The organism is Billgrantia campisalis, from assembly GCF_022341425.1.
Classification (GTDB): Bacteria; Pseudomonadota; Gammaproteobacteria; order Pseudomonadales; family Halomonadaceae; genus Halomonas; species Halomonas campisalis.
In genome coordinates, this window is record NZ_JABFUC010000010.1 from 1 (window position 1) to 174,836 (window position 174,836).

A 174,836-nucleotide genomic window follows, 5' to 3' on the forward strand; every position below is an offset into this window, starting at 1 on the left:
CTCGAACCTCGAACCTCGAACCTCGAACCTCGAACCTCGAACCTCGAACCTCGAACCTCGAACCTCGAACCTCGAACCTCGAACCTCGAACCTCGAACCTCGAACCTCGAACCTCGAACCTCGAACCTCGAACCTCGAACCTCGAACCTCGAACCTCGAACCTCGAACCTCGAACCTCGAACCTCGAACCTCGAACCTCGAACCTCGAACCTCGAACCTCGAATTGCTGCAAAGCACAATTCGGAGGTGTGGCAAGCTGCCGCGATATGGTCGGCATGTAGTAGTAAAACTACAGGAACTTCGGCCAACGGCAGCGTTTCCCGCCGCGCTGCTTTTTGCCATAATGGCGCCGCCTTCGGGCCGATCGGCCCGCATACAAGACGGCATCTAGCCGCACCGCCGATCGGAAACCTCACTACTGCATTGGCGTTACGGACGCCTGGCCCACGAGAGAGAACCGGCCGCAAGGCCCAGGAATCGACATGACCACATCCCAAGCCGCTCCTCATGCCCACGTCAATCTCTGCAGCGCCGAACTCATCGAGCGTGCGGTGGCGCGCGGTGAAGGCCGCCTGGCCGCCAACGGCGCCCTGGTGGTGAATACCGGCGAGCGCACCGGGCGCTCTCCCAAAGACCGCTTCATCGTCGATGAGCCGTCCACCAGCGCCAAGATCGACTGGGGCAGCGTCAACCGTCCCTTCGATGCCGAGCAGTTCGATGCCCTCTGGGCCCGCGTCGAGGAGCATCTGGGCCGCGGCGAGCATTTCGTTTCCGAGCTGCATGTGGGCAGCGACCCGGCTCACTACCTGCCGGTGCGGGTGACCACCGAGACCGCCTGGCAGAACCTCTTCGGTCGCACCATGTTCGTGCGCCCCGAGGCCTACAACCCCTCGGCCAAGGACGAGTGGACCATTCTCAACGCCGCCGGCTTCACCTGCGACCCGGCCCGCGACGGCACCAACACCGACGGCACCGTGATCATCAACTTCGCCCAGAAGAAGGTGCTGATCGCCGGCATGCGCTATGCCGGCGAGATGAAGAAGGCGATGTTCTCGGTGCAGAACTTCCTGCTGCCCGAGGCCGACGTGCTGCCCATGCACTGCTCCGCCAACGTGGGCGAGGATGGCGAGACCACGCTGTTCTTCGGCCTCTCCGGCACCGGCAAGACCACCCTCTCCGCCGACCCGGCGCGCTACCTGATCGGCGACGACGAGCACGGCTGGGGGCCGGGCACGGTGTTCAACATCGAGGGCGGCTGCTACGCCAAGTGCATCGACCTCTCCGAGAAGAACGAGCCGATCATCTGGAAAGCGATCAAGTTCGGCACCGTGCTGGAGAACGTGGTGCTCGACGACCGCCGCGAGCCCGACTACGCCGACGACAGCCTGACCCAGAACTCACGGGCCGCCTATCCGCTGGAGCACGTCGAGAAGCGCGTGCCCGAGAACCGCGCCGGTGAGCCCAACGCCATTATCTTCCTGACCTGCGACATGTCCGGCGTGCTGCCGCCGGTGTCGGTGCTCTCCAAGGAAGCGGCGGCCTACCACTTCCTCTCCGGCTACACCGCCAAGGTGGGCTCCACCGAGATGGGCTCCTCCGAGGGCCTGTCGGCGACCTTCTCCACCTGCTTCGGCGCGCCCTTCTTCCCGCGCCCGGCCCGCGAGTATGCCGACCTGCTGATCAAGCGGGTGGACGAGAAGGACGCTCAGGTCTACCTGGTCAACACCGGCTGGACCGGCGGCGCCTACGGCGAGGGCGGTTCGCGTTTCTCCATCCCCACCACCCGGGCGATCATCAGCGCCATCCAGTCCGGTGTGCTGCGCGAGGTGGACACCCGCCAGATCGACGGCCTGAACCTGGCCGTGCCGGTGGCCGTGCCGGGCGTCGATTCCCGCCTGCTCGAACCGCGCGAGACCTGGGAAGACAAGGCCGCCTATGATCGCCAGCTCAAGGAGCTGGCGGCCAAGTTCGTCGACAACTTCAAGAAATTCGAGGGCGTCAGCCCGGCCATCGTCAAGGCGGGCCCCAGCCTGACCTGACGACGGCACGAGCGCGAACCGTCGGCAGGCCCGGCGGTCTGAACGGGGGAAGGGCACACGCTCTTCCCCCGTTTCGTTCTGCATCCAGTTCGGTGCGCGGGCCGTATCCTAGAGCGAGGCAAGCCATCGACGGAGCGTGACCATGAAAAGACGACATTTTCTGGGACTGACCGGTGCCACCGGCGTCGTGGGGCTGCTGCCGGGGGTCTCCTTCGGCTTCCCGCGGCTCAATCTGGAGCCCGCCCCGGGGCTGGAGCGCCTGGAGCTTAGCGACGCCGAGTGGCGTGAGCGCCTCACGTCAGAGCAGTTCGCGATTCTCCGCGAGCACGGCACCGAGCCGCCGTTTTCCAGCCCGCTCGATGACGAGTGGCGCGACGGCGAGTATCGCTGTGCCGGCTGTGGCCTGCTGCTGTTTCGCAGCGACACCAAGTACGACTCCGGCACCGGCTGGCCGAGCTTCTACGACCATGTAAAGGGCCATCTGCTCACGCAGCTCGACTTCAAGCTGATCTGGCCACGCACCGAATACCACTGCGCCCGCTGCGACGGCCACCAGGGCCATGTATTCAGCGACGGCCCCGAGCCCACCGGCCTGCGCTGGTGCAATAACGGCCTGGCGCTCGAGTTCGTGCCGGCCTAAAGGCGTTTATGGTACCTTGTCGCGATCTTTCGTTGCTGCACTACCAAGGATGTCATGGACGCCACGACCCGGATCATTTCACGCCTCGCCGAAGAGCTCGCCGTTCGTCCCCAGCAGGTGCAGGCCACGGTCGAGCTGCTCGACGGCGGTGCCACCGTGCCCTTCATCGCCCGCTACCGCAAGGAAGTCACCGGCGCCCTGGATGACATTCAGCTGCGCCAGCTCGACGAGCGGCTGCGCTACCTGCGCGAGCTGGAGGAGCGCCGCGTCGCGGTGCTCGCCGCCATCGACGAGCAGGGCAAGCTGACGCCGGAGCTTGAGCAACAGCTCCAGGCCGCCGATACCAAGCAGCGCCTGGAAGACCTCTACCTGCCCTACAAGAAAAAGCGCCGCACCAAGGCACAGATCGCCCGGGAAGCGGGACTCGAGCCGCTGGCCGATACGCTGCTGGCCGACCCGACCCTGGATCCCGAAGCCGAGGCAGCGAAATACCTTCGCCCCGCGGAAGGCGATACCCCCGCCGTGGAGGATGCCAAAGCCGCCCTGGATGGGGCGAAGCAGATCCTCATGGAGCGCTTCGCCGAGGACGCCGAGCTGGTGGGGGGGCTGCGCGAGCGACTCTGGCAGGAGGGTGAGCTCAGCGCCCGGGTGCTGGAGGGCAAGGAGCGCGAGGGCGCCAAGTTTTCCGACTACTTCGAGCATGACGAACGGCTCGCCAAGGTGCCCTCGCACCGGGCGCTGGCGATGTTCCGCGGCCGCAACGAGGGGGTGCTGACGCTCGCCATCCGCCTGCCCGGCGAGGACGAAGCGCCGATCCATCCGGCCCAGGTGGCCATCGCCCGCCACTTCGCGATCCGCGACGAGGGCCGCGCCGCCGACAAGTGGCTGGGTGAGGTGGTGCGCTGGACCTGGCGGGTCAAGCTCTATACCCACCTGGAGACCGAGCTGATGGGGCGGCTGCGCGAGCGCGCCGAGCTCGAGGCCATCGAGGTCTTTGCCGCCAACCTCAAGGACCTGCTGCTGGCCGCCCCGGCCGGGCAGAAGGCGACGCTCGCCATCGACCCGGGCCTGCGCACCGGCTGCAAGGTGGCGGTGGTGGACGCCACCGGCCAGTTCCTCGCCCATACCACCATCTACCCCCATGCGCCCCAGAACCGCTGGGACGCCGCGCTGGCCGAGCTGGCCAAGCTGGTGGAGGCCCACGACGTGGCGCTGATCGCGGTGGGCAACGGCACCGCCAGTCGCGAGACCGACCGCCTGGCCGGCGACCTGGTCAAACTGCTGGCCGGCAAACGGCCGCTGGCCAAGGTGATGGTCAGCGAGGCGGGCGCTTCGGTCTACTCCGCCTCGGAGTACGCCAGCCGCGAGCTGCCGGAGCTGGACGTCACGGTGCGCGGCGCGGTCTCCATCGCCCGCCGCCTGCAGGACCCGCTGGCCGAGCTGGTCAAGATCGAGCCCAAGTCCATCGGCGTCGGCCAGTACCAGCACGATGTCTCCCAGCTGCAGCTCTCAAGGAGCCTGGAGGCGGTGATCGAGGACTGCGTCAACGCCGTGGGGGTCGATCTCAATACCGCCTCCAGCGCGCTGCTCTCGCGGGTCGCCGGCTTGAACCCGGGGCTTGCCGAAAACATCGTCGCCCGGCGTAACGCCGAGGGCGCCTTCGCCAGCCGCAAGCAGCTGCTGAAGGTGAGCCGCCTGGGGCCCAAGACCTTCGAGCAGTGCGCGGGCTTCCTGCGCATCATGAACGGCGACAACCCGCTGGATGCCAGCGCGGTGCACCCGGAGGCCTATCCGCTGGTGGAGCGCATCGCCAAGCAGAGCGGGCGGGCGCTTTCCAGCCTGATCGGCGACAGCGCCACCCTCAAGGCGGTGAAGCCGGCCGACTTCGCCGACGAGCGCTTCGGCGTGCCCACCGTCAGCGATATTCTCGCCGAGCTCGACAAGCCGGGCCGCGACCCGCGCCCCGAGTTCAAGGCCGCCGAGTTCCGCGAGGGGGTCGAGACCCTCAAGGACCTGGAGCCGGGCATGATCCTCGAGGGCAGCGTGACCAACGTCACCCACTTCGGCGCCTTCGTCGATATCGGCGTGCATCAGGATGGCCTGGTGCATATCTCGGCGCTCTCCGACAAGTTCGTCGAGGACCCGCGCTCGGTGGTCAAGGCCGGCGACATCGTCAAGGTCAAGGTGATGAGCGTGGATCTGGAGCGCGCGCGCATCGGCCTGACCATGCGCCTGGATGACCAGCCCGACGAGGAGGGAAGCGAGCGGGGTCGTGGCAGGTCGCGTCGCGGCGGCGACGAGTCGCGTCGTGGCGGCGGTAAATCGGTGCGTAAGCCAAGCCAGTCGACCTCGACAAAGCCAGACGCCGGCTCGGGGGGCCAGCTGGGCGCCCTGGGAGAGGCGCTGCTCAAGGCCAAGCAGAAGCGCTGATCATAGGCTGCTGGAGGGGCGCCGGAAAATTCCATTCGATCGCCTAAGAACATAGCCGGCTAACCTTTGAATCCCTGCCGTCAGGCACCATGATCTGGTATTCGCGGGGGCCACCGGCGCCCGCCACGAATTGAAACGTGAAGCGCGTCCCGTCCGGTCGGCTTCCACGACCGTTTTTCACGACCGTTTTTCACGACAGGGGTGACCAACTTGTCCGACTCACTCGCCTCCCTCATCGAGCGCCTCGAGGGTCCCGCCGAGCAAGGCCGGTTCGGCCGCCTGCGCCGCGGCCTCGAAAAGGAAGGGCTGCGCGTCGACCCGGCGGGCCGTATCGCCCAAACGCCGCATCCGGAAGCCTTCGGCTCGAAGCTGACCCATCCGTATATCACCACCGACTATTCGGAGGCGCTGCTGGAGTACATCACCCCGGTCTACAGCCGGCCGGAGGATGCGCAGGCCTTTCTCGCCGACCTGCACCGCTTCAGCTATCGCCACCTGGATGACGAACTGATCTGGCCGGGCAGCATGCCCTCGCGGCTCGACGGCAACGCCAGCGTGACCATCGCCGACTACGGCCGCTCCAACGTGGGCACCATGAAGCACGTCTACCGCAAGGGGCTCGACGTGCGCTACGGGCGCATCATGCAGGCCATCGCCGGCACCCACTACAACGTCTCGCTGCCCGACGAGCTGTGGACGCTGCTGCGCGAGCTCGACGGGGCGACGGACCAGGCCATGGCCGACTACCGCTCCGGGCGCTACTTCGGGCTGATTCGCAACTTCCGCCGCCACAGCTGGCTGCTGCTCTATCTGTTCGGCGCCTCCCCGGCGCTGGACCGCAGTTTCCTCGACGGCCGCGAGGTCCCCGGCCACCTTCAGGCCCATGGCCGCGATACCCTGGTCTCGCCCCATGCCACCAGCCTGCGCATGTCGGATCTGGGCTACCAGAACAAGGTCCAGGCCCAGCTCAAGATCTGCTTCAACTCGCTCTCCAACTACGTGGGCACCCTGCGCCACGCCATCTCCACCCCCTGGCCGGCCTACGAGGCAATGGGCGTGCGCCTCGACGGCGAGTGGCGCCAGCTCAACGCCAACATCCTGCAGATCGAGAACGAGTACTACAGCGATATCCGCCCCAAGCGGGTCATGCGCCACGACGAGACCCCCAGTCAGGCGCTGGAGGCGCGCGGCGTCGAGTACATCGAGGTGCGCTGCCTCGACCTCGACCCCTTCCTGACGCTGGGCATCGATGCCTCGCGGATGCGCTTTCTCGACACCTTCCTGATGTGGTGCCTGCTCAGGGAGAGCCCGTGGATCTCCGACGAGGAGTGCGACCGCCTCGACGACAATCGCCAGCGGGTGGTGGAGCGTGGGCGCGACCCGGCCATGCGCCTGGTGCACGACGGCCAGCGGCGCTCGGTGGCCGACTGGGGCGGCGAGATCCTGGCCGAGATGGCCGGGGTGGCCGCGCTGCTCGACCGCCTGGAGGAGGGTTCTCCCCACGCCGAGGCCCTGGCCGCCCTGGCACCGAGCCTCGAGGATCCCTCCCTGACGCCCTCGGGCCAGCTGCTGGCACGGCTTGAGGAGCGTGACGAGGAGTTCGTCGAGGCCATGCTGGCGCTGGCACGGGAGCAGGGTGAACAGCTGCGCGGCGAGCCGATGACGCCCGCCTGCGAGGCGCTCTTCGCGGAGATGGCCCAGACCTCCCGCCGGCAGCAACGCGACATCGAGGCGGGGGATCGCCAGGGCTTCGATGAGTTCCTGAACGACTACTTTGCCCGCGCCCGGGAGCCCCGGGTCGCGCCACGGCGCGCGGGAGGCGGCGAGGCATGACGATGATGACGCGACTGCGACAGCTGAGCGTTCGCCAGTGGAGCCTGGCGGGGCTTGCCTTCTGCGCGCTGATGATGGGGGTGGCCCTGGGCCTCGAGCATATCGCCGGACTCGCCCCCTGCCCGCTGTGCATCTTCCAGCGTGTGGCGGTGCTCTCGGCGGCGGCGGTGTTCCTGGTGGCGGCGATCCACAACCCCGCCGGGCGACTGGGGGCAGCGGCCTACGGGGCGCTGTCGCTTGCCGCCGTGATCGGCGGTATCGGCGTGGCCTGGCGCCACCTGTGGCTGCAGTCGCTGCCGCCGGAGCAGGTCCCCAGCTGCGGCCCCGGGCTCGACTACATGATGGATGTCCTGCCGCTGCGCGACGTCCTCTCCATGGTGCTCTCCGGCTCCGGCGAGTGCGCCGAGATCGACTTCCTGCTGGCCGGCATCTCGCTGCCCGGCTGGACCCTGATCGGCTTTGTGGTGCTGGCGCTGGCGCCGCTGGGTCTGCTGTTCGCTGCCCTGCGTGAAGGGCCCCGGGAGCCTCGCGGTGCGGTTGTTGCGAAGCAGGATTGACAGCGGCACCGTCGACGAGCGAGTCTGAGACTCCCCGGCGCAACGAACCGAAGGCGGTCGCGCCGGGTTGGGGTCAGGCCGATAGCCGCAAGGGAGGCGCACATGTTGGAAGACTGCAAGACGGCTCAGGAGCGCTGGGGGGGCGTGCACAAGCTCGTCGACCGCTGGCTCGATGAGCGCCGCGAGTTGCTGGTCAGTTTCCTTGAGCTCAAGGAGGCGTGCGATGCCGAGCTGGAGGCGGTCAGCAAAGCGCAGATCGACCGCTTCAGCGAGCTGCTGATGGACTACATCAGCGCCGGCCACTTCGAGATCTATCCTCAGCTGCGCGAGGAGGCCCGTGCCTTCGAGGATAGCGAAGCCCTGGGCATCGCCGAAAAGCTGCTCGAGCGCCTGGACATGTCCACCGAGCTGGTGCTCGCCTTCGATGCCGACTACTCCACGCCGGTGCGCTGTCAGCACTATCTGCCGCGCCTGCCGGCCTGGCTCGACCGCCTGGCCAAGGGGCTCACTGAGCGCTTCGCCCTGGAGGACCAGCTGATCGCCCGGCTGCATGCCGCCCATACCCCCGGCGCCTCCCACAGTGCGGCCCAGCCCCACGCCTGACGTCATCCCTTACATCCCATTCCCTTCATCCAGCCCGGGCCCTCGTTCCTGGGCTCTCGTGCCTGGGCCCATGCTCCTCGCCCCTCGTTCCTCGTCCCTCGCCCCTATAGGCCCTCCCAACACCAGCATGCAGGGGGTGAGCAGCAGCGTCAGGCCGGTGGCGAAGACCAGGCCGCCGGCGATGGCGCTGGAGAGCTGGGTCCACCACTGGGTCGAGGGCGCGCCGATCCCCAGGCTGGGGGCGAAGAGGTTGACGTTGACCCCCAGCACCATTGGCATTAGCCCCAGCACCGTGGTGATGGCCGTGAGCAGCACCGGGCGTAGACGCAGCCCGCCCGCCTCCAGCGCCGCATCGAAGGGCGCGCGCCCCTCACGGCGCAGCTGGTTATAGGTGTCGATCAGCACGATATTGTTGTTCACCACGATGCCCGCCAGGGCGATGATCCCCATGCCCACCATGACGATGCCGAACGGCTGGCCGTTGATCAAAAGCCCCATCAGTACCCCCGCGGTGGAGAAGACGATGGCCGAGAGCACCAGCCCTGCCTGATAGAGGCTGTTGAACTGGGTGACCAGGATCATCGCCATCAGCGCCACCGCCACCAGGAAGGCGGTCATCAGGAAGCGGCTCGCCTCGTCCTGCTCCTCCTGTTCGCCGGCGACGTTGATCAGCACGTCCTCCGGCGGCTCGCCGGCGTCTTCGAGCAGGGCCTGCAGGCGCTCGTCCGGCCGGTAGCCGTCGGCCACGTCGGCCTCCAGGGTAATGGCCCGCCGTCCGTCGATGCGGTGCAGGGTGCCCACCCGGGGCGCCGGCTCCAGGCTCGTGAAGTGGGAAACGGGCACCTGGCCCCGCGGCGTGTTGAGGGTCAGCCGGCCCAACTGGTCCAGCGAGCGCCAGGTCTCGGGCAGGCGCACGCGGATATCCACCTCGTCGCGGGCCTCGGGCGGGCGATAGCTGGCCACCTGCAGGCCGGTGGTCACCAGCTGCACGGCGCTGCCCACCGCCGCCACGTCGGCGCCCAGGCGCGCCGCGGCCTCGCGGTCCACGTTCAGCCGCCACTCCACGCCCGGCAGGCTGCGGTTGTCCTCGATATCGCGAAAGCCGCCCAGGCGCGCCATCGCGGCGCGTAACGACTCCACCACCTGCGCCGCCCGCTCGGCCGAGGGGGCGCTGATCTCCAGCACGATGGGCTTGCCGGCTCCCGGCCCCATCTCCTGTTCGCGAAACTCCAGGGCGATCCCCGGCAGCTCCGCGGTGCGCTCGGTCATCTCGGCCATGATGCTGCGCGCCGGCCGCCGCTGGTGCCAGTCGACCAGCTGGAACTGCACCACGCCGATCACATCGCTGCCGAGCTGCTCGTCGGGCGTGGCGTAGGAGCGGGCATAGAGCGCCTCGACCTCGCCCATGCCGGCCAGTCGCGCCTCTACCCGCCGCACCACGGCGTCCTTCTCCACGGCGGAGAAGTCGCCGCGGCTGCGTACCAGCACCTGGGCGCTGTCGGGGTCCACCTCGGGGAAGAACTCCACGCCGTGGTGGAAGCGGCCGTAGCCGGTGTAGATCAGCGCCATCAGCAGCAGGGCGATCAGCAGGGTATAGCCCGGCCAGGCCAGCAGCCGGGCCAGCAGCGTCCGGTAGAGGCGGCCGCCGGCGCTGACCGGGTTGCCGCGCTCGCCGCCGGCGCGGCGCAGGCTGAAGACCCCGCCCAGGGTGGGCAGGAACACCAGCGCCATGGCCAGTGAGGCGAGCAGGCAGAGGATCACCGTGGCCGGCAGGTACTTCATGAACTCGCCGACCACCCCGGGCCAGAACAGCAGCGGCACGAACACCGCCAGGGTGGTGGCGGTGGAGGCGATCACCGGCCAGCTCATGCGCGAGGCGGCGTTGATCCACGCCTCGCGGGGCGGCTGGCCGTCGCGCAGGTGGCGGTCGGCCAGCTCGCTGACCACGATGGCGCCGTCCACCAGCATGCCGGCCACGAGTATCAGCGCGAACAGCACCACGATGTTGAGAGTGTAGCCGATCGCCCAGATCAGCAGGATGCCGGTGAGAAAGGCGCCGGGAATGGTCAGGCCCACCATCAGCGCGCTGCGCAGGCCCATGGCGGCCAGGATCACCACCAGCACCAGCACCACCGCGGTCATGACGTTGTTGAGCAGCTCGTCGAGCATCGTCTCGACCATCTCGGACTGGTCCATGATGGTGGTGACGGTCAGCCCCTCGGGCAGCAGCGGGGCGGCTTCTTCGAGCACCGCGCGCACCCCCTCGATGGTGGCGATGAGGTTGGCGCCGGCGCGCTTGACCACCTCCAGCACCAGGGCGGGTTCGCCGTCGATGCGCGCAAAACCCTCGGGGTCCTTGAAGGTGGGGCGAATCCAGGCCACCTCGGCGAAGGTCACCACCCGGTCGCCGTCCACCTTGACCGGCATCTGCAGCACGTCGTCCAGGGTGTCGATCACCCCGGGGACCTTCACCGGCGCGCGCCCGGCGCCGGTGTCCAGGCTGCCGGCGGCCACCAGCCGGTTGTTGCGGCTGATCAGGTTGAACAGCTCGTCGAAGTCGACCCCGTAGCCGTCGAGCACCTGGGGGTCGATGACGATCTCCAGAAGCTCTTCCCGCTCGCCGCCAATCTCCACCTCCAGCACCTCGGCGATGCCCTCCATCTCGTCCTGCAGGCGGCGGGCGATGGCGAGGCGCTGGGCCTCCTCGAGGGGGCCGGAGAGCCCCAGGGTGAGCACCGGAAAGAGCCCCACGTTGACCTCGAAGACCCTGGGTTCCTCGGCTTCGTCGGGCAGCGAGGCGCTGGCGATATCGACCTTCTCGCGCACGTCGGCCAGCGCTTGGCGCGGGTCGAAGCCGGCGTCGAACTCCAGGGTCACGGCGGCGTGGCTCTCGCTTGCCTGGGCGGTCATCTTGCGCACCCCTTCGATGGCGCGCAGCTCCTGCTCCATGGGGCGGACCAGCAGCCGCTCGCCGTCCTCGGGGCTGATCCCCTCCAGGGCCAGCGACACATAGATGATGGGGATGGCGATGTCCGGGTTGGCCTCCTTGGGGACCGCCTGCCAGGCGGCCAGGCCGGCCAGCAGCAGGGCGGCCAGCAGCAGCAGGGTGGTGCGGGAGCGGTCCAGGGCCGCTTCGATCAGGGGGCGCATGATCAGGGCGACTCGACGTCGGTTGCGGCGCGCTCGTTTGCGGCCTGCCCGTTTGTGGCTTGCTCGGCCGGGCCGCGCTCGGCCGGCACCGGGGTGACGCGCTCGCCGACCTCGACGAAGCCGCCGCCCAGCGTGATCAGCCGGACCCGCTCGGGCAGGCCGGCGACCCGGGCCACGCTGGCATCCGCCTCCACCAGGGTGACCGGGGTGGCGACGACGCGGTCCTGGTCGTCCAGGTGCTTGACCCTCAGCCGGTTGTCGGCGTCGAGCTCGAGCAGGGCCGGGGAGAGGCGGTGGACGTTCCGGGCGGGCAGGGTGATCGACAGGCTGGCGCTGGCGCCGGCCAGGCGCAGGCGCTCGGGGTTGTCCAGGGTCGCTTCGAGGTGGAAGGTGCGGGTGGCGTCATCGGCGCGACTGGCCACGTGGGTGAGCTCGCCCGGCAGCGTCTCGCCGTCCTGCAGGCGCACCTCGACGGCAAGCCCCGGGGCGAGGCCCTGGGCGTCGCGCTGGGAAACCCAGGCGCTGGCGATCAGTCGGCGGTCGTCGACCAGCCGGCCATAGGCCTCGCCGGGCTGCAGGATGTCGCCAAGCTCCGCGTCCAGGCGGTCGAGTACGCCGTCGAAGGGGGCGGTGGGGCGGGTGTCGTCCAGCGCCTGGCGCAGTTCGGCCACCTCGGCGGCCGCGCGGCTGACGCCGGCCCGCAGGCGCAGCTGCTCGGTGCGGGAGATCAGCTCGCGCTGGCGCAGGCTGTCGGCGCCGGCCAGTTCGGCGCGGGCCAGGGTCAGCTCGTCCTCGGCGCGCTCGAGCTGGGCCGCCAGGCTGTCCTGGGCGAGCCCCAGCAGGGGCTCGCCGGCGGTCACCCGGGCGCCGGCACCGAGCGTCAGCTCGGCCACCTGGCCCTCGCGGCGGGTGCGCAGCGTGACCTCGCGGATGGGCCGCAGCTGGCCCTGGGCGAGCAGCCGGGGGAAGTGGGGCCTGGCCTGGCTGGGGCGATACTCGACCCGGGTCGGGGGCTGCTCGGGCGCGGCCTCGTCGGGCGGAGCCTGTGTCTGGAAGCGCTGCAGGTCGCCGAGGGCCAGCCACCCCAGCAGCGCCAGCAGCAGGCCGGCGGCCAGCAGGTAGGAGAGCGGTGGGCGACGTGGCATGGGGCCATCCATTGGCGAAACCGAATCGCCTCAGCATAGCGCAGGCCCGGCGGGAGTTTCGACCGATGGGGGCTCGGTACTGAACCTCGCAGTTGGCCTTGTCGCTTGGGATGCGCCGTCGACAGGTCTGCGAGGAGGCGCTGTGAACCCATCCCTGGGCGCTACATTTGCCATCCCTGGCAAATGACCTCCTCTACGACCTGTCCCCGGCGCCCTGCTACCTGCCACATGTCTAACTGTAATTTTCCGGTTCTCGGCGAGATCAGTGCCGTTAACCGGCCTCCGCGCAGCGGGACAGCGGCGCTATTCCAGTCGAGCCCTAGTCGGAGGTCGGATTGAGTTTTGTGCACTGCAGGCATACCATCTTGGCGGTTCGAATCCCGGCCAGGGCGGGCGTCCCTCCCGTCAGGCCCATCCTCACGGCGTCAACCCGCGCGTTGAAAACCCAAGGAGCCACGATGAAAGATCCCGTCCGTATTGCCATTACCGGTGCTGCCGGTCAGATCAGCTACTCGCTCGCCTTCCGCATCGCCTCCGGTGACATGTTGGGCAAGGACCAGCCGGTCATCCTGCAGCTGCTCGAGATCACCCCGGCGATGGAAGCCCTGAAGGGCGTGGTGATGGAACTCAACGACTGCGCCTTCCCGCTGGTGCAGGATATCGTTGCCACCGACGACGCCAACGTCGCCTTCAAGGATGCCGACTTCGCCCTGCTGGTCGGCGCGCGTCCCCGCGGCCCGGGCATGGAGCGCAAGGACCTGCTGGAAGCCAACGCGGCGATCTTCTCCGTGCAGGGCAAGGCGCTCAACGACAATGCCAGCCGCGACGTCAAGGTGCTGGTGGTGGGCAACCCGGCCAACACCAACGCCCTGATCGCCTCCTGCAATGCGCCGGACCTCGACCCGGGCCAGTTCACCGCCATGACGCGCCTGGACCACAACCGCGCCCTGACCCAGCTGGCCCAGAAGACCGGCAAGCACGTCACCGACGTCGAGGGCATGATCATCTGGGGCAACCACAGCGCCACCCAGTACCCCGACATCGCCCACTGCACGGTGGCCGGCAAGCCCGCGGCCGAGCTGGTCGAGCGCGACTGGTACGAGAACACCTTCATCCCCGACGTGCAGCAGCGCGGCGCGGCCATCATCAAGGCCCGCGGTGCCTCTTCTGCCGCCTCCGCCGCCTCCTCGGCCATCGATCATATGCGTGACTGGGCGCTGGGCAGCGACGGCATCGTCAGCATGGCGATTCCCGCCGACGGTAGCTACGGCGTCGAGCCGGGCATCATCTACTCCTACCCGGTCAAGTGCCAGGGCGGCAAGTACGAGATCGTCCAGGGCCTCGAGCTCGACGATTTCAGCAAGCAGAAGATGAAGGCCACCGAAGACGAGCTGCGCCAAGAGCGCGCTGCCGTCGAGCATCTGCTGGGCTGATAGCCTCGCTTACCGGCACGACAACGCCCCGATGAGTCGACTCGTCGGGGCGTTTTTTGTAGGAGCGCCCGGTTCGGCGTCCCGAGTTCCCGTCGCGACTGGCGCCGGTAGGCGCCCCGGTCACTCCCGCAGGCTGATGATCCGCCAGCCGCGCTGTTCGGCCACCTCGCGCAGGGTCTCGTCCGGGTCCACCGCCACCGGGTGGTCGACCTTCTCGAGCAGCGCCAGGTCGTTGTGGGAGTCGCTGTAGAACCAGGCGTCGTCCAGGGTCAGGTCCTTGTCGGCGAGCCACGCCTCCAGGCGCTCGACCTTGCCTTCCCGATAGCTCGGGGTGCCGCTCACCCGGCCGGTATAGCGGCCGTCGACGACTTCGGGTTCCACGGCGATCAGGTGATCCACCCCCAGGCGCTCGGCGATGGGGCCGGTGATGAAGCGGTTGGTGGCGGTGATGATCAGCAGGGTGTCGCCGCGGGTGCGGTGGCGGGCCAGCAGCTCCTCGCCCTTGGGCAGGATGCTGGGCTCGACCTTGCTGGCCATGAACTGCTGGTGCCAGGCCGCCAACTGCTCCGGGGAGTTGTCCGCCAGCGGCTTGAGCGCGACCTCGAGGAAGGCGTGGATATCCAGCGTGCCGGCGTCGTAGTCGGCCATGAAGCGGTCGTTGGCTTCTCGGTAGGCAACCGGGTCCACGGCGCCCTGTTCCAGCAGGAACTCGCCCCAGGCGTGGTCGCTGTCGATGGACAGCAGGGTGTTGTCCAGGTCGAAAATGGCCAGACTCACGGCTTACCCCTTTGGTTGGTATGGGTGATGTCGATAAGGCCGGCGATTATGGCAGATGCCATCGCTAGCTTCGAGTGGCTCAAGGGCGAGGGACGAGAGACGGGTGACAAGGCCCCCTATGGGGCGCTCGTGGCCAGACGTCTTTCCTTGCGCCTCGGCCCTTTATCGTATTGATGCGCTTTGCGCCCTTGTGGAAGAATGGCCCCAATGACGATTTTATAAGGTGACGTCCGTGATCGACGCTGACGGCTTTCGCCCCAATGTTGGCATCATCATCGCCAACGCTCAGGGGCAGCTGCTTTGGGCGCGTCGGGTAGGACAGAATGCGTGGCAGTTTCCCCAGGGAGGCATCAAGGCATCCGAGACACCGCAACAGGCCCTCTATCGCGAACTGGAAGAGGAAATCGGCCTGACTGCCGATGACGTCGAAGTGCTGGCTTGTACCCGAGGATGGCTGCGCTATCGCCTGCCACGACGCATGGTTCGCATCAATTCACGGCCGGTGTGCATCGGCCAGAAACAGAAGTGGTTCCTGCTACGGATTCAGTGTCAGGAAAGCCGCATCTGCATGGATGGCTCGCCCAAGCCGGAATTCGATGGCTGGCGCTGGGTGAGCTACTGGTATCCTCTGGGACAGGTGGTGCCGTTCAAGCGTGAGGTCTACCGCCGTGCCCTGAGGGAGCTGTCTCCCCGCGCTCAGCGGCTGGCCCTGGAAGGCCGCTGATCTCTCAGCCGCCCGGCCGGCGGCGCAAGCCTGGTACGATACCCCGACAGCCGCGGTGATCGTGTCACCAAGTCCTCAGCAGGCGGGAGACCACAATCATGGAACGCAAGACGCCGATGCTAGAGGTGCTGCGACGGATCATTCAGGAGGTCAACGGGGCGCGTAGCCTGGACGCCGCCCTGGCCACCATGGTGCGCCGCATCCGCAAGGCGATGCGCACCGATGTCTGTTCTTTCTATCTCTATGACGCCGAGCTCGAGGAGCTGGTGCTGATGGAGACCATCGGCCTGCATACCCAGGCGGTGGGGCGTGTGACGCTGCGCGTGGGAGAGGGCCTGGTGGGCCTGGTGGCCGAGCGCGAGGAGCCGCTCAACCTCGAGGATGCCCCCTCGCACCCGCGCTTTCGCTACTTCGAGGCCACCGGCGAGGAGCGCTACTCGAGCTTTCTCGGCGTGCCGATCATCCATCAGCGCCGCATGCTCGGGGTGCTGGTGGTCCAGCAGGGCGCCAAGCGCCGCTACGATGAGGAGGACGAGGCCTTCCTGGTCACCATGGGGGCCCAGCTGGCCGGCGTGCTGGCTCATGCGCTGGTCACCGGCAGCCTCAATCGACCCAGCCGGGAGGGCGGTCAGGCCATGTTCACCGGGGTGGCCGCCTCGCCGGGCATGGTGGTCGGCGAGGCGGTGGTGATCGCGGCGCCTGCCGATCTGGATAGCGTGCCCGACCTGATTCCCACCGACGTCGAGCACGAGATCGAACGGTTCAAGGAGGCCATCTGCCGGGTTCGCGAGGAGATCAAGGCGGCCGGCGAACGCCTGGCCAGCCGCATTTCGGCCCAGGAACTGGCGCTGTTCGAGGTCTACCAGCAGATGCTCGGCGAGGCTGCGCTCTCCCAGGAGATCAAGAAACGCATTCGTGAGGGGCAGTGGGCGCCCGGCGCCCTGGCCGACGTGGTGCGCCGCCACGTGCAGTACCTGGAGCGGGTCGACGACGACTACCTTCGCGAGCGGGCAGCGGATGTGCGCGACCTCGGCCGGCGGGTGCTGGCCCACCTTCAGGAGGAGGGGCCCAAGGCCCCGGACAGCTACCCCCGCAACAGCATCCTGGTGGGTGACGAGATCAGCGTGGCGACCCTGGGGGAAATTCCCCGCGAGCGGCTGGCCGGGCTGGTGTCGGTGCGCGGCTCCAGCACCTCCCACGTGGCGATCATCGCCCGGGCCATGGGCATCCCCACGGTGCTCGGCATGGTCGACCTGCCGCTGCCGCGTCTCTCCGGGGCGCCGGTGATCCTCGACGGCCATCGCGGCCGACTCTTCGTGCGGCCCACGGCGGAGCTGGAGAGCCACTATCGCAGCCTGATCGCCGAGGAGGAGGCGCTCACCGAACTGCTGGAACACGAGCAGGACCTGCCCAGCCAGACCCCGGATGGCCACCTCATGCCGCTGATGGTCAACACCGGCCTGGCTATCGACGCCGTGCCCTCGCTCAAGAAGCGCATCAGCGGCGTGGGTCTCTACCGCACCGAAGTGCCCTTCATGATCACCGAGCGTTTCCCCGGCGAGCAGGAGCAGACCCGGCTCTACCGCGACCAACTGGAGGGCTTCGCCCCGCTGCCGGTGGTCATGCGCACCCTGGATATCGGCGGCGACAAGGACCTGCCCTATTTCCCGATCGAGGAGGCCAACCCCTTCCTCGGCTGGCGCGGCATTCGCGTGACCCTGGATCACCCCGAGGTGCTGATGGTGCAGCTGCGCGCCATGCTGCGCGCCTCCCAGGGGCTGGACAACCTCCAGGTGCTGCTGCCCATGGTGACCAACGTCGACGAAGTCGACGACGCCCTGCGCCTGCTGGATCGCGCGGTGCGCGAGCTGGGCGAGGAGGGGGTCGAGGTCAAGCGGCCCAAGGTGGGGGTAATGCTGGAAGTGCCCGCCACCCTGTACCAGCTCGATGCTTTGGCCGAGCGTACCGACTTCTTCTCCGTCGGCAGCAACGACCTGACCCAGTACCTGCTGGCGGTGGATCGCAACAATCCGCGGGTCGCCGAACTTTACGATGCCTGCCACCCGGCCGTGCTCTCGGCCCTGTCGCGGCTCTCCGGGGATGCCCACAAGCTGGAGATGCCGCTGTCGCTGTGCGGTGAGCTGGCCGGCGACCCGGCCGGGGCCCTGCTGCTGATGGGCATGGGCTTCGATTCGCTGTCGATGAACGCCCCCAGCCTGCCGCGGGTGCGCGCGGCGATTCGTCGGGTACCGCTGGATGCGGCCCAGGCGCTGGTACAGGAGACCCTCTGCTTGAATACCCCCCGAGCGGTGCGCGACCACCTGATCAGCCGCATGACCGAGTGGCAGCTGGCCCATCTGCTGCCGCCCAGGGACTGAACGCCATGTGTCTGATCGCCTTCGACTACCGTCCCGACAGCCCCATGCCGCTGCGCCTGGTGGCCAACCGCGACGAGTTTCACCAGCGCCCCTCCGCTCCCCTGGGGGCCTGGCGGGACGCGCCGGCTATCGTCGGCGGCCGTGACCTGGAGGCCGGCGGCACCTGGCTGGCGGTGCATTGCCGCGGCCGCTTCGCCGCCGTGACCAATGTGCGCGACCCTGAGCTCAAGGTGTCGGCGACCGCCCCGAGCCGCGGGCAGCTGGTGCGTGAGGCGCTGGAGTGCACCGATCTGCCGGCCTGGCTGGAGAGCCTGGCCGGCGGCGAAGGGTGGCGCTTCGCCGGCTTCAACCTGCTGGCCGGCGACGGTCGCCGGCTGTGGCACCTGCACCGGGGGCGCGACCTGCTGCGCCTGGCGGCGGTCAGCCCCGGTGTCCACGGGCTCTCCAATGCCAGCCTGGACACCCCCTGGCCCAAGCTGATCGGCGTCCGCCAGGGGCTGCTGGAGGCGCTGCGTCGCGGGCGCTGGCCGGAGGAGGCCCTGGCGGCGCTGGGCGATACCCGGCCAGCCGATGACTTCCATCTGCCGGACACCGGGGTCGGGCTGGAACTCGAGCGGCGGCTGTCGGCGCCCTTCATCCTCGGCGAACAGTACGGCACCCGCGCCATGACCTGGCTCGAGTGGCAGGCCGACAACGCCTGTATTCGCCTCGGTGAGCGCAGTTTCGGCCCCGACGGCAGGCCGCTGGGGGAGCATGAGGAGCGGGTCGCCCTGGAGGCCGCCGCCGCGTTGCCATGACAGCCGCGGCCCGGCAACGTACACTCGGGCCATCGTCGCATTGCCACAGGGATGAGCATGCCCGCTGCACCTCGCAAGGACCGCTTCTGGTCGCGTCTTGTCTGGCCGCTGCTGTGGCCGTTTCTGCTGGCCCAGCTGCTGCTGGTGCTGCTCTGCCTGGCGGTGGGGCTGTTTCTGTGGCTGGGCACCCCCGAGCCGACCTCCTGGGCCGAGGCCGGCTGGCTGCTGCTGATGCTGCTGGTGGGGACCGCCCTCACCACCGCGGCCTTCCTGCTGCAGCTGCGCCATCGGTTGAGCGATTTCGAGGCCGGTGTCGACGACGCCCTGGGGCGCCTCGAGCGACGCCTGGACGGCCTGGCGGAGAGCCTGCCGGCGTGGCTGCCAGCGCCAGGGCCGTCGTCCCTGGAGGCCGAGCTGCCCGCCGAGCGGTTGGGCCGGCTTGACCAGGCGCTCGGCCAGCTGCAGGCCCGCTGGCGACAGGCACCGGACCTGGCGGGGCTGCTGGGGGCGGCCTCGCGACCGGCGCTGCTGCTCTTCGAACGGCGCACCGTGGCGGCCAACCTGGCCATGGAGCAGCTGCTGGGCGAAAGCGTCGAGGTGCTGCGCGGCGAGGACCCCAAGATGCGCCTGAGCGACAGCCCGAGCGCTAGCGGTGAACCGGCCATGATGCAGGTGCGCGACGCCGAAGGCCGCTTGCGCCGGCTGGCGGTGGAGCGGCTCGAGGCGCAGGGCTACGAGCTGCTGCTCTTCGACGACCCGGAGGGACGGCTGCCACAGCTCGGCGGCCTGCTGGCGGCGCGCGAGCGGGCCCGCGAGGATTCGCGGCTCAAGTCGCGCTATCTGGGGCTGCTGCAGCGCGAGCTGGCGCCGCTGTTGGCCGACCTGACCGCCGAGCTGGAGCGCGCCGCAGGGGGCGTCGAGGCCCGGCATCTCGCCGAGCTGCGCGAGCGCATGGCGGACGTGACCCTGCTGCTCAACAGCCTGGCCGGCGACCGGGACGGACTGGCGGACGCCGAAGCGCCCTCGCTACCCGACAAGGGGCCGAGCCTGCGGGTGCTGGTGGTCGACGATGGCCCCGTCAACCGCATGCTGGCCAGTCAGGTGCTGGAAGGGCAGGGCGTGGCGGTGGACAGCGTGGCCGGTGGCCAGGAGGCGCTGGAACTCCGCCGCCGCCACGCCTATGACCTGGTCTTCATGGATATCTTCATGCCCGATATTGACGGCGTGGAGACCGCCCGGCGCTGGCGGGAGGCGGAAGCCGCCGACCCCGGCAGCGGGCGCAGCGTGCTGGTGGCCCTGACCGCCAATGCCACCGAACGCGACCGCCGGCGCTTCCATGAGGCCGGCATGGACGACTACCTGGCCAAGCCGTACCGCCCCCGGGCACTGATCGACATGGTGCGCCACTGGCGACCGGATGCCTTCGAGGAAACCGCTTCGACATGACGCTTTTCATCACCCTTCTCGGTTATCTGGCGCTGGGTGCCGCCGCCGGCACCATGGCGGGCCTGTTCGGCGTGGGCGGCGGGCTGATCATCGTTCCGGCGCTGGTCTTCGCCTTCGGGCTGCAGGGCGTCGACGCCGCCATTGCCATGCACCTGGCGGTGGGCACCTCGCTTGCAACCATCCTGGTGACCGGGGCGTCCTCCGCCTGGGCCCACTACCAGCGCGGCAGCATCCAGCGCAGCTGGTTCCTGTCGCTGTTGCCGGGCCTGGTGCTGGGCGCCATCGCCGGGGTCTTCGTCGCCGGGGCCCTCTCCGGCGGACTGCTGGGCACACTGTTCGGTCTCTTCGTGATCCTGGTGGCGGCCAAGATGGCGTTGGGCCTCGGGCCCAAGCCCGGCACGGTGGCGCCGGGCCGGTTGGGCATGGGGGTGGCCGGCGGTGTGATCGGAGGAGTCTCGGCGCTGTTCGGCATCGGCGGCGGCACCCTCAGCGTGCCCTGGCTGTCACGCTGCGGGGCGAGCATGACCCAGGCGGTGGGCACCTCCGCCGCCTGCGGCCTGCCCATCGCACTGTTCGGCGCGGCGACCTTCATCGTCGTCGGTTGGGAGCATCCGCTGCTGCCGGCCTGGGCCACCGGCTTCGTCATGTGGCCCGCCTTTCTCGGCATCGTGATCGCCAGCGTCCCCTTCGCCCGGGTCGGCGCCCGCCTGGCCCATGTGCTGCCCGCCAACGTCCTGCGCCTCGCCTTCGCCGCCCTGTTGACGGCGGTGGGGCTACGCTTCTTGCTCTGAGGATGCCATGAACTACCCCGATATCGACCCGGTCGCCATCTCCCTGGGTCCCTTCCAGGTGCACTGGTACGGCCTGATGTACGTGATCGGCTTCGTCGCCGCCTGGTGGTTGGGCCGCCGGCGCGCCGCGCGCTTCGGCCTGAGCGGTGACGACGTGGGCGACCTGCTGTTCTACGCCGCCATCGGCGTGGTGGCCGGTGGCCGGCTCGGCTATGCGCTCTTCTACGGCATGGGCCAGTGGCTGGCCGACCCGCTGTGGATCCTGCGCATCTGGGACGGCGGCATGAGCTTTCACGGCGGGCTGATCGGCGTGCTGCTGGCCGCCCTCTACTTCGCCCGCAAGAAGCGTATGGCGTTCTTCACCCTCACCGACTTCATCGCCCCGCTGGTGCCGATCGGCCTGGGGGCCGGGCGCATCGGCAACTTCATCAACCGCGAACTCCCCGGGCGGGTCACCGAGCTGCCCTGGGGCATGCCGTTTCCCGGCATGGGCCCCGAGCCCCGCCACCCCACGGCGCTTTACGAGGCCTTCCTGGAGGGGTTGGTGCTGTTCGTGGTGCTGTGGTGGGTCTCGGCGAAGCCGCGGGCCCGGGGCCTGGTCTCCGGGCTCTTCCTGCTGCTCTACGGGGTCTTCCGCTTTGCGGTGGAGTTCGTGCGCCTGCCCGACGCCCATATCGGCTTCATTGCCTTCGGCTGGGTGACCATGGGCATGCTGCTGACCCTGCCGATGATCGCCTTCGGCGTGCTGCTGATCTACTGGTCGCGCAAGCAGCCCATCGACGCCAAAATCTAGCCAGCAGCAGCTTCCGGATCAACAACCCTAGCGAGATCCTGTAGAATCTACCGCCCATTTCCCAGCCGCTGGAAACGCCGTGACCGACCAGACGCTTCCTCCCCTGGAGCAGCCCTACCTCGAACTGATGCGCCAGGTGCTCGACCATGGCGTGGAGCGCGACGACCGCACCGGGGTGGGCACCCGCTCGCTCTTCGGCCATCAGATGCGCTTCGATCTGGGCCGCGGCTTTCCGCTGCTGACCACCAAGAAGCTGCACACCCGTTCGATCATCCACGAGCTGCTGTGGTTTTTGCGTGGCGATACCAATATCGCCTACCTCAAGGAAAACGGTGTGCGCATCTGGGACGAGTGGGCCGACGACAACGGCGACCTGGGCCCGGTCTACGGCTATCAGTGGCGCAGCTGGCCCGACCCCCGCGGCGGCCGCGTCGACCAGATCGCCAGGCTGCTCGAGCAGATCCGCGACAATCCCCGGTCGCGCCGGCTGATCGTCTCCGCCTGGAACCCGGCGCTGGTGGACGAGATGGCCCTGCCGCCGTGCCACTGCCTGTTCCAGTTCTACGTGGCCGAGGGCAGGCTCTCCTGCCAGCTCTACCAGCGCAGTGCCGATATCTTCCTGGGGGTGCCCTTCAATATCGCCAGCTATGCGCTGCTGACCCAGATGATCGCCCGGGTCTCGGGGCTTGCGCCCGGCGACTTCGTGCATACCCTGGGCGATGCGCACCTCTACCTGAACCATCTGGAACAGGCCGAGGAGCAGCTCTCGCGCACGCCGCGTGAGGCGCCGCGGCTGGTGCTCGATCCCGAGGTGCGCGACCTCTTCGCGTTTCGCTTCGAGCATATCGTCATCGAGGGTTACGACCCCCACCCCCATATCAAGGCCGAGGTGGCGGTATGAACGAGATTGATGGCATGAACGACGAGACCCTGGTCCCCATCGCCATGATCGCCGCCCTGTCGCGCAATCGGGTGATCGGCGTGGACAACCAACTGCCCTGGTATCTGCCGGAAGACCTCAAGTTCTTCAAGCGCATGACCCAGGCCAAGCCGCTGGTGATGGGTCGCAAGACCTTCGCGTCCATCGGCCGGCCCTTGCCCGGGCGACTCAATATCGTGGTCACCCGCGACCCCGACTTTCACCACGACGGGGTGCGGGTCTGCCACGACCTGGCCGCCGCCCTGGCCCTGGCCGACCAGCAGGCCACCATAGATGCCGCGGAGGAGATCATGGTGATGGGGGGCGGGGAGATCTACGCCCAGGCGCTGCCCTACGCCAGCCGCCTCTACCTCACCGAGGTCGATATCGAGGTACAAGGCGACGCTCGCTTTCCCGCGCTGGACGACGCCGAATGGGAAGAGGTCCAGCGCGTGCCGGGCAGCCCCGCTGAAGGTCAGCCCGCCTATGATTTCGTGGAGTATCGTCGCCGCGACGGCTAATCGGTCACCGGTTGGCGAAGGGGGACGGGCTATCGCAGTTGCGCTAAGCGAGGGGCGCTGGGGGGCAAGCCGAAGAGGAGGTCCTACGCCATGGGTGAGGAGCATCGCTCCGAACGGGCTGGCCATGGATGGCCAGCACCGGTCCTGCAAGCGGAGCAGGATGCGAGAGCGCTGCAGGGCGTCGGTAGCGTACAGGGAGGTATTCACAGCGCCTCCGGAAGGCCGGCCCCGCGCGTAGGCTTGCCGACAGATCAGCCCCGAGTGATGGAAGCTCTCTGCAATGGTTCTGTTGCGCGGGGGGGTGAGATTTGTCAGCGCCGGGCTTCTGGGACAGACTGCTCCCATAGACGCCACGTCGGATGACGAATAAGCAAGAGAGCCTGCCTGGAGGGTTCCGGTTTGATCGAAGAACGTTCACACCGCCTGCTGGATGCGCTGGAGGCGCGCGCCGACGCCACCCTGAGTGAGCTGCTGGCCTGCCGCGAGCGTCTCGACGCGCTTCACGCCCGTCTCGCCGAGCTGGAGGAGGAGCGCCTGGAGCTCAAGGAGGAGAACCGCGAGCTCGACGAGCAGAATCGCGAGCTCGATGAGCACAACGCCCGGCTGCGCGAACGGCTCAAGAGCGGCGAGCCAGTCCCTGAGGTACCGGCCCATGCGCGGCGCGCCCAGGGGCTCTCCGCGCTGATCGGTCATCGCCCCCGCGAGACGCCGCCGCCGGCCGCCGCCGAACCCGGCCACGCAGCGTCTTCCTCCGAGATGGCTGTTACCGAGATGGCTGCTACCGAGGCGGCCTCTGCCGCAGCGCCCCCCGCCGCCGAGCCGACCGTTACACCAGCGGTGGAGCCCGGCGACGGTGCAGTGCCGGCCGGGCCGCCCGACCAGCAGGGTAGCCTGCCCATCGAGCCGGCGCCCTCCGCCGAGGCGCTGCTCGCCCAGTGGTACCAGCGCTATCCCCAGGCCTTCTTCAAGGGACACACGCGACCGTTGAAGGTGGGCATTCACCTCGACCTTGCCGCCGACGAGCCCTGGCCGGAGAAGCTGGTGCGCCGCGCCCTGGCCGGCTATGTCAACCTGCCACGCTACCTCAAGGCGGTGCGCGAGGGGGCCGAGCGAATCGACCTGGCCGGCCGTCCCCAGGGGCGAGTCGACGCCCAGGCCGCCGAACACGCCCAGCGCAAGCTCGAGCGCCTGCAGGCCGTGCGCCGGCGGAACTCGCCGGCTGGCGGTCGAAAACGGCGCGGCGCCAAAAATGCCAAGCCAGGCGGCGAGGCCGTCAGCGCTGTTCAACCCGAGACGCAGCAAGGAGTGCGGCAACCTGAGGGGCGCAAGGCGGCCCCCGTGAAACGCTCGACGCCACCCGCTACGCCGGCCCGGCCCGACGCCGAAAGTGTCCCGGCTTCGCCTCCCGCCGACAGCGCCAACCCCGAGGCGCGCCTGGAGGCCAAGCTCTCGGCGCTGCTGGCCAAGCACGGCGGCGACAAGCAGCAGCGCTGAGTCGCCGCCCTTGCCCTGCATCAAACGTTGAAGCGCCCTGCACTTGCCTCCGGCTGTATCAGCGGGGCATCATGTGCGGGCTCATCGCTGCCAGGTCGCTGTTTTGACAGCCCGGTGGCTCCGGTCCGGAGGCGGGATGCGCGCCGACCGTTCGAGCAGGAGAAAGTTCCGTGGAGCAAGTGGGCCTGGAAGGAAAACAGTGTTTTTTCTTGTTGCGTTCCCGAAAATCCCGGTATAGAGTTCTACCTGCGAGCATTGGACTATAACAAGGCTTCGCTGAGGACATGTCCGACCTGGCGACCCTCCTGGGAAGGAGCCGCGCCAATTACGGCGAGACGCATGCCCGGCAAGCTACCTGCACAGAGCATTCCGTTCGTGCAGTACGATCGAAACAGTAAGCTAGTAAAGGAACTATCGCGATGAAAAAGACACTGTTAGCGACTGCCGTTGCCGGCGCCATGGCCTTCACCGGCACCGCCGTGCAAGCCGCCACCGTTTATGACCAGGACGGCACCCAGCTGAACATCGGCGGCCGCGTCGCCCTGGGCGTATCCAACAACGTTGATACCCTGGCCAATACCGATACCGGCTCCCAGTTCCGTAACGTTTATTCGCGCCTGAACATCAACGGCTCCAGCCAGATCGATCCGGACCTGCGCGGCTTCTTCGAAGTCGAGTGGCGCTTCAACGGTGCCGTCCGCGACACCTCTTCCGGCTTCCAGGAAGTGCGCACCAGCCTGATGGGCGTCGAGAGCCAGACTTTCGGTACCCTGATGGCGGGTAACTTCGGCGGTCTCTACAACAGCCAGGTGCTGATCCCGTTCGATGTCTACCTGGATCGCGGCTACGAGATGACCGGTCACCCGTTCAACTCCCGCGGTAACTCCGTGGCCTATCTGACGCCGAACCTGGAGGGCTTCCAGGCCTTCATCCAGGGCAAGCACTTCAGCTCCAACGACAACATCGGTCTGGACAGCAGCAAGGTTCGCTCCCAGGGCGGCGTGACCTATGACGTGGCTGGCCTGCGTCTGGCCGCTGGCTGGGCCGAGCCGGAGCCGCTGGAAGTGACTGGCAACCTGAGCAACAAGACTCGCTACGGCGCCACCGCTCGTTACGCTTTCAACGACATGTTCAGCGGTCGCCTGGGTATCGACGCTCAGCGTGACGTGTTCGACGGCGACGGCCAGGACGTCTACGGTCTGGGCGGCACTGTCAGCCTGGGTCAGCTGGCCTTCAATGCCGACTACTACTATGTGGACACCCCGGACGGCGTCTCTAGCCGCAACGCCTTCGCCGCCGGTGCCTACTATCGCCTGAACCAGAACGTCAACGTCTTCACCGAGTTCAACGAAGGCGACGACGATCGCAGCACCTACGTGCTGGCCGGCGCCCGCTACATGTTCTAATGAACATCTAGCCTGACGCTAGACAGACCGGCCCCTTGGGGCCGGTTTTTTGGTTTTGGGGGACCGGTTGCTGACTGGCCATTTTGGATCCTCGACTGCCCTCTGGCTGCGACCTTGGGGGAAGGCGGTGGCGTTTTGCTTGATTCATGTCAAAAAATCGCTACCTTGTAGGAGCGCCCAGAATGTGCCGCACCGTCGCCCCTGCTCTCCAGCAGGCTGGCGGCTGTTTTGACTGCGTTTGTGCTTGTTCATTAGGCAACACGAGGCAAGGAGAGTCCATGAAGCCTGAGTTCAGTCGGCGCCAGCCGGTCAACGAGACCCGCTGTGAGCGCTGTAGTCTGCATGCGCGCTGTCTGCCCCTGGGGCTTGACCTGAAGGCACTGGAGTCCTTCGATGCGATCATCGAGCGGCCACGACCGCTCAAGCGCGGCGAGGCCCTGGTGCGCCAGGGCGACCATTTCGAGAGCCTCTATGTGGTGCGTTCGGGCAGCCTGAAGCAGTCGGTGGCCCAGGAAGGCCAGCGCGACCAGGTGACCCACTTCTATCTTCCCGGTGAGCTGGTGGGGCTCGACGGCATCGGCGATACCGCCTGCTACGGTAGCGTGGTGGCGCTGGAGTCCGCCTTCGTCTGCGAGCTGCCTTTCAGCCGCCTGGAGGACCTCGCCGAGCGGCTGCCGGAACTGCGCGGTCAGCTCTACCGCTGCATGAGCCGTGAGCTGCGCAACGACCAGCGCATGATGTGCCTGCTTTCGGGGCGAACCGCCGATCAGCGCCTGGCCAGCTTCGTGCTGGGGCTCTCCGAGCGCTTCCGCGCCCGGGGCTGCTCGCCCTACTGTTACCACCTCTCCATGTCTCGCTCCGATATCGGCAGCTACCTCGGCCTGGCGCTGGAGACCGTCAGCCGGGTGCTGGGCCGCTTTCAGGATCAGAAGCTGGTCTCGGTGGAGGGGCGTGAGCTGACGATCCACGAGCACGCGGCGCTTGTTGCCCTGGCCGAGGAGGGAGTCGGGCGCCACTCTGGCATCTGAGCTTGAAGCGTTGTCCATGGCCGAGACTATCGCTCCGATAGTTGATGGCGGCCCTTTTGCTACTGGGCAGGCGGTGACATGATATGGCTTCAACTCACTGATAACGGTGCTGGACCTTGCCGGACTGGTTACTCCCCACCCTGCGTTCCCGCCTGCTGTTTGGCGTTAGCCTCGGCTGGCTGGCGCTGGTGGTGGCGCTGCTGGGATACAGCCATATCACCGGGGGCGCACTGGCCAAGCGCGAAAACCTCACCCACCTGGCCTACGAGGCCGAGCTGATCGCCGATCAGCTGCAGCGTTCGGTCGAGGATCGCCAGCGGGCGCTGGCCCGCCTGCGGCCGAACCTCTCTGCCGATGATCCGGAACTGCTGGACAAGCTGCGCTCCCAGGAAGGGCTCTTGGCGCTGTTCGACCGGCTGATGGTGTTCGACGCCGAGGGCGAGCCGGTGGCGGCCTGGCCGCCCTTCGAGCACGGCGGGCCCAACGTCGCCGAGCGCGACTACTTCCGCGATGTCCGCGGCTTTCGACGCCCCCTGGTCAGCGAGCCCTACCGCGGCGGCGAGACCGGCATCGATCAGGTGATGGTGATCGAGCCGCTGCTCGACGGGCAGGGCAACTTTCAGGGGATCCTCGGCGGCAATACCAGCCTGCGCAACGGCGACGCCTTTCTCAACCTGCAGTCGCGGCGCATCGGCGACCAGGGCCATGTGCTGCTGGCCACTGCCTCGGGACAGATCATCAGCCACCCCAACGCGAAATGGCTCATGCAGCCGGTGCCGGACGCCGAGCAGTTGCTGGAGCTGGCACGCTACGGCTGGGAGGGCACAGGCGTGGGCCATCAGCTGGACGGCGAGCCGGCGCTGATGGCCTTTCGCCAGGTCTGGCCGGCCGACTGGGTGGTGGGGGTCTTCCTGCCCCTAAGCCAGGTGCAGGCGCCCATTCAGCATTACGCCACCCAGCTGCGCAGGGTGGGCCTGGCCACGGTGGCGCTGATGCTGCCGCTGCTCTGGTGGCTGCTGGGGCTGGGGTTGGCGCCGCTGCACCGCCTGGAGCAGCAGATCATCCGGGTCGGCCGCGGCCACGCCGAGCGGCTGACGCTGCATACTTCGATGAGCGAGCTGCGCCAAGTGGCTGACGCCTTCAATCGCCTGGAGGCCGGCCGCCGCGAGGCGCTGGCCTCGCGGGAGTCACGGGAGGCCTTCCTGCGTGCGGTGCTGGCCTCCTCGCCTGTGGGCATGTTCCTGGTCGACATGAAAGGCCGGGTCAACTACGTCAATCCCGAGCTGGAGGCCATCGCCGGCTATGATGTCGGCACTCGGCCCGACAGCGAGTGGCTGCGGCACGTGCACCGCGAGGATCGCCGCATCTTCATCGAACGCTGGCGGGCCATGCTGAGTCGCGGAGAAGAGCGGCCATTCCAGTATCGCTTCCTGCGTGACGACGGTGAGCAGCTGTGGCTGGAGGTACAGGTCAGTCAGGTGACCCTGGGCGAGACGCCGCTGGGCTTCGTCGGCATGGTACAGGACATCACCGAGCGCCAGGCGCGGGAAACCAAGCAGCGCTGGGAGGCCGACCACGACCCCCTGACCGGCTGCCTCAATCGCCGCGGCTTCGAGAATCGCCTGGAGGAGGCCTGCTCGATGCATCGCCGGGACAGCGACAAGGTGCTGTCGCTGATCATGATGGATCTGGACCACTTCAAGCCGGTTAACGACACCGCCGGCCACGCCGCCGGCGATGAGCTGCTGCGGCGCATCGGGCACCTGCTGCAGGAGGCGGTGCGCGAGCAGGATGCCGTGGCCCGGCTCGGGGGCGATGAGTTCGCGCTGCTGCTGCCGGGTTGCCCGCTGGAGCAGGCCCAGGAGATCGCCGAGCGGGTGCGCGAGCGCATCGCGGCCATCGAGTTCCTGGCCGAGGGGCACAGCTTTCGTGTCACCGCCAGTATCGGCGTATCGCGGCTGGGCCCGGACGACCGCGACGGCGGGCCGCTGGTCAAACGCGCCGACCGTGCCAGCTACCACGCCAAGCGTCAGGGGCGTAATCGTGTGGTGGTGCAGGATACCCTGGCCGAGACGGTACAGTCCTGACGGTTGGCCAGAGTGGCGCCCCCATCAGGATTCGAACCTGAGACCTTCCCCTTAGGAGGGGGACGCTCTATCCAGCTGAGCTATAGGGGCGCGACCGGGCGCATTATAGGGAAAGCGGCGGTGGAGATAAACCGCTGGCATGCTCGGTGCCAGGGCGCGACCTCGCGATATTCCTCATGAACGACTCTCCTTTGGGGCCTTGAGCCGGTATAGTCGTGGCTTGTCATTCCATTCAGTGCTTAGCTTGTTCCGGGATTGCTAGATGATCAAACGCTTGGTTCCCCTGCTGATACTGGCCATCGGCGTGGCCGGCTTTGCGGCGCTACGCCTGACCCGGCCCGAGCCACCGGCGGTGGCGCCCCAGGAGCGCAGCTGGCGGGTGGAGGCCATGCAGGTCAACTTCGCCGAGCGGGTGCCGGTGTTGCCGCTGTTCGGGGAGCTGGTGGCGCCGGAGCGGGTCAGCCTGGTGGCGCCCATGGCGGGGCGGGTGGCCGAGCGTCCGGTTCGCGACGGCCAGCGGGTCGGCGCCGGCGCGCTGCTGTTGGCGCTGGACGAGGCCGATACGCTGCCCCCGCTGCGCCAGGCCGAGGCCGAGGTGGCGGACCTCGCGGCGCAGATCGACAACGAACGCATCCGCTACGACAACGATCGCCAGGCGCTCGAGCGCGAACGCGAGATTCTCGGCAACGCCGCGCGCCAGCTGGAGCGTACCCGCTCGCTGGTGGAGCGCAACCTCTCCTCCCAGTCGGAGCTGGACGCCGCCCGCGATGCCGTGGCCCAGGCGCGGCTCACCGTGACCCAGCGCGAGAGTCAGCTGGCCGAGCACCCGGCGCGGCTGCGTCGCCTGGAGGCGCAGCGGGCCCGCGCCGAGGCGCTGCGTGACGCGGCTCAACGCGACGCCGAGCGCAGCCGGGTGGTAGCGCCTTTCGAGGGTATCGTCAGCGGTGTGCAGGTGGCGCCCGGCGATCAGGTGGGCGCCCGCGCCGGGCTGCTCTCGCTCTACCCGCCGGATGGCCTGGAGCTGCGCGCCCGGGTTCCCCAGCGCTATCAGGACGAGCTCGGCGCGCTGCTTTCTCGTGGCGAGACGCTGACGGCCCGTGCCGTGGAGGGCGGGCAGCGCTTCGTGCTCGATCGCCTGGCGGGGGAGGGCGACCCCGCCGGCACCGAGGCGATCCTGACCCTGGCAGGGGCGGCGGCCGGGCTGCGCCCGGGCAGCCTGGTGGCGGTGCTGCTGGAGCGACCGGCGGTGGAGGGGGCGCTGGCGGTGCCCTTCAGCGCCCTGCACGGCAGCGACGTGCTCTATCGCATCGATGACGACAGCCGCCTGGCGCGCACCCGGGTCGAGCGCCTGGGCGAGACGCCGGGCCCCGACGGCGAGCGTTGGCTGCTGGTGCGTGCCGCCGAGCTGAGCGAGGGTGACCGCATCGCCATCACCCACCTACCCAACGCCATGCAGGGGTTGCGCGTGGAGCTTGCCGAGGATAGCCGCCGCGATGACGCCGCCGAGGAGCCCGAGGCATGAGCCGTCGCCGCGACCTGATCGGCTTCTTCGTGCATCACCGGGTGGCGGCCAACCTGGTGATGCTGGTGATGCTGCTGGGCGGCGCCCTGGGCATCGCGCGCATGAACATCCAGTTCTTTCCCACTTTCGCCCTGGACGTGGTCAGCGTACGGGTGGTGTGGAGCGGCGCCTCCGCCGAGGATGTGGAGGCCGGTATCACCAACCCCCTGGAGCAGCGCCTGCGCAGCCTCGAGGGGCTCAAGCGCATGACCTCCACCTCGGCCCAGGGCATCGCCAACATCACCCTGGAGTTCGTGGAAGGCAGCGACCCGGTGCTGGCGCTGGACGACGTGCGCCAGGAAGTCGACAGCTTCACCAACCTGCCGGCGGATGCCGAAGCGCCCCAGGTGTCGCGGCTGGTTCGCTTCGAGCCGGTGGCGCGGCTGCTGGTGCACGGCGACCTGGACCGGCGGGAGCTGCGCCAGCTGGCTCACCGCTTCGAGGACGAGCTGCTCGCCCGCGGCATCGACCGGGTTGAGATCGCCGGCCTGCCCGCGCAGCAGATCAGCATCGAGGTGCCGGCCGAGCGGCTGCAGGGCCTGTCGCTCTCCCTCGAGCAGATCGCCGAGCGGGTTCAGGGCATGTCGCGGGACCTGCCGGCGGGAATCTTGGGCCAGCAGGACAGCGCCCGGGAGCTGCGCTCCCTGGAGCAGCGCCGCGAGGCGCTGGCCTTCGAGGACGTGGCTGTCCTCAGTGGCAACCGGGTGCAGCTGCGCCTGGGTGATATCGCGGTGATCCGCCAGGAGTCGCGGGAAGGCCAGGTGGAACTCAGCCGCCAGGGGCGCCCGGCGGTGGAACTGCAGCTGCAGCGCGCCGAGGCCGGCAACTCCCTGGCCGCGGCCCGGGTGCTCGATGACTGGCTCGAGGAGACCCGGCCGACGCTGCCGGAGAGCGTCACGCTGGAGGTCCACGATGAGTCCTGGCAGCTGATCGACGAGCGTATCAAGCTGCTGGTCACCAACGGCGCCACCGGCCTGCTGCTGGTGGTGATCCTGCTCTATTTCTTCCTGCCTGCCCGGGTGGCGCTGTGGGTGGCCATCGGCATCCCCACTGCCTTCATGGCCGCCCTGGGGGTGTTCTGGGGCATCGGCGGCTCGATCAACATGATGTCGCTGTTCGCGCTGATCATGGCGCTGGGGGTGATCGTCGACGACGCCATCGTGGTGGGCGAGGACGCCGATGCCCACCACCGCCTGGGAGAGGCGCCGCGCAACGCCTCGGCGGGGGCGGCGCGGCGCATGCTGTGGCCGGTGGTGGCCTCCTCGCTGACCACGGTGGCGGCCTTCATGCCGCTGCTGATGGTGGGCGGGGTGATCGGCAATATCCTTGGCGACATCCCGATCATCATGATCTGCGTGTTGATCGCCTCGCTGCTGGAGTGCTTCGTGGTGCTGCCGGCGCACCTGCGCAACGCCTTCGTGCCCCGCCGCGGCGACGACAGGGCGCCGCGCGGGCTGGCGCGCTGGCGCCAGGGTTTCGAGAGCGGCTTCCAGCGCTTTCGCGAGGGCCCCTTCCGGCGCTTCTCGGCGCTGACCCTGCGCCACCGGGCGGCTACCCTGGCCGCCGCCCTGGCGGTGACCCTGGTCACCGTCGGGCTGCTGGCCGGCGGCCGGGTCGGCTTCAACTTCTTTCCCGCCCCGGAGCCCAGCGTGCTCTACGCCAACGCCAGCTTCGTCGCCGGCACCGATCGCGGCCGCGTCGAGCGCTTTCTCGACCACCTGGAGGCCACGCTCGAGGAGACCGACCGTGAGCTGGGCGGCAATCTGGTGGCGATGTCGGTGACCCGCTATGGCGCGACCCTGGCGGGCGGGGCGCCCAGCCGTAGCGCCGACGAGGTGGGCTCGCTGATGATCGAGCTGATCTCGCCGGACCATCGCGAGGTGCGCAATACCCAGTTCATCCGCGCCTGGCGCGAGCGTATCCGGGAGCCGGCCGGGCTCGACGCCCTGGCGATCAACGAGCGGGCCGCCGGGCCGCCGGGGCGCGACGTCAATATCCGCCTTACCGGCGAGGAGCCCATGGCGCTGCGCCAGGCCGCCGATTCGCTCAATCAGTCGCTGGCCAGCCTGCCCGGGGTGCTCGATACCGCCGATGACATGCCCTGGGGGCGCGAGCAGCTGGTCTACCGGGTCAACGCCGTCGGCGAAGCGCTGGGCCTGACCACCGCCGAGCTGGGCAACCAGCTGCGCACCGCCTTCGACGGCCAGGTGGTGCAGGTGCACCAGGCGGGCGCCGACGAGGTGGAGGTGCGCGTCCAGCTGCCCCGCGAGCAGCGCGAGCGCCTGGCGACCCTGTCGAGCCTCGCGGTGCGCCTTCCCGACGGCCGCCAGGTGGCGCTGGACCAGGTCATGACGGCCTCCCATCGCCAGGGCTTCGAGGCGCTGCGCCACGCCGACGGCCGGCTGGCGGTGGAGGTCACCGCCGAGATCGACAGCGGGGTGACTTCCGCCGACCAGATCCGCGAGAGCCTCTCGGCCACGGTGCTGCCGGCGCTGGCCCGCGACTACCATCTGAGCTACAGCTTCGAGGGGCGCGCCGCCGACCAGCGGGAGACCCTGGCCGACATGCGCGTCGGCCTGCTGGTGGGGCTGGGACTGATGTACGGCGTGTTGACCTGGGTGTTCGCCTCCTGGAGCCTGCCGCTGATCGTCATGGCGATCATTCCCTTCTCGCTGGTCGGGGCGCTGCTCGGCCACTGGCTGCTGGGCATCGATCTGACCATCCTGTCGCTGTTTGGTCTCTTCGGGCTCTCCGGTATCGTGGTCAACAACGCCATCATCCTGGTGACTTTCTACCGCGAACAGCGCGACCGCGGACTGCCCATCGACGAGGCGCTCAACGAGGCGGTGGTGCAGCGGGTGCGGGCGGTGCTGCTCACCTCGCTGACCACCATCGGCGGCCTGTTGCCGCTGCTCTTCGAGACCTCGCTGCAGGCGCAGTTCCTGATCCCCATGGCGGCCTCCATCGCCTTCGGCCTGGGCGGCTCGACGCTGCTGGTGCTGCTGGTCACCCCGGCGCTGCTCTCCTACCTGGAGCACGGTCGCGAGCGCTGGGCCGGCCGGCGGCGCCGGCGCGAGGCGGTGGACGCCCCCGGGGCTGAATGAACAGGGCTGAATGAGCAGGGCTGACCGAGCAGGAGTGGCCGAGCAAGAGTGGCCGTAAAGGACTGACCGAGAGGGAGGGCGACCCATGGAGAGTCACGACTACCGGCGCTACGACGCCCTGGGCCTGGCGGCACTGATCCGCTCGCGACAGGTAAGCCGCGACGAGGTGTTCCAGGCCGCCTGTGCAACGATCGAGGCCCAGAATCCGTCACTCGGCGCGGTGGTGCGCACTCGTTTCGCGCGCGCCCGTCGCGAGGGGGAGCGGGTGGCGGAGTCGGCACCCTTCGCCGGGGTGCCGACCTTGACCAAGGACCTGCTGATGGCCATCGAGGGCGAGCCGCTGGCCTTCGGCAGCGCGGCCCTGGCCGACTGGCAACCGGCCCAGGATTCGACCCTGGTCGCCCGCCTGCGCGAGGCGGGCCTGGCGATCCTCGGCCAGACCGCCACCCCCGAGCTGGGGCTGATGGGCATCACCGAGCCGCGCGCCTTTCCCCACCCGGTCAACCCCTGGCGGCCGACCCACTCGCCGGGCGGCTCCAGCGGCGGGGCGGCCTGTGCGGTGGCCGCCGGCCTGGTGCCGCTGGCCATGGCCGGCGACGGCGGCGGCTCGATCCGCATACCCGCCAGCTACTGTGGCCTGTTCGGCCTCAAGCCCTCCCGCGGGCGGGTGCCGCTCGGCCCGATGTTCGCCGAGGTGTGGCAGGGCGCGGTGGTGGAGCACGCCCTGACCCGCAGCGTGCGCGACAGCGCCGCGCTGCTCGACGCCGTCAACGGCATGGACCCCGGCAGCCCCTGGCCGCTGCCCCGCGAAACGGGCTTCCTGGCGGCCACCGAGCGCCCCCCCGGCCCGCTGCGGGTGGCGGTCTCGCTGGGTGAACCGCTGGGCAGGGCGCTGGGTACCCGGCTCGACCCCGAGGCGCGCCGGGCCGTGGAGCGGGCCGCCGAGCAGTTCGCGGCGCTGGGGCATCACGTCGAGTGGGCCGACCCGCCGGTGGACGGCGAGCGGCTGGCCGACAGCTACCTGACCCTCTACCTGGGGCATCTGTCGGCGGACCTGGCCTGGATCAGCGCCCAGACCGGGGTCAGCGTATCGCGGCTCGCCATCGAGCCCTCGACCCGGGCCATCGGCCGGCTGGGGCGCCGCCTGCCGGTGCGCGACTATGAGCTGGCCAAGCGCCACTGGAACGACGTCGCCCGGGCCATGGCGGGCTTTCACCGCCGCTTCGATGTGCTGCTGATGCCGGTGGCGGCCGCCCCGGCACCGCGCCGGGGGGAGCTCTATCCGCCGCCGGCCCGGGAGCGGCTGATGGCGCTGCTGGCGCTGCCCGGCATGCCCTCGCTGGCGCTCAAGGCGGGCCTGCTCAAGCGCCTGGCGCGGGACGCCCTGGCGCGCACCCCCTTCACCCAGCTGGCCAACCTCACCGGCCAGCCGGCCATGTCGCTGCCGCTGCATATCACCACCGACGGCCTGCCGGTGGGGGTGCAGGTGCTCGGCGCCATGGGCGACGAGCGCCGCCTGCTGGCCCTGGCCGCCCAGGTCGAGGCCGATACCCCCTGGGCCCACCACCTGCCGTGCCCGGCCGTCAGGGCTATGGCAGTTACCGATAGTGCGATAGCGAAAGGCGCCGGGGATAGGCCGGAGAGGGGGTCCGAGGACCAGGGATGGCCGAGGTAGCCTACAAGGAAGTATTCATAGCGCCCCCTTGAAGGCCTATCGCCGGAACAGCCTTGAGCGATGCTGCCACCTACGATAGCCCTGAAACGGCCGTCGGCGGCCGTGAGTCCTCGGGCAAAGCCGAGTAGAATGCGCGCCATCCGCCTAACCGGTTCGCCCCCATGTCCGACGCCGACTCCCCGCTCTCGCCGGCCGGCGACCGCCACTTCGACGGTCTCGCCGACAAGTTCGCCGCCAGCCTCTACGGCAAGGCCCGCGGCGAGCTGCGCCTGGCACTGCTCGACCGCCTGCTGCCGGAGATGCTCGCCCTCGACGGCCAGCCGCTGCTCGACGTGGGCGGGGGGCTGGGGCAGCTGGCCGCCTGGTTCGCCGACCGCGGCCACCCCGTGACCCTGGTGGAGCCCGCCGCCGAGATGCGCGAGCGGGCGCGTGCCGAGTTGACCGGACGGTCGGTGACCTTCCTGGACGCGCCGCTGCAGGCGCTGCCCGAGGTGGCGCCGGGGCCCTGGTCGCTGATCGCCTGCCACGCGGTGCTGGAGTGGCTGGCCGACCCGCGCTCGGCGCTGGCCACCCTGGCCGCACGGCTGGCGCCCGGGGGGCAGCTGTCGCTGATGGTCTTCAACCGCGACGCCCTGCGATTTTCCAACGTGGTCAAGGGCAACCTGGACAAGGCGCTGGCGGATCGCCTGGAGGGCAAGGGGCTGCGCCAGCGCCTGACGCCGATCTCGCCGCTGACCGACGCTCAGATCGTTGCCTGGAGCGCCGAGTGCGGCCTGGAGATCCGTGCGGTGGCGGGGGTTCGCGTGTTTCACGACTACCTGCGCCGGCCCGCCGAGAGCGATGCCGACCGGGAGCGGCTGCTGGCGCTTGAGTGGCGCTACTGCCGCCACGACCCGCACTGGCGACTGGGCCGCTACCTGCTCTACACCCTGGTGCGTCCCGAGACCGCATCCATCGTGACACCCGACGAGGAGCCCCACCCATGACCGTCGAGACGACAAGCGCCGCGACCCCGGTCTGCCAGCTGCTGGCGCGCCAGGAAGCCGATTACCGGGGCTGGCTGTGGGTGGCCCCGCCCCGCGATCCCTGGCTGGAGGCGGGGCAGGGCACGGTGGTCAGCGGCGATCTGGCGGTGCGCGCCGCCTGGCAGGCCGCCGGGCGTCCCGCTGTGTCGCCCTTCGAGGCGCTGCCCGGCCAAGCAGCGCCACCCGGGGCGGTGCTGTTCTGGCCCAAGAGCCATGCGCTGGGGGAGTGGTGGCTGCTGTGGCTCTGCGCCACCCTGCCGCCGGGCACGCCGCTGCAGCTGGTGGGCGAGAACCAGGGCGGTATCCGGCGGGTGCTCAAGGTGCTGGCGGCCCTGGGCCTGGGCTCGCGCAAGCGTGACAGCGCGCGGCGCTGTTCGCTGTTCGAGACGCGCCTGGGCCGGGTGGCGCTCGACCCCGAGGCGGCCTGGACCCGCTTCGAGGCCGAGCTGGGAGAGACGTGGCTGACGCTTGCCAGCCACCCCGGCGTCTTCGGCCACGGCAAGCTCGACGACGGCACCCGGCTGCTGCTGGAGACGCTGCCGGAGGCGCTGCCGCCAGGTGAGGGCGATGTGCTCGATATGGGCTGCGGCGACGGCATCCTCGCCGCCTGGCTGGCGCGGCGCGGCCAGGCGGTGACCGCCGTGGACGTCAGCGCCTTCGCCGTGGAGGCGACCCGCCGCACCCTGGCCGCCAACCGCCTCGCCGGCGAGGCGCTGGCCAGCGACGTCTACTCGGCGCTGGGGGGCCGAGCCTTCGATGCCATCGTCAGCAATCCGCCGTTTCACCAGGAGCGCGCCATCGACTACGGCCCGACTGGGCGACTGATCCGCGAGGCCCCGGCGCACCTGCGGCCCGGCGGCCGGCTCATCCTGGTGGCCAACGCCTTCCTGCCCTACCCGGACCTGCTCGAGGGCGCCTTCGGCGGCTTCGAGATCCTCGCCGACGACCGTCGCTTCCGGGTCTATCGCGCGATCAAGCGCTGATCAGGCGACACGGCCATGGTGCTGGCTCATGTCACCCTGGCCAGCAAGGAGTCCCTCCACGGAGATATCCTCGTCGAGCTCGTCCCAGTGCAGGCCCTGGCCGGAATAGCTGATGCGGCATTCGGCCCTTTCAGCTGGGGTGGCGTGCAGCAGGCGAGGGAACCAGGCCAGCGGGATGCCGAGCGTTCTGCCGTCGCTGAGCTCGACCCACATGGTGTAGTCGTCAAAGCTGACGGTCTTGGCGGAAATGCTCATTCCAGGCCCTCTCGATCTCACTACGGTGCGCTTCCACCAGCTGCATGAGCTGTGAAAGCTGCTTACGATTGTAGCCAGCGCTGCCGGCGATAGCGACCTGAGGCTCCAGCCATATCTTGGCCTCGCCATCGCCGCTCTCGGCGTGGATATGGATCGGCTCCAGCGGGTTCCCCTCGTTAGAGAAGAAAAAGAAGCGAATCCCCTTGTAGCGGAAAACAACCGGCACGGTGAAGGCCTCCTACGCCTGCGGGTCACGATAGTCGATATCGGTGATCACGTAGGTGGTCTCGCCGCCGGGGGCGGCGACGGTGACGTCATCGTCCAGCGCCTTGCCCAGCAGGGCGCGGGCCAGGGGGGCATCGACGCTGATCCAGCGCTTGGCGGTGTCGGTCTCGTCGTGGCCGACGATGCGGATACGGGTCTCCTCGCCGTCGTTGTCCTCCAGGGTGACGAAGGCGCCGAAATAGACCTTGCCGGTGTCCATGGGCAGCCGATCCACTACCTGCAGCTCGTCGAGCCGCTTGGTCAGGTAGCGGATGCGGGCGATGACCCGGTTGAGCTCCTTCTTGTTGTAGGTGTAGTCGGCGTTCTCGCTGCGATCGCCCAGCGCGGCGGCTTCGCCCACCTTGGCCGAGAGGGCGGGGCGCTTGACCCTCGAGAGGTGGTCGAGGATGCCGCGCAGCCGTTCGGCGCCCTCGGCGGTGATCAGGTTGCTCTTGGGCTCCTGGCGCGGATCCTTGGCGGGGTCGCGCCAGCGGGTCATGTTGCGGCCTTTCATGGAGTTCCTCGCTATCTCGCCTCAGGCTGCGAACATACGCCAGCTAAGCGGTGGGGCCAAGGGGTAAGCGGCCGCGAGGGATAAAGCGGCTGGCGAATCATTCAAACGTTCGTTACATTGCGGGGTGGGACCACCGCACCGCAATGCGGAAAACAACAACCCGAACGAGGAGACACAAGATGATTCGACGTCGACTGCTGGCCACCGCCCTGGGACTCGGGCTTACCCTGGCGCCGCTGGGCAGCGCCCTGGCCTGGGAGGCGCAGGTGGATGCCTTGACCCAGCGCTGGGAGCAGATCACCACCGGCGCGGCTGACGGCGATGCCCGCCGAGCCCTCGACGCCCTGGCCGACGAGGCCGAGGCGCTGGCAGCCGCGCATCCCGACGAGGCAATGCCGCTGATCTGGCACGGCATCATCGAGGCCTCCCACGCCCGCGAGCGCAGTGGCCTGGGGGCGCTGTCCAGCGCGCGCAGTGCCCGCGACTCCCTGGAGCAGGCCATCGAGCTCGACCCCGAGGGCGGCAACGGCTCGGCCTACGTGACCCTGGGGGCGCTCTACGACCGCGCCCCGGGGCGGCCGATCGGCTTCGGCAACAGCGACACCGCCGAGCGCATGTTCCAGCGCGCGCTCGAGATTCGCCCCGACGGCATCGACGTCAACTTCTACTATGCCGCCTTCCTGGAGGAGGAGGGGCGCCTGGACGAGGCCCGGGAACACGCCAGCCGAGCCGTGGAGGGCGAGGCCCGCGCCAGCCGCCCCGCCTCCGACGAGGCGCTGCGCGAACAGGCCCGCGCGCTGCTCGCCCGCCTCTGAGGGCGCTTTCTGACCAGGTGAGGGCGCCGGCGCAGGTTGAGCAAGCGCAAGGCAGCGACACGTCGGCGGCGTATCCAAACGGCAAAGCCAACTGCGGATGCCCTGCGCAAGGGTCTCGACGGTTGGCATTCCCCGCCCCGGTCATGATAATGGTCTCCATTCGTCGAATCGGAGACCCGCATGCCCGACAGCAGCGACCCGAGCCGGGGCGCCGGCCTGCTTGAGCCCTTCACCGCCGCCGACGTGGAGGTGGTGGAGCGCCGCTGCCTGTACCAGGGGTTCTTTCGCCTGGAGCGGGTGAGTCTGCGCCATCGCCTCTTCGAGGGCGGCTGGAGCGGTGAGGTGGTTCGAGAGGTGCACTGCCGCCATGACGCCGTGGGCGTGCTGCTCTACGATGTGGAGCGTGACGCCGTGGTGCTGGTCGAGCAGATCCGTGCCGGGGCCCTCGAGGATCCCGACTCGCCCTGGAAGCTCGAGGTGGTGGCGGGCCTGGTGAAAGCGGGCGAGAGCCCGGCCGAGGTGGCCCGCCGCGAGGCCATGGAAGAGGCCGGCTGCCCGGTGGGGGAGCTGATCGAGTTGCATACCTACTACCCCAGCCCCGGCGCTTGCGACGAGCGGGTCACCCTGTTCTGCGCCCTGGTCGACAGCCAGGGCCTCGGCGGGGTGCACGGCCTCGACGAGGAGCACGAGGACATTCGCGTCCATGTGCTCGGCTTCGCCCAGGCCTGGGAACTCATGCAGGCCGGGCGACTCGACAATGCCATGTGTCTGATCGCCTTTTACTGGCTGGCCGGAGAGCGAGCGTCCCTGAGAGCAAGGAGGTAGCGTGGCAAGAAGCGCCTATGTGACCGACCTGAAGGGCCTGCAGGGGGAGTGCAGTGCCAACTACCTGCGCCTGACCCGGCTGCTGGGCGACCTGCCCGCCGGCGAAACGCGGGAGCTCGAGCTGACCGGCAAGCGCGGACGCTTCGGCACCCTGCTGCTGGCGGTGCTCGAGCGCGCGCCCTACACCACCATCGCGCGGGTCACCCAGAGCGGCATCATGGATACGCTGATCGAGCCGCCGCGCATGCGGGTGCACCTCTACCACGATGTGCGCATGGCCGAGGTCACCGACTTCCAGCGCGAGCGCCACTTCGACGGCCGCTATCGCTATCCCAACCTGCGCATGTTCCAGCCCGACGAGAAGCTGCAGCTCAATCGCTTTCTCGGTGAATGGCTGGCCCATGGCCTGGCTCACGGTCACACCGTCGACCAGCCCCAGCTCCCCTGACCCCCTGTTCCCTTGACGAGATGTTGTCCCGATGCGCCTGGTACAGATCACCGACTGCCACCTTCACGCCGACCCTGCCGCGCGCTCACGTGCCGGCTTCCCGCTGCGCCAGCTCGAGGCGGTGGTCGCGGCGGTGGGGCGAGAGCGCCCCGACCTGGTGGTGGTCACCGGCGACATCAGCCAGGATGAGACCGACGCCTCCTATCGGCTGGCCGATCAGGCGCTGTCCCGGCTGGGCTGCCCCTGGTTCTGGCTGACCGGCAACCACGACGAGCCGGCGCTGATGGCGGCGGTGCGCGAGGTTCATGACGAGATCGAGCTCGACGGCTGGCGTCTGCTGGTACTGGACACCCGGGTCAGCGGTCAGCCCCATGGCGAGCTGGGCCCGGAGCGGCTCGCCGAGCTGGTCGAGCGGCTCGAGCAGGACCCGCGCCCCACGCTGCTGGCCATGCACCACCCGCCGCTGGCCATCGGCTCCGCCTGGCTCGACGAGATCGGCCTCATCGACCGGGACGCCTTCTGGCAGACCCTGGCGGCCTATCCGCAGGTCAAGGCGGTCCTGTGCGGCCATATCCACCAGGCCTTCGCCAGCCATCAGCGCCAGGCCGAGGGCAAGGTGTTGGTCTACGGTTGCCCCTCCACCACCGACCAGTTCCTGCCCGGCTCGGCGGAGTTCGCCATCGATGAGGCCTCCCGACCCGGCTATCGGGTGCTGGACCTGTATGAGGATGAGTGGGTTACCTGGGTGGAGCGCGTCGACCTCTAAAGTGGCGTGTTATTCTTTATTCGCCTAAAAAGATAGGCAATCATTCTTTTACGTTATTATCGGCCCGGCGGTACCCTGTCTCGCATACTCCTTTTCGCCCATCGTCATGCGAGGTATCCGGGCCGATGACCAGTCTTCATGCACCGACGCGAGAGCCGGCTGCGTCCCCTGCCGGGGCGACGCCATCGTTGACGCCCCAGCGGCTGACCCATCTTCAGCAGCTCGAGGCGGAATCGATCCATATCATCCGCGAGGTGGCCGCCGAGTTCTCCAACCCGGTGATGCTCTACTCCATCGGCAAGGACTCCTCGGTGATGCTGCACCTGGCGCGCAAGGCCTTCTACCCCGGCCCGCCGCCCTTCCCGCTGATGCACATCAACACCACCTGGAAGTTCCGCGAGATGATCGAGTTCCGCGACCGCATGGCCGCGGACGCCGACATGGAGCTGATCGAGTACATCAACGAGGAGGGGCGTGCCGCGGGCATCAACCCCTTCGACCACGGCTCCAGCGGCTACACCGACGTGATGAAGACCGCAGCGCTCAAGCAGGCCCTGGACAAGTACGGCTTCGACGCCGCCTTCGGCGGGGCGCGCCGCGACGAGGAGGCCAGCCGCGCCAAGGAGCGGGTGTTCTCCTTCCGCGACAAATTCCATCGCTGGGACCCCAAGAACCAGCGGCCCGAGCTGTGGAACCTCTATAACGCCCGTATCAACAAGGGCGAGTCGATCCGCGCCTTCCCGCTCTCCAACTGGACCGAGCTGGATATCTGGCAGTACATCCATCTCGAGCAGATTCCCATCGTGCCGCTCTATTACGCCGCGCCGCGCCCGGTGGTGGAGCGCGACGGCATGCTGGTGATGGTCGACGACGAGCGCATGCCGCTGGCGGAAGGCGAAGTGCCCGAGGAGAAGTGGGTGCGCTTTCGCACCCTGGGCTGCTACCCGCTGACCGGGGCGGTGGAGTCGCGGGCCGACACCCTGCCGGAGATCATCCAGGAGATGCTGCTGACCCGCACCAGCGAGCGCAGCGGCCGCGCCATCGACCACGATCAGGCCGGCTCCATGGAGAAGAAGAAGCGCGAGGGGTACTTCTGATGGCTCACCAGTCAACGCTGATTCAAGACAATATCGAGCAGTATCTGCACGAGCACGAGAACAAGGACCTGCTGCGCTTCATCACCTGCGGCAGCGTCGACGACGGCAAGTCGACCCTGATCGGCCGGCTGCTGCACGACTCCAAGATGATCTTCGACGACCAGCTCGCGGCGATCACCCGGGACTCGAAGAAGAGCGGCACCACCGGCGACGCCGTGGACCTGGCGCTGCTCGTCGACGGCCTGCAGTCCGAGCGGGAGCAGGGCATTACCATCGACGTGGCCTACCGCTTCTTCTCCACCGACAAGCGCAAGTTCATCATCGCCGATACCCCGGGCCATGAGCAGTACACCCGCAACATGGCGACCGGCGCCTCGACGGCGAGTCTCGCCATCATCCTGATCGATGCGCGCTACGGCGTGCAGACGCAGACCCGGCGGCACAGCTTTATCGCCGACCTGCTGGGCATCCAGCACCTGGTGATCGCGGTCAACAAGATGGATCTGGTGGACTTCGACCAGGCGCGCTTCGACGAGATCGTCGCCGACTATCGCAGTTTCGCTGAGCAGCTCTCGGCCCGCGATATCCGCTTCGTGCCGATGTCGGCGCTGGAGGGCGACAACGTGGTCAACCGCAGCGAGCGCACTCCCTGGTATGCGGGACCTCCGCTGCTGGAACTGCTGGAGAGCGTGGAGGTGTCGCGGGACCGCAATCTCGTCGACCTGCGCCTGCCGGTGCAGTACGTCAACCGCCCCAACCTCGACTTCCGCGGCTACGCCGGCACTCTGGAGGCGGGGGTGCTGCGTCCGGGCCAGGCGATCAAGGTGCTGCCCTCCGGCAAGACCTCGACAGTGGAGCGAGTGGTCACCTTCGACGGTGACCTGGAGGCGGCCTGGCCGGGCCAGGCGATCACCGTAACGCTGGCCGACGAGCTGGATATCTCCCGCGGTGACTGGCTGGTGGCCGAAGACGCCGAGGTGGCCATGTCCAACGCCTTCGAGGCCGATATCGTCTGGATGCATGAGCAGCCACTGGTGCCGGGCCGCCAGGTCGACATCCGCCTCGCCGGCCGCTCGGTGGCGGGGCAGGTCGGTGAGATCCTCCATCAGGTGGACGTCAACACCCTGGAGCGCCACGCCACCGAGCGGCTGGAGCTCAACGCCATCGCTCGCTGCCGGGTGGAGCTGACCGCCGAGGTGCCGCTGGACACCTATGACACCAGCCCCGGGACGGGCAGCTTCATCGTCATCGATCGACTCTCCAACGTGACGGTGGGCGCCGGTATGGTGCGCCGCGTGGTGGAGCGCGGCGAGACGCCGGTCGGCGAGGTCGACTGGGTCGGCTTCGAGCTCGAGCTCAACGCCCTGGTGCGCAAGTACTTCCCCCACTGGGAGGCCAAGGATGTGCGCGAACTGCTGAAGTAGGGTACGTTCTGCTCTCGATCGAACTCGACCCCGGGCTGCGGCTCGGGGTCGCTGCGTTCGGGGGTATCTCCAGCCTCCGTCAGGAAACCGGCTCTGGTAGGCTATGTCCAATGCGTTACAGCCGACCCGGAGCCAAGCCTCGATGATTGTTCTCGCCGTTGCCCTGCTACTGGCCATCTTCCTGCTGCCCAATCTCTGGGCCCAGTGGGTCATCAAACGCTATGCCCGTAGCCGCGACGACTATCCCGGCACCGGGGCCGAGCTGGCCGACCACCTGCTGCGCCGGCTCGGCATCGAGGGGGTCAAGGTGGAGCCCACCGACCACGGCGACCACTACGACCCGGAGGCGCGCCGGGTGCGGCTCTCGCCGGAGGTGTACGGGGGGCGCTCGCTCACCGCAGTGACGGTGGCGGCCCACGAGGTGGGTCATGCCATCCAGCACCACCAGGGCTATGCGCCGCTGCTCGCCCGCTCGCGGCTGGTGGCGGTGGCCCAGAAGGCCGAGAAGCTCGGCGCGGCGCTGATGATGGCGGCGCCCTTCCTGTTCCTGCTCACCCGCCTGCCCGGCGGCCTGGCCATCGTGGTGGCCGCCGCGGTGATCAGCTTCGGCACCGCGGCGCTGGTCCACCTGGTGACCCTGCCGGTGGAGTTCGATGCCAGCTTCCAGCGGGCGCTGCCGCTGCTCAAGGAGTACATCCCGCCTTATGACATGCCAGGCGCCCGCCACGTGCTCACTGCCTGCGCCTTCACCTATGTGGCGGCGTCGCTGGCCAGCATCCTCAATCTGGGGCGCTGGCTGGTGATTCTGAGGCGTTAGGGATTAACTGAATCCCTCTCCGGCCTGTCCCCGGCGCCTCTCGCTATTGCGGACGGGCTTACCCAGGACGATTGGCCATGACCACCGCCCGCCGCGGCGCCGGATAGCCCTCCCGGGTCCGCGTCGGGTCGGTCGGGTCGAGGAAGTCGGCGAGCGACTGGAAGGTCATCCAGTCCGTGCTGCGCTGCTCGTCCGTGGTGGTCACCGCCTCGTCCACCACCCGCACGTTGTCGAACCCACAGCGCTCGAGCCACTGGCAGAGCGCCGCGGATGACGGCAGGAAGTAGACGTTGGGCATGGCGGCGTAGCGCTCACCGGGCAGCAGCACGGTGGTGGCGTCGCCCTCCACGACGAGGGTCTCCAGCACCAGCTCACCGCCGGGGCGCAGCGCTTCCTTGAGCTGGCCCAGATGCTCCAGCGGCGAGGGGCGGTGGTAGAGCACGCCCATGGAGAACACCGTGTCGAAGAAGCCGAGCCGCTCGGGCACGTCTTCGATGCCCACCGGCAGGAAGTGGGTGCGGTGGCCATCGGCGTCGCCGACGAAGTGGCGCAGCGCCTGGAACTGATAGTAGAAGCGCGGCGAGGGGTCGATCACCAGCACGAAGGCCGCCCCGGCACCGGCCATGCGCCAGCCGTGGTAGCCGCTGCCGCCGCCCACGTCCAGCACTCGCCGGCCGGCCAGCGGGGCCAGGTGCGGGGCGACGCGCCGCCATTTCCAGTCCGAGCGCCACTCGGTGTCGATGAGAATGCCGCCCAGGCAGTAGGGCCCCTTGCGCCAGGGCGCGAGCTTTCTCAGCAGGTTCTCGCACTGGCGGCGCTGGCTGTCATCAAGCGCGCACGCCACCGTCACCGTATCGCGGTCGAGGTGCACTTGGCGTGAGTCGGGCAGCGCCGGCAGCTTGGCCACGGCCTTCTCCCAGGCCGGCAGGTCGCCGTAGCGCCGGCGGTCCAACCCGGCGGCCAGCTGGTCGGGCAGTCGGGCCAGCCAGCGTTCCAGTCCCTGGTCGACGAAGGCGTGGTAGAGATCGCGGTGGGGGTGTGGCATGCAGTGTCCTGATTGTGAAGAGCCTTAAAAAGTGCACCAGCCACTCGCCTCCATCACCCGATAGCGCCAGTAGCGCAGACGCGAGCGGTCGGCATAGGCCGGGTAGTCGGCGCTGTAGTGTTCCTCGGGGCCATTGTGCCAGTGGCGTTTGAAGGCGGCGTGGGCGTCGGCCATGGCGGGGTGGTCGGACTCGGCTTCGAGCTGCACGTTGGCCTCCAGGTTGAGATCGTCGAGGCTGCGGCGGGTGAAGTTGGCCGAGCCGAGCAGCAGCATCGCCGGGCGCCCTTCGCCGCTGCGCAGCAGCAGCTTGGCATGGGCCTGCTCCCTGCGGGTGTCGCTCCAGCGCACCGCGATGCCGGCATCGTGCAGCTCGCGCGCCACCGGGCGGTTGGGAATGCCGGGGCTGGGGCGGCCGAAGTGGGCCTTGCTGGGATCGAGCAGCACGCGCAGGGCCACGCCGCGACGGTGGGCTTTGCGCAGGGCGGTGATCAGGCCGCGGTGCGACAGGTAGAGCACCTCGATGTCCAGCCGCTCTCCCGGCCTGGCGTCATCGATGGTCTCGAGCAGGGCGTCGCGTATCGCCCCTTCGCCGAGAACGCGCAGTCGCGGCGCTGTCCGCCGCGGGGGCTCGACCGGCGGCAGGGCGGGAACCTCGACTGAGGCGCCGGAGTAGGCGGCGATCTGTCGCTCCGAGTCGAGCAGGTCGAGGGCGGCGGGGCCGGCGAAGGTGAGCCCGAGTTCCCGGTAATTGCTGCTGGTATCGTTGAGATTGCAGGAGCTGACAACCGCCCGCCAGTCGTCGCCGTGATCGGCCACCAGGGTCTTGCGGTGATTGGCGTTGAGGTTCAGCGATGCCAGGTAGCTGCGCAGGGTCACCTTGCCCGGGCCCAGCGGATTGGGCAGCCAGCCGCCGCGGGGCGAGTTGCCCCACCAGCGCATGGTCAGCCGCCACAGCGCGCTCCAGCTGGGGTTGGGGTCGCGGGAGGCGGGCAGGTGGGTCTCGACCACCCGGATGCCGGCCTGGCGCAGGGCATCGAAGTGGCCGGCCGGCTGCCCCCCGTAGACGTGGTTGATGGGATCGGTGATCAGCACGATCTCGAGCGCGGGTACCTCGCGCTTGCGCGCGAGCAGGGCCTGGATCAGCTCGGCGGCGACCCGGCGGTGGCAGTCGGGCGGTGCGCTGTCCGGATCGTTGAGCTGGAAGATGTCGATGACGATCAGCCGCCGCGCCTGGCCGATCAGGGCCAGCAGCTCATCGACGACCTGCTGCCGACAGCGCTGTCGGCCGTGGGTGTCGATGAAGGTCTCGTCGCGCAGCAGCCGCGCCTCGGCGGCGCCACGCCAGGGGCCCGCGAGGCGCAGCCCGGGCGGCAGCGGCTTGCGCGAATGCCACCAGACGGTGGCGAGGTAGAGTGCCAGGCCGAGGCCCAGCGGTAGCATCCATGCAGCGCTCATGGCGGCTCCTCAGCGCTTGAAGGCGACCAGCGAGGCGAAGTTGAGGTACTGGAACCAGGTCAGCGAGCGCGGAAAGCCGGCCCGCGCCAGGCGGGCGTGATGCGCCTCGAGGGTGTCCGGCACCAGCACGTTCTCCAGCGCGGTGCGTTTCTGGCTGATCTCCAGGTCGCTGTAGCCATTGGCGCGCTTGAAGTCGTGGTAGCGCTCCACCCGCCAGGCGTTGTCGGCTTCGTCGGGGTCGACCACCTTCTCGGACAGTACCAGCACGCCGCCGGGCTCCAGGGCCGCGAAGAGTCGACCGATGACGGCGTCGCGGTCCTCCGGCGGCAGAAACTGCAGGGTGAAGTTGAGCACGATCATCCCCGAGGGCCGGTAGTCCAGGGTGCGGATATCGCCCTCGATGACCTCCATGGCGTGGTCGGGGCACTCGGCGGCCAGGGTCTCGCGGGCGCGCGCCACCATGGCCGGCGAGAGATCGACCCCGGTGAGGCGAAAGGCTTCCGGCGGCAGGCTGCCGGCCAGCGCCAGGCTGGCGGCGCCCAGCGAGCAGCCCAGGTCGTAGACGTGGGCGCCGTGGCGCAGGTGGCGCTGGGCGATCAGCCCCAGCATGCCGAGTATCTGGCCGTAGCCCGGCACCGAGCGGCGGATCATGTCGGGGAAGCAGGCCACCACCTGCTCATCGAAGGAGAAGCGCGCGACCCGGTCCAGGGGTGTGGAAAAGATCGCGTCACGGTAAGATGCGTCACTCATGGGCATGCCGAAAATGCAGGTTGGCCCTCATTTTACGCGTGTCGCGGGCCGGCTGCACGACTGGACGTCAAGGAGGAGCCGCATGAGCCATCCCCCCATCGATCAGACCGCCGCCTGGCAGGCCCTGGCGGCGCATGCGCAGAAGGTGCGCGGGCGCCACCTGGGGGAGCTGTTCGCCGACCCGCAGCGAGGGCGGGCTTTCACCCGCCAGGCGGCGGGACTGACCCTGGACCTCTCCAAGCAGCGCTGGTGCGCCGAGACCCTGACGCGGCTGCTCGACCTGGCCTGCACGGCGGAGGTGCCCGAGGCCATCGGCGCTCTGCTGGCCGGCGAGCGGGTCAACGTCAGCGAGGATCGCCCGGCCCTGCACACCGCCCTGCGCCTGCCGCCCGAGGCCTCGCTGGTGGTGGAGGGCGAAGACCTGGTGCCCGGCGTGCAGGCCACCCTGGCCAGGATGGCGGCCATGGTCGAGCGCCTGCATGCCAGCCAGTGGCGGGGGGCCACGGGGCGCCCCATTCACGACGTGGTCAACCTGGGGGTGGGCGGCTCCGATCTGGGGCCGCAGATGGTGACCCATGCCCTGGCCGACTATCGCCCCGAGGGGGTGGCGCCCATCGAGGTGCATTTCGCCTCGACCATGGACGGCTCCCAGCTGGTCGACTACCTGACCCGCTTCAACCCCGAGACGACGCTGTTCGTGATCTCGTCGAAGTCCTTCACCACCATCGACACCCTGTCCAACGCCCGCACGGCGCGGGACTGGCTGATGACGCGCCTGGTGTGTGCCGGCAGCGAGGGCGTCGACGAGGCGCTGGTGATGCGCCAGCACTTCATCGGCGTCTCGGCGAGTCCGCAGAAGATGGCCGAGTGGGGGATCGCCGAGGCCAACCAGCTGGAGTTCTGGGAGTGGGTCGGCGGGCGCTACTCGCTGTGGGGCGCCATCGGCCTGCCCATCGCCCTGGTGATCGGCATGGCCCACTTCCGCGAGCTGCTGGCCGGCGCCCACGTCCTGGATCGCCACTTCGCCACGGCGCCGCTCGCCGATAACCTGCCGGTGCTGCTGGCCCTGGCGGGGATCTGGAACGTCAACTTCCTGGATATCCGCGCCCACTCCATCCTGCCCTACGACGGCCGCCTGGAGTACTTCGCCGCCTATCTCGAGCAGCTGGAGATGGAGTCCAACGGCAAGTCGGCGACCCTCGACGGCCGCCAGGTGAGCTATTCGACCTGTCCGGTCTTGTGGGGCCAGCTTGGCCCCAACGCCCAGCACGCCTTCTACCAGTTGCTCCACCAGGGCACCCAGCCGGTGGTGTGCGACTTCATCGCGCCGCTGGTGCGCTACGAGGACGTCCGGGAGCCGGCCACCCGCGACCACCTGATGGGGCAGCACCGCCTGACCCTGGCCAACTGCTTCGCCCAGTCGCGGCTGCTGATGCTGGGCGATGAGGCCATCGACGAACCCGGCGAGCGGCCCGGCCACAAGCGCTATCGTGGCAATCAGCCCTCGACCACCCTGCTGCTCGACCGCCTGACGCCGGCGACGCTGGGGGCGCTGATCGCCCTCTACGAGCACAAGGTCTTCGTGCAGGCGACCATCTGGGGCATCAACCCCTTCGACCAGTGGGGCGTGGAACTGGGCAAGCAGATCGCCGGCGAGACCCAGCGCATCCTCGAGAGCCACCGTGGCCACGAGGGGATGGACGCCTCGACCCGCGGCCTGGTCGAGGCGGCCTGGCGGGCGGAAGCGCCGAATGGTGACTGATCGCGTACCGGGACTGGTAATGCATACAGGGTTTTGGGTATGCTGAGCGCCCCCTACGCCTGCCCGCCGGCCAGCGGTGTGCTCTACCTGCACGGCTTCAACAGCGGCTGGGGGTCGCCCAAGGCGGCGCTGATGCGTGCGGCCTGCCGGGCTCTGGGGCTGCCCTGCGAGACGCCGCAGCTGCCCCACCGGCCCGCGGCGGCCTTCGCCCTGGCCGAGGCGCGGCTGGCCGGGCTGGGGCCGGCGCCGCTGGTTGCCGGCAGCTCGCTGGGCGGTTTCCTCGCCACTTGCCTGGCGGAGCGCCACGCCCTGCCCGCCGCGCTGATCAACCCGGCGGTGGCCCCGGCGGCGCTGGTGGCGGGCTGGGTCGGTGAGCGATTCGTCAACGACGACACCGGCGAGCGCTTCACGGTGGGCGTCGAGCACCTGACAGAGCTCGAGGCGCTGACCCCCAAGGCGGTGACGGCGCAGCGCTATCTGCTGCTGCTGGGCAGCCGGGACGAGACCCTGGACCCGGCCGATGCCTTCGCCTTCTACCGCGGCGCGCGCACCGTCCTGCACCCGCGCAGCGACCACGGCTTTGGCGTGCTGGCCGAGTATCTCCCGGCGATCTTCGCCCACGGCGGCCACCGCCTGGAAGCCGGACGCATTTCCGATCAGGACCTGGATATGGACGACCCATGACACAGTACAGCGCCAGCTCAATCGAAGTACTCTCCGGGCTCGAACCGGTGCGCAAGCGCCCCGGGATGTACACCGACACCTCGCGTCCCAACCACCTGATCCAGGAGGTCATCGACAACAGCGTCGACGAGGCCCTGGCCGGCCATGCCGGCGAGGTCAGCGTGCGGCTGTTCGAGGACGGCGGCATCGAGGTCACCGATGACGGGCGCGGCATGCCCATCGACCTGCACCCGGAGCACGGCGTCGTCGGGGTCGAGCTGATCCTCACGCGGCTGCACGCCGGGGGCAAGTTCTCCGCCTCCAGCTACCGCTTCTCCGGCGGCCTGCACGGGGTCGGGGTGTCGGTGGTCAATGCGCTCTCCCAGCGTCTCGAGGTCGAGGTGCTGCGCGACGGCAACCGCTACGCCATGGCCTTCGAACACGGCGACAAGGTCTCGGAGCTCTCGGTGATCGGCAGCGTCGCCAAGCGTGCCACCGGCACCCTGGTACGCTTCTGGCCGGACCCGGGCTACTTCGACAGTCCCAGGCTTGCCATCGGGCGGCTCAAGCACCTGCTGCGCGCCAAGGCGGTGCTCTGTCCCGGGCTCAAGGTCACCCTGGTGGAGACCGACGGCAGCGAGACCGTCTGGCAGTACGCGGACGGCCTGCGCGACTACCTGGCGCAGGCCACCGACGGCTATGAGGTGCTGCCGGTCTCGCCCCTGGTGGGGCACTTCGCCGACGACGAGCAGGCGGTGGACTGGGCGATCCAGTGGCTGCCGGAGGGCGGCGAGCCGCTGCTCGAAAGCTACGTCAACCTGATCCCCACTCCCCAGGGCGGCACCCACGTCAACGGCCTGCGCTCGGGGCTGCTCGAGGCGCTGCGCGAGTTCTGCGAGTACCGAAGCCTGCTGCCGCGCGGCGTCAAGCTCACCGCCGACGACCTCTGGGAGCGCGTCTCCTACGTGCTCTCGGTGAAGATGCTCGACCCGCAGTTCGCCGGCCAGACCAAGGAGCGGCTCTCCTCGCGCACCGTGGCGGCCTTCGTCGCCGGGGTGGTCAAGGACGCCTTCTCGCTGTGGCTCAACCACCACGTCGACCAGGCCGAGGCGCTGGCCGAGCTGGTGATCAACGCCGCCCAGCGCCGCCAGAAGAGCGCCAGGAAGGTGGTGCGCAAGAAGGTCACCTCGGGCCCCGCGCTGCCCGGCAAGCTAGCCGACTGCTCGGGCCAGGACCCCGCACTCAGCGAGCTGTTTCTGGTGGAGGGGGACAGCGCCGGCGGCAGCGCCAAGCAGGCGCGTAACCGCGAGAGCCAAGCGATCCTGCCGCTGCGCGGCAAGATCCTCAACACCTGGGAAGTGGACAGTCACGACATCTACGGCTCCCAGGAGGTCCACGATATCGCCGTGGCCATCGGCATGGACCCCGGCAGCGACGACTTTTCCAAGCTGCGCTATCACAAGATCTGCATTCTGGCCGACGCCGACTCCGACGGCCTGCACATCGCCACGCTGCTGTGCGCGCTCTTCGTGCGCCACTTCCCGGCGCTGGTGGACGCCGGCCACGTCTACGTGGCCATGCCGCCGCTCTACCGCATCGACCTGGGCAAGGAGGTGCACTACGCCCTGGACGAGAGCGAGAAGGCGGCGATCCTGCGCAAGCTGGAGGGCAAGCGCGGCACCGTGAACGTGCAGCGCTTCAAAGGCCTGGGCGAGATGAGCCCCCTGCAGCTGCGCGAGACCACCATGGCGGTGGAGACCCGCCGCCTGGTGCAGCTGACCCGCGAGGTCGGCGACGGCACCATGGAGATGATGGACATGCTGCTGGCCAAGAAGCGCTCCGCCGACCGCAAGAGCTGGCTCGAGGACTACGGCAATTTGGCGGATATCGAAGTTTGAGTGAACGAGTCTTCCCAGCCCTTCGCTCGAAGCGGCTCCGCAGCGGAGGGTGTTAAGTCGCTGACAGTAAGCGGCGCCGGGGGTGGGCTGGCGAGGATGTCCGATGGCAGGGATGCCATCGGTAGCGCCCAGGGATGGGTTCACAGCGCGTCCTCGCCAGTCTGCCCCCGGGTTAGCCGCGGAATTGATACCGACATTGAACCCTGACCAGGGGCTTATCGTATGACCATGGATATCCAGGTGGCGGAGGGCGATGTCGAACGCCTTTCGCTGCGCGAATACACCGAGAAGGCGTACCTCGACTACTCGATGTACGTGATTCTCGACCGGGCGCTGCCGCATATCGGCGACGGCATGAAGCCGGTACAGCGGCGCATCATCTACGCCATGCGCGAGCTGGCGCTGGGGGCCAACGCCAAGTACAAGAAGTCGGCGCGCACCGTCGGCGACGTACTGGGCAAGTTCCACCCCCACGGCGACAGCGCCTGCTACGAGGCCATGGTGCTGATGGCCCAGCCGTTCAGCTACCGCTACCCGCTGGTGGATGGCCAGGGCAACTGGGGCAGCCCCGACGACCCCAAGTCGTTTGCCGCCATGCGCTACACCGAGGCGCGGCTCTCCAAGTTCAGTGAAGTGCTGCTGGCCGAGCTGGGGCAGGGCACCGTCGACTGGACCCCCAACTTCGACGGCACCATGAATGAGCCGGTAGTGCTGCCGGCGCGGTTGCCCCATGTGCTGCTCAACGGCGGCACCGGCATCGCCGTGGGCATGGCCACCGACATTCCGCCGCACAACGTCACCGAGGTGGTCGAGGCCACCTGCCACCTGCTGCGCCACCCCGAGGCCAGCGTCGCCGACCTGCTCGAACATGTCCCGGCGCCGGACTTCCCCACCGAGGCCGAGATCATCACCCCGCGGGCCGATCTCAGAAAACTCTATGAGAGCGGCCGCGGTTCGGTGAAGCTGCGCGGGCGCTACGTGATGGAGGAGGGCAGCATCGTGGTCACCGCGCTGCCCTACCAGGTCAGCGGGGCCAAGATCCTCGAGCAGATCGCCGCCCAGATGCAGGCCAAGAAGCTGCCCATGGTCGCCGACCTGCGCGACGAGTCGACCCATGAGGAGCCCACCCGCCTGGTGATCGAGCCGCGCTCCAACCGCGTCGACATCGAGGCGCTGATGGCGCATCTCTTCGCTACCACCGACCTCGAGAAGAATATCCGCGTCAACATGAACGTCATCGGTCTCGACGGCCGGCCGCGGGTGATGCCGCTGCCCGACCTGCTCGGCGAGTGGCTGCGCTTCCGTCGCGCCACGGTGCGGCGTCGCCTGGAGCACCGCCTGGGCAAGGTCGAGGATCGCCTGCATATCCTCGAGGGCCTGCTGATCGCCTACCTCGATATCGACGAGGTGATCCGCATCATTCGCGAGGAGGACGCCCCCAAGTCGGCGCTGATGGAAGCCTTCGGGCTCAGCGACCGCCAGGCCGAGGCGATCCTGGAGCTGCGCCTGCGCCACCTGGCCAAGCTCGAGGAGATGAAGATCCGCGGCGAGCAGGACGAGCTCGAGGCCGAGCGCGACCGCCTGCAGGAGCTGCTCGGCAACGAGGCGGCGCTCACCGACCTGATCGAGGAGGAGCTGCGCGCCGCCGGCGAAGCCCACGGCGACGCTCGTCGCTCGCCGATCGTCGAGCGCGAGGAGGCCCGGGCGCTGTCCGAGGTGGAGCTGGTGGGCGCCGACCCGGTCACCGTGGTGCTCTCCGAGAAGGGCTGGATTCGCAGTGCCAAGGGCCACGAGATCGACCCGGCGGGGCTCTCCTACAAGGCCGGCGACCGCTTCCACCTGGCCGCCCGGGGCAAGACCAACCAGCCCCTGGTGCTGCTCGACGACACCGGGCGCGCCTATACCCTCACCGCCCATAACCTGCCCAGCGCCCGCGGCCAGGGCGAACCGGTCACCGGCCGCGCCAACGTGGTGGCCGGGGCCCACATGGCGGGGCTGATGCTGGCCCCTCCGGAGAGCCGCTTCCTGCTCGCCAGCGACGGCGGCTACGGCTTCGTGGCACGGCTCGAGGCGCTGACCGGCAAGAACAAGTCGGGCAAGGCGGTGCTCACGGTGCCCAAGGGCTGCAACGTGCTGCCCCCGGTGGTGGTGCCGGAAGGCGAGGGAGTGAGCGTGGCGGCGGTCTCCAACGAGGGCCGGCTGCTGGTGTTCCCGTTGGAACAGCTGCCCGAGATGGCCAAGGGCAAGGGCAACAAGATGATCGATATCCCCGGCGCCAGAGCGGCACGCCGCGAGGAGTTCGTGCGCGACCTGGTGGTGCTGCCCGCCGGTGCCAGCCTGGTGGTACACGCCGGCAAGCGCCACCTGACCCTCAAGGCCGCCGATCTGGATTACTATCGGGGCGAGCGCGGCCGGCGCGGCAGCAAGCTGCCCCGCGGCCTGCAGAAGGTGGATCGGCTGGAAGCAGTGACCGCCGACGCCTGACAAGCCGTTATCGCGGCGCCGGGTTAGCCGCGAACCCCAGCTATTTTCTGAGGCAACCATGACACGACGACTGCTGATTCGCGCCACCGGCGCGGCACGACCCGGCCAACTGGCCGGCCTGGGCCAGGCCATGGCGCGCAGCGGCGCCCGCCTGCTCGATATCAACCAGAGCGTGACCTTCGGCATGGTCTCGCTGGAGGCGCTGGTGGGGCTCGACCACGACAGCGACCTGGAAGGGGCGCTCAGTGCGGCCGGCGACAGCCTGGGGCTGGATATTCAGGCGATCCAGGTCAGCGCCGAGGACTACCAGCGCTGGAGCGTGCAGGCCAGCCAGCCGCGACTGATCCTGACCCTGCTGGCGCCGCACCTGCCGGCAGGCATCCTGGCCGAGGTGGGGGCGCTGACCGCCGAGCACGGTCTCACCGTGGAACTGATCCACCGCCTCTCCGGCCGCGAGCCGCTGGACGGTGGCGTGCCGCGTGACCACCAGATTCAAGGCGCCTGCGTGGAGTGCTGGCTGCGCGGGGAGGAGGTCGACCTGGACGCCCTGCGCGAAAAGGCCCTGGCGCTGGGCGCCATGCACGGCGTCGACATCGCCATCCAGGAGGACTCCATCTGGCGCCGGCACCGGCGGCTCGTTTGCTTCGATATGGACTCCACCCTGATCCAGGCCGAGGTGATCGACGAGCTGGCCCGTCGCCACGGCGTCTATGACGAAGTCGCCGAGGTCACCGAGCGGGCCATGCGTGGCGAGCTCGACTTCCAGCAGAGCTTCCGCGAGCGCATGGCCAAGCTCAAGGGGCTCGACGAGTCGGTGCTGGCCGAGATCGCCGAGACGCTGCCGCTGATGGACGGCGTCGAACGGCTGATGAAGCACTTGAAGCGCCTGGGCTATCGCACGGCGATCCTCTCCGGCGGCTTCACCTACTTCGCCCGCCATCTGCAGGAGAGGCTCGGCTTCGACGAGATCCACGCCAACGAGCTGGTCATCGAGAACGGCAAGGTGACCGGCGAGGTGCGCGAACCGATCCTCGACGCCAGCCGCAAGGCCGAGCTGCTGCGCGAAATCGCCGCGCGCGAAGGGCTGACCCTGGAGCAGACCATCGCCGTGGGCGATGGCGCCAACGACCTCAAGATGCTGGCCGCCGCCGGGCTCGGCATCGCCTTTCGCGCCAAGCCGCTGGTGCGCCGCCAGGCCAGCCACTCGATCTCGACGCTGGGCATCGACGCCGTGCTCTACCTGATGGGCTATCGCCAAGTGGACCTGGAAGACGAGTAGGGAATCTCGAAGCGCCCGCGATTGGCGCATCGAGCGGACGGCCAGCCGGAAATTCGTGCGCCTGGCAAGCCAAGACTGGTCGCCGGCCCCGTTGTGGCTTACCTTCGGGGAATCCCATCGGACCAGGAGGTCGTCATGCCCCAATCACGCTTCACCCCCGAGCAGCTGGATGAGCTCAATCTCCTCTGCCTGTTCAACCCGGACTCCACCCAGGAGGGGCTCAAGGTGCACACCGGCACGGCCGCCCCCGAGGCGGTCGCGGCGGTGGCGAGGCTGCATGCCAAGGGCCTGGTGACCCAGGCCGACGGCGGCTACCTGACCACCCTGGGCCGCGAGGCCGCCGTCCATACCCAGGCGCTGCGGGGGATTCTCGACCCCGTCGAACTCACCACCTGATCCCTTGTCGTGCGGTGCCCGCTTCTTCCCGAGGCGGGCAACGCTTTGCCCATCGGCGGCAATCGGCGATAATCCGCTCCCGTCATCCACTTCCCGCGAGGCGCCCCCTTGGGGGACGCCTCCCTGATCGCCGACCGATATGCTCATGAGCACCAGCTTCGAGACCTGGCGCGACCGCTTGGAGCGGCTGCGCGCCAACAAATTGTTCGAATCCGTCGTCATCGCCATCATCATCCTCTCGGCGCTGCTGATCGGCGCCAAAACCTACGAAGAAACCACCCGCTTCGAGCAGGTGCTGCGGGTCTTCGACGTGGGCGTGACGGTGTTCTTCCTGGTGGAGATCCTGATCCGCATGGCCGCGGAGCGGCGCCTGCGTGACTTCTTCAAGAAGGGCTGGAACGTCTTCGACTTCCTGATCGTCACCGCCAGCCTGGTTCCCCTGGACGACTCCGAGATGGTGCTGCTGGCGCGGCTGCTGCGCATCTTCCGGGTGCTGCGCCTGGTGTCGATGATCCCGGAGCTGCGCATCCTGATGGTGGCGCTGGTCAAGTCGATCCCGCGCATGGGCTATGTGGCGCTGCTGATGTTCATCATCTTCTACATCTACGGCGCCGTCGGCAGCTTCCTGTTCGCCAGCGTCGATGAAAAGCTGTGGGGCAACATCTCGCTGGCCATGCTCACGCTGTTTCAGGTGGCCACCTTCGAAAGCTGGGCCACGGCGGTGCTCTATCCCACCATGGAGCACTACCCCTATGCCTGGATCTACTTCCTGACCTTCATTTTTCTCAACGCTTTCATCTTCCTCAACATGATGATCGGCATCGTGCTCGACGTGATGCAGAAGGAGAGCCTGGCGATCGAGCTGGAGAGCGGCGAGGGGGAGGCCGCCGAGCTACACGGCCTGCGTGATGACGTGCGCCAACTGCGCAGCCAGTTGACGCGCATGGAAGCCCTGCTGGGGGAGCGGGCCACCTCCGCAGTTGACAAAGGCGCCCAAGGCTGATTCTCTAGTACCCATGAACACGACAGCGTACCGCCTCGACCTCGATCTACGACTACTAGCCCGCTTTTGAGCGCGCTGGGCAATGCCGCCTGCATTGCCACTGTCTAGATCGATACGAGGTGGTACCATGTCAGTCACAGATAACGTCTTCCCCATGAGAGTCCGCGTCGCTGCCGTAGGCCGCATCGCCACTGCGATGCCGGGTAGCGTTCCCACATTGCTCGACCGCAACGCCCCGACCGGCCCCGGCCGTCGGGGCGTTGGCGTTTCTCGTCGTCGAATCCACCGTATCTGATCACCGCCGCACCGCCAGCCAGGGAGAATGCCGCCATGATGCTCGATAACCCCGCCGCCAAGTACCGTCCCTTCGTTACCGTTGACCTGCCCGACCGCCAGTGGCCCGCCCGGCGGATCGAGGCGCCGCCGCTGTGGTGCAGCGTCGATCTGCGCGACGGCAACCAGGCGCTGATCGATCCCATGGATCATGAGCGCAAGCAGCGCCTCTTCGACCTGCTGGTGAAGATCGGCTTCAAGCAGATCGAGGTGGGCTTCCCCTCGGCCTCCCAGACCGATTTCGACTTCGTGCGCGCGCTGATCGAGCAGAACAAGGTGCCCGACGATGTCACCATCCAGGTGCTGACCCAGGCCCGCCCGCATCTGATCGATCGCACCTTCGAGTCCCTCAAGGGCGCGAAGAACGCCATCGTTCACGTCTACAACGCCACCGACCCGGTGTTCCGTCGGGTGGTGTTCAACGTCGACAAGGCCGAGTGCACCCAGATCGCCGTGGATGCCACCACCCTGATCAGGCAGCGCATGGAGGAGGCGCCGGAGACGAACTGGACCTTCCAGTATTCGCCGGAGCTGTTCACCACCACCGAGATGGACTTCGCCAAGGAGGTGGTCGAAGCGGTGATGGCCGCCTACGGGCCGACGCCCGAGGCGCCGATGATCGTCAACCTGCCGGCCACCGTGGAGGCCGCCACTCCCAACAACTACGCCGACCAGATCGAGTGGTTCTGCCGCAACGTCAAGAACCGCGACAGCCTGATCGTCAGCCTGCACCCCCACAACGACCGTGGCACCGGCGTGGCGGCGGCGGAGCTGGGACTGATGGCCGGTGCCGACCGGGTCGAGGGCACCCTGTTTGGCAACGGCGAGCGCACCGGCAACGTGGATCTGGTGACGCTTGCCATGAACCTCTACACCCAGGGCGTCCACCCGGCGCTGGATTTCTCCAACATCACGCCGATCATGCGCGAGGTGGAGTACTGCAACCAGCTGCCGGTGCACCCGCGCCACCCCTACGTGGGCGACCTGGTGTTCACCGCCTTCTCCGGCTCCCACCAGGACGCCATCAAGAAGGGCATGGCCGAGCGTCGCGCCAATCCCGAGGCGGTCTGGGAGGTGCCCTATCTGCCCATCGACCCGCTGGACGTGGGGCGCAGCTACGAGGCGGTGATTCGCGTCAACAGCCAGTCCGGCAAGGGTGGGGTCTCCTACCTGCTGGAGCAGGAGCACGGCATCGAGCTGCCGCGCCGGCTCTCCATCGAGTTCAGCCAGGTGGTCCAGGAAGTGGCCGACCGCACCGGCCGCGAGATCACCTCCCAGATGATCTACCAGGCCTTCGCCGACGAGTACGTGGAGCAGACCGCGCCCTTCGCGCTGATCAACCACCGGCTCTCCTCGGAGCCGGACAGCCCCCGGGTGCATCTGGAGGCGCAGATCGAGCAGCAGGGCGGGCGGCAGACCATTCGCGGCGAAGGCAATGGCCCGCTGGCGGCCTTCATCCGCGCGCTCGCGGCCGAAGGCCACGACGTGGAGATCATCGACTACCACGAGCACTCCCGCGGCCAGGGTGCCGACGCCGAGGCCATCGCCTATGTGGAGGTGCGCCTCGACGGCAAGGCGGTGTTCGGCGTGGGGATCGACGAGAGCATCACCACGGCATCGATGAAGGCGGTGATGAGCGCCATCAACCGTCATGTGTCCAGTGAGGAGCCCGCGGCCAATGTGACGGCAGCAACGCTCGCTTGATAGGCCAGTCATCGCGGCTTATCCGAGGGCAGGCTTTCGCGAAGGCGCTGTAAACCCGTCCCTGGGGGTTTGTCATCCCTGGCAAATGACCTTCGCTTTAGCCTGCCCTCGGCGCCACTTACGTCGGCAGGCTCCTCTAACATTTTGCTCGTCCCTCGTCCCTCGTCCCTCGTCCCTCGTCCCTCGTCCCTCGTCCCTCGTCCCTCGTCCCTCGTCCCTCGTCCCTCGTCAGAGAGGCGTCTTGCTTCCCTCGCCGGGGATCTCCCGCACCAGGGTGGGCATCAGAAAGCCCGGTAGCACCTTGCGCAGGCCCGCGACCAGCTCGCGGGCCTCGTCGTCGGGGACGTCGAAGTGGGCCGCGCCGGCCACCGGGTCGAGCACGTGCAGGTAGTAGGGCAGCACCCCGGCCTCGAACAGTCGTTCGGAGAGCGCGGCCTGGGCGTCGATCGAGTCGTTGACGCCGCGCAGCAGCACGCTCTGGTTGAGCAGCGTCACGCCCGCGTTTTTCAGTCGAGCGCAGGCATCGATCACCGCCTGGTCGATCTCCTGGGCGTGGTTGATATGCAGCACCACGACCTTCTGCAGGCGCGTCGCGGCGAGCCAGCCGAGCAGGGCGTCGTCGACACGGTCGGGTATCACCACCGGCAAACGGGTGTGAATCCTCAGGCGCCGGAGGTGGGGGATGGCGTCGAGGCGTTCCACCAGCCAGCCGAGTTGGCGGTCGCTGGCGGCCAGCGGGTCGCCGCCGGAGAGGATCGCTTCGTGGAGAGTGTCGTCCCGGCGCAGGGTGTCCAGCGTTGCGTCCCACTGGGCCCGGGAAGGGGCGTTCTCGGTGTAGGGGAAGTGGCGCCGGAAGCAGTAGCGGCAGTTTACCGCGCAGGCGGGGCTGGCGATCAGCAGCACCCGCCCGGCGTATTTGTGGATCAGCCCGCGCGCCGGGCTGTGCTCGGCCTCGGCCAGGGGGTCGGCCACATAGCCGGGGGTGGCCGCGGTCTCCTCACCCAGCGGCAGCACCTGGCGCAGCAGGGGATCATCGGGGTCGCCCGGGCGCATGCGCGCCAGGAAAGCCTCGGGCACCCGCACCTCGAACAGGGCGTGGCCCGCCTCGGCGCCGGGCCGCCAGGCGTCGTCCAGCCCGAGCCGGCGGCACAGCTCGGCCGGGTCGCGGATGGCCCGGGCGAGCTGGGACTGCCAGGCGGCGGGTGCCTGCAGCGGCTGGGTTTCGTCAGGGCGGGCGGTAACGCTCGAGGCTGAGCCGGCGACAGGTCTACGAGGGGGCGCTATAAACCCTTCCCTGGGCGCTACCGACGCCATCCCTGGCGTAGGACCCCCTCTGCGACCTGTCCCCGGCGCCTCTCGCTGTGAACAGCGCTGTCTGCTCTCTTCGCCTACGTCGTGGCACTGCAAAGGGGCGGGGCTTCGGGTTATCATGCGGCACACCAGTTACTAGGGGCGAAGGGGTTGCGCCCTCGTCGATTTCTATCCGCGCGCTCGGTCCGTGCCGAGACGCGCTCGATCATACGAGAGACAACATGGCGAACTATTCTACCAACGAATTCAAGGGTGGTCTGAAGGTGATGCTGGACGGCGACCCCTGTGCGATCGTCGAGAACGAGTTCGTGAAGCCGGGCAAGGGGCAGGCCTTCAACCGCGTCAAGCTGCGCAACCTGATGACCGGCCGGGTCTGGGAGCGCACCTTCAAGTCGGGCGATAGCCTGGAAGGTGCCGATGTGCTCGACCTGGAGATGGAGTACCTCTATAACGACGGTGAGATGTGGTACTTCATGAAGACCGATGGCTCCTTTGAGCAGTATCCGGTAGAGAAAAAGGCGCTGGGCGACACCGAGAAATGGCTCAAGGAGCAGGTGGCCTACACCGTGACGCTGTGGAACGACAACGCCATTAGCGTGACCCCGCCCAACTTCATCGAACTCGAGGTGGTCGAGACCGACCCGGGCCTCAAGGGCGATACCGCCCAGGGCGGCTCCAAGCCGGCCACGCTCTCCTCCGGTGCCGTGGTCCGCGTGCCGCTGTTTATCAACCAGGGTGAGGTGCTGAAGGTCGATACGCGCAGTGGTGAGTACGTCTCCCGCGCTTGAGGTGCGGCCCTTCCTGCGCTCGCTCATACGGCGTTGAATCCTTGCACGGCTTGCTCATTTAGCGCTGCTAAACTCCGCCGCCTTAGCCAGGATTCGCCTAGTCTGAGCATTGCTCGGAGAGGGCGATAGTGTTGCTTGTGTGGCTAGCGGCGCCGGGGACAGGTCGGAGCGGAGGTCATTTGTCATGGATGACAAATGTAGCGCCCAGGGAGGGGTTCACAGCGCCTCCGCGAAGTGCCTGTCGCCGGATCAGCCGCACTCTCCGACAGCTTCCACGTAGGCCACGCTAATCCAGCGTGGCCTTCATCGTTCCGGAGAAGATGTCATGGCGACTGACTGGCGGCCCACGGCGAGTATCGAGACGCTGCGCGAGCGGGCGCGGCTGTTGGCCGAGGTGCGGGCTTTCTTTGCCGCGCGTGGGGTGCTGGAGGTGGAGACCCCGGTGCTCGGCCATGGCGGCAGCACCGATGTGCATCTCGCCTCGCTTTGCGCCGAGGCGACGACCCCGGCCGGGCGGGAGCGGCTGTGGCTGCAGACCTCGCCGGAGTTTCATATGAAGCGACTGCTCGCTGCGGGAAGCGGGCCGATCTTCCAATTGGCACGCAGTTTCCGTGATGGCGAGGTGGGGCGCCGCCACAACCTCGAGTTCACTATGCTGGAGTGGTACCGGCCGGGGTTTTCCCTCGATGCGCTGATCGATGAAACGGCCGAGCTGGTCGGCGCGGTGCTGGGCCCAGAACTGGGGGAAGAGGCGGGTCCGCTGCGTCGGCGCCGTTACCGCGAGCTGTTCCGCGAGCACTTGGGGCTCGACCCCTTCCACGAGCCGCTGCCGGCGCTGCGCCGCCTGGCCGCCGAGCGGGGCGGGCTGGATATGACCGATTCGCCCCGCGACGCCTGCCTCGATCTGCTGATCAGCCTCGAGATCGAGCCGACGCTGGGGCGAGACGGTCTCGACGTGGTGGTGGACTACCCGGCCAGCCAGGCGGCCCTGGCGCGGCGCCACCGCGATCCCGAGGACGGTGAGTGGGTGGCCTCGCGCTTCGAGGTGTATCGGGCGGGGCTGGAGCTCGCCAACGGTTACGATGAGCTCACCGACGCCCAAGAGCAGCGCGCCCGCTTCGCCGCGGACAACGCCGAACGCCGCGCGGCGGGGCTGCCCGAGGTGGATGTCGACGCGCGCCTGCTCGCGGCCCTGGAGCACGGCATGCCGGCGGGCAGCGGGGTGGCGCTCGGCCTCGACCGACTGATCCAGCTGGCGCTGGGCAAGCAGAGCGTGGCCGAGGTGATGGCCTTCGCCACGCCGCGCTGCTAGATGCGCGAGGCCAGGGCGCCGGGGGGAAGTCGAAGCGGAGGTCCTATGCCAGGGATGGCATCGGTAGCGCCCAGGGATGGGTTCACAGCGCCTCCGCGATGGTCCGGCACCCCGGGACTTTCCGCCGGGAAAGCCCTGGCCCAGTGAGTCAGCTCCCCCAACGACTGCCCCATCTGCACCTTGGCGTCGGGCTCGAGACCCTCGGCGAAGGCGACCGGCTCGGCGAAGCCCATCACCACCGTGGAGCCGAGCTTGAAGCGGCCCATCTCCGCGCCCTTTTCGAGGCGCACCGGCGTGTCGAAGCGCAGGCGCTGCACGCCGCCGCGGGGCAGCGGGGTGATCTGGCCGGCCCATACCGTCTCGATGGCGGCGACGATCATCGCCCCCACCAGTACCAGCACCATGGGGCCGTGCTCGGTATCGAAGTGGCAGACCAGCCGCTCGTTGCGGGCGAAGAGGTTGGGCACGTGCCGGGTGGTGGCGGCGTTGACCGAGAACAGCCGCCCCGGCACATAGACCATCTCGGTGAGTGTGCCCGCCAGCGGCATATGCACCCGGTGGTAGTCCTTGGGCGACAGGTAGACGGTGGCGAAGCTGCCGCCCAGGTAGCGCTGCGCCGCCTCGCCGTCGCCGCCCAGCAGGTCGGCCATGGCGAAGCGGTGCCCCTTGGCCTGGATCAGCTGTCCCGCGGTCACGGCGCCGAACTGCGACAGGGTGCCGTCGGCGGGGCACAGCAGGCCGTCGCCCAGGGGGCGGGCCTCGGGCGTCAGCGGGCGGGTGAAGAAGTCGTTGAAGCTGGCGTAGGCGGTCGGCTCGGGCTCGGCGGCCTGGCGCATATCGACCTTGAAGCGCCGGATAAAGGCCTTGATCAGCAGGTTCTTGAGCCAGCCGATCCGCGTCTCGGCGAGTCGGCCCACCAGCCGCGAGAGCAGATGGTGGGGGAGCGGGTATTGGATCAGAGCAAAGAGTTTGGCAAGTGACACGTAAGGGTTTCCGTTCTATTTTTCGATGGGCGTATCGTCGCGGTTACCCCATTCCATCCAGGAGCCGCCGTAGCCGCGCATGCGCTCGAAGCCCAGCGCCCGGCCCACCAGCCAGGTGAAACCGCTGCGGTGGTGGCTCTGGCAGTGGGTGACCACTTCCATGTCCGGGGTCAGGCCCAGGGCCTCGAGTTCGGTGATCAGCTCGGCGTAGTCGCGAATGCGCAGGCCGCGCTCCGGGTCCATGGCCCGGGTCCACTCCAGGTTCACGGCGCCGGGGATATGGCCCAGGCGCTTATTGTTGCCGCGCTCGCCGCGGTACTCCTCCGGTGAGCGGGCGTCCCAGATGGCGAAGCCTTTCTCACCGAGGCGCTCGACCAGCTCGAGCCGATCGATCGCCACCTCGGGATGCAGGATCTCGGCCTCGTAGTCGCTGGGCGAGGGGGCATGGGGCTCGGTGGAGAGCGGCAGCTCGGCCTGGCGCCAGGCGTGGATGCCGCCGTTGAGATAGGAGTAGCGGCTGTGGCCGATCAGCTCCAGGGTCCACAGCAGGCGCCCGGCCCAGCCGCCGCCCTCGTCGTCGTAGGCCACCACGTGGGTATCGCGGGTCAGGCCCAGCGACGAGAACAGCCGTGATAACGCCTCGGCGGAGGGCGCATCGCTGGGGGCGTCCCCCTCACCGCGCAGCAGCAGGCGGTGGTCGAGGTAGATCGCCCCGGGGACATGCCCCTCCTGGTAGCTGTCGGCGCGCAGTGGCACGTCGATGATCAACAGCTGCGGTTCGTCGATATGCGCGGCGAGCTGTTCGGGCTCGACGATCAGCGGTAGCAGGTTGGCTTCAGAGCTCATGACACACCTCCTGTTTCTCTTGTCCTGGGGCCCGGCCGGGGCTGGGCAGTATCGCCGCCTGCCGAGGCCGTCAGGTCTCACCGAGACTGTCGACGATCCGTCGATAGCTGGCAAAGCGTTGGGGATGAATGTCGCCCCGCTCCACGGCCGCCAGCAGCGCACAGCCGGGCTCCTGGCGATGTCGGCAGTCGCGGAAGCGGCAGCGGCCCAGCAGCGGGCGAAATTCGATGAAGCCTTCGGCGACCTGCTGCTCATCGAGGTGGGTCAGCCCGAACTCGCGAATGCCCGGCGAATCGATCAGCTCCCCCCCGCGCGAGGCGGGCAGGCGATAGAGCCGCGCCGTGGTGGTGGTATGGGTGCCCTTGCGCGAATCCTTCGACAGCGCGCCGATGCGAAGTTCCTCATCGGGCAATAAGCGGTCGATCAACGAGGACTTGCCCACCCCGCTCTGGCCGACGAACACCGAGGTGCGCCCGTCGAGGCGCTTGAGCAGGGCGGCAAGCCCCGTCGCCTCGGCGGTGGTAGTGGTCACCACCGGGTAGCCCAGGGCCGCGTAGCGCTCGAGCAGGGCCATGAGCTCGCCGCCGCCCTCCGGCAGCAGGTCGATCTTGTTGAGCACCAGCACCGGGGCGATGCCGGTGGCCTCGGCGGCGACCAGGTAGCGGTCGATGAGGTTGGCATGGGGGGCCGGTTCCACGGCGAAGACGATCAGGATCTGGTCGATGTTGGCGGCCACCGGCTTGAGCTGACCGCGGGCGTCGGGGCGCTCCAGCACGCTTGTGCGCTCGCCGCGTGCCACCACCACGCCGTCCACCACCCGGCCCTGGTCGTCCTCGGCGGCGCGCCACACCACCCGGTCGCCGGTAACCAGCCCCTCGAGATTGGCGCGCAGGTGGCAGCGCAGCGTGGTCCCGTCCTCGCCGCGAACGTCCAGGGTGCGCCCGAAGTGGGCGATCACCCGGCCGGGCCGCTCGGGGCCGTATTCGCCGGCGGCGAGCCTCTGTGCCTCCCGGGCATCGCGCTGCCCGGCGCGGCGATTGCGCTCGGCCTGAACCTTCTCGATGCGCCAGCGCTGCTGGCGGCTCAACTTACGTTTGCTCATGGGCGCCCGAAGATCGTTACAATGTCGGCATTGTAACCAGCGTGGCCCGGCCTGTCCTGCTGCGCGATTTTTGCTGGAGTCTGCCCCATGACCGATACCCCCGCCCCGCGCCAGGACCTGCTGGTGTGGATCGACCTGGAAATGACCGGGCTGGACCCGAACCGCGAGCGCATCATCGAGGTGGCGACCCTGATCACCGATAACGACCTCAACCTGGTGGCCGAGGGGCCGGTGATCGCCGTGCATCAGCCCGACAGCCTGCTCGATGCCATGGACAATTGGAATCAAAAGACCCACGGCGAGTCGGGGCTGGTGGCCCGCGTCAAGGCGAGCCGGGTCGATACCGCCGAGGCCGAGCGACGCACCCTCGAGTTTCTCAAGGCCCACGTGAAGCCCGGCGCCTCGCCGATGTGCGGCAACAGCGTGCACCAGGACCGGCGCTTCCTGGAGCGGGAGATGCCCGAGCTGCTGGCCTTCTTCCACTACCGCAACCTGGACGTCTCGACCCTCAAGGAACTGGCCAAACGCTGGAACCCCGGCGCCAAGGCGGGCTTCGAGAAGCGCAACACCCACCAGGCGCTGGACGACATTCGCGAATCGGTCGCCGAGCTGGCCCACTACCGCAATACGTTTTTGCGCCTGGCGGGCAGCGAGCGCGATGAGGAGGAGTGAAAGGTTCAAAGCATCTCTCGCCGCGGCTTACCTGGCGACAGGGTTTCGCGGAGGCGCTGTGAACCCATCCCTGGGCGCTACATTTGCCATCCCTGGCAAATGACCTCCGCTCCACCCTGTCCCCAGCGCCGCTAGCGTTGATGGCTTGAAAAAAGGCTACGCCCTGTCCAGGCAGCGCTGCGCGCTGCTTCGCCCGGTAAACCGGCCTCCCACGGCAGGCATCTACGGTTGCCGAGTCACTCCCCCAGCGCCGCTTGCCGGGGGAGAGGCTCGCATGCCATCCCATGAAGTGTCAGCCGCTGGCGATCAACCGCTGGCGCTTTTCCCGCTGCCGGCCGAGCGCCCAGCGCACGTGCTCGCGCACCAGGTCGGAGGGGTAGGGCAGGCGCGCCAGCAGGGCCGCCTCCACCGCTTCGCTCCAGGGGGCGTTGCCCAGGCCCACGGCGAGGTTGCGCAGCCAGCGCTCGTAGCCGATGCGGCGGATCGGGCTGCCGGCGGTCTTGTCGAGAAACTCCTCCTCCCCCCAGGCGAACAGCGACACCAGGCTGGCGCGGTCCAGGTCGTGGCGCGGGGCGAAGTCGTCTTCGCTGGTCGCGCGGGCGAAGCGGGTGAAGGGACAGACCAGCTGGCAGTCGTCGCAGCCGAACACCCGGTTGCCCATGGCCTCGCGAAAGCGCTCAGGAATGGCGCCGAACAGCTCGATGGTCAAATAGGAGATGCAGGCCCGGGCATCGACCACCCGGTCCTCGACGATGGCGTCGGTGGGGCAGGCGCTGCGGCAGGCGCTGCAGCTGCCGCAGTGCTCGCTTTCGAAGGGCGGGTCGACGGGCAGCGGCAGGTCGACGTAGAGCTCGCCGAGAAAGAACAGCGAGCCCGCCTTCGGATTGAGCAGCATGGCGTTCTTGCCCACCCAGCCGAGGCCCGCCTTGCGCGCCAGGGCGCGCTCCATCACCGGCGCCGAGTCGACGAAGGCGCGATAGCCGAAGGGGCCGGTCTTCTCCTCGATCCACTTGGCCAGGGTCGCCAGGCGCTTGCGCATGAGCTTGTGATAGTCGCGGCCCACCGCGTAGCGCGATACGTAGGCGGTCTCCGGCTGACCCAGCACCTTGGCGCTCTCCACCTCGGCGGGCAGGTAGTCCAGGCGTACGCTGATCACCCTCAAAGTGCCCGGCACCAGCTCCTCGGGACGGGTGCGCTTGGTGCCATGCTTGGCCATGAAGCCCATCTCGCCGTGGTAGCCGGCGTCCAGCCAGCGCTGCAGATGCGCCTCGTCGGCGGCAAGGTCGACATCGGCGATGCCGACCTGCTGGAACCCCAGCTCGCGGCCCCAGGTCTTGATGGTGTCCGCCAGGGCCGCAAGCTCGGTGTCGTCCAGGGCGGTGGGGGCTGTGGAGGAGACTGCTTTAGAGAGGGCTGTCATGATCGAGGAAGAACCACGGAAAAGCGCGCGGGTGGGTTGGCGAAGTCGCCGTTGAGATTACACACTCCATGATAAAGCATCGCCAACTGGGGAGACACCGGATGTCCAAGCGTCACTTCGACACAGCCGACCGGGACACGGCCCGCCCGCCGCTGCGCCCGCTCTATCGCGCCGAGCAGGTCCGCGAGCTCGACCGGCGCACCATCGCCGACGGAATCGAAGGCTTCGCCCTGATGCAGCGCGCCGCCACCGCGGCCTGGCAGAGCCTCAAGGGTCGCTGGCCGGGGGTGCGGCGGTTGACCGTGCTGTGCGGCGGCGGCAACAACGGCGGCGATGGCCATGTGCTGGCGGCGCTGGCCGCGGTGGCCGGCGTCGAGGTGCAGCGGGTGGTGCTCAAGCCGGTGGACGAGCTCAGCGGCGATGCCGCCCGCGCCGCCGAGATGGCCAGCGCCGCCGGGGTCGGCCTGGTGCCCTGGCGCCCCGACCTGGCCTTCAGTGGCGAGGTGGTGGTCGATGCCCTGCTGGGCACCGGGCTCGGTGGCGAGGTGCGCGGTGACTTCCGCGACGCCATCGACGCCATCAACGCCAGCGGCCTGCCGGTGCTGGCCATCGACATTCCCTCGGGGCTGGCCGCCGATACCGGGGCCGAGCTGGGCGTGGCGGTACGCGCCACGCGCACGGTGACCTTCATCGGCGACAAGCTCGGCCTGCACACCGGCCGCGCCCCGGCGCTCACCGGCGAGGTGGATTTCCGCGCCCTGGGGGTGGATGCCGAGGCCCATGACGACCTGGTTCCGGTAGCCCGGCTGCTCGATGAGCGCCTGGTGGCCCGGCTGTTGTCGCCCCGCGCCCGCGATGCCCACAAGGGCGACATGGGCCACCTGCTGGTGCTGGGCGGTGCCCCCGGCTTCGGTGGGGCGGCGTTGCTGGCCAGCGAGGCCGCGGCGCGACTGGGGGCCGGCAAGATCAGTCTGGCCACGGCGCCGGCCCATGTCACCGCCTGCCTGGTGCGCCGCCCCGAGGTGATGGTCCATGGCGTGCGCGGCGCCGCCGACCTGGGCGAGCTGCCCGCCCAGGCCGACGTGCTGGCGGTGGGCCCGGGGCTGGGGCAGGGTAGCTGGGGGCAGGGCATGCTGCAGGCGGCCCTGAACAGCCATCGTCCGCTGGTGGTGGATGCCGATGGCCTCAACCTGCTGGCGTCGCGCTTCACCGAAGCGCGTCGTGACGACTGGGTTCTTACCCCGCACCCCGGCGAGGCCGCGCGGCTGCTGGGCATCAGCCCCGCCGAGGTCGAGGCCGACCGCCCCGCCGCGGCGGTCGAGCTCCAGCGTCGCCGCGGTGGCGTGGTGGTGCTCAAGGGCGCCGGCAGCCTGGTGGCCGGCCCCGGCGGCGTGGCGGTCTGTCCCTACGGCAACCCGGGCATGGCCTCCGGCGGCATGGGCGATGCCCTCACCGGGATCCTGGGCGCGCTGCTGGCCCAGGGCCTGGCGCTGGAGAGTGCCGCCTGGCTGGGCGTGCTGGTGCATGCCCTGGCCGCCGACCGGGCCGCCGAAGATGGCGGGGAGCGTGGTCTGCTGGCCGGCGATCTGGCATCCTATGCGCGGACCTTGATCAACCCCAAGGCCCCCCCCCGAAACGGCGGGACGGTGAGGGCGTCGTGATGCCAAGAGGCGGCGAAGAACAGAGGGTGAGGATGCGTGTAAAGCTGGAAGATGAACAGCGCCAGGTCGCCTTCGGCGAGCGCCTGGGGCGCGCCCTGGGCGGCGAGGGCCGTGTTTACCTGGAAGGCGAGCTCGGCGCCGGCAAGACCACCCTGGCGCGGGGTATCCTGCGCGCCTACGGCTACCAGGGGGCGGTGAAGAGCCCCACTTACACGCTGGTCGAGCCCTATGCGCTCGATGGACAGCGCATCTACCACTTCGACCTCTATCGCCTGGGCGATCCCGAGGAGCTGGAGTTCATCGGCGGGCGCGACCTGTTCGCCGACGATGCCCTCTGTCTGGTCGAGTGGCCCGCCCGCGGCAGCGGCTGGCTGCCGACGCCGGATCTGGTGGTGACCCTGAGCCTGGGCGATCCCGGCCGTGAGGCGCAGCTGGTCGCCGGCACCGACCACGGGGATGCCGTGCTGGCGCGGCTGGCCCGGGACGCTAAGCTGGAATTCGCGACCATCGAGCAGGAACGCAGACCATCGTGATGACGATCCGATCCCTTGGCCCCGCGGCGCTTGCCCGATGCTGGTACCTGACGCTGTTACTGGCACTGAGCCTGGTGCTGCTCGGTGGCACGGCCCAGGCGGCCCAGGTCGATAACGTTCGGCTGTGGGCGGCGCCCGACCACGCCCGCCTGGTGTTCGATCTCTCGACCCACGCCGAGGCCAATGTCTTCACCCTGGACGACCCGCGACGGCTGGTCATCGACCTCGACGACAGCGGCCTCAATACCGACCTCGCCAAGCTGAACCTGGATGGCAGCGCCATCACCGGTGTGCGCAGCGGCGTGCGCGACGGTAGCGGGCTACGGGTGGTGCTGGAGCTCTCCCGGGAGGTGGAGCCCCGCCACTTCACGCTGCCGCCCAACGATCAGTACGGCCACCGCCTGGTGGTGGACATGGAGTACCCCGGCGAGAGCGCAGTGGAGAATCCCATCGACCCCATCGAGGCGATGATCCGCGAGCAGGAGATCGCCGCCAACCGCGGCCGTGCCGAGGGGAGCGAGGCGGCGCCCCAGGTGGGCCCCGAGCCGGCGGTGGCCAGCCAGCCGGCCAAGCCGCACCCGCGACGCGATATCATCATCGCCATCGACCCCGGCCACGGCGGCGAGGACCCGGGCGCCATCGGGCCCGGCGGAACCCGTGAGAAGGACGTCGTGATGGAGATCAGCCGCCGGCTGCAGAAATTGGTGGATGGCGCCGACGGCTTCCGGGCGGTAATGATCCGCGACGGCGACTACTACATCGGGCTGCGCCAGCGCACGCGCATCGCCCGTGAGCAGAAGGCCGATTTCTTCGTCTCGGTGCATGCCGACGCCTTCAACAGCCCACGTCCCAGCGGCAGCTCGGTCTACGCGCTCTCCCAGCGCGGGGCCACCTCGGAGACCGCCCAGTGGCTGGCGGATAGCGAGAACCAGGCCGACCTGATCGGCGGGGTGGACGGCAACCTGTCGCTCAACGACAAGGACGAGGTGCTGCGCGGCGTGCTGCTCGACCTGACCATGACCGCCACCCTCAACGACTCGCTTTCCATCGGCGGCCAGGTGCTCGACCGGCTGGGGCAGGTCAATCGCCTGCACCGCAGCCGGGTGGAGCAGGCCGGCTTCATGGTGCTGAAGTCGCCGGATATCCCGTCGCTGCTGATCGAGACCGGCTTCATCTCCAACCCCGAGGAGGAGCGCCGCCTGCGCGACCCGGCGCATCAGCAGAAACTCGCCGAGGCGATCTTCGCCGGGCTGCGCGACCACTTCCGCCGCAACCCGCCGCCGGCCAGCCTGCTGGCCTGGCAGCGCGACAACCAGCGCAGCCCCACCAGCAACGAATATCGCATTCAGCCCGGCGATACCCTGTCGCAGATCGCCTCCCGGCACGGCGTACCCGTCGGCCGGCTCAAGCAGGCCAACGAGCTCAACGGCGACGTGATCCGGGTCGGGCAGGTGCTGCGGATTCCGCGTTCATGACCATGCTCACCGAAACCGCCACGCAGCGCCGTATCCGGGTGCTCGACCCGCGCCTGGCCAACCAGATCGCCGCCGGGGAGGTGGTCGAGCGTCCCGCCTCGGTGGCCAAGGAGCTGGTGGAGAACGCCATCGACGCCGGCAGCCGGCGCATCGAGGTCGAGCTCGAAGCCGGCGGGGCGCGCCTGATCCGGGTCCGCGACGACGGCAGCGGCATCGCCGAGGACGACCTGCCGCTGGCGCTGTCGCGCCACGCCACCAGCAAGATCGCCTCGCTGGACGAGCTCGAAGGGGTGGCGAGCCTGGGCTTTCGCGGCGAGGCGCTGGCCTCGATCAGCTCGGTGTCGCGGCTGGAGCTGGTCTCCAACGTCGACGAGGACCCCCGCGGCGGCTGGCGGGTGGTGGCCGAGGGGCGCCAGATGGAGCCCCGGGTCACCCCGGCGCCGCACCCCCGCGGCACCTCGGTGACGGTACGCGACCTCTTCTTCAATACCCCGGCGCGGCGCAAGTTCCTGCGCACCGAAAAGACCGAGTACGGCCACGTGGAGGAGGCCTTTCGCCGCCTCGCCCTGTCGCGCTTCGATATCGCCTGGGTGCTGCGCCACAACCAGAAGACCGTGCATCAGCTGCCCCCGGGGGACGATGCCGCCGCCCGCGAGCGACGCATCGCCGCGCTGCTGGGCAAGGGCTTTCTCGACAACGCCCTGCATCTGGATCTCGAGGCCGGCGGCCTGCGGCTGTGGGGCTGGGTGGGTCTGCCCACTCACTCCCGGGCCCAGGCCGACCAGCAGTACTTCTTCGTCAACGGCCGGGTGGTGCGCGACCGCCTGGTGGCCCACGCCATCCGCCAGGCCTACCGCGACGTGCTGTTCCACGGCCGCCATCCGGTCTTCGTGCTCTACCTGGAGGTCGACCCCCTGGTGGTGGACGTCAACGTTCACCCCACCAAGCACGAGGTGCGCTTTCGCGACGGTCGCATGGTGCACGACTTCCTGTTCTCGAGCCTGCACCGGGCCCTGGCCGAGGCGCGCCCCGGGGAGCAGGAGGCGGCAGACGACGAGGCGGTGCCCGCCCAGGATGCCGCCTCCCACGCCGTGCGCGAGAGCGCTGGACGCTGGCAGCAGCAGCCAATGGCGCTGCATCAGCGGTCCGACGGCGAGGCCGGGCGGGGCTCGCCAGACCGGGTCACGCCAGACCGGGTCAGGGCCTTTATGGATGGCTACCGCGCCCTGCATCCCGAGCACGAAGAACAGCTGCTGACCCCGCAGCCGGCCGCCCCCGGTGGCGTGGCCGCCGAGGTGGCCAGGGGCGAGCGCCAGGCCGCGTTTACACCCAGCAAGACCGCCGCCGACACCTCCCGGCAGGCGCCCGCCGAGCCGGACGCCACCCGGGCGCCGCCGCTGGGCTACGCCATTGCCCAGCTGCACGGCGTCTACATCCTCGCCGAAACCGAGCGAGGCCTGGTGATGGTGGACATGCACGCCGCCCATGAGCGCATCGTCTACGAGCGCATGAAGACCCAGGTGCATGACGGCCGGCTGGACGCCCAGCCGCTGTTGGTGCCGGTGTCGCTGGCGGCCAGCGCCGCCGAGGTGGCCACCGCCGAGGCCGAGCGCGAGGCCTTCGCCCGCTTCGGCGTGGAGCTCGACGTGGCCGGCCCCGAGACCCTGTTGGTGCGCCAGCTGCCGACGCTGCTCATCGATGCCGACGTGGAGCCGCTGATCCGCGACATGCTTGCCGACCTGGAGCGCTACGGCCGCTCCGACCGCCTGGAGGCGCACATCAACGAGCTGCTCGCCACCATGGCTTGCCATGGCAGCGTGCGCGCCAACCGCCGTTTGACGCTGGCCGAGATGAACGCCCTGCTGCGCGACATGGAGCGCACCGAGCGCAGCGGCCAGTGCAACCATGGGCGCCCCACCTGGACCGAGATGAGCATGCGAGAGCTCGACCGGCTCTTCCTGAGGGGGCAGTAGAAAAAGTTGTCCACCTGCGCGGCGGGAAGCGCCGGGGGCTGGCCGAAGGGGAGGTCCTATGGCTGGGGTGAAAAGCACTGCTTTGAACGGGCTGGCCATGGATGGCCAGCACCGGACCTGCGAGCGAAGCGGGACGCGAGAGCGAAGCAGGGCATCGGTAGCACCCAGGGATGGGTTCACAGCGCCTCCTCGTCGGTCCGGCGCCCCGGGGCCTGCCGCCGGATAAGCGTCTCTGCCACTAAGCCATGAGAATGCTCGAGAAGCCAATGCCAGATACGCGTCCCCCCGCCATCCTTCTGCTGGGCCCCACCGCCGCCGGCAAGACCGACCTGGCCATCGCGCTGCACGAGCGCCTGGGCGTGGAGCTGATCAGCGTCGACTCCGCCATGGTCTACCGCGGCATGGATATCGGCAGCGCCAAGCCGAGCCCCGAGGAGCTGGCCCGCGCGCCGCACCGGCTGATCGATATCCGCGATCCCGCCGAGCCCTATTCGGCGGCGGACTTCCGCGAGGATGCCCTGGGCGAGATGCGCCGTATCACTGCCGCCGGGCGCGTGCCGCTGCTGGTGGGCGGCACCATGATGTACGCCAAGCGGCTGCTCGAAGGCGTGGCCAACCTGCCGGCCTCAGACCCGGCGGTGCGCGCCGAGCTGGAAGCGCTGGCTCGGCGCCGCGGCATTGCCGCCCTTCATGACGAGCTGAGGGGCATCGACCCGGCCTCGGCGGCGCGTATTCACCCCAACGATCCCCAGCGCCTGATGCGGGCGCTGGAGGTCCACCGTATCAGCGGACAGACCCTCAGCGAACTGTGGCAGGCTCAGCGCACTGAAACCTTCCCCTGGCAAGTGGTGTCGATAGGACTCACGCCCTTCGACCGGCGCGTGCTGCATGGCCGTATCGCCGAGCGCTTCGATGCCATGCTCGCCGCGGGTTTGGTCGAAGAGGTGGCGGCGCTCAGGGCCCGGAGGGATCTGCACCTGGGTCTGCCGTCCATGAAGAGCGTGGGATACCGCCAGGTGTGGGAATACCTGGACGATGAGGAGGATCTGGCTGGGCTGCGAGAGCGTACGGTCATCGCCACGCGCCAGCTGGCCAAGCGGCAGCTGACCTGGATGCGCAGCTGGCCGGAGTTGCGCTGGGTCGATGCCCTGGGGCCGGACCCGCTGGGCCAAGTCCTGAAACTCGTGCGCGAATCCGGCTGTTAGCGTAAGATGTTCGCTTCAAGCGGCCGGGTGACCAGCCCCAATAATAGAACTTCCACCCCTCAAGAGAATGAATTTGGGAGAGGCAACATGTCCAAAGGGCAGTCCCTTCAAGACCCGTATCTGAACATCCTGCGCAAGGAGCGCATTCCGGTGTCGATCTTCCTGGTCAACGGCATCAAGCTGCAGGGACAGATCGAGTCTTTCGATCAGTTTGTGATCCTGCTGCGCAACACCGTGAGCCAGATGGTCTACAAGCACGCCATTTCCACCGTGGTGCCGTCGCGCAACGTGCGTCTGCCGGTCCAGGATCCTGCCCAGCAGGAAAGCAACGTGTGAGGTCAGTGATTGTTTTTTGAACGTCCCGACGCCGGTGAAACGGCGGTACTGGTGCATGTGGACTTTCAGGATGAGCGCGAGCGCGAGGATCCGGGCGAGTTCCTGGAGCTGGTGCGCTCCGCCGGTGCCGAGCCTGCCACCCTGCTGAGCGGAAGCCGGCAGCGTCCCGATCCGCGCACCTTCATCGGTAGCGGAAAGCTGGAGGAACTGCGCCAGACGCTGGCCGTGCACGCGGCCGAGCTGGTGATCTTCAACCACGCCCTGAGTCCTTCCCAGGAACGCAATCTGGAGCGCGAGCTCAAGTGTCGCGTCCTGGATCGCACGGGTCTGATCCTCGATATCTTCGCCCAGCGGGCGCGTACCCACGAGGGCAAGCTGCAGGTCGAGCTGGCCCAGCTGGGCTACATGTCCACGCGGCTGGTGCGAGGCTGGACCCACCTGGAGCGGCAGAAGGGCGGTATCGGCCTGCGCGGGCCAGGGGAAACCCAGCTCGAGACCGACCGCCGGCTGCTGCGGGCGCGTATCAAGGCGATCCACAAGCGCCTCGACAAGGTGCGCGGGCAGCGCAGCCAGAACCGTCGGGCTCGCGCTCGGGCCGAGATTCCCAGCGTGTCGCTGGTCGGCTATACCAATGCCGGCAAGTCAACGCTCTTCAACGCCCTGACCGAGTCCAAGGTCTATGCGGCCGACCAGCTGTTCGCTACCCTCGACCCGACCCTGCGGCGCCTGGAGATCGAGGACGTGGGACCGGTGGTGCTGGCCGATACCGTCGGCTTCATCCGCCACCTGCCCCACAAGCTGGTAGAGGCCTTCCAGGCCACCCTGCAGGAGGCCGCCGAGGCCGAGCTGCTGGTGCATGTGATCGACGCCGCCGACCCTGACCGGGAGCTCAATGTGGATCAGGTCGAAGGCGTGCTCGCCGAGATCGGTGCCGACGAGGTGCCGATGCTCAAGGTGATGAACAAGATCGACCTGCTCGACAGTGCGCCGCGCATCGAGCGCGACGGCCAGGGCCGCCCCGAGGTGGTCTGGCTGTCGGCCCAGGAGGGGCGCGGTCTCGACCTGCTGGGTCAGGCGCTCTCGGAGTGCCTGTCGGACGACGTGATCGACTTCAGCCTGACGCTGAGGCCAGAACAAGGGCGCCTGCGGGCGGGTCTACATGAACTCGGCGCGGTGCGCGATGAGCACCATGACGAAGCGGGCCTGACGCGACTCGAGGTGCGCCTGCCGCGCCGCGACTTCCTGCAGCTGATGGCGCGACTGGGCGAGCGGGCCGACGACTATCTGCCCGCGGAGCTGCGCCAGCGTCCGGTGTGGGAAGGCGAGACATGACAGCGAGCGTGTCGCCAAGGCTGGGCGATGCGCCGGATAATCAACACGGCCACGGCGCCCCTGGCGCCGACAGGATGGCAACCGACCCTCCGCCGCGCGATTCGGCGGCGGGGTGGCAACGCAGAGTGGAGACAACGTATGGCTTGGAATGAGCCTGGTGGTGGTGGCAACCAGCACGATCCCTGGAGCGGTGGCGGCCGACGCGGCGGTAGCGGCGGCGGTGGCGGCGGCGGTGGCGGTGGCGGTAACCGCGGCGGCAATCAGGGGCCACCCGATCTTGACGAGGCCCTGAAGAAGTTTCAGGACAAGCTCAACAGCATGCTTGGCGGTCGCGGCGGCAAGGGCGGCGGCGGCAAAGGCGGCAAGGGCGGCGGCAAGCCGCGCAACGTCTTCGCCCTGCCGGGGTTGTTGATCGTGATCGCCCTGGCGATCTGGGCGGCCACCGGCTTCTACCTGGTGGATCAGGCCGAGCGTGGCGTGGTGCTGCGCTTCGGCAAGTTCCAGGAAGTGGTCACCCCCGGCCTGCACTGGAACCCGCCGCTGATCGACGACGTGCGCATGGTCAACGTCACGCGGGTTCGCTCGCTGACCCAGACCCAGTCGATGCTGACCCGCGACGAGAACATCGTCGAGGTCGAGATCTCGGCCCAGTACCAGGTCGCCGATCCCCGCGACTTCGTGCTCAACGTGCGCAACCCGCAGCTGTCCATCGAGAACGCCCTGGACTCCGCGCTGCGTCACGTGGTGGGCGGCACCGACATGATCGAGATCCTCACCTCCGGTCGTGAGATCCTCGGCAGCTCGGTGCGCAGCCGTTTGCAGTCCTACCTGGACACCTACGGTACCGGGATCAGCCTGCAGACCATCAACATCGAGTCCACCTCGGCGCCGGCACCGGTCATCGACGCCTTCGACGACGTGATCCGGGCCCGCGAGGACCGCCAGCGGACCATCAACGAAGGCATGGCCTACGCCAACGCCATCATCCCGGCGGCTCAGGGCCAGGCCCAGCGTCTGGTCGAGCAGGGCCAGGGCTATCGTGAGTCAGTGGTCGCCGAGGCCCGCGGTCAGGCCAACCGCTTCAATGCGCTGCTGGCTCAGTACCGCAATGCGCCTGAGATCATGCGTGAGCGCCTCTACCTGGATACCATCGCGGAAGTCTTCGGCAAGACGCCGAAGGTGCTGATCGACGTCAGCGCCGAGACACCGCTGATGTACCTGCCGCTCGACCAGCGCCCCGGCGGCGTGCGCAGCGGCGAAGGTGACGGCGAGCGCGCCCGCGGCGAGAGTGGCGAACTCGACCCGCGCGTCCTCGAGCGTCTGCGCACCACCACCTCGACCCAGGGCGGACCCACCAGGGGTATCCGCAGGGAGGGCCGCTAAATGATCAATAACCGTTCACTGATTATCGTCGGTGGCCTGGCCGCCGCCGCCTGGCTGGCCAGCAACAGCCTCTACGTGGTCGACGAGACCGAGCGGGCCGTCAAGCTGCGCTTCGGTGAGGTCATCGAGGAGAACATCCAGCCGGGCCTGCACTTCAAGGTGCCGATCACCCAGACCATCCGCAAGTTCGATACCCGGGTGCTGACGCTGGATACCGATACTAGCCGCTATCTGACCCTCGAGCAGAAGGCGGTGATCGTCGACTCCTACGTCAAGTGGCAGGTGATCAACCCGACCCGCTACTACGAGGCCACCGCCGGCGACGAGATGATGGCGATTCGCCTGATCCAGCCGCGGGTCGACGAGAGCCTGCGTAACGAGTTCGGCCGCCTGGACCTGCAGCAGATCATCGCCGAGCGTCGCGACGACCTGATGTTGCGCCCCACCGAGGAGCTCGACACCCTGATGCGTGAAGAGCTCGGCGTGGCGATCCGCGACATCCGTGTCAAGCGGATCGACCTGCCCGAGGACGTCTCGGCGGCGGTCTTCGACCGCATGCGCTCCGAGCGTGAGCGGGAAGCCCGCGAGTGGCGCGCCCAGGGTGAGGAGGAGGCCGAGCGGATTCGCGCCAACGCCGACCGTCGTCGCCAGGTGCTGCTGGCCCAGGCCACCGAGCGCTCCGAGACCCTGCGCGGTGAAGGCGACGCCGAGGCCGCGGCGATCTTCTCCGATGCCTACGGCCAGGACCAGGAGTTCTTCGCCTTCTGGCGCAGCCTCAACGCCTATCGCGATAGCTTCAACGGTGACGAGGACATGTTGGTGCTCGATCCCTCCAGCGACTTCTTCCGCTACCTGAAGAGCTCGCAAAACCAGCTGGAAGCCAACGCGCTTCTGCCTCGCTAACTACGACCACGGGGCGGCCCGGCTTGTCGGCCGAGGTCGCCCTGGCGCCGCGGGGTTCACCCCGGCGCCAAACGTGATAGACTCCTTCAACCGGGCGTGGCCCGGTTTTTTTGTGGGCATCGTTCGGTGTTCCGCCGCTGCGCCCTCTACCGTCTAGCAGGATTGACAACATGACCATTGCTGACCGCTGGCTGCTGCCCGACGGCATGGACGAAGTGCTGCCGCCCCAGGCGAGCCGCATGGAAGAGCTGCGCCGGTCGCTGCTCGATCTCTACCATCGCTGGGGCTACGACCAGGTGATGCCGCCGCCCGTGGAGTTCCTCGACTCCCTGCTCACCGGTACCGGCACCGACCTGGATCTGCAGACCTTCAAGCTCACCGACCAGCTCACCGGCCGCCTGATGGGCGTCAGTGCCGATGTCACCCCCCAGGTGGCGCGCATGGACGCCCACTCGATGCGCCACCAGGGGCCGGCACGGCTCTGCTACTGCACCAACGTGCTGCGCGCCAAGCCCGACCAGCTGCAGGGCGGGCGCAGCCCGGTACAGGTCGGCGTCGAGCTGTTCGGCCACGCCGGCCTCGAGGCCGACCTGGAGATCCTGCGCCTGGCGCTGACCAGCCTCACCGCGGCCGGGGCCGAGGAGCTGCACCTGGCGCTGGGCCATATCGGCATCTACCGCAGCCTGGTGCAGGCGGCCGAGCTGGGGCGCGACGACGAGCTCGCGCTGTTCGAGGCGCTGGAGCTCAAGTCGCCGGTGGAGCTGGCGGCCAGGGTGGAGGCGAGCGTCGCCGACCCGGCGCTGGCCGAGATGTTCAGGGCCCTGGGCACCCTGCACGGTGGCCCCGAGGTACTGGACGAGGCCCGCGAGGCCTTCGCCGGCGCCCCGGCGGCAGTGGGCGAGGCCCTGGCCCAGCTTCGCGCCCTTCACCAGGGCGTGGCGGCGGAGCACCCCGAGGTCGACCTCTATTTCGACCTGGCCGAGCTGCGCGGCTACCAGTACCACACCGGCATGATGTTCGCGGCCTTCGTGCCCGGCTACGGCCAGGCGCTGGCCAAGGGCGGGCGCTATGATGATACTGGCCGTGCCTTCGGCCGGGCCCGCCCCGCCACCGGTTTCTCCATGGACCTCAAGCTGCTGGCGACCCTGGTCCAGAGTGAGCCCCCCCGCGACGGCATCTGGGCACCGGCGGAGGGCGAGGGGGTCGCCGAGGCGATCGCCGCGCTGCGCGAGCGCGGCGAACGCGTCGTGCAGGCGTTGCCCGGCCAGACCACCGGCCCCGAGGCGCATCGCTGCAGCCGTCGCCTGATGCAGAGCGACGGCCTGTGGCAGACGGTGACGCTGTAGCATGAGCATACCCGGCCCCGAGGCAGGCCGGACACGAACGCGGCCCGCGGGCCGGATTTGAACGCGCACCCGCGCGGCGCTGACACGAGAGACGAGAGACCAATGGGCAAGAACGTAGTCGTACTGGGCACCCAGTGGGGTGACGAGGGCAAGGGCAAGGTCGTGGACCTGCTGACCGAGTCGGCCTCGGCGGTGGTGCGCTTCCAGGGCGGGCACAACGCCGGCCATACCCTGGTCATCGACGGTGAGAAGACCGTCCTGCACCTGATTCCCTCCGGTATCCTGCGCAAGGACAAGACCTGTGTGATCGGCAACGGCGTGGTGCTGTCGCCGGAGGCGCTGATCAAGGAGATCCGCGAGCTCGAGGCCAAGGGCGTGCCGGTACGCGAGCGCCTGCGCCTGTCGCCGGCCTGTCCGCTGATCCTGCCCTACCACGTGCGCCTCGACCAGGCCCGCGAGAAGGCCCGTGGCGTCGCCAAGATCGGCACCACCGGGCGCGGCATCGGCCCGGCCTACGAGGACAAGGTGGCGCGCCGCGGCCTGCGCCTGGGCGACATGCTGCATCGCGAGCGCTTCGCCTCCAAGCTCGGAGAGGTGCTCGACTACCACAATTTCGTGCTCACCCGGTACCACGGCGAAGCCCCGGTGGATTTCCAGCAGGTGCTGGACGAGGCCCTGGAGATGGCCGAGGAGCTGCGCCCCATGGTCTGCGATACCGTCAGCCTGGTGCACGACTACCGCAAGGCGGGCGAGAACATCCTCTTCGAGGGGGCTCAGGGCTCGCTGCTCGATATCGACCACGGCACCTACCCCTTCGTCACCAGCTCCAACACCACCGCCGGCGGTACCGCCACCGGCTCCGGCGTGGGGCCGCTGTATCTCGACTACGTGCTGGGCATCACCAAGGCCTACACCACCCGGGTCGGCTCCGGCCCGTTCCCCACCGAACTGTTCGATGCCCACGGCCGCCACCTGGCCGAGCGCGGCCACGAGTTCGGCGCCACCACCGGCCGCCCGCGCCGCTGCGGCTGGTTCGACGCCGTGGCCCTGCGCCACGCCGTGCAGATCAACTCGGTCTCCGGTATCTGCCTGACCAAGCTCGACGTGCTCGACGGTCTCGAAACCATCCGCGTCTGCGTGGGCTACCGCAGCAAGGACGGCGAGGTGCTGGACACCCCGGTGGACTCCGAAGGCTATGAAGCCATCGAGCCGGTCTATGAGGACCTGGCGGGCTGGAGCGAGTCGACCCTGGGCGTCAAGCGTGTCGAAGACCTGCCCCCCCAGGCCCGCGCCTATATCCGCTACCTGGAGGAGAAGGTGGGCACCTCCATCGACATCATCTCCACCGGCCCGGACCGCAACGAGACCATCGTGCTGCGCAACCCCTTCGAGGGCTGAGTGTCGCCGACCGGCGAGTGCAGGCGAAGAGACCGGAAGGCCCCGCGCAAGCGGGGCCTTCTGCTTTGTGGGGCAGGGTCAGTTCAGTAGTCGATGCCACGGCGAGCCTGAACCCCCTCATTGAAGGCGTGGCGCACCTCCTGCATCTCGGTGACGGTGTCGGCCATGGCCGTGAGCTCGCGGTGGGCGTTGCGGCCGGTGACGATCACCGTCTGCTCGCGGGGGCGCTGCTCGATTGCCCGCTTGACCGTGGCGATATCCAGGTAGCCGAACTTAAGCATATAGGTGATCTCGTCGAGCACCACCAGGTAGACCTCGGGGTCGGCCAGCATGCGCTCCGCCTCGGCCCATACTGCCTGGCAGGCGCGGGTGTCGGCCTCACGGTTCTGGGTCTCCCAGGTGAAGCCGGTGGCCATGATGGCCACCTCCAGGTTGGGGTCCTCGGCCAGTCGCTCACGCTCGCCGCACTCCCACATGCCCTTGATGAACTGCACCACGCCGACCCGGTAGCCGTAGCCCAGCGCGCGCGTCACGGTTCCCCAGGCCGCGGTGGTCTTGCCCTTGCCGTTGCCGGTGAACACCAGTAGCAGGCCGCGCTGCTCGGTGGCGGCGGCTACCTTCTTGTCCACGTGGGACTTGAGTTTCTGCATCGATTGCTTGTGGCGGGTGTCGCGATCGCTCATGGGGGTTCCATCGTCAGGGGGAATCGGGGATGCCGGCTAGCCTACGTCAGTCGTCGCCGACCGTCAGCCCGGGGCCGGCTGCTGAGGCTGCGGAGAGGGGGGCGCTGCGGCCGACCTGCTGTCGGCGCGCTTCCATGCGGGACAGGAAGACCCCCATGATGCGGTCGTAGAGGCGCCGGCCGAGCAGGGCGTCCTCGATGCCGGCGTCGACGTTGGGGTTGTCGTTGACCTCGATCACCACCGTCCGGTCGCCGGCCTGCTTGAGGTCCACCCCGTAGAAGCCGTTGCCGATCAGCCGGCATGCCCGGAGGGCGGCCTTGAGCACCGCCGGGGGCACCTCGTCCGGGTCGTGGGTGGTGAAACTACCGCTCTTCACGCGTGTGCCGGAGTGATCGTAGATCTGCCAGTGGCCGCGAGCCATGTAGTAGCGGCTGGCGAACACCACCTGGCCATCCAGCACGCCGATCCGCCAGTCATAGTCGGTGGGCAGCCACTCCTGCACCAGCAGCAGGGCGGAGGCCGCGAAGAGCCGTGCCGCCTCGCGCTCCAGCTCTTCGACCGAATTGACCTTGACCACGCCGCGGGAGAAGGCGCCGTCGGGTATCTTGAGCACCAGCGGGAAGCTCAGCGTGTCGAGGCGTTCGCCGAGACGGCCACGGTCGCTGCGCTTGAGCAGCCTCCCCTCCGGCGCGGCTACCCCCCGCGCCCGCAGCAGGGCATGCAGGTAGACCTTGTTGGTGCAGCGCAGGATGTCCTGGGGCGCATCGATCACCACCAGCCCCTGGTGTTCGGCCAGCCGCGCCATGCGCCAGGTGTGGTGGTTCAGGGCCGTGGTCTCGCGGATGAACAGGCCGTCGAACTCGGCGAGCCGCCCGGCGTCCCGGCGCGTGATCAGCGAGACGTCGATGCCAAGCCGCCGGCCGGCGCGGATGAAGGCCCTAAGGGCGCCGCGGTTGCTGGGGGGCATGGCCTCCTTCGGGTCGACCAGGATGGCGAGGTCGTAGCGGTAGCGGCGGCGCGCCTTGGGCGTGCGCCATACCTGGCGCGAATGGCGGTTCAGCGCGCTGGCGAACAGATCCTGTTCGTCGCTGCCGAGGTCGCGCAGCCGCAGCGGCTTGAGGCGTGCCAGTCGCCACCGCTCATGGCGGCGGTGGAAGCGGGCCTCCAGCAGCGGGCAGGGCAGGCGTTCGAAGAGCCTGCTGGCCAGCTTGGCCAGCTTGGGTTCGTGGCACTCGCCGAACAGCACCCGCAGGGTCAGGCTGTCGCCGCTCAGCGAGCCGTCGCGGGCCAGCTCGCCGAGCAGCGGGGCCAGGGTATCGAGCTCCAGGTCGATCAGCGCCTTGCGCGACAGGGCGTTGAGGGTTTCCACCGCGGGCAGGACCCGCTGGCCGCGGGCCTCGGCCAGCAGCGACACGTAGTAGCCGCTGCCCAGGTAGTCGAGGTCACTGCTCAGGTTGATGATGCGGGTGGCGTGATGCTGGCTGGCGTCGGCGCTGGTGCGGTGGCGGCGGTCGAGGGACAGGAAATCGTCGACGCCGACCAGGTCCTCGCTGGGGGAGTAGGGTCGCCAGTCGTCGAGTCGGTCGACGACGATGCGCAATGGACACATGGGCGTGTTTCCTGCCGGAAAGAGGGAGAGGTGACCACGCGCCCAGCATGCCCTTGAGCACCGCAGTGGACAAGCCGAGTAAAGCTTGAAAATATTTCACTCACCATCGCGCTGACAGGCGTGATGCAGATGGTCACAATCCGCTTCGGATAACCGGGAAGACACGACATGACCATCACGCTGCGCCAGGCGCTGGCCACGGATCTGGACGCCCTTGTGCGCCTCGAGCAGCTCGCCTTCGAGGGCGATCGTTTCAGCCGCCGGCAGCTGTGGCACCTGCTCAACCGCGCCAATGCCCTGACCCTGCTGGCCGAGGATGAGGTGGGGCGGGTGCTGGGCTACGGCGTGCTGCTGTTTCGCCGCAGCAGCCGCCGGGTTCGCCTCTACTCCTTCTGCGTGCACCCCGAGGCCCGCGGGCTGGGGCTGGGGCGCGAGCTGCTGCTGGCCCTGGAAGCCCGCGCCCGACAGCGAGGCGGCGAGCGGCTGGGCCTGGAAGTGCGGGCCGATAACCGTATTGCGCTGAAGCTCTATCGGCGCATGGGCTTTCGCCTGGTGCGCTGGCTGGCCGACTACTACGCCGATGGCTGTGCCGGCTGGGAGATGGAAAAGCCACTTGAGCCGGCGTGCGGGGAGGGCGGGTGAATTCAGAGGCTGCTAGAATGCGGCCTTTCCACCCACTTTGTTCATCGACCAGCGGGACTTGACCATGCCTTCCTTCGATATCGTCTCCGAATTCGACAAGCACGAAGCCAGCAACGCCGTGGACCAGGCCAACCGCGAGATCCAGGGGCGTTTCGATTTCAAGGGCGTCACGGCGAGCCTGGAGCTCAGCGGCGAGACCGTGCAGCTCGAGGCCGAGGTCGACTTCCAGCTCAAGCAGATGCTCGATGTGCTGCGCAACAAGCTGATCAGCCGCGGCATCGACCCGCGCTGCATGGACGTGCAGGAGCCCGTGCTCTCCGGGGTGCGCGCCCGCCAGGAGGTGATCCTCAAGCAGGGGCTGGAGCAGAAGGAGGCCAAGGACATCGTCAAGCGGATCAAGGAGACCAAGGCCAAGGTCCAGGCCCAGATCCAGGGTGACAAGGTCCGCGTCACCGGCAAGAAGCGCGACGATCTACAGCAGATCATGGCATTGCTCAGAGGCGAGAATGGCCCCGACCTGGCGCTGCAGTTCGATAACTTCCGGGACTGAGCGATAGCCTTGGCGTCGTCGTTGCGGTGCCGCCACCCATCGATTGACGACCGTATTGCAGCGCGGTCTGATACAGGTCAAGTAACGGCTCAGGCGGCCTTGAAATCTTCTCGTCCGCCACCAACTCTGTTTAGGCCAAGGGGCAACCCGACGGCACGGGATATTCCGATTTGCTTCACATCTTGAAGTGATCGAACAGGAGGTGGCGTATGAATCTGCAGAAATTCTCACCCTGGAACTGGTTCAAGAGCGAAGGCGCCGACGCCCCCGCCCCCGCGGCCACCACTCCGGCCGAGCCGCGCCGCGGCGAGCTCTCGCCGCTGATCGGCATGCACCAGGAGCTGGACCGCTGGATGGACGGCGTCATGCGCCAGTTCGGCATGCCGTCCCTGGAGGGCCGCTTCGGCGACATGCCCGGCATGCTGCGTCCGCAGCTGGATATCGCCGAGCGCGACGACGAATATGTGATCAGCGTCGAAGTGCCCGGCGTCGAGGAGAAGGACATCAGCCTGACCCTGGACGACCACCGCCTGGTAATCGAGGGGGAAAAGCGCCAGGAGAGTGCCTCCGGGGACGATCGCTACCAGCGCGTCGAGCGCGCCTACGGCAGCTTCCGGCGTGTGCTCGACCTGCCCGCCGACGCCAAGGCGGAGGAGATCAAGGCCTCCTTCGCCAACGGTGTGCTGAAAGTCAGCGTGCCCCGCAGCGGCGAGGCCAAGGCGACACGCCGGCAGATCCCCATCCAGTGACCGCGGACCTGGCTGCCCGACGAGCCCGCCCCCTGGCGGGCTCGTCTTTTTTCAGGGGGTGAACGGGATCATAGCCACAGCCGATTGGCGAAGAAGCAGCCCATGGGTTTCAATGAGAAGCAACGCGCAAGACATCCCGAGCTTCCGGAGGGAGTGCATGCCGTCGCTTCGCCGCGCCGCCTATATTGCCCTGGCCTGGTTCAGCTTTGCCCTGGGAGTCATCGGTGTCTTCGTGCCGCTGATGCCGACCACCTGCTTCATGCTGCTGGCGGTGTGGGCCGCCTCGCGCGGCTCGCCCCGCTTTGCGCTGTGGATTCGTGAGCATCCGCGGTTCGGCCCCGCAGTGGTCGCCTGGGAGGGCGAGAGGGCGATACCGCGCCAGGCCAAGTGGGTGGCCCTGCTGATGCTGGGCTTCTCGATTACGGTGCTCGCCCTGACCCTGAGCCTGGGATGGGTCAAACTGGCCCTGATTCTCGGCCTGATGCTGCTGGGGCTGTGGATCGTCACGCGCCCGGAGCCCCGGCACGCGGCGGGTGTGACCGCCACTCGCCTGCTGCGCCGCTGACTGCCCTTTGAGGTTCCGGGGGCGGCGGCCGTACAATGAGCGTCGATTCCCGACAGGAGCCTGATTGCGATGTCCGACCCCAAGCCGACCTATCTGCGTGACTATCGGCCCCCGGCCTACCGCGTGACCCACACCGAGCTGACCTTCGACCTCGACCCGGCCGCCACCCGGGTCAAGGCGCGCCTGCACCTGGAGCGTCACCCGGAACGCGAATCGGGCCTGCCGCTGACGCTGGACGGTGAGCGGCTTGTGCTCAAGGCCATCGCCATCGATGGCCAGCCGCTGGAGGAAGACGAGTACGCCCTGACCGAGGATGGCCTGACCGTTCACCGCGTGCCGGAGCGCTTCCTGCTCGATACCGAGGTGGAGATCGCACCCGAGGCCAATACCGCCCTGGAGGGGCTCTACCAGTCGGGCGGCATGTACTGCACCCAGTGCGAGGCCGAGGGCTTCCGGCGCATCACCTACTACCCCGACCGCCCCGACGTCATGGCCACCTTCGCGACGACCGTGATCGGCGACGCCAAGCGCGAGCCGGTGCTGCTCTCCAACGGTAACCCGGTGGAGCGGGGCGAGCTGCCGGGCGGTCGCCACTTCGTCACCTGGGAAGACCCCCATCCCAAGCCCTGCTACCTGTTTGCCCTGGTGGCCGGCGACCTCGAGAAGGTGGAGGACCGTTTCACCACCATGAGCGGGCGCGAGGTCACCCTGCAGATCTGGGTGGAAGCCGAAAACCTCGGCAAGACCGACCACGCCATGGCCTCGCTCAAGCGCGCCATGACCTGGGACGAGCAGACCTACGGGCGCGAGTACGACCTCGACCGGTTCATGATCGTCGCGGTCAACGACTTCAACATGGGCGCCATGGAGAACAAGGGGCTCAACATCTTCAACTCGGCGGCGGTGCTGACCCATCCTCACACCGCCACCGATGCCGCCTTCCAGCGGGTCGAGGGCATCGTCGCCCACGAGTACTTCCACAACTGGTCGGGCAACCGGGTGACCTGCCGCGACTGGTTCCAGCTCTCCCTCAAGGAGGGCTTCACGGTGTTTCGCGACCAGTGCTTCTCTGCCGACACCAACTCGGCCCCGGTCAAACGCATCGAGGACGTGTCCTTCTTCCGCACCGCCCAGTTCGCCGAGGATGCCGGCCCCACCGCCCATCCGATCCGTCCCGACCACTATATCGAGATCACCAACTTTTACACCCTGACCATCTACGAGAAGGGCGCCGAGGTGGTGCGCATGCTGCGCAACTTGGTGGGCTGGGAGGCCTTCCGCCGCGGCAGCGATCGCTACTTCGAACGTTTCGACGGCCAGGCGGTGACCATCGAGGACTTCGTCGGCTGCATGGAGGAGGCATCCGGCCAGGACCTGTCCCAGTTCATGCGCTGGTACTCCCAGGCCGGTACCCCGGAGATCGACGCCCACGGCGAGTACGACTACGCCAACGCCGAGTACCGTCTCATCTTGCGTCAGCGCACCCCGGCCACGCCGGACCAGCCCGATAAATTGCCGCTGCATATTCCGATTCGCCTGGGGCTGGTGGGGACCAAGTCGGGCCGCGACCTGCCGCTGACCCTGGACGGTGAGTCGTTGGGTACCGACGCGGTGATTCACCTGCGCGAGGACGAGCAGGAGTTCGTCTTCACCGAGGTCAGCGAGGCGCCGGTACCGTCGCTGGCGCGCGGTTTCTCGGCCCCGGTCAAGCTGCGCTTCCCCTACGGCCGCGAGGACCTGGCCTTCCTGCTAGCCAATGACTCCGACGGCTTCAATCGCTGGGACGCCGGTCAGCGGCTGGCGATGCTGGCGCTGGACGACCTCATCGCCGCGCACCGCAACGGCGTCGAGAAGGTCATGGATAGTCGGGTGGTGGAGGCCTTCCGCACCCTGCTGAGCCAAGACAGCGATGACAAGGCGGTGCTCGCCGAGATGCTGACGCTGCCCTCGGAGGCCTATATCGCCGAGCAGCAGCCGCTGGTGGACGTGGACGCCATCCACGCTGCGCGCACCTTCGTCAAGCAGTCCCTGGCGATGGCCCTGCGCGACGAGTTCCTGGCCGTCTTCGAGGCCAATCGCTCCGAGGCCCCTTACGCGCCCGAACCCGAGCAGATCGCCGCGCGCAGCCTGAAGAACGTGGCGCTGTCGTATCTGATGGCCATCGAGGATGAGGAGGGGATCGAGCTGGTGCAGCGGCAGTTCGCCGCGGATCACAACATGACCGACGTGCGCCACGCCCTGACGCTGCTGGTGCACAGCTCCCGGGACGACCTGGCCGAACCGGCGCTGCGCCGTTTCGGCGAGAAGTGGGCCCACGACCCGCTGGTCATGGATCAGTGGTTCAGCATCCAGGTGACGCGCCCCCAGCCGGATGCCCTGGAGCGGGTCAAGTTCCTGATGGAACACCCGGCCTTCTCGCTCAAGAACCCCAACAAGGTACGCGCCCTGATCGGCGCCTTCGCCGGCCAGAACCGGGTCAACTTCCATCGCGCCGACGGCGAGGGCTATCGGCTGCTGGCCGACGTGGTGATCGAGCTCAACCGCCTCAACCCGGAGATCGCCGCGCGCATCATCACCCCCTTGACGCGCTGGCAGCGTTTCGACGAGGCCCGCCAGGCGCTGATGAAGGCAGAGCTGGAGCGCATCCGCGCCGAGGAGCTCTCGCCGAATGTGTATGAAGTTGTTCAAAAGGCCCTGGCCTAGGGAAGGGTAATTTCCTGCTGCGCTCGATAGCCTGGCCGCCGGCGGTGCCGGTGCGCCGGCCCGGTCGTCTCCTCATGTAGCGGGCTACACTCCGGCAGCTGCGCTCCGGCGGCGGCCAGCCTCTCATCGCTCGCGACGTAAATTCCTCCTTCCCTGTTTCAAAAAAGTGCCGCCTTAGAGGCGGCACGATGCTTCAGGGACTGGATCAATTAATGAGCCAGCTTAGCACCGTCACTCCCAGCAGCGCCCAGATCAGCCCGCCGATCAGGCGGCGGCGCAGCAGCGCGCGCAGGGCGAGATAGAGCAGCCACAGGCCCAGCAGCAGCACCAGCAGGCTGATCAGCGAAGGCGAGATGCCCAGCGACTCGGCGAGACCGTCCAGGAAGCCCTCGGCGGCATCGCCGAGATTGCGGAAGAGCTGGATCAGCAGGTCCACGACGAAGCGGATGATCTCGCCGAGGGTAGCGCCAAGCCAGGTGAAGAATTCCTGCATGCGAGGGCCCCGGCCGCGTTATTCGATCATGTCGAGCACAGTGCCGACGATGTCGTCCATGGTGACCAGGCCCAGTAGTTCGTTGTCGTGCAGCACCAGCACCCGCTTGACCACGCTGTCGGTCATCAGGCGTGCCACGTGGCGCACGTCGAGCGACTCGCCGACGCCGATGGCCGGCTTGGCGCAGACGTCGTAGACATTGATCAGGTCGATATCGCCGGCTTCGGCGACGATGGTCTTGAGGATATTGGTGTAGGTGATCAGGCCCCAGGCGTCATGGGGGTCCTGACGCTCGACCACCAGGTTCTTGAGGCCGTGCTGCTTCATCAGCCCCAGGGCTTCGCGAAGGGTGGCGAAGGGGGAAACGGTGACCACGTCCCGCGTCATGATGTCCTTGACCAGCATATCTCTACTCCGTCATTAAGAGAGTCAGACGTCGTGCCTGAGGCGCTCCTCGAAGCGCTTGACCTGCGCCATGTCGATACCGCCGAGGTGCTCCACGGGCAGCGTCATGACCAGGCCCTTGGAGTCGTCCCCGGTGGGGTTGACGATATGGCGAATCGCCTTGAGCACCTTGAGCGACAGCCCCTTCTCCAGGGTCATCAGCAGCACGCTCTGGCTGCCCTCGTAGGTGAGGCCGAAGAAGGTCTTCTTGCGCTCGCCGCCGATGCCGCGCCCGCTCATCAGGGTCATGCCGACGGCGCCGGCCTCGGTAGCGGCATCGATGCACTCCTGCTCCATGTCTTCCGGCACGATGGCCACCAGCAGGGAGAACTTCATGGACGGTTACCTCGCAGTTTTGTTCGTGTCACTGGCCCGACGCCGATCATACAGGTCGACCAGAATGGCATAGCTCATCACGGTCACGATAGGAAAGATCGAGGCGAAGGCGATCAGCCCGAAGCCGTCGATCAGCACGTTGCGGCCCTCGATCTGGCTGGCCAGCCCGATGCCCAGGGCGGTCACCAGCGGCACCGTCACCTCCGAGGTGGTCACCCCGCCCAAGTCGAAGGCCAGCGCCACGATATAGCGGGGGGCCAGGGCGGTCAGCAGGATGACCAGCAGGTAGCCGCCGATGATGTAGTGGTGGATGGAGTCGCCGCTGATGATCCGGTGGACACCGATGGTGATGCCGATCGCCACCCCCAGCGCCACCAGCAGGCGAATCACGCTGCCCCGGATCTTCCCCGCGGCGGCCTCCTCGGCCTGCTGGCCCACGGCGATCAGCGCCGGCTCGGCCATGGTGGTGGCGAAGCCGATGCAGAAGGCGAACAGGTAGACCCACAGCCAGGTATCGAAGTTGATCAGCTGCTCGGCCATGCGCTGGCCGATGGGGAAGAGCCCGAGCTTGAGCCCGACCACGAAGGCGTAGAGGCCGATGATCACCAGCGCGAAACCGGCACCCACCTTGAGCGGATTGGAGAGCTTGCGCTTGAGCACCGCGTACTGGAAGAACAGGATGACCAGGATGATCGGCAGCACGTCGCGCAGCATGGCGAAGAGGTCGAGCAGCATCACCAGCGCCCCCGACGGGGCCGCGATGTCGTCCTGGGCGGCGATGAGCTCGGCGCCGGCGGGCACGCTGCCGGGGTCGGCATACACCAGGATGCCGTAGAGCTGCACGCTGATCATCGGCACCATCACCGCCAGGGCGACCAGGCCGAAGCCGTCGATCAGCGGGTTGCGGCCGCGGATCGAGGAGGCCAGGCCGATCCCCAGGGCGGCGATCAGCGGCACGGTGACGATGTTGGTGGTCACCCCGCCGGAATCATAGGCCAGCCCGACGATCTCCTCCGGGGCGAAGAAGGTCACCAGCACCACCAGCACGTAGCCGCCGATCATGTACCAGTGGAGGGGGTGGCCGAGAATCACCCGAAATACCCCCAGCGCCATCACCAGCCCCACCGAGGCGGCCACGATCAGCCGCAGGGTGAGGGCGTCGATGCGCCCCTCGCTGATCTGGGCGGCCTGCTCGGCCACGGCGATCAGCGCCGGCTCCGCCACCACCGCCGAGAAGCCGATGGCGAAGCCGAAGACCATCAGCAGCGGCATGGAGCCGCGCCGGGCGAACTGGTTGGACAGGCTCTTGCCCACCGGGAAGATGCTCAGCTCCAGCCCGCGCAAGAACAGCGCCACGATCAGCAGGCCCACCGCGATGCCCAGCCCGCCTTCCGGCCACTCCCGCAGCAGCAGCGCCTGAAAGGCCACCACCACGGCGATGATCGGAAAGAGGTTGCGCAGCGCGTGGACCAGTGCGTGGAGAAAATCCTTGAGTTGCTCAGCCAAGACCGACTCCCTGGAACCCGTTCCGTTGGTGCGCGCCCTGCCCGTCGCCCTGGGCTAGCCTGAGGAGGATGACAGGGGGCATGACGTGGCACCCTGTCCACTATACCATCGGTTGTGGCCGGGGGCGTGTCCCCCACGGCGTGCGGTGTTGATCGATATCAAGGGCGAAGAGGACGCAAGGAGAAGCCGATGAGTGTGTCGTTGATCGTGGTGCTGGTGGTCCTGGGGCTGCTGGTGATCTATGGGGTCAGCATCTACAACCGCCTGGTGGCGCTGAAGAACCGCTATCAGAATGCCTTCGCCCAGATCGAGGTGCAGCTCAAGCGCCGCTACGACCTGATCCCCAACCTGGTGGAGACGGCCAAGGCCTACATGGCCCATGAGCGCGAGACCCTGCAGGCGGTGACCGAGGCGCGCAACGCGGCGCTCTCCGGGCTTCAGGCGGCCGCTGCCCGGCCCGGTGAGCCGGGCGCCATGGCCGAGCTTTCCGGGGCGGAAGGGGCGTTGGGGGCGGCCCTTGGGCGCCTCAACGTGGTCATGGAAGCCTACCCGGACCTCAAGGCCTCGGCGAACATGCGCCAGCTCTCCGAGACCCTGACCAGCACCGAGAACCGCGTGGCCTTCGCCCGTCAGGCCTTCAACGACGCCGTCATGCAGTACAACACCTACAAGCAGAGCTTCCCGCCGGTGGTGCTGGCGGGCCCCATGGGGCATCGCGAGGATGCGGCACTGCTGGAGTTCGAGGACAGCGCGGCCATCCAGGCCGCGCCCAAGGTCAGCTTCTGACGGGGCCGGCCATGGATTTCTTCGATGCCCAGGACCAGGCGCGCCGCCAGACCGGCCGGCTGATCGGGCTGCTGGCACTGGCGGTGCTGGGCTTGATCGCGGCGGCGGCCGTGGTGGTGGCGCTGGGCGTGGCGCTGATGAATGGCGGCCGAACGGAGGCCGAGCTGCTGTCGCGCGCCCTCGACCCGTGGCTGCTGGGCAGCGTGGCGCTGGGGGTGCTGGCGGTGGTGGGGCTCGGCAGCCTGCTGCGCCACCTGCAGCTGCGCCGCGGAGGCTCGGCGGTGGCCGAGGCGCTGGGCGGACGGCTGCTCAACGTCAATACCCGTGACGCCGACGAGCGCCGCCTGCTCAACGTGGTGGAGGAGATGGCCATCGCCTCGGGCATGCCGGTGCCGGCGGTCTATGTGCTCGAAGATGCGGCAATCAACGCCTTCGCCGCCGGCTATTCGCCCCAGGACGCCGCCATCGGGGTGACCCGTGGGGCGATCCGGGCCCTGGATCGCGACGAGCTGCAGGGCGTGGTGGCCCATGAGTTCAGCCATATCCTGCACGGCGACATGCGCCTCAACCTGCGCCTGGTGGCGCTGCTGCACGGTATCGTGCTGATCGGCCTGGCCGGCCGGATGCTGCTGCGCGGCCTGGTGGGCGGTCGCCGGGTGGGCCGCTCGCGGCGGGGTGGGGGCCACGTGGCGATCCTCGGCGTGGGGGTGGCGCTGATGGTGGTGGGCTACGCCGGCACGCTGAGCGGCAACCTGATCAAGGCGGCGGTCAGCCGTCAGCGGGAATTTCTCGCTGACGCCAGCGCGGTGCAGTACACCCGCAATCCGGCAGGCATTGCCCGGGCGCTGAAGCGGCTCGCGGCCCATGCCCAGGGCTCCGAGCTGCGGGCCGCTCAGGCCGCCGAGTTCAGCCATCTCTATTTCGGACGCGGGGTGGCGGGGCTGCGCGGCCTGACTGCCACCCATCCCCCGCTCGAAGAGCGTATTCGGCGCCTGGACCCCGGCTGGGACGGCAGCCTGCCAGCGCCGAGGCGTTCCGAGCCGTCGGACGGCGCCCCCGCGCCTGCCGATTCCGAGGCCACTCCCGGCGCCGCCGGGCTGGCCGCGGCGCACCCGGCACCCGACCCCGCCAGGGGAGGGGCGGGTGCCGAGCTGCTGGGGAATAGTATTGGCCGGTTCGGTCCCGAGGATCTCACCCGCGCCCGCCAGGCCCTGGCCGGCCTCGACCCGGCCCTGCTCGAGGCCGCCCACGACCCCTACGCCGCCCGGGCGCTGGTCTACGGGCTGCTGATGGGCGTGGCGCCGGAGAGTCGAGAGCGCCAGCGCCGGGCGCTGGTCGACCAGGCGCTGCCCGAGGTACTCGGCGAGCTCGACCGTCTGGCCGAGCCGCTGGCGGGCCTGAGTCCGGGGCAGCGGCTGCCGCTGATCGAGCTGGTCCTGCCGGTGCTGGGACAGCTCTCCACCGCCCAGTACGCCCGCTTTCGCCACTGTCTCGAACGCCTGATGGCCGAGGAGTCGGAGCCCGGCGCCCTGCAGTGGGCGCTGCACCGGCTGGTGCGGGTCGGCATCGAGGGGGAGGCCGGCCCCGGCCGCCATAGGCGGCGGCTGGAGCAACTGGAAGGGCCCGCGGCGCTGCTGCTGTCGAGCCTGGCCCGGGCCGGCGACGGCGATGCGGCTCAGGCGCGGGAGGCCTTCACCGCTGCCGCCGGTGCGCTGCCGCTGGCGCTGGGGTATGTCGCGCCGGCGGCAAGTTGTGCGGAGCTTGACTGGGCGATGCGCCAGCTCCAGTCGTTGGTCGATGAAGACCGCATCCGGCTGCTCACCGCCATGGCCCGCTGCGTCTCCGATGATGGCCGTATCGCGGCGGCCGAGGCGGAACTGCTGCGGGCGGTGGCCTGGTCGCTGGGCTGTCCGCTGCCGGTCACCGCCACCCAGGTGGCCGCGACGGATCATTTTCCCGCGGGAGTGTCCAACGGGCAGGGCCATTGAAAAGCGGCGCAAGACTTGCAGCTGCGTCAAGGCTTTGCTGCAATGTACCCCTTTAATGGCCGACATGTGACAGTGCAGGAGATACCCGAATGGCGAAAAGAGCCTGGATACCGGCAGCGATGGCGCTGACCCTCGCGCTGGGTCTGGCGGGCTGTGGGGAGGCCGAAGAGGAGGTGGCCGCTCCGGAGGCCGAAGAGAGCGAGGCGCCCGCCACCGAGGCAGAGCCGGATGAGGCACTGGACGCTGAGGCGCCGCCCCCGGCGGATGAGCCGCTGCCCGGCGAGCAAGACGCGCTGGTCGATGAGCAGGAGGTGCTGGGCGAGGATGACCTGACCCCCGAAGAGGAGGTGGCCGCCGATACCGAGACCCTGGGCGAGTCCCCGGCCGATACCCTGGACGAGGGAGCGGCCCTGCCCGGCGAGACCACGCCCGATGAGATCGATGCCATCATCGAAGAGCAGGAGCGCCGCTTCGAAGAGGCGCAGCGCCGCATCGATGAGCAGTTCGATGCGGTCGAGCGCGACGCGCCGGTCTTCGAGCCCATGGAGGACACCATGGACTTCGAGACCCGTCTCGAGCCGATCGAAGGCGACCCGGCCGAGGTGGAGCGCGACACGACCGGTACCCTGGATGACGAGGCCGCGCTACCCGGTGAAACCACCGGCTCGGATATCGACGCCCTGCTGGAGGAGACCGAGCGCCGCTTCGAGGAGGCGCAGCGTCGCCTCGAAGAGCAGTTTGAGGAGGCCGAGCGTCGCGACCCGCTGGAGTATGAGGCGTTCGAGGTCGAGGAGTTCGAAGAGTCACGGTAAACGAGTAGCGGAGACACAAAAAGGCCCACCTTATGGTGGGCCTTTCGTCTGGGGCTGCCGGCCTTGCCTCACAAGGCTGCGGCGTCATCCGAGGTGGTGCTCAGTTGGCGACCCGGATGTTGGAGGCCTGAAGGCCCTTCTTGCCCTGGGTGACCTCGAAGGTGACCTTCTGTCCGTCCTGCAGGGTCTTGAAGCCGTCAGCCTGAATCTCGGAGAAGTGGGCGAACAGGTCGTCACCGCCGTCGTCCGGAGAAATGAAGCCATAGCCCTTGGTATCGTTGAACCACTTGACAGTGCCAGTTGCCATTGTCGATTTCCTTGCTTACTGATTGATCGTGCTGGGCACTCTCGGCGGTGCCGAAGGCCCGAAGTGCGTGGGCAAGACAAGAAAAGTGCGCTTCGGGTGTATCGAGAAATCGAAATACAACTGACGACTTTCACCTTGCTGTCCAACGCAGCGGATCATGCATCAGGAGCCGGATGGGCGTCAATAAGGCTGCCCGCCACCGGCTCCGATACCCGCCAACTAAACTGTAGAGCGAAAATCCTAGAGCGTCCAGCGCCAACGGGGCGGCATGGGGCCGCCCCTGGTCACGCTCCCTAGAAGGTTTCCCATTCAGCGTCGCGGCGCTCCTGGGCGGGTGCCGCCGGCGTTCGGGTGGCCGGGCGATGATTGGGCCGCGGGTCGGCGTTCGTCTCGGTAAGCGACGGCTGACCGTGCGCCGCCAGCTGGAACTTGGCCACCGCCTCGGTGAGCCGCTGGGCTTCCGACTGCAGCTGGTTGGCCGCGCCGCTGGCCTGCTGCACCAGCGCCGCGTTCTGCTGGGTGGTCTGGTCCATGTCGCCGACCGCGGCATTGACCTCGCTGATGCCGGAGCGCTGCTCCCGGGAGGCCACGGCGATCTCGTCCATCAGGTCGTTGACCCGCTGCACCGAGGCCATGATCTCGCTCATGGTGCTGCTGGCGGTATCTGCCTGCTGGGTGCCGGCGGCGATCTGCTCGACCGAGGTCTCGATCAGCTGGCGGATATCGGTGGCGGCATCGGCGCTGCGGGTGGCGAGCTGGCGGACCTCACTGGCGACGACCGCGAACCCTCGGCCGTGTTCGCCGGCCCGGGCGGCCTCGACCGAGGCGTTCAGCGCCAGGATGTTGGTCTGGAAGGCGATGGAGTCGATCAGGCCGATGATCTCGGTGATCTGCTGCGAGCCTTGGCGAATCTCATGCATGCGCGCCACTACGTTGTCCACCACCTCGTTGCCCTGCTGGGCGCGGCCGGCCGCTTCCCGGGCCATGTGGCTGGCCTGGGCGGCGTTCTCGCTGTTGCGCTCCATGGTCGAGGTCATCTCTTCCATGCTCGAGGCGGTTTCGGTCAGCGAGGCGGACTGGCGCTCGGTGCGATCGGCCAGGTCCTGATTGCCGCTGGCGATCTCCCGGGCGCTGGAGAGGATCTCGCCGCTGCTGTCGCGCACCGTGGTCACGGTGGTCGAGAGGCCGCGCTGCATATCACGCAGGGCGGCATAGAGCTTGCCGATTTCGTTGCGGCCGCGGGGCTCGATCTCGGCGCCAAGGTCGCCCTTGGCCATGCGCTGGAAGTGCTCGATGATCCTGTCCAAAGGGCGGATCAGGTTGGCGCCCACGCCCCAGAAGACCAGGCAGGCCGTGATCAGTGCAGTGAGAAATACCGCGATGATGGCCAGCCGAGCGGTGTCGACCACCCATTCGAAGTTGACGGTGCGGGCATTCCCTTCGGCCTCCACGGTATGGAAGAAGCCGATGGCCGCCTGATAGAAGTCCCGGTACTGGTCATAGGCCTCAGGGCGCAGGGTGCGGTAGACGTCGCTGTCGCCTCCGGCCAGCGCCTCGGCCTGGGGCAGCAGCGTCTCGTTCATTAGCGCATCGAAGTTCTCGGCGATGGGCGCAATCAGCGACTCGTGCGCGGACTCGGCCGGCAGGGCGAGGAAGTCGGCCATGGCGTCGGCGGCGGATGCCAGGGCCTCGGCGGCCTCCTGGGCACGGGCCTGACGCTCGGCCGAGGAGAGGGCGGTTTGCGGCTCGATGGTGGCCTCGTAGAGGCGCGCCATCTCCAGGCGGGCGGCCTGCAGCGTGGAGTTGGTGCGGTTGAGGGTGGCCTGCTGGTTGACGTTGATGGCGTTGAACGCCTCCAGGCTGCGCTGGCTGTGGTTGACCGCGTAGAGTCCCACGCCGCTCAGCACCATTAGCAGTCCCATAAAGACCAGCAGCACCAGGGTCCAGCTCATTCTCACTGACATGTTGTCCAGCAGGCGCATGGGCGTCTCTCCATTTTTTGTATTCGATATCGATGGCTGTATTAGCTATCAGTTGTTGTATTAGATTGTCGACCCTGCGTGGCCGACTCGCTGCCTCATGGCAGTCGATTTTGAGGGGTTCTTTAGGATATCTTTTGTGTTTTCTGTTGTATACGATCTTCCCCTTCAAATGTTGCGCCTCCCGGTGAGGCCGACGTAAGGCACCGGTTTGACGTAGAATCCCGACGTTGCCCGTGAGCGGGCGCGAGCCTTCGGCAGGGAGTCGTTGCGATGTTGGTGGATGCCCAGTTCTGGCCCTTCCTGGTGGCCATTACGCTGCTGACCATGAGCCCCGGGGTGGATACCCTGTTGGTGATCCGCAATACCGCCCGTGGCGGCGTGCGCGACGGCGCGCTCACCAGCCTGGCGATCTGCTGCGGGCTCTTCGTGCATGCGTCGGTGTCGGCGCTGGGCATCTCGCTGATTCTGCTGCAGTCGGCCTGGGCCTTCGGGGTGCTCAAGCTGGCCGGCGCGGGCTACCTGGTGTGGCTGGGCATCGCCAGCCTGCTGGCGGCGCGACGGGGGCAGGGGCTGCCGGTAGCCGGCGTCAGCGGCGAGCGGCGAAGGGTGCCGGCCTGGCTGCCGCTGCGCGAGGGTTTTCTCTGCAACGTGCTCAACCCCAAGACGGTGGTCTTCTACATGGCCTTCCTGCCCCAGTTCATCGCCCCAGGCGACCCGGCGCTGGTCAAATCGCTGTTTCTGGCCGGGGTGCACTTCGTGATCGCCAACCTGTGGCAGATCGCCATCGCGGTGATGGTGGGCGGCGCGGGCAGGCTGCTGGCCAGTCGCGCCTTCGCCCGCGGGCTCAGCGGGGCCACCGGGGCGGTGCTGGTCGTGCTGGGCATCCGGCTCGCCTTCGAGCGCTCACCGGCCTGAGCCATGGGTAAGCAGGAAAGCGCGACGCCCAGACCAAAGGTCTGGGCGTCGCATCATCGGGCAAGGGGCAGGGCTGCGGTCAGTTTCTGGCCAGCAGCGAGCGGTCGTAGCGCACCGTCTTCTCCACCGGGCTGAGCATCGACACCCCCTCGCTGTTGCCGCCGTTGGCCAGGCTCTCGAAGATGACCCGGTAGGCCATCACCGCCTGGACATAGTCGCGGGTCTCGCGGAAGGGAATGCTCTCGACGAACAGGTCGAACTCCTCGGGGGCGTCGCGCAGCCAGCGATCCACCCGCCCCGGTCCGGCGTTGTAGGCCGCGGCGGCGGCCAGCCGGTTGCCGCGATAGCGGTCGATCATGTCGCGGATGTAGGTGCTGCCCAGGCGAATATTGAGCTCGGGGTCGAGCACCCCGTAGGGGCCCGGGTCGCTGATGCCGAGCTGGCGGCTGAGCTGGGTGGCGGTGCCCGGCATGATCTGCATCAGGCCGCGCGCCCCCGCGGGAGAGAGGGCCTCGGGGTTGTAGGCGCTCTCGCGCCGGGTGATCCCCATCAGCAGGTAGGGGTCGACCCCGCTGAGCCGCCCCCAGTGCTGGAAGTGCTCGCGATAGGCCTCCGGGAAGCGCCACTCCAGGGCGTCCCACATCTGGCCGGTGATGGTGGTCTGGACCAGCTTGGCGTGCCAACCGCGGCGCTGGGCATAGTCGGCCAGCGCCCGCGCCTCGCGCTCGCTGGCGCGGGCCACGGCCGCGTACCACTCGCTGGCCGCCAGGCCATCTTCGCCGATGCGCAGCAGTGCCTCGGTGCGCACCACGGCCGGCCAGCCGGCGACCTGCTCGCGGAAGCTCGCGTCGAAGCCGTTACGCTCCAGGTTGAGGGCGTAGGGCTGGCCCAGGCGATCGGCGGCGGCGAAGCCGAAGAAGTTGCGGCCCTGGGCGGCGCTGGCATAGGCCGACTGGGCGCGCTGGGCGTCGCCCAACTGCTCGTGAGCGCGGGCGGTCCAGTACTGCCAGCGGCTCTGCTGGCGCTGCTCGTCGGGCATGGCGTCCAGCCAGCGCAGTGCCCCGGCCCAGTCGCGCTCGGTCAGGGCCTGCCTGACCCGCAGCTCCAGCACCCGGGAGGAGGCCAGCTGCGGTAGCGCCTCGTCGACCCAGCCGCGGTTGTTGTCGACGTTGCGCACCAGCGAATAGAAGGCCAGCTCCTCTTCGATGGCTCGTCGCTGCTCGGTCTCGATGGGCAGGTGCGCGGCGATCCTGCGCCAGGCTTCCAGCGCCGCTTCGGTATCGGCCCGGGTGAAGCCGTGCATGGCCGCGGCGAACAGCGGCCCGCTGCCACGGCACTCGGGCCCGATGCAGGTCGGCACCCGGGTTACTGCCGCGTAGTCCTGCTGCAGCCGTGCCATGGCCTCGCGTCCCTCGGCCCAGCGACTGCCCAGCATACGGCCCAGGTAGCGCACCATGCCGCTTTCGCCCTGCTGCCAGGCCAGCATCTTGCGTTCCCAGATCTCCTGCTCGCCGATCTCGCCGCGGGTTCGCAGGGTGTCGAACAGGGTGTCACAGGCATCGGGCTGGGAGCGGCCCACCCGCCAGAGGGTGCGCCCGCCCTCGGCGGCCTTCTCGGGCGCTACGTCGAGCAGGGCGGTGTAGTAATAGCACTGACGATGGGTGCCCCGCGGCTCGCCGTTGGCCACCGCGCGCAGGTAGGCATGGCGGTCGGCGGCGCCGTAGCGGGCGATCGCCTGGCCGCGCATCCACTCGCCGAGCGGCGAGTCGGCGTGGCGCTCGATAAAGCCCAGCACCTGGTCGGGGGCGACGTTGGGCAGCCGGCTGCGCAGCCGGTGGTACTCCACGTAGCCGCTGAGCGCGTGGCTTTCGATGGCGGCGAGGTCGACCCTGTCCCACTGCTGGTCGCGAGCCGCGGCCAGGGCGTCGCGCAGGGCGCCGTCGCTGGCCGCGGCGGCGGGCTGGGCGGCGGCCAGCAGCGGAAGAGAGAGGGTCGCCGCGGCGAGCCAGGCGGTAGCGCGGCGCAGCGAGAGGCGTTGGCGCATGGGGCGGGTCTCCGGCGGTAAGTGACTCGACCATCGTATCCTCGCCTATCAGACGGCATTTGAGTAGGGCCCGGCCGCGCTTTTTCTCCCAGTGAGTGAGCGCCGACCGACAAGGCGGAACTTGTGCCGTCCTCGATTGCCGGCTAGGCTCGATGGACAATCAGATCAAACGCTTGTTGGGTGCTGTTGATTGCAGGCCACTGAAGGGAGCCAAGGCGTGACCCCTACCGATTCGTCCCCCCCGGCACATGCCGAACCCGACGCCGAGGCGTGGCGCCGCGCCCTGCAGCGCTTCGCCTCGGTGATCCCCCATACCCGTGAGCTGGGCCTGGAGGTGGTGGCCGTCGCCCCGCCCGAGGTGACCATGCGGCTGCCCTGGCAGCCGGCGCTGCTCGGCGATGCCACCCGGGGGCTGGCTCACGGCGGGGCGCTGACCATGCTGCTCGACACCGTCTGCGGTGCGTCGGTGCTGTGCGGGCTGCCGTCCCCCGAGGTGTGCCCGACCCTGGATCTGCGCGTCGACCACTACCGTCCGGCGGTGGCCGACCAGGCCATCATGGCCCGCGCACGGGTGCTGCGGGTCACCGACTCCATGGTGTTCACCGAGGGTACCCTGTGGCAGCAGCCGGAGCAGCCCATCGCCCGGGGCATCGGCAACTTCGTGCGCCTGGGGCCGCGCAACACGCCGCCGGGCTTCGTCGAGGCGCTGTTCGCCGAGGAGCTGTTTACCGAGGAGCAAGGGCATGCCTGAAGGATTCCACGATGTCGCCTGGCTGGAGCGGACCCGGGCACAGAGCGATGTGGCCGCCTGGCTGGCGCTGGTGCCCTATGCCCAGCATATCGGTATCGACGTTACCCAGGACCCCCGCGGCGACGGCCTGATCTTCTTGCTGAGGCCCCAGGAGCGCAACATCGGCAACGTCCTGTTGCCGGCGCTGCACGGCGGGGTGGTGGCGGCGTTCATGGAGACCGCCGCGACCCTGGACCTGATGCTCGCCGCCCGGGAACCCCGCCTGCCGCGTATCGTCGATGTCTCCATCGACTACCTGCGCACCGCCCGGGTGGTGCCGACCCATGCCCGCTGCGCGCTGCTGCGGGAGGGGCGGCGCCTGGCCAATGTCCAGGTCACCGCCTGGCAGGCGCAGGAGACGGAGCCGGTGGCCACGGCGCGGCTGCATTTCGTACTGGCCCCGCCGCAGGGTCCCGACGCTTGAAATCGCCGGACTGACCCCCATATCGCTGACCAGTTGTTATCGGGCGACGCCATTCGGGCGTCGCCGCTGGTTCAAGCCATGAGGTAAAGGTCCATGTCCACTGCCACCCGCGAGGAAACCCTCGGCTTCCAGACCGAGGTCAAGCAGCTGCTGCACCTGATGATCCACTCCCTGTACTCCAACCGGGAGATCTTCCTGCGCGAGCTGATTTCCAACGCCGCCGACGCCTGCGACAAGCTGCGCTATGCGGCGCTGGACAACGACGCGCTGTACGAGGGCGACAGCGAGCTGCGCATCGAGATCGATCATGACGCCGAGGCGGGCACCGTCACGGTGCGCGACAACGGCATCGGCATGAGCCGCGACGAGGTGATCGCCAACCTGGGCACCATCGCCAGAAGCGGCACCGCCGAGTTTCTCAAGCAGCTCTCCGGCGAGCAGCAGAAGGACGCCCGGCTGATCGGCCAGTTCGGTGTGGGCTTCTATTCGAGCTTCATCGTCGCCGACGAGGTAACGGTGCGCACCCGCAAGGCGGGCAGCGACAAGGGCGAGGGCGTCGAGTGGCGCTCCAAGGGCGAGGGCGAGTTCACTGTCGCCGAGGTCGAGCGGGAGCTGCACGGCACCGAGATCGTCCTGCACCTCAAGGGCGACGCCCAGGAGTTCGCCGACGACTTCCGCCTGAAGAGCCTGGTGCGCAAGTACTCCGACCATATCGAAGTGCCGGTGCGCATGCCGAAGGTCGAGAAGGCCCGCGACGAGGAGGGCAAGGAGATCGAGGGCAGCGAGACGGTCAGCTGGGAGACCGTCAACGAGGCCACCGCGCTATGGGTGCGGCCCAAGAGCGAGATCTCCGACGAGGAGTACCAGGCCTTCTACAAGCACGTGGCCCACGACTTCAGCGATCCCTTGACCTGGAGCCACAACAAGGTCGAGGGCAAGCTCGAGTACACCAGCCTGCTCTACGTGCCCGGCCGCGCGCCCTTCGATCTGTATGAGCGCGACGGAGCCCGCGGCGTCAAGCTCTATGTCCAGCGCGTCTTCATCATGGACGACGCCGAGCAGTTCCTGCCGCTCTACCTGCGCTTCATCAAGGGCGTGCTGGACACCCGCGAGCTGTCGCTCAACGTCTCCCGGGAGCTCTTGCAGCAGGATCCCAAGGTCGAGAAGATCAAGTCCGCGCTCACCAAGCGGGCGCTGGACATGCTCAAGAAGCTGGCCAAGGACAAGGCGGCCTATCAGACCTTCTGGAACACCTTCGGCAGCGTGCTCAAGGAGGGTCCGGCGGAGGACTTCGCCAACCGCGAGAAGATCGCCGGGCTCCTGCGCTTCTCCACCACCCACACCGACAGCGCCACCCAGGACCAGTCCCTGGCCGACTACGTGGAGCGCATGCAGGAGGGGCAGCAGAAGATCTACTACATCGTCGCCGACGGCTTCAATGCGGCCAAGTCGAGCCCGCATCTGGAGATCTTCCGCAAGAAGGGCATCGAGGTGCTGCTGCTGCATGACCGCATCGACGAGTGGCTGATGAGCCATCTCCACGAGTTCGACGGCAAGGCCTTCGTCGACGTGGCCAAGGGCGAGCTCGACCTCGGCGAGATCGAGGGCGAGGAGGAGAAACAGGCCCAAGAGGAGACCGCCAAGGCCAAGGAGGGCCTGGTCAAGCGCGTCAAGGAGGCGCTGGGCGACGAGGTCCAGGAGGTCAAGGTGACCCACCGTTTGACCGATTCGCCAGCCTGCGTGGTGCTGCCCGAGCATGAGATGGGCTTCCAGATGCGCCGCATCATGGAGGCCGCCGGCCAGAGCCTGCCGGAGGTCAAGCCGATCCTCGAGCTCAACCCGGAGCACGCCCTGGTGGCGCGTCTGGAGAGCGCCGAGGGCGAGGGCTTCGGCGATCTGGCCCGCATCCTGCTCGATCAGGCGATCATCGCCGAGGGCGGCCATCTGGACGATCCGGCGGCCTACGTCAAACGCCTCAACGCCCTGCTCACCGCCTGACGCTTGTCGAGCCGGGCGCTGCGCCCGCGACGCCTCCCTTCCCCCACCGTGGCCGCCTTATGGCGGCCATTTTGCTGGGGGATCGGAAAACGCCCTGCCCCTGACGTTAACGTTATCCTGTCGGTTTCGCCGCGGGATTTTGGAGAAGATGGCGTCCCTTGAGGCCGCTATCCATTCACTTGGCGGTTGTGCAACGCAGTAGCCTCAGGTATGAATACCGGGACTAATATATGACGGAATTCAATAACCATAAGGGGGATCCAACGTGAAAATTGGAGCACCAAAGGAGCGTTTCAAGGGGGAGGCGCGGGTCGCCCTGACCCCGGATAGCGTCAAGGAGATCCACAAGCTGGGGCACGAATGCCTGGTCGAAGCCGGCGCCGGTACCGCCGCCGGCTTCGCCGATGAGGCCTACCGGGAGGCCGGCGCCAGCGTGGTGGCCGATGCCGAGAGCCTGTGGCAAGAGGCCGAGGTGGTCATCAAGGTGCGCGAGCCGAGCGATGAGGAGGTCGACCGGCTGCGCGAGGGGCAGACCCTGATCGCCTTCTTCTGGCCGGCCCAGAACGAGGCGCTGCTCGAGCGCTGTCGCGCCACGGGCGCCACCGTCATCGCCATGGACATGGTGCCGCGGATCTCCCGGGCCCAGAAGATGGATGCGCTCTCCTCGATGGCCAATATCGCCGGCTACCGGGCGGTGATCGAGGCGGGCAACCACTTCGGGCGCTTCTTCACCGGCCAGGTGACCGCCGCCGGCAAGGTGCCGCCGGCCAAGGTGCTGGTGATCGGCGCCGGGGTGGCGGGGCTCTCCGCCATCGGCACGGCGACCAGCCTGGGGGCGATCGTGCGCGCCTTCGATGTGCGCCCCGAGGTGGCCGAACAGATCGAGTCCATGGGCGCCGAGTTTCTGTTCCTCGAGTTCGAGGAGAGCACCGACGGTGCGGAGACGGGCGGCTACGCCAAGCCGTCGAGCCCGGAGTTCCGCGAGAAGCAGCTGGCGTGCTTCCGCGAACAGGCCCCGGACGTGGACATCGTCATCACCACGGCGCTGATCCCCGGCCAACCGGCCCCCAAGCTGTGGCTCGAGGACATGGTGGCGTCGATGAAGCGCGGCTCGGTGATCGTCGACCTGGCCGCCGAGAAGGGTGGCAACTGCGACCTCACCCGGCCCGACGAGAAGGTGGTCAGCGACAACGGCGTGACCGTCATCGGCTATACCGATTTCCCGTCGCGCATGGCCACCCAGGCCTCGACGCTGTATGGCACCAACATCCGCCATATGCTCACCGACCTGACCCCGGGCAAGGACGGGGTGATCGTGCATGACATGGAGGACGACGTCATCCGCGGGGCCACGGTGACCCACCAGGGCGAGATCACCTTCCCGCCGCCGCCGCCCAAGGTCAAGGCCATCGCCGCCAAGCCCAAGGAGAAGGTCAAGGAGCCCACGGTGCAGGAGAAGCGGGCGTCGGAGCATGCCGCCTTCTTGGCCCAGACCAAGCGCCAGGCGATCCTGCTCGGCGTGGGTGGCGCCGTGATGCTGCTGCTGGCACAGATCGCCCCGGCCTCCTTCATGCAGCACTTCATCGTCTTCGTGCTGGCCTGTTTCGTCGGCTTCCAGGTGATCTGGAACGTCAGTCATTCGCTGCACACCCCGCTGATGGCGGTGACCAACGCCATCTCCGGGATCATCATCCTCGGCGCCGTACTGCAGATCGGCTCGGGCAACTGGATCGTGGTGCTGCTGGCGGCCATCTCGGTGCTGATCGCCACCATCAATATCGTCGGCGGCTTCCTGGTGACACGCCGGATGCTGGCCATGTTCCAGAAATCGTGAGCGGCGGAGACAACAAATGCTAAGTCAGGGTTTTGTATCGGCCGCGGCGATCGCGGCAAGCGTGCTGTTCATCCTCTCGCTGGGGGGGCTGAGCAATCAGGAGAAGGCCAAGCGGGCAGTGTGGTACGGCATCGTCGGCATGGCCGTGGCGGTGCTGTTCACCGCCTTCGGTCCGGGCATCGGCAACTACTGGCTGATGATCCCCATGATCGTGATCGGCTCGGTGATCGGCTGGAAGGTGGCGAAGCAGGTGGCCATGACCGAAATGCCCCAGCTGGTGGCGGCGCTGCACTCCTTCGTCGGCCTGGCCGCGGTGTTCGTGGCCTGGAACGCCGACCTGGAGCGGCGCCGGGTGCTGGCCGTCCAGGCCGTGGAGGGGGCCACCGAGCAGTTCTCGGCCTTCGCCGCCCTGGTGGCCACCAAGGCGCCCGACGAGCTCACCTTCCTGCAGCTCGAGGTGGTGTTCGCCATCTTCATCGGGGCCGTGACCTTCACCGGCTCGGTGATCGCCTTCGGCAAGCTGGCCGGCAAGGTCGACGGCAAGGCCAAGCAGCTGCCCGGCGGGCATATGCTCAATGCCGGGGCGGCGGTGCTATCGCTGCTGCTGGCCATCCTCTACCTCAACGGCGCCGGCTTCTGGACGCTGCTGGTGCTGGCGGCGCTCGCCTTCTTCATCGGCTACCATCTGATCATGGGCATCGGCGGGGCCGACATGCCGGTGGTGGTATCGATGCTCAACAGCTACTCCGGCTGGGCGGCGGCGGCCATCGGCTTTACGCTCTCCAATGACCTGCTGATCGTCACCGGCGCGCTGGTGGGCTCTTCGGGGGCGATTCTCTCCTACATCATGTGCAAGGCGATGAACCGCAACTTCATCAGCGTGATTCTCGGCGGCTTCGGTGGCGCCCAGGCAGGCGCTGCCGCGGAGATCGAGGGCGAGCAGGTGGCCATCGATGCCGCCGGCGTGGCGGCGACGCTGAACAACGCCGACAGCGTGGTCATCGTGCCGGGCTACGGCATGGCGGTGGCCCAGGCCCAGAACGCGGTGAGCGAGCTGGTGCGCAAGCTGCGCTCGGCGGGCAAGGAGGTGCGCTTCGCCATCCACCCGGTCGCCGGGCGCCTGCCGGGGCACATGAACGTGCTGCTGGCCGAGGCGCGGGTGCCCTACGACATCGTCATGGAGATGGACGAGATCAACGACGATTTCCCCAAGACCGACGTGGCGATCGTCATCGGCTCCAACGACATCGTGAACCCCGCGGCCCAGGACGACCCCAACAGCCCCATCGCCGGCATGCCGGTGCTGGAGGTATGGAAGTCCCGGGTGGTCTTCGTCTGCAAGCGCGGCCAGGGCACGGGCTATTCGGGCATCGAGAACCCGCTGTTCTACAAGGAGAACACGCGCATGCTCTACGGCGATGCCCGGGAGAGCATCGATTCGCTGCTGTCGCTGATCGATTGACCGCTGCCCCGGGCCGGTCTTGCCGGCCCGGGGTAGCTTGAGTCAGACAACGCCCCCTCGTCGGGGCGTTTTTTCGTTACAATTCTTCCACACCCTTCCACTTTTTCGGGGCGACCATGTCTGAAGAATCCATGCGGGTGGCGGTGCTCGGCGGCGGCAGCTTTGGTACCGCGCTGGCCAGCATCGCCGCCGATAACGGCGCCGACGTCCGCCAGTGGCTGCGCGACCCCGAGCTGGTCGCTCAGATCAACCGCGAGCACGTAAACGGCCGCTACCTGCCCGACTATTCCATCAATCCGGCGGTGAAGGCCTCCAGCGAGATGGGCGAGGTGATCGAGGGCGCCGAGCTGGTGCTGGTGGCGATTCCCTCCCAGGCCTTTCGCGAGGTGGTGCGCCAGGCGCGCCCCTACCTGAACCCCGAGCAGATCCTGGTGAGCACCACCAAGGGCATCCAGGAGGAGGGCTTCAAGCTGATGAGCCGGATCCTCGAGGAGGAGACCGGCTTCACCCATATCGGCGTGATCTCCGGGCCCAACCTGGCCACCGAGATCGCCCAGAAGCAGCTCACCGCCACGGTGGTGGCCAGCGACGATGCCCTGACCCGCACCCGGGTGCAGCAGGCGCTGGGCTGCGACTATTTCCGCGTCTATGCCAGCAACGACCGCTACGGGGTGGAGCTGGGCGGAGCGCTGAAGAATATCTACGCCATTGCCGCCGGCATGGCCGCGGCCCTGGGCATGGGCGAGAACACCCGCAGCATGCTGATGACCCGGGCGCTGGCCGAGATGGGGCGCTTCGCCGTGGACCAGGGCGCCAACCCCATGACCTTCCTGGGGCTGGCCGGCGTCGGCGACCTGATCGTCACCTGCTCGTCGAGCCTGTCGCGCAACTACCGGGTCGGCTACGCCCTGGGGCAGGGCAAGACCCTGGACGAGGCGGTGGCGGCCCTGGGCCAGGTGGCCGAGGGGGTCAATACCGTGCGCCTGGTGCGCGAAAAGGCGCGCGAGGACGACGTCTACATGCCGCTGGCCGAGGGGCTCTATCAGGTGCTGTTCCAGGGCGTGCCGGCCCGCGAGATGGCGCGCATGCTGATGCGCGGCGAGCAGAGCAGCGACGTGGAGTTCCTGCTCTCCCGGGAGGACGTGCAGCAGGCCCACCGCCGGGTCGAGGCCCATGACGAACGGGAGGCGGGCCATGAGTAAGCGCCTGCTGATCATGCGCCACGGCGAGGCCGGCCCCGGCCTCCCCGATGCCCGGCGCGAACTGACCGCCGGCGGCCAGGCCGAGGCCGCGCGCATGGCCGACTGGCTGCAGTACCAGGCGCTGGACGGGGCGCGGATTCTCGCCAGCCCCTATCGCCGTGCCCACCAGACCGCCGAGCACCTGGCCGCGGCCCTGGCAGGCCAGGTCGAGACGCTGCCGATCCTCACCCCTGATGACGACCCGGCAGCGGTGCTCGACTGGCTGCTCGAGAACGACACAGAGCGGCCGCTGCTGCTGGTCAGTCACATGCCGCTGGTGGGCGCCCTGACCGGCCTGCTGGTGGAGGGGCGCAGCGACCGCGGGCTGGGGTTCCCCACCGCCGCCGTGGCCGAGCTCGAGGCCGAGGTGTGGGCCGCCGGTTGTGCCCGGCTGGTGCGCTTTACCACGCCGGCGGATGTGGCCCTCTAGATCATCCCGCCGACCCGGAGTCCGAACACCCCGAGGGTGATCGTCAGGCTGGCCATCAGCGTGGTCAGGGCGATGATGCTGGCGGCCAGGGCGGCGTTGCCGCCCATGGCCTTGACCATCACGAAGCTGGCCGCCGCGGTGGGGCTGGCGAAGAACAGGAACAGCACCCCGAGCTCGCGCCCCTCGAAGCCCACCAGCCAGGCGGCGCTGGTGGCCAGTATCGGTATGGTGACCATCTTCATCAGGCTGGCGCCGCTGGCCAGGCGTCCCGACTCCAGGATCGCGCCCAGCGACAGGGTCGCGCCGATGCAGATCAGCGCCAGCGGCAGGGTCAGCGAGGCGAAGTAATCCCCCGAGGTCATCAGCCAGCCGGGCAGGCGAAGCTCCAGGGCCGCCACCGGAATGGCCGCCACCACCGCGAGGATCAGCGGGTTGCGGGCGATGTGCGAGAGGATGCTGTGCCAGTCGGCGCGCCGCGTCTCCTGGTAGCTGGCCAGGGCGATCACCGAGAAGGCATTGTAGGTGAGGATGACCACGCCCAGCAGCAGTCCGCCCATCGACAGGCCATAGTCGCCGTACATGCCGGCGGCGAGCGCCAGGCCGACGATGCCGCAGTTGCCGCGAAAGGCGCCCTGCACATAGACCCCGCGCTCCGGGTAGGGGACGCGCAGCAGCGACCAGCCCCAGGCGAACAGAAAGCTGCCCAGGGTGGCCAGGGCGAAGAAGCCCAGCAGCCGCGGGTTCAGGGTGGCGTTGAGGTCGGCGCGGATGATGCTGAGAAAGATCAGCGTGGGCATGGTGGCCTTGAACACCAGCTGAGACGCCGTGGCGATGAAGGCCTGGTCGATCCAGCCCAGCCGCTTGAGTCCCAGCCCGATGAACACCATGGCGAACACCGGCAGGGTGACCTCCAGGGTGCCGAGGAGGATCTCGAGCAGGCTCATCCGCGGGCCAGCCACAGGCCGACGATCACGGCGACGGTGGCGGTGATCCAGAACAGACGGTTGCGCAGGCGGGTATCGCGGGGCCGGGGGCTGGAATCGGGCACGGGAGCTCCTGGGTGAGAGTGGCGAAATAAGAACAAGCGTTTGCTTTTCGCTTGCGTTGGCGGCAGGGGAATGGTAATCCCGTTAGTCTGCTATCGCTACCAGGATCGCCCGATGTCCCACGATGCCACCCCCCACCCGCGGCTGATCTTCGCCCATGCCAACGGCTTTCCCGGCATGAGCTATCGCAGCCTGCTGGCGCCCCTCGCCGAGCGCTTCGACGTTCATCCGGTCGACCGGCTGGGGCACCATCCCGACTATCCCGTGGGCCGCAACTGGCTGGCGCTGCGCGAGGAGCTGCTCGACCATCTGCCCGACAGCGGGGAGCCGGTGGTGGGCGTCGGCCACTCCATGGGTGGCGTGCTGATGGCCATGGCCGCCGAGCGCGCCCCGCAGCGCTTCCGCTGCGTGGTGATGCTCGACCCCCCGCTGATGCTGGGCCTGGACGCCTGGAGCATGAAGGTGGCCAAGCGCTTCGGCTTCGTCGACCGGGTGACCCCGGCGGGCAAGACCCTGGGGCGCCGCGCGGTCTGGCCCGACCGCCATACCATGGGCCACTACCTGCGCCGCCGCGGCCTGTTTCGCCGCTTCACCGAGCAGGCCCTGCACGACTATATCGAGGGCGGCACCCGGCTGCGTGACGACGGCCAGGCGGAGCTGCTCTTCGACCCGGCCGTCGAGGTCGAGATCTTTCGCCATCTTCCCGACCACCTCAGCCGGCTGCCCCGGCGGCTGCGGGTGCCCTTCGGGCTGCTGGCGGGCAGCGAGTCGGAGCTGATCACCCCGGCGCGGCGGCGCCGCCTGCTCCGCCACGGCATTTGCCTGGCCCAGGTGCCGGGCACCCATATGTTTCCCATGGAGCATCCCGAACAGACGCGCGAGGCGCTGCTGGCGATGCTCGACAGACTGATGGAGGCGTCGTCATGAGCGCTCCTTGCTCCCTGACCCTGGCCGATGGGCGCCTGGCGGCCCTGGCCTGGGGCGATAGTGGTGCCCCCACCTGGCTGGCGCTGCACGGCTGGCTCGACAACGCGGCGAGCTTCACCCGTCTGGCGCCGCTGCTGGTCGAGCGGCTGGGCATTCGTGTGGTGGCCATCGACTTCAGCGGCCACGGCCAGTCGCACCATCGCGAGGGCGACTACGCCCTCTGGGACTACTGCCACGACCTGCTCGACGCCGCCGATGAGCTGGGCCAGCAGCGGCTGACCCTGCTGGGCCACTCCATGGGGGCGGGCGTGGCCTGCCTGACCGCCGCGGCGCTGCCGGAGCGGGTCGAGCGGCTGATGCTGATCGACGGCCTGGGTGCGGTGACCACCGCCGCCGCCGACGCGCCCGCCCAGCTGCGCAAGGGGCTGCGCGCTTCGCGCCGCCCACGCTCGCCGGCGCCGCGCTATCCTGATAGTGAGACTGCGGTGGCGGCGCGGGTCGCCGGCGGGGTGACCCCGATCGATGCGGAGACGGCCGCCCCGCTGGTGCAGCGCAACCTGCGCCATGAGGCCGGCGGCCATGTGCGGCTGCGCACCGATGGCCGGCTGCTGTGGCCCTCGCCGCTGCGCCTCTCCCCCGAGCAGGCCCTGGCGCTGCTCGGGGCGATTCGCTGCCCCGTGCTGCTGGTGGAAGGCGAAGGCGGCATTCTCGGTGAGCGGGAGCGGGCGGTCGCCGCGCGGCGGGCACTCGGCTCGCTGACCCGCCGGGTGCTGCCGGGCGGGCATCACCTGCACCTGGAGCCGGCGGCGGTGGCCGGGGTGGCGGAGGCCATCGTCGCCTGGCTGGCGCCGCCGGCGGGCGAGGCGATGTGATGTAGGAGAGCGCATATGAGCAGAACGGAGCCGGGCAAGCGTGTTGCCTTGGTGCTGGGCAGCGGCGGGGCGCGGGGCTATGCCCACATCGGCGTGATCGATGTCCTCGAGGCGCGGGGCTACGAGGTCGTGGCGATCTCCGGCTGCTCCATGGGCGCGCTGGTCGGCGGGGTCTATGCGGCGGGGCAGCTCGATGGCTACCGCGACTGGGTCTGCCAGCTGGACTACTTCGACGTGCTGCGGCTGGTGGATGTCACCTGGAGCCCCATGGGCGCCATGCGCGCCAGCAAGGTGATGAGCAAGCTGGAGAGCCTGATCGGCAGCACCCAGATCGAGGACCTGGCGATTCCCGTCACCACCGTGTCCACCGACCTGGTGCGCCAGCGGGAGGTGTGGTTCCAGAGCGGCTCACTGCTGCGCGCCATCCGCGCCTCTATCGCCGTCCCCGGGGTGATCACCCCGGTGCATATCGGGGATCAGGTGCTGGTCGATGGCGGCCTGCTCAACCCGCTGCCGATCATCCCCACGGTCTCGGCCCAGGCCGACTTCGTGCTGGCGGTCAACGTCACCGCTCACAGCCCCCGGCCGGTGTCGCTGGACGACCTGTTGGCGTCCGCGGAGCCGACCCTGGAGGTGCCGGAGGAGGAGGCCGTCGACAGCCAGCAGTTCAGCGGCTGGATCGAGGACGTGCGCGGGGTGACGCGCCGGCTGCTGGATGGCCTGAGCAGCAGTGGCGGCGATGACGACGCCGATGAGGTTGGGGGCCGGCGGGCCTGGGGGCGGCTGGATATGATGCTGGCCTCCTTCGATATCACCCAGGCGGCGCTGGCCAAGTACAAGGTGGCCGGCTACCCGCCGGACGTGCTGATCGAGGTGCCCAAGACCGTCTGCGGGGCGTACGAATTCCACCGCGCCGAGTCGCTGATCCGCCTGGGGCAGTACCTGGCCATGGAGGCGCTGGATCGCCACGAGGGGCGGGTTCATCACGGCTGGGGCGGCAACGAGGCGCTGGTGGTGGAGCCGCCCCAGATGCCCGACGACGTCGAGACGGGCAAGCCGTGACGGGGTCAGGCGTGGGCGCCGCGGCGGCGCAGCAGCACATAGACGGCGCCGGTGCCGCCGTCGGCCTCCCGCGCCGAACAGAAGGCCAGTACCCCGGGCCACTCCCGGAGCCAGGCGTTGACGTGGCTCTTGATCACCGGGTAGTCGGCGCTCGTCCCCCAGGCCTTGCCGTGCACCACCAGCACGCAGCGCTGGCCCCCGGCGGCGGCCTCGCGCAGGAAGCTCTCCAGCTCCCGGCGCGCCACGTCCAGGGTATAGCCGTGCAGGTCGAGCCCCGCCTCCCAGGCAATCCGGCCGCGCTTGAGCTGGCTGCGGATGCGGTAGGGCAGGTCGGGCACGGCGAAGTCGAGCGGCTGCGAGGGGCGCACCGGCTCGACCCGGCCGTCGCTGGTGCGGCTCGTCGCCTCGCCGCTGTCGGCGGCCACCGCGGCGGCGCGGCGCTCGGCCGCCGCGGCATCCTGGCGGCGCGAGCGGCCGGGGTCGGCACGGTTGTGGGCGATCCGACGCACGCCGGCCTCGCGCAGCGCCTGGCGGAAGGCGCTGAAGTCGTCATCGTCCGGCGGCGGGCGGCGTCGGCTCATCAGGGGGCTCGGCAATCGATCGGGGCGCCCAGTATAGCGGCCTGAGCGCGGCTGTGAACCGCCCGCCGGCGCGGGTACAATCGATGACCCTATTCGCAACCGACCCCGCAGGATCTTCCGTGGCCGAATCTTCCGCTGTTTCCCGTTCGACGTTGACCCTGGACGACGAGTCGCTCTGCGCGGGGTTGATCACCCTGCGCGACTGCCTGCGCTGGGCGGCCAGTGAATTCCACCTGGCCGGGCTGTTCCACGGCCACGGCACCGACTCCCCCTGGGACGAGGCGGTGGCGCTGACCCTGGGCGCCCTGCACCTGCCCTGGAACGTCGACCCGGCGGTGCTCGATGCGCGCCTGCTGCCCATGGAGCGCGCGCGGATCGTGGCCCTGGTGCGCGAGCGCATCGCCACCCGCCGGCCGCTGCCCTACCTGCTGGGCGAGGCCTTCTTCGCCGGCGTTCCGTTCAGCGTCGACGAGCGGGTGCTGATACCGCGCTCGCCTATCGCCGAGCTGATCGAGGACGGCTTCGCCGCTTGGTTCCCCGAGGAGCCGCCGGCGCGGGTGCTCGACCTCTGTACCGGCTCGGGCTGCATCGGCATCGCCACCGCGCTGCAGCTGCCCACCTGTGAGGTGGACCTCAGCGACATCAGCGACGATGCCCTGGCGGTGGCCCGCCAGAACATCGTCCGCCACGACGTCGGCGAGCGGGTGCGGGCGGTGGCCTCCGACCTCTTCGACGGCCTCGCCGGCCGCCGCTATGAGCTGATCGTCTGCAACCCGCCCTACGTGGATGCCCGCGATCTCGCCACCATGCCCGCCGAATTCCGCCACGAGCCGGCCCTGGCCCTGGGGGCCGGGGCCGACGGCCTGGATGTCGTGCGGCGCCTGCTGCGTGAAGCCCGCGAGCATCTCAGCGACGACGGCGTGCTGATCGTCGAGGTGGGCAATTCCGACCGCCACCTAGAGGCCGCCTTTCCTGAGGTGCCCTTCCTGTGGCTCGACTTCGAGCGCGGCGGCCAGGGCGTCTTCGCCCTCACCGCCGCGGAACTCGACGCCCATGCGGCGTCCTTCGTCTGATTCTTTGACCCGACCATCGCGAGGAGCGCCCATGTCCGGCAACACCTTCGGCAAGCTGTTCACCGTTACCACCTTCGGCGAGAGCCACGGCCCGGCGCTGGGCGCCATCGTCGACGGCTGCCCGCCGGGGCTGCCGCTGTCCGAGGCGGACCTGCAGCGCGACCTGGATCGTCGCCGGCCGGGCACCTCGCGCCACACCACCCAGCGCCGCGAACCCGACCGGGTGAAGATCCTCTCCGGGGTCTTCGAGGGGGTGACCACGGGCACCTCCATCGGCCTTTTGATCGAGAACACCGACCAGCGCTCCAAGGACTATTCGAACATCAAGGACCAGTTCCGCCCGGCCCACGCCGACTACAGCTACCATCACAAGTACGGGATTCGCGACTACCGCGGCGGCGGTCGCTCCAGCGCCCGGGAGACCGCCATGCGGGTGGCTGCCGGGGCCATTGCCAAGCAGTATCTGGCGACACAGGGCATCAGCGTGCGCGGCTACATGAGTCAGCTCGGCCCCATCGAGATCGAGTTCAAGAGCTGGGAGGCGGTCGAGACCAACCCCTTCTTCTGCCCCGACCCGGACAAGGTCGCCGACCTCGAGGCCTACATGGACCAGCTGCGCCGCGACCAGGACTCGGTGGGGGCGAGGATCAGCGTGGTGGCCGAGGGGCTGCCGCCGGGGCTCGGTGAGCCGGTGTTCGACCGCCTCGACGCCGAACTGGCCCATGGCCTGATGAGCATCAACGCCGTCAAGGGCGTAGAGATCGGCGCCGGCTTCGCGTCGGTGGCCCAGCGGGGCAGCGAGCATCGCGACGAGATGACCCCGGAAGGCTTTCTCTCCAACCACGCCGGCGGCGTGCTGGGCGGGATCTCGTCGGGGCAGCCGTTGATCGCCCATCTGGCGCTCAAGCCCACCTCCAGCATCACCACGCCCGGGCGCTCCATCGACGTGCACGGCGAGCCGGTCGAGGTGGTCACCAAGGGGCGCCACGACCCCTGCGTGGGCATTCGCGCCACGCCCATCGCCGAGGCCATGATGGCGCTGACGCTGATGGATCATCTGCTGCGCCACCGCGCCCAGAACCTTGAGGTCAGCGTCGCGACGCCGGTACTGCGTTGAACGAGACGGCGGGGTTGAGAGCCGGCAGAGACTGCTACACTGAGGGTGACATCTGCATAGAGGATTGCCATGAAGATCAATGTCGAGTTCGATCTGACGCCGGATGAGTTCCGTCGCGCCTTGGGCCTGCCCGACGTCGAGGCCTTTCAGCAGGAGCTGCTCAACCGCATCCAGAAGCAGATGGAGTCGGGCGTCGAAGGCTATGATCCGATGAGTCTGATGCAGCCCTTCCTGCAGCAGCAGGGAATGCCCCAGGGCCTGACCCAGGGGCTGTCGCAGGGGCTGGCCAGCTTCGGCACCTATCAGCAGATGATGCTCGACATGCTGCGCAATGCCGCCACCAGCGCCCGCTCGGGCGACGAGACGACCGGGCAGAGTGACACCGAGGCCTCCAGCGGGGAGGCCGGGGAAGACGCCAAGCCCAAGGGCAAGTCCCGCCAGGGGATGGCCAGTGCGCGGTCACGATCGCAGCGCAGCGAGTGAGCGTTCCCGCCGCACGTCGGCGGATGCTGACAGGCAGTTGCAACCCGGCGTCTGGCAGACTACTCTTTGTGCGGTGCAGCATGGCAGGAGTGGCGATGCTGCGTCGTTTGCGTTTACCGTTCTATAGGAGGCTTCACCATGCCGGACAAGATGACGGAACAGTTCAACGAGCAGACACGCCAGTTCTTCGAACCCATGCGCAAGCTCAACTCGCTGATGCTGGGCAACATGGAAAAGATGACCGAGTATCAGCTCGAGGCCATGAAACGCTACAGCCAGATGGGCACCGAGCGCATGCGCAGCGCCACCGAGGTGACCGACCCCGAGGGGCTGCGCGATTTCGGCACCCAGCAGGCCGAAATGATGAACGAGCTCTCCCAGCAGATGATGGAAGATGCCAAGGTCCTCTCCGAGATGAGCATGGAGTTCAAGGCCGAGCTGGAGAAGCTGTTCAGCGAAACCGGGCAGCAGATGGCCAGCCAGGCCAAGCAGGCCGGTGAGAGCGCCAAGGCAGCCGGCGAGCAGAGTGCCAAGAAGGCAGATGCGCCGGCCAAGGCCAGCAGTCAGGCCTCACGCAAGAGCTGAGGGTTAGACTGAGCGTGATGGGCGGGCGATCCACGGTGACGTCGTAATGGAGCGGCGTGCGCGGGATCGCTCGCTTTTTCGGGCCTGGCAATCGGGCCCGGGTATATCGGTTGTCGGTCGTTGTCTGGAACGTCGGCGAGCACAGCCGTTTGGCGATGGTGTTTCGCCGTCGTCGTAGAAGATCAGGAGGGGTCAATGCAGCCAGGTTTGGAAGGTCCGTCTCAAGCCGAGCTTGAAGAGTGGAATGCGCAGTTGCAGGAAATTGGTCAGCAGTACCAGGCCTTGATGCAGGACCTGCTGGAACGGATGGCTCCGGATGAAGCCGCCGACACCATCCAGACCGACATTCGGGAGGCCTTTCGGGCCGGGGCGGAATCGCTGATGCGCGACCCGCAGCTGCTGTGGAAGACTCAGGCCCAGCTGCTTCAGGACCAGTGGCAGCTCTGGCAGAACGGCCTGCAGTCGCTGACCGGCCAGCAGACGGCGCCCCTGGTGACGCCGGAGCGCGGCGACCGCCGCTTCAAGGATGAGGCCTGGACCCAGGACCCCTACTATCAGGCGATCATGCAGCAGTACCTGCTGTTTTCGCGCATGGTCGAGGAGCTGGTCGAGGAGCTGGACGGCCTGCCGGAGCAGCAGAAAGACAATCTGGCCTTCTACGCCCGCCAGGTGGTCAACGCCATGGCGCCGACCAACTTCGTCGCGACCAACCCCGAGGTGATGCGCCTGACCCTGGAGACTCGCGGGCAGAACTTGGTCGACGGTATGGCCAAGCTGCGCGAGGACCTGGCCAACTCCGCCGGCGGGCTCAGCGTCACCATGACCGACCGCAGCGCCTTCGAGGTGGGGGAAAACATCGCCGTCACCCCGGGCCATGTGGTCTACGAGAACGAACTGATCCAGCTGATCCAGTACACGCCCACCACCGAGACGGTGTTCAAGACGCCGCTGCTGGTTGTGCCGCCGTGGATCAACAAGTACTACATCCTCGACCTGCGCCAGGACAACTCCCTGGTCAAGTGGCTGGTGGATCAGGGCCACACCGTCTTTTTGATCTCCTGGCGCAACCCGGGCCCCGATCAGCGCGACCTGACCTGGGCCGACTATATGCAGATGGGGCCGATCGACGCCATGAGCGCCATCGAGCAGGCCACCGGCGAGAAGTCGGTCAACCTGCTCAGCTACTGCATCGGCGGCACCCTGGCGGCCTCCACCGTGGCCTACCTGACCAGCACCCGCCGCGGCCGCAAGGTCAAGTCGGCGACCTACATGACCACCCTGGTGGACTTCCGGGACCCCGGCGAGCTCGGCGTGTTCCTCCACGAGCCGGTGCTGCAGGGCATCGAGGCCAAGCTCGAAGAGCAGGGCTACCTGGACGGTCGCTCCATGGCCTTTACCTTCAACCTGCTGCGCGAGAACGATCTTTTCTGGTCGTTCTATATCAGCAACTACCTCAAGGGCGACCAGCCGGCCCCCTTCGACCTGCTCTACTGGAACACCGACGGCACCAACCTGCCGGCGGGCACCCATGGCTGGTACCTGCGCCACATGTACCTGGAAAACCGCCTGGTGCAGCCGGGCGGCATCGAGCTCGACGGGGTCAAGATCGACCTGCGCAAGGTCTCCACGCCGAGCTACTTCATCTCCACCCGCGATGACCATATCGCCAAGTGGAACAGCACCTACTACGGGGCCCTGCTGCCCAAGGGGCCGGTGACCTTCGTGCTCGGCGGCTCCGGTCATATCGCCGGTGTGGTCAATCCGCCCCACAAGAACAAGTACGGCTACTGGACCAACCCCGAGCTGCCGGACGACCACGAGCAGTGGCTGGCCGGCGCCGAGAAGCACGAAGGGTCCTGGTGGCCGCACTGGCAGCAGTGGATGGTCGAGGGCGGCTACGCCGACCCGGAGAAAATGGTGCCGGCGCGCCAGCCCGGCGACGGCGAGCTGCCGCTGCTCGAGGAGGCGCCGGGGCGCTATGTCAAGATGACTATACCCGAGGTGCTGGGTGAAACGCAGGAATAAGGCACGAGGAGAAAGGAGCAAGGGGCGGCCTGGCCGCCCCTTGTGCTACCTGAAGGAATGCTTAGCCTTTCCTCGCACCTCGCACCTCGCACCTCGCACCTCGCACCTCGCACCTCGCACCTCGCACCTCGCACCTCGCACCTCGCACCTCGCACCTCGCACCTCGCACCTCGCACCTCGCACCTCGCACCTCAGCTCTTTAGGCGCAGCCCCGGCAGCACCAGCAGCGCGGCCAGCAGCCACACCGGCCAGCTGCCGGTGCGGGTGAAGGGCGTCAGCCCCTGCATGGGGGTGGCGTCGCCGGTCAGGGCGACGGTCTCGAACTGGGGGGCGCGGGCGGTGACCCGGCCCTGGGGGTCGATGATCGCGGTGACGCCGTTGCTGGTGGCGCGCACCACGTAGCGGCCGTTCTCCAGGGCGCGCAGCCTGGCCATCTGCAGGTGCTGCAGCGGGCCGATGGACTCACCGAACCAGGTGTCGTTGGAGACCGTCAGCAGCAGCTCGGCGTCGCGGGCCCGCTCGGCCACCAGGTCGGCATAGATGATCTCGTAGCAGATGGCGTTGCCGATCACCGTGCCGGCGGCGCGCAGCGGGCGCTGTCCGGCGGGGCCGGGCGTCATGGCCGGCATCGGCAGGTCGAAGAAGGCGATGGTGCCGCGCAGCAGGCTCTCCAGGGGCAGGAACTCCCCGAAGGGCACCAGGTGCTCCTTGCGGTACTCGCCCTCGGCGTTGCCCAGGCCAATCACGCTGTTGTAGTAGAGCCCGTCGCCCTCGCGCTGCAGGATGCCGGTGAGCAGGGCGGTGCCCGGGGCCAGGTTGGACTGGGCGCGCTCGAGGATCGGTGCCGCTTCCTGTTCGAACATCGGCAGCGCCGCCTCCGGCCAGACGATCAGGTCGACGTCGTCGTCCTGCTCCCGGGTCAGCGCCAGGTAGGTGTTGGCGGCGATGCGCTGCCCCTCGGGGGTCCACTTGATCAGCTGATCGAGGTTGCCCTGCAACAGCGCCACCCTCAGCGGCTCCCCGGCGGGTGTCGTCCACTGGGTCGGCAGCGCCAGGGGGATCAGCCACAGCGCCGCCACCGGCGCGGCGGCCCACCAGCGGCGGCGCAGGAACTCCACCGCCAGGGTGCCCGAGAGCACGGTGATCAGCGACAGGGCGTAGACGCCGCCGATGGGGGCCCAGGGGGCCAGCGGCGAATCGACGTGCGAGCTGCCCAGCAGCAGCCAGGGGAAGCCGGTGAACAGCCAGGTGCGCAGCCATTCGCCGAGCACCCAGGCGCCGGCGAAGCTGAGAAACGCCAGGCGCGGGCCGCACAGACGCCGGTAGAGCCACAGGGTGGCGGCGAAGTAGAGCGCCATGCTGGCCACGAACAGTCCGGTGAGAAAGGCCGCCAGGGGCACGCCGGTGTAGCCGTAGTCGTGGATCGAAACATAGACCCAGGAGGCGCCCGAGCCGAACAGCCCCACCCCGTAGCACCAGCCGCGCAGCGCGGCCTGGCCGGGCGACAGTGCCTGGATTCCCAGATAGACCAGGCCGGCGGCCACCGGGCCCAGCCACCAGAGCTCGAAGGGGGAGGCGGTCAGGGTGGTCAGCACCCCGGCGGCCAGGGCCGCCAGGCAGCCCAGGCGGGGGGAGAAGCGCAGTTCGGTCATGGGTCGTCCCTGGTCTGGCGGTCGTTCACTCGTCCTGGCTCTGCTCGTCGCAGGGGCTCGCCTCCAGCAGGCGAATGCGGCGGTTGTCGGCGTTGAGCACGGTAAAGCGCCAGCTGCCCAGCTCGGCGTATTCACCACGCCCGGGCAGGTGGCCGAAACGCTGCATCACCAGGCCGCCGACGGTGTCGAACTCGTCGTCGGGGAAGCGGGTGCCGAAGCGCTCGTTGAAGTCTTCGATGGGGGTCAGGGCGCGAATGGCATAGCGGCCCTCGCCCAGTTCGCTGATATCGTCGTCCTCGTCGGTGTCGTGCTCGTCTTCGATGTCGCCGACGATCTGTTCGAGGATATCCTCAATGGTGACGATGCCTGCGGTGCCGCCGTACTCGTCGACCACCACCGCCATGTGGTTGTGGGTATCGCGAAACTCCTTGAGCAGGCTGTTGAGGCGCTTGGACTCGGGCACGAACATCGCCGGGCGCAGCACGTCCTCGAGCCGGAACCGCTCGCGCTCCTCGCTGCTGCAGGGCAGCAGCTTGAGCAGGTCCTTGACCAGCAGCAGCCCCTTGACCTCGTCGAGGTTCTCGCCGATCACCGGGTAGCGGGAGTGGCCAGTCTCGAAGATCAGCGACAGGTACTCCTCGGCGGGCTGGTCGGCGGCGATGGCGGCCACCTGGGAGCGGGGGATCAGCACTTCGCGCACCTGCTGGTCGCTGATCTGCAGGGCGCCTTCGATGATCATCATGGCGTCCTCTTCCAGCTTGAGCCGGGAACCGGCCTGGCGCAGGAACTCCAGCAGCTCCGCCCGGGAGCTGGGTTCGTCGTTGTCCCCCGAGAGGGCGCCGAGCAGCTTGTCCAGCCAGGACTTCCCGGCCTGGCCGTTCGTTCGGTCTTCGCTCATGGGTCGCGTCTCATCTGTCCTCGGTATCGGAGTGTCGCTCGCCGCCCTCGGAATCGGGCGCTGCGTAGGGGTCCGCGATGCCGAAATCGGCCAGGATCTCGCGCTCGAGCTGCTCCATGGACTCGGCCTCGTCGTCCTCCAGGTGATCATGGCCCAGCAGGTGCAGGGTGCCATGAACCACCAGATGAGCGTAGTGATCTTCCAGGCGCTTGTCCTGTGCCTGCGCTTCATCCACCACCACCCGGTGGCAGATCACCAGGTCGCCGAGCAGCGGCAGCGTCAGCCCGGGGGGACACTCGAAGGGGAAGGAGAGCACGTTGGTCGGCTTGTCCTTGCCGCGGTAGGTGCGGTTCAGGGTGCGACTCTCTTCGGCGTCGACGAACCGCACCGTGACCTCCCGGCGCGGATCGTCCGGCTGGCGGGCCAGCGCCGCGGCGACCCAGGCCGCCAGCGCCGCCTGGCTCGGCAGTCCGGTATCGGTGATGGCTACCTGGCGGTCGATGACCGGCCCTGGGGTCATGTCGACGGGCCGTCCTGCCGGTCGCGGTCGCGCTTTTGGCGCTCCTCGCGTCGCGCCTCGCGCTGCTGATCGAGGGCCTCCTGACGGGCCCGCTCGGCGGCCTCCTGGTCGGCCTCGAAGTGGTCGTAGGCCTCGATAATGCGCTGCACCAGCGGATGACGCACCACGTCCTTGGCGGCGAAGTGGGTGACGCCGATCCCCGGCGTCTCCTTGAGCACCTCGAGGACCTGGATCAGCCCCGAACTCTGCCCACGGGGCAGGTCGACCTGGGTGATGTCGCCGGTGATCACCGCGGTGGAGCCGAAGCCAATGCGGGTCAGGAACATCTTCATCTGCTCGCGGGTGGTGTTCTGGCTCTCGTCGAGGATGATGAAGGCGTTGTTCAGGGTGCGTCCGCGCATGTAGGCCAGCGGGGCGATCTCGATCACCTGACGCTCGATCAGCTTGCCGACCTGCTCGAAGCCGAGCATCTCGTAGAGGGCGTCGTAGAGCGGGCGCAGGTAGGGGTCGATCTTCTGGGCCAGGTCGCCGGGCAGAAAGCCCAGCTTCTCGCCGGCCTCCACGGCGGGGCGTACCAGCAGGATGCGGCGTACCTCCTGCTGATTGAGCGCCTCCACCGCGGCGGCCACCGCCAGGTAGGTCTTGCCGGTGCCGGCCGGGCCGATGCCGAAGTTGATATCGTGGGCGCGGATGCTCGAGACGTAATTCTGCTGGTTCTGGCCGCGGGGCTTGATCAGCACCTTGGGCGTGCGCAGCAGCACCTCGTCGTCGCCGATGCCCTCCTCCTCGTCGACGGCCTCGCGGCCCGACTCCTGCAGGAAGAGGTGGACGGTGTCCGGCGACAGGTCGCTGGCTTCGGCCTCGCGGTAGAGGTGTTCGAGCACGTTGGCGGCGGCCTTGACCCGCGGGCCGGGGCCGGCCAGCTGGAAGACGTTGCCGCGGTTGCGCAGGGTGACCCCGAGCCGCGACTCCACCAGCTTGAGGTGCTCGTCACGTTGGCCGCAGAGATTGGCCAGGCGCTGGGGGTCATTGGGTTCGAGGCTCAGAGTAATGATGCGGTTGGCCTGAGAGGCGGGCTGGCTCAAGACAGGAGAATCCGTGCGTTGCGTATGGTGAGTGTCAGCTTAATGCCCCGGCCCGAGCCGGGGCAATGCCGAATGACTCAATATCGAGCGGGAGAGGCCAGTTCGCCGCGTAGCGAGTTGGGCAGCGCCTCGGTGATGGTCACGTCGACGAAGTAGCCGATCAGCTCCACCGGGTTGGGGGCGCGGAAGTTGACCACCCGATTGTTCTCGGTACGCCCGGAGAGTTGCCCCGGGTCCCTGGGCGAGAAGCCGCTGACCAGGATGCGCTGGGTGGAGCCCACCATGCGCCGGCTGATCTGCATCGCCTGCTGGTTGATGCGCTCCTGCAGGATCGCCAGGCGCTGCTTCTTGACGCTCTCCGGGGTGTCATCGTCGAGCGCGGCCGCCGGGGTGCCCGGGCGCGCTGAATAGACGAAGCTGAAGGAGTGGTCGAAGCCGATGCGCCCGATCAGGTTCATCGTCGCCTCGAAGTCCTCTTCCGTCTCGCCGGGGAAGCCGATGATGAAGTCCGACGAGAAGCTGATATCCGGGCGCAGCGCACGGATGCGCTCCAGCTTCTCGACGTACTCCTCGGCGGTATGGCCGCGCTTCATGGCGGTGAGGATGCGGTCGGAGCCGGCCTGCACCGGCAGGTGCAGGTGGCTGACCAGCTCGGGGATCTCGGCGTAGGCTTCGATCAGGCTGTCGGAGAACTCCACCGGGTGCGAGGTGGTGAAGCGCACCCGGTCGATGCCCTCCACCGCCGCCACGCAGGCGATCAGCTCGGCCAGGTCGATCTCGTCGCCGAGCTGATTCTCGCCGCGGTAGGCGTTGACGTTCTGGCCCAGCAGGTTGATCTCGCGCACGCCCTGGTCGGCCAGGTGGATCACCTCGTCCATCACCGCCTCGAAGGGGCGCGAGACCTCCTCGCCGCGGGTGTAGGGCACCACGCAGAAGGTGCAGTACTTGGAGCAGCCCTCCATCACCGAGACGAAGGCGGTGGCGCCGTCGGAGCTTGGCTGGGGCAGGTGGTCGAACTTCTCGATCTCCGGGAAGGTGACGTCCACCACCGAGATCTGGTCGTTGCGGCGGGCGTCGAGCATGGACGGCACCCGGTGCAGCGTCTGGGGGCCGAACACCATGTCGACATGGGGCGCGCGCTTGCGCAGCGCCTCGCCCTCCTGGCTGGCCACGCAGCCGCCCACGCCGATCACCAGATCGGGGTTGCTCGCCTTGAGCTTCTTCCAGCGGCCGAGCTGGTGGAAGACCTTTTCCTGGGCCTTCTCGCGGATCGAGCAGGTATTGAGCAGGATGACGTCGGCCTCGCCTTCGTCGTCGGTCAGCTCCAGCTGATGGGATTCGCCGAGCAGGTCCGCCATGCGCGCGGAGTCGTACTCGTTCATCTGGCAGCCGTGAGTCTTGATGAAGAGTTTCTTCGCCATAAGAATAGGTCTGGGTCGGTTGCCCGACGCAGGCGTCACCGGTGAGTGAAGTATCGTGGGAATGCAGCCGCAGGGCCGTTCTCGAAAGGTCGCGCCATTATACGGAAGGGGCCGCGGTGGGGCCAGCGCAGGGGCGTTGTCGCCCGTCGTCTGTGATACCCTTGGCGGTCTGCAAAGGGCGTCGAGAAGGTCGGGGGCTGGTCAATGAATGACCAGCCCCCGCCGCAGCCGCCCCCGTCGCGACCTCGGGCGCCTTTCCAGCGGTTGTCCCGATACTTGTCCACAGAAGCTGTGGAAAACGATCAGCGTGACAGATGACAGTCTCATCGGTCGTTGCCGGAACGGGAGGTTCTGCGACGGCATACGGGTCGCGGCAGCAATGACGCCGCATGTGAGCCTTCGATAGTCAGGACTACGGCATGACGATGTATAGATTCAAGACCCTTCTGGTAGGCGTGACCCTGGGGCTTGCGGCGCTGCCGCTTCAGGCCCAGACCGACGACGCGACCCACTGGGTCTCCGACGAGTTGACCACCTGGGTACGCAGCGGCCCCACCGATGGCTACCGTATCGTCGGCACCCTGACTGCCGGCGAGCCGGTCAGGGTGCTGGAGACCAGCGGCGACTACAGCCGGGTGCAAAACAGCGAGGGCAATACCGTCTGGGTGCAGAGTAACGAGCTCCAGGACGCCCCCAGCGCGCGGATGCTGTTGCCCCAGCTGGAGGCCCAGGTGGCGGAGCTCGAGGCGGAGCTCGGCAGCATCAACGAGACCTGGGAAAATCGCGTGGCGACCATGACCGAGACCCTCGAGGTGCGCGAGCAGCGCATCAATGAGCTCGAGGCGCGCAACCGGGAGCTCGACGCCGAGGCCGAGCAGTCACGCCAGGTTGTCCGCCAGCTGCAGGCGCGCCTGGATACCCAGGAGGAAGACCTGCTGATGCGCTACTTCATGTATGGCGGCGGGGTGGCTGGCGCGGGCCTGCTGGTGGGTCTGATCGTCCCCCATCTGCCGCGCAAGCGGCGCAGGAACGACCGCTGGTTCTAGGCCCCAGGGAGGCGAGGCGATATGGCACAGGAGTGGCGGGACCGCTGGCGCGAGGGGCGCATCGGCTTTCATCGCGACGAGGCGCACCCGGCGCTGATCCGCCACTGGCCCCTGTTGGGGGCCAGGCCCGGTACCAAGGTGCTGGTGCCACTGTGCGGCAAGAGCCTGGACATGCGCTGGCTGGCGCGCCATGACCATCCGGTGCTGGGCATCGAGCTGGCGCCGGAGGCCATCGAGCAGTTCGTCGCCGAGGGGCTCGGCGAGATCTCGCGCTACCGCCAGGAGCCGTTCGATGTCTGCCGGCAGGGCAGCATCGAGCTGTGGTGCGGCGACTTCTTCCACTTTCATATCGAACAGGCCGCTGAGATCGACGCCTTCTACGACCGGGCCGCGCTGATCGCGCTGCCGCCAGCGACTCGCCAGCGCTACGCCTTCCACCTGGCCCAGCTGATCCCGCCCGGCGCCCGGGGGCTTTTGATCAGCCTGGAGCGGCCCCCGGGCGAGGCCGGGGGCCCGCCCTACAGCGTAGATGCCCAGGAGGTGCGCGAGCTCTTCGAGCCCAACTTCCAGGTCACCCACCTGGAAGACGGCGCACCCGAGCCCGGCAGCGGCTTTCGCGAGAGCGTTTGGGCCATGGTGCGCCGTGGCCCTAAGGTGTAGCAGTGCTGGCGGCCTATTCCGCCAGCAACTGCCCCAGCTCCGGGTCCCGGAAGGCTCGGTCGAGCCCGTCGGAGAGTAGGTCGTTGAGCATGCGGGTGTTGGCGTTGCGGTCGGGGCGCACCGCATAGCTCTGGGTGCGCCGCGAGGTGTAGGTGCCGGTGTAGGTGCTGCCCCGGTTGACCGCCTTGGCCTCGAAGACCGCCTCCAGGCGCGCCTCGTCGATGACCGGGCGGCTCTGGCCGCGCTCATAGCCCAGGTGCACCAGGGTCAGGGTCAGGCTGGGCCGCCCCTCGGCGGGGTCGGTGGTGGGCGAGAAGCCCATGTCGCGCACCGCGCGCTCCGCCTCGGCCTGCAGCCGGGGCACCAGTTCATGGGCGCTGACGTTGATGGTGGCGGTGGACATGGCGCTGCCGGTGCGGGTGCCGATTACCTCGCCGTCGCGTTGGTCCACGGCCATGACGGTGATCGCCTGGCCGCCGCCGCTGCGCGGCACCTCGGCAGTGCGCTGGGGGTCGAGCTGCAGGTAGTGGGGGCTGGCGCAGCCGGCCAGCCAGACGCTGGCCAGCAGCAGGCCGGCGACCTGCCGCCAGCGGCGCACGCGGTGAGCTTGAATCATCCTGACTCTCATCGTCCAGACTCTCCCGGGGTCATGGCAGGGGGGAAGCCGAGTATAGCCGTGTGCGGAGGGCCGCAATAGCCTGACGCCCCGCCCCGGTTTAGGAAAGACTCTTCCCAAATGGCTTTGTGGGAGGGAGCTTTAGCTCGCGAAGTAGCGCGCAGCGCTACCCAAAGGGCGCCTGCGGCGCCTTCGTCGAGCCCCGCCTTCCCACCATGCTGCCTGCAGAACGGGTTCACGCTAAAGTGCGATGAACCTCAGGAGAGCGCGGCGGCGGTTTCCGGCGCCAGGGCTTGGCGGGCCGGGTCGGGAAAGCGGTGCCAGCGGCGCGGCACCGCGAACAGGCGCTGGCCGCGGGTCAGGTTCAGCTGTTCGAAGTCGGCGTGACGCACCGTGGCCAGCCACGGCTCGGAGAGCCAGTCGGCGGCCAGCTCCACGCGCACCTCGGCGCCCACCGGGGAGATGGCGGTCACCGTGACCGGCAGGTGGGCCTCGCGGGTGGGGGCGGTCGCCAGCTTGACCTCATGGGGCCGCAGCAGCAGCTCCTCGGGCCCGTCGGGCAGCGCCACCGAGAGGTGCGCATCGCCGCAGGTGAGGGTGCCGCCGCGCACCTCGCCTTCCAGATGGTTCACATCGCCCAGGAACTCGAACACGAAGCGGTTGGCCGGCGCCCGGTAGAGGGCATCCGGGGTGTCGATCTGCTCGATGCGGCCGTTGCTCATCACCACGACGCGGTCGGAGAGCTCCAGGGCTTCCTCCTGGTCGTGGGTGACGAAAACGCTGGTGAAGTTGAGCTCGTCGTGCAGGTGGCGCAGCCAGCGACGCAGGTCCTGGCGCACCTTGGCGTCCAGCGCCCCGAAGGGCTCGTCGAGCAGCAGCACGTCGGGGCGCAGGGCCAGCGCCCGGGCCAGCGAGACGCGCTGCTGCTGGCCGCCGGAGAGCTGGGCCGGGTAGCGCTTGGCGAAGTTCTCGAGCTGCACCATCTCCAGCAGGCGATGCACCCGGGCGCGGATCTCCCCGCTGGTGGGCCGGTGCTTGCGCGGCATCACCGTGAGGCCGAAGGCCACGTTGTCATACACCGTCATATGGCGGAACAGCGCATAGTGCTGGAAGACGAAGCCGATGCGTCGATCGCGCACGTGGACATGGGTCACGTCGCGCTCGCCGAACAGGATGCGCCCGGCGGGCTCGCGGTCGGCGTTCTCCAGCCCGGCGATGATGCGCAGCAGGGTGGTCTTGCCCGAGCCCGAGGGGCCGAGCAGGCCGACCAGCTCACCGTCGCGGATGTCCAAGTTCACCGGCTCCAGGGCGCAGGTGCGGCCGAAGTGCTTGGCGACGTTGTGAAGTCGGATGCTCATGCATGAACCTCCCGGCGCGCGGCGCGCCATTCCAGGCTGGCCTTGGCGACCAGGGTGAGCAGGGCGATCAGTGCCAGCAGGGCGGCGCTGGCGAAGGCGCCCACGGTGTTGTAGTCCTGGTAGAGCTGCTCCAGGTGCAGCGGCAGGGTGTTGGTCTGGCCACGGATGGCCCCCGAGACCACCGAGACGGCGCCGAACTCCCCGACCGCCCGGGCGTTGGTCAGGATCACCCCGTAGAGCAGCGCCCAGCGGATATTGGGCAGGGTCACCCGGCGGAAGATGGTCCAGCCCGGCGCGCCCAGGGTCACCGCCGCTTCCTCCTCGCGGGAGCCCTGGGCCTGCATCAGCGGGATCAGCTCCCGGGCGACGAAGGGGCAGGTGACGAAGATGGTCACCAGCAGGATGCCCGGCCAGGCGAACATCAGCTGGATGTCATGGGTGTCGAGCCAGGCGCCGAGCCAGCCGTTGCGGCCGTAGAGCAGCAGGTAGATCAGGCCGGCGACCACCGGCGACACCGCGAAGGGGATGTCGATCAGGGTCTGCAGGATGCGCCGCCCCGGAAAGCTGAAGCGGGTCACCAGCCAGGCCAGGGCCACCCCGAACACCAGGCAGACGGGAATCGTCAGCACGGCGATGAACAGCGTCAGGCCGATGGCCGCCACCGTGTACTCGTTGCTGACGTTGGTCCAGAACACCGCCACGCCCTGGGCGAAGGCCTGGGCGAAGATCGCCACCAGCGGCAGCAGCAGGAACAGCGCCGACAGCGCCACGGCGGCGAGGATCAGGGTGCGGCGCACGGCCGGGGCATCACCGATACGTTGCATCAGCCGCGCCCTCCATGCAGTCGCTTGATGAAGCGCCCCTGCCAGATATTGATGGCCAGCAGCAGGGCCAGCGAGACGAACAGCACCACCGAGGCGATGGCCGAGGCGCCGGCGTAGTCGAACTCCTGCAGCTTGACGAAGATCATCAGCGCGGTGATCTCGGTCTCGTAGGGCATGTTGCCGGCGATGAAGATGATCGCGCCGAACTCACCCAGCGAGCGCACGAAGGCGAGCCCGGTGCCGGTGACGATGGCCGGCCACAGGTGCGGCAGGATCACCCGCCTAAACGCCGTGCCGTCGGAGGCGCCCAGGGTCAGCGCGGCCTCGTCCACCTCGACCGGCAGGTCCTCGAGCACCGGCTGCACGGTGCGCACCACGAAGGGAATGCTGGTGAAGGCCATGGCCAGCGCGATGCCCACCCAGGTGTAGGCCACCTGCAGGCCCAGCGGCTCGAGCAGCCGGCCCATCCAGCCGTTGCTGGCGTAGAGGGTGGCGAGCGTGATGCCGGCCACCGCGGTGGGCAGGGCGAAGGGCAGGTCCATCAGCGCATCGAGCAGGCGCTTGCCGGGGAAGGTGTAGCGCACCAGCACCCAGGCCAGCAGCAGCCCGAAGGCGCCGTTGACGACGGCGGCCACCGCCGCGGCGCCGATGGTCACGGTGTAGCTGGCCACCACCCGGCCGTCGGTGATGATCGCCCAGTACTCGGCCAGGCTGAGGCCGGCGAGCTGACCGAACAGCCCGGTCATCGGCAGCAGCAGCACCAGCGAGATGAACATCAGGCTGATGCCCAGCGACAGGCCGAAGCCCGGCAGCACCCGCTTTTGGGTGCTGCCGAGCCCGAAGGGAAGGGCGCGGGTGCTCATGACGAGTGGCTCATGCTGACTGTCTCACAGTGCTTGGCTCACGGTGCCTGGCTTAGCGCCGCTGCAGCTGGTCGAGCAGGGCGCCGCCGGCGAAGTGCGCTTCCATGGCCTGCTCCCAGCCACCGACGATCTCCTCGACCCGCAGCAGCTCGGTGTCCGGGAACTGCTCGGCGAACTCCTCGACCACCGCCTCGTGATGGACGCGGTAGTTGAAGCCGGCCAGCATGCGCTGGGCCTCTTCGCTGTAGAGGTACTCGACATAGGCCTGGGCCAGGTCCTGGGTGCCGTTGCGCTCGGCGTTGCTCTCGACCACGGCGACCGGGAACTCGGCGAGGATGCTCACCGGCGGTACGATCACCTCATAGTCGTCCCGGCCGTACTCGCCGCGGATGTTGTTGACCTCGGACTCGAAGCTGATCAGGACATCGCCGATGCCGCGCTCGATGAAGCTGGTGGTGGCGCCGCGGCCGCCGGTGTCGAACACCGCCACGTTGCGCAGGAAGGTGCGCATAAAATCGTGGACCTGCTCCTCGTCACCGTCGAAGGCATTGTCGGCGAAGCCCCAGGCCGCCAGATAGGTGTAGCGGCCGTTGCCGGAGGTCTTGGGGTTGGGGAAGACCATCTTGACGTCCTCGCGGACCAGGTCGTCCCAGCTCTCGATGCCCTTGGGGTTGTCCTTGCGGACCAGGAAGGCCGTGGTGGAGTAGTAGGGCGAGGCGTTGTTGGGCAGCGCCTCCTGCCAGTCCTCGGCCACCAGGCCGGCATCGGCCAGCACCTGGACGTCGGTGACCTGGTTATAGGTCACCACGTCGGCGCGCAGGCCCTGGAGGATGGCGCGGGCCTGGGCGGAGGAGCCCCCGTGGGACTGCTGAATGGCGACCTTCTCGCCCTGTTCGGCCTGCCACCACTCGCGGAACTCCGGATTGATGGCGGAGAACAGCTCGCGGGCGATGTCATAGGACGAGTTGAGCAGCTCGCGGTCGGCGGCCAGTGCCGGGGTGGCCAGGCTGGCGCCCAGGGCGATGACAAGCGCGGTGCGGCGAAAGGACGACAGCAGGGACATGCCGGTGACTCCATTCAGGGAAGCGTTGGGGGTCAAGGTTAAACCTGCGTATAGGGAATTACAATAATGTTTTTTATTCTATTTAGAGATATGTCTGTGGGGCTTTTCCTGCCGCCCGGGGCCGCCCTCCCCGGGCTCCGGTGGTTCCTGCTAGAATGCGCCCTTCCCCGAGCGACAGCCTGGATGCCCAATGACCGACGCGACCCGCGACTTTCTCATCGCCCCTTCGATCCTCTCCGCCGACTTCGCCCGCCTCGGTGAAGAGGTCGACAACGTGCTGGCCTCCGGCGCCGATATCGTCCACTTCGATGTCATGGACAACCACTATGTGCCCAACCTGACCATCGGGCCCATGGTCTGCGAAGCGCTGCGCAAGCACGGCGTCACCGCCCCCATCGACGCCCACCTGATGGTCAAGCCGGTGGATCGGCTGATCGGCGACTTCATCGACGCCGGCGCCACCTACATTACTTTCCATCCCGAGGCCTCGGATCACATCGACCGCTCGCTGCAGCTGATCCGCGACGGCGGCTGCAAATCGGGCCTGGTGTTCAACCCGGCCACGCCGCTCTCCTTCCTCGACCACGTCATGGACAAGGTCGACATGGTGCTGCTGATGAGCGTCAACCCCGGCTTCGGCGGGCAGTCCTTCCTGCCCGGCACCCTGAACAAGCTGCGTGCGGCGCGCCAGCGTATCGATGCCTCGGGCTACGACATCCGCCTGGAGATCGACGGCGGGGTCAAGGTCGACAACATCGCCGAGATCGCCCGGGCCGGGGCCGATACCTTCGTGGCCGGCTCGGCGGTGTTCGGCGCCGGAAGCGAGGCCGACCCGCACCGCTACGACAGCGTGATGCGCGCCTTTCGCGAACAGCTGGCCGGCGTGCGTTGAGCCTGTGAGCGAATCGCCCCCTGCAACCAAGGCGCCGGTGTGGCACCTTTACCTGCTGGAGACGGCGGGCGGGGCGCTCTATACCGGCATCACCACCGAGGTGGCGCGCCGGCTGGCCGAGCATCGCGCCGGGCGCGGTGCCAAGGCACTGCGCGGGCGCGGGCCGCTGCGACTGCTCCATCATGAGCCTGTCGGCAGCCGCGGCGAGGCGCTGCGGCTCGAGGCCGAGATCAAGCGCCTCTCGGCCGCTCGCAAGTGGGCCTGGCTGGCGGCCCGCCAGCAGGCGGGCGCCGATGGTTATCAAGAGGGTCGGCAAGGAGAGCGCATGCACCCCATTCTCGACGGCATTGAACTGGTGGCCTTCGACCTGGACGGCACCCTGATCGACTCGGTGCCCGACCTGGCCCTGGCCGTGGACGCCGCCCTGGCGGACCTTGACCTGCCCACCGCCGGAGAAGCTAAGGTGCGCGACTGGGTCGGCAACGGCTCGCTCACGCTGATGGAGCGGGCGCTGCGTTATGCCCTGGCTTCCAGCACGCCTGCTGGCGAGGCTGATCCGTCGACTGATCTTCGAGGGGGCGCTGTGAACCCCTCCCTGGGCGCTACCGATGCCATCCCTGGCATCGGACCCCCTCTACGATCAGTCCCCGGCGCCTCGCCAGTCGCCTCGCCAGTCGCCTCGTCGGAAGCCTCGCCGGATAGCGCGGTCGAGATCGATAGTGACCTGCTGACGCTCGCCCATGCGGCCTTCCTGGCCCACTACGCGCGCGCGCCCGCCGCCCGCACCCGCCTTTACCCGGGGGTGAGCGAGGGGCTGGACGCCCTGCGGGCGCGAGGCATGCCGCTGGCGCTGATCACCAACAAGCCCAGCGCCTTCATCGCGCCGATCCTCGAGCGGTTCGGGCTGCAGGGGCACTTCGGGCTCTGCCTGGGCGGCGACAGCCTGCCCGAGAAGAAGCCCCACCCGGCGCCGCTGCTGCACGCGGCGGCCCACTTCGACGTGGCCCCCGCGGCCTGCCTGATGGTGGGCGACTCCCGCCACGATATCGCCGCCGGCAAGATGGCCGGCTTCCGTACCCTGGCGGTGCCCTACGGCTACAACCACGGCGAGCCGGTGCGCGACAGCGGGCCTGACGGCGTAGTTGAATCGCTCGCGGAACTCGTTTAGGGTGATTTCGGCGGAAGCTATAAGCCCTTCGTGGCTTGAGATATTTTGGTTATAAGACGCTCAACTCTCATCACCGCCTCCCGCTCGTTGCTCAGGCCTCGAGTGTGGAGCATGCATCGATGGACAGCCGCATGACGCTGGATGATTTCGCTCCCTCCGCCGGTCGCCCCTGCCGGGGCCACCGCTTCCCGCTTTCGAGTCAGGCCCGTCCCGGCGGCTGGCGATGGTGACGCTCGGCCACTGAGTGCGTGCACTCGCCTCCGACTTCCCTGCGCCCCATTGCCAAGAGGACCCCGGGCATGATGACCCCCGAGCGTTTCCGCGAGCTGGCCGAGGCCGGCTATAACCGCATTCCGGTCACCCGCGAGGTGCTGGCCGATCTCGACACCCCGCTCTCCACCTACCTGAAGCTGGCCGACGAGCCCTGGACCTTTCTGCTGGAATCCGTGCAGGGGGGCGAGAAGTGGGGGCGCTACTCGATCATCGGGCTGCCCTGCCGCGAGCGCATCGAGGTGCGCGGTTTCACGGTCAGCCATATCATCAACGGCGAGCAGCAGGGCGCCACCGAGGTGGCGGACCCGCTCGACTGGATCGAGCAGTTCCAGGCGCGCTTCCGGGTGCCGCGCCTCGACGACCAGCCGCGCTTCGACGGTGGCCTGGTGGGCTACTTCGGCTACGACACCATCCGCTATATCGAGCCGCGCCTGCGCAGCCCCCAGGTGGCCGACAAGCCCGACCCGCTGGGCGTGCCGGACATCCTGCTGATGGTCTGCGACGACCTGGTGGTGTTCGACAACCTCTCCGGGCGGCTGACGTTGTGGACCCACGCCGACCCCGCCGAGCCGGACGCCTATGAGGCGGCGGTGGAGCGGCTGCAGCGGCTCGAGGTTCGCCTGCGCAGCGCCACCCTCAACACCATCAGCCCCGGCACCGGGCGCAGCGCCGTGGAGGAGGGGCACTTCACCTCGGGCTTCACCGAGGCGGGCTTCAAGTCGGCGGTGGAGACGATCAAGGAGTACGTGCTGGCCGGCGACGTCATGCAGTGCGTGCCCTCCCAGCGCATGTCGATTCCCTATCGTGCCTCGCCGCTGGATCTGTACCGGGCGCTGAGAAGCCTCAACCCCTCGCCCTACATGTTCTTCTTCAACCTCGACGATCACCACGTGGTGGGCTCCTCGCCGGAGATCCTCACCCGCCTGGAGGACGGCGAGGTGACGGTGCGACCGATTGCCGGCACCCGGGTGCGTGGCAAGACCGAGGAGGAGGACCGGGCGCTGGAGGCGGACCTGCTGGCCGATCCCAAGGAGGTGGCCGAGCACCTGATGCTGATCGACCTGGGGCGCAACGACGTGGGGCGCATCAGCGAGACCGGCTCGGTGACGGTCACCGACCGGATGGCCGTGGAGCGCTACTCCCACGTGATGCACATCGTCTCCAACGTCACCGGCCGGCTCAAGCCGGGGCTCTCGGCCATGGACGTGCTGCGTGCCACCTTCCCCGCCGGCACCCTCTCGGGCGCGCCCAAGATCCGCGCCATGGAGATCATCGACGAGCTCGAGCCGGTCAAGCGCGGCATCTACTCCGGCGCCGTGGGCTATCTCTCCTGGCACGGCAACATGGACACCGCCATCGCCATTCGCACCGCGGTCATCAAGGACGGCGAGCTGCACGTCCAGGCCGGCGCCGGGGTGGTAGCCGACTCGGTGCCCGAGCTCGAGTGGCAGGAGACCCTCAACAAGGGGCGCGCCATCTTCCGCGCCGTGGCCATGGCCGAGCGCGGCCTGGACAACCTGGATTAGTCGTCGACCCGCCAGGGGGAAAGGCCGCTTCCCGAGGGTGGCGAAGCACCAAGCCCAGGGGCGCCGTAAGCGGCGCCCCTGGGCGGGTACTTGAATCGACAGCCTTGGAGATCGACAGCGCTTAGAAACGACGACGCTAGAACCGATAGCTGGCACCCAGGCGGATATCGCGTCCCGGCTCGGGCAGGCCGTGGGCAATGGCGCCGGCATCGCCATAGCTGGCGTGATCGAAGTACTGCTTGTCGAAGACATTATTGACCCGCAGCGAGAGCGTCAGCCGGTCGTCGGCCAGCGGACGCCAGCGGGCATAGAGGTCGTTCACCCCGTAGCCCGCCTTCTCCGGGTAGCCCTCGGCCACTCGCGTCAGCCGCTCGGCGAAGCGTCCGGTCCAGCCGAGCTCCAGGTCGTGGGTGGCCTGGACATTCACGTTGGCCACCCAGCTATTGCCGATGCTGGTGCCAAGGGCCATGTCGTCATCGCTAAGCGGCTCGCCGTTGAGCTCGGGCCTGGCCCGGCTGTAGGCCAGCGAGGCGTCGAGACGCTCCCATTCGTAGCCGATCCTCGCGTTGAAGCCACGGGTCTTCAGCTCGCCGACATTGCCTAGCGTTCGGTTGTCGACCTTGCCCACCACGTCGTCGATGCGGGTCTCGAAGGCATCCACCGCCAGGTAGAGATTGCCGTGACGATAGGTGGCACCCAGCTCGACGTTGTCGGCGACCTCTTCCTTGCGCTCTTCCGCGTTGCTGTGCCAGTCGAGCACGAACAGCTCCTTGACCTGGGTACCGCGAATGGCGCGGGCCCAGCCGCCGTGCAGGGCGAGCCGCTCGGTGGCCTCGAACTTGAAGCCCAGGTTAGGGCTCCAGCCCGATTCGCTGAAGCTGTTGCCGCTCAGCGCCTCGTCCAGCTCGAACCAGTCGTGGCGCGCGCCGGCGCTAAGGCGCAGCCGGTCGGTCAGCTGGTAGTGGTTCTGCAGGTAGAGGCCCACCACGCTGCCTTCTTCCCGGTCGGTCCCGTACAGCGGGCTACCAAGGCTGGCCTCGTCCTTCCGGTAGTCGATACCGTAGGACAACGTGAGCTCCCCGACCCGGCTGTGGTTGCGCAGGTCGCCGCCGTGGCTGCGCATGGTGCCGATGTAGTCGCCAAAGGGGCCTTCGATATGTTCGAGGGAAGTCTCGGTGTGATAGAGGGTCAGATCCAGGTCGAGCCAGTCGTTGTCGCTGGAAGCCACGCCATACTTGCCGATCAGGGTTTCCCGCACTACCTCCTGATCGATGGGGGCGTTACGCGCGCTGGGGATCCAGTGGGGGCGGTGGAGTCGAAACGCCTGGTCCTCGCTGCGCTCGTAGCTCAGCGTGAGCTTCTGCGCTTCGGTGAGCTGCCCCACCAGCTTGGTAAAGCCGGTGAAGCGTTCGGTGGCGGTAAACGGCTGGGTCGTGCCGTCGGCATCCCGGTAGTCACCCTGGTCGGTCCGGGTCAGCGTGGCCAGGGCGCTCCAGTCGTCGGTCAGGCGACCGTAGAGCGACGCGGAGGCCTTGTGGCCGTCGGCGTTGCTGAAGTAGCCGCCCTTGAGCAGCGCGCCCAGCCGCTGGCCGGGGCGCAGCAGGTCCTCCGGGTCCTTGGTGACGAAGCGGATGGCGCCGCCCAGGGCGCCGGGGCCGTTGGTGGCCTCCCCGGCGCCGGCCACCACCTCGACCCGCTTGAGCAGCTCGGGCTCCACCATCAGCCGTCCCTGGTGGTGGAACAGGTTGCCGGACTGGGTTGCGCCGTCCACGGTGACGTTGAGCAGGGTATCTTCCAGGCCGCGCACATAGAGCTTCTGGGCGGCCGGTGCGCCGCCGCCCACGGCGACCTCGGGCAGATCGGCGAAGACATCGCGCAGGTCATCGGCCTGGCGGCGCTGTAGCAATTCCTCGTCCACGACCCGGTCGGCTGACAGGCGCTCGGCGGTGATCTCCAGGGCGTCGAGCTGCTGAGCCTGTTGGGCTAGCGCCAGGGGGCTTGCGCCGAGCAGGGCGATGGCCAGCCACAGGGGATTGCGCGGCCAGTGGGAAGACGTGGGGGTCTCGGACAGCATGGGTCTCTGCGCTCCATCGGTTGATATTGTTTCTCATTTGGGGCGCATTCTTGATGAGCGGCTGGGCAATGTGAACCGCTTTTACATTTGTTACGCGGTGGGCTCAGGCGTCCCTCGACCGTGATGCCGGGAACCACAGCGACATGCGCAGGCCACCCTCGACACGGTTCTCGGCGCCTATCCAGCCGCCCGCCGCCTCGACCTGCCGACGCGCCAGGGCCAGCCCCAGGCCGTGACCGTCGGGGCGGTCGTCGCGGGCCCGGTTGGTGCGAAAGAAGGGCGTGAAGATCAGCTCCAGCTGGTCGGCGGGCACGCCGGGCCCCGCGTCGTCGATGGTGAGCCGGTAGCCGTCGCCGTCCGCTCTCAGGGCGATCCGGATGCGGCCGCCCGCCGGGGTGTAGTGGCAGGCATTGCGAATCACGTTCTCCACCGCCTGGGCCAGGGCGCGGTGGCTGCTGCCGCTGATCTCCGCCTGGTGGGGCAGCTCGGTCTCCAGCCGGTGGTGGGGGTATTCGTAGCCGGCATCGTCGATCACGCTGTCGAGCAGGTCGGTCAGATCGAGGCTCTCCTGGTCGAGGCTGGGGGCTTCGTTCTCCAGCCAGGCCAGCGTCAGGGTGTCCTCCACCAGGCCGCGCATCAGCCGACACTCGCGGCGGATGCGCGGCAGGAAGTGCTGGGTGTCGACGCCTTCCTCCGCGCAGCTCACCGCCATGTCGATGCGGGTCAGGGGCGTGCGCAGCTCGTGGGAGAGGTCGGCGATCAGCCGGCGCTGGGTGAGGATCAGCTCGCCGGTGCGCTCGGCCATGCGGTCGAAGGTCTCCGCCAGGGCGGTGAGCTCGTCGTTGCGGCTGCCCAGCAGGGCGCGCACCCGCACCCCCAACTCGCCCTCGCTGAATGCCCGGGTGGCCCGCTCGAGCTGGCGCAGCGGGCCCATCAGGTGGCGGTAGATCACCACCGCGAGCAGCACCAGCACGGCGAGCGGCAGGGCCACCTTGAGGATCATCCGCACCTGGGGCAGGTAGGTGCCGGGGCGCATGCGCTGGGGCAGGGTGACCAGGAAGTGGGTATGGCCGTCGGCAAAGGTGAGATCCATGATCGGGTTCTCGGCAAAGTAGAGATGGATCTTCCACTCCACCTGGCGGCCCAGGCGAAAGCCCTCCTGGAACTGCGTCGAGAGCTGGCTGCCGGCCAGGGGCTGGATATCGGAGCGCACCACCGCGGCCCAGGTATTCTCGCGGGTCTGCAGCGCCGCCAGCCAATCGGCCAGGGCCTGGTCGTCGCCGGCCTGGTGGAGGCGTTCGGCGGTGCGCCCCCAGGCCTTCAGGGTCTGCTGATGGCGCTCGGCGATGAAGCTCATCTTCTGCTCGGTCTCGGCGCCGAGGAAGGTGATTACCCACACCAGGACGAGGGTGCCAAGGGCCAGGGGGCCGCAGAGTTTCCAGAACAGCCGGCGATTCACAGGAAGCAGTAGCCCTTGCCGTGGATGGTCTGCAGGCGGTCCACCGCCATGCCGGCCGCTACCAGCTTGCGGCGCACCCGGCTTAGGTGCATGTCCAGGCTGCGGTCGTAGCGGCTGTACTCCCGCTCCAGCACCAGCTGATAGAGGTAGGGCTTGCTGAGCGCCTCGCCCTGGTGAAGCAGCAGCACCCAGAGCAGGCGGAACTGGATCGGCGTCAGGGCGATGGCGGTGTCGTGGTAGCGCACCGCCAGCTCGCTGCGCGCCAGTCTCAAGGGGCCCACGCAGAGCTCCTCCGGGTCGGCGCGTGGGTCGCTGCTGCCCAGGGTGCGGCGGAGCAGGGCCTCGATGCGCAGCTGCAGCTCGGTGAAGCCAAAGGGCTTGGGCAGGTAGTCGTCGGCGCCGCGGCGGTAACCGCGGATGCGCTCCTCCTCGGCGCCGCGGGCGGTGAGCATCATCACCGGGGTCTGGCGCGTCTTGCGCAGTCGCTTGAGCACCTCGAAGCCGTCCAGCTTGGGCAGCAGCACGTCCAGCAGGATCAGGTCGAAACGCTGGCCCAGGGCGGAGAGCAGCGCCCCCTCGCCCTCGTAGCACTGCTGTGTCCGATACCCCTTTTCCTCCAGCAGGCTCGCAATCTGACCGTTCAGCGTCCGATCGTCCTCGACCACCAGGATCCGCGGCCGGAGGGAGGCGGTAATGGGCATTGACGAATCACTTATCATGCATTTGATAATATTTATCATATGCAACTGTGTATCGCCTGGCAAGCTCCGCCGCGCGGCGCATGGGAGCCGCCACCCAGCCGCGCACGGCACTACCGCCGGGTGCCTTGACAGCTCGACCCCCCGGCCGCAACATACCGCCATGAACACATCAGATCACGCTCATTCGATTCGCCCCTGGTGGCGCTCCTGAAAGAGGGGCGGCACACCTGCGTCTTGAATGACCATGCCGCCGTCGGGGCGGCATTTTTGTGCCTGGTGGCCCTGCACGGCTGGCGAATGCTGCGGCAGCACCTTCCACGCCGACCGGATTTGCGCAACCGAGACAGGAATTTATCGTCATGCCCGTGCTGATGATCGACAATTACGACAGCTTTACCTTCAACGTGGTGCAGTACCTGGGGGAGCTGGGGGCCGAGGTGGTCACCCACCGCAACGACGCCATCACCCTGGAGGAGATCGAGGCCCTGGCGCCGAGCCACCTGGTCATCTCGCCGGGGCCCTGCACGCCCAACGAGGCCGGCATCTCCCTGGCGGCGATCCGCCACTTCGCCGGCAAGCTGCCGATCCTCGGCGTCTGCCTGGGCCATCAGGCCATCGGCCAGGTCTACGGCGGCAAGGTGGTGCGCGCGCCCCAGGTGATGCACGGCAAGACCTCGCGGATTCGCCATCATAGCCAAGGCGTGTTCGCCGGCCTGGAGGACCCGCTGGAGGTGACCCGCTATCATTCCCTGGTGGTGGAGGCCGACAGCCTGCCCGAATGCCTGGAGGTGACCGCCTGGACCGACGAGGACGACGTCACCCCGGGGCTGATCATGGGGCTGCGCCATCGCGAGCTGGATATCGAGGGCGTGCAGTTCCACCCCGAGTCGATCCTCACCCGCCAGGGGCACGAGCTGCTGGCCAATTTTCTCAAACGCCAATGAGTCGCGCCCGCTGATCCGCGCCCGAGTAGAGGAGTTCCTGTCCATGCAGATGCGAGACGCCATTGCCGCGGTGATGCGCCACGAGAACCTGAGCTTCGCGCAGACCCATGCGGTCATGCGCCAGATCATGATCGGCGAGGCCACCGACGCCCAGACCGGCGGCCTGCTGGTGGGCCTGGCCATGAAGGGCGAGACCGCCGAGGAGATCAGCGCTGCCGCCCAGGTGATGCGCGAGCTGATGAAGCGGGTCACGGTGCACGCCGAAAACGTGGTGGATATCGTCGGCACCGGCGGTGATGGCGCTAACCTGTTCAATGTCTCCACCGCCGCCAGCTTCGTCGCCGCCGCCGCTGGCGCCCACGTGGCCAAGCACGGCAACCGCAGCGTCTCCTCCTCGTCCGGCAGCGCCGACCTGTTCGACGTGGCCGGCATCTACCTGGACCTCAAGCCCGACCAGGTGGAGCGCTGCATCGAGCAGGTGGGCGTGGGCTTCATGTTCGCTCCCAACCACCACCCGGCGATGCGCCATGCCATCGGCCCGCGCCGCGAGATGGGCGTGCGCACCCTGTTCAATATCCTCGGCCCGCTGACCAACCCGGCCGGCGCCCCCAACCAGCTGCTGGGCGTCTACTCCCCGGCGCTGGTGCCGCTGATGGCCGAGGTGCTGCGCCAGCTGGGCAGCGAGCACGTGATGGTGGTGCACGCCGAAGACGGCCTGGACGAGATCTCGCTGGCCGCCCCCACCCAGGTGGCCGAACTCAAGGACGGCGAGATTAAGCGCTACACTATTACTCCGGAGTCGCTGGGTATCGAGCGCCAGAGTCTGGCGCCGCTCAAGGTGGTCAGCGCCGAGGACAGCCTGCGCCTGGTGCAGGAGGCCCTGGTCGGGGAGGGCGTGGCGGCGGATATCGTCGCTCTCAACGCCGGCGCCGCGCTCTACTGCGCGGGGATCGCCGACACCCTGAGCGAAGGCGTGGCCATGGCCCAGGACGCCCAGGCCTCCCGGCTGCCGCTGGAAAAGATGAAGGAACTGGCCGACTTCACCCGGGTGCTGATTCCCTGACCCGCCCCTCGATCACTTTCAGGATCTCGCCATGAGCCCAACGCAGGACGCCACCCCGACCATTCTCACCCGCATCCTGGCGCGCAAGGACGAGGAGGTCGCCGAGCGCTCGCGTGCCGTCTCCGAGGCCGAGCTGCTGCGCCTGGCCGCCGAGCAGAGCGCGCCGCGGGGCTTCATCGCCGCGCTCGACCGGCTCATCGAAGAGGGCGACCCGGCGGTGATCGCCGAGATCAAGAAGGCCTCGCCCTCCAAGGGGGTGATACGCGAGGACTTCCAGCCCGCCGAGATCGCCGAGCGCTACGCCGCCGGCGGCGCCGCCTGCCTCTCGGTGCTCACCGACGCCGACTTCTTCCAGGGCCACGAGGACTACCTGATCGCCGCGCGTGAAGCCTGCGAGCTGCCGGTGATCCGCAAGGACTTCATCACCCACGGCTATCAGGTCAGCGAGGCGCGGGCCATCGGCGCCGACTGCATCCTGCTGATCGTCGCCGCCCTGGAGGACGCCCGCATGGCGGACCTGCACCAGCAGGCGGTAGAGATGGGCATGGACGTGCTGGTCGAGGTGCACGACCAGCGCGAGTTGGAGCGCGCGCTCAAGCTGGGCCTCTCCCTGGTGGGCATCAACAACCGCAACCTGCACACCTTCGAGACCCGCCTGGAGACCACCCTGGAGCTGCTGTCGCGGATCCCGCCCGGCGTCACCGTGGTCACCGAATCCGGCATTCACACCCGTAGCGACGTGCTGCGCATGCGCGAGCACGACGTGCACGGCTTCCTGGTCGGCGAAGCCTTCATGCGCGAGGACGACCCCGGCGAGGCGCTGCGCCGGCTGTTTTTCTGATCCAAGCCGGTCGTGATGCAGAAGCTTTCGATGGGTAGGAGCCCGCTGCTATGAGTGACAAGGCAGTCACCGACCCGGCGCTGGTCACCGAGTTGAGCGAGTTGATCGATGGCGCACGCCAGCGTGCGGCGGTGTCGGTCAACGCCGAGCTGACCCTGCTCTACTGGCGGATTGGTCACCGTATCAACAGGGAACTGCTGAAGGAGCAGCGGGCGAGCTATGGCGAGCAGGTGATGGCTAAGCTGGCCAAGGAACTAACGAAGCTCTACGGTCGTGGCTGGTCGAAGCGTAACCTGGCCAACATGTGCCAGTTCGCGCAGTGCTATCCCAAGCTGGAGATTGTGCAGGCACTGTCTGCAAAATTACATCGATCTGCTGTTCTACAACCGCAAACTCAAGCGACTGGTGGCCATCGACCTCAAGCTCGGGCGCTTCAAAGCCGAGTACAAGGGCCAGATGGAGCTCTACCTGCGCTGGCTGGCTCGCCATGAGCAGGAAGCCGGCGAGAATCCGCCGCTGGGAATCATTCTTTGCGCCGGCAAGCAGCGGGAGCAGATCGAGCTGCTGGAGCTAGACAAGAGCGGTATCCATGTCGCTGAGTATCTGACCGTGCTGCCGTCCAGAGAGGCTCTGCAGGCCAAGTTGCACCAGTCCATCGAAAGTGCTCGAGCCCGTCTGTTGGGAGATCAGGAAGAGCCAAGGGACTAATCGACTCCGCTAAAAACTCAGCTCCAGCCCGGCGTACAGGGTCCTGCCCGGGGCGGGCTCGAAGTAGCGCCCGCCGCTGGCGTTGATGCGCACATTGGCGAAGTGCGCCTCGTCGAGCAGGTTGCGCACCCCCAGGTGGGCGCCGAGGCGGGTCGTGCCGTCGCCCAGCCGCCAGGCGTCGCCGGCGCGCAGGCTGACCAGCCAGTGGCTGTCGACCGGCACCGTGTTGGCGTTGTCCGCGTAGAAGCCGCCGGTGTAGCGCCCCTCCAGGCTGGCGAAGCGCTCGCCGCTGCCGTACCAGGTGAGCTGGTTGTGCCACTGGCGGCGAGGCAGCCCCGGCAGGCGGTTGTCGGCGAAGTCCCGGCCATCATCGGCGAAGCGCGTGAAGCGGTAGTCGGCCAGGGTCAGGGCGCTGGTCAGCCGCCAGGCCAGGGTCGGGCTCCAGTCCAGCTCCAGCTCGATCCCCTCCCGCGAGGTGCGCCCGGCGTTTTCATAGAAGGTGCGCCCGTCGCCGGCCTCGAAGGGCACCAGCTCGTCGTCGACCCGCACCGAGAAGGCCGCCAGATCGTAGCGCAATCCATTGGCCAGCCGTCCGCGCAGGCCCAGCTCGCGGCTCAGCGCCTGCTGGGGCGCCACCTCGGGATTGAAGCCGCCGCCGCCGTCGGGCCGGGCGAACTCGGTGAAGGTGGGCGTCTCGAAGGCGGTGCCCAGGTTGGCGTAGACCTGGTGAGCCTCGTGATAGCGGTAGCTGGCGCCAAGGCTGCCGGTCCACTCGCGGAAGGTGCGCGAACCGCTGGCGTCGAGGCCGCCGGCCTGGAAGCGGTCGTCGATGGAGAGCCGCACTTGGTCGTGGCGAATCCCGGCGCTGACCTCCAGCGCATCGGTAATCCCCAATTCGCTGAGCAGGAAGACCCCGGCAGCGGTGGCGTTCTGCTGCTCGTCGGCGGTCTCGGCGCTCACCGCGCCCTGGGGGGTGACCGCGCGCCGGCCGCGGTCGTCCTCCTGGCGGCCCACCTCGACCCCGGCGACGTAGCGCAGCGGCCGCCCGGCGAGTTCCTCGCTGCGGGTCATGTCCAGGCTGGCGCCATAGTAGCGGCGCCGGTAGTCCACCAGGCTGTTGCCGGGGAAGGGCAGCTGCTGCTCGAAGTCGCGCCGGCTGACGAAGGCGCGGGCGTTGAGCTCGCCGCCGGCGGCGTCGAGATCGGCGTAGTGCAGCCCCAGCAGCTGCTGCTCCACCCGCTGGCCGGCATCCAGGGCGGCCGCGGCCGGCGCCGCCTGGCGACGGTCGGCCGCCACCTCCTCGGCGGTGAGCCCGCCGGGGTCCTCGGCGGTGGGCAGGTCGAGCACGTTCACCAGCGCCGAGAGGCTGCGGGTCTCGTCGAACCGGTAGCCGAGCCGGGCGTTGAGCAGGCGCTTCTCCACCGCGCTCTGTTCCCGGTAGCCCTCGAAGTCCAGCGCCGAAAGGCTGACGCTGTGCACCCAGCTGCCGCTCTCGCCGCCCTGGCGCAGGGCCAGCTTGCGGTAGTCGTGGCTGCCGCCCTGCAGGCGCAGCACCGGCGAGCGGCGCATCTCGCTGCCGTCGCCGGTGGTCACGTCGAGCACGCCGCCGGCGGCGTTGCCGTAGAGCACCGAGGCCGGCCCGCGGATCACCTCGATGCGCTCGGCGCTGTCCAGATCCACGGCGTCGATCTGGGCCTGGCCGTCGGGCAGGGTATAGGGAATGCCATCGACCCGGATATGGATGCCACGGATGCCGAAGGGCGCCCGGGCGCCGAAACCCCGGCTGGCGATGCGCTGGCCCTGGGCGAAGTTGTCGCGGTTCTGCAGGAAGACGCCGGGAACGCTCGACAGCGCCTCGTCCAGGCGCACCCGCTGTTGTGCCCGCTGGATCTCCTCGCGGCTCACCGCCGACACCGCCGCCGGGGTGTCGTAGAGCTCCCGGGCCAGGCGCGGGGCGCTGATGGTGATGGTGGTCAGCGTCGCCGCCTCGTCGTTGGCGGTGTCGGCGGGCTGGGCGAATGCCGCGCTCGCGGCGGGCAGGCAGCCCAGCAGCAGCAGTCGGCTCGTGAGGTATCGCATGCGTCGCAATCCTAGCCGTCTCGGTTGCTGGAGTAGTGTAGTGCCCCGGCGCGCCCTGGCCGCCAGCGGCAAGACACGATCCTCTCATCCCCATGCCGACCTTGCCCTAGGTCAATGGTACTGCTTTGCAGTGACTTTGGTATTTGCTTAGGCTGTTGAGCCTAAGCGAGATGAGCGAGCGGCGACATACTCATCACCCAGACTATCGCATGAGGGCAGTACCGCTCGACCATGCCCGATAGGGGCGGTAGCGTGCCCAAATCCCACCGACCCGCCGCCGAAGGACACGAAAGGATGATTGAAATCGACAAAAGCGGCAGGCGCGCGAATTCTGCATAGGTAGTCAAGCTATAATTAATATATTTTGAAATCAGTGGGTTGGCAGCAGGCGGCGGGCTACATTTACCGGATAAACGTGCCGGCGCGTTTATCCAATCATAGAACGCGGTGTTGAATACGCTGTTATACGAGTGGCGTAACGTCCACTTTCGGAGAGGATTAATGAAAGTAGTTAGAAGTAAAGAGTTTAAGGCTGAGCGTGCTTGGGGAGCAACGGATATTGCCAATATGAATGGCATAACGACCCGCTTGCATTGGACAGATCAACCGTATAAGTGGCATGTTAATGATGGTGAAGAAGTGTTCGTCGTATTGGATGGACAGGTTGAAATGCTCTATCGATTGAATGGCGAAGAAGAGTCAGTTTTATTGAATACTGGTGATATTTTCTTTGCTTCAGTTGGTACAGAGCACGTTGCTCACCCTAGAGGGGAAGTAAGAGTTCTGGTGGTTGAAAGTGAAGATAGCGTATAACCAAGCGCTGCTGCGGAAAATTTACTCGCTTGCGCTCCTAAATGTCCGCAGAGCGCGGCGTTATACGCCTTTAGCTAAAATCAGGTAAAACATCGTTAGGGTCAAAGGCTTGAAGAGGGGTTTAAAACAAATGGGAAGCAAAACTAACCCTTTGGGGCTTGAACCAAAGAGAGAAAAATCAGGTGGCCCTACTTTTAGGAAGTATAATTTTCAATATCATTGGGCATTTTGCCGCATGTTGGGTGAGTATGAGCATGGTAATGAGTTCGCGCTATTCATTGAGGAGCACGAAGATATCACCATAGCAAACTCTCTCAATGTGGATACAACTTCTTTTGAATTCAACCAAGTCAAAGCAACATCGAAAACGCATACTATACATAGTCTCACAAAGGTATCGAAAACTGAGCCACAGTCCCTGGTTGAAAAATTGGCGAGTAGCAGTTGTGGTAAGTCATATTCAGATAAAATAACAAAGGTGAATTTTGTATCAACTGGAGGTTATAGCTTTGATCTGCATAAGAAAGGCTTCGATTACGAGGTGATAAAATCAGGTCAGCTCAGTGAAGATGAAGCAAAAAAAATCGCGGAATGTATAGCGCACTTAGAAGGGGCGTCAGGTTTTTGCCAAAAGCTGGCTTTTATTATTCCAGATTTGCCTGAAAAAGGATTTGATCACGTTGTTGAAGGAAAAATCAGTGCGTTAATAAGTAAGTTGGCGCCAGGTTTTAAATATGACTCTAACTCTATCTATGATTGCATTATCAGGGACTTAAATAGAAAAGGCGAAAATATCTTCGATTATGAAAATTGGGATGACGCAATCAGAAAAAAAGCAATTACTAGCAAGCAGCTTTCAGAAGTTATCGAGCAGTATATAAGTCGAAAACCCGACGAAAACCTTGTTACTGAATTAATACATGTTTTAAAGGATGAGTATTCACTAAAATCTATAGCAAGAAGAAAGGTTGTTAGTGGATTTAATCGTTATTACGCCAAAAAAATTGCAAGTAGGGAAAGTATTTTAAGAGAAGTGTCAATGGATATTGTAGATAAAATAGAAAAGCTTTCTTCTACGCACTCTAATGCAAAAGAGCTCGAATTGGCTGTTGTAGAAGAGCTAAATGAACAGACAATTTCATATTTCCCCAGTTCTGAGGATTTAACAGGAGCTTTCCTATATGAGTTTCTGGAAGGTGTTGATTTATGAGGGAAAATAGTTTTAGTTATAAGCGATTGGTAAGAAATTTGAGGAAAGAAGCTAATGAAAGAAATGTATTTCAATCGGCTAACAATAATAAGCAAGATAGAAAAGAAGGCGGCACAGTTCGACTTCTCAAAGAATTACAACTTGGTGCTGTCAAAGCAAAAGAATAGTGTTGGAAAGTCTTCACTTGTAAAAAGCATATTTTGGTGCTTGGGCTGCGAGCCACAGTTTGACGAAAAATGGAAAGCCCTTGATTGTCGAGTTGTATTAGATTTTGAGGTTAGAGGAAATAAATACCAGTTGGCTAGACATGGAAATCGGTTTATTCTAAAAGACAGCGAAAATAAATTTAAGGAGTTTTCTTCAGTTGGAGCAGGCTTCTCAACTGAGATTATGGCGCTGCTAAATTTTAACGCATTGCTAGCAGTTCGTGACAAGGAAGAGATTGTTACACCACCTCCCGCGTACTATTTTTTACCTTTCTACATAGATCAAAAACAAAGCTGGGCAAATGCTTGGGTAAGCTTTGGTAATTTAGGGCAGTTTTCAAATTGGAAAAAGACAATTATACCCTACCATACAGGCATGACGGGAAAAGATTATTTCGATAAAACTGAAGAAATATACTCGAAAAAGGTAGAGGCGTCGGACGTCAAAAAAGAGATTGATCGCCTAGACACTGCAATCTCAGTTGTTAGTGAATTTCCAGCGGAAACTGGTGTGGTTATAGAAGATGATGAGCTAAATGAAATCGAAGAGCAGATAAATGTCGAGATTATGGATCTCCACTTCCAGCAAGAGGTGCTATTTGAAGAGTTGGCCACACTTAGGGCTGATAAAGCTCACATAGAATCACAAATTATTGTGGCTAAAAATGCATGCATGGAGGCGAGTGAGGACTATGAATTTGCCGAAAGTCTGGGAGAAGATATTGAATGCCCAACATGTGGAGTTATTCACGATAACTCAATTGTAAATAGATTTTCACTGCTTCAAGATAAAAATCAATCCGAAGATATAATTGCTAGACTCGGCTCAGATATCCTATTGTTAAATGATGAAATAGAAAAAAAGACCATCGAATTCAATGGAGTGAGGGAAAACATTAGAGAGCTTGATCAAAAATACTCTTCGGATAAGGGTGGCAACAGATCCTTTTCCTCTATTCTTGAAATCATCGCTTCGAATTCAGTGAAAAAAAAAGTGGAAGGCAGTAGAAGCAATAAAGTAGAAAGGCTGCATAACCTGACTATTGAAGAGAAGAATTTAGTTAAAGAAAGAGTTGAAAGATCAAAAGAAAACAGAAAGAAAGTTAAAGAAAAATTTCAGAAATTGTTTCCTCATTACTTAGCTAAGTTGAAAGCATTTGGAGTAAATGCAAGCTCAATAAAATCTCCTGAGAATCATTCTAAAGTCGCAGCAAGTGGGGGGGCAGCAGAGTCAACTAGAGCCATGCTTGCCTATTACATGAGTGTATATAACTTGATTGACAAATATGGCGAACATGTATTGTGCCCTTTTGTTATTGATACGCCAAATCAACATGAGCAGGCTGCTAAACATTACGATAGCATTGTATCGCTGTTACTCCAAGAGCTTCCAGAGCGGGCGCAATTATTTGTATGTGGTATGGATTCAGAGAAATTGCAGCCACTTAAAGATAAAGCAAAAATAATATACTTAGATGTTGAGCACTCTTTGCTAAGTCGAGATTTGTTTAAATATATCGACTCTGAATATTCTGGCCTATTCGAAATGGATATAAGTAGCGTATAACAATCGCATGTTGTCGGACTGGTTTTCCGCTGCGCTCCAAACCAGCCGCAAACGCGATCGTTATAGCTCCGACAACTTTTCAACTAAAAAGGGATAAGATGAGTCCGCACATAAAAAACGCACTACTTAATGGGCGGTTAGTTCTACTATTGGGAGCTGGCGCGTCGAAAGGCTGCAAGAATTCACTTAAGGATGATCCGCCGTTAGGTTGGGATTTGGCAAAAATCCTTGCTGAGGAAATGGGAGATGAGTTTGAAGATGGCGATGATTTATCAGATGTGTACGCTGCAGCCAAGAGAAAGCTTGGATCACAGGTGCAAAGCATCTTCGAAAGACACTACAAACATTGTACTCCATCTAATGAATATAGCGAGCTTGTAAAGTATCCTTTTTTCAGAATTTATTCACTAAATATCGATGATGGATTTGAGAAAGCGGCTTATTCCATCAATAAAAGAAAGTTTAATGTAAGAAAGAGAAATGACAATGTTGTTGATCCTGACCAATTCTACCAAACATTAGACTTCATAAAGCTAAACGGAGATGTCAATAATCCTTCTGATGGTTATATATTCTCAGCACAAGAGTATGCTAAGGGCTCAACAAATGAGCCTCTGTGGTACAATGAACTAGCAAGAGATTATCATAGATATACTTTTATATTTATCGGAACAAAACTTAAAGAGCCTCTATTTTCGCATCAGATCGAAAAGTATAAGGCTAAGACTGGAAGCACAGATCTAAAAAGCTACATTCTTATACCAAGTCTTAGCAAAATGAAAAAATCAGCTTTAGAAGCTTCCAACATTCATCATATAGAGGGAACGCTAAAAGATCTTATCGATTGGCTCAAATCAGAATTCGATACTCCACCAACAGGGCAGGATATTGTTCTAAATACTAGGCCGGAACTTCGTCTGGCAAGCTCGGGAAGTGGTGGAGGTGGAATATCACTTTTCTCTGGTGTAACGCCAGTCAGTCGGGCAGCCCTAGCGCTTATGGAAAGCAGATCTCATGACAGTGAAATCAGGGAGTTTTATAAGGGATTCAAACCATCTTGGTTCGACATCCTCGATGAAGTTCCTGCAAATCTTAAAGGGGTGAAAAATTTCTTTACCTCAGTGTTGCAAAAAAATAAACCAAAGCCGCTTGAACTCCATGTTCTCTTTGGTACAGCTGGATGTGGTAAAACGACCGCACTGAAACAGTTGGCATTAAAGTTGGCTGACGAAGGCGGTCGAAACGTATACTTTCTTGAAGAGTACAAAGATAATTTCAAAGATCTAATTCGGGAGTTAGATGAGAGAAATAAAAGTCCCTATTATTTAGTAATAGAGCGAATTGGAGATGTGGCAATTCAGTTATCAGAAGTCATTAAGTCCGCATTATCTGATAAAGCTATTTTTATTAGTTCAGAAAATCCAAAAATTTGGAACTCTAGAGTAAAAGAACACGTTGAAGAATTCTTAACAACGAGTTCTGATATATCACATATAGCGGAAAGTGACGCAGATCTAATTCTTGAAAAGCTGAAACAGTTTGGAAACTGGACCAGGCTAGCGAAAATGTCAGCCAAGAACAGAAAGATCGAGATACTTAAAAAATCCAAGAAGCAGTTGTTAATAGGACTAATAGAAGCAACATCTGGAGAAGGCTATAACAAGATTATTCAAAAGGATTATAAAGCAATTACGTGTGAATCGGAAAAAGCACTGCTGCTATTGACAGGTCTAGCAACGACACAACGAGTTCCAGCCAGCGAGTCAACTTTAACAAGGGCTATGCATTCCCTTGATTGTAATCCGAATGTTCATTATGTTGCATCTAGAATGGACGGAATTGTTGCTTATGAAAATGGAAAGCTAACAACTAGACACAGAGTTTATATAGAGAGACTTTTTAAGTTATATGTATCGCAAGAGGATATCCTTTCAGCAATTCATGCCTATATAGAGGCATTTTCGGTATACAAATTCCCCATCGTGAAAAACATCTCCAGGAATGAGTCTACCATCTACAAGCATTTAGTAAATGCAAGATATTTAAAGAGAGTTCTTAATAATAACGAAGAAAAAGTACTGTCGGTATACAAGCGTTTTGAAAAAACGTTTGAACATGAAGGGTTGTTCCTTATGCAGTACGGTCTTGCTTTACGGTCATTTGATAAAAACGAAGATGCATTCGAAAAGCTAAGAGTGGCATTCGAAGCATTTCCTGAATCACCCCATATCGAGCATGCCCTTGCGCAACAGAGAATAATACTTGCATGCAGAACGCATGATGAAGTCATTTCTATGGCGCACTTTTCTGAAGCGGAGTCGGTGCTGAACCGGCTTCATTCATCCAATATAAATGCATTTGACAGGTATCCAATAATCACTCTTGCTGAAGGGCATGTTAAAGTCATGGAACACTTGAGCTATATTAGTGAAGCAAAAGTTTTAGCGAAGCAATACCATGACCAAATCAGAAGATTAAAAAATTCGCATACAAGTAGCCGTCTAGACCAAGCCGCTAGTAGCTTGGCTAAATTTTATATAGATGGGCGTTGGCCTGAAGTTCCCAATGAAGATTCCGCGATATAAGCTATACCAAGTGTAAGCACGTGACCCAAAAAGCCTTCGGCTTTCCGGTCACGTGTTACAAGCGTTATGTGAACTAATTATCGTAAGTAGGTTGAATAATGACCGAACAGTTCGAACTTGAAATGAGCCCGCTGTCGCAGTCGATCACAGCTGGCGAGAAAACTATCCAGGTTGATATTTATCGCGGTGATAACGGCGGCTGGATTTTGGAAGTCATCGACGAATCGAATAGTTCGCTTGTCTGGGATGATGAATTTGAATCGGATTCAGCTGCGTTAGATGAAGTAAAGCGCACAATTAAAGCTGACGGGTTCGATAGTTTAATCAGTTGAGGCAGGTTCATTTGAATCGTTCACATAACCAGTCGCATCAGCACGCACCTGCGGTGCTGGACAACAGCTTCGCTGTTGCCGCTGTGCTGCGGCGCTATACCTGAAGGAGCGAACTTTGAAGCTGATAATAGGCAATAAAAATTATTCGTCTTGGTCGATGAGGCCATGGCTGCTGTTGTCCCATCACGGATTGCCCTTTGAAGAAGTCCGGATTCCCTTGGATCAGGACGATACCCACACGACTCTTGCGCAGTATACCGAAGCGGGGAAGGTGCCGGTCCTTCAGGACGGTGATCTAACAGTCTGGGATTCGTTGGCTATTTGCGAGTACATTTCAGAACACTACCTGGAGGGTCGCGGGTGGCCGGGTTCGGTTCGTGCGCGGGCGGAAGCCCGATCCTGCAGTGCTGAAATGCACTCTGGCTTTCCGGAGATTCGTGGTCAGTTGCCGATGAACTGCCGTGCCAGCCAACGCCATGTTCCCCTTGGCGAAGATCTTGCGGCGGAGGTGGCCCGGATGGACCGAATCTGGTCGAGGTACCGGGGCATCTATGCAGGTGCTGGACCCTGGCTGTTTGGGGAGTTTTCCATTGCTGATTGCATGTTCGCTCCGGTTGCTTCCCGCTTCGATACCTACGGGATCAATCTTTCAGAAACGGCCTCGCAATACATGCAATGCCTGCTTAGCCATGAAAAGGTGCTCGAGTGGTTCGAGCAAGCTCGTGTGGAGCCCGAGACGATCGAGATGGCCGAAGTCGGGATATAACCAGTAGTAGCTCCACTCGGGAAAATGATTTGATGTGCTCTTAATATTTTGGTGGACAAGGCGTTGTAATATACAGTCGTAACCTTAAATTACGCGCTCTCACCCGCGCCAATAATGCGCTACAATGGGCCTTTCGCAGAGCGACCCAGCCATCGCCATCTTCATCTCCAAGCCCGATGGCCGTATGGAAGACCTGATAGATGACAGCTAAAAAAAATTTGATCGTGACGCAGCGGGTTCATGATGAACAAGTCGCGCGTTGATCCTGACCCCACTACGGATCGCTATGCCGCGCCGGTTGACGCGCTTGTCGGGTCCGGTGCCTGGCGATGGTTGCTCGGCGGCGGGCTCGTTCTGACGCTGCTCTATGTGGTGATTCCCTACGGGCACCTGGCCAGCGCGATTTATGTGGTGACCACGGCGCTTGCGGCGTTCGCCGTCCTTGTTGCCGTGAGGCGCCGGCGGCGGCTGTTCTGCCCGCCCGCTTGGCTGCTGATCGCCGGTGCGCTGGGGCTGGCCGCGGGCGGTCATGTCGTCTGGTTCTGGTTGGATCTGCGTGGCCTGGAGCCCTTCCCATCGCTTGCCGATGCCTTCTATCTCGCTGTCTATCCGTTGTTCATGGCCGCGCTCTGGAAGTTGGGGCATCGCAGCGGCCGGGACCGGGGCGACGGCGCCCTCAGCGATGCGCTCATCGTGGGTGTCGCGGCGGCCGTTCCGGGGTGGGCGCTGCTGATCGCCCCGTACCTGCAGGACCCCGATCTCACCTTGGCGCAGCTGCTGGTCTCGACGGCCTATCCGGTTGCCGATCTGATCCTGTTGCCGCTGATCCTCAGGCTGATCTTCCTGCATCGCGCCCGAGCCACTGCCCATCTTTTCCTGCTGGTGGGCATGCTGGCCTATCTGGCCGCCGACATGCTTTACGCTCACGGGAATTCGGCGGGCTGGTACGGGCCTGGCGGTATCACCGATGGTCTGTGGCTGGTGGCCTATGTGTTGATCGTGGCCGCGGTGTGGCATCCGTCGGCATCAATCGAGCCGCGTTCCCATGTCCCTATCGCCGAACTCTCGATTCAGCGCCTGGTCGTGCTTGGCGCGGCCGCCATGCTGGCACCGGCGGTGATTCTGATGACGGCCGGCGTCGATGTCGAGGTCGTCCGCGTTGCCGCCATCGGTTCGATCCTGCTGTTTTTGCTGGTGATCCATCGCATGGCCGGCCTGATGCACGAAACCCAGCGTCAGGCCGATGAGCTGAAGAGGCTCTCGCGCACGGATCCGCTGACCGGTGCCGCCAATCGCCGGCATTTCGATGACGAGTTGGAACGGGAGATGTCCCGCGCTCTGCGCTCGGGTTCACCTCTTAGCCTGGCCTTCATGGATCTGGACTACTTCAAGCGCTTCAATGACACCTACGGGCACGCCACCGGAGATGCCATGCTGGAGGAGATGGTGGGCGTATGGCGTTCCGTCCTGCGCCAGTCGGATCTGCTGGCCCGTATCGGCGGAGAGGAGTTCGTGGTGGTGCTGCCGGATACCGGCATGGATGAGGCACGGCAAGTGGTGGAGCGTATGCGCAAACGCACACCCCGCGGGCAGACCTGTTCAGCCGGTATCGCCAAATTCCGGCCCAGCGACACGGCCGAGGCGTTCGTGGCCCGGGCGGATCTCGCCATGTACGCGGCGAAGCGGGGCGGCAGGGACCGGGTCGTCCTCGCTGATGAGGACGGCGAGCCGGCCAAACAGCTGCCCGGGAGGAGTCGGTACCATTGAGGCAGCCATGCGTCGCATTCGACAATAGCGTGAAACCCGCCCATGGCGGAGGAAGGATGAGCTTTCACCGAAATAGTCTACGCTGAGGGGGGAATCCTTAAGACACTTGAGGAGATGGACATGCGAAACAAGATCGGCATCATCCTGTACTTTCTCTTCGTGGCAGGCGCCGTCGTGGTGATGTTCGCTCTGGTGGCCGGCCTGATCTATCTGATCGCTGTCGATCGACAGCCAATCAGCTGGAACCTCGTCTCAGGCAGCCTGTTCTTTATCATCCTCGCCGGTATTTTCTGGGTCTGTGGCCAGGCGGCACGGCACTTTCTGACGAATGGCGGGGAATCGCCACCGAATGGCAATGCATCGACTTGAGGTGGCAGCCGCCCCGTCTAATGGCGGGGCTCAGCGATTGAACAGCCACAGCACCGCCGACAGGATCACGCTGATCAGGATCATGGTGGTGATCGGGAAGTAGAAGGACATGTTCTCACGGCGGATGGCGATATCGCCCGGCAACTGGCCGAAGGGCAACTTGGAGAGCCAGGGCCAGAGAATGCCGATGGCGACGATGCACAGGCCGATGATGATCAGGGTGCGGGACATGAGCGGACTCCTTCTCCGATCACTCGACTGACGTTTGGGGGCGACACGGCGCCAGCGGGCGAGCCGCCGGCGCCACGCCCACTACCAGCTGACGCGGCGCAGCACTGCCAGCAGCCCCTGCAGCGGATGGGGCAGGGCGGTGTCGGAGAAGCGCTTGACCTGGCTGCGGCAGGAGTAGCCGGTGGCCAGCAGCCTACCCGCGTTGGCCGTGTCTTCCACCCTGGGCTGCCACGACTGGGCGTAGACGGTTTGCGAGGTCGCGCGGTTGCGCGCCTCGTGGCCGTAGGTGCCCGACATCCCGCAGCAACCGGTGCTCAGCAGCTCCAGCTCCAGCCCGAAGGCGGCGAACAGCTGCTGCCACGCCTTGGGGCTGCCCGGGGCGTTGGTGGTCTCGGTGCAGTGGGAGAGCAGCCGGTAGCCCGGGTCCTCGATCCCGGCGCCGGCCAGGTCGAGCCCCGCCGGCACCAGCCGGCGGGCCAGGGTTACCAGCCACTCCTGCAGCATCAGCACCTCGGGCACGGCGTCGGCGCCCAGCGCCTTCACGTACTCCTGGCGGTAGGTCAGGGTCATGGCCGGGTCGATACCCACCAGCGGCACGCCGAACTCGTCCAGCGCCCGCAGCCGCTTGGCCTGCTTTTCCGCGGTGCGCTCGAAGGCGCCCAAGAAGCCCTGCACGTGCAGCGGCTTGCCGTTGGGCGAATAGGGCGCCACGAACACCTTGACGTCGAGCCGGGCCAGCAGCTCGACGATGTCCAGCACCAGCTCGGCCTCGAAGTGGCTGGTGAAGGCGTCCTGCACGATCACCACGCTTCGCGCCTTCTGGGCCTCGCTGAGCAGGCCCAGCGAGGTGGGGGTGGCTTCGGCCACGCCCCAGGCCTCGAGCTGCTTGGTCAAGCGGGCCCGGGAGAGCTTGGGGCTGTCCACCAGGCCGATGGGGCCGGCCAACAGCCGGTCCACCAGGCGGTGACCGAGCGCCGCGTTGTAGAGCGGGGCAATCCGTGCCAGCGCCGGCATCATGAATTCGGTGCCGCCGATCAGGTAGTCGCGCAGCGGGCGCAGGTAGCGGCCGTGGTAGACCTCCAGGAACTGGGCGCGGGAGTCGGGTACGTTGACCTTCACCGGGCACTGGCCGGCGCAGGACTTGCAGGCCAGGCAGCCGGCCATGGCGTCGTAGACCGCGTGGGAAAAGTCGGCCTGGCGCCTGCGGCGCAGGGTGTTGAGGGTGCGCTTGGGGAGGTCGCGCACGAAGCCCCAGGCGCCCTCGGCCTTTTTCTTGCGCGACTCTTCCACCAGATCGACCCCGGCCGCGCCCTGCAGGCGCAGCCATTCGCGGATCAGGCTGGCGCGCCCCTTGGGCGAGTGGATGCGGTCGCGGGTGGCCTTCCACGACGGGCACATGGCGTCGTCGGGGTCGTAGTTATAGCAGGCGCCGTTGCCGTTGCAGTAGACGGTGGCGGCGTGGGCCTGCCAGGCCCGCTCGTCGATGGTGCGGTCGTACTGGCCGCGGGTGGGTACGCCGTCGATGGTCGAAAGGCCCGGGTCGATGAGTTTGATGCTCTCTTCGCTGCGCCCTGGCCCCGATGCTCCGTCGGCATGGGGCGTGGCGATTTTGCCCGGATTGAGCTGGTTGTGGGGGTCGAAGGCGGCCTTGACCCGCTGCAGGCTGGGGTAGAGGGCGCCGAAGAACTTGGGGGCGTACTCCGAGCGCAGCCCCTTGCCGTGCTCGCCCCACAGCAGGCCGTGGTACTTGTGGGTCAGCGCGGCGACCTCGTCGGAGACCTCGCGGATCAGCCGCTCCTGCGCGGGGTCCTTCATGTCGATGGCCGGGCGCACGTGCAGCACCCCAGCGTCCACGTGGCCGAACATGCCGTAGGCGAGGCCCCGGGCGTCCAGGGCGGCGCGGAACTCACTGATGAAATCCGCCAGGTGCTCCGGCGGCACCGCGGTGTCCTCCACGAAGGGGATGGGGCGCTTCTCGCCCTTGGCGTTGCCGAGCAGGCCCACGGCGCGCTTGCGCATGGCGTAGACCTTCTGGATCTGGGCGCGGCCTTCGGCCAGGGTATAGCCGAGCCGCTCCACCGTCGCGTCCGCCTCGAGGTGGCGGCAGAAGGCCGCGACTCGCTCACTGAGCCGGTCGGGGTCGTCGTCGTTGAACTCGATCAGGTTGATGCCGCGAATCGCCGCGGCCTGGCGGGTGGCCGTGGCGGTGCCGGCCTCGCCGTCGCCATCCCCGTCGCTATCCGCGCTGGGAAAGAACTCGGCCACGCTGTCCCAGACGAAGTCCTCCATGGCAAGCCACAGCACCTTGTCGTCCACCGTCTCGATGGAGGTAGGCTTGGCAGAGCTTGCCATCAGCGCCTTGGCGTCGCGCAGGGCGTCCATGAAGCCGGCGTAGCGCACGTTGACCAGGGTCGAGTGCTTGGGGATCGGCAGCACGTTGAGCACCGCCTCGTCGAGAAAGCCCAGCGAGCCCTCGGCGCCGCACAGCAGGCTGTTGATGTCCAGGCGGCCGTGCGCGTCCCGCAGATGCGCCAGGTCGTAGCCGGTCAGGCAGCGGTTGAGCGGCGGAAAGATGGCGCGGATCTGCTCCGCCTGGGTGTCGATGATCTCCCGGGCGGTGCGGTAGGCCCGGCCGATAATGTCGTCGCGGGCACACAGCGTGGCTAGCTCCGCCTCCTCCACCGGGCGGCTCACGAGCCGCTCGCCGCCGAGCAGCAGGGTCTCGAGCTCGAGCACATGGTCGCGGGTCTTGCCGTACTCGCAGCTGCCCTGGCCGCTGGCGTCGGTGGAGATCATGCCGCCGATGGTGGCGCGGTTGGAGGTGGAGAGATCCGGCGCGAAGAAAAGACCAAAGGGCTTGAGCGCGGCGTTGAGCTGGTCCTTGACCACGCCTGCCTGGACCCGTACCCGGCGGTTCTCCACGTCGATCTCGAGGATCTGGTTCATGTGCCGGGAGACATCCACCACCAGGCCGTCGGTGAGCGACTGGCCGTTGGTGCCGGTGCCGCCGCCGCGGGGCGCGAGCGCCACCTGGCGGTGTTCCTCGTCAGCGGCCAGGCGGGCGATGCGGGCGAGGTCCTCGCCGTGCCTGGGGTAGAGCACCGCCTGGGGCAGGCGCTGGTAGATGGAGTTGTCGGTGGCCAGCACCGTGCGGTCGGCGTAGTCCGGGGCGATCTCGCCCTCGAAGCCGGCGGCCTTGAGCGCCTCGAGAAAGCGCAGGTAAGGAGCGGCAAGCCCGGGGGCGGAGCCAACGTCGGTAGTGTCCAGTCGTGCGATCATGGTGGTTTCTTGAGTCGTTTGACGCTGCCCGGCGAGGCGGGCCGGCGGGGAATACCCGCTACTTTATCGTGTCTGGGTAGTGCCCTGCACCCCGCGATGTCTGGCGAGGGCTATCGCAGACAGCAAGGCGGCTCGAAGCTGCTTCGTCGACAAGCCTCCGGGGAGGCGCTGTAAATACCTCCCTGTACGCTACCGGCGCCGTCCCTGGCGCAGGACCTCCCCTTCGGCTTGTCCCCGGCGCCTCTTGCGGTTGGCATCTGAGCGTCCGGCGTGGCGCCTGGACGGCCTTTTGCCTACAATGTTCCGCCGTTTTCCCGACTTTTCACCGTTTTCAGGGACAGGATGCCATGCTCGATCCCAAACTGCTGCGCAGCGACCTCGCCGGGGTCGCCCAACGACTGGCCAAACGGGGTTTTGACCTCGATACCGAGCGTCTCGAGGCGATGGAGTCGCAGCGCCGCGAGCTGCAAACCGCTACCGAGACCCTGCAGAACGAGCGCAACACCCGCTCCAAGGCGATCGGCAAGGCCAAGGCGGCCGGCGAGGATATCCAGCCGCTGCTCGACGAGGTGTCCGACCTGGGCGACCGGCTCGACGCGGCCAAGGCGCGCTTGGCCGAGGTGCAGGCCGAGTGGGAGGCCCTGGTCAGCGGCCTGCCCAACCTGCCCCACGACAGCGTGCCGGTGGGGGAGAGCGAGGAGCAGAACGTCGAGCTGCACCGCTGGGGCACCCCCCGGGAACTCGGTTTCGAGGCGCGCGACCACGTTGACCTTGGCGCGCTCAAGGGCGGCCTGGACTTCGACCTGGCGGCCAAGCTGACCGGGGCGCGCTTCGCGGTGATGCGCGGCCCCATCGCCCGCCTGCATCGCGCCCTGACCCAGTTCATGCTCGACAAGCAGACCCTGGAGCACGGCTACGAAGAGTGCTACGTGCCCTATATGGTCAACGAGACTTCGCTCTTTGGGACCGGCCAGCTGCCCAAGTTCGGCGAGGACCTGTTCCAGCTCGACGATGATCGCGGCTATCACCTGATTCCCACCGCCGAGGTGCCGCTGACCAACTTCGCCCGCGACGAGATCCTCGACGCCAGGGCGCTGCCGATGAAGCTCACCGCCCATACGCCCTGTTTCCGCAGCGAGGCGGGCTCCCACGGCCGCGACACCCGGGGCATGATTCGCCAGCACCAGTTCGACAAGGTGGAGATGGTGCAGCTGGTCGAGCCCGAGACCAGCTACGCGGCCCTGGAGGAGATGCGCGGCCACGCCGAGGCGATCCTCCAGGCGCTGGAGCTGCCGTATCGCGTTGTCACGCTCTGTACCGGCGATATGGGCTTCGGCGCCGCCAAGACCTACGACCTGGAGGTGTGGCTGCCCAGCCAGCAGACCTACCGCGAGATCTCCTCGGTCTCCAACTGCGAGGACTTCCAGGCGCGGCGCATGCAGGCGCGCTTCCGCCATCCGGAGCAGAAGAAGCCGCAGCTGCTGCACACCCTCAACGGCTCCGGCCTGGCGGTGGGCCGCTGCCTGATCGCGGTGATGGAGAACCACCAGAACGCCGACGGCTCCATCAGCGTGCCCGAGGCGCTGCGGCCCTATATGGGCGGGGTCGATACCATTAACGCTTGAGGCCCTTCGGGCAGCTACCAGGAGCAAGTTTCAAGGAAGCCCCCTTGGCTTGCTCCTGGTGTTTTCAAGGCATCCTGGCTCGCACCTCGCACCTCGCACCTCGCACCTCGCACCTCGCACCTCGCACCTCGCACCTCGCACCTCGCACCTCGCACCTCGCACCTCGCACCTCGCACCTCGCACCTCGTACCTCGCACCTATTCATCAATCTCCCAGCTGACGCTGACCCCGGCCTCGATGGAGAGGGTGCCGGGGCGGTACTCCACCTGGGGCGCGCTCTCCCGGGCATCGGCGCTCATCGCCATCATGCGCGGCTGGAACACCGGCGAGCGGGTCTCGCTCACGCTGAGCACCGGACCCAGCGAGACGCCCAGCGTGCCCGCCATCAGCTCGGCCTTGTGGCGCGCCTTCTCCAACGCCTTGACCAGCGCCTCGTCGGTGGCCGCCTCGCGGTCGGCGAGGTCGTAGGCCACGCCGTCCAAGGCGTTGACCCCGGCCGTGGTCAGGGCGTCGAGCAGCACCGGCAGCTGCTCCAGATCATTCACCTTGATCTCGAAGGGGCGCTCCAGCCGGGTGCGCACCATCGGCTCGCGCTCGCCGCGGTCGTCCCGCGGGGCCGCCAGGTGTTCGAGCTGCACGTTGAGCGAGCCGGCCGTGATGGCGTCGCGCGCCACGCCAGCCGCCTCCATGGCCTGGATCAGCTCGGAGGCACGGGTCTCCAGCCGGTCGCGGGCCTCGCGCAGGGCCTCGGGGTCGGTGGCGATGTCGTCCTGACGGGCAATGGCGGGGGTGCGCTCCCACAGCCGGGCGCTGAGGGTGGCGCGGTCGGGCACCACCTCGAGCTGGGCCTCGGCCTGGACGTCGAGCCGCGAGCGGCTATCGCCGGCCAGCGCCGTCGAGGTGAGCAGCGGGGCGGTGATCAGCAGGGCGCCGAGCAGCAGCTGCCGGGGGCGAAAGGGTAGGGTAATAAGTGACATGGGGCCTCCTTGCTCTAAGCGCGACGCGGGTGGATAGGTGGGGTCAGGGGCGTCGCGTGCTGTTTGGAAGCGCGGCGCGGCCCCGGGTTCCTTCGCCTGACGGATGTCCACGCTTTCTGCACCGTTGCCCGGCCGTGGCGTTTGTCTCTTGCCGCCGCAGTCGGCATGATGAGAGAGCCCACGACCGAAGGGATCTTGGCATGCCCGAGAGCAATCACGAGCAGGCGCGCAGCATACCGCTGAACCTGACGCTGGCGCTGGCCGCCCTGGTGGTGATCATTGCCGGCCTCAAGGCGGGCGCCAGCCTGGTGGTGCCGCTGCTGCTGGCGGTGTTCATCGCGGTGGTGTGCACCGCGCCGGTACAGTGGCTCAACCGCCTGGGGCTGAGCCTGCGCCTGGCGGTGTGGCTGACCCTGGTGGTGATCGGTGCGATCCTGCTGCTGCTGGCCTTGCTGCTGGTCAACAGCTTCGGCACCTTCGTCGAAGCCCTGCCCGGCATCGAGGAGCGACTCAACGACCTCTACCTCGATCTGCTGCAGAAGCTGGCCGGCCTGGGGCTGGCCATCGACACCGGCCGGGTCGCCGAGATGCTGGATATCGAGGTGGTACAGACCTGGGTGCCGAAGGTGATCGGCGAGCTGGGCAATCTGGTGATGCAGTCGGTGATCGTGGGGCTGCTGGTGGTGTTCATGCTCTTCGAGACGCTGAACATCCGCGACAAGCTCACCCGCGTACTGGCCAACCCGGCGCCCAGCCTGCGCCGCTTCAACGAGTTCAGCCGCACGCTCAAGCGCTATCTGGCGGTGAAGACGCTGATCAGCCTGGTGACCGGGCTGCTGGTGTGGGTCGCCTGTCGGCTGGTCGGCGTAGACTTTCCGCTGCTGTGGGCGGTGCTCGCCTTCGCGCTCAACTTCATTCCCAATATCGGCTCGGCGATCGCGGCGATTCCGCCGGTGCTGCTGCTGCTGGTTTCCCAGGAGGGCGGCGTGCTGCAGGCGCTGGTGCTGGCCTCGGCCTACCTGGTGATCAATTTCGTGCTCGGTAACCTGGTGGAGCCCAAGGTCATGGGGCGGGCCCTGGGGCTCTCCACCCTGGTGGCCTTTCTTTCGCTGGTGGTGTGGGGCTGGGTGCTGGGAGTGGTGGGGATGCTGCTCTCGGTGGTGCTGACCATGACCCTGAAGATCGCCCTGGACAGCCACCCGCAGACCCGCTGGATCGCCCACCTGCTGGGGCCGGGGGAGCGGCTGATCGACGACGAGCCCACCGCCGAGAAGGCCGACCGGCCGCCGTCCGAGCGTGGAAGGCAGCCCTGATTCGCTCCAGCGCCTCTTTCATAACGCAATCGCCCCGGCCAAAAGGCCGGGGCGATTGCGTCAGGGTAGACAGGGGGAGGGGTGATCAGCCGTTCTGATCGATGAACTGCGCCAGCTGCGACTTGGACTGGGCGCCCACCAGGGAGGCGACCTTGGTGCCCGACTTGAACAGCATGACGGTGGGGACGCCACGCACGCCTTGCTCGGCGGCGATTTCCGGCGCGTCGTCAACGTTGATGCTGACGACCTTGAGGTTGCCGGAACGCTCTTCGGCGACCTCGTCGATGACCGGGGCCATCACCTTGCAGGGGCCGCACCACGGGGCCCAGAATTTCAGCAGCACGGGCTTGTCTGCCTTGAGGACTTCCTGCTCGAAGTTGGCATTGGTGACATCGACGTTATTGGCCATGTGATTCTCCAGTTGCGTTGCGCTGCATCGAGCGAAAGATTCGGCGTGGCGTCCACGCCCGGTCGGCAGATGGTAGCGGTCGGCCGGGTTGCTGGCAAATGCGTCCTGTCCATGGCCCCCATAGTGGAGGGTGAGGCGGCGGCGGGGCAGGACGGGTCTCCCCAGGCGTCTTTAATATGCTATAAAGTAATCATATGATGTGCAGTTATTTCAATAAAGCATTAGTGATCGGCCCCTGAGGCGCCAGCCACGGCCGATTCCGGTGGTAACGGGAGGCACAACCGTCATGAAACTTCAGCAGCTGCGCTACATCTGGGAAGTGACGCGCCACAACCTCAATGTGTCGGCCACGGCGCAGAGCCTGTTCACGTCGCAGCCGGGCATCTCCAAGCAGATCCGCCTGCTCGAGGATGAGCTCGGGGTCGAGATATTCGCCCGCAGCGGCAAGCACCTGACGCGCGTCACCCCGGCGGGGCAGGCCATCGTCGAGCTGGCCGGCCAGGTGCTCCGCCTGACCGACAACATCAAGCAGGTGGCCCAGGAGCACAGCGACGAGCGCCGTGGCAGCCTGTCGATCGCCACCACCCATACCCAGGCGCGCTATGCGCTGCCGCCGGTGATCGGCGAGTTCACCCGCAAGTACCCCGATGTGGCGCTGCACATGCAGCAGGGCACGCCCAAGCAGATCGCCCAGATGGTCAGCGACGGCCAGGCCGACTTCGCCATCTGCACCGAGTCCCTGGAGCTGTTCAACGACCTGGTGCTGTTGCCCTGCTACCGCTGGAATCGCTGCGTGCTGGTGCCCAAGGGGCACCCCCTGGCCGAGGCCGGCGAGCCGACCCTGGAGGCGCTGGCGGAGCACCCGCTGGTCACCTATGTGTTCGGCTTCACCGGGCGCTCCCAGCTCGACGACGCCTTCCGTGCCCGGGGGTTGACCCCCAACGTGGTGCTCACCGCCGCCGACGCCGATGTGATCAAGACCTATGTGCGGCTGGGCCTGGGCGTGGGCATCGTCGCCCATATGGCGGTGGACCCGGAGCAGGACACCGACCTGGTCGCCCTGGAGGCCGGCCACCTGTTCGAGAGTTCGACCACCAAGATCGGTATTCGCCGCGGCACCTTCATGCGCGGCTTCATGTACGACTTCGTCAAGGGCTTTGCCAACCACCTCGAGCGCGACCTGGTGGACGCGGCCTTGGCCGCCGGCCCGCGCCATGAGGAGGGGTTGTTCGATGAGATCGAGCTGCCGATGCGCTAGCCGACTTTTCAGACAGAGCCCAGGCCCTGTCCGCCCCTTGGAAACGCCGAAGGCGCCGCGATTGCGGCGCCTTCGGCGTTTCAGGCGTTGCAAGAAAGCTGCCTGGCTCGGTTAGCGGCCCAGGTTGGTGCTATGCAGGCCGCACTCCTTGCCGCCCTGGTCTTCCCACCACCAGCGGCCTTCGCGCTCGTGCTGATGGGGCAGGATGGGGCGGGTGCAGGGCTCGCAACCGATGCTGACGAAGCCGCGCTCGTGCAGCGGGTTGTAGGGCACGTCGAACATGCGAATGTAGGTCCAGACGTCCTCGCTGGACCAGTGGGTCAGCGGGTTGATCTTGTAGAGCGGGCTCGCCTCACTGCCGAAGGCGGTGTCGTGCTCGGCGATCTGCAGGCTGGAGCGGGTGCCGGGGCTCTGGTCCCGGCGCTGGCCGGTGACCCACACCGGCAGCCCCGTCAGCCGCTTGCGCAGCGGCGCCACCTTGCGGATGCCGCAGCACTCCTGGTGGCCGTCGCGGTAGAAGCTGAACAGCCCCTTCTCGCGGACCATGGCCTGCACGGCGTCGGCGTCCGGCGAGCGGACGTCGATTTCGATGGCGTAGTGCTCGCGGACCCGCTCGATAAAGGCGTAGGTCTCGGGGTGCAGGCGGCCGGTATCCAGGGCGAAGACCTGGACGGCTTCCTTGGGGGCCACCTTGAGGGCCAGGTCGATCAGCACCACGTCCTCGGCGCCGGAGAAGGAGACCGTCAGCTCGCCGAAGGCCTGATAGGCGGCGCGCAGGATCTCCTTGGGGGTGTCCTGGTCATGCTCCAGGACGAAGCGATTGGGGTCGAAGTTCGACATCCTACCCTCCAGTACGGTCGATGGCCGTTACCCTAGCAAAGCCGGGGGGCGGGTCCCCAATACCGATTGGTTTGACGCTTATATTCCATTATGTGCTTAGCGATGGTGATTCTTATTCCAATGCGCCCATGAGATGGCGGATCTTGTCCAGGGTCTCGGTGTACTCCGCGTCCACGTCGGAGTCCGCTACCAGGCCGCCGCCGCCCCACAGGTGCAGCCAGCCGGCATCGGCCACGGCGGTGCGGATGGCGATGGAAGTGTCCATGTGGCCGCGCACGTCCACGTAGCCCAGGCTGCCGCAGTAGACGCTGCGCCGGCTCGGCTCCAGCTCGTCGATGATCTGCATGGCGCGCACCTTGGGGGCGCCGGTGATGGAGCCGCCGGGAAAGGCGGCCGCCAGCAGGTCCAGCGGCCGTCGCCCGGCGGCCAGCTCGCCGCATACGATGCTCACCAGGTGGTGAACGTTGGCGTAGCTCTCCAGCCCGCACAGCTGGGGCACCCGCACGCTGCCGGGGCGACACACCCGGCCCAGGTCGTTGCGCAGCAGGTCGACGATCATCACGTTCTCGGCGCGGTCCTTGAGGCTCGCCTCGAGTGCCGCGGCCAGCCGGCGGTCCTCCTCGGGGCTGGCGCCGCGGGGGCGGGTGCCCTTGATGGGGCGGGTCTCCACCCGGCCGTCGCTGGCGCAGTGCAGGAAGCGCTCCGGCGACAGCGAGAGAATGGCCTGTTCGCCCCGTTCGGTGGGCCAGGCCAGATAGCCGGAGAAGGGGGTGGGGGTGGCGCGGCGCAGCCGGCGGTAGGCGTCCCAGAGGTCGCCGGTGAAGGGGGCGCTGAAGCGCTGGGCCAGGTTGATCTGGTAGCAGTCGCCGGCGTGGATATAGGCCTGCACGGCATCGAAGCGCCGGGCGTAGCCCTGGCGGTCCTGTTCGCCGACGAAGGGCGCCTGCAGGCGGAAGGCGGGCCGTTCCCGGGGCGGCTCCGTCAGCCAGGCCGTGACCTGGCCCCGGCGCTCGGCGCTGGCCACCAGCCAGCTCTCGCCCGCCTGGTGGTCCTGGATCAGCGCCCAGTCGTAGAGGCCGAGCCGGCTGGCCGGCAGCGACACCACGGGGTGTGCCTGGCCGGCAACGGGCTCCAGGCAGCGGCCCAGGTCATACCCCCAGTAGCCGATCAGACCGCCGAGAAAGGGCAGCTCGCTGGCGGGTACCTCGAGGGAGAGGCTGTCCAGCAGCACCTGCTGGGCGGCGAAGGGAGCGAGCCCGGCGAGTCGCGGGTCGTCGTCGCTGATCCGGCCGCGGTCGTCGATGCTCAGGGTGCGCAGCGGGTCGCTCGACAGAATGTCGTAGCGACCGCCGGGGGCCACGGGGCGCCCGCTGTCCAGCAGCACGGCGCCCGGGCGGTGGCGCAGCGCCGCAAAGTAGCCCAGCGGGTCGGGGCGGTAGGGGAGCGGGGTAATCTCGAGTCTTGTAGTCATCGCCGGGGCCTTTCTGAACAGGCGCACCATTCTAGGGATCATGCCCGACTTTGTCCTATCCGCTGGCGACCTCCTGCGTTTTCCCTGTCAACGCTGGGCTATTGTCGACAGCAAACCCCGGCGGTGTAGAGTTGTCTACAACCAAAGGCGTAGCATATCGGCCTTGTCGCCCGGTTGACCGATGACAAGGCAGTGTCTAAAGTTCTCTCATCATTTAATTGTCGACAATCGCCATGAACTCAGTCGCACCAGAACAGAACACGCCGGAAGTTCGTACCCTGGCCGAGCGGGTCTTCCACGAGCTTCAGGATGCCATCGTCCGCGGGGAGCTGGCGCCAGGCAGCAAGATCACCGAGCCGGGGCTTTCCAAGACCTATGGCATCTCCCGGGGTCCCCTGCGTGAGGCCATGCGCCGGTTGGAGGCCCATCGCCTGATCGAGCGGGTGCCCCATGTGGGGGCCCGGGTGGTCAAGCTCTCGGTGAAGGAGCTGCTCGAGCTGTTCGACGTGCGCGAGGCATTGGAGAGCATGGCCGCGCGGCTGGCCGCCGAACACATGACCGCCGAGGAGATCGCCGGGCTGCGCGAGGTGCTGGCGGTCCACGAGCGCCAGGCCGACCTGCGCAAGGGCGAGGCCTACTATCAGCGCGAGGGCGACCTGGACTTTCACTACCGAATCGTCCAGGGCAGCCATAACCGCATGCTGATGACGATGCTCTGTGACGACCTCTACTACTTGGTGCGCCTCTATCGCACCCAGTTCAGCGCCAGCGGCTCGCGCCCCCAGCGGGCCTTCGTCGAGCACCACCGCATCGTCGATGCCATCGAGGCCGGCGACGCCGAGCTGGCCGAGCTGCTGATGCGCCGCCACGTCAGCGCCTCGCGGGCCAACGTCGTCGACCGCTATGCCGCGACCCTTGCCCAGCACAAAGACCCCGCCGAGACCAGTTCATAAGGCTGCCCGGTACAATCGCCACAGGAGAACCCAGATGACCACTCAACCCACTCCCGGTGCACGCTTTCGCGCCGCCCTCGAGGCCAACCGGCCGCTGTCCATCGTCGGCACCATCAACGCCTATACCGCCATGATGGCCGAGCGCGTGGGCCACCAGGCGATCTACCTCTCCGGCGGCGGCGTGGCCAACGCCTCTTTCGGCCTGCCGGACCTGGGCATGACCACCATGAACGACGTGGTTCAGGACGCCCACCGCATCTGCGGCGCCACCGACCTGCCGCTGCTGGTGGACATCGACACCGGCTGGGGCGGTGCCTTCAACATCGCTCGCACCGTCAAGGAGATGCAGCGCGCTGGCGTGGCCGCGGTGCACCTGGAGGATCAGGTGGCCCAGAAGCGCTGCGGTCACCGTCCCAACAAGGCCATCGTCTCCCAGCAGGAGATGGTCGACCGGGTCAAGGCCGCCGCCGATGCGCGGATCGATCCGGATTTCTACCTGATCGCGCGTACCGACGCCTTCCAGAAGGACGGACTGGACGCCGCCATCGAGCGCGCCCAGGCCTGTATCGAGGCCGGTGCCGACGCCATCTTCGCCGAGGCGGTGCACACCCTGGATGACTACCGGGCCTTCTGCGAGCGGGTCGACGCGCCGATCCTGGCCAACATCACCGAGTTCGGCGCCACCCCGCTGTTCTCCCAGCAGGAGCTGGGCGAGGTGGGGTGTCGCATGGTGCTCTATCCACTGTCGGCCTTCCGCGCCATGAACGCCGCGGCGCTCAAGGTCTACCAGAGCATCCACGACAACGGTCACCAGCGTGATGTGGTCGACATCATGCAGACCCGCGATGAGCTCTACGACTTCCTCAACTACCACAGCTTCGAGCAGAAGCTCGATGCGCTGTTCGCCGAGAAGGGCGCCGACGCCTGAACACCGGCGCCGCCAGTGACGAAAAAAACATGACCGACCAGGAGACTTGACCATGGCAGATAACCCCACCAGCAGCACCGGCCTGCGCGGCCAGAGTGCCGGCACCACCGCCCTGTGCACCGTTGGCAAGAGCGGCGCCGGCCTGACCTATCGCGGCTTCGATATCGCGGAGCTGGCCGAAAAGGCCAAGTTCGAGGAGGTCGCCTACCTGCTGCTCAAGGGCAAGCTGCCCAACCAGGCAGAGCTGGATGCCTACATCACCAAGCTCAAGGGCCTGCGCGGTCTGCCCCAGGCGCTCAAGACCGTGCTGGAGCAGATCCCCAAGGACGCCCACCCCATGGACGTGATGCGCACCGGCGCCTCCATGCTGGGCAACCTGGAGACCGAGCAGAGCTTCGATGAGCAGCAGGATGTCTCCGACCGCCTGTTGGCCGTGCTGCCTTCGATCATCTGCTACTGGTATCGCTTCAGCCACGACGGCGTGCGCATCGAGACCGAGACCGACGATGCCTCCATCGGCGGGCACTTCCTGCACATGCTGCGCGGCGAGCCGGCCTCCGAGCTGCATGCTCGCGTCATGAACGTCTCGCTGATCCTCTACGCGGAGCACGAGTTCAACGCCTCGACCTTCACCGCGCGGGTCTGCGCCTCGACGCTTTCCGACATGCACTCCTGCGTGACCGGCGCCATCGGCTCGCTGCGCGGCCCGCTGCACGGCGGCGCCAACGAGGCGGCCATGGCGATGATCGAGAACTGGACCTCCGCCGACGAGGCCGAGCGCGAGATCATGGGCATGCTGGACCGCAAGGAGAAGATCATGGGCTTCGGCCACGCGATCTATCGCGAGTCCGACCCGCGCAACGCCATTATCAAGGAGTGGTCGAAGAAGCTGGCCGAGGACGTGGGCGACACCGTTCTCTATCCGGTCTCCGAGCGCGTCGAGGCGGTGATGTGGCGCGAGAAGAAGCTGTTCTGCAACGCCGACTTCTTCCATGCCAGCGCCTATCACTTCATGGACATTCCCACCAAGCTGTTCACGCCGATCTTCGTCTGTTCGCGCGTCACCGGCTGGGCGGCCCATGTCTTCGAGCAGCGCGCCAACAACCGCATCATTCGTCCGAGCGCCGACTATGTCGGCCCCGAGCACAGCGAGTGGGTGCCGATCGAGCAGCGCGACTGATCGATCGCCGCCATCCGGACGGTCCCGCGGGGCCGTCCGGCCTCACACATCCTCGCCCCGACGCCTGCAAGAGACCCCTCACGCCATGAATACCGATTACCGTAAACCGCTTCCCGGCACCGAGCTGGACTACTTCGACGTGCGTGCGGCCGTCGAGGAGATCCAGCCCGGTGCCTATGACACCCTTCCCTACACCTCCCGGGTACTGGCCGAGCAGCTGGTGCGCCGCTGCGAGCCGGACATGCTCACCGACTCGCTCAAGCAGCTGATCGAGCGCCGCCGCGACCTGGACTTCCCCTGGTACCCGGCGCGGGTGGTGTGCCATGACATCCTCGGCCAGACCGCACTCGTCGATCTGGCCGGCCTGCGCGACGCCATCGCCGAGCAGGGTGGCGACCCGGCCAAGGTCAATCCGGTGGTGCCGACTCAGCTGATCGTCGACCACTCCCTGGCCGTGGAGCACGCCGGCTTCGATCCGGACGCCTTCGACAAGAACCGCGCCATCGAGGATCGCCGCAACGAGGACCGCTTCCACTTCATCGAGTGGACCAAGACCGCCTTCAAGAACGTCGACGTGATCCCCGCCGGTAACGGCATCATGCACCAGATCAACCTGGAGAAGATGTCCCCGGTGGTGCAGGCGCGCGACGGTGTCGCCTACCCCGATACCTGCGTGGGCACCGACAGCCACACCCCGCATATCGACTGCCTGGGCGTGATCGCCATCGGCGTGGGCGGCCTCGAGGCCGAGACCGTGATGCTGGGTCGCCCCTCCATGATGCGCCTGCCCGACATCGTCGGCGTGGAGCTCACCGGCAAGCCGAAGCCCGGCATCACCGCCACCGATATCGTGCTGGCGATCACCGAGTTTTTGCGCCGTGAGCGGGTGGTCGGCGCCTATCTGGAGTTCTTCGGCGAGGGGGTCAAGAGCCTGACCATCGGCGACCGCGCCACCATCTCCAACATGACGCCGGAGTATGGCGCTTCCGCGGCGATGTTCTACATCGATGAGCAGACCATCGACTACCTGACGCTCACCGGCCGCGAGCCGGAGCAGGTCGAGCTGGTCGAGACCTACGCCAAGCAGACCGGTCTGTGGGCCGACAGCCTGGCCAATGCCCAGTACGAGCGGGTGCTGACCTTCGATCTGTCCAGCGTTGAGCGCAACCTGGCCGGGCCCTCCAACCCGCATCGCCGCCTGCCCACCAGCGCCCTTGTCGAGCGCGGCATCGCCGTGGGCTCTTACAAGGACAGCGACAAGGCCCAGGCGGAGGAGAAGGCGGGCAAGATGCCCGACGGCGCGGTGATCATCGCCGCCATCACCAGCTGCACCAATACCTCCAACCCGCGCAACGTGGTGGGCGCCGCCCTGCTGGCCAAGAAGGCCAACGAGCTCGGCCTGGTTCGCAAGCCCTGGGTGAAGTCCTCCTTTGCGCCTGGCTCCAAGGTGGCTCGTCTCTACCTGGAGGAGGCCGGCCTGCTGCCCGAACTGGAGAAGCTCGGCTTCGGCATCGTTGCCTACGCCTGCACCACCTGTAACGGCATGTCCGGCGCCCTGGACCCCGAGATCCAGCAGGAGATCATCGACCGCGATCTCTACGCCACCGCGGTGCTCTCCGGCAACCGCAACTTCGATGGCCGCATTCACCCCTACGCCAAGCAGGCCTTCCTGGCCTCGCCGGCGCTGGTGGTGGCCTACGCCATTGCCGGCACGGTGCGCTTCGACATCGAAAAAGACGTGCTGGGCACCGATCAGAACGGCAACCCGGTGACCCTCAAGGACCTCTGGCCCTCCGACGAGGAGATCGACGCCATCGTCGGCGAGTTCGTCAAGCCGGAACAGTTCAAGCAGGTCTATATCCCGATGTTCGACCTGGGTGCCGTGGAAGAGGCCAAGAGCCCGCTCTACGACTGGCGCCCCCAGAGCACCTATATCCGTCGCCCGCCCTACTGGGAAGGCAACATGGCGGCCGTGCGGGCGCTGAAGAACATGCGGCCGCTGGCGATCCTGCCGGACAACATCACCACCGACCACCTCTCACCGTCCAATGCCATCATGATGGACAGTGCGGCGGGGGAGTACCTGCACAAGATGGGCCTGCCGGAGGAGGACTTCAATTCCTACGCCACCCACCGCGGCGACCACCTCACCGCCCTGCGCGCGACCCTGGCCAACCCCAAGCTCTTCAACGAGATGGTGCGGGACGAGAACGGCGAGGTGAAGCAGGGGTCGCTGGCGCGCATCGAGCCGGAAGGCGAGGTCACCCGCATGTGGGAGGCCATCGAGACCTACATGGAGCGCAAGCAGCCGCTGATCATCATCGCCGGTGCCGACTACGGCCAGGGCTCCTCTCGCGACTGGGCGGCCAAGGGCGTGGCGCTGGCCGGGGTCGAGGCGATCGTCGCCGAGGGCTTCGAGCGCATCCACCGCACCAACCTGATCGGCATGGGGGTGATGCCGCTGCAGTTCGAGGAGGGCACCACCCGCCACACCCTGCAGCTCGACGGCACCGAGACCTATGACGTGGAGGGCGCGGCCTCGCCGGGCGCCAAGCTCGAGCTGGTGATCCATCGCCAGACCGGCGAGGTCGACCGGGTGCCGGTGACCTGCCGCCTGGATACCGCCGAGGAAGTGACGGTCTACTCCGCCGGCGGCGTGCTGCAGCGCTTCGCCAAGGACTTCCTGGAGTCCTCGGCCGAAGCGGTTAGCTGAGGCCATGAGGCCGCGGTGGGGCCATCGGCTCCACCGCTTGTCGCAAGGCTACTGCAGTGAGCCGAGTCGCTCGAGGCTGCTTCGGCGACAGGTCTTCGAGGGGGCGCTGTGAACCCTTCCCTGGGCGCTACCGACGCCATCCCTGGCGTAGGACCCCCTCTCTGACCTGTCCCCGGCGCCTCTCGCGATGGGCTGCTGCACTATCCCTTCCTTGCCGCGCCTCCGAGCGCGGCAGCTTTTCCTCCGGAGTCTTCTTTCATGGCACATGTTCCCCAGATTCGCATTCCCGCCACCTATATGCGTGGCGGGACCAGCAAGGGCGTCTTCTTCAAGCTCACCGACCTGCCCGAGGCCGCTCAGGCCCCCGGCGAGGCCCGCGACCGGCTGCTGATGCGGGTGATCGGCAGCCCCGACCCCTACCAGAAGCAGATCGACGGCATGGGCGGCGCTACCTCGAGCACCAGCAAGACGGTGATCCTGTCGAAAAGCGAGAGCCCCGATCACGACGTGGACTACCTGTTCGGCCAGGTCTCCATCGACAAGGCGTTCGTCGACTGGAGCGGCAACTGCGGCAACCTCTCCGCCGCCGTGGGCCCCTTCGCCATCGCCAACGGCCTGGTGGACCCGGCGCGGGTTCCGGAAAACGGCGTGGTGGAAGTGCGCATCTGGCAGGCCAACATCGCCAAGACCATCGTTTCCCAGGTGCCGATCACCAATGGCCAGGTGCAGGAGACCGGCGACTTCGAGCTGGACGGCGTGACCTTCCCGGCGGCCGAGGTGCCGGTGGCGTTCAAGGACCCGGCCGATGGCGAAGGCGCCATCTTCCCCACCGGTAACCTGGTCGATGACCTGGAGGTGCCGGCTGAGGTGGTGGAGGGCGGGACGATCAAGGCCACCCTGATCAACGCCGGCATTCCGACCATCTTCGTCAACGCCGCCGATCTCGGCTACACCGGCACCGAACTGCAGGAGGCGATCAACGGCGATCCCGCGGCGCTTTCGCGCTTCGAGACCCTGCGTGCCCACGGCGCCCTGAAGATGGGCCTGATCCAGGACCTCGGTGAGGCGGCCAGTCGCCAGCACACCCCCAAGGTGGCCTTCGTGGCGCCGCCGACCCGCTACGTCGCCTCTAGTGGCAAGGAAGTGACGGAAGCGGAGGTCGACCTGCTGGTGCGGGCGCTCTCCATGGGCAAGTTGCATCACGCCATGATGGGTACCGCGGCGGTGGCGATCGCCTCGGCGGCGGCCATCGAGGGCACCCTGGTCAACCTGGCCGCCGGGGGCGGCAAGCGTAACGCCGTCACCTTCGGCCACCCCTCCGGGACCCTGCGAGTGGGCGCCGAAGCGAGCCTTGAAGACGGCCGCTGGGTGATCGATCAGGCGGTGATGAGCCGCAGCGCTCGCGTTCTCATGGAGGGCTGGGTACGCATCCCCGGCGATAGCTTCTAAGCCGAGCGGATCGAGCAAAAGCGCGCCCCGGGTCGCTGCGTAGTCGCAGGACTCGGGGCGTTTTCTATAGTGAGGGGAGGATAGCCATCCGCAACAGTGACAGGAGGACATCATGAGCAGCACCGTGGAAGCCAATGTGCGCCCGGACTATGACGCCGAGCTGCAGAAGATTGCCGACTATGTCCTCGATTTCGAGATCGACAGCAGCGAGGCGCTGGACACGGCGCGCAACTGCCTGATGGATACCCTGGGCTGTGGCCTGCTGGCGCTGCGCTTTCCGGAGTGCACCAAGCATCTGGGGCCGCTGGTGGAGGGCACCATGGTGCCCCATGGCGCCCGAGTGCCCGGCACCTCCTTTCGCCTCGATCCGGCCAAGGCCGCCTGGGACATCGGCTGCATCGTGCGCTGGCTCGACTACAACGACACCTGGCTCGCCGCCGAGTGGGGCCACCCCTCCGACAACCTGGGGGCCATTCTGGCGGTGGCCGACCACCTCTCCCAGAAGCGTGTGGCCCAGGGGGAGGCGCCGCTGGTCATGCGCGACGTGCTCGAGGCGATGATCCGCGCCCATGAGGTCCAGGGCGTGCTGGCGCTGGACAACGCCTTCAACCGGGTCGGCCTCGACCATGTGGTGCTGGTCAAGGTGGCCTCCACCGCCGTGGCTGCCAGGATGATGGGGGCCAGTCGCGAGCAGCTGCTGTCGGCGCTCTCCCACGCCTGGGTCGATGGCCAGAGCCTGCGGACCTACCGCCACGCGCCCAACGCCGGCTCACGCAAGAGCTGGGCGGCGGGGGATGCCACCTCCCGGGGCGTGCGCCTGGCCGATATCGCCCTGCGCGGTGAGATGGGAATCCCCGGGGCCCTCACTGCGCCCCAGTGGGGCTTCTATGACGTGCTCTTCTCCAAGACCAACAAGGATCAGGCGCTCAAGCCGGAAGCGGAGCGCAAGTTCTCCTTTCAGCGCGAGTTCGGCACCTATGTGATGGAGCACATCCTGTTCAAGATCTCCTTCCCCGCGGAGTTCCATGCCCAGACCGCCTGCGAGGCCGCCGTTACCCTGCACCCCCAGGTCAAAGACCGCCTTGAGGAGATCGACAGGATCGTGCTGACCACCCACGACTCGGCGATTCGCATCATCTCCAAGTCCGGGCCGCTCGCCAATCCCGCCGACCGCGACCACTGCCTGCAGTACATGACGGCCGTGCCGCTCGCCTTCGGCAGCCTGACGGCCGAGCACTACGAGGATGAGTTCCACGCGGCCAACCCGATCATCGATGCGCTGCGCGACAGGATGGAAGTGGTCGAGGAAGCGCGCTACTCCCGTGACTACCACGACCCCGAGAAGCGCTCCATCGCCAATGCCATCCAGGTGTTCTTCAAGGACGGCTCATCCACCGACAAGGTTGAGGTCGAGTATCCGATCGGCCATCGTCGCCGCCGTGCCGAGGGGATTCCTGTGCTGGAAGAGAAGTTCCGCCGCAACCTCGCGACTCGATTCCCCGGGGGACGCTGCGAGCACATCTTCGCCCTGTGCAAGGATCAGGCGCGCCTGGAGAGCACCCCGGTCAACCGCTTCGTTGACCTCTTCGTGATCTGACTTGCCAGGCTGGCCGTGGTCAGCCTGGCAGCCTCCGGCGAAGAAGCCGCCCGGACCGTGCGGGGGCCGCCGTGGTGCCTTGCCGATTTTCATGGCGCACTGGCCGTAAGTGGTCTATATTTTTTCGACGCGGAGGGGTTGCATGCCTGCGCGATAAACCGTAAAGTACGCATCCGCTGCCGGCGACGGGCAACGTTGCAGGCGGTGGAGAGAGTGGTAACTGGTTGTTGTTCTTTGGATTTTTCGGATCGCTTCGCAAAAATTCAGCTTGACGGCCACGGCGGATTCGGTAGAATACGCACCACTCGAATCGCAGCCGCTTCGGCGGTCTCGCGGGTCAGGTCGCAGGGCAGGCAAGACGCTTGACAGGGCTTGACACAGCGAAGCGAATCAGTAGAATACGCCTTCCTCGCAGGGCGCTGGCGAGGCCGCTGACAGAGTCAGTCGCCACGACAGCAAGCGAGACGCTCCGCTCTTCATGAGAGATGTGAAGAGAGTTGGGAGCCGCTCTTTAACAATCGATCAGGTAATTCATGTGGGCGCTTGTCGATGAGGTGGTGAGAAGTCACACCATTATCAAGGCAAGCGACTCGTCAAGGACCTTCGGGTCTTTTTGAGAACGTTTGAACCTTGAGCCAAGTTTGGTTCGCTTCCTCCCTCGGGAGGGTAAGAACTATATGATCTTAAACTGAAGAGTTTGATCATGGCTCAGATTGAACGCTGGCGGCAGGCCTAACACATGCAAGTCGAGCGGAAACGATGGGAGCTTGCTTCCAGGCGTCGAGCGGCGGACGGGTGAGTAATGCATAGGAATCTGCCCGGTAGTGGGGGATAACCTGGGGAAACCCAGGCTAATACCGCATACGTCCTACGGGAGAAAGCAGG

Annotated in this window: 149 protein-coding genes, 1 tRNA gene and 1 rRNA gene; 105 read left to right on the plus strand and 46 right to left on the minus strand. The window is 67.0% G+C overall.

Annotated elements, in window-relative coordinates; translation table 11 throughout:
• Nucleotides 1-482 precede the first annotated feature (482 nt).
• From HOP52_RS12765 to rsd, 6 genes are all read left to right on the plus strand, one after another.
• Nucleotides 483-2,039 carry a phosphoenolpyruvate carboxykinase gene (locus HOP52_RS12765; protein ID WP_238977780.1) on the plus strand — a complete coding sequence of 519 codons (1,557 nt, stop codon included), beginning with the start codon at nt 483-485 and terminating at the stop codon, nt 2,037-2,039.
• Between the two features lie 142 nt (nt 2,040-2,181).
• Nucleotides 2,182-2,679, plus strand: a complete 498-nt coding sequence (gene msrB / locus HOP52_RS12770) for a peptide-methionine (R)-S-oxide reductase MsrB (protein WP_238977781.1) — start codon at nt 2,182-2,184, stop codon at nt 2,677-2,679.
• Nucleotides 2,680-2,733: 54 nt separating this feature from the next.
• Nucleotides 2,734-5,109: a Tex family protein gene (locus HOP52_RS12775; RefSeq protein ID WP_238977782.1), complete on the plus strand. Its 2,376-nt coding sequence runs from the start codon at nt 2,734-2,736 to the stop codon at nt 5,107-5,109.
• Between the two features lie 210 nt (nt 5,110-5,319).
• Nucleotides 5,320-6,942 carry a glutamate--cysteine ligase gene (gene gshA / locus HOP52_RS12780; protein ID WP_238977783.1) on the plus strand — a complete coding sequence of 541 codons (1,623 nt, stop codon included), beginning with the start codon at nt 5,320-5,322 and terminating at the stop codon, nt 6,940-6,942.
• 2 nt (nt 6,943-6,944) lie between these two features.
• Entirely contained in the window at nt 6,945-7,499 is a 555-nt protein-coding gene (locus HOP52_RS12785; protein ID WP_238977919.1) for a disulfide bond formation protein B, read from the plus strand.
• Between the two features lie 102 nt (nt 7,500-7,601).
• A complete protein-coding gene (gene rsd / locus HOP52_RS12790; protein ID WP_238977784.1) occupies nt 7,602-8,102 on the plus strand; it encodes a sigma D regulator in 501 nt (166 codons plus the stop codon).
• Nucleotides 8,103-8,111: 9 nt separating this feature from the next.
• Here the strand turns inward: rsd and HOP52_RS12795 are convergent, their stop codons facing one another.
• Nucleotides 8,112-11,252: an efflux RND transporter permease subunit gene (locus tag HOP52_RS12795; RefSeq protein WP_238977785.1), complete on the minus strand. Its 3,141-nt coding sequence runs from the start codon at nt 11,250-11,252 to the stop codon at nt 8,112-8,114.
• A gap of 2 nt (nt 11,253-11,254) precedes the next feature.
• On the minus strand, nt 11,255-12,397 hold the full coding sequence (locus tag HOP52_RS12800; RefSeq protein WP_238977786.1) for an efflux RND transporter periplasmic adaptor subunit: 1,143 nt from the start codon (nt 12,395-12,397) through the stop codon (nt 11,255-11,257).
• Between the two features lie 458 nt (nt 12,398-12,855).
• Between HOP52_RS12800 and HOP52_RS12805 the strand changes: the two genes are divergently transcribed.
• Entirely contained in the window at nt 12,856-13,830 is a 975-nt protein-coding gene (locus tag HOP52_RS12805) for a malate dehydrogenase (protein ID WP_238977787.1), read from the plus strand.
• A gap of 120 nt (nt 13,831-13,950) precedes the next feature.
• Here the strand turns inward: HOP52_RS12805 and HOP52_RS12810 are convergent, their stop codons facing one another.
• Complete coding sequence (locus HOP52_RS12810) at nt 13,951-14,607, minus strand: histidinol-phosphatase (protein ID WP_238977788.1); 657 nt, start codon at nt 14,605-14,607, stop codon at nt 13,951-13,953.
• 232 nt (nt 14,608-14,839) lie between these two features.
• Here HOP52_RS12810 and HOP52_RS12815 point away from each other — a divergent pair, with 232 nt between their 5' ends.
• From HOP52_RS12815 to HOP52_RS12870, 12 genes are all read left to right on the plus strand, one after another.
• Nucleotides 14,840-15,331, plus strand: coding sequence for an RNA pyrophosphohydrolase (locus tag HOP52_RS12815; RefSeq protein ID WP_238977789.1), 492 nt, complete (start codon nt 14,840-14,842; stop codon nt 15,329-15,331).
• Nucleotides 15,332-15,447: 116 nt separating this feature from the next.
• Nucleotides 15,448-17,709, plus strand: coding sequence for a phosphoenolpyruvate--protein phosphotransferase (ptsP, locus tag HOP52_RS12820; RefSeq protein WP_238977920.1), 2,262 nt, complete (start codon nt 15,448-15,450; stop codon nt 17,707-17,709).
• A gap of 5 nt (nt 17,710-17,714) precedes the next feature.
• Nucleotides 17,715-18,506 carry an NRDE family protein gene (locus HOP52_RS12825; protein ID WP_238977790.1) on the plus strand — a complete coding sequence of 264 codons (792 nt, stop codon included), beginning with the start codon at nt 17,715-17,717 and terminating at the stop codon, nt 18,504-18,506.
• 57 nt (nt 18,507-18,563) lie between these two features.
• Complete coding sequence (locus HOP52_RS12830; protein ID WP_238977791.1) at nt 18,564-19,952, plus strand: response regulator; 1,389 nt, start codon at nt 18,564-18,566, stop codon at nt 19,950-19,952.
• Nucleotides 19,949-20,743, plus strand: coding sequence for a sulfite exporter TauE/SafE family protein (locus tag HOP52_RS12835; RefSeq protein WP_238977792.1), 795 nt, complete (start codon nt 19,949-19,951; stop codon nt 20,741-20,743). Before HOP52_RS12830 ends, HOP52_RS12835 begins: the two co-directional genes overlap by 4 nt.
• 7 nt (nt 20,744-20,750) lie before the next feature.
• The gene (gene lgt / locus HOP52_RS12840) at nt 20,751-21,536 is read left to right on the plus strand and encodes a prolipoprotein diacylglyceryl transferase (RefSeq protein ID WP_238977793.1); all 786 of its coding nucleotides are present in this window, start codon (nt 20,751-20,753) and stop codon (nt 21,534-21,536) included.
• 127 nt (nt 21,537-21,663) lie between these two features.
• On the plus strand, nt 21,664-22,437 hold the full coding sequence (locus HOP52_RS12845; RefSeq protein ID WP_238977921.1) for a thymidylate synthase: 774 nt from the start codon (nt 21,664-21,666) through the stop codon (nt 22,435-22,437).
• Between the two features lie 14 nt (nt 22,438-22,451).
• On the plus strand, nt 22,452-22,976 hold the full coding sequence (locus HOP52_RS12850) for a dihydrofolate reductase (RefSeq protein ID WP_422677715.1): 525 nt from the start codon (nt 22,452-22,454) through the stop codon (nt 22,974-22,976).
• A gap of 399 nt (nt 22,977-23,375) precedes the next feature.
• Nucleotides 23,376-24,470: a ProQ/FINO family protein gene (locus HOP52_RS12855; RefSeq protein WP_238977795.1), complete on the plus strand. Its 1,095-nt coding sequence runs from the start codon at nt 23,376-23,378 to the stop codon at nt 24,468-24,470.
• Between the two features lie 419 nt (nt 24,471-24,889).
• Complete coding sequence (locus HOP52_RS12860; RefSeq protein ID WP_238977796.1) at nt 24,890-25,876, plus strand: porin; 987 nt, start codon at nt 24,890-24,892, stop codon at nt 25,874-25,876.
• Nucleotides 25,877-26,154: 278 nt separating this feature from the next.
• Nucleotides 26,155-26,904: a fumarate/nitrate reduction transcriptional regulator Fnr gene (gene fnr / locus HOP52_RS12865; protein WP_238977797.1), complete on the plus strand. Its 750-nt coding sequence runs from the start codon at nt 26,155-26,157 to the stop codon at nt 26,902-26,904.
• Nucleotides 26,905-27,020: 116 nt separating this feature from the next.
• Nucleotides 27,021-28,991: a sensor domain-containing diguanylate cyclase gene (locus HOP52_RS12870; RefSeq protein ID WP_238977798.1), complete on the plus strand. Its 1,971-nt coding sequence runs from the start codon at nt 27,021-27,023 to the stop codon at nt 28,989-28,991.
• Nucleotides 28,992-29,004: 13 nt separating this feature from the next.
• Here HOP52_RS12870 and HOP52_RS12875 read toward each other — a convergent pair.
• Nucleotides 29,005-29,081: transfer RNA gene (locus tag HOP52_RS12875), tRNA-Arg, on the minus strand.
• 172 nt (nt 29,082-29,253) lie between these two features.
• Here HOP52_RS12875 and HOP52_RS12880 point away from each other — a divergent pair.
• From HOP52_RS12880 to HOP52_RS12900, 5 genes are all read left to right on the plus strand, one after another.
• On the plus strand, nt 29,254-30,513 hold the full coding sequence (locus HOP52_RS12880) for an efflux RND transporter periplasmic adaptor subunit (protein WP_238977799.1): 1,260 nt from the start codon (nt 29,254-29,256) through the stop codon (nt 30,511-30,513).
• Nucleotides 30,510-33,656, plus strand: coding sequence for an efflux RND transporter permease subunit (locus tag HOP52_RS12885; protein ID WP_238977800.1), 3,147 nt, complete (start codon nt 30,510-30,512; stop codon nt 33,654-33,656). The genes HOP52_RS12880 and HOP52_RS12885 overlap by 4 nt, the downstream gene beginning before the upstream one ends.
• An 85-nt stretch (nt 33,657-33,741) precedes the next feature.
• Nucleotides 33,742-35,331 carry an amidase gene (locus HOP52_RS12890; protein ID WP_238977801.1) on the plus strand — a complete coding sequence of 530 codons (1,590 nt, stop codon included), beginning with the start codon at nt 33,742-33,744 and terminating at the stop codon, nt 35,329-35,331.
• Nucleotides 35,332-35,492: 161 nt separating this feature from the next.
• A complete protein-coding gene (locus HOP52_RS12895) occupies nt 35,493-36,317 on the plus strand; it encodes a methyltransferase domain-containing protein (RefSeq protein ID WP_238977802.1) in 825 nt (274 codons plus the stop codon).
• The gene (locus tag HOP52_RS12900) at nt 36,314-37,339 is read left to right on the plus strand and encodes a methyltransferase (RefSeq protein ID WP_238977803.1); all 1,026 of its coding nucleotides are present in this window, start codon (nt 36,314-36,316) and stop codon (nt 37,337-37,339) included. The genes HOP52_RS12895 and HOP52_RS12900 overlap by 4 nt, the downstream gene beginning before the upstream one ends.
• Here the strand turns inward: HOP52_RS12900 and HOP52_RS12905 are convergent, their stop codons facing one another.
• The 3 genes from HOP52_RS12905 to greB are packed head-to-tail and all read right to left on the minus strand — an operon-like array spanning nt 37,340 to nt 38,372.
• On the minus strand, nt 37,340-37,594 hold the full coding sequence (locus tag HOP52_RS12905) for a DUF2442 domain-containing protein (RefSeq protein ID WP_238977804.1): 255 nt from the start codon (nt 37,592-37,594) through the stop codon (nt 37,340-37,342).
• On the minus strand, nt 37,563-37,820 hold the full coding sequence (locus HOP52_RS12910) for a DUF4160 domain-containing protein (protein WP_238977805.1): 258 nt from the start codon (nt 37,818-37,820) through the stop codon (nt 37,563-37,565). Before HOP52_RS12910 ends, HOP52_RS12905 begins: the two co-directional genes overlap by 32 nt.
• A 12-nt stretch (nt 37,821-37,832) precedes the next feature.
• A complete protein-coding gene (gene greB, locus HOP52_RS12915; protein ID WP_238977806.1) occupies nt 37,833-38,372 on the minus strand; it encodes a transcription elongation factor GreB in 540 nt (179 codons plus the stop codon).
• A 179-nt stretch (nt 38,373-38,551) separates the two neighbouring features.
• On the opposite strand from greB, the gene HOP52_RS12920 reads away from it, so the two are divergent.
• The 7 genes from HOP52_RS12920 (at nt 38,552) to HOP52_RS12950 (ending at nt 44,564) form a co-directional block, all read left to right on the plus strand.
• The gene (locus HOP52_RS12920) at nt 38,552-39,187 is read left to right on the plus strand and encodes a tetratricopeptide repeat protein (RefSeq protein ID WP_238977807.1); all 636 of its coding nucleotides are present in this window, start codon (nt 38,552-38,554) and stop codon (nt 39,185-39,187) included.
• A 180-nt stretch (nt 39,188-39,367) separates the two neighbouring features.
• Nucleotides 39,368-40,012 (plus strand): NUDIX domain-containing protein, encoded by a 645-nt coding sequence (locus HOP52_RS12925; RefSeq protein WP_238977808.1) that lies wholly within the window; start codon nt 39,368-39,370, stop codon nt 40,010-40,012.
• 1 nt (nt 40,013) lies between these two features.
• Nucleotides 40,014-40,460, plus strand: a complete 447-nt coding sequence (locus HOP52_RS12930; protein WP_238977809.1) for a DUF1249 domain-containing protein — start codon at nt 40,014-40,016, stop codon at nt 40,458-40,460.
• A 31-nt stretch (nt 40,461-40,491) separates the two neighbouring features.
• Complete coding sequence (locus HOP52_RS12935; protein ID WP_238977810.1) at nt 40,492-41,226, plus strand: phosphodiesterase; 735 nt, start codon at nt 40,492-40,494, stop codon at nt 41,224-41,226.
• 125 nt (nt 41,227-41,351) lie between these two features.
• Entirely contained in the window at nt 41,352-42,323 is a 972-nt protein-coding gene (cysD, locus tag HOP52_RS12940; protein WP_275298201.1) for a sulfate adenylyltransferase subunit CysD, read from the plus strand.
• Nucleotides 42,323-43,747 (plus strand): sulfate adenylyltransferase subunit CysN, encoded by a 1,425-nt coding sequence (cysN, locus tag HOP52_RS12945; RefSeq protein ID WP_238977811.1) that lies wholly within the window; start codon nt 42,323-42,325, stop codon nt 43,745-43,747. Before cysD ends, cysN begins: the two co-directional genes overlap by 1 nt.
• 142 nt (nt 43,748-43,889) lie before the next feature.
• Nucleotides 43,890-44,564 carry a zinc metallopeptidase gene (locus tag HOP52_RS12950; RefSeq protein WP_238977812.1) on the plus strand — a complete coding sequence of 225 codons (675 nt, stop codon included), beginning with the start codon at nt 43,890-43,892 and terminating at the stop codon, nt 44,562-44,564.
• A 58-nt stretch (nt 44,565-44,622) separates the two neighbouring features.
• On the opposite strand, the gene cmoB is transcribed toward HOP52_RS12950, so the two are convergent.
• Genes cmoB through cmoA form a run of 3 tightly spaced genes read right to left on the minus strand, consistent with a single transcriptional unit; the run spans nt 44,623 to nt 47,814 of the window.
• Nucleotides 44,623-45,609 (minus strand): tRNA 5-methoxyuridine(34)/uridine 5-oxyacetic acid(34) synthase CmoB, encoded by a 987-nt coding sequence (gene cmoB / locus HOP52_RS12955; protein WP_238977813.1) that lies wholly within the window; start codon nt 45,607-45,609, stop codon nt 44,623-44,625.
• Nucleotides 45,610-45,633: 24 nt separating this feature from the next.
• Entirely contained in the window at nt 45,634-47,064 is a 1,431-nt protein-coding gene (locus tag HOP52_RS12960; protein WP_238977814.1) for a phospholipase D-like domain-containing protein, read from the minus strand.
• 9 nt (nt 47,065-47,073) lie between these two features.
• A complete protein-coding gene (cmoA, locus tag HOP52_RS12965; protein WP_238977815.1) occupies nt 47,074-47,814 on the minus strand; it encodes a carboxy-S-adenosyl-L-methionine synthase CmoA in 741 nt (246 codons plus the stop codon).
• A gap of 82 nt (nt 47,815-47,896) precedes the next feature.
• Between cmoA and pgi the strand changes: the two genes are divergently transcribed.
• From pgi to leuA, 8 genes are all read left to right on the plus strand, one after another.
• Complete coding sequence (pgi, locus tag HOP52_RS12970) at nt 47,897-49,576, plus strand: glucose-6-phosphate isomerase (protein ID WP_238977816.1); 1,680 nt, start codon at nt 47,897-47,899, stop codon at nt 49,574-49,576.
• A gap of 39 nt (nt 49,577-49,615) precedes the next feature.
• Nucleotides 49,616-50,260, plus strand: a complete 645-nt coding sequence (locus tag HOP52_RS12975; protein ID WP_238977817.1) for a YqiA/YcfP family alpha/beta fold hydrolase — start codon at nt 49,616-49,618, stop codon at nt 50,258-50,260.
• Entirely contained in the window at nt 50,257-52,137 is a 1,881-nt protein-coding gene (gene parE, locus HOP52_RS12980; RefSeq protein WP_238977818.1) for a DNA topoisomerase IV subunit B, read from the plus strand. Before HOP52_RS12975 ends, parE begins: the two co-directional genes overlap by 4 nt.
• A 222-nt stretch (nt 52,138-52,359) precedes the next feature.
• Nucleotides 52,360-54,621 carry a DNA topoisomerase IV subunit A gene (gene parC / locus HOP52_RS12985; RefSeq protein ID WP_238977819.1) on the plus strand — a complete coding sequence of 754 codons (2,262 nt, stop codon included), beginning with the start codon at nt 52,360-52,362 and terminating at the stop codon, nt 54,619-54,621.
• A gap of 58 nt (nt 54,622-54,679) precedes the next feature.
• Nucleotides 54,680-55,900 carry a phosphoserine phosphatase SerB gene (gene serB / locus HOP52_RS12990; protein WP_238977820.1) on the plus strand — a complete coding sequence of 407 codons (1,221 nt, stop codon included), beginning with the start codon at nt 54,680-54,682 and terminating at the stop codon, nt 55,898-55,900.
• A 135-nt stretch (nt 55,901-56,035) separates the two neighbouring features.
• Nucleotides 56,036-56,296: a TIGR02647 family protein gene (locus HOP52_RS12995; protein WP_238977821.1), complete on the plus strand. Its 261-nt coding sequence runs from the start codon at nt 56,036-56,038 to the stop codon at nt 56,294-56,296.
• Nucleotides 56,297-56,441: 145 nt separating this feature from the next.
• The gene (locus HOP52_RS13000; RefSeq protein ID WP_238977822.1) at nt 56,442-57,299 is read left to right on the plus strand and encodes an ion transporter; all 858 of its coding nucleotides are present in this window, start codon (nt 56,442-56,444) and stop codon (nt 57,297-57,299) included.
• Nucleotides 57,300-57,629: 330 nt separating this feature from the next.
• Nucleotides 57,630-59,336: a 2-isopropylmalate synthase gene (leuA, locus tag HOP52_RS13005; protein WP_238977823.1), complete on the plus strand. Its 1,707-nt coding sequence runs from the start codon at nt 57,630-57,632 to the stop codon at nt 59,334-59,336.
• 228 nt (nt 59,337-59,564) lie between these two features.
• Here leuA and epmB read toward each other — a convergent pair whose 3' ends face one another.
• A complete protein-coding gene (epmB, locus tag HOP52_RS13010; RefSeq protein WP_238977824.1) occupies nt 59,565-60,650 on the minus strand; it encodes an EF-P beta-lysylation protein EpmB in 1,086 nt (361 codons plus the stop codon).
• A 218-nt stretch (nt 60,651-60,868) separates the two neighbouring features.
• Here epmB and efp point away from each other — a divergent pair, with 218 nt between their 5' ends.
• The gene (efp, locus tag HOP52_RS13015; RefSeq protein ID WP_238977825.1) at nt 60,869-61,435 is read left to right on the plus strand and encodes an elongation factor P; all 567 of its coding nucleotides are present in this window, start codon (nt 60,869-60,871) and stop codon (nt 61,433-61,435) included.
• 325 nt (nt 61,436-61,760) lie between these two features.
• Entirely contained in the window at nt 61,761-62,747 is a 987-nt protein-coding gene (epmA, locus tag HOP52_RS13020; RefSeq protein WP_238977826.1) for an EF-P lysine aminoacylase EpmA, read from the plus strand.
• Here epmA and asd read toward each other — a convergent pair.
• From asd to rsgA, 3 genes are all read right to left on the minus strand, one after another.
• Nucleotides 62,744-63,730 (minus strand): archaetidylserine decarboxylase, encoded by a 987-nt coding sequence (gene asd, locus HOP52_RS13025; protein ID WP_309675005.1) that lies wholly within the window; start codon nt 63,728-63,730, stop codon nt 62,744-62,746. The two genes, epmA and asd, sit on opposite strands and share 4 nt — an antisense overlap.
• A gap of 15 nt (nt 63,731-63,745) precedes the next feature.
• Nucleotides 63,746-64,576 carry a sulfurtransferase gene (locus HOP52_RS13030; protein WP_238977827.1) on the minus strand — a complete coding sequence of 277 codons (831 nt, stop codon included), beginning with the start codon at nt 64,574-64,576 and terminating at the stop codon, nt 63,746-63,748.
• A gap of 70 nt (nt 64,577-64,646) precedes the next feature.
• Nucleotides 64,647-65,678 carry a small ribosomal subunit biogenesis GTPase RsgA gene (rsgA, locus tag HOP52_RS13035; protein ID WP_238977828.1) on the minus strand — a complete coding sequence of 344 codons (1,032 nt, stop codon included), beginning with the start codon at nt 65,676-65,678 and terminating at the stop codon, nt 64,647-64,649.
• 87 nt (nt 65,679-65,765) lie between these two features.
• On the opposite strand from rsgA, the gene orn reads away from it, so the two are divergent.
• Nucleotides 65,766-66,350: an oligoribonuclease gene (gene orn, locus HOP52_RS13040; RefSeq protein WP_238977829.1), complete on the plus strand. Its 585-nt coding sequence runs from the start codon at nt 65,766-65,768 to the stop codon at nt 66,348-66,350.
• Between the two features lie 292 nt (nt 66,351-66,642).
• Here orn and queG read toward each other — a convergent pair whose 3' ends face one another.
• Nucleotides 66,643-67,770, minus strand: a complete 1,128-nt coding sequence (gene queG, locus HOP52_RS13045) for a tRNA epoxyqueuosine(34) reductase QueG (RefSeq protein ID WP_238977830.1) — start codon at nt 67,768-67,770, stop codon at nt 66,643-66,645.
• A gap of 101 nt (nt 67,771-67,871) precedes the next feature.
• Between queG and HOP52_RS13050 the strand changes: the two genes are divergently transcribed.
• The 11 genes from HOP52_RS13050 (at nt 67,872) to HOP52_RS13100 (ending at nt 81,315) form a co-directional block, all read left to right on the plus strand.
• Nucleotides 67,872-69,431 carry an NAD(P)H-hydrate dehydratase gene (locus HOP52_RS13050; protein WP_238977831.1) on the plus strand — a complete coding sequence of 520 codons (1,560 nt, stop codon included), beginning with the start codon at nt 67,872-67,874 and terminating at the stop codon, nt 69,429-69,431.
• A 32-nt stretch (nt 69,432-69,463) separates the two neighbouring features.
• A complete protein-coding gene (gene tsaE, locus HOP52_RS13055; protein WP_238977832.1) occupies nt 69,464-69,964 on the plus strand; it encodes a tRNA (adenosine(37)-N6)-threonylcarbamoyltransferase complex ATPase subunit type 1 TsaE in 501 nt (166 codons plus the stop codon).
• The gene (locus HOP52_RS13060) at nt 69,964-71,439 is read left to right on the plus strand and encodes an N-acetylmuramoyl-L-alanine amidase (RefSeq protein ID WP_238977833.1); all 1,476 of its coding nucleotides are present in this window, start codon (nt 69,964-69,966) and stop codon (nt 71,437-71,439) included. Before tsaE ends, HOP52_RS13060 begins: the two co-directional genes overlap by 1 nt.
• Nucleotides 71,440-71,441: 2 nt before the next feature.
• Complete coding sequence (gene mutL / locus HOP52_RS13065) at nt 71,442-73,412, plus strand: DNA mismatch repair endonuclease MutL (protein ID WP_422677716.1); 1,971 nt, start codon at nt 71,442-71,444, stop codon at nt 73,410-73,412.
• 266 nt (nt 73,413-73,678) lie between these two features.
• A complete protein-coding gene (miaA, locus tag HOP52_RS13070) occupies nt 73,679-74,617 on the plus strand; it encodes a tRNA (adenosine(37)-N6)-dimethylallyltransferase MiaA (protein WP_238977835.1) in 939 nt (312 codons plus the stop codon).
• A gap of 87 nt (nt 74,618-74,704) precedes the next feature.
• A complete protein-coding gene (gene hfq / locus HOP52_RS13075; RefSeq protein ID WP_238977836.1) occupies nt 74,705-74,953 on the plus strand; it encodes an RNA chaperone Hfq in 249 nt (82 codons plus the stop codon).
• Between the two features lie 9 nt (nt 74,954-74,962).
• Nucleotides 74,963-76,285: a ribosome rescue GTPase HflX gene (gene hflX, locus HOP52_RS13080; RefSeq protein ID WP_238977837.1), complete on the plus strand. Its 1,323-nt coding sequence runs from the start codon at nt 74,963-74,965 to the stop codon at nt 76,283-76,285.
• A 138-nt stretch (nt 76,286-76,423) separates the two neighbouring features.
• Entirely contained in the window at nt 76,424-77,668 is a 1,245-nt protein-coding gene (gene hflK / locus HOP52_RS13085) for an FtsH protease activity modulator HflK (RefSeq protein ID WP_238977838.1), read from the plus strand.
• Nucleotides 77,669-78,571 carry a protease modulator HflC gene (gene hflC / locus HOP52_RS13090; protein ID WP_238977839.1) on the plus strand — a complete coding sequence of 301 codons (903 nt, stop codon included), beginning with the start codon at nt 77,669-77,671 and terminating at the stop codon, nt 78,569-78,571.
• 170 nt (nt 78,572-78,741) lie between these two features.
• Nucleotides 78,742-79,917 (plus strand): ATP phosphoribosyltransferase regulatory subunit, encoded by a 1,176-nt coding sequence (locus HOP52_RS13095; RefSeq protein WP_238977840.1) that lies wholly within the window; start codon nt 78,742-78,744, stop codon nt 79,915-79,917.
• Nucleotides 79,918-80,019: 102 nt separating this feature from the next.
• Nucleotides 80,020-81,315: an adenylosuccinate synthase gene (locus tag HOP52_RS13100; protein WP_238977841.1), complete on the plus strand. Its 1,296-nt coding sequence runs from the start codon at nt 80,020-80,022 to the stop codon at nt 81,313-81,315.
• 83 nt (nt 81,316-81,398) lie between these two features.
• On the opposite strand, the gene cobO is transcribed toward HOP52_RS13100, so the two are convergent.
• Nucleotides 81,399-81,998: a cob(I)yrinic acid a,c-diamide adenosyltransferase gene (cobO, locus tag HOP52_RS13105; RefSeq protein WP_238977842.1), complete on the minus strand. Its 600-nt coding sequence runs from the start codon at nt 81,996-81,998 to the stop codon at nt 81,399-81,401.
• A gap of 46 nt (nt 81,999-82,044) precedes the next feature.
• On the minus strand, nt 82,045-83,607 hold the full coding sequence (locus HOP52_RS13110) for a RimK family protein (protein WP_238977843.1): 1,563 nt from the start codon (nt 83,605-83,607) through the stop codon (nt 82,045-82,047).
• Between the two features lie 168 nt (nt 83,608-83,775).
• Here HOP52_RS13110 and HOP52_RS13115 point away from each other — a divergent pair, with 168 nt between their 5' ends.
• From HOP52_RS13115 to pepN, 5 genes are all read left to right on the plus strand, one after another.
• On the plus strand, nt 83,776-84,249 hold the full coding sequence (locus HOP52_RS13115; protein WP_238977844.1) for a GNAT family N-acetyltransferase: 474 nt from the start codon (nt 83,776-83,778) through the stop codon (nt 84,247-84,249).
• Between the two features lie 64 nt (nt 84,250-84,313).
• Entirely contained in the window at nt 84,314-84,799 is a 486-nt protein-coding gene (locus tag HOP52_RS13120) for a YajQ family cyclic di-GMP-binding protein (protein WP_238977845.1), read from the plus strand.
• 209 nt (nt 84,800-85,008) lie between these two features.
• Nucleotides 85,009-85,548 (plus strand): Hsp20/alpha crystallin family protein, encoded by a 540-nt coding sequence (locus HOP52_RS13125; RefSeq protein WP_238977846.1) that lies wholly within the window; start codon nt 85,009-85,011, stop codon nt 85,546-85,548.
• Nucleotides 85,549-85,705: 157 nt separating this feature from the next.
• The gene (locus tag HOP52_RS13130; RefSeq protein WP_238977847.1) at nt 85,706-86,113 is read left to right on the plus strand and encodes a YbaN family protein; all 408 of its coding nucleotides are present in this window, start codon (nt 85,706-85,708) and stop codon (nt 86,111-86,113) included.
• 69 nt (nt 86,114-86,182) lie between these two features.
• Nucleotides 86,183-88,816, plus strand: a complete 2,634-nt coding sequence (gene pepN, locus HOP52_RS13135) for an aminopeptidase N (protein ID WP_238977848.1) — start codon at nt 86,183-86,185, stop codon at nt 88,814-88,816.
• A gap of 205 nt (nt 88,817-89,021) precedes the next feature.
• Here pepN and HOP52_RS13140 read toward each other — a convergent pair whose 3' ends face one another.
• The 4 genes from HOP52_RS13140 to HOP52_RS19730 are packed head-to-tail and all read right to left on the minus strand — an operon-like array spanning nt 89,022 to nt 91,595.
• A complete protein-coding gene (locus tag HOP52_RS13140) occupies nt 89,022-89,309 on the minus strand; it encodes a hypothetical protein (RefSeq protein ID WP_238977849.1) in 288 nt (95 codons plus the stop codon).
• 18 nt (nt 89,310-89,327) lie between these two features.
• Nucleotides 89,328-89,714, minus strand: coding sequence for a CBS domain-containing protein (locus tag HOP52_RS13145; protein WP_238977850.1), 387 nt, complete (start codon nt 89,712-89,714; stop codon nt 89,328-89,330).
• Nucleotides 89,715-89,738: 24 nt separating this feature from the next.
• Nucleotides 89,739-90,089, minus strand: coding sequence for a P-II family nitrogen regulator (locus tag HOP52_RS13150; RefSeq protein ID WP_238977851.1), 351 nt, complete (start codon nt 90,087-90,089; stop codon nt 89,739-89,741).
• Between the two features lie 6 nt (nt 90,090-90,095).
• Nucleotides 90,096-91,595 (minus strand): DUF1538 domain-containing protein, encoded by a 1,500-nt coding sequence (locus HOP52_RS19730; protein WP_309674994.1) that lies wholly within the window; start codon nt 91,593-91,595, stop codon nt 90,096-90,098.
• A 189-nt stretch (nt 91,596-91,784) separates the two neighbouring features.
• Between HOP52_RS19730 and HOP52_RS13165 the strand changes: the two genes are divergently transcribed.
• The 3 genes from HOP52_RS13165 to HOP52_RS13175 all read left to right on the plus strand — a co-directional run bounded on the left by HOP52_RS13165 (nt 91,785) and on the right by HOP52_RS13175 (nt 95,181).
• A complete protein-coding gene (locus HOP52_RS13165; RefSeq protein ID WP_238977852.1) occupies nt 91,785-92,381 on the plus strand; it encodes a LemA family protein in 597 nt (198 codons plus the stop codon).
• A gap of 11 nt (nt 92,382-92,392) precedes the next feature.
• A complete protein-coding gene (locus HOP52_RS13170) occupies nt 92,393-94,369 on the plus strand; it encodes a M48 family metallopeptidase (protein ID WP_238977853.1) in 1,977 nt (658 codons plus the stop codon).
• Between the two features lie 89 nt (nt 94,370-94,458).
• On the plus strand, nt 94,459-95,181 hold the full coding sequence (locus HOP52_RS13175) for a hypothetical protein (RefSeq protein WP_238977854.1): 723 nt from the start codon (nt 94,459-94,461) through the stop codon (nt 95,179-95,181).
• Between the two features lie 100 nt (nt 95,182-95,281).
• On the opposite strand, the gene HOP52_RS13180 is transcribed toward HOP52_RS13175, so the two are convergent.
• Both HOP52_RS13180 and HOP52_RS13185 read right to left on the minus strand, forming a co-directional pair.
• On the minus strand, nt 95,282-95,488 hold the full coding sequence (locus HOP52_RS13180) for a cold-shock protein (protein WP_238977855.1): 207 nt from the start codon (nt 95,486-95,488) through the stop codon (nt 95,282-95,284).
• A 293-nt stretch (nt 95,489-95,781) separates the two neighbouring features.
• Nucleotides 95,782-97,470 carry a methyl-accepting chemotaxis protein gene (locus HOP52_RS13185; protein ID WP_238977856.1) on the minus strand — a complete coding sequence of 563 codons (1,689 nt, stop codon included), beginning with the start codon at nt 97,468-97,470 and terminating at the stop codon, nt 95,782-95,784.
• Nucleotides 97,471-97,740: 270 nt separating this feature from the next.
• Between HOP52_RS13185 and HOP52_RS13190 the strand changes: the two genes are divergently transcribed.
• Entirely contained in the window at nt 97,741-98,385 is a 645-nt protein-coding gene (locus tag HOP52_RS13190; protein WP_238977857.1) for a LysE family translocator, read from the plus strand.
• Nucleotides 98,386-98,464: 79 nt separating this feature from the next.
• Here HOP52_RS13190 and HOP52_RS13195 read toward each other — a convergent pair whose 3' ends face one another.
• Nucleotides 98,465-100,429: a transglycosylase SLT domain-containing protein gene (locus HOP52_RS13195; protein WP_238977858.1), complete on the minus strand. Its 1,965-nt coding sequence runs from the start codon at nt 100,427-100,429 to the stop codon at nt 98,465-98,467.
• A gap of 217 nt (nt 100,430-100,646) precedes the next feature.
• On the opposite strand from HOP52_RS13195, the gene HOP52_RS13200 reads away from it, so the two are divergent.
• From HOP52_RS13200 to sixA, 7 genes are all read left to right on the plus strand, one after another.
• The gene (locus tag HOP52_RS13200) at nt 100,647-101,180 is read left to right on the plus strand and encodes a PaaI family thioesterase (RefSeq protein WP_238977859.1); all 534 of its coding nucleotides are present in this window, start codon (nt 100,647-100,649) and stop codon (nt 101,178-101,180) included.
• On the plus strand, nt 101,173-101,643 hold the full coding sequence (locus HOP52_RS13205) for a PaaI family thioesterase (protein WP_238977860.1): 471 nt from the start codon (nt 101,173-101,175) through the stop codon (nt 101,641-101,643). The genes HOP52_RS13200 and HOP52_RS13205 overlap by 8 nt, the downstream gene beginning before the upstream one ends.
• Nucleotides 101,644-101,736: 93 nt before the next feature.
• On the plus strand, nt 101,737-103,641 hold the full coding sequence (gene htpG, locus HOP52_RS13210) for a molecular chaperone HtpG (protein ID WP_238977861.1): 1,905 nt from the start codon (nt 101,737-101,739) through the stop codon (nt 103,639-103,641).
• Nucleotides 103,642-103,906: 265 nt separating this feature from the next.
• A complete protein-coding gene (locus tag HOP52_RS13215) occupies nt 103,907-105,475 on the plus strand; it encodes a Re/Si-specific NAD(P)(+) transhydrogenase subunit alpha (RefSeq protein ID WP_238977862.1) in 1,569 nt (522 codons plus the stop codon).
• 16 nt (nt 105,476-105,491) lie between these two features.
• Nucleotides 105,492-106,937: an NAD(P)(+) transhydrogenase (Re/Si-specific) subunit beta gene (locus tag HOP52_RS13220; protein WP_238977863.1), complete on the plus strand. Its 1,446-nt coding sequence runs from the start codon at nt 105,492-105,494 to the stop codon at nt 106,935-106,937.
• 116 nt (nt 106,938-107,053) lie between these two features.
• Nucleotides 107,054-108,139 carry an NAD(P)H-dependent glycerol-3-phosphate dehydrogenase gene (locus tag HOP52_RS13225; protein WP_238977864.1) on the plus strand — a complete coding sequence of 362 codons (1,086 nt, stop codon included), beginning with the start codon at nt 107,054-107,056 and terminating at the stop codon, nt 108,137-108,139.
• Nucleotides 108,132-108,608 carry a phosphohistidine phosphatase SixA gene (sixA, locus tag HOP52_RS13230; RefSeq protein WP_238977865.1) on the plus strand — a complete coding sequence of 159 codons (477 nt, stop codon included), beginning with the start codon at nt 108,132-108,134 and terminating at the stop codon, nt 108,606-108,608. The genes HOP52_RS13225 and sixA overlap by 8 nt, the downstream gene beginning before the upstream one ends.
• Here sixA and HOP52_RS13235 read toward each other — a convergent pair.
• Nucleotides 108,605-109,552, minus strand: a complete 948-nt coding sequence (locus HOP52_RS13235; RefSeq protein WP_238977866.1) for an AEC family transporter — start codon at nt 109,550-109,552, stop codon at nt 108,605-108,607. The two genes, sixA and HOP52_RS13235, sit on opposite strands and share 4 nt — an antisense overlap.
• A 216-nt stretch (nt 109,553-109,768) precedes the next feature.
• On the opposite strand from HOP52_RS13235, the gene HOP52_RS13240 reads away from it, so the two are divergent.
• The 3 genes from HOP52_RS13240 to HOP52_RS13250 are packed head-to-tail and all read left to right on the plus strand — an operon-like array spanning nt 109,769 to nt 112,515.
• Nucleotides 109,769-110,581, plus strand: coding sequence for an alpha/beta fold hydrolase (locus HOP52_RS13240; protein WP_238977867.1), 813 nt, complete (start codon nt 109,769-109,771; stop codon nt 110,579-110,581).
• On the plus strand, nt 110,578-111,453 hold the full coding sequence (locus HOP52_RS13245; RefSeq protein ID WP_238977868.1) for an alpha/beta fold hydrolase: 876 nt from the start codon (nt 110,578-110,580) through the stop codon (nt 111,451-111,453). The genes HOP52_RS13240 and HOP52_RS13245 overlap by 4 nt, the downstream gene beginning before the upstream one ends.
• Nucleotides 111,454-111,468: 15 nt before the next feature.
• Nucleotides 111,469-112,515 (plus strand): patatin-like phospholipase family protein, encoded by a 1,047-nt coding sequence (locus tag HOP52_RS13250; RefSeq protein WP_238977869.1) that lies wholly within the window; start codon nt 111,469-111,471, stop codon nt 112,513-112,515.
• Between the two features lie 5 nt (nt 112,516-112,520).
• Here HOP52_RS13250 and HOP52_RS13255 read toward each other — a convergent pair whose 3' ends face one another.
• The gene (locus HOP52_RS13255) at nt 112,521-113,096 is read right to left on the minus strand and encodes a Smr/MutS family protein (RefSeq protein ID WP_238977870.1); all 576 of its coding nucleotides are present in this window, start codon (nt 113,094-113,096) and stop codon (nt 112,521-112,523) included.
• Between the two features lie 83 nt (nt 113,097-113,179).
• Here HOP52_RS13255 and prmB point away from each other — a divergent pair, with 83 nt between their 5' ends.
• The 5 genes from prmB to phaC all read left to right on the plus strand — a co-directional run bounded on the left by prmB (nt 113,180) and on the right by phaC (nt 118,379).
• A complete protein-coding gene (gene prmB / locus HOP52_RS13260; protein WP_238977871.1) occupies nt 113,180-114,169 on the plus strand; it encodes a 50S ribosomal protein L3 N(5)-glutamine methyltransferase in 990 nt (329 codons plus the stop codon).
• Between the two features lie 31 nt (nt 114,170-114,200).
• On the plus strand, nt 114,201-115,286 hold the full coding sequence (gene aroC / locus HOP52_RS13265; protein WP_238977872.1) for a chorismate synthase: 1,086 nt from the start codon (nt 114,201-114,203) through the stop codon (nt 115,284-115,286).
• Between the two features lie 69 nt (nt 115,287-115,355).
• Nucleotides 115,356-115,769, plus strand: coding sequence for a DUF6489 family protein (locus tag HOP52_RS13270; protein WP_238977873.1), 414 nt, complete (start codon nt 115,356-115,358; stop codon nt 115,767-115,769).
• A 138-nt stretch (nt 115,770-115,907) separates the two neighbouring features.
• Nucleotides 115,908-116,354, plus strand: coding sequence for a phasin family protein (locus tag HOP52_RS13275; RefSeq protein WP_238977874.1), 447 nt, complete (start codon nt 115,908-115,910; stop codon nt 116,352-116,354).
• Nucleotides 116,355-116,549: 195 nt separating this feature from the next.
• On the plus strand, nt 116,550-118,379 hold the full coding sequence (gene phaC, locus HOP52_RS13280; protein WP_238977875.1) for a class I poly(R)-hydroxyalkanoic acid synthase: 1,830 nt from the start codon (nt 116,550-116,552) through the stop codon (nt 118,377-118,379).
• A 191-nt stretch (nt 118,380-118,570) separates the two neighbouring features.
• Here phaC and lnt read toward each other — a convergent pair whose 3' ends face one another.
• From lnt to miaB, 5 genes are all read right to left on the minus strand, one after another.
• Nucleotides 118,571-120,031, minus strand: coding sequence for an apolipoprotein N-acyltransferase (gene lnt, locus HOP52_RS13285; protein WP_238977876.1), 1,461 nt, complete (start codon nt 120,029-120,031; stop codon nt 118,571-118,573).
• 25 nt (nt 120,032-120,056) lie between these two features.
• Entirely contained in the window at nt 120,057-120,929 is an 873-nt protein-coding gene (locus HOP52_RS13290) for an HlyC/CorC family transporter (RefSeq protein ID WP_238977877.1), read from the minus strand.
• 10 nt (nt 120,930-120,939) lie between these two features.
• Nucleotides 120,940-121,449 carry an rRNA maturation RNase YbeY gene (ybeY, locus tag HOP52_RS13295; protein WP_238977878.1) on the minus strand — a complete coding sequence of 170 codons (510 nt, stop codon included), beginning with the start codon at nt 121,447-121,449 and terminating at the stop codon, nt 120,940-120,942.
• Nucleotides 121,446-122,534: a PhoH family protein gene (locus HOP52_RS13300; RefSeq protein WP_238977879.1), complete on the minus strand. Its 1,089-nt coding sequence runs from the start codon at nt 122,532-122,534 to the stop codon at nt 121,446-121,448. The genes ybeY and HOP52_RS13300 overlap by 4 nt, the downstream gene beginning before the upstream one ends.
• Before the next feature lie 77 nt (nt 122,535-122,611).
• Complete coding sequence (gene miaB, locus HOP52_RS13305; protein WP_238977880.1) at nt 122,612-123,955, minus strand: tRNA (N6-isopentenyl adenosine(37)-C2)-methylthiotransferase MiaB; 1,344 nt, start codon at nt 123,953-123,955, stop codon at nt 122,612-122,614.
• A gap of 419 nt (nt 123,956-124,374) precedes the next feature.
• Between miaB and HOP52_RS13310 the strand changes: the two genes are divergently transcribed.
• The gene (locus tag HOP52_RS13310; protein ID WP_238977881.1) at nt 124,375-125,001 is read left to right on the plus strand and encodes a TIGR04211 family SH3 domain-containing protein; all 627 of its coding nucleotides are present in this window, start codon (nt 124,375-124,377) and stop codon (nt 124,999-125,001) included.
• Between the two features lie 21 nt (nt 125,002-125,022).
• Nucleotides 125,023-125,661, plus strand: coding sequence for a thiopurine S-methyltransferase (gene tmpT, locus HOP52_RS13315; protein WP_238977882.1), 639 nt, complete (start codon nt 125,023-125,025; stop codon nt 125,659-125,661).
• 13 nt (nt 125,662-125,674) lie between these two features.
• Here tmpT and HOP52_RS13320 read toward each other — a convergent pair whose 3' ends face one another.
• From HOP52_RS13320 to cysP, 5 genes are all read right to left on the minus strand, one after another.
• Entirely contained in the window at nt 125,675-126,277 is a 603-nt protein-coding gene (locus HOP52_RS13320) for a YajG family lipoprotein (RefSeq protein ID WP_238977883.1), read from the minus strand.
• 257 nt (nt 126,278-126,534) lie between these two features.
• Nucleotides 126,535-127,635, minus strand: a complete 1,101-nt coding sequence (locus HOP52_RS13325) for a sulfate/molybdate ABC transporter ATP-binding protein (RefSeq protein ID WP_238977884.1) — start codon at nt 127,633-127,635, stop codon at nt 126,535-126,537.
• Nucleotides 127,632-128,459, minus strand: coding sequence for a sulfate ABC transporter permease subunit CysW (gene cysW, locus HOP52_RS13330; RefSeq protein ID WP_238977885.1), 828 nt, complete (start codon nt 128,457-128,459; stop codon nt 127,632-127,634). Before cysW ends, HOP52_RS13325 begins: the two co-directional genes overlap by 4 nt.
• On the minus strand, nt 128,459-129,322 hold the full coding sequence (gene cysT, locus HOP52_RS13335) for a sulfate ABC transporter permease subunit CysT (RefSeq protein WP_238977886.1): 864 nt from the start codon (nt 129,320-129,322) through the stop codon (nt 128,459-128,461). Before cysT ends, cysW begins: the two co-directional genes overlap by 1 nt.
• A 52-nt stretch (nt 129,323-129,374) precedes the next feature.
• The gene (gene cysP, locus HOP52_RS13340) at nt 129,375-130,385 is read right to left on the minus strand and encodes a thiosulfate ABC transporter substrate-binding protein CysP (RefSeq protein ID WP_238977887.1); all 1,011 of its coding nucleotides are present in this window, start codon (nt 130,383-130,385) and stop codon (nt 129,375-129,377) included.
• Nucleotides 130,386-130,575: 190 nt separating this feature from the next.
• Between cysP and rpe the strand changes: the two genes are divergently transcribed.
• From rpe to trpE, 3 genes are all read left to right on the plus strand, one after another.
• On the plus strand, nt 130,576-131,277 hold the full coding sequence (rpe, locus tag HOP52_RS13345) for a ribulose-phosphate 3-epimerase (protein ID WP_238977888.1): 702 nt from the start codon (nt 130,576-130,578) through the stop codon (nt 131,275-131,277).
• Nucleotides 131,278-131,281: 4 nt separating this feature from the next.
• Nucleotides 131,282-132,445 carry a phosphoglycolate phosphatase gene (gene gph / locus HOP52_RS13355; protein WP_422677712.1) on the plus strand — a complete coding sequence of 388 codons (1,164 nt, stop codon included), beginning with the start codon at nt 131,282-131,284 and terminating at the stop codon, nt 132,443-132,445.
• 302 nt (nt 132,446-132,747) lie between these two features.
• Nucleotides 132,748-134,244, plus strand: coding sequence for an anthranilate synthase component I (gene trpE / locus HOP52_RS13360; protein ID WP_238977925.1), 1,497 nt, complete (start codon nt 132,748-132,750; stop codon nt 134,242-134,244).
• A 136-nt stretch (nt 134,245-134,380) separates the two neighbouring features.
• On the opposite strand, the gene HOP52_RS13365 is transcribed toward trpE, so the two are convergent.
• The 3 genes from HOP52_RS13365 to HOP52_RS13375 all read right to left on the minus strand — a co-directional run bounded on the left by HOP52_RS13365 (nt 134,381) and on the right by HOP52_RS13375 (nt 138,478).
• A complete protein-coding gene (locus HOP52_RS13365) occupies nt 134,381-136,318 on the minus strand; it encodes a TonB-dependent receptor domain-containing protein (RefSeq protein WP_238977889.1) in 1,938 nt (645 codons plus the stop codon).
• 103 nt (nt 136,319-136,421) lie between these two features.
• Nucleotides 136,422-137,777, minus strand: a complete 1,356-nt coding sequence (locus HOP52_RS13370) for a sensor histidine kinase (protein ID WP_238977890.1) — start codon at nt 137,775-137,777, stop codon at nt 136,422-136,424.
• Complete coding sequence (locus HOP52_RS13375) at nt 137,774-138,478, minus strand: response regulator transcription factor (protein WP_238977891.1); 705 nt, start codon at nt 138,476-138,478, stop codon at nt 137,774-137,776. The genes HOP52_RS13370 and HOP52_RS13375 overlap by 4 nt, the downstream gene beginning before the upstream one ends.
• A 359-nt stretch (nt 138,479-138,837) precedes the next feature.
• Here HOP52_RS13375 and HOP52_RS13380 point away from each other — a divergent pair, with 359 nt between their 5' ends.
• The 5 genes from HOP52_RS13380 to HOP52_RS19810 are packed head-to-tail and all read left to right on the plus strand — an operon-like array spanning nt 138,838 to nt 142,034.
• On the plus strand, nt 138,838-139,422 hold the full coding sequence (locus HOP52_RS13380) for an anthranilate synthase component II (RefSeq protein WP_238977892.1): 585 nt from the start codon (nt 138,838-138,840) through the stop codon (nt 139,420-139,422).
• A 43-nt stretch (nt 139,423-139,465) separates the two neighbouring features.
• A complete protein-coding gene (trpD, locus tag HOP52_RS13385) occupies nt 139,466-140,485 on the plus strand; it encodes an anthranilate phosphoribosyltransferase (protein WP_238977893.1) in 1,020 nt (339 codons plus the stop codon).
• 31 nt (nt 140,486-140,516) lie between these two features.
• Nucleotides 140,517-141,326 carry an indole-3-glycerol phosphate synthase TrpC gene (gene trpC, locus HOP52_RS13390; RefSeq protein WP_238977894.1) on the plus strand — a complete coding sequence of 270 codons (810 nt, stop codon included), beginning with the start codon at nt 140,517-140,519 and terminating at the stop codon, nt 141,324-141,326.
• Between the two features lie 50 nt (nt 141,327-141,376).
• Nucleotides 141,377-141,817, plus strand: coding sequence for a DUF1016 N-terminal domain-containing protein (locus tag HOP52_RS13395; RefSeq protein WP_422677713.1), 441 nt, complete (start codon nt 141,377-141,379; stop codon nt 141,815-141,817).
• The gene (locus tag HOP52_RS19810; RefSeq protein ID WP_422677714.1) at nt 141,732-142,034 is read left to right on the plus strand and encodes a PDDEXK nuclease domain-containing protein; all 303 of its coding nucleotides are present in this window, start codon (nt 141,732-141,734) and stop codon (nt 142,032-142,034) included. Before HOP52_RS13395 ends, HOP52_RS19810 begins: the two co-directional genes overlap by 86 nt.
• A 9-nt stretch (nt 142,035-142,043) precedes the next feature.
• Here the strand turns inward: HOP52_RS19810 and HOP52_RS13400 are convergent, their stop codons facing one another.
• Entirely contained in the window at nt 142,044-144,113 is a 2,070-nt protein-coding gene (locus tag HOP52_RS13400; protein WP_238977895.1) for a TonB-dependent receptor family protein, read from the minus strand.
• Between the two features lie 501 nt (nt 144,114-144,614).
• Here HOP52_RS13400 and HOP52_RS13405 point away from each other — a divergent pair.
• From HOP52_RS13405 to HOP52_RS13440, 8 genes are all read left to right on the plus strand, one after another.
• On the plus strand, nt 144,615-144,926 hold the full coding sequence (locus tag HOP52_RS13405; RefSeq protein ID WP_238977896.1) for a cupin domain-containing protein: 312 nt from the start codon (nt 144,615-144,617) through the stop codon (nt 144,924-144,926).
• A gap of 130 nt (nt 144,927-145,056) precedes the next feature.
• Nucleotides 145,057-146,136 carry a DUF4297 domain-containing protein gene (locus tag HOP52_RS13410; protein ID WP_238977897.1) on the plus strand — a complete coding sequence of 360 codons (1,080 nt, stop codon included), beginning with the start codon at nt 145,057-145,059 and terminating at the stop codon, nt 146,134-146,136.
• A gap of 54 nt (nt 146,137-146,190) precedes the next feature.
• Nucleotides 146,191-147,909 carry a hypothetical protein gene (locus HOP52_RS13415; protein ID WP_238977898.1) on the plus strand — a complete coding sequence of 573 codons (1,719 nt, stop codon included), beginning with the start codon at nt 146,191-146,193 and terminating at the stop codon, nt 147,907-147,909.
• 98 nt (nt 147,910-148,007) lie between these two features.
• Entirely contained in the window at nt 148,008-150,494 is a 2,487-nt protein-coding gene (locus HOP52_RS13420) for a P-loop NTPase (protein ID WP_238977899.1), read from the plus strand.
• Between the two features lie 98 nt (nt 150,495-150,592).
• Nucleotides 150,593-150,826, plus strand: coding sequence for a hypothetical protein (locus tag HOP52_RS13425; RefSeq protein WP_238977900.1), 234 nt, complete (start codon nt 150,593-150,595; stop codon nt 150,824-150,826).
• A 115-nt stretch (nt 150,827-150,941) separates the two neighbouring features.
• Nucleotides 150,942-151,592, plus strand: coding sequence for a glutathione S-transferase family protein (locus HOP52_RS13430; RefSeq protein ID WP_238977901.1), 651 nt, complete (start codon nt 150,942-150,944; stop codon nt 151,590-151,592).
• A 243-nt stretch (nt 151,593-151,835) separates the two neighbouring features.
• Nucleotides 151,836-153,359 (plus strand): GGDEF domain-containing protein, encoded by a 1,524-nt coding sequence (locus tag HOP52_RS13435; protein ID WP_238977902.1) that lies wholly within the window; start codon nt 151,836-151,838, stop codon nt 153,357-153,359.
• 120 nt (nt 153,360-153,479) lie between these two features.
• Nucleotides 153,480-153,728, plus strand: a complete 249-nt coding sequence (locus tag HOP52_RS13440) for a hypothetical protein (RefSeq protein WP_238977903.1) — start codon at nt 153,480-153,482, stop codon at nt 153,726-153,728.
• A gap of 30 nt (nt 153,729-153,758) precedes the next feature.
• Here the strand turns inward: HOP52_RS13440 and HOP52_RS13445 are convergent, their stop codons facing one another.
• On the minus strand, nt 153,759-153,959 hold the full coding sequence (locus HOP52_RS13445; protein ID WP_238977904.1) for a DUF2905 domain-containing protein: 201 nt from the start codon (nt 153,957-153,959) through the stop codon (nt 153,759-153,761).
• An 81-nt stretch (nt 153,960-154,040) separates the two neighbouring features.
• Nucleotides 154,041-157,238: a D-2-hydroxyglutarate dehydrogenase YdiJ gene (gene ydiJ / locus HOP52_RS13450; RefSeq protein WP_238977905.1), complete on the minus strand. Its 3,198-nt coding sequence runs from the start codon at nt 157,236-157,238 to the stop codon at nt 154,041-154,043.
• Nucleotides 157,239-157,585: 347 nt separating this feature from the next.
• Here ydiJ and serS point away from each other — a divergent pair, with 347 nt between their 5' ends.
• On the plus strand, nt 157,586-158,863 hold the full coding sequence (serS, locus tag HOP52_RS13455) for a serine--tRNA ligase (RefSeq protein ID WP_238977906.1): 1,278 nt from the start codon (nt 157,586-157,588) through the stop codon (nt 158,861-158,863).
• 197 nt (nt 158,864-159,060) lie between these two features.
• On the opposite strand, the gene HOP52_RS13460 is transcribed toward serS, so the two are convergent.
• Complete coding sequence (locus HOP52_RS13460) at nt 159,061-159,840, minus strand: SIMPL domain-containing protein (protein ID WP_238977907.1); 780 nt, start codon at nt 159,838-159,840, stop codon at nt 159,061-159,063.
• 200 nt (nt 159,841-160,040) lie between these two features.
• On the opposite strand from HOP52_RS13460, the gene HOP52_RS13465 reads away from it, so the two are divergent.
• Nucleotides 160,041-161,153: an AI-2E family transporter gene (locus HOP52_RS13465; RefSeq protein WP_238977908.1), complete on the plus strand. Its 1,113-nt coding sequence runs from the start codon at nt 160,041-160,043 to the stop codon at nt 161,151-161,153.
• A gap of 85 nt (nt 161,154-161,238) precedes the next feature.
• Here the strand turns inward: HOP52_RS13465 and trxA are convergent, their stop codons facing one another.
• A complete protein-coding gene (trxA, locus tag HOP52_RS13470; RefSeq protein ID WP_238977909.1) occupies nt 161,239-161,562 on the minus strand; it encodes a thioredoxin in 324 nt (107 codons plus the stop codon).
• A gap of 286 nt (nt 161,563-161,848) precedes the next feature.
• On the opposite strand from trxA, the gene cysB reads away from it, so the two are divergent.
• Complete coding sequence (gene cysB, locus HOP52_RS13475) at nt 161,849-162,820, plus strand: HTH-type transcriptional regulator CysB (protein WP_238977910.1); 972 nt, start codon at nt 161,849-161,851, stop codon at nt 162,818-162,820.
• Nucleotides 162,821-162,931: 111 nt separating this feature from the next.
• Here cysB and HOP52_RS13480 read toward each other — a convergent pair whose 3' ends face one another.
• A complete protein-coding gene (locus HOP52_RS13480; RefSeq protein ID WP_238977911.1) occupies nt 162,932-163,660 on the minus strand; it encodes a phosphoadenylyl-sulfate reductase in 729 nt (242 codons plus the stop codon).
• Nucleotides 163,661-163,772: 112 nt separating this feature from the next.
• Nucleotides 163,773-165,131, minus strand: coding sequence for an aminodeoxychorismate synthase component I (pabB, locus tag HOP52_RS13485; RefSeq protein ID WP_238977912.1), 1,359 nt, complete (start codon nt 165,129-165,131; stop codon nt 163,773-163,775).
• Between the two features lie 233 nt (nt 165,132-165,364).
• Between pabB and HOP52_RS13490 the strand changes: the two genes are divergently transcribed.
• The 7 genes from HOP52_RS13490 to HOP52_RS13520 all read left to right on the plus strand — a co-directional run.
• Entirely contained in the window at nt 165,365-166,084 is a 720-nt protein-coding gene (locus HOP52_RS13490) for a GntR family transcriptional regulator (protein WP_238977913.1), read from the plus strand.
• A 34-nt stretch (nt 166,085-166,118) separates the two neighbouring features.
• The gene (prpB, locus tag HOP52_RS13495) at nt 166,119-167,012 is read left to right on the plus strand and encodes a methylisocitrate lyase (RefSeq protein WP_238977914.1); all 894 of its coding nucleotides are present in this window, start codon (nt 166,119-166,121) and stop codon (nt 167,010-167,012) included.
• A 52-nt stretch (nt 167,013-167,064) separates the two neighbouring features.
• Nucleotides 167,065-168,192: a bifunctional 2-methylcitrate synthase/citrate synthase gene (gene prpC, locus HOP52_RS13500; protein ID WP_238977915.1), complete on the plus strand. Its 1,128-nt coding sequence runs from the start codon at nt 167,065-167,067 to the stop codon at nt 168,190-168,192.
• Between the two features lie 85 nt (nt 168,193-168,277).
• Entirely contained in the window at nt 168,278-170,905 is a 2,628-nt protein-coding gene (gene acnD / locus HOP52_RS13505) for a Fe/S-dependent 2-methylisocitrate dehydratase AcnD (protein WP_238977916.1), read from the plus strand.
• A 258-nt stretch (nt 170,906-171,163) separates the two neighbouring features.
• Nucleotides 171,164-172,354, plus strand: a complete 1,191-nt coding sequence (prpF, locus tag HOP52_RS13510) for a 2-methylaconitate cis-trans isomerase PrpF (protein WP_238977917.1) — start codon at nt 171,164-171,166, stop codon at nt 172,352-172,354.
• Between the two features lie 112 nt (nt 172,355-172,466).
• Nucleotides 172,467-173,951, plus strand: coding sequence for a 2-methylcitrate dehydratase (gene prpD / locus HOP52_RS13515; protein ID WP_238977918.1), 1,485 nt, complete (start codon nt 172,467-172,469; stop codon nt 173,949-173,951).
• A gap of 685 nt (nt 173,952-174,636) precedes the next feature.
• Nucleotides 174,637-174,836: ribosomal RNA gene (locus tag HOP52_RS13520) — 16S ribosomal RNA — on the plus strand; the annotation flags it as partial.

What these genes read in the sequence shown, in the direction of transcription:
- HOP52_RS12765 (WP_238977780.1), top strand. Translation starts at nt 483, where the DNA reads ATGACCACATCCCAAGCCGCTCCTCATGCCCACGTCAATCTCTGCAGC.
- msrB (WP_238977781.1), top strand. Translation starts at nt 2,182, where the DNA reads ATGAAAAGACGACATTTTCTGGGACTGACCGGTGCCACCGGCGTCGTG.
- HOP52_RS12775 (WP_238977782.1), top strand. Translation starts at nt 2,734, where the DNA reads ATGGACGCCACGACCCGGATCATTTCACGCCTCGCCGAAGAGCTCGCC.
- HOP52_RS12785 (WP_238977919.1), top strand. Translation starts at nt 6,945, where the DNA reads ATGATGACGCGACTGCGACAGCTGAGCGTTCGCCAGTGGAGCCTGGCG.
- rsd (WP_238977784.1), top strand. Translation starts at nt 7,602, where the DNA reads ATGTTGGAAGACTGCAAGACGGCTCAGGAGCGCTGGGGGGGCGTGCAC.
- HOP52_RS12795 (WP_238977785.1), bottom strand. Translation starts at nt 11,252, where the DNA reads ATGCGCCCCCTGATCGAAGCGGCCCTGGACCGCTCCCGCACCACCCTG.
- HOP52_RS12800 (WP_238977786.1), bottom strand. Translation starts at nt 12,397, where the DNA reads ATGCCACGTCGCCCACCGCTCTCCTACCTGCTGGCCGCCGGCCTGCTG.
- HOP52_RS12805 (WP_238977787.1), top strand. Translation starts at nt 12,856, where the DNA reads ATGAAAGATCCCGTCCGTATTGCCATTACCGGTGCTGCCGGTCAGATC.
- ptsP (WP_238977920.1), top strand. Translation starts at nt 15,448, where the DNA reads ATGCTAGAGGTGCTGCGACGGATCATTCAGGAGGTCAACGGGGCGCGT.
- HOP52_RS12825 (WP_238977790.1), top strand. Translation starts at nt 17,715, where the DNA reads ATGTGTCTGATCGCCTTCGACTACCGTCCCGACAGCCCCATGCCGCTG.
- HOP52_RS12830 (WP_238977791.1), top strand. Translation starts at nt 18,564, where the DNA reads ATGCCCGCTGCACCTCGCAAGGACCGCTTCTGGTCGCGTCTTGTCTGG.
- HOP52_RS12835 (WP_238977792.1), top strand. Translation starts at nt 19,949, where the DNA reads ATGACGCTTTTCATCACCCTTCTCGGTTATCTGGCGCTGGGTGCCGCC.
- lgt (WP_238977793.1), top strand. Translation starts at nt 20,751, where the DNA reads ATGAACTACCCCGATATCGACCCGGTCGCCATCTCCCTGGGTCCCTTC.
- HOP52_RS12845 (WP_238977921.1), top strand. Translation starts at nt 21,664, where the DNA reads ATGCGCCAGGTGCTCGACCATGGCGTGGAGCGCGACGACCGCACCGGG.
- HOP52_RS12850 (WP_422677715.1), top strand. Translation starts at nt 22,452, where the DNA reads ATGAACGACGAGACCCTGGTCCCCATCGCCATGATCGCCGCCCTGTCG.
- HOP52_RS12860 (WP_238977796.1), top strand. Translation starts at nt 24,890, where the DNA reads ATGAAAAAGACACTGTTAGCGACTGCCGTTGCCGGCGCCATGGCCTTC.
- fnr (WP_238977797.1), top strand. Translation starts at nt 26,155, where the DNA reads ATGAAGCCTGAGTTCAGTCGGCGCCAGCCGGTCAACGAGACCCGCTGT.
- HOP52_RS12880 (WP_238977799.1), top strand. Translation starts at nt 29,254, where the DNA reads ATGATCAAACGCTTGGTTCCCCTGCTGATACTGGCCATCGGCGTGGCC.
- HOP52_RS12885 (WP_238977800.1), top strand. Translation starts at nt 30,510, where the DNA reads ATGAGCCGTCGCCGCGACCTGATCGGCTTCTTCGTGCATCACCGGGTG.
- HOP52_RS12890 (WP_238977801.1), top strand. Translation starts at nt 33,742, where the DNA reads ATGGAGAGTCACGACTACCGGCGCTACGACGCCCTGGGCCTGGCGGCA.
- HOP52_RS12895 (WP_238977802.1), top strand. Translation starts at nt 35,493, where the DNA reads ATGTCCGACGCCGACTCCCCGCTCTCGCCGGCCGGCGACCGCCACTTC.
- HOP52_RS12900 (WP_238977803.1), top strand. Translation starts at nt 36,314, where the DNA reads ATGACCGTCGAGACGACAAGCGCCGCGACCCCGGTCTGCCAGCTGCTG.
- HOP52_RS12905 (WP_238977804.1), bottom strand. Translation starts at nt 37,594, where the DNA reads ATGAGCATTTCCGCCAAGACCGTCAGCTTTGACGACTACACCATGTGG.
- greB (WP_238977806.1), bottom strand. Translation starts at nt 38,372, where the DNA reads ATGAAAGGCCGCAACATGACCCGCTGGCGCGACCCCGCCAAGGATCCG.
- HOP52_RS12920 (WP_238977807.1), top strand. Translation starts at nt 38,552, where the DNA reads ATGATTCGACGTCGACTGCTGGCCACCGCCCTGGGACTCGGGCTTACC.
- HOP52_RS12925 (WP_238977808.1), top strand. Translation starts at nt 39,368, where the DNA reads ATGCCCGACAGCAGCGACCCGAGCCGGGGCGCCGGCCTGCTTGAGCCC.
- HOP52_RS12935 (WP_238977810.1), top strand. Translation starts at nt 40,492, where the DNA reads ATGCGCCTGGTACAGATCACCGACTGCCACCTTCACGCCGACCCTGCC.
- cysD (WP_275298201.1), top strand. Translation starts at nt 41,352, where the DNA reads ATGACCAGTCTTCATGCACCGACGCGAGAGCCGGCTGCGTCCCCTGCC.
- cysN (WP_238977811.1), top strand. Translation starts at nt 42,323, where the DNA reads ATGGCTCACCAGTCAACGCTGATTCAAGACAATATCGAGCAGTATCTG.
- HOP52_RS12950 (WP_238977812.1), top strand. Translation starts at nt 43,890, where the DNA reads ATGATTGTTCTCGCCGTTGCCCTGCTACTGGCCATCTTCCTGCTGCCC.
- cmoB (WP_238977813.1), bottom strand. Translation starts at nt 45,609, where the DNA reads ATGCCACACCCCCACCGCGATCTCTACCACGCCTTCGTCGACCAGGGA.
- HOP52_RS12960 (WP_238977814.1), bottom strand. Translation starts at nt 47,064, where the DNA reads ATGAGCGCTGCATGGATGCTACCGCTGGGCCTCGGCCTGGCACTCTAC.
- cmoA (WP_238977815.1), bottom strand. Translation starts at nt 47,814, where the DNA reads ATGAGTGACGCATCTTACCGTGACGCGATCTTTTCCACACCCCTGGAC.
- pgi (WP_238977816.1), top strand. Translation starts at nt 47,897, where the DNA reads ATGAGCCATCCCCCCATCGATCAGACCGCCGCCTGGCAGGCCCTGGCG.
- HOP52_RS12975 (WP_238977817.1), top strand. Translation starts at nt 49,616, where the DNA reads ATGCTGAGCGCCCCCTACGCCTGCCCGCCGGCCAGCGGTGTGCTCTAC.
- parE (WP_238977818.1), top strand. Translation starts at nt 50,257, where the DNA reads ATGACACAGTACAGCGCCAGCTCAATCGAAGTACTCTCCGGGCTCGAA.
- parC (WP_238977819.1), top strand. Translation starts at nt 52,360, where the DNA reads ATGACCATGGATATCCAGGTGGCGGAGGGCGATGTCGAACGCCTTTCG.
- serB (WP_238977820.1), top strand. Translation starts at nt 54,680, where the DNA reads ATGACACGACGACTGCTGATTCGCGCCACCGGCGCGGCACGACCCGGC.
- HOP52_RS12995 (WP_238977821.1), top strand. Translation starts at nt 56,036, where the DNA reads ATGCCCCAATCACGCTTCACCCCCGAGCAGCTGGATGAGCTCAATCTC.
- HOP52_RS13000 (WP_238977822.1), top strand. Translation starts at nt 56,442, where the DNA reads ATGAGCACCAGCTTCGAGACCTGGCGCGACCGCTTGGAGCGGCTGCGC.
- leuA (WP_238977823.1), top strand. Translation starts at nt 57,630, where the DNA reads ATGATGCTCGATAACCCCGCCGCCAAGTACCGTCCCTTCGTTACCGTT.
- epmB (WP_238977824.1), bottom strand. Translation starts at nt 60,650, where the DNA reads ATGGCGTCGGTAGCGCCCAGGGAAGGGTTTATAGCGCCCCCTCGTAGA.
- efp (WP_238977825.1), top strand. Translation starts at nt 60,869, where the DNA reads ATGGCGAACTATTCTACCAACGAATTCAAGGGTGGTCTGAAGGTGATG.
- epmA (WP_238977826.1), top strand. Translation starts at nt 61,761, where the DNA reads ATGGCGACTGACTGGCGGCCCACGGCGAGTATCGAGACGCTGCGCGAG.
- HOP52_RS13030 (WP_238977827.1), bottom strand. Translation starts at nt 64,576, where the DNA reads ATGAGCTCTGAAGCCAACCTGCTACCGCTGATCGTCGAGCCCGAACAG.
- rsgA (WP_238977828.1), bottom strand. Translation starts at nt 65,678, where the DNA reads ATGAGCAAACGTAAGTTGAGCCGCCAGCAGCGCTGGCGCATCGAGAAG.
- orn (WP_238977829.1), top strand. Translation starts at nt 65,766, where the DNA reads ATGACCGATACCCCCGCCCCGCGCCAGGACCTGCTGGTGTGGATCGAC.
- queG (WP_238977830.1), bottom strand. Translation starts at nt 67,770, where the DNA reads ATGACAGCCCTCTCTAAAGCAGTCTCCTCCACAGCCCCCACCGCCCTG.
- HOP52_RS13050 (WP_238977831.1), top strand. Translation starts at nt 67,872, where the DNA reads ATGTCCAAGCGTCACTTCGACACAGCCGACCGGGACACGGCCCGCCCG.
- tsaE (WP_238977832.1), top strand. Translation starts at nt 69,464, where the DNA reads ATGCGTGTAAAGCTGGAAGATGAACAGCGCCAGGTCGCCTTCGGCGAG.
- HOP52_RS13060 (WP_238977833.1), top strand. Translation starts at nt 69,964, where the DNA reads ATGACGATCCGATCCCTTGGCCCCGCGGCGCTTGCCCGATGCTGGTAC.
- mutL (WP_422677716.1), top strand. Translation starts at nt 71,442, where the DNA reads ATGCTCACCGAAACCGCCACGCAGCGCCGTATCCGGGTGCTCGACCCG.
- miaA (WP_238977835.1), top strand. Translation starts at nt 73,679, where the DNA reads ATGCCAGATACGCGTCCCCCCGCCATCCTTCTGCTGGGCCCCACCGCC.
- hfq (WP_238977836.1), top strand. Translation starts at nt 74,705, where the DNA reads ATGTCCAAAGGGCAGTCCCTTCAAGACCCGTATCTGAACATCCTGCGC.
- hflK (WP_238977838.1), top strand. Translation starts at nt 76,424, where the DNA reads ATGGCTTGGAATGAGCCTGGTGGTGGTGGCAACCAGCACGATCCCTGG.
- hflC (WP_238977839.1), top strand. Translation starts at nt 77,669, where the DNA reads ATGATCAATAACCGTTCACTGATTATCGTCGGTGGCCTGGCCGCCGCC.
- HOP52_RS13095 (WP_238977840.1), top strand. Translation starts at nt 78,742, where the DNA reads ATGACCATTGCTGACCGCTGGCTGCTGCCCGACGGCATGGACGAAGTG.
- HOP52_RS13100 (WP_238977841.1), top strand. Translation starts at nt 80,020, where the DNA reads ATGGGCAAGAACGTAGTCGTACTGGGCACCCAGTGGGGTGACGAGGGC.
- cobO (WP_238977842.1), bottom strand. Translation starts at nt 81,998, where the DNA reads ATGAGCGATCGCGACACCCGCCACAAGCAATCGATGCAGAAACTCAAG.
- HOP52_RS13110 (WP_238977843.1), bottom strand. Translation starts at nt 83,607, where the DNA reads ATGTGTCCATTGCGCATCGTCGTCGACCGACTCGACGACTGGCGACCC.
- HOP52_RS13115 (WP_238977844.1), top strand. Translation starts at nt 83,776, where the DNA reads ATGACCATCACGCTGCGCCAGGCGCTGGCCACGGATCTGGACGCCCTT.
- HOP52_RS13120 (WP_238977845.1), top strand. Translation starts at nt 84,314, where the DNA reads ATGCCTTCCTTCGATATCGTCTCCGAATTCGACAAGCACGAAGCCAGC.
- HOP52_RS13125 (WP_238977846.1), top strand. Translation starts at nt 85,009, where the DNA reads ATGAATCTGCAGAAATTCTCACCCTGGAACTGGTTCAAGAGCGAAGGC.
- HOP52_RS13130 (WP_238977847.1), top strand. Translation starts at nt 85,706, where the DNA reads ATGCCGTCGCTTCGCCGCGCCGCCTATATTGCCCTGGCCTGGTTCAGC.
- pepN (WP_238977848.1), top strand. Translation starts at nt 86,183, where the DNA reads ATGTCCGACCCCAAGCCGACCTATCTGCGTGACTATCGGCCCCCGGCC.
- HOP52_RS13140 (WP_238977849.1), bottom strand. Translation starts at nt 89,309, where the DNA reads ATGCAGGAATTCTTCACCTGGCTTGGCGCTACCCTCGGCGAGATCATC.
- HOP52_RS13145 (WP_238977850.1), bottom strand. Translation starts at nt 89,714, where the DNA reads ATGCTGGTCAAGGACATCATGACGCGGGACGTGGTCACCGTTTCCCCC.
- HOP52_RS13150 (WP_238977851.1), bottom strand. Translation starts at nt 90,089, where the DNA reads ATGAAGTTCTCCCTGCTGGTGGCCATCGTGCCGGAAGACATGGAGCAG.
- HOP52_RS13165 (WP_238977852.1), top strand. Translation starts at nt 91,785, where the DNA reads ATGAGTGTGTCGTTGATCGTGGTGCTGGTGGTCCTGGGGCTGCTGGTG.
- HOP52_RS13170 (WP_238977853.1), top strand. Translation starts at nt 92,393, where the DNA reads ATGGATTTCTTCGATGCCCAGGACCAGGCGCGCCGCCAGACCGGCCGG.
- HOP52_RS13175 (WP_238977854.1), top strand. Translation starts at nt 94,459, where the DNA reads ATGGCGAAAAGAGCCTGGATACCGGCAGCGATGGCGCTGACCCTCGCG.
- HOP52_RS13180 (WP_238977855.1), bottom strand. Translation starts at nt 95,488, where the DNA reads ATGGCAACTGGCACTGTCAAGTGGTTCAACGATACCAAGGGCTATGGC.
- HOP52_RS13185 (WP_238977856.1), bottom strand. Translation starts at nt 97,470, where the DNA reads ATGCGCCTGCTGGACAACATGTCAGTGAGAATGAGCTGGACCCTGGTG.
- HOP52_RS13190 (WP_238977857.1), top strand. Translation starts at nt 97,741, where the DNA reads ATGTTGGTGGATGCCCAGTTCTGGCCCTTCCTGGTGGCCATTACGCTG.
- HOP52_RS13195 (WP_238977858.1), bottom strand. Translation starts at nt 100,429, where the DNA reads ATGCGCCAACGCCTCTCGCTGCGCCGCGCTACCGCCTGGCTCGCCGCG.
- HOP52_RS13205 (WP_238977860.1), top strand. Translation starts at nt 101,173, where the DNA reads ATGCCTGAAGGATTCCACGATGTCGCCTGGCTGGAGCGGACCCGGGCA.
- htpG (WP_238977861.1), top strand. Translation starts at nt 101,737, where the DNA reads ATGTCCACTGCCACCCGCGAGGAAACCCTCGGCTTCCAGACCGAGGTC.
- HOP52_RS13220 (WP_238977863.1), top strand. Translation starts at nt 105,492, where the DNA reads ATGCTAAGTCAGGGTTTTGTATCGGCCGCGGCGATCGCGGCAAGCGTG.
- HOP52_RS13225 (WP_238977864.1), top strand. Translation starts at nt 107,054, where the DNA reads ATGTCTGAAGAATCCATGCGGGTGGCGGTGCTCGGCGGCGGCAGCTTT.
- sixA (WP_238977865.1), top strand. Translation starts at nt 108,132, where the DNA reads ATGAGTAAGCGCCTGCTGATCATGCGCCACGGCGAGGCCGGCCCCGGC.
- HOP52_RS13235 (WP_238977866.1), bottom strand. Translation starts at nt 109,552, where the DNA reads ATGAGCCTGCTCGAGATCCTCCTCGGCACCCTGGAGGTCACCCTGCCG.
- HOP52_RS13240 (WP_238977867.1), top strand. Translation starts at nt 109,769, where the DNA reads ATGTCCCACGATGCCACCCCCCACCCGCGGCTGATCTTCGCCCATGCC.
- HOP52_RS13245 (WP_238977868.1), top strand. Translation starts at nt 110,578, where the DNA reads ATGAGCGCTCCTTGCTCCCTGACCCTGGCCGATGGGCGCCTGGCGGCC.
- HOP52_RS13250 (WP_238977869.1), top strand. Translation starts at nt 111,469, where the DNA reads ATGAGCAGAACGGAGCCGGGCAAGCGTGTTGCCTTGGTGCTGGGCAGC.
- HOP52_RS13255 (WP_238977870.1), bottom strand. Translation starts at nt 113,096, where the DNA reads ATGAGCCGACGCCGCCCGCCGCCGGACGATGACGACTTCAGCGCCTTC.
- prmB (WP_238977871.1), top strand. Translation starts at nt 113,180, where the DNA reads ATGACCCTATTCGCAACCGACCCCGCAGGATCTTCCGTGGCCGAATCT.
- aroC (WP_238977872.1), top strand. Translation starts at nt 114,201, where the DNA reads ATGTCCGGCAACACCTTCGGCAAGCTGTTCACCGTTACCACCTTCGGC.
- HOP52_RS13270 (WP_238977873.1), top strand. Translation starts at nt 115,356, where the DNA reads ATGAAGATCAATGTCGAGTTCGATCTGACGCCGGATGAGTTCCGTCGC.
- HOP52_RS13275 (WP_238977874.1), top strand. Translation starts at nt 115,908, where the DNA reads ATGCCGGACAAGATGACGGAACAGTTCAACGAGCAGACACGCCAGTTC.
- phaC (WP_238977875.1), top strand. Translation starts at nt 116,550, where the DNA reads ATGCAGCCAGGTTTGGAAGGTCCGTCTCAAGCCGAGCTTGAAGAGTGG.
- lnt (WP_238977876.1), bottom strand. Translation starts at nt 120,031, where the DNA reads ATGACCGAACTGCGCTTCTCCCCCCGCCTGGGCTGCCTGGCGGCCCTG.
- HOP52_RS13290 (WP_238977877.1), bottom strand. Translation starts at nt 120,929, where the DNA reads ATGAGCGAAGACCGAACGAACGGCCAGGCCGGGAAGTCCTGGCTGGAC.
- ybeY (WP_238977878.1), bottom strand. Translation starts at nt 121,449, where the DNA reads ATGACCCCAGGGCCGGTCATCGACCGCCAGGTAGCCATCACCGATACC.
- miaB (WP_238977880.1), bottom strand. Translation starts at nt 123,955, where the DNA reads ATGGCGAAGAAACTCTTCATCAAGACTCACGGCTGCCAGATGAACGAG.
- HOP52_RS13310 (WP_238977881.1), top strand. Translation starts at nt 124,375, where the DNA reads ATGACGATGTATAGATTCAAGACCCTTCTGGTAGGCGTGACCCTGGGG.
- tmpT (WP_238977882.1), top strand. Translation starts at nt 125,023, where the DNA reads ATGGCACAGGAGTGGCGGGACCGCTGGCGCGAGGGGCGCATCGGCTTT.
- HOP52_RS13320 (WP_238977883.1), bottom strand. Translation starts at nt 126,277, where the DNA reads ATGATTCAAGCTCACCGCGTGCGCCGCTGGCGGCAGGTCGCCGGCCTG.
- HOP52_RS13325 (WP_238977884.1), bottom strand. Translation starts at nt 127,635, where the DNA reads ATGAGCATCCGACTTCACAACGTCGCCAAGCACTTCGGCCGCACCTGC.
- cysW (WP_238977885.1), bottom strand. Translation starts at nt 128,459, where the DNA reads ATGCAACGTATCGGTGATGCCCCGGCCGTGCGCCGCACCCTGATCCTC.
- cysT (WP_238977886.1), bottom strand. Translation starts at nt 129,322, where the DNA reads ATGAGCACCCGCGCCCTTCCCTTCGGGCTCGGCAGCACCCAAAAGCGG.
- cysP (WP_238977887.1), bottom strand. Translation starts at nt 130,385, where the DNA reads ATGTCCCTGCTGTCGTCCTTTCGCCGCACCGCGCTTGTCATCGCCCTG.
- rpe (WP_238977888.1), top strand. Translation starts at nt 130,576, where the DNA reads ATGACCGACGCGACCCGCGACTTTCTCATCGCCCCTTCGATCCTCTCC.
- trpE (WP_238977925.1), top strand. Translation starts at nt 132,748, where the DNA reads ATGACCCCCGAGCGTTTCCGCGAGCTGGCCGAGGCCGGCTATAACCGC.
- HOP52_RS13365 (WP_238977889.1), bottom strand. Translation starts at nt 136,318, where the DNA reads ATGCTGTCCGAGACCCCCACGTCTTCCCACTGGCCGCGCAATCCCCTG.
- HOP52_RS13375 (WP_238977891.1), bottom strand. Translation starts at nt 138,478, where the DNA reads ATGCCCATTACCGCCTCCCTCCGGCCGCGGATCCTGGTGGTCGAGGAC.
- HOP52_RS13380 (WP_238977892.1), top strand. Translation starts at nt 138,838, where the DNA reads ATGCCCGTGCTGATGATCGACAATTACGACAGCTTTACCTTCAACGTG.
- trpD (WP_238977893.1), top strand. Translation starts at nt 139,466, where the DNA reads ATGCAGATGCGAGACGCCATTGCCGCGGTGATGCGCCACGAGAACCTG.
- trpC (WP_238977894.1), top strand. Translation starts at nt 140,517, where the DNA reads ATGAGCCCAACGCAGGACGCCACCCCGACCATTCTCACCCGCATCCTG.
- HOP52_RS13395 (WP_422677713.1), top strand. Translation starts at nt 141,377, where the DNA reads ATGAGTGACAAGGCAGTCACCGACCCGGCGCTGGTCACCGAGTTGAGC.
- HOP52_RS13400 (WP_238977895.1), bottom strand. Translation starts at nt 144,113, where the DNA reads ATGCGATACCTCACGAGCCGACTGCTGCTGCTGGGCTGCCTGCCCGCC.
- HOP52_RS13405 (WP_238977896.1), top strand. Translation starts at nt 144,615, where the DNA reads ATGAAAGTAGTTAGAAGTAAAGAGTTTAAGGCTGAGCGTGCTTGGGGA.
- HOP52_RS13410 (WP_238977897.1), top strand. Translation starts at nt 145,057, where the DNA reads ATGGGAAGCAAAACTAACCCTTTGGGGCTTGAACCAAAGAGAGAAAAA.
- HOP52_RS13415 (WP_238977898.1), top strand. Translation starts at nt 146,191, where the DNA reads ATGAAAGAAATGTATTTCAATCGGCTAACAATAATAAGCAAGATAGAA.
- HOP52_RS13420 (WP_238977899.1), top strand. Translation starts at nt 148,008, where the DNA reads ATGAGTCCGCACATAAAAAACGCACTACTTAATGGGCGGTTAGTTCTA.
- HOP52_RS13425 (WP_238977900.1), top strand. Translation starts at nt 150,593, where the DNA reads ATGACCGAACAGTTCGAACTTGAAATGAGCCCGCTGTCGCAGTCGATC.
- HOP52_RS13435 (WP_238977902.1), top strand. Translation starts at nt 151,836, where the DNA reads ATGAACAAGTCGCGCGTTGATCCTGACCCCACTACGGATCGCTATGCC.
- HOP52_RS13440 (WP_238977903.1), top strand. Translation starts at nt 153,480, where the DNA reads ATGCGAAACAAGATCGGCATCATCCTGTACTTTCTCTTCGTGGCAGGC.
- HOP52_RS13445 (WP_238977904.1), bottom strand. Translation starts at nt 153,959, where the DNA reads ATGTCCCGCACCCTGATCATCATCGGCCTGTGCATCGTCGCCATCGGC.
- ydiJ (WP_238977905.1), bottom strand. Translation starts at nt 157,238, where the DNA reads ATGATCGCACGACTGGACACTACCGACGTTGGCTCCGCCCCCGGGCTT.
- serS (WP_238977906.1), top strand. Translation starts at nt 157,586, where the DNA reads ATGCTCGATCCCAAACTGCTGCGCAGCGACCTCGCCGGGGTCGCCCAA.
- HOP52_RS13460 (WP_238977907.1), bottom strand. Translation starts at nt 159,840, where the DNA reads ATGTCACTTATTACCCTACCCTTTCGCCCCCGGCAGCTGCTGCTCGGC.
- HOP52_RS13465 (WP_238977908.1), top strand. Translation starts at nt 160,041, where the DNA reads ATGCCCGAGAGCAATCACGAGCAGGCGCGCAGCATACCGCTGAACCTG.
- trxA (WP_238977909.1), bottom strand. Translation starts at nt 161,562, where the DNA reads ATGGCCAATAACGTCGATGTCACCAATGCCAACTTCGAGCAGGAAGTC.
- cysB (WP_238977910.1), top strand. Translation starts at nt 161,849, where the DNA reads ATGAAACTTCAGCAGCTGCGCTACATCTGGGAAGTGACGCGCCACAAC.
- HOP52_RS13480 (WP_238977911.1), bottom strand. Translation starts at nt 163,660, where the DNA reads ATGTCGAACTTCGACCCCAATCGCTTCGTCCTGGAGCATGACCAGGAC.
- pabB (WP_238977912.1), bottom strand. Translation starts at nt 165,131, where the DNA reads ATGACTACAAGACTCGAGATTACCCCGCTCCCCTACCGCCCCGACCCG.
- HOP52_RS13490 (WP_238977913.1), top strand. Translation starts at nt 165,365, where the DNA reads ATGAACTCAGTCGCACCAGAACAGAACACGCCGGAAGTTCGTACCCTG.
- prpB (WP_238977914.1), top strand. Translation starts at nt 166,119, where the DNA reads ATGACCACTCAACCCACTCCCGGTGCACGCTTTCGCGCCGCCCTCGAG.
- prpC (WP_238977915.1), top strand. Translation starts at nt 167,065, where the DNA reads ATGGCAGATAACCCCACCAGCAGCACCGGCCTGCGCGGCCAGAGTGCC.
- acnD (WP_238977916.1), top strand. Translation starts at nt 168,278, where the DNA reads ATGAATACCGATTACCGTAAACCGCTTCCCGGCACCGAGCTGGACTAC.
- prpF (WP_238977917.1), top strand. Translation starts at nt 171,164, where the DNA reads ATGGCACATGTTCCCCAGATTCGCATTCCCGCCACCTATATGCGTGGC.
- prpD (WP_238977918.1), top strand. Translation starts at nt 172,467, where the DNA reads ATGAGCAGCACCGTGGAAGCCAATGTGCGCCCGGACTATGACGCCGAG.